Origin of the sequence: Bdellovibrio bacteriovorus str. Tiberius (assembly GCF_000317895.1) — a bacterium.
GTDB lineage: Bacteria > Bdellovibrionota > Bdellovibrionia > Bdellovibrionales > Bdellovibrionaceae > Bdellovibrio > Bdellovibrio bacteriovorus_F.
Map to the genome: position 1 here is coordinate 629,537 of NC_019567.1, position 230,686 is coordinate 860,222.

At 50.3% G+C, this 230,686-nt stretch carries 214 protein-coding genes, 4 tRNA genes, 3 rRNA genes and 1 pseudogene (1 of these 222 only partly in view); 138 read left to right on the forward strand and 84 right to left on the reverse strand.

Annotation, left to right across the window (positions count from 1 at the left end; translation table 11 throughout):
* Positions 1-55: 55 nt before the first annotated feature.
* The 4 genes from BDT_RS03105 to BDT_RS03120 all read right to left on the reverse strand — a co-directional run bounded on the left by BDT_RS03105 (position 56) and on the right by BDT_RS03120 (position 3,093).
* A complete protein-coding gene (locus tag BDT_RS03105; RefSeq protein WP_015089806.1) occupies positions 56-652 on the reverse strand; it encodes an NUDIX hydrolase in 597 nt (198 codons plus the stop codon).
* Between the two features lie 30 nt (positions 653-682).
* Positions 683-1,102, reverse strand: coding sequence for a hypothetical protein (locus BDT_RS03110; protein ID WP_148278684.1), 420 nt, complete (start codon positions 1,100-1,102; stop codon positions 683-685).
* 77 nt (positions 1,103-1,179) lie between these two features.
* Positions 1,180-1,797, reverse strand: a complete 618-nt coding sequence (gene trhA, locus BDT_RS03115) for a PAQR family membrane homeostasis protein TrhA (protein WP_419144693.1) — start codon at positions 1,795-1,797, stop codon at positions 1,180-1,182.
* Positions 1,798-1,893: 96 nt separating this feature from the next.
* Entirely contained in the window at positions 1,894-3,093 is a 1,200-nt protein-coding gene (locus tag BDT_RS03120) for a TCR/Tet family MFS transporter (RefSeq protein ID WP_015089809.1), read from the reverse strand.
* A gap of 79 nt (positions 3,094-3,172) precedes the next feature.
* Here BDT_RS03120 and BDT_RS03125 point away from each other — a divergent pair, with 79 nt between their 5' ends.
* Positions 3,173-4,990, forward strand: a complete 1,818-nt coding sequence (locus tag BDT_RS03125) for a monovalent cation:proton antiporter-2 (CPA2) family protein (RefSeq protein WP_015089810.1) — start codon at positions 3,173-3,175, stop codon at positions 4,988-4,990.
* A 57-nt stretch (positions 4,991-5,047) separates the two neighbouring features.
* The gene (locus BDT_RS03130; protein ID WP_015089811.1) at positions 5,048-5,287 is read left to right on the forward strand and encodes a hypothetical protein; all 240 of its coding nucleotides are present in this window, start codon (positions 5,048-5,050) and stop codon (positions 5,285-5,287) included.
* Between the two features lie 188 nt (positions 5,288-5,475).
* Here the strand turns inward: BDT_RS03130 and BDT_RS03135 are convergent, their stop codons facing one another.
* Positions 5,476-6,570, reverse strand: a complete 1,095-nt coding sequence (locus BDT_RS03135) for a DUF2914 domain-containing protein (RefSeq protein ID WP_015089812.1) — start codon at positions 6,568-6,570, stop codon at positions 5,476-5,478.
* A gap of 105 nt (positions 6,571-6,675) precedes the next feature.
* Between BDT_RS03135 and BDT_RS03140 the strand changes: the two genes are divergently transcribed.
* A complete protein-coding gene (locus tag BDT_RS03140) occupies positions 6,676-7,239 on the forward strand; it encodes a hypothetical protein (protein ID WP_015089813.1) in 564 nt (187 codons plus the stop codon).
* Here BDT_RS03140 and BDT_RS03145 read toward each other — a convergent pair.
* Complete coding sequence (locus BDT_RS03145) at positions 7,236-8,045, reverse strand: S1 family peptidase (RefSeq protein WP_015089814.1); 810 nt, start codon at positions 8,043-8,045, stop codon at positions 7,236-7,238. The two genes, BDT_RS03140 and BDT_RS03145, sit on opposite strands and share 4 nt — an antisense overlap.
* A gap of 227 nt (positions 8,046-8,272) precedes the next feature.
* Complete coding sequence (locus BDT_RS03150; RefSeq protein ID WP_015089816.1) at positions 8,273-9,001, reverse strand: hypothetical protein; 729 nt, start codon at positions 8,999-9,001, stop codon at positions 8,273-8,275.
* A gap of 395 nt (positions 9,002-9,396) precedes the next feature.
* On the opposite strand from BDT_RS03150, the gene BDT_RS03160 reads away from it, so the two are divergent.
* The 3 genes from BDT_RS03160 to BDT_RS03170 all read left to right on the forward strand — a co-directional run bounded on the left by BDT_RS03160 (position 9,397) and on the right by BDT_RS03170 (position 12,840).
* Positions 9,397-11,052 (forward strand): methyl-accepting chemotaxis protein, encoded by a 1,656-nt coding sequence (locus BDT_RS03160; protein WP_015089818.1) that lies wholly within the window; start codon positions 9,397-9,399, stop codon positions 11,050-11,052.
* Positions 11,053-11,176: 124 nt separating this feature from the next.
* Complete coding sequence (locus BDT_RS03165; RefSeq protein ID WP_015089819.1) at positions 11,177-12,238, forward strand: linear amide C-N hydrolase; 1,062 nt, start codon at positions 11,177-11,179, stop codon at positions 12,236-12,238.
* Between the two features lie 68 nt (positions 12,239-12,306).
* Positions 12,307-12,840 (forward strand): acyl-CoA thioesterase, encoded by a 534-nt coding sequence (locus BDT_RS03170; RefSeq protein ID WP_015089820.1) that lies wholly within the window; start codon positions 12,307-12,309, stop codon positions 12,838-12,840.
* A 1-nt stretch (position 12,841) separates the two neighbouring features.
* On the opposite strand, the pseudogene BDT_RS19350 reads toward BDT_RS03170, so the two are convergent.
* The 4 genes and pseudogenes from BDT_RS19350 to BDT_RS03190 all read right to left on the reverse strand — a co-directional run bounded on the left by BDT_RS19350 (position 12,842) and on the right by BDT_RS03190 (position 16,331).
* A pseudogene (locus tag BDT_RS19350) lies at positions 12,842-13,777 on the reverse strand (nucleoside-specific channel-forming Tsx family protein).
* A complete protein-coding gene (locus BDT_RS03180; RefSeq protein ID WP_015089823.1) occupies positions 13,663-15,117 on the reverse strand; it encodes a substrate-binding periplasmic protein in 1,455 nt (484 codons plus the stop codon). The pseudogene BDT_RS19350 and the gene BDT_RS03180 overlap by 115 nt, the downstream one beginning before the upstream one ends.
* An 81-nt stretch (positions 15,118-15,198) precedes the next feature.
* Positions 15,199-15,456, reverse strand: a complete 258-nt coding sequence (locus BDT_RS03185) for a hypothetical protein (protein WP_015089824.1) — start codon at positions 15,454-15,456, stop codon at positions 15,199-15,201.
* Positions 15,453-16,331 carry a TIGR02147 family protein gene (locus tag BDT_RS03190; protein WP_148278685.1) on the reverse strand — a complete coding sequence of 293 codons (879 nt, stop codon included), beginning with the start codon at positions 16,329-16,331 and terminating at the stop codon, positions 15,453-15,455. Before BDT_RS03190 ends, BDT_RS03185 begins: the two co-directional genes overlap by 4 nt.
* Before the next feature lie 116 nt (positions 16,332-16,447).
* Here BDT_RS03190 and BDT_RS03195 point away from each other — a divergent pair, with 116 nt between their 5' ends.
* Entirely contained in the window at positions 16,448-16,798 is a 351-nt protein-coding gene (locus BDT_RS03195; protein ID WP_015089826.1) for a hypothetical protein, read from the forward strand.
* A 55-nt stretch (positions 16,799-16,853) separates the two neighbouring features.
* Here BDT_RS03195 and BDT_RS03200 read toward each other — a convergent pair whose 3' ends face one another.
* Together BDT_RS03200 and BDT_RS03205 are read right to left on the reverse strand one after the other, a co-directional pair.
* The gene (locus tag BDT_RS03200) at positions 16,854-17,192 is read right to left on the reverse strand and encodes a hypothetical protein (protein ID WP_015089827.1); all 339 of its coding nucleotides are present in this window, start codon (positions 17,190-17,192) and stop codon (positions 16,854-16,856) included.
* A 165-nt stretch (positions 17,193-17,357) separates the two neighbouring features.
* Positions 17,358-17,858 (reverse strand): hypothetical protein, encoded by a 501-nt coding sequence (locus BDT_RS03205; RefSeq protein ID WP_148278686.1) that lies wholly within the window; start codon positions 17,856-17,858, stop codon positions 17,358-17,360.
* A gap of 302 nt (positions 17,859-18,160) precedes the next feature.
* Here BDT_RS03205 and BDT_RS03210 point away from each other — a divergent pair, with 302 nt between their 5' ends.
* Both BDT_RS03210 and BDT_RS03215 read left to right on the forward strand, forming a co-directional pair.
* Positions 18,161-20,128 (forward strand): DUF1588 domain-containing protein, encoded by a 1,968-nt coding sequence (locus tag BDT_RS03210; protein WP_015089829.1) that lies wholly within the window; start codon positions 18,161-18,163, stop codon positions 20,126-20,128.
* Positions 20,129-20,137: 9 nt separating this feature from the next.
* The gene (locus BDT_RS03215) at positions 20,138-21,595 is read left to right on the forward strand and encodes a DUF1552 domain-containing protein (RefSeq protein ID WP_041576946.1); all 1,458 of its coding nucleotides are present in this window, start codon (positions 20,138-20,140) and stop codon (positions 21,593-21,595) included.
* Positions 21,596-21,698: 103 nt separating this feature from the next.
* On the opposite strand, the gene BDT_RS03220 is transcribed toward BDT_RS03215, so the two are convergent.
* On the reverse strand, positions 21,699-22,532 hold the full coding sequence (locus BDT_RS03220) for an outer membrane beta-barrel protein (RefSeq protein ID WP_015089831.1): 834 nt from the start codon (positions 22,530-22,532) through the stop codon (positions 21,699-21,701).
* Between the two features lie 312 nt (positions 22,533-22,844).
* Between BDT_RS03220 and BDT_RS03225 the strand changes: the two genes are divergently transcribed.
* The 4 genes from BDT_RS03225 (at position 22,845) to BDT_RS19525 (ending at position 26,213) form a co-directional block, all read left to right on the forward strand.
* The gene (locus tag BDT_RS03225; protein ID WP_015089832.1) at positions 22,845-23,315 is read left to right on the forward strand and encodes a hypothetical protein; all 471 of its coding nucleotides are present in this window, start codon (positions 22,845-22,847) and stop codon (positions 23,313-23,315) included.
* A gap of 144 nt (positions 23,316-23,459) precedes the next feature.
* Positions 23,460-25,013 carry a hypothetical protein gene (locus BDT_RS03230; protein WP_041576948.1) on the forward strand — a complete coding sequence of 518 codons (1,554 nt, stop codon included), beginning with the start codon at positions 23,460-23,462 and terminating at the stop codon, positions 25,011-25,013.
* Positions 25,010-25,717, forward strand: coding sequence for a J domain-containing protein (locus tag BDT_RS03235; RefSeq protein WP_015089834.1), 708 nt, complete (start codon positions 25,010-25,012; stop codon positions 25,715-25,717). Before BDT_RS03230 ends, BDT_RS03235 begins: the two co-directional genes overlap by 4 nt.
* Positions 25,718-25,787: 70 nt before the next feature.
* The gene (locus BDT_RS19525; protein WP_080602321.1) at positions 25,788-26,213 is read left to right on the forward strand and encodes an HNH endonuclease signature motif containing protein; all 426 of its coding nucleotides are present in this window, start codon (positions 25,788-25,790) and stop codon (positions 26,211-26,213) included.
* Positions 26,214-26,274: 61 nt separating this feature from the next.
* Here the strand turns inward: BDT_RS19525 and BDT_RS03240 are convergent, their stop codons facing one another.
* Positions 26,275-26,559, reverse strand: coding sequence for a hypothetical protein (locus tag BDT_RS03240; RefSeq protein ID WP_041576950.1), 285 nt, complete (start codon positions 26,557-26,559; stop codon positions 26,275-26,277).
* Positions 26,560-26,614: 55 nt separating this feature from the next.
* On the reverse strand, positions 26,615-27,004 hold the full coding sequence (locus tag BDT_RS03245; protein ID WP_041576952.1) for a hypothetical protein: 390 nt from the start codon (positions 27,002-27,004) through the stop codon (positions 26,615-26,617).
* A gap of 156 nt (positions 27,005-27,160) precedes the next feature.
* On the opposite strand from BDT_RS03245, the gene BDT_RS03250 reads away from it, so the two are divergent.
* A complete protein-coding gene (locus tag BDT_RS03250; RefSeq protein ID WP_080602322.1) occupies positions 27,161-27,958 on the forward strand; it encodes a DUF4423 domain-containing protein in 798 nt (265 codons plus the stop codon).
* Positions 27,959-28,036: 78 nt separating this feature from the next.
* Entirely contained in the window at positions 28,037-29,020 is a 984-nt protein-coding gene (locus BDT_RS03255; RefSeq protein WP_015089838.1) for a hypothetical protein, read from the forward strand.
* 78 nt (positions 29,021-29,098) lie between these two features.
* Here the strand turns inward: BDT_RS03255 and BDT_RS03260 are convergent.
* From BDT_RS03260 to gcvT, 3 genes are all read right to left on the reverse strand, one after another.
* Positions 29,099-29,181, reverse strand: a tRNA-Leu gene (locus tag BDT_RS03260).
* A 56-nt stretch (positions 29,182-29,237) separates the two neighbouring features.
* On the reverse strand, positions 29,238-29,627 hold the full coding sequence (gene gcvH, locus BDT_RS03265; RefSeq protein ID WP_015089839.1) for a glycine cleavage system protein GcvH: 390 nt from the start codon (positions 29,625-29,627) through the stop codon (positions 29,238-29,240).
* A 10-nt stretch (positions 29,628-29,637) separates the two neighbouring features.
* A complete protein-coding gene (gene gcvT / locus BDT_RS03270) occupies positions 29,638-30,720 on the reverse strand; it encodes a glycine cleavage system aminomethyltransferase GcvT (RefSeq protein ID WP_015089840.1) in 1,083 nt (360 codons plus the stop codon).
* A 59-nt stretch (positions 30,721-30,779) separates the two neighbouring features.
* Here gcvT and BDT_RS03275 point away from each other — a divergent pair, with 59 nt between their 5' ends.
* Together BDT_RS03275 and BDT_RS03280 are read left to right on the forward strand one after the other, a co-directional pair.
* On the forward strand, positions 30,780-31,286 hold the full coding sequence (locus tag BDT_RS03275; RefSeq protein WP_148278687.1) for an SAM-dependent methyltransferase: 507 nt from the start codon (positions 30,780-30,782) through the stop codon (positions 31,284-31,286).
* Positions 31,287-31,440: 154 nt separating this feature from the next.
* A complete protein-coding gene (locus tag BDT_RS03280; protein ID WP_235046241.1) occupies positions 31,441-31,866 on the forward strand; it encodes a DUF4423 domain-containing protein in 426 nt (141 codons plus the stop codon).
* 58 nt (positions 31,867-31,924) lie between these two features.
* Here BDT_RS03280 and BDT_RS03285 read toward each other — a convergent pair whose 3' ends face one another.
* Entirely contained in the window at positions 31,925-35,110 is a 3,186-nt protein-coding gene (locus BDT_RS03285) for a hemagglutinin/hemolysin-like protein (protein ID WP_015089843.1), read from the reverse strand.
* Positions 35,111-35,283: 173 nt separating this feature from the next.
* Between BDT_RS03285 and BDT_RS03290 the strand changes: the two genes are divergently transcribed.
* Entirely contained in the window at positions 35,284-36,066 is a 783-nt protein-coding gene (locus BDT_RS03290; protein ID WP_015089844.1) for a substrate-binding periplasmic protein, read from the forward strand.
* On the opposite strand, the gene BDT_RS03295 is transcribed toward BDT_RS03290, so the two are convergent.
* From BDT_RS03295 to BDT_RS03345, 11 genes are all read right to left on the reverse strand, one after another.
* A complete protein-coding gene (locus BDT_RS03295) occupies positions 36,025-37,041 on the reverse strand; it encodes a small ribosomal subunit Rsm22 family protein (protein ID WP_015089845.1) in 1,017 nt (338 codons plus the stop codon). The two genes, BDT_RS03290 and BDT_RS03295, sit on opposite strands and share 42 nt — an antisense overlap.
* Before the next feature lie 9 nt (positions 37,042-37,050).
* On the reverse strand, positions 37,051-38,052 hold the full coding sequence (locus tag BDT_RS03300; protein WP_015089846.1) for a glycosyltransferase family 9 protein: 1,002 nt from the start codon (positions 38,050-38,052) through the stop codon (positions 37,051-37,053).
* The gene (gene gcvP / locus BDT_RS03305) at positions 38,052-40,928 is read right to left on the reverse strand and encodes an aminomethyl-transferring glycine dehydrogenase (RefSeq protein WP_041576958.1); all 2,877 of its coding nucleotides are present in this window, start codon (positions 40,926-40,928) and stop codon (positions 38,052-38,054) included. Before gcvP ends, BDT_RS03300 begins: the two co-directional genes overlap by 1 nt.
* Before the next feature lie 101 nt (positions 40,929-41,029).
* Positions 41,030-42,214, reverse strand: coding sequence for an MFS transporter (locus BDT_RS03310; protein WP_015089848.1), 1,185 nt, complete (start codon positions 42,212-42,214; stop codon positions 41,030-41,032).
* A gap of 58 nt (positions 42,215-42,272) precedes the next feature.
* On the reverse strand, positions 42,273-43,052 hold the full coding sequence (locus BDT_RS03315; protein ID WP_015089849.1) for a hypothetical protein: 780 nt from the start codon (positions 43,050-43,052) through the stop codon (positions 42,273-42,275).
* Between the two features lie 38 nt (positions 43,053-43,090).
* Positions 43,091-44,818, reverse strand: a complete 1,728-nt coding sequence (locus tag BDT_RS03320; protein WP_235046242.1) for a hypothetical protein — start codon at positions 44,816-44,818, stop codon at positions 43,091-43,093.
* A gap of 199 nt (positions 44,819-45,017) precedes the next feature.
* Positions 45,018-45,350: a hypothetical protein gene (locus tag BDT_RS03325; protein WP_015089851.1), complete on the reverse strand. Its 333-nt coding sequence runs from the start codon at positions 45,348-45,350 to the stop codon at positions 45,018-45,020.
* A gap of 288 nt (positions 45,351-45,638) precedes the next feature.
* Entirely contained in the window at positions 45,639-46,112 is a 474-nt protein-coding gene (locus BDT_RS03330) for an actin-binding protein (RefSeq protein ID WP_235046243.1), read from the reverse strand.
* Between the two features lie 64 nt (positions 46,113-46,176).
* The gene (locus BDT_RS03335; protein WP_015089853.1) at positions 46,177-46,500 is read right to left on the reverse strand and encodes a DUF4286 family protein; all 324 of its coding nucleotides are present in this window, start codon (positions 46,498-46,500) and stop codon (positions 46,177-46,179) included.
* A gap of 8 nt (positions 46,501-46,508) precedes the next feature.
* Positions 46,509-47,849 (reverse strand): TldD/PmbA family protein, encoded by a 1,341-nt coding sequence (locus tag BDT_RS03340; protein ID WP_015089854.1) that lies wholly within the window; start codon positions 47,847-47,849, stop codon positions 46,509-46,511.
* Positions 47,842-49,263: a TldD/PmbA family protein gene (locus tag BDT_RS03345; RefSeq protein ID WP_015089855.1), complete on the reverse strand. Its 1,422-nt coding sequence runs from the start codon at positions 49,261-49,263 to the stop codon at positions 47,842-47,844. Before BDT_RS03345 ends, BDT_RS03340 begins: the two co-directional genes overlap by 8 nt.
* A 227-nt stretch (positions 49,264-49,490) precedes the next feature.
* On the opposite strand from BDT_RS03345, the gene BDT_RS03350 reads away from it, so the two are divergent.
* Positions 49,491-49,730 (forward strand): hypothetical protein, encoded by a 240-nt coding sequence (locus tag BDT_RS03350; protein WP_148278689.1) that lies wholly within the window; start codon positions 49,491-49,493, stop codon positions 49,728-49,730.
* Positions 49,731-49,790: 60 nt separating this feature from the next.
* Positions 49,791-50,954 carry an EF-P lysine aminoacylase EpmA gene (gene epmA / locus BDT_RS03355; protein ID WP_015089857.1) on the forward strand — a complete coding sequence of 388 codons (1,164 nt, stop codon included), beginning with the start codon at positions 49,791-49,793 and terminating at the stop codon, positions 50,952-50,954.
* 1 nt (position 50,955) lies between these two features.
* Here the strand turns inward: epmA and BDT_RS03360 are convergent, their stop codons facing one another.
* Positions 50,956-51,771, reverse strand: a complete 816-nt coding sequence (locus tag BDT_RS03360; RefSeq protein WP_015089858.1) for a S1 family peptidase — start codon at positions 51,769-51,771, stop codon at positions 50,956-50,958.
* 234 nt (positions 51,772-52,005) lie between these two features.
* Between BDT_RS03360 and BDT_RS03365 the strand changes: the two genes are divergently transcribed.
* From BDT_RS03365 to BDT_RS03385, 5 genes are all read left to right on the forward strand, one after another.
* Entirely contained in the window at positions 52,006-55,776 is a 3,771-nt protein-coding gene (locus tag BDT_RS03365) for a tail fiber domain-containing protein (RefSeq protein WP_080602323.1), read from the forward strand.
* 147 nt (positions 55,777-55,923) lie between these two features.
* Positions 55,924-57,171 (forward strand): TolC family protein, encoded by a 1,248-nt coding sequence (locus BDT_RS03370; protein WP_015089860.1) that lies wholly within the window; start codon positions 55,924-55,926, stop codon positions 57,169-57,171.
* Entirely contained in the window at positions 57,168-58,133 is a 966-nt protein-coding gene (locus BDT_RS03375) for an efflux RND transporter periplasmic adaptor subunit (RefSeq protein WP_015089861.1), read from the forward strand. The genes BDT_RS03370 and BDT_RS03375 overlap by 4 nt, the downstream gene beginning before the upstream one ends.
* Complete coding sequence (locus BDT_RS03380) at positions 58,130-60,082, forward strand: MacB family efflux pump subunit (protein ID WP_015089862.1); 1,953 nt, start codon at positions 58,130-58,132, stop codon at positions 60,080-60,082. The genes BDT_RS03375 and BDT_RS03380 overlap by 4 nt, the downstream gene beginning before the upstream one ends.
* Before the next feature lie 92 nt (positions 60,083-60,174).
* A complete protein-coding gene (locus BDT_RS03385) occupies positions 60,175-60,459 on the forward strand; it encodes a hypothetical protein (RefSeq protein ID WP_011163271.1) in 285 nt (94 codons plus the stop codon).
* 85 nt (positions 60,460-60,544) lie between these two features.
* On the opposite strand, the gene BDT_RS03390 is transcribed toward BDT_RS03385, so the two are convergent.
* The 6 genes from BDT_RS03390 to BDT_RS03415 form a co-directional block, all read right to left on the reverse strand.
* On the reverse strand, positions 60,545-60,838 hold the full coding sequence (locus tag BDT_RS03390) for an HU family DNA-binding protein (RefSeq protein WP_011163272.1): 294 nt from the start codon (positions 60,836-60,838) through the stop codon (positions 60,545-60,547).
* 81 nt (positions 60,839-60,919) lie between these two features.
* The gene (locus BDT_RS03395) at positions 60,920-62,179 is read right to left on the reverse strand and encodes a glycosyltransferase family 4 protein (RefSeq protein WP_015089863.1); all 1,260 of its coding nucleotides are present in this window, start codon (positions 62,177-62,179) and stop codon (positions 60,920-60,922) included.
* A 4-nt stretch (positions 62,180-62,183) separates the two neighbouring features.
* The gene (locus BDT_RS03400) at positions 62,184-63,293 is read right to left on the reverse strand and encodes a hypothetical protein (protein WP_041576967.1); all 1,110 of its coding nucleotides are present in this window, start codon (positions 63,291-63,293) and stop codon (positions 62,184-62,186) included.
* Positions 63,281-63,742, reverse strand: coding sequence for an 8-oxo-dGTP diphosphatase MutT (gene mutT, locus BDT_RS03405; RefSeq protein ID WP_011163275.1), 462 nt, complete (start codon positions 63,740-63,742; stop codon positions 63,281-63,283). Before mutT ends, BDT_RS03400 begins: the two co-directional genes overlap by 13 nt.
* Positions 63,729-64,712, reverse strand: coding sequence for a quinone-dependent dihydroorotate dehydrogenase (locus tag BDT_RS03410; protein ID WP_015089865.1), 984 nt, complete (start codon positions 64,710-64,712; stop codon positions 63,729-63,731). Before BDT_RS03410 ends, mutT begins: the two co-directional genes overlap by 14 nt.
* The gene (locus BDT_RS03415; protein WP_015089866.1) at positions 64,712-65,986 is read right to left on the reverse strand and encodes a Glu/Leu/Phe/Val family dehydrogenase; all 1,275 of its coding nucleotides are present in this window, start codon (positions 65,984-65,986) and stop codon (positions 64,712-64,714) included. The genes BDT_RS03410 and BDT_RS03415 overlap by 1 nt, the downstream gene beginning before the upstream one ends.
* Before the next feature lie 188 nt (positions 65,987-66,174).
* Here BDT_RS03415 and BDT_RS03420 point away from each other — a divergent pair, with 188 nt between their 5' ends.
* Positions 66,175-67,803, forward strand: coding sequence for a hypothetical protein (locus BDT_RS03420; RefSeq protein ID WP_015089867.1), 1,629 nt, complete (start codon positions 66,175-66,177; stop codon positions 67,801-67,803).
* Here the strand turns inward: BDT_RS03420 and BDT_RS03425 are convergent, their stop codons facing one another.
* A complete protein-coding gene (locus BDT_RS03425; protein ID WP_015089868.1) occupies positions 67,804-68,715 on the reverse strand; it encodes an alpha-ketoglutarate-dependent dioxygenase AlkB in 912 nt (303 codons plus the stop codon).
* A 116-nt stretch (positions 68,716-68,831) separates the two neighbouring features.
* Here BDT_RS03425 and rfaE1 point away from each other — a divergent pair, with 116 nt between their 5' ends.
* The 3 genes from rfaE1 (at position 68,832) to BDT_RS03440 (ending at position 70,936) form a co-directional block, all read left to right on the forward strand.
* Positions 68,832-69,860 (forward strand): D-glycero-beta-D-manno-heptose-7-phosphate kinase, encoded by a 1,029-nt coding sequence (gene rfaE1 / locus BDT_RS03430; RefSeq protein ID WP_015089869.1) that lies wholly within the window; start codon positions 68,832-68,834, stop codon positions 69,858-69,860.
* Positions 69,861-69,871: 11 nt separating this feature from the next.
* Positions 69,872-70,249 (forward strand): DOPA 4,5-dioxygenase family protein, encoded by a 378-nt coding sequence (locus BDT_RS03435; RefSeq protein WP_015089870.1) that lies wholly within the window; start codon positions 69,872-69,874, stop codon positions 70,247-70,249.
* 207 nt (positions 70,250-70,456) lie between these two features.
* Positions 70,457-70,936 (forward strand): FKBP-type peptidyl-prolyl cis-trans isomerase, encoded by a 480-nt coding sequence (locus BDT_RS03440; protein ID WP_015089871.1) that lies wholly within the window; start codon positions 70,457-70,459, stop codon positions 70,934-70,936.
* A 27-nt stretch (positions 70,937-70,963) separates the two neighbouring features.
* Here the strand turns inward: BDT_RS03440 and BDT_RS03445 are convergent, their stop codons facing one another.
* Positions 70,964-71,809, reverse strand: a complete 846-nt coding sequence (locus tag BDT_RS03445; protein WP_015089872.1) for a hypothetical protein — start codon at positions 71,807-71,809, stop codon at positions 70,964-70,966.
* Positions 71,806-72,522, reverse strand: coding sequence for a TIGR02147 family protein (locus tag BDT_RS03450; RefSeq protein ID WP_015089873.1), 717 nt, complete (start codon positions 72,520-72,522; stop codon positions 71,806-71,808). Before BDT_RS03450 ends, BDT_RS03445 begins: the two co-directional genes overlap by 4 nt.
* Before the next feature lie 286 nt (positions 72,523-72,808).
* Here BDT_RS03450 and BDT_RS03455 point away from each other — a divergent pair, with 286 nt between their 5' ends.
* From BDT_RS03455 to BDT_RS03465, 3 genes are read left to right on the forward strand one after another with little or no spacing between them, the layout of a single operon-like run.
* Positions 72,809-73,060, forward strand: coding sequence for a hypothetical protein (locus BDT_RS03455; protein ID WP_011163285.1), 252 nt, complete (start codon positions 72,809-72,811; stop codon positions 73,058-73,060).
* Entirely contained in the window at positions 73,053-78,932 is a 5,880-nt protein-coding gene (locus BDT_RS03460; protein WP_015089875.1) for a beta strand repeat-containing protein, read from the forward strand. Before BDT_RS03455 ends, BDT_RS03460 begins: the two co-directional genes overlap by 8 nt.
* Positions 78,933-78,953: 21 nt before the next feature.
* Entirely contained in the window at positions 78,954-81,032 is a 2,079-nt protein-coding gene (locus tag BDT_RS03465; protein ID WP_015089876.1) for an NHL repeat-containing protein, read from the forward strand.
* A gap of 4 nt (positions 81,033-81,036) precedes the next feature.
* Here the strand turns inward: BDT_RS03465 and BDT_RS03470 are convergent, their stop codons facing one another.
* The 4 genes from BDT_RS03470 to BDT_RS03485 form a co-directional block, all read right to left on the reverse strand.
* Positions 81,037-81,672, reverse strand: coding sequence for a substrate-binding periplasmic protein (locus BDT_RS03470; protein ID WP_015089877.1), 636 nt, complete (start codon positions 81,670-81,672; stop codon positions 81,037-81,039).
* A 104-nt stretch (positions 81,673-81,776) separates the two neighbouring features.
* On the reverse strand, positions 81,777-82,115 hold the full coding sequence (locus tag BDT_RS19160) for a KH domain-containing protein (RefSeq protein WP_051026259.1): 339 nt from the start codon (positions 82,113-82,115) through the stop codon (positions 81,777-81,779).
* Positions 82,116-82,245: 130 nt separating this feature from the next.
* Complete coding sequence (locus BDT_RS03480) at positions 82,246-83,046, reverse strand: hypothetical protein (RefSeq protein WP_015089879.1); 801 nt, start codon at positions 83,044-83,046, stop codon at positions 82,246-82,248.
* Positions 83,037-84,188: an MFS transporter gene (locus BDT_RS03485; RefSeq protein ID WP_015089880.1), complete on the reverse strand. Its 1,152-nt coding sequence runs from the start codon at positions 84,186-84,188 to the stop codon at positions 83,037-83,039. Before BDT_RS03485 ends, BDT_RS03480 begins: the two co-directional genes overlap by 10 nt.
* 319 nt (positions 84,189-84,507) lie before the next feature.
* On the opposite strand from BDT_RS03485, the gene rlmN reads away from it, so the two are divergent.
* From rlmN to BDT_RS03500, 3 genes are all read left to right on the forward strand, one after another.
* Positions 84,508-85,707, forward strand: coding sequence for a 23S rRNA (adenine(2503)-C(2))-methyltransferase RlmN (gene rlmN, locus BDT_RS03490; protein WP_015089881.1), 1,200 nt, complete (start codon positions 84,508-84,510; stop codon positions 85,705-85,707).
* Between the two features lie 10 nt (positions 85,708-85,717).
* On the forward strand, positions 85,718-86,626 hold the full coding sequence (locus BDT_RS03495; RefSeq protein WP_015089882.1) for a PfkB family carbohydrate kinase: 909 nt from the start codon (positions 85,718-85,720) through the stop codon (positions 86,624-86,626).
* 171 nt (positions 86,627-86,797) lie between these two features.
* Positions 86,798-87,691, forward strand: coding sequence for a hypothetical protein (locus BDT_RS03500; RefSeq protein WP_148278691.1), 894 nt, complete (start codon positions 86,798-86,800; stop codon positions 87,689-87,691).
* Between the two features lie 33 nt (positions 87,692-87,724).
* On the opposite strand, the gene BDT_RS03505 is transcribed toward BDT_RS03500, so the two are convergent.
* Together BDT_RS03505 and BDT_RS03510 are read right to left on the reverse strand one after the other, a co-directional pair.
* Positions 87,725-89,413, reverse strand: a complete 1,689-nt coding sequence (locus BDT_RS03505; RefSeq protein ID WP_015089885.1) for a GMC oxidoreductase — start codon at positions 89,411-89,413, stop codon at positions 87,725-87,727.
* 6 nt (positions 89,414-89,419) lie between these two features.
* Positions 89,420-91,222 (reverse strand): alpha/beta fold hydrolase, encoded by a 1,803-nt coding sequence (locus BDT_RS03510; protein ID WP_015089886.1) that lies wholly within the window; start codon positions 91,220-91,222, stop codon positions 89,420-89,422.
* Positions 91,223-91,773: 551 nt separating this feature from the next.
* Here BDT_RS03510 and BDT_RS03515 point away from each other — a divergent pair.
* From BDT_RS03515 to BDT_RS03545, 7 genes are all read left to right on the forward strand, one after another.
* Positions 91,774-93,066: a hypothetical protein gene (locus tag BDT_RS03515; protein ID WP_235046244.1), complete on the forward strand. Its 1,293-nt coding sequence runs from the start codon at positions 91,774-91,776 to the stop codon at positions 93,064-93,066.
* A 61-nt stretch (positions 93,067-93,127) separates the two neighbouring features.
* Positions 93,128-94,207, forward strand: a complete 1,080-nt coding sequence (locus BDT_RS03520; RefSeq protein WP_015089889.1) for a metallophosphoesterase — start codon at positions 93,128-93,130, stop codon at positions 94,205-94,207.
* Between the two features lie 300 nt (positions 94,208-94,507).
* Positions 94,508-95,659 carry a glucose-6-phosphate isomerase gene (locus BDT_RS03525; protein ID WP_235046245.1) on the forward strand — a complete coding sequence of 384 codons (1,152 nt, stop codon included), beginning with the start codon at positions 94,508-94,510 and terminating at the stop codon, positions 95,657-95,659.
* Positions 95,660-95,696: 37 nt separating this feature from the next.
* The gene (locus tag BDT_RS03530; RefSeq protein WP_015089891.1) at positions 95,697-96,629 is read left to right on the forward strand and encodes a diguanylate cyclase; all 933 of its coding nucleotides are present in this window, start codon (positions 95,697-95,699) and stop codon (positions 96,627-96,629) included.
* 474 nt (positions 96,630-97,103) lie between these two features.
* Entirely contained in the window at positions 97,104-97,724 is a 621-nt protein-coding gene (locus tag BDT_RS03535; protein ID WP_011163302.1) for an RNA polymerase sigma factor, read from the forward strand.
* A gap of 6 nt (positions 97,725-97,730) precedes the next feature.
* The gene (locus BDT_RS03540) at positions 97,731-98,210 is read left to right on the forward strand and encodes a hypothetical protein (RefSeq protein ID WP_015089893.1); all 480 of its coding nucleotides are present in this window, start codon (positions 97,731-97,733) and stop codon (positions 98,208-98,210) included.
* An 81-nt stretch (positions 98,211-98,291) separates the two neighbouring features.
* Positions 98,292-98,720: a hypothetical protein gene (locus BDT_RS03545; protein WP_015089894.1), complete on the forward strand. Its 429-nt coding sequence runs from the start codon at positions 98,292-98,294 to the stop codon at positions 98,718-98,720.
* Between the two features lie 32 nt (positions 98,721-98,752).
* Here BDT_RS03545 and BDT_RS03550 read toward each other — a convergent pair whose 3' ends face one another.
* The 10 genes from BDT_RS03550 to BDT_RS03595 form a co-directional block, all read right to left on the reverse strand.
* A complete protein-coding gene (locus tag BDT_RS03550) occupies positions 98,753-99,154 on the reverse strand; it encodes a hypothetical protein (protein ID WP_235046246.1) in 402 nt (133 codons plus the stop codon).
* Positions 99,145-100,335: a hypothetical protein gene (locus BDT_RS03555; protein ID WP_235046247.1), complete on the reverse strand. Its 1,191-nt coding sequence runs from the start codon at positions 100,333-100,335 to the stop codon at positions 99,145-99,147. Before BDT_RS03555 ends, BDT_RS03550 begins: the two co-directional genes overlap by 10 nt.
* Before the next feature lie 8 nt (positions 100,336-100,343).
* A complete protein-coding gene (locus BDT_RS03560) occupies positions 100,344-101,177 on the reverse strand; it encodes a hypothetical protein (protein ID WP_015089897.1) in 834 nt (277 codons plus the stop codon).
* A gap of 2 nt (positions 101,178-101,179) precedes the next feature.
* Positions 101,180-102,751: a hypothetical protein gene (locus BDT_RS03565; RefSeq protein WP_015089898.1), complete on the reverse strand. Its 1,572-nt coding sequence runs from the start codon at positions 102,749-102,751 to the stop codon at positions 101,180-101,182.
* Positions 102,752-102,784: 33 nt separating this feature from the next.
* Positions 102,785-103,816, reverse strand: coding sequence for a hypothetical protein (locus tag BDT_RS03570; protein WP_041576974.1), 1,032 nt, complete (start codon positions 103,814-103,816; stop codon positions 102,785-102,787).
* Positions 103,817-103,847: 31 nt separating this feature from the next.
* Positions 103,848-104,438, reverse strand: coding sequence for a hypothetical protein (locus BDT_RS03575; protein WP_015089901.1), 591 nt, complete (start codon positions 104,436-104,438; stop codon positions 103,848-103,850).
* Positions 104,438-107,134: a hypothetical protein gene (locus BDT_RS03580; RefSeq protein ID WP_015089902.1), complete on the reverse strand. Its 2,697-nt coding sequence runs from the start codon at positions 107,132-107,134 to the stop codon at positions 104,438-104,440. The genes BDT_RS03575 and BDT_RS03580 overlap by 1 nt, the downstream gene beginning before the upstream one ends.
* A gap of 28 nt (positions 107,135-107,162) precedes the next feature.
* Positions 107,163-107,696: a hypothetical protein gene (locus BDT_RS03585; RefSeq protein ID WP_041576976.1), complete on the reverse strand. Its 534-nt coding sequence runs from the start codon at positions 107,694-107,696 to the stop codon at positions 107,163-107,165.
* A gap of 356 nt (positions 107,697-108,052) precedes the next feature.
* Positions 108,053-109,102 carry an aminopeptidase gene (locus BDT_RS03590; protein ID WP_041576978.1) on the reverse strand — a complete coding sequence of 350 codons (1,050 nt, stop codon included), beginning with the start codon at positions 109,100-109,102 and terminating at the stop codon, positions 108,053-108,055.
* The gene (locus BDT_RS03595) at positions 109,099-109,671 is read right to left on the reverse strand and encodes an outer membrane beta-barrel protein (RefSeq protein ID WP_015089905.1); all 573 of its coding nucleotides are present in this window, start codon (positions 109,669-109,671) and stop codon (positions 109,099-109,101) included. Before BDT_RS03595 ends, BDT_RS03590 begins: the two co-directional genes overlap by 4 nt.
* Before the next feature lie 87 nt (positions 109,672-109,758).
* Between BDT_RS03595 and msrB the strand changes: the two genes are divergently transcribed.
* Both msrB and BDT_RS03605 read left to right on the forward strand, forming a co-directional pair.
* Positions 109,759-110,175 carry a peptide-methionine (R)-S-oxide reductase MsrB gene (msrB, locus tag BDT_RS03600; protein WP_015089906.1) on the forward strand — a complete coding sequence of 139 codons (417 nt, stop codon included), beginning with the start codon at positions 109,759-109,761 and terminating at the stop codon, positions 110,173-110,175.
* A gap of 62 nt (positions 110,176-110,237) precedes the next feature.
* Entirely contained in the window at positions 110,238-110,957 is a 720-nt protein-coding gene (locus BDT_RS03605; RefSeq protein WP_015089907.1) for a DUF3750 domain-containing protein, read from the forward strand.
* 9 nt (positions 110,958-110,966) lie between these two features.
* Here BDT_RS03605 and BDT_RS03610 read toward each other — a convergent pair whose 3' ends face one another.
* A complete protein-coding gene (locus BDT_RS03610) occupies positions 110,967-111,821 on the reverse strand; it encodes an energy transducer TonB family protein (protein ID WP_015089908.1) in 855 nt (284 codons plus the stop codon).
* A gap of 125 nt (positions 111,822-111,946) precedes the next feature.
* On the opposite strand from BDT_RS03610, the gene BDT_RS03615 reads away from it, so the two are divergent.
* The 5 genes from BDT_RS03615 to BDT_RS03635 all read left to right on the forward strand — a co-directional run bounded on the left by BDT_RS03615 (position 111,947) and on the right by BDT_RS03635 (position 115,313).
* Positions 111,947-112,456 carry a PilZ domain-containing protein gene (locus BDT_RS03615; RefSeq protein ID WP_015089909.1) on the forward strand — a complete coding sequence of 170 codons (510 nt, stop codon included), beginning with the start codon at positions 111,947-111,949 and terminating at the stop codon, positions 112,454-112,456.
* Positions 112,457-112,608: 152 nt separating this feature from the next.
* Positions 112,609-113,952, forward strand: a complete 1,344-nt coding sequence (locus BDT_RS03620) for a PhoH family protein (protein WP_015089910.1) — start codon at positions 112,609-112,611, stop codon at positions 113,950-113,952.
* A gap of 18 nt (positions 113,953-113,970) precedes the next feature.
* Positions 113,971-114,390: a MaoC family dehydratase gene (locus BDT_RS03625; protein ID WP_015089911.1), complete on the forward strand. Its 420-nt coding sequence runs from the start codon at positions 113,971-113,973 to the stop codon at positions 114,388-114,390.
* Positions 114,387-114,815 carry a BLUF domain-containing protein gene (locus tag BDT_RS03630; RefSeq protein ID WP_015089912.1) on the forward strand — a complete coding sequence of 143 codons (429 nt, stop codon included), beginning with the start codon at positions 114,387-114,389 and terminating at the stop codon, positions 114,813-114,815. The genes BDT_RS03625 and BDT_RS03630 overlap by 4 nt, the downstream gene beginning before the upstream one ends.
* A 66-nt stretch (positions 114,816-114,881) precedes the next feature.
* On the forward strand, positions 114,882-115,313 hold the full coding sequence (locus tag BDT_RS03635; protein WP_235046249.1) for a DoxX family protein: 432 nt from the start codon (positions 114,882-114,884) through the stop codon (positions 115,311-115,313).
* A 78-nt stretch (positions 115,314-115,391) separates the two neighbouring features.
* Here BDT_RS03635 and lipB read toward each other — a convergent pair whose 3' ends face one another.
* Positions 115,392-116,051 carry a lipoyl(octanoyl) transferase LipB gene (gene lipB, locus BDT_RS03640; protein ID WP_015089914.1) on the reverse strand — a complete coding sequence of 220 codons (660 nt, stop codon included), beginning with the start codon at positions 116,049-116,051 and terminating at the stop codon, positions 115,392-115,394.
* Between the two features lie 205 nt (positions 116,052-116,256).
* Here lipB and BDT_RS03645 point away from each other — a divergent pair, with 205 nt between their 5' ends.
* Positions 116,257-117,891, forward strand: coding sequence for a hypothetical protein (locus tag BDT_RS03645; protein ID WP_015089915.1), 1,635 nt, complete (start codon positions 116,257-116,259; stop codon positions 117,889-117,891).
* Positions 117,892-118,043: 152 nt separating this feature from the next.
* On the opposite strand, the gene BDT_RS03650 is transcribed toward BDT_RS03645, so the two are convergent.
* Together BDT_RS03650 and BDT_RS03655 are read right to left on the reverse strand one after the other, a co-directional pair.
* Complete coding sequence (locus tag BDT_RS03650) at positions 118,044-119,060, reverse strand: hypothetical protein (RefSeq protein ID WP_015089916.1); 1,017 nt, start codon at positions 119,058-119,060, stop codon at positions 118,044-118,046.
* Positions 119,061-119,154: 94 nt separating this feature from the next.
* Positions 119,155-120,300 carry a hypothetical protein gene (locus tag BDT_RS03655; RefSeq protein ID WP_235046250.1) on the reverse strand — a complete coding sequence of 382 codons (1,146 nt, stop codon included), beginning with the start codon at positions 120,298-120,300 and terminating at the stop codon, positions 119,155-119,157.
* A 128-nt stretch (positions 120,301-120,428) separates the two neighbouring features.
* On the opposite strand from BDT_RS03655, the gene BDT_RS03660 reads away from it, so the two are divergent.
* The gene (locus BDT_RS03660) at positions 120,429-121,178 is read left to right on the forward strand and encodes a tyrosine-protein phosphatase (protein WP_015089918.1); all 750 of its coding nucleotides are present in this window, start codon (positions 120,429-120,431) and stop codon (positions 121,176-121,178) included.
* A gap of 176 nt (positions 121,179-121,354) precedes the next feature.
* On the opposite strand, the gene BDT_RS03665 is transcribed toward BDT_RS03660, so the two are convergent.
* Positions 121,355-122,155, reverse strand: coding sequence for an SdiA-regulated domain-containing protein (locus BDT_RS03665; RefSeq protein ID WP_080602324.1), 801 nt, complete (start codon positions 122,153-122,155; stop codon positions 121,355-121,357).
* Positions 122,156-122,319: 164 nt separating this feature from the next.
* Between BDT_RS03665 and BDT_RS03670 the strand changes: the two genes are divergently transcribed.
* On the forward strand, positions 122,320-123,051 hold the full coding sequence (locus BDT_RS03670) for a hypothetical protein (RefSeq protein WP_015089920.1): 732 nt from the start codon (positions 122,320-122,322) through the stop codon (positions 123,049-123,051).
* A gap of 73 nt (positions 123,052-123,124) precedes the next feature.
* On the opposite strand, the gene BDT_RS03675 is transcribed toward BDT_RS03670, so the two are convergent.
* The 4 genes from BDT_RS03675 to BDT_RS03690 form a co-directional block, all read right to left on the reverse strand.
* Entirely contained in the window at positions 123,125-123,544 is a 420-nt protein-coding gene (locus BDT_RS03675) for a DUF3011 domain-containing protein (RefSeq protein ID WP_235046251.1), read from the reverse strand.
* A 94-nt stretch (positions 123,545-123,638) separates the two neighbouring features.
* Positions 123,639-124,277 (reverse strand): hypothetical protein, encoded by a 639-nt coding sequence (locus BDT_RS03680; RefSeq protein ID WP_041576983.1) that lies wholly within the window; start codon positions 124,275-124,277, stop codon positions 123,639-123,641.
* A 213-nt stretch (positions 124,278-124,490) separates the two neighbouring features.
* Positions 124,491-125,912, reverse strand: coding sequence for a dihydrolipoyl dehydrogenase (gene lpdA, locus BDT_RS03685; RefSeq protein WP_015089923.1), 1,422 nt, complete (start codon positions 125,910-125,912; stop codon positions 124,491-124,493).
* 66 nt (positions 125,913-125,978) lie between these two features.
* The gene (locus BDT_RS03690; protein WP_015089924.1) at positions 125,979-127,625 is read right to left on the reverse strand and encodes a 2-oxo acid dehydrogenase subunit E2; all 1,647 of its coding nucleotides are present in this window, start codon (positions 127,623-127,625) and stop codon (positions 125,979-125,981) included.
* Between the two features lie 234 nt (positions 127,626-127,859).
* Here BDT_RS03690 and sfsA point away from each other — a divergent pair, with 234 nt between their 5' ends.
* The 5 genes from sfsA to BDT_RS03715 all read left to right on the forward strand — a co-directional run bounded on the left by sfsA (position 127,860) and on the right by BDT_RS03715 (position 132,067).
* Positions 127,860-128,591: a DNA/RNA nuclease SfsA gene (gene sfsA / locus BDT_RS03695; protein ID WP_015089925.1), complete on the forward strand. Its 732-nt coding sequence runs from the start codon at positions 127,860-127,862 to the stop codon at positions 128,589-128,591.
* A gap of 108 nt (positions 128,592-128,699) precedes the next feature.
* Positions 128,700-129,746, forward strand: a complete 1,047-nt coding sequence (locus BDT_RS03700; RefSeq protein WP_015089926.1) for an NAD(P)-dependent alcohol dehydrogenase — start codon at positions 128,700-128,702, stop codon at positions 129,744-129,746.
* A 180-nt stretch (positions 129,747-129,926) separates the two neighbouring features.
* The gene (locus BDT_RS03705; protein ID WP_015089927.1) at positions 129,927-130,688 is read left to right on the forward strand and encodes a murein L,D-transpeptidase catalytic domain family protein; all 762 of its coding nucleotides are present in this window, start codon (positions 129,927-129,929) and stop codon (positions 130,686-130,688) included.
* Between the two features lie 63 nt (positions 130,689-130,751).
* Entirely contained in the window at positions 130,752-131,711 is a 960-nt protein-coding gene (locus BDT_RS03710; RefSeq protein WP_015089928.1) for a hypothetical protein, read from the forward strand.
* On the forward strand, positions 131,711-132,067 hold the full coding sequence (locus tag BDT_RS03715) for a hypothetical protein (RefSeq protein WP_015089929.1): 357 nt from the start codon (positions 131,711-131,713) through the stop codon (positions 132,065-132,067). Before BDT_RS03710 ends, BDT_RS03715 begins: the two co-directional genes overlap by 1 nt.
* On the opposite strand, the gene BDT_RS03720 is transcribed toward BDT_RS03715, so the two are convergent.
* Both BDT_RS03720 and BDT_RS03725 read right to left on the reverse strand, forming a co-directional pair.
* Positions 132,068-132,451, reverse strand: a complete 384-nt coding sequence (locus tag BDT_RS03720; protein WP_041576987.1) for a HEPN domain-containing protein — start codon at positions 132,449-132,451, stop codon at positions 132,068-132,070. It abuts the gene before it with no gap.
* 115 nt (positions 132,452-132,566) lie between these two features.
* On the reverse strand, positions 132,567-133,349 hold the full coding sequence (locus tag BDT_RS03725) for a DsbA family protein (protein ID WP_041576989.1): 783 nt from the start codon (positions 133,347-133,349) through the stop codon (positions 132,567-132,569).
* Positions 133,350-133,495: 146 nt separating this feature from the next.
* Between BDT_RS03725 and BDT_RS03730 the strand changes: the two genes are divergently transcribed.
* The 6 genes from BDT_RS03730 (at position 133,496) to eno (ending at position 138,684) form a co-directional block, all read left to right on the forward strand.
* On the forward strand, positions 133,496-134,113 hold the full coding sequence (locus tag BDT_RS03730; RefSeq protein WP_041576991.1) for a hypothetical protein: 618 nt from the start codon (positions 133,496-133,498) through the stop codon (positions 134,111-134,113).
* A 169-nt stretch (positions 134,114-134,282) separates the two neighbouring features.
* Entirely contained in the window at positions 134,283-134,561 is a 279-nt protein-coding gene (locus BDT_RS03735) for a cytochrome P450 (RefSeq protein ID WP_041576993.1), read from the forward strand.
* Entirely contained in the window at positions 134,521-135,033 is a 513-nt protein-coding gene (locus tag BDT_RS03740) for a cupredoxin domain-containing protein (protein WP_235046252.1), read from the forward strand. Before BDT_RS03735 ends, BDT_RS03740 begins: the two co-directional genes overlap by 41 nt.
* A 24-nt stretch (positions 135,034-135,057) precedes the next feature.
* Complete coding sequence (locus BDT_RS03745) at positions 135,058-136,164, forward strand: CpaF family protein (protein WP_015089935.1); 1,107 nt, start codon at positions 135,058-135,060, stop codon at positions 136,162-136,164.
* A gap of 233 nt (positions 136,165-136,397) precedes the next feature.
* Positions 136,398-137,423 carry a hypothetical protein gene (locus tag BDT_RS03750; RefSeq protein ID WP_015089936.1) on the forward strand — a complete coding sequence of 342 codons (1,026 nt, stop codon included), beginning with the start codon at positions 136,398-136,400 and terminating at the stop codon, positions 137,421-137,423.
* Positions 137,416-138,684 (forward strand): phosphopyruvate hydratase, encoded by a 1,269-nt coding sequence (eno, locus tag BDT_RS03755; protein WP_015089937.1) that lies wholly within the window; start codon positions 137,416-137,418, stop codon positions 138,682-138,684. The genes BDT_RS03750 and eno overlap by 8 nt, the downstream gene beginning before the upstream one ends.
* Before the next feature lie 236 nt (positions 138,685-138,920).
* Here eno and BDT_RS03760 read toward each other — a convergent pair whose 3' ends face one another.
* Positions 138,921-140,354 carry a catalase gene (locus BDT_RS03760; RefSeq protein ID WP_015089939.1) on the reverse strand — a complete coding sequence of 478 codons (1,434 nt, stop codon included), beginning with the start codon at positions 140,352-140,354 and terminating at the stop codon, positions 138,921-138,923.
* A 3-nt stretch (positions 140,355-140,357) separates the two neighbouring features.
* Positions 140,358-140,843 carry an ankyrin repeat domain-containing protein gene (locus BDT_RS03765; RefSeq protein ID WP_015089940.1) on the reverse strand — a complete coding sequence of 162 codons (486 nt, stop codon included), beginning with the start codon at positions 140,841-140,843 and terminating at the stop codon, positions 140,358-140,360.
* Between the two features lie 154 nt (positions 140,844-140,997).
* Between BDT_RS03765 and BDT_RS03770 the strand changes: the two genes are divergently transcribed.
* The 3 genes from BDT_RS03770 (at position 140,998) to polA (ending at position 144,369) form a co-directional block, all read left to right on the forward strand.
* The gene (locus tag BDT_RS03770; protein WP_051026260.1) at positions 140,998-141,303 is read left to right on the forward strand and encodes a septum formation initiator family protein; all 306 of its coding nucleotides are present in this window, start codon (positions 140,998-141,000) and stop codon (positions 141,301-141,303) included.
* A gap of 99 nt (positions 141,304-141,402) precedes the next feature.
* Positions 141,403-141,705: a helix-turn-helix domain-containing protein gene (locus BDT_RS03775; RefSeq protein ID WP_041576996.1), complete on the forward strand. Its 303-nt coding sequence runs from the start codon at positions 141,403-141,405 to the stop codon at positions 141,703-141,705.
* Positions 141,706-141,768: 63 nt separating this feature from the next.
* On the forward strand, positions 141,769-144,369 hold the full coding sequence (gene polA, locus BDT_RS03780; RefSeq protein WP_015089943.1) for a DNA polymerase I: 2,601 nt from the start codon (positions 141,769-141,771) through the stop codon (positions 144,367-144,369).
* A 10-nt stretch (positions 144,370-144,379) separates the two neighbouring features.
* On the opposite strand, the gene BDT_RS03785 is transcribed toward polA, so the two are convergent.
* Positions 144,380-145,018: a hypothetical protein gene (locus BDT_RS03785; protein WP_015089944.1), complete on the reverse strand. Its 639-nt coding sequence runs from the start codon at positions 145,016-145,018 to the stop codon at positions 144,380-144,382.
* Positions 145,019-145,124: 106 nt separating this feature from the next.
* On the opposite strand from BDT_RS03785, the gene BDT_RS03790 reads away from it, so the two are divergent.
* A complete protein-coding gene (locus BDT_RS03790) occupies positions 145,125-146,108 on the forward strand; it encodes a flagellar basal body-associated FliL family protein (RefSeq protein WP_015089945.1) in 984 nt (327 codons plus the stop codon).
* Here BDT_RS03790 and BDT_RS03795 read toward each other — a convergent pair.
* Complete coding sequence (locus BDT_RS03795; RefSeq protein WP_041576998.1) at positions 146,098-147,327, reverse strand: sigma 54-interacting transcriptional regulator; 1,230 nt, start codon at positions 147,325-147,327, stop codon at positions 146,098-146,100. The two genes, BDT_RS03790 and BDT_RS03795, sit on opposite strands and share 11 nt — an antisense overlap.
* A 184-nt stretch (positions 147,328-147,511) precedes the next feature.
* On the opposite strand from BDT_RS03795, the gene yihA reads away from it, so the two are divergent.
* The 6 genes from yihA (at position 147,512) to BDT_RS03825 (ending at position 152,433) form a co-directional block, all read left to right on the forward strand.
* Positions 147,512-148,087, forward strand: coding sequence for a ribosome biogenesis GTP-binding protein YihA/YsxC (yihA, locus tag BDT_RS03800; RefSeq protein ID WP_015089947.1), 576 nt, complete (start codon positions 147,512-147,514; stop codon positions 148,085-148,087).
* Positions 148,084-148,827, forward strand: coding sequence for a 3-deoxy-manno-octulosonate cytidylyltransferase (kdsB, locus tag BDT_RS03805; RefSeq protein ID WP_015089948.1), 744 nt, complete (start codon positions 148,084-148,086; stop codon positions 148,825-148,827). The genes yihA and kdsB overlap by 4 nt, the downstream gene beginning before the upstream one ends.
* Positions 148,827-150,488 (forward strand): CTP synthase, encoded by a 1,662-nt coding sequence (locus tag BDT_RS03810; RefSeq protein ID WP_015089949.1) that lies wholly within the window; start codon positions 148,827-148,829, stop codon positions 150,486-150,488. The genes kdsB and BDT_RS03810 overlap by 1 nt, the downstream gene beginning before the upstream one ends.
* Before the next feature lie 17 nt (positions 150,489-150,505).
* Positions 150,506-151,486, forward strand: coding sequence for a KpsF/GutQ family sugar-phosphate isomerase (locus BDT_RS03815; protein WP_015089950.1), 981 nt, complete (start codon positions 150,506-150,508; stop codon positions 151,484-151,486).
* Positions 151,487-151,567: 81 nt separating this feature from the next.
* Positions 151,568-151,933 (forward strand): TRASH domain-containing protein, encoded by a 366-nt coding sequence (locus BDT_RS03820; protein WP_051026262.1) that lies wholly within the window; start codon positions 151,568-151,570, stop codon positions 151,931-151,933.
* A gap of 14 nt (positions 151,934-151,947) precedes the next feature.
* Positions 151,948-152,433: a GyrI-like domain-containing protein gene (locus tag BDT_RS03825; RefSeq protein WP_015089952.1), complete on the forward strand. Its 486-nt coding sequence runs from the start codon at positions 151,948-151,950 to the stop codon at positions 152,431-152,433.
* Here BDT_RS03825 and BDT_RS03830 read toward each other — a convergent pair.
* Positions 152,430-152,909 (reverse strand): low molecular weight protein-tyrosine-phosphatase, encoded by a 480-nt coding sequence (locus BDT_RS03830; RefSeq protein ID WP_015089953.1) that lies wholly within the window; start codon positions 152,907-152,909, stop codon positions 152,430-152,432. The two genes, BDT_RS03825 and BDT_RS03830, sit on opposite strands and share 4 nt — an antisense overlap.
* A 43-nt stretch (positions 152,910-152,952) precedes the next feature.
* On the opposite strand from BDT_RS03830, the gene BDT_RS03835 reads away from it, so the two are divergent.
* Together BDT_RS03835 and BDT_RS03840 are read left to right on the forward strand one after the other, a co-directional pair.
* Positions 152,953-153,028: transfer RNA gene (locus tag BDT_RS03835), tRNA-Ala, on the forward strand.
* Positions 153,029-153,160: 132 nt separating this feature from the next.
* Positions 153,161-154,564 (forward strand): DUF1254 domain-containing protein, encoded by a 1,404-nt coding sequence (locus BDT_RS03840; RefSeq protein ID WP_158320222.1) that lies wholly within the window; start codon positions 153,161-153,163, stop codon positions 154,562-154,564.
* A gap of 230 nt (positions 154,565-154,794) precedes the next feature.
* Here BDT_RS03840 and BDT_RS03845 read toward each other — a convergent pair whose 3' ends face one another.
* Both BDT_RS03845 and BDT_RS03850 read right to left on the reverse strand, forming a co-directional pair.
* On the reverse strand, positions 154,795-155,841 hold the full coding sequence (locus BDT_RS03845) for a hypothetical protein (RefSeq protein WP_015089956.1): 1,047 nt from the start codon (positions 155,839-155,841) through the stop codon (positions 154,795-154,797).
* 163 nt (positions 155,842-156,004) lie between these two features.
* Positions 156,005-158,116, reverse strand: a complete 2,112-nt coding sequence (locus BDT_RS03850) for a PQQ-dependent sugar dehydrogenase (RefSeq protein ID WP_015089957.1) — start codon at positions 158,114-158,116, stop codon at positions 156,005-156,007.
* Between the two features lie 141 nt (positions 158,117-158,257).
* On the opposite strand from BDT_RS03850, the gene BDT_RS03855 reads away from it, so the two are divergent.
* The gene (locus tag BDT_RS03855; protein WP_015089958.1) at positions 158,258-158,902 is read left to right on the forward strand and encodes a hypothetical protein; all 645 of its coding nucleotides are present in this window, start codon (positions 158,258-158,260) and stop codon (positions 158,900-158,902) included.
* A 3-nt stretch (positions 158,903-158,905) separates the two neighbouring features.
* Here BDT_RS03855 and BDT_RS03860 read toward each other — a convergent pair whose 3' ends face one another.
* Positions 158,906-160,216, reverse strand: coding sequence for a D-alanyl-D-alanine carboxypeptidase (locus BDT_RS03860; RefSeq protein WP_015089959.1), 1,311 nt, complete (start codon positions 160,214-160,216; stop codon positions 158,906-158,908).
* 270 nt (positions 160,217-160,486) lie between these two features.
* On the opposite strand from BDT_RS03860, the gene BDT_RS03865 reads away from it, so the two are divergent.
* Genes BDT_RS03865 through BDT_RS03880 form a run of 4 tightly spaced genes read left to right on the forward strand, consistent with a single transcriptional unit; the run spans position 160,487 to position 164,865 of the window.
* Positions 160,487-161,170, forward strand: coding sequence for a DUF4956 domain-containing protein (locus BDT_RS03865; protein ID WP_015089960.1), 684 nt, complete (start codon positions 160,487-160,489; stop codon positions 161,168-161,170).
* A gap of 1 nt (position 161,171) precedes the next feature.
* Entirely contained in the window at positions 161,172-162,923 is a 1,752-nt protein-coding gene (locus BDT_RS03870; RefSeq protein WP_148278696.1) for a DUF3616 domain-containing protein, read from the forward strand.
* Positions 162,923-164,083 (forward strand): hypothetical protein, encoded by a 1,161-nt coding sequence (locus BDT_RS03875; protein ID WP_015089962.1) that lies wholly within the window; start codon positions 162,923-162,925, stop codon positions 164,081-164,083. The genes BDT_RS03870 and BDT_RS03875 overlap by 1 nt, the downstream gene beginning before the upstream one ends.
* Complete coding sequence (locus tag BDT_RS03880) at positions 164,080-164,865, forward strand: polyphosphate polymerase domain-containing protein (RefSeq protein ID WP_015089963.1); 786 nt, start codon at positions 164,080-164,082, stop codon at positions 164,863-164,865. The genes BDT_RS03875 and BDT_RS03880 overlap by 4 nt, the downstream gene beginning before the upstream one ends.
* Here BDT_RS03880 and BDT_RS03885 read toward each other — a convergent pair.
* Positions 164,862-166,226, reverse strand: a complete 1,365-nt coding sequence (locus BDT_RS03885) for a hypothetical protein (RefSeq protein WP_041577001.1) — start codon at positions 166,224-166,226, stop codon at positions 164,862-164,864. The genes BDT_RS03880 and BDT_RS03885 overlap by 4 nt on opposite strands.
* 173 nt (positions 166,227-166,399) lie before the next feature.
* Here BDT_RS03885 and BDT_RS03890 point away from each other — a divergent pair, with 173 nt between their 5' ends.
* A complete protein-coding gene (locus tag BDT_RS03890; RefSeq protein WP_015089965.1) occupies positions 166,400-167,206 on the forward strand; it encodes a hypothetical protein in 807 nt (268 codons plus the stop codon).
* On the opposite strand, the gene BDT_RS03895 is transcribed toward BDT_RS03890, so the two are convergent.
* Genes BDT_RS03895 through BDT_RS03905 form a run of 3 tightly spaced genes read right to left on the reverse strand, consistent with a single transcriptional unit; the run spans position 167,203 to position 169,471 of the window.
* Positions 167,203-167,943 (reverse strand): amino acid ABC transporter ATP-binding protein, encoded by a 741-nt coding sequence (locus tag BDT_RS03895; RefSeq protein ID WP_015089966.1) that lies wholly within the window; start codon positions 167,941-167,943, stop codon positions 167,203-167,205. The two genes, BDT_RS03890 and BDT_RS03895, sit on opposite strands and share 4 nt — an antisense overlap.
* Positions 167,940-168,683, reverse strand: a complete 744-nt coding sequence (locus BDT_RS03900) for an amino acid ABC transporter permease (RefSeq protein ID WP_015089967.1) — start codon at positions 168,681-168,683, stop codon at positions 167,940-167,942. Before BDT_RS03900 ends, BDT_RS03895 begins: the two co-directional genes overlap by 4 nt.
* Positions 168,683-169,471, reverse strand: a complete 789-nt coding sequence (locus BDT_RS03905) for a basic amino acid ABC transporter substrate-binding protein (protein ID WP_015089968.1) — start codon at positions 169,469-169,471, stop codon at positions 168,683-168,685. Before BDT_RS03905 ends, BDT_RS03900 begins: the two co-directional genes overlap by 1 nt.
* A gap of 84 nt (positions 169,472-169,555) precedes the next feature.
* Here BDT_RS03905 and BDT_RS03910 point away from each other — a divergent pair, with 84 nt between their 5' ends.
* From BDT_RS03910 to BDT_RS04120, 43 genes are all read left to right on the forward strand, one after another.
* Positions 169,556-169,978, forward strand: a complete 423-nt coding sequence (locus BDT_RS03910; protein WP_015089969.1) for a hypothetical protein — start codon at positions 169,556-169,558, stop codon at positions 169,976-169,978.
* 116 nt (positions 169,979-170,094) lie between these two features.
* Positions 170,095-170,562: a KdsC family phosphatase gene (locus tag BDT_RS03915; RefSeq protein ID WP_235046254.1), complete on the forward strand. Its 468-nt coding sequence runs from the start codon at positions 170,095-170,097 to the stop codon at positions 170,560-170,562.
* Positions 170,563-170,565: 3 nt separating this feature from the next.
* On the forward strand, positions 170,566-171,288 hold the full coding sequence (locus BDT_RS03920) for an outer membrane beta-barrel domain-containing protein (RefSeq protein WP_015089971.1): 723 nt from the start codon (positions 170,566-170,568) through the stop codon (positions 171,286-171,288).
* A gap of 13 nt (positions 171,289-171,301) precedes the next feature.
* Complete coding sequence (locus tag BDT_RS03925) at positions 171,302-172,102, forward strand: outer membrane beta-barrel domain-containing protein (RefSeq protein ID WP_015089972.1); 801 nt, start codon at positions 171,302-171,304, stop codon at positions 172,100-172,102.
* On the forward strand, positions 172,099-173,685 hold the full coding sequence (locus tag BDT_RS03930; protein WP_015089973.1) for a tetratricopeptide repeat protein: 1,587 nt from the start codon (positions 172,099-172,101) through the stop codon (positions 173,683-173,685). Before BDT_RS03925 ends, BDT_RS03930 begins: the two co-directional genes overlap by 4 nt.
* Positions 173,686-173,688: 3 nt before the next feature.
* Positions 173,689-176,889, forward strand: a complete 3,201-nt coding sequence (locus BDT_RS03935) for a tetratricopeptide repeat protein (RefSeq protein ID WP_015089974.1) — start codon at positions 173,689-173,691, stop codon at positions 176,887-176,889.
* A complete protein-coding gene (locus BDT_RS03940) occupies positions 176,889-177,734 on the forward strand; it encodes a tetratricopeptide repeat protein (protein WP_015089975.1) in 846 nt (281 codons plus the stop codon). Before BDT_RS03935 ends, BDT_RS03940 begins: the two co-directional genes overlap by 1 nt.
* 43 nt (positions 177,735-177,777) lie before the next feature.
* Positions 177,778-178,065, forward strand: coding sequence for a hypothetical protein (locus BDT_RS18925; protein ID WP_051026263.1), 288 nt, complete (start codon positions 177,778-177,780; stop codon positions 178,063-178,065).
* The gene (locus BDT_RS03950) at positions 178,062-180,185 is read left to right on the forward strand and encodes an AgmX/PglI C-terminal domain-containing protein (RefSeq protein ID WP_080602325.1); all 2,124 of its coding nucleotides are present in this window, start codon (positions 178,062-178,064) and stop codon (positions 180,183-180,185) included. The genes BDT_RS18925 and BDT_RS03950 overlap by 4 nt, the downstream gene beginning before the upstream one ends.
* A gap of 35 nt (positions 180,186-180,220) precedes the next feature.
* Positions 180,221-180,886: a MotA/TolQ/ExbB proton channel family protein gene (locus BDT_RS03955; RefSeq protein WP_011163385.1), complete on the forward strand. Its 666-nt coding sequence runs from the start codon at positions 180,221-180,223 to the stop codon at positions 180,884-180,886.
* 12 nt (positions 180,887-180,898) lie between these two features.
* A complete protein-coding gene (locus tag BDT_RS03960) occupies positions 180,899-181,375 on the forward strand; it encodes an ExbD/TolR family protein (RefSeq protein ID WP_011163386.1) in 477 nt (158 codons plus the stop codon).
* Positions 181,375-181,965: an ExbD/TolR family protein gene (locus BDT_RS03965; protein WP_015089980.1), complete on the forward strand. Its 591-nt coding sequence runs from the start codon at positions 181,375-181,377 to the stop codon at positions 181,963-181,965. Before BDT_RS03960 ends, BDT_RS03965 begins: the two co-directional genes overlap by 1 nt.
* Before the next feature lie 144 nt (positions 181,966-182,109).
* Positions 182,110-183,099, forward strand: coding sequence for an LPS export ABC transporter periplasmic protein LptC (gene lptC, locus BDT_RS03970; RefSeq protein ID WP_235046256.1), 990 nt, complete (start codon positions 182,110-182,112; stop codon positions 183,097-183,099).
* Positions 183,096-183,818 carry an LPS export ABC transporter ATP-binding protein gene (gene lptB, locus BDT_RS03975; RefSeq protein ID WP_015089982.1) on the forward strand — a complete coding sequence of 241 codons (723 nt, stop codon included), beginning with the start codon at positions 183,096-183,098 and terminating at the stop codon, positions 183,816-183,818. The genes lptC and lptB overlap by 4 nt, the downstream gene beginning before the upstream one ends.
* A 42-nt stretch (positions 183,819-183,860) precedes the next feature.
* Positions 183,861-185,297 (forward strand): RNA polymerase factor sigma-54, encoded by a 1,437-nt coding sequence (gene rpoN, locus BDT_RS03980; protein ID WP_148278699.1) that lies wholly within the window; start codon positions 183,861-183,863, stop codon positions 185,295-185,297.
* A gap of 216 nt (positions 185,298-185,513) precedes the next feature.
* Positions 185,514-186,269 carry a substrate-binding periplasmic protein gene (locus tag BDT_RS03985; RefSeq protein ID WP_015089984.1) on the forward strand — a complete coding sequence of 252 codons (756 nt, stop codon included), beginning with the start codon at positions 185,514-185,516 and terminating at the stop codon, positions 186,267-186,269.
* Between the two features lie 53 nt (positions 186,270-186,322).
* Entirely contained in the window at positions 186,323-186,820 is a 498-nt protein-coding gene (locus BDT_RS03990; RefSeq protein WP_015089985.1) for an adenine phosphoribosyltransferase, read from the forward strand.
* Positions 186,821-186,836: 16 nt separating this feature from the next.
* Positions 186,837-187,388 carry a 5'-methylthioadenosine/S-adenosylhomocysteine nucleosidase family protein gene (locus tag BDT_RS03995; RefSeq protein ID WP_419144694.1) on the forward strand — a complete coding sequence of 184 codons (552 nt, stop codon included), beginning with the start codon at positions 186,837-186,839 and terminating at the stop codon, positions 187,386-187,388.
* An 86-nt stretch (positions 187,389-187,474) separates the two neighbouring features.
* A complete protein-coding gene (locus BDT_RS04000; protein ID WP_015089987.1) occupies positions 187,475-187,954 on the forward strand; it encodes a hypothetical protein in 480 nt (159 codons plus the stop codon).
* 94 nt (positions 187,955-188,048) lie between these two features.
* Positions 188,049-188,399: a ribosome hibernation-promoting factor, HPF/YfiA family gene (gene hpf / locus BDT_RS04005; protein WP_015089988.1), complete on the forward strand. Its 351-nt coding sequence runs from the start codon at positions 188,049-188,051 to the stop codon at positions 188,397-188,399.
* A gap of 77 nt (positions 188,400-188,476) precedes the next feature.
* The gene (locus BDT_RS04010; RefSeq protein WP_015089989.1) at positions 188,477-189,082 is read left to right on the forward strand and encodes a hypothetical protein; all 606 of its coding nucleotides are present in this window, start codon (positions 188,477-188,479) and stop codon (positions 189,080-189,082) included.
* 125 nt (positions 189,083-189,207) lie between these two features.
* A complete protein-coding gene (metK, locus tag BDT_RS04015) occupies positions 189,208-190,371 on the forward strand; it encodes a methionine adenosyltransferase (RefSeq protein ID WP_015089990.1) in 1,164 nt (387 codons plus the stop codon).
* Positions 190,372-190,444: 73 nt separating this feature from the next.
* Positions 190,445-192,244, forward strand: coding sequence for a translation elongation factor 4 (gene lepA / locus BDT_RS04020; protein WP_015089991.1), 1,800 nt, complete (start codon positions 190,445-190,447; stop codon positions 192,242-192,244).
* A gap of 10 nt (positions 192,245-192,254) precedes the next feature.
* Positions 192,255-193,043, forward strand: a complete 789-nt coding sequence (gene lepB, locus BDT_RS04025; protein WP_015089992.1) for a signal peptidase I — start codon at positions 192,255-192,257, stop codon at positions 193,041-193,043.
* Positions 193,044-193,751, forward strand: coding sequence for a signal peptidase I (gene lepB / locus BDT_RS04030; RefSeq protein WP_015089993.1), 708 nt, complete (start codon positions 193,044-193,046; stop codon positions 193,749-193,751).
* A 64-nt stretch (positions 193,752-193,815) separates the two neighbouring features.
* On the forward strand, positions 193,816-194,490 hold the full coding sequence (gene lepB, locus BDT_RS04035) for a signal peptidase I (RefSeq protein ID WP_011163401.1): 675 nt from the start codon (positions 193,816-193,818) through the stop codon (positions 194,488-194,490).
* A 35-nt stretch (positions 194,491-194,525) separates the two neighbouring features.
* A complete protein-coding gene (locus BDT_RS04040) occupies positions 194,526-195,428 on the forward strand; it encodes an aspartate carbamoyltransferase catalytic subunit (RefSeq protein WP_015089994.1) in 903 nt (300 codons plus the stop codon).
* Positions 195,425-196,492: a glutamine-hydrolyzing carbamoyl-phosphate synthase small subunit gene (gene carA / locus BDT_RS04045; protein ID WP_235046258.1), complete on the forward strand. Its 1,068-nt coding sequence runs from the start codon at positions 195,425-195,427 to the stop codon at positions 196,490-196,492. The genes BDT_RS04040 and carA overlap by 4 nt, the downstream gene beginning before the upstream one ends.
* The gene (locus BDT_RS04050) at positions 196,489-197,157 is read left to right on the forward strand and encodes a hypothetical protein (RefSeq protein ID WP_015089996.1); all 669 of its coding nucleotides are present in this window, start codon (positions 196,489-196,491) and stop codon (positions 197,155-197,157) included. Before carA ends, BDT_RS04050 begins: the two co-directional genes overlap by 4 nt.
* Before the next feature lie 15 nt (positions 197,158-197,172).
* Entirely contained in the window at positions 197,173-200,367 is a 3,195-nt protein-coding gene (gene carB / locus BDT_RS04055; RefSeq protein WP_015089997.1) for a carbamoyl-phosphate synthase large subunit, read from the forward strand.
* Positions 200,364-201,254, forward strand: coding sequence for a substrate-binding domain-containing protein (locus BDT_RS04060; RefSeq protein ID WP_015089998.1), 891 nt, complete (start codon positions 200,364-200,366; stop codon positions 201,252-201,254). The genes carB and BDT_RS04060 overlap by 4 nt, the downstream gene beginning before the upstream one ends.
* A gap of 6 nt (positions 201,255-201,260) precedes the next feature.
* A complete protein-coding gene (locus BDT_RS04065) occupies positions 201,261-202,004 on the forward strand; it encodes an ABC transporter ATP-binding protein (protein WP_015089999.1) in 744 nt (247 codons plus the stop codon).
* Positions 201,997-202,767: an ABC transporter permease gene (locus BDT_RS04070; protein WP_235046259.1), complete on the forward strand. Its 771-nt coding sequence runs from the start codon at positions 201,997-201,999 to the stop codon at positions 202,765-202,767. The genes BDT_RS04065 and BDT_RS04070 overlap by 8 nt, the downstream gene beginning before the upstream one ends.
* Positions 202,760-203,548, forward strand: a complete 789-nt coding sequence (locus BDT_RS04075; protein ID WP_015090001.1) for a prepilin peptidase — start codon at positions 202,760-202,762, stop codon at positions 203,546-203,548. The genes BDT_RS04070 and BDT_RS04075 overlap by 8 nt, the downstream gene beginning before the upstream one ends.
* Positions 203,549-203,718: 170 nt before the next feature.
* The gene (pilM, locus tag BDT_RS04080; protein ID WP_015090002.1) at positions 203,719-204,774 is read left to right on the forward strand and encodes a type IV pilus assembly protein PilM; all 1,056 of its coding nucleotides are present in this window, start codon (positions 203,719-203,721) and stop codon (positions 204,772-204,774) included.
* Positions 204,771-205,382, forward strand: a complete 612-nt coding sequence (locus BDT_RS04085; protein WP_015090003.1) for a PilN domain-containing protein — start codon at positions 204,771-204,773, stop codon at positions 205,380-205,382. Before pilM ends, BDT_RS04085 begins: the two co-directional genes overlap by 4 nt.
* On the forward strand, positions 205,375-205,968 hold the full coding sequence (locus tag BDT_RS04090; protein ID WP_015090004.1) for a type 4a pilus biogenesis protein PilO: 594 nt from the start codon (positions 205,375-205,377) through the stop codon (positions 205,966-205,968). The genes BDT_RS04085 and BDT_RS04090 overlap by 8 nt, the downstream gene beginning before the upstream one ends.
* Positions 205,965-206,663 carry a pilus assembly protein PilP gene (locus tag BDT_RS04095; RefSeq protein ID WP_148278701.1) on the forward strand — a complete coding sequence of 233 codons (699 nt, stop codon included), beginning with the start codon at positions 205,965-205,967 and terminating at the stop codon, positions 206,661-206,663. The genes BDT_RS04090 and BDT_RS04095 overlap by 4 nt, the downstream gene beginning before the upstream one ends.
* Before the next feature lie 23 nt (positions 206,664-206,686).
* Positions 206,687-208,867, forward strand: coding sequence for a type IV pilus secretin PilQ family protein (gene pilQ, locus BDT_RS04100; RefSeq protein WP_041577011.1), 2,181 nt, complete (start codon positions 206,687-206,689; stop codon positions 208,865-208,867).
* Between the two features lie 12 nt (positions 208,868-208,879).
* Complete coding sequence (locus BDT_RS04105) at positions 208,880-209,086, forward strand: hypothetical protein (protein ID WP_015090007.1); 207 nt, start codon at positions 208,880-208,882, stop codon at positions 209,084-209,086.
* 9 nt (positions 209,087-209,095) lie between these two features.
* The gene (locus tag BDT_RS04110) at positions 209,096-209,485 is read left to right on the forward strand and encodes a hypothetical protein (RefSeq protein WP_015090008.1); all 390 of its coding nucleotides are present in this window, start codon (positions 209,096-209,098) and stop codon (positions 209,483-209,485) included.
* 105 nt (positions 209,486-209,590) lie between these two features.
* The gene (locus BDT_RS04115) at positions 209,591-209,830 is read left to right on the forward strand and encodes a hypothetical protein (protein ID WP_041577013.1); all 240 of its coding nucleotides are present in this window, start codon (positions 209,591-209,593) and stop codon (positions 209,828-209,830) included.
* Between the two features lie 35 nt (positions 209,831-209,865).
* Complete coding sequence (locus BDT_RS04120; RefSeq protein ID WP_015090009.1) at positions 209,866-211,179, forward strand: replication-associated recombination protein A; 1,314 nt, start codon at positions 209,866-209,868, stop codon at positions 211,177-211,179.
* 127 nt (positions 211,180-211,306) lie between these two features.
* Here the strand turns inward: BDT_RS04120 and BDT_RS04125 are convergent, their stop codons facing one another.
* The gene (locus BDT_RS04125; protein ID WP_015090010.1) at positions 211,307-211,612 is read right to left on the reverse strand and encodes a cupin domain-containing protein; all 306 of its coding nucleotides are present in this window, start codon (positions 211,610-211,612) and stop codon (positions 211,307-211,309) included.
* A 225-nt stretch (positions 211,613-211,837) separates the two neighbouring features.
* Between BDT_RS04125 and BDT_RS04130 the strand changes: the two genes are divergently transcribed.
* The 6 genes from BDT_RS04130 to rrf all read left to right on the forward strand — a co-directional run bounded on the left by BDT_RS04130 (position 211,838) and on the right by rrf (position 217,998).
* A complete protein-coding gene (locus BDT_RS04130; protein WP_015090011.1) occupies positions 211,838-212,353 on the forward strand; it encodes a hypothetical protein in 516 nt (171 codons plus the stop codon).
* Between the two features lie 155 nt (positions 212,354-212,508).
* Positions 212,509-212,584, forward strand: a tRNA-Ala gene (locus BDT_RS04135).
* A gap of 269 nt (positions 212,585-212,853) precedes the next feature.
* Positions 212,854-214,358: ribosomal RNA gene (locus BDT_RS04140) — 16S ribosomal RNA — on the forward strand.
* A gap of 142 nt (positions 214,359-214,500) precedes the next feature.
* Positions 214,501-214,577 (forward strand) — tRNA-Ile (locus BDT_RS04145).
* A gap of 110 nt (positions 214,578-214,687) precedes the next feature.
* Positions 214,688-217,628 (forward strand): 23S ribosomal RNA (locus BDT_RS04150).
* A 253-nt stretch (positions 217,629-217,881) separates the two neighbouring features.
* Positions 217,882-217,998: ribosomal RNA gene (gene rrf / locus BDT_RS04155) — 5S ribosomal RNA — on the forward strand.
* Together the 16S, 23S and 5S rRNA genes with 2 tRNA genes alongside form the textbook arrangement of a ribosomal RNA operon.
* Positions 217,999-218,222: 224 nt before the next feature.
* Here rrf and BDT_RS04160 read toward each other — a convergent pair.
* Both BDT_RS04160 and BDT_RS04165 read right to left on the reverse strand, forming a co-directional pair.
* Complete coding sequence (locus tag BDT_RS04160) at positions 218,223-219,236, reverse strand: alpha/beta fold hydrolase (RefSeq protein WP_015090012.1); 1,014 nt, start codon at positions 219,234-219,236, stop codon at positions 218,223-218,225.
* 163 nt (positions 219,237-219,399) lie between these two features.
* Positions 219,400-220,023: a hypothetical protein gene (locus BDT_RS04165; RefSeq protein WP_015090013.1), complete on the reverse strand. Its 624-nt coding sequence runs from the start codon at positions 220,021-220,023 to the stop codon at positions 219,400-219,402.
* Between the two features lie 319 nt (positions 220,024-220,342).
* Between BDT_RS04165 and BDT_RS04170 the strand changes: the two genes are divergently transcribed.
* From BDT_RS04170 to BDT_RS04200, 7 genes are all read left to right on the forward strand, one after another.
* The gene (locus BDT_RS04170) at positions 220,343-221,473 is read left to right on the forward strand and encodes an MIDAS family adhesin (RefSeq protein WP_235046260.1); all 1,131 of its coding nucleotides are present in this window, start codon (positions 220,343-220,345) and stop codon (positions 221,471-221,473) included.
* Between the two features lie 281 nt (positions 221,474-221,754).
* Positions 221,755-222,438 carry a FliG C-terminal domain-containing protein gene (locus BDT_RS04175; RefSeq protein ID WP_015090015.1) on the forward strand — a complete coding sequence of 228 codons (684 nt, stop codon included), beginning with the start codon at positions 221,755-221,757 and terminating at the stop codon, positions 222,436-222,438.
* A 349-nt stretch (positions 222,439-222,787) separates the two neighbouring features.
* Positions 222,788-224,524 carry a hypothetical protein gene (locus BDT_RS04180; protein WP_015090016.1) on the forward strand — a complete coding sequence of 579 codons (1,737 nt, stop codon included), beginning with the start codon at positions 222,788-222,790 and terminating at the stop codon, positions 224,522-224,524.
* 37 nt (positions 224,525-224,561) lie between these two features.
* A complete protein-coding gene (locus BDT_RS04185; RefSeq protein ID WP_015090017.1) occupies positions 224,562-225,182 on the forward strand; it encodes a pyroglutamyl-peptidase I in 621 nt (206 codons plus the stop codon).
* A gap of 77 nt (positions 225,183-225,259) precedes the next feature.
* Positions 225,260-225,694: a Spy/CpxP family protein refolding chaperone gene (locus BDT_RS04190; protein ID WP_015090018.1), complete on the forward strand. Its 435-nt coding sequence runs from the start codon at positions 225,260-225,262 to the stop codon at positions 225,692-225,694.
* An 8-nt stretch (positions 225,695-225,702) separates the two neighbouring features.
* A complete protein-coding gene (locus BDT_RS04195) occupies positions 225,703-226,191 on the forward strand; it encodes an RNA polymerase sigma factor (RefSeq protein WP_015090019.1) in 489 nt (162 codons plus the stop codon).
* Positions 226,188-226,496: a hypothetical protein gene (locus BDT_RS04200; RefSeq protein WP_015090020.1), complete on the forward strand. Its 309-nt coding sequence runs from the start codon at positions 226,188-226,190 to the stop codon at positions 226,494-226,496. Before BDT_RS04195 ends, BDT_RS04200 begins: the two co-directional genes overlap by 4 nt.
* A gap of 54 nt (positions 226,497-226,550) precedes the next feature.
* Here BDT_RS04200 and BDT_RS04205 read toward each other — a convergent pair whose 3' ends face one another.
* Positions 226,551-227,657: an OmpA family protein gene (locus tag BDT_RS04205; RefSeq protein ID WP_015090021.1), complete on the reverse strand. Its 1,107-nt coding sequence runs from the start codon at positions 227,655-227,657 to the stop codon at positions 226,551-226,553.
* A 245-nt stretch (positions 227,658-227,902) separates the two neighbouring features.
* On the opposite strand from BDT_RS04205, the gene BDT_RS04210 reads away from it, so the two are divergent.
* On the forward strand, positions 227,903-230,686 hold the 5' portion of the coding sequence (locus BDT_RS04210) for a tail fiber domain-containing protein (RefSeq protein WP_015090022.1). The gene runs 438 nt beyond the window's last position; only the first 2,784 of its 3,222 coding nucleotides appear in the window; its start codon is at positions 227,903-227,905; its stop codon lies beyond the right edge, outside the window.

Sequence of the window (230,686 nt, forward strand, 5' to 3'; positions counted from 1 at the left end):
AGCGAAAAAAGGGGTGTCGTTCTTTTTGACGATCAGGGGTGAGACAATTTGATGGTTATTTGTTCGCGGCTGCCAGAACTTCGAGCAGATTCAGGGTCATCATGTACGACAATCCCCACAGTGGCGGCTCACGATCCAGATACACGGCAGGAAGCTCCAGGCCGATATTATCCCGCTGCAGACGGTAGGTGGTCTTTCTTTGTGGATTCTGGATTTCTTTCAGCGGAATCCAGAAAAAATCAGCCACTTCAGTCGGATCCAGCACAATATTGAAATCACGCTCGGTGAAAAACACAAACGGGCGGATATAAAAATCCAGCATCGTTCCGGCCTTGCGTGCCTGGATGTCGTTCAGGCGACCCAGCAGTTCCGGATTGGTCAGAGCAATGCCGACTTCTTCCTGCGTTTCGCGTAGGGCGGCATCCAGATCGGTTTTGTCGGTGTCTTCGCGTTTGCCGCCGGGAAAAGCCAGCTGTCCTGACCAGCGGTCAGATTCGCTGAAGGCCCTCTGGATAAAACCCAGCTGCAGATTTTCGAAAGAATCCCCGCGCAGGATCAAGGCCACGCAGGCATGGCGACCCAGCTGCGTGGAAAGGTCCACGGGCATGGTCAGGTTGATGGTGGAATAAAGAGATTCTTTGAGGGAGCTCATGACTCCCTCAAAGATAACCGGAAATACGAACTAGCGGCAAGATCTGCGCGACACGGTCTCGTTCTTTTGATTGCAGGAAGTGATGCGGCAGTTGGAATAGCGATAGTGGCAACGGTCAATGGCTTCACGTTCAGCCTGGTACTGGGATGGGCTGGTGGATTCGATGGTCATGCGGTATCCGCGATAATCGACACCTTCAGCGGTGCAGGAATAGTATTTGGCAGAACAGGTTTCGATACAGTTGCCATGTTTTTTCAGACACTCTCGACAATCACCGTGTCCAGACCAATGTTCTTCCCAGCCATCATCAGAAGCTGAGCAAGTGACTTGCAGACGACCAGAGCCGGGACGATCCCCGGGGCGGTCGGGTTTGATCCAACCCAATATATCCGCGGCAAACGCGTTCATCGTGAACAGACAGATCATTGCAAAAGTCATTAGTGGTTTCATTTTCCCTCCTTGAATAGGTACGAAGGGAAATATTTCAAAGTTGGTGCCAGCCCGGTCAGGGTCAATGTGACACTTACTTATATCAGATAGAACAAGATGCAGAAGTACTGACACGCACTTCCGCCCAGGACAAACAGATGCCAAATACCATGGAAGTGTTTGACCTTTTCATCATACAAAAAGAATCCGATGCCACCCGTATACAGCAACCCGCCCAGTGCCAGCCAGAAAATTCCTGTCGCCGGTAATGCCGCCGTCAGGGGTTTCATTGCGACAACGACAAGCCATCCCATCAATACATAAATAATCATCGAAGGGATGCGCGTGCGATGTGACAGCGTCAGTTCGTAGGTGATGCCCAGAAGTGCCAGTGCCCAGTTGATACCAAACAGCCACCAGCCCCATGGACCGCGCAAAGTGATCAGAGTGAAGGGAGTGTAAGTTCCGGCGATCAAAAGATAGATGGCGATATGATCCAGTTTCTGGAAGATCTGTTTCGAGCGTCCTTGGAAACTGTGATACAGCGTCGAGATGGTATAGAGCAAAACCAGCATACCACCATAAACACTGGTGGCCACGATTTTCCAGATATCACCAGTGATGGTAGCCAGGGTGATCAGGACAGAGGTGCCTGCCACCGACAGAGCGGCGCCAATCAAGTGGGTGATGCTGTTAAAGCGTTCGCCGTGATAGATAAGGACCTCCCGATTTTTCCAGCATAACATGGATGCCAGTAAAACGAGAGGTCAAGATTTGATGAAAGCCGAACGAGAAAGTTAGGGAAACTCTGTTTAAGCTTTGCGGCGGTACATGATCGCCCATGAAATCAAACAGATCAGCGCGCCAAAATAATATGGTGCGCCGGGGAGGTAGAGAGCACCTTCCTGATTCGAAGAGAAATGTGCGAACAGTTTTGTTGTCACCAGTGGAGTGATGATCGCGGCCAGGCTGGAAAGACTGACCAAAGACCCTTGCAGCTCGCCTTGTTCCTGCGGTGGTGTTTTTTGACTGATCAAAGACTGCAATGCAGGAGGGGAGGTCCAGAAGACCGCTGACAAAATCAGAATCGCATACATCATCCATCCCTCGGTGGCCAAACCAAAGAAGATAAATGAAATCGCATAACCAAACGAACCGATCACCACCGTGCGGTGTTCACCGAACTTGGGGATCACCAGTCGGGTCAGCCAGCCTTGGGCAATGGCGGATAAAATTCCCACGACGGCCAAAGACAAACCGACTTGAGCTGTTGTCCAGCCGTACCGGGTTTCCGTGTACAACGTCCAGATGGAAGGATGTGTCTGACCTGCCAGCTGGAAGAAGAAGTAAACCAGCAACAGAGCTAACAGATGTTTAGAGCGCAGAATTCCCACCAGCGAATAAAGCGGATTGGTACGACGCAAGTCGATTTTGCGTCGCATGTTTTTTGGAAGTGATTCCGGCAGAACGAACAAACCAAAGAAGAAATTCAGCAGATTCAAGCCTGCTGCCACCAGGAACGGATACTCAGGCCCCAAGTGCCCCAAAAGTCCCCCGATAGCCGGGCCGATAATAAAGCCCAATCCAAAGGCGGCGCCCACCATCCCGAAGTTGGCCGAACGATTTTCATCATTACTGACGTCGGCAATGTAAGCCATCGCCACGGTGATGTTGGCTCCTGTCAGGCCGGCGATGATTCGTCCGGCAAAAAGGATCTCAAGCGTGGGAGCATAAGCCATCAGGATATAGTCAAAGCCCGCCACCAAAAGTGAAATCAACAATACGGATCGGCGACCGAAGCGGTCCGACAAGGCCCCCAAAAGTGGCGAGGCCAGAAACTGCATCAACGCATAAATCGAAATGAAATAGCCAAAGTATTCCGTGACCGAGGTTTCACTGGATACAAAACGGCGCATGATGTCCGGAAGGGACGGGATCACCAAACCCAGTCCGATCATGTCCAAAGTCACGGTGATAAAAATAAACCAGATGCCTGCAGTTTTCTTTGTCATAGGCCCCAGCCTAAAAGATCGTTCCCGGCTTGTCACAGGAATCTTGCCGGGATCAAAACAGCTTGATACCTTCGTTAACATGATTTTACATGAGCAGCTTCTGCAGATTCTTGCGTTCCTTGGTTTTTCCGTCGTTCTTGTTTCATTGTTTCAAAAGCTGGGCTTGGGAACCATTCTGGGTTATCTGGCGGCCGGGATTTTGATTGGTCCTTTGGGATGGGGATTGATTTCGGACTTCCATTTTGTGCAAACCATTGCGGAATTTGGCGTGGTCTTCCTGCTCTTTATTATTGGTTTGGAGCTTCAGCCTAAAAAACTATGGGGCTTGCGAAAAACCCTGTTGGGTTTCGGTGGCTTGCAGATCCTGTTCTGTACCGTGGTTTTCACCCTGGCGGGACATCAGCTGGGGATTTCCTGGGCCAGCGCTGCCGTGGTGGGTTTTGCCCTGTCACTGTCTTCCACGGCGTTTGCATTGCAAAGCCTGTCTGAAAGAAAAGTTTTAAACACCGAATTTGGTCGCGCTTCTTTTGCGATCCTGCTGATGCAGGACGTGGTGGCCATTCCGGCCTTGGCAGTGATTCCAAGTCTGGGACTGGTGACAGCTTCCACCCGTGAAGTGAACTGGGGCGGGGCCCTGGCGATCTTTATCGGTTTGGCCTTGGGCAGCCGTATTTTGATGGGCCGATTCCTGCAAGTGGTGGCCGAAACCCGCAGCCGTGAGCTGTTCACTGGGGTGACGTTGTTGACGGTGATCGGCGTGGCCTTCTTGATGGAAAGCGTGGGCCTGTCCATGGCTTTGGGGGCCTTCCTGGCCGGGGTGCTGTTGTCTGAATCTGAATATCGTCACGAACTGGAAGCCGATCTTGAACCTTTCAAAGGTTTGCTGATGGGTCTGTTCTTTGTTTCCGTGGGCATGTCCGTGAAGCTGTCACTGCTGATCCAGAATCCAGGGCTGATTCTGGGGATCACCGTGGGTTACATGGTGCTGAAAGGCTTCCTGATTTACGGCGTGGGCCGTGTGATGAAGCTTCACCGTCCGGCTTCCAATAATCTGGCCGTCTATCTGGTGCAAGGCGGGGAGTTCGCCTTTGTGATCTTCGGGGTTGGTCAGAGTGCGCAGGTGCTTTCGCCGGAATGGACTCAACGGTTCACCTTGGTGGTGACTCTTTCCATGATCGCAAGCCCGATCATCATTGTGCTGAATGAAAAGATTCAGGCCATGATTGCCTGCAAGACTCCGGCCGGGGGGCCGCAGTACGACAAGATTGATGAAGCGGACAATGGCAATACGGTGATCATCGCAGGTTTTGGCCGGGTCGGTCAGATCTTTGGCCGTATTCTGCGCACGCAGAATGTGAAATTCACCGCGATTGAACATGACACTGAACAAATCGACATGCTTCGCCGCTTTGGCAACAAGGTTTATTACGGAGATGCTTCCCGCCCCGAGATTCTGGAGGCGGCAGGTATTAAAAATGCGAAGTACTTTGTACTGGCGGTGGACGATGTTGAGACCTCGAACAACATCGCGCAGATTCTGCACACCGATTACCCGCATGTGAAAGTCTTTGCCCGGTCCCGCAACCGTCAGCACACGTTTGATCTGATGGAAGCTGGCGTGACCCATGTTCGCCGTGAAACGATTGATTCCAGCGTGGCGCTTTCTGAACAGTTGCTGGTGGCGATGGGAACCCCAGCCAAACGCGCGCATGAGATCATCGAGCGCTTCCGTCTGCACGATGAACTGATGTTGCAAGAACAATTCAAGGTTCGTCACGATCAGAAGTCCTTTATCGACGTTTCCCGCCAGGCGACCCAGCAGCTGGCTCAGGTCCTTAAAGAGGACGCGGAAAAGACATATATTGATCCTCAGCACCCGCCAGAGGCCTCTAAATAATTATTTAACCGACCGAAGCCCTGCTTGGTTCCTATTAATAGGAACAGGAGGGCACGGATGCGCTTCTTAATAATTTCACTGATTTTAATGTCTGCTTCGTTATCCCAAGCTGAGGTTCAGGGATTCAACGAAATGATCAAGGAAGCCTCAGTCAGCGAAAAGATTCTGCGCAAAAGGTTGCTCAGAATTCTGAATAGCTCGGAAGTGGCGATTGCCGCCAACGAACAAGCCCAGGAACAGCTTCAAAAAAGCCCCTCCCAGGATTTTGAAGTGAAACTGGTGCGAGTGAATCAATAAGTTATCCCCCGAAAGACCGCCATCCCCCGGCGGTCTTTTTTTTGGCCTTGTGAAAAAGGTCCATCTCCTTCGTTGTCGGCCCGCCTTCTCGCTCCGACGTGCTTGGAGCACGCCTGCGCTGCGAGGGCAGGCTTCCGCCTCGGACTTGAGCCCTTTTGACAAGGCCACAGTTCTGATAGGTGATCTTTTTAGTAGATGTCTTTGTAGAAGACCCGTTCTGGGTTGTTTGATTCTAATTTAATTACTTTGAAATAGATGCGTCCGATTTCGCGGCCGTCGGTGGTTTCCACGCTGATGCGCCAGTCACCGGCAGAATAGTTTTGCTTTGAGGCAAAACCGCGATAGCCGTTTTTACGGCCTCCGGTGATGTTCATGGGGATCTTGTCGGTGGTTTGCCAGCCGCGAACGGGATCTTTGTAATACCAGTGCAGGATCACGGAATCACTGAATCTTGCCGGGGAAAAGATCTCGGCAAAGAAGTAAACTGTGTCACCGGGTTCAGCATAGAATTCCTGATCCCCGCGGCGCCAGAATCTCCATGAAGCCTGTTCGTGGGACAGGATGTATTTGCCTTCGGATTTTTCCACGCTGTGATAGATGCCCATGTTCTGAATCGACAGCGGCACCGGTGGAATCCAGCCCACCAGATAGAAAGCCAGAAACAGCGTTAAAATTGTAGCGCCCGGAAGCAGCAGATACTTCTGCAACATACGCTGGTCCTGGATTTTTCTTTTCAGCAGCAGGAACGCCCCATAGATCGCAACCCCCGTGAAGGCAATCGCCAGCAGGAACGGGAACAGCCCGACAAACCCCAGAATCACCGGGATCGTCATGGAAAAGAATGAAAACACGCAGATCACATACAAGCCGATCTTGATGTTGATCTCGCTGCGCTGAACCCGCTTCATTTCATTGGCGACCATCAGACCCATCAGCAGGGCGACAAAGACCGCCGACGAAAACAGCGATGCACTTTTCAGGAAGAACAGCGAATACACACTAAGCAGGCTTCCCAGCAGGAAGTGCACGATCAGTTGGCGGTAATCCCAGACTTTTTCCAGACGACGGGAAGGCTGAAACAGCCCATGAGTGAACAGGAAGTCATAGTAAAGCACGGATCCCAGAATCAGCAGATAGATGATTTGTTGGGAAATACCCAACAGATCATCAATGGCCGAAAGGGTCAGGATATCAAAGAAGAAACCCCCCAGGAAAAAGCCGATGTCGACCTTGATTTCGTTTTCTTCATAGAATTTTAACAGGCGCTCTTTAAGTTCGGTCATGAAACGAAGCTACCACATGACAGTCCCTTAATGAAGGCATGTTAATTTGTCTCAAGAAAAGTTCTGCACTATCCCTTATGTTCCTCACAATAAGGAGTTCGTTTAATGAAAACATGGATTGTTCTATCCATTCTGGGTTCTTTTGTCTTTTCTTCCGCCGCTTTTGCCGCAGAAAGCCGCCAATTTACCAAAGTTGATACGGAACGGGCTGTGGTCAAAATCGTCACCGATGAAGGGCAGGGAATTCAGGCCGCCGTGTTTGTCGATGGTGAAGAAAACGAAAAGTTCATGAAGATGCTTTTGGATGATTCCAATACGCGTTTGGCAAGTCTGCGCGATGAACTGGAAAAAGAAAACTGTGATCCGGCAGCTCCACGCTTTGACAGCTGGATCGAGGATTGTGGTTCTGTTGAATTCACCGATCCTGTGCAAACTTCATTTGCTCGTGGTGGGTGGATGAGTGCCGGCGCTCAGTACACTTACTTTGTGGGCTTCCGCCATGCGGGGACCGGCCATATCTTTGAAGCGACCTACATGGTTGTGATTCAAGAGGAAGTGAACGCTGAAATGAATCAGCAAAACGGAACTCCAAGTGTTCTGAAGAAGGACCTGTCCCTGGTTCGCATTGTGCGCATGCCGGGTCAGATCCGTATTCTTCCTATCCGCTAGTTTTTCTTGGGATTGAGGATGGCCAGTTGCTCCTCAATCCAGTCGCTGTACCTGGAGACTTTCATATAAGCCCCTCTACGGCGGCACTTGTCTTCAGGTTGTTCTCCCACCACGTTCATATAAGCATGATTTACACCGACAATCAGAGGTTCAGATCCCGTGATGTCCAGAAGGGGACCACCGGAATCACCGTGGCAGATTCCACTGGTTTTTTGATTGGCCACAAGGTACGTGTCTTTTTCTTCCTGAATCAGAACCCCCGCAGTGCGCAGAATTCCAAGACCCGCAGGGTTGCCGGTGTTGGAGTAAGCACCATAGCCGATAGCCAGAAGGCTTTTTGGCAGAATCAGGGGCTGATGATCCTGGCTCCATTTTAGGATTTTCATTTCTTTGGGTTTGCTGCCGTCGATACGGATCAAAGCCATGTCGTGGCGACCCACGAATTTTTCCGGCGCGATATAGTCCCTGTGCAGAACAACTTTTTCCACGGAATGTTTGGCGGATTTCGCAGATTCAAGGGCATAACTGATCTTAAATTCCATTGAAGGGTCTTTTACACAGTGAGCGGCTGTCAGGATGACGTTTTCAGAAACGAAGGCGCCAGTGCAGATTTGGTACGGGCGCAGCAGAGCAAACCGTTTGGGTTGTATTTTGATTCTGACCACCAGTTTGGCCAGAGCATCGTTCGGGGCCACATCGCGGCCCCCGGCAATGGCGGTGTCTTGAAGCAGATTCTGAAGTTCATGCTGGGATTGGTCTGCACAGGCAGACACCAGTACCATCAGGGTTAAGACCAGATATCTCATGGGATCCTTCTTTCGTGGGGCAAATCTTTGTATCGCCTTACTATTGCGAAGCCAGTGCCGGGTCAAGAAGCAGCCTATTAAGATTGGTTCATTAATATTGTTGAAGTTTCACTGTGTGGGGCGCAAAGGGGCCTTGGTGTTTCGTCCACGATGTTCGGGGAATCGAAAAAAGAAGCGGGACCTTGGGGTCCCCGCTTTAACGGAAGAAAATGGAATGTTGGAAAGTATTATTCGCTGAACGTCTGAGTGGCAGAAGATGGATAAGATCCTGCCTGACCCAAGTTCCATAGCTGAACCATATCACCCACGGTGACTACCGTGCTTCCTGGTGTGGAGTCCGTCAGGGCGATGGAGTCATAGAAGACAGTTCCAAGCGGAGCAAACTCTGGGAAAGCAAAGTCAGGATTCGACACTTTGGAGCAAGTCAGGCCAGTGACTTCGTTGGTGTCTGTCGCATTTGTATCTACGACCAAATCGCTGCCGCCCACACATGTTGCGGTATCAAAGTAACCTGCCCAAGTGGTTTCGTTCGCTCCTGCACCACCATAATTAGTCAGTACCGTGCCAATGGCCGTATAGACAATCTGAGTTGCGCCGGAATCAAGAAGTCCGCCCGTCTGGAATGTTCCTGCCTGGCTGACTGTAAACAGGTGGTCACCCCCCATAGCACAACTTGCCCCGGTGAAGAACAGAGTCGAGATACCGTAGGTGCCATCAGCCATTAAGCTCATACCACGCATATAGGAAAGCCCGTTCACAGCTGCACCAAAGGTGGCGGCGCTGCTGACGGCTGTACAGCTTGACCAGCGATTGCCAGCCACTTCAGCTGCTGTCAGGCCGCCTGTGCCGATGCTGGGTGTTTCTTCTTCCTTTTTAGCGCATCCGAAGAACAGGGCGGTCAGAGTGATTGCGATTACTGCTTTATGATTCAACGTACCGTTTGAGAATAATTTCATTTGAGTTTCCTTATGGTTTAATAACTACCCCAATCAGGGGACCCCTTATTGATCGGGAGGTTCTTGAAAATCACTAAGGGCTATTTAGGAAATTTCAGCAATGCAATAGTCCCGCTTTGTTACACGGATAGAAAAGCCACATCCTTGATTTTGTTGAATTGTTCAAAGATTCCTTCACTTGAAGAAGTCGTCTCAGTTTCGACATAAACAAAAACAACTAGTAAAGACGGCAGTGGCTTGAGTGGAATTTGAATGTGTTTTTCAGTCTGAGTTTTGTGAGTATATTCACAGAATTGTCTCAAATTTACTATTTAGTCTAAGCCCTTCAGGCGGTCCTGATTTTCTCCGAAAATAGGAAGTCTCTTTTAACAATTCTCAGAGGTTTCAAAAAAATTATGGCAATCAGTTCTTGGTTCAAGGGTATTAAAGGCAAGCTTTTTGTGTGTGCTTTGATTCCGATGGCGGGCTTCGCGGCTCTGGGGTGGGTGGCGTACAAAGATATGAGCATCGTCGGCAGTATGCTGAATGAAGCTTATGTCGACGTCATTCCGAACATGAAAGCCATGGGCGAGGTTGAAGGCAGTCGTGCACGTATTGGTCAGTACCTGTGGGGTGCTTTGGCCAACAAGGACGTGCCAAAACATCGTGACAGCTATGTTGGCAAAGCCAAAACAGCCATCACTGAATATAAAGAAGCGATAAAGGTTTATGAAGCGGCTTCCTTCCAGCCGGGCGAGGCTGAATTGTACGAGCCGGCAAAAAAGGTCAATGCCGAATACATTCAGGAAGTCGAGCAGTTGATTGCATCTTTGGACAAGCCGGATGCTGACTTTGACAAGTTGCGCGAGGTGATGACGGAAGGTTCTTATCTGAAGCATTCCACGGTCATCAAAAAAACCGCCGGTGATGTGGTGGCAATGTATGAAAAGATGGCCGCTGACAATAATCTGCTGCAAAAATCCGAAACCAAAAAAGGCATGATCATGCTGGCGGCCATTGGCGGTGTTTCCGCAATGCTGGTGTTTGGTTTGCTGATGTTTATCGGTATGGCTTTAAGCCGCACGGTAAACAGCACCGTTTCCCGTCTGGCGGGTGCCGGACACCAGGTGAATGAAGCCATCACCCAGCTGACATTGGCGGGTCAGGGTTTGTCTCAGTCCTCCACTTCGGCGGCGGCTTCTTTGGAAGAAACCGTGGCGTCCCTGGAAGAAATGACTTCCATGGTGAAAATGAATTCCGACAATGCGAAACAGGCTGCATCTTTATCGCAGACGTCGCGTTCAGCGGCTGAAGATGGCGAACGCGAGATCAAGAATCTGGTCGAGTCCATGCGTGATATCTCTCAATCATCCAAAAAGATCGAAGAGATCATCAATGTCATCGACGATATCGCCTTTCAGACGAATTTGCTGGCACTGAATGCGGCCGTGGAAGCAGCCCGTGCCGGAGAGCAGGGGAAAGGCTTTGCGGTTGTGGCGGAAGCGGTTCGCGCCTTGGCCCAAAGATCCGCGTCAGCGGCAAAAGACATCACGTCTTTGATTAAAGACTCGGTGGAAAAAATTGAAAATGGAACTCACATTGCGGATAAGTCCGGGGATGTTCTGAATAACATCGTCAATTCCATCAAAAAGGTGGCGGATCTGAATAACGAAATCTCTGCGGCCAGTGCCGAACAGACGACCGGTATTCAGCAGATTAACAAGGCGATGAATCAATTGGATCAAAGCTCCCAGTCCAATGCGGCTTCTTCTGAAGAAATCGCAGCGACATCGGAAGAGATTTCATCCCAGTCTGATCAAATGCAGATCATGGTGCGTGAACTGAGCAGCTTCGTCACCGGCTCGGCTGATGTTGAAGCTGCGGCGGAAACGCCAGCGCCGTCCCGTGTGTCCTCTGCCAAAGCTCCGAAAAAACCAGAAGCTAAATCGGCGAAGGTGATGAAGTTCACTCCTCCACCAAAGAAAGCGGCGGCTCCGGCCGCGGCCGCAGTCATTCCGTTTGATTCCGATGAAGACCCGCGCGCCAAAGTCGGCACGACCGACGGATTCTGATTTTTCTAAAACAAGTGTACCGACCATGGGCCTTTGACGAAAGTCAGAGGCCTTTTTGTTTTCATACAGATGGCTCGTTCACAGGCATTGGTGTGCAATGGTTGTAAACAGGGAGTGATTATCTATGAAAACACTGACAGTGCTTTTATGTCTGCTCTTGGTTGTTCCTGCGTATCCGTGCACGCGGATTTTGTGGGACGGGAAAAATCAGGATGTGATCGTCGGGCGTAACATGGACTGGTCCGAAGACACCGGATCTAATCTGTGGCTTTTCCCGCGGGGGATGGAACGTGAGGGGATGGCCGACACCAATCCGGCAAAGTGGACCTCAAAATACGGCAGTGTGATTTTGTCCATGTACGATGTGGGCACGGCCGATGGGCTGAATGAAAAAGGGCTGACGGCCAATTTGCTGTACTTGTCTGAAAGTCACTTCGGCATCCGCGATGAACGACTGCCGGGTTTGTCCGTAAGTCAGTGGGCGCAGTATTTTCTGGATAACTTTGCCACGGTGTCTGAAGCCATGGCGTCGTTGGAAAAATCACCAATTCAGGTGATGATGGCCAGTGTGCCTACGGCTCACGGAGTGCGCCAGGGTACGGTGCATTTGGCCTTATCAGACAAGACCGGGGATTCCGTGGTGATGGAATACATTGATGGCAAAACCAAGATCTATCACGGCAAAGAATATCGCTTTATGACGAATTCTCCGCCCTTTGATCAGCAGTTGAAATCCATGAAGCAGTATCAGGGGTTTGGCGGCAGTAAAAAACTGCCGGGCACCACCGAGGCGGCGGATCGTTTTGTGCGTGCGGCCTTCTATACGGAGCGTCTGCCTGAACCCAAGGACTATCGTGAAGCGGTGGCAGGGGTGTTGAGTGTGATGCGAAACGTGTCGCAGCCTTTTGGCGCCCCGGATCCGGCGCGTCCGTATATTTCCACCACGCGCTGGCGCACGGTTGCGGATCTGACCCGTGGTCTTTACTTTTATGAAAGTACTTTGAGCCCCTATCTGGTTTGGGTTGAATTACCTAAATTGGATTTCAAAAAAGGGGCTACGGTGAAGAAGATCACCCTGGTCAAGAACTATGACCTGATCGGGGATATCACTGCGAAATTCAAAACCACGCCGGTGTTTCGCTTCCTAAGACCTGATGCCGAAGGTTCTTTGAAGGCTCAGAATTAAGTCCGTTTTGACTTCGTAAAGCCCTGCTTGTTAGGCTTTATATCGGCCCTGGGGCTTTCGAGGTTTTTATGAATTTGTTTTTCCGTCTTTTGCATGTTCTGATTTTTTCCCGTTTCCGTTCCCGCGTGGGCATTATGGATGAATGCGCGACACCGTTTAGAGTGTGGCCGACAGATCTGGATGTTCTTCGTCACATGAACAATGGGGTCTATCTGTCTTTGCAGGATCTGGCGCGCACCGATTACATGATCCGTGCTCAGGCCGCGGGGGCGATTGCCGCTGAAGGCTGGTATCCGGTGGTGGCCTCTGAAACCATCCGCTTTCGCAGGTCTTTGAAGGTCTTTCAGAAATTCCATCTGCACACACGACTGATCACCTGGGATGATAAGTATCTTTATCTTGAACACAAGTTCACCAGTCGCGGGGACCTTGTGGCTATCGGGATGATTCGCGCGCGCTTCTTAAGTAAAAAGGGCGGGACGGTATCACCCGCGGAGCTGATGAAGGCCGTGGGCGAAAACCTGACAGCGCCCCTTATGCCGGAATACCTGCAGGCTTGGATCGCTGCCGATCAGGAGCAGTCGAAAGCCGCGGGCGTCTGATTCAGAACTTGTATCCCAAAACCACATAGTGTCCGAGGCCGGAGGTTTCTCCGGCAATACCGCCGTCGACAAACTGTCCATAGTCTTTGTAGTACTTCAATCCATAGCCCAATGAATAATCGGCTTGATGCCAGTAAAAGCCGTTGTACCAAGCCACCGAACTGGTGGTTCGGCCGGGCTCTTGACCGATCTCGTCGGCAGAGAAAATGAAATCCAGATATCCCTGATAAGAAATGAAACTTTGATTGGCGAAGTGATAAAACGGAGCAAACCAGTTCGCCGCCAGAAAGTATCCATCCCAAGTGTGTTCATTCACGGCGCCATAGTTTTCACGGACATAGCGGGCCATCAGATTCGCGCCCAGTTTTCCATTCCAGGGCACTTTGAAATCCACACCCAGACCGACGCATTCTTCAAACAGCGCCCGGTCACCAACAATCAACAGTGTCGCCAGATACCATTCCTTAACCGGCCCCTACGAAAGGTCCTTCTGCACAATGTGATTGATGGAAAAGCGCGGGAAGGTTTTCAGAAACAGATTGTCGCTGTCATGAAAGTCACTGTCTTTGGAATCAAAAATATCAAAGACGTCAAAGAATCCGTAAAAGTCCAAAAAGCCCGAACGGCCCCCGAACTCCATCTCGATGTAGGTGTCGTCTTGCTGGTCAAAAGGATTTTTGTTGTCAAAGCCCTTGTACAGATTGAACTGCAGCCAGCTGAAGTTCTGCGACTTTGCGGCCTCTTGAGAAAACGCGTCCGGGGACAGTGCCAGTGCCATTGTCAGCGCAAGCAGGGGCAGAACTTTGAACATGGATCCTCCTGTCAGTGCAGATAAGAAGGTGCAAAGATCTTTTGCAGTCGGCCGGATTTTGAAAGTTCCTGAATGGCCGAATTTATTTCCTCGATTTTCAAGGTGGATTTTTTCGAGACCGCACATTTCACATCCACAGAATCAATTTCCAGCGGGGCTTTTTGCAGGCGGGAATCGTTGCTTTTGTAATAGCTGTATTCAAGGCTGTTCAGCAGAATCAACGGCACCCGCTTCACACTGAGTTTTTCCACGTTGGCAGCGCCCGAACCGGCGTCTTCGCGTTCAAGGCTCTTGTCGTTAAAGTAGGGCGTCAGGGCCGGATAGACAAAGTTCAGCACTGCACCAATGCGTTTGCCTTTCAGGTCGTCTGTCGTCCGAATCTTGGCGACTTCAGGATCACCAGCGTGGCCCACGATCAAATCACTTTGGCGGAAGATAGGGGAACTCCAGTGGTACTGTTTTGCGTACTGACCGGCCCAGGCTTCGGTGTCATAGCAGACCAGCTCAATCTGCCCGGAAGCAAGGCGCGCATCCAGACGGCCTCGTGGCAGCAGCACGAAGGTGATGGGGCGTTGGATCTTTTTACCGATTTCCAGAGCTATATCGAAAAAGACCCCGCCACGCACGATGCCGTCGTTGTCTGAAGATTTGTCGAAGTGAATGAACGGAGGCGAGTCATTACTGTTCAGACCATAGGTCACAGGTTTGGGAATGGTGTTTGGATCTGCGTAGCGCTTGTATATTTTGCTGATCACCTGGCGGTCTTGAAGTTTGTCGATGGCACGGTTGAGTTTTGCCAGGGTCAGGGTGGATTTTTTTGATAGCGAACACTGGATTTCTGTTTTATCCAGTGCAAAAGAACTGCGATGCAGGGACGGGTAAATGCTTTTGTAATAGCTGTATTCGATTTCACCAAGAATGATATAAGGAACCCGGCCAGTCAGCAGCTTCTTAATGCTGACTTCGATGGTCGGGCTGTCGTTTCGGGTCAGTTCGTTGGTGCGGAAGCGGTCGTCTAAATCAGCATAGAAATAGTTTTCAACAGTTCCAATGGCCCCTTTGATCTGATCTGGGGTTGCAAATGGGACATCGCCCAGTCCGACCAGAACGTTGGCGTGGGTGTAAAGTGTTTTGCTCCACAGGGCCCCGTCGGCAAAGGGCAGGCGCCAGCGTTTGCTGTTATGGCAGACCAGATCAATTTTATTGTTAATGATATTGGTGGCGACGCGTTTTCGCGGAATTCGTCCGATGGTGTAGTCACCGCCCAGTTCATCACCGATGGCGACCGCCATTTCGTAAATCAATCCACCGGTGGGAATTGGATTGTTCTGATTTTCAAACTGGAACAGAAGTGGTGGGGCATTGCTGGCAATGAAACCAAATTTGATAGCGCCCGAAGCCTCGGCAGAGGCCACCTGATAGACAGCAGCAGATACAAGAATCAGGATAAGGCGGCGAAAGTTCATGCCACTAGTTAGTGAGTTTGCCCCACTGTTGTCAAAATTTTTTCACCGCTTTTGTCACACACTTTGGCAATCCATTGAATGCTATTGATGACAGTCAGAAATGTCCTCGCTGGCCACAAGCTCACCCGTGTTTGTCCACGCAAGTAACACTTTCGCATCTGAGGAGAGCTCAAATACCAAGTCGTCTCTGTGCAGTTCATTCTGGATTTTTTCCATGTGATTTTCCAGGCACGATTCAAATCCCGAAGAGTCGCCGCCACCTTCCTTCACGCCGCGGGCGAAGGCATTCGTTGAAAGAGCGGTCAGGATCAGGAAACAAGCGGTGAAAACATTTTTCATACATTGTCCTTTTGTTTGGTCATTGGGAAAAAGCTGACTTGCAGTTGATAAACTTCTTTGGCCTTGCGCGGTTGAAAGTCCCGCGCAAAGGCGCGGCGAAAATCGGCAATGCGCTCAATCGCCGGGGCCAGATCCTCGGGATCAAAACACAAAGTGGCCGAAGTGTGATTGCGTCGGTTCAGTGGCACTTCCTGCACGGCTTTTTGGGACAGCTCCAGCAGTTGGATCTGATATTTTCTGGCGGCATCCGAGGTTTCGGTCGGGCTCAGATGGGTCAGTTCGCCATTTTCAGAGGCATCGATCCACTTGCCTTTGGTATTCTTCTTTAAAAGTCCCAGGCGCATCAGGCGTTCGACGGCAATATTCACTTCAGACTTGGTAATTCCCAAACGCTGACTGATCCAGGCACTGTCAGATTTGAAATCATCCACATAAGTCAGTTCCAGAATTGCATAGTGGTACCAGTCCGAAATGACAGCAAAGGTGTCCAGGGTCAGTTGCTGGAATTTAGCTTTGGCATGGCTATTTTCCGAAGCCGCCTCGGGCGTTGTTGGCAGCTGGCGCAGCTGATCCGTCGAAAGACCCAGCGCCATTCCCAGACGCATTTTCATTTTTTCGGTGATCGGGCGCTTGCCATTGATCATCTGGGAAAGGGCGGAAGGTTCTACTTGCAGCGAACGCGCGAAAGATCGAAGCGAATAGTTGGGATTGGTCCGGCAGCGGGCCACCAGCTCATCTTGTAAGAGCTGTTTAAAGCTGCGGGCTTGGATTCTTTTGCTTTTAAGTCGGGTCAGTTCCATGGCGAGCAAGGTCTTAGCATTGATGGCAAGGTAAAAGCCAGATTTATTGACACAACCCGTGTCAGCTTTTGACACATGTAATGAATCAGGGGTGTGTCGGTATTTGACACACTTTGTGTCAAAGTAACTTGGCTTTTTCAGACGATCTTTTTAATAACGAGGGCAGGAATCAACAAACGAAAGGAATTAAAATGAAAACGATGATCTTGGCAGGTGTGATGGTGGTGGCGGCTTCTGTGGCTCAGGCGTCTGATGGGCAGGTGCTGTTCCATTGTGAAAGTCTTCCGACTGTGGATTCGGCATTAACCGTGATGGGAGTGGCGGATGAGATCACTGCTGATGTGGATGTCGTGGTGATGGTGGCCGGACAGGTTAAAACGCAAGACCGCGGCGGTTTGCTTGAGGGAGCGACTCGTTTTGAAGGACAGATCTTTGATATCGAGTTTGATCATGTGACCCGCATTATCGCCAAACAGGCCAACGAGGTCTTGAGTGTGGGGCAGGCAGATTCATTGGTCTGCACTTATCCATCGTTGCCGTAAATAAAAAAAAGGCCGCGGGATTCGCGGCCTTTTTTAACAGGTCAGAAGTTCAGACCTATTTGCAGGTCAAAATGCCTTTTTCAGTGTTGAAACCTGGAGTGTTGCTTTCCTGGGATACGTAAGCTTTGTCAGCACCCATTGCAAACTGAACAACATACTTGTTGCCGCCAGGGATGATTTCCACACACTCATAAACCGGAATGTCAGCTGCATAACCTTGGCAGTCCATGTCGATCACGAACTCACGATAGTCAAAAGCCAAAGTCGCCTTGCCAGTCGCAGGCATTTCAAATTCTGCATAAGTGCCAGAGTTCAGGGGGCCTTCGCATTTGATAGAATCAGCGAATGCCGGGCCAGAGATCAAAAGAGCGGAAAGTGCGATCAGGTGTTTCATGATAAATCCTCTTGGTTAAAGTGTGTTTTGCACGGACCTTGTAACCTAAAAGGGGAGCTTTGAGTGTTTGGATCCCGTTAAGACGCCGGGAAGTGTTCCGGTCTTTTCCGGGAATAAAAAAAGCCACCCGGAGGTGGCTTTCAGACTATAACTGCGAATTTATTACTATTCTTGGAAGTCTTCGATCGCGTTTTCGTCACGCAGGTGGAATTTGAAATCCGGGCTGACATAGATCCCGCTGGAGATATAGCCCGGGGTGCAGTTTTCTTTCATGTAGTCCTGGATCACGCTGTCGTCTTCTTCGTAAGGAATGTCACAGCTGCCAGTGTCGTAGGCTTCATGCTGGATAAGGCCCTTGTAGGCAATGAATTCACCTTTTGCAGAATACATCTTGGTCAGGGAACCATATTCCACGCTGGCGTCGGCTTTCAGCTGATAGTCGCCTTCCAGAATGGTGTCGTACCAGATGTTGGATTCATATTCAGCGGCTTTCAAAAGAGCGGCTTGGTCCTGGGCACTCAGGCTGTCCAGTTCAATTTCTTCAAAAGTCTCGGTGCCGGATTCGACCACCGCATACAGCTTTTTAAGGAAGGCTTGTTCCGCTTTGGAAGAAGCAACGGCATTTACAGAGAAAACAGAAAGCATTAGTGCCAATAGGATTTTCATGGGGACTCCAGTTCGTTTGATGGGCCTGTTGTAGTCCCGCAGAGAAGCGAAGTAAATTGCATACACTGAAAGAATATATGCTTTGAAAGAATAATAAACTCCGGGCCGGTGCCGGAACTGATACAGAATGAGACTGGGAAAAGCGGCCTTTTTCCCAAGCAAAATTGGTAATGCTCAGTGCTTGTTCACTTTGCTCCGGACAAAAGACGAAGAAAGTGTAAATGCCATGAATAACTCGTAATTTAGGATCCACTCCGTCAGTTATCTGCCGAAAAGCAGATATCACGAGGTAAACTCTAACTATGGACGTTAAAGCTGCTTACAGACTTGGAGCCTTTTTGGTCGTCACGCTGCCGATGATGGTGGCCTTTCAGAACTGTAGCGCCTTGGACATGGGGCCTGCCGAGTTAAGAACGGGTACACCTGTTGTCACGGAAGAAGTGCAGCAGGGGCAAAAGCTGTATGTTGAAAACTGCGCCAGCTGCCATGGTTCGGTGAAGTCGACAGCAAAGCGTTCACGCACGGCCGAACAGATCTCTATCGCCATTAAAACAGAATCCCAGATGCGTATGATTTCTTTAAGTCAGGGCGAGCTGGAGTTGATTGCCAAAGCCCTGTCCCCTGATGCCTACAATCCACCACCAGTGGTGAATGAAGACAATCGTCAGGAATTTGCCTGCACACCAGGACAGTTGCAAAATACCCCGATGGTCAGGCTGACCAACCGTGAATACAAAACAGCTTTGTTTGCTTTGTTGGATGATTTTGCGCCCACTTTAAAAAGTGATACCACATTGGTTTCAAAGATCGGCGCCATTCCAACGGATGTTGCCACGGAAAACCGTGACACATTGAAAGAGCAGTCTTTGTTGATGACTGCGCCTATTTCCAACGCCTTGTTTGAATCAGCCTTCCGTGCATCAGAACTGGTGGTCGGGGCAACGACGGGTTTACGAAACTATCCGAACACCAATCAGTGTCTGAATGCGGGCAGCATCACCCAGTCCTGTCATCAGTTGTTTGTGAAAGAGCTGGGCAGCCGTGCTTTCCGCCGTCCTCTAAGCACAACCGAAGCCAACGAAGTGGCGGCCCGTTTCTGGGATGCCTCTTTGACCAAGTCAGAACTGTTGCAGGTGACCTTCACCGGTGTTGCGACCATGCCGGACTTCCTTTACAAAATCTATGACCGCGGCAGCGCCGTTGTTGGCAGCACCACAGTGCTGAGTCTTTCTGCGCATGAGCTGGCGACGAAGATGGCCTTCTTCCTGACGGGGTCTCCGCCGGACAACACATTGAAAGGTCTGGCTGACAACGGGCAGATCCTGGATGACACGGTTCTTGGTCAGCAGATCGATCGACTGATGGCGACTCCGGGCGCGAAAGACATGATCCGCCGTTTGTTCCGTGAATCTTACGGTTACGATGTCTTTGATCGTTTGCAGTACGATTCTGGCTTTATCGGCGGTGTCAATACCAGTGGCCTTGGCGAAGTGATGGCCTCAGAGCTTGACGGATACTTTGAAGAAGTTGTGCTGAATCGCTCGGGGACTTTCCTGGATATCATGACTTCCAGATTCACCAACGCCACGGACGGGCGCATGGGTGTGATTTACAACGTCAATGCCGTGACTGACACACTGGCTGAAGACCGATCCGGATTCCTGAGTCGCGCAGCGATGTTGACCAAACGATCCGGCTTCACGGCGTCACCGATCAAGCGTGGTTTGAGCATTGTTGAACACGTGCTTTGTCAGGATATTGGTCTGCCGCCACCAAGTGCTCCGACCTCATTGCCTGTTCTGACTGAAGACATGATTACCACCCGTTATCGCACGGCTCATTCCACCGAAGCATCGGGAACAACCTGCGTGGGTTGCCATTCCAGATTTAATACTCTGGGTTATGCCTTTGAAGGCTTCGACAGCTTCGGCCGTTCCCGTACTTCCGAGACAATCTATAAGAACAATCAGGCCATTGGATCACTTCCGGTGGACACCTCCTATTCGACCAAAGAAATCACCGGAAAATCAGTTTCCGGATCCGGCGCCCGTCAGATGTCAGAACAACTGGGCGTCAGTGATCGCGCGATGATGTGCTTTACAAAACATCTGAAGCGGTTTGAGGCTCGCGTGCCGGCGGATGCCAACGCGAACTGCCAGATGAATCGCAGTTTAACAACATTGTACGGGAAAGACGGGACTCAGGGCTCTATCAAGGGCGCTATCAAAAGCCTGGTTCTTTCACCTGAATTCAGACGCTGGAAATACTAAGGGGACGTTATGTCGATGTACTATTGCAAGAAAACCCGTCGTCAGTTTTTGGTCGGATCCGGAAAAACACTTCTGGCCCTGCCACTGTTGCCAAGTCTGATGCCGGTGGAAGCTTTCGCACAAGCTGCGACTCCGCCGAAGCGTATGATGATGTTCTGGTTTGACCACGGTAATGTGAACGTCCTTTGGCCCGCAAAAAGTGCGGCAACGACCGCGGTGGGTTCCAGTGGAATGAAAGAAGTGCTGCTGCGAAATCTGGGTACGGCCAGCACCATCAGTCCGGTGCTGAACAACCCGTTGTATGAAACTTTGAAAAACAACGACCAGATGACGATTGTTCGCGGTCTGGATGCTTCAGTTCGCTGGGGTTCGGCTCACGGGAATTTTGTGGTGGCCTCTGCGCAGGATCGAAATTCAGAAGGGGGATTCCCTTCGATTGAATCTGTTTTGGAAGCTTCAAAAACTCTTTATCCGGATTCAACACCGGCCTATGTTCGTAAATCCATCCGGGTCAGTCTGATGGGGGCTGGGCCCTTGTTCTATCAGAAGGTCGGCAGCAATGTGCAGGTCATCCCGCACTATGAAGACTGGACGATCCGCAACTTCTATAACGAAGTGTTTGGCAGTTTGACCGCGGGAACGACGGCTCCGGCGGATAACACGAATGAATTGAAATCCAATATTTTGAATCGGGTTTTCGGGGCTTACACGGGTTTTAAAAACAGCCGCAAGATTTCAGCCGAAGACAAAGCTCGTCTTGAGCAACACATGGGCTATATCTCGGATTTGCAGAAATCCCTGGTGCAGGTGGCGCCGACCCCAACATGTTCGAAACCGGCTGATCCGGGTTCGGTTTCCGATCCGGCTTTGTGCAATCGAATTTATATGGACCTGTTGGCTGTGGCCTTTAAGTGTGGTCTTACCAAAGTGGGCGTCATGGCTTTGGAGGCGCAGGACCCTCAGTGGATTCCGGGTTTAAGCGGACTGGGTACCAACGTGCACGATGCCATGCACGGCAGCCGTGGCAGCGCTATTCAAAGAACCGCGTTTGAGGTTTGGTGGAAATACTTTGCCAATATGATTGCCGACCGCTTTTTGGCGCCGTTGAATGTCGAAGAAGGTGTTACGGGGCGGACTTATTTGGAAAACATGGTGACGGGGATGCTGTGTGCCGGTGGCATGGGCGACCTCGGTGATGACAACGGCCACCAAGGCTATGATTCCCAGCAGGTATTGATTGGAAATATGGGCGGGGCTTTGCGTTCGGGTCGTTATATGACGATGCCGTCTGCGGGTTTGCCATACAACTGTTTCCTGATCACCCTGTTGCAGTTGATGGGTGTGCCGCCGTCTGAATACGCCTTTGCGACGCCAAACGGACAGGGCTTTGGTTATTATGGGGAATTCCCGGCCAATCACGTTTTAAAGGGCAGATTCTATCAGCCGATTTCAGAGATTCTGACTTAAAAGACGGATTCCTGGAAAGGGGATGTTGTCGCAGAATTTGAACAATAAAAAAGCCGACTTTGCAGTCGGCTTTTTTGTATTCGGAATGAACAACAACTAAAAACTAGAAGTTGAAACGACCTGCTACAGACAGAACGATAACATTGTACTTGTCAGCTTCGCTGTTAGAGAAATCGTAATCCAAACGAGGGATCAACGCGAAAGTACCCATTGGCATTACAGAGTATGCAGAAAGACCCAATTTGTTGTAAGAGTCAGTAGCCGTGGTGCCATTTTCATTTTCAGTTTCTGCGAAGCTTACGTAGTTCAAAGCACCACCGAAAGTGATGTCAGTAACTTTTGTTTCGTAGAATGCAGACAGACCCATTACGTTGCCACCTTTGGTTTTAACGTCGCCGAAGCCTTCAACATCAGTCGTGCGCTCAGTTTTGATCACATAGTTCAAACGACCGCCGATAACGCCGCCAGCTGCTTCAGTGTCCATACCTACATATGGATTGAAAGAGTAGCCGCCAGTTGCTGCAGAAGTTTCGTTGCCATCAATTTTTGCTTTTTGAAGACCCAAAGACACACCCAAACCGTAACGAAGAGTGGAAGCTCCCATGTTGGAAGTACCTTTCAAAGTTACTGTTGGATCCTGAAGGCCGGTTGTTTTGTTTTTTGGAGTGGAATCGTCTTCTACGGAAGTGAACGCCAAAGCGCCTTCGATAGAGAACTGATCGTTGATACCGTATTCGTAAGAAGCACCAGTGTTGATAAGACCAGTGTATTTGGTCTCATCAGAAGCACTGTCTGCTTTGATGGACGTGGAAAGAAGGCCCAAACGTGCCGTCACATCAGACTGACCCGCTTTGGATTGGAAGAAGAATTCATTGTCTGCTGCATTTGCAGATACGGAAGCCAATACGATGGCTGCTGCGATTACTTTAGAAAACATTTGGAGCTCCTTAAGCTGTTAATACTCAGTTGAGTCCAAATATTCCAAAGCTGTTTAACTTAATAGTCAACAGTCGACATTTAACATAAAGAATCAAATTACCTGAATTGGTCAGTTATTAGGTGGCTTTCTTCTTCCATCTGACCGGTGTGGCTCTAGGAAATAGCCATGTCGATGTATAGGCCAGTGTACAGCATTTTTTTCACAGGGGTGGTGCCAGATTCAACAGGCTGGTGTTGGGGGTGGTGTTTTGGTTGGCATAGGATTTGGATTAAAGGGTCACCAATAAGATTCAACAAACAAGGAAACACTATGAAAAACACGTTTGGTAAAATTTTGGCTTCTGCAATTCTATTGTCTTCCATTTCTGCCTCTGCTGGTGGCAATGACTTCTTGAAGCGCCTTAAAGCCCTTGATGGTCGCGAAGGCAAAATCGTGGCTTCTTATGATGAAAGCAACACGGGCATGTGCCGTGTAGAGCTTCAAACCTATGACAGTCTTGATGGCGGTCAGGGTCTGGCAGTTTATCTGCAGGACACAGGTATGTACTTCACGCCAAGTGCGGGTCTTGATAAAGACACCAAACTGACAGATGCCAACACAGCTCTGGTGAGCACAAGTTCCAAGCGCCCAGGTGGTGATGCTTGTGGTGATTTCGGAGGCGCTATCGGTTACAAAAAGGTTCTTGTTTTGGATGGCAACCAACTGACTATCCGTGAAACCTTCCGTTGCATGATGGATGGCTTTAAGAAATACGATCTTTCCACGACTTGCGAGTTCTAATCTGAATTAAACAGGTTGATGATCGAAGAACCCACACTGAACAGGTGTGGGTTTTTTATTTTCAAAGGTGAAGTCTCATCCTGAGACGCGAATCTTCACAAAAGTCCGGTCAGTTTACCGTCCTAAATCACCGATAAGTCCGGAATGCACGTCCCCGCGCTTGTGATGCTATTCTTGCTTGTTCTGTGTTCGCCAATTCTGGCGACGGCGGACTCTAATTTGGAACTGCTGTACACCAAGCAAATCGCCTGGACGGCAGCAAATCTGGAAGACCCCGAGGTCGTCGGTGCTTTCCGCGCCTCATTCAAGGACCTGGTCGCTGATAAATCCAAAATCGCCCAACTACAGACGACTGAAGGAAAAAAGATTCTGCAGCAGGGGCAAAGCCTGCTCTCGGTGATTCAGTTGAAAGAAAACCTGCAAAAGTGTTTGCTGTCCCATGCAGCAGCCAAGGGGGTTTCTGAAGCATTAGCCAAGGCTTTGGATTCTCAAGTGTTGAATGGCGCTGTGTGTGCCGAGGTTGTGGCCGAAGAAAAGAAGATGCAGGCCTTTGGCAAAGACATGGAAAAGGCGTTCAAAGAAGACGCCCGCAATAAGATCCTGAATACGGCCAAAAAGCAGCTTCAGGTCACGCAGACCTATTGGAAGGAAGCCGCCAAGCAAGACACCCTGGACATCGCGGTAGAGCTGACGGACCGGGAACGTGAAATGAAGGTCAAACCTCCGCAAGCCGGAACAGAGCTGCTGCTTTATACAAAAGCCATTCGCGAAAGAAGAAACAAAAACGTCATCGTTCAAAACGACGTGAAGAAAGCCTTCTCGGAAGTTCAAACGGAACTAAAAAATCACGAGGACTATTTAAACGAAGCAGCCCAGGGCAGCGTTGACGAGACTTTGCAAAGCCTGCTGGTGACGAACCCAGCGGCCAGTGCGCAGTTTTTGATGGAAAACCCAGGAGCTTCTGATCTGATCTGTAAGATCCTGCAGGGTTACGACAAGAAAGCCCAGAAAAACGAAATTCTGGATAAAGCCATGTTCTGGGGCGGACTTGTGGTTGGCGGTGTATTGCTGGCGACAGGGATTGGTGCCGGGGTGGGCGCGATGGTTCTTTCTGGAACTGCCGCGGCAGGAACTTTGACAACAGTCGCTGCCGGAGCCGCCTTGGCGGGCACTATTGCTGCTGGTGGGGAAACAGTCTATGCGTCCTCAAAAGCCCATGAATCCTTTATCGAAGCCCGAAATCTGCGAGCTTCGGCATTTGCGGAAGGGTCTTCCAACGAATCCTTCAACAAGGCTGACGCCGCCAAAGATCAGGCTTATTCAGACCTTGCGGAAGCAGGCTTTTCAGCCGCATCCATCATCCCGTTTGGTGCGGGTTTGAAGGTCATGAAAAACGCCGCTCAGGCTTCGCGCTTGGGGTCTTATGCAAAAGTGGCCAAAGAAGGTGCCAAGGTTGAAGCGGACGCCGTGAAGTCCATGGCAACATCATTGAAAGAAATCTCTTCCGACAAAGACGTTTTAAAGGTTCTGGAAACCAGCCAGAAGCAGGTGAATTCAGAAGAGATGGGGATGTTCCTGGGTTATCTGTCCGATTTACCTAAAGATCAGCGTAAGGAAGTTCTGGCACTGTTGAAGAAGAAGCCGGAAAAAGCTGCTGATGCCATTCGTGAATCTTCCAAATCGGGGGTGTGCAAATGAAGAATCTGATTCTGATGCTGTTGCTGCCTTTGGTTTTGCCGGTTGTGACACTGGCACAGACTGCGGATGAAGTTCGCCGTATCATGAATTCACAAAGCAGCCATTATGACATTTTGAATGTCAGTAAGAACGCTTCAGAGGCCGAGATCCGCACAGCCTATCGTCGCCTGATGAAAACCTATCATCCGGATCGCTATCAAAACGATCCGCAAAAACTGCGCGCCGCAACCGAAGTGATGAAAAAGCTGAACGTGTCCCGCGACACTCTGATGGACCCGATGGCCCGCCAAAGATACGACGCCACGGTGAAGTCCGCACCAAAAACGACCGCCAAGCCGGCATCGACGGCGCAGCCTTCCGCAAAAACAGAATCTGTAAATCCAAAACCGGAACAAAAAAAATGGTCAGGACCGGATTTCGAAGCTGCCGCCAAGGCCGCAGCGAAAGCAAATGCCAAAACTGCCGAGCCACCAAAACAAGAAACAAAATCTTCCGCGCAGGAAGCCCCAAAGCCTGCCTCTGAATCCAAGGTTTCCAGCCGGGCCGAGTCTTCCAAGCCTGCGACAGTCGATACTGCGAAAGACGCCACTGTGCGAACCGAGCAACCGATGAACCACCGAACCAAACAAGCCGTGAAATTCTATGAAGACACCGCCAAGTGCGGCGCAGGTTTCTATAAATCCTTTGTGGATATGATGCTGTAGGGACTGATTCCCATTCTGAGTCATTGGCGACCTGGCTAATGGTCCAGCGTGTTTCGCCGATAAGTCCTTCATGAGATCTCGAAGACGACGCCTTAGTCTCATTCGCTTTGTCTGGCTTGTTGCAAGTCTTCCGGTTAAATTGATCTTTTTGCCGTTATCGTGGCTTCTGTCTTCAAAAAACCGAGATGGTTATGTTCTTAGAAAGTCAACCTATGGAAGACCTCGGTACGAGCATCGCGTGGTCGCCGAAAGAATCCTGGGACGACGATTGAAGCCGTGGGAAGTCGTCCATCACATCAATGGCCGTCGCAGTGACAACCGGCCCTCAAACTTGTGTGTGATGCCGCGAAACGATCATGAACGCTATCACCGCTGGTACGACCGAATCCGCGCAAACTATGGCAGGTACCCAAAAAAAGAAACTCAGCTTGTTAAGCTCAAAGAACGATTCAACGGAATACTGCTGGGTGAACCTGTAAATAGAAAAGCGGGATAAATGAAAGAAGCCAACTTGTTCAGTCGGCTTCATTGGAATTATTCTTTCGGTTTGCTTGGGATTATTGGCAAGTGGCGATGTTTTCAACCTTATAGCCAACGACTGCATCGTTGGAGATGATGTACGTCAAGCCTACGATCGTTTGGCAGCTGTCGGAAGTGATTTGAACGTCAAGATTGTCATCACCACCAATTTCCACTTTTTGCACGGCTTCGCCTTTCAGGGCAGATGCAACGCTAGCATCAGTTAGTGCAGCACTGATTTTTTGCAAAGAATCGCTGTAGTTGGCAAAGGCAGAAGAAGCGGTCATAACTGTGAATAGAGATACCAAGATCATGTTTTTCATAAAAACTCCTTAAGATTATTTTTTACGTTATTTCTTTTCTAAATATTTATTTGGGTTATTTGCAGGTGTACCTTGCCCAGATGCCGCCGATGCTGACATCAGCAAGGTCGACGGTTGCATTCGGACTGATGGAGGCATAACCTTCGCTGGTAGAGAGCCACTGGATATTATTGTAGGTGGTGCAGGTCGTGTTGGTTCTGCCATCGTGTTCGAAATAGGCGGCATAGTGACCTTCGCTTCCCATGAACTTTACGTCACCAATACATGTCCCGGTTGTGCCAGTGCCCTTGACTGCCACTTTGCCGTTTTTAAATTGAATCAGAACTTCAGAATCCGCTTGTACTGAGTTACCGGCGTAATTCAGGTTGCAGGTATAGTAGGGCTTAGCGGCGAAGGATGTAGAAGCCAGACCCAGGATCATAAGTGCACAGAACGCTTGTTTCATTGAGAACTCCTTTAAGGTTGTTTTTCGTTATTCGTAAACTCAAATGCAAGATACCCGAGGCATTGTCTCAAAAAAATATAGATGTTATTAATTAGTAAACGTTATGTTCATTATTAGTGTACAATTGTCTAAACTTTAGCGAGTGGGTATTGGCTGATGAATATATTTGATTTCAAGTCTTATAAGACGTTCTTAAGAGCCTATTGCGACTCCGAAAGGGGTGCGCTGACCCGGCTGTCGGAGGCCGCCAATACCCAAAAGTCATATTTGTCAGCCTGTCTGAATGGAAAAGGGCAGTTGAGCCTGGATCAGGCCTTCGGAGTCGCCGAATATCTGAATATGTCTGACTATGAGCAGGACTATTTCTATCTGTTGATTGATAAGGAAAAGGCTGTCACTCCGGCACTTCGCCGCCGCCTTGAATCCAAAGCCAGGGAAATGAGCCGCGAGGCCTTCAGGCTTAAGAATCAGCAGAAGGACTCTGTGATCGTTTCTGAGCAGGATTCAAACATCGGCTTTTATTATGCTACCTGGCTTGCGACGGCTATCCATACCCTGACGTCGGTGCCGCAGTTTCAAAGTATAGCGAGCCTTGAAAAACGGCTGAATCTAAATCAGGCAAGTGTTGCCACGGTTATCGGCTATCTTGAGAAAATGGAACTTATCAAAAAAAGTGGTGATAAATATCGCTGGAACTCATCGAATATTCATCTGGAAGACAGCAGCGTCTGGATCAGCAGTCATCATACGAACTGGCGTGCGCGCGCCATGGATAATGTTCAAAAGAATGACCGGGAGGCCACTCACTATAGTTCTATTCAGTCCTTCTCTGAAGAGGACTTTGAAAAGTTGAAGAAAAAGATCGCCTACTTCATCAGTGATTTTAATAAGGTCGCTGACCCGTCAGAGCCCGAAGACGCCTATTGCTTTAATATAGATCTTTTCCGGGTTTAGATGGCCGTCTCACTATGAGACACGACTGTGGTATGTCCCTTGCTTTCTTAGGAGTTAAAGAATGCAAAGGACACTTAAATGATCTGCACGAAATTTTGCGAAAAAATTTTGATCACCTGTGTGACGCTTTTTGCGTTGAATACCTTTGCATTGGATGCTGGGACCGAAAAGTTAAAGCTACCTCAGTTGTCGCAGGTAAAGGCGCCTGATGCCGTTCGTATCGAAGTTAAGCCCGTGGCTCGACCGGAAGGATCTTTGATTCTGGACAATGCCTTGGGTAAAAACCTCAAGGACTTTCAGACATTTTTGAAAACACAGGGGCCTCGTACTGGGGGCGGTGGAAATTCTTGTGCTCTTTCCATTCACCAGAACACAGAGAAGCTGGTCAGTTTACTTGCTGAGATGCCCACGCTGTTGAGCGAGGGGCAAAGAGCTTTCTTGCTGCACAAGATATCAGTGGCTAAGTTTTACCTAAGTGAAAATCTGACTCTGGATGGGCAGACAAAGGATGCAATTAACTATTCTGACACCAATGAGATTTATTTATCCAATAAGCTATGCGGGCTGGACTTGCTGGAAGTGCAGAGTCGTGCGATGGCGATTCTTCTTCACGAATATCTGGGGCTTGCTAACATTGATGATCGTCGGTACCAGATATCCGGTGCCTTCCTGCAAAACTATTCAACTTTCAATGCCCGTGGATATACCTTCACTGCTGATAATTCATATAAAGCGCATACGGGACAATGTGTTCAGTCTGTTCTTCAGATGCAGCAGATTGGAAACAATTTAATTATTTCAACTTCGTCGAAACCTGGCGCGAGGATCATTCCGTTGTCGCGTCAACATATTGAAGAATTCCAGGCCTTGGGTGAACGAATTTGGGGAGCTGAAAAAACGGTCACCGTAGCCGACAGGGAAATGGGTGTGGACTATGTGTTCTCCAGCGAAAATTGCGGCACCGTGAGTTGTGAATACTTAAGAATTAAAAAGGGCGATGTAGCCATAAAGACGATTAGGAATGCCACCAAGGGGCTGTCGACTATTGATTGCAAACGCTAGTGGACTCAGATTTCGGGCATAAAAAAAGCCGACTTATTCAGTCAGCTTCTTTTGCGGATCTTTCCCAAGGGAAAGATTTGGTGCCCCGCGAGGGACTTGAACCCCCACGCTTGCGCACTAGATCCTAAGTCTAGCGTGTCTGCCAATTTCACCAGCGGGGCACACCTTAAATTCGAAGAACATTGATAGCCTAGTTACCTAGGCTAATGCAAGAAAATTACTTCTCGCTGATCAATTTTTTGTAATCTGGAGCTCTCATCAGGTTTGCCAGCTCTTTTTCGGTATCCATTTCGATACGAACCAACCAGCCTTCATTTACTGGATCGTCGTTCAAAACAGAAGGATCGTCGCCCAGGGACGCGTTTACTTCGATTACAGTGCCGGAAACAGGAGCGTAAAGGTCGCTCACGGCTTTTACGGACTCAATAACACCGAAAGTTTGGCCTTGAGTGATTTTTTGACCTTCTTCTGGAAGTTCCACGTAAACCACTTCACCCAATTGGTCTTGAGCGAACTCAGTGATACCTACGGTTACGATGTTCTCGTCAACTTGAGCCCATTCGTGTTCTTTTGTGTAGTAGTAGTCTTCAGGGATATGAAATGCCATTTGAGGCTCCTTATTTCGTTACAAACGGGGTTTTACAAACCACGGCTTTCACCTTACGGCCGCGGATATCCAGAAGGAATTCAGTTCCTTCTTTCGCGTAAGCCACATCGATAAAAGCAATACCGATAGGCTCGTCCAGGGTCGGTGAGTGTGTACCACTAGTTACCTTGCCGATTTCTTTGTTGTCAAAAGAAAACAGGCTGTATCCCTGACGGGGGATGCCCTTCTCAAGCATCTTAAATCCCACAAGATTTCTGGTTAGGCCGGCTTCTTTTTTGCCCACGATTTGGGCTTTATTCATGAAGTCCTTTTTAGCCGGTTTAATAACCCAGCCAAGGCCCGCTTCGTATGGATTCGTTGTGTCATCGATCTCATGACCGTACAGGGAATACTTCATTTCGGTTCTCAGAGTGTCACGAGCGCCCAAACCGATGCCCATGCAGCCCAGGTCTTTGCCTGTTTCCAGTAAAGTCATCCACAGGTCCGCCGTGCCCGCCGCCTCGACAAAGACTTCACAGCCTTTTTCGCCGGTGTAGCCAGTGGTGGCGATCATGATCTTGTGGCCCTTGAAAGTGCCGGATTTTACGGTGAAGGACTTCATTTCACTGACTTTGATGTCAAAGACACGGTCGCACAGCTCCAAAGCTTTCGGGCCTTGAATGGCGATCTGACCCCAAAGATCGGATTCGTCCGTCATATCAGAGCCCTTGTTGTGTTTGGTCATCCAGGCAAAGTCTTTGTCTTTGTTGGAGGCGTTCACACACACCAGATAGTCAGAATCTTTAGACAGGCAGTAAACGATGATATCGTCAACCAGGCCGCCCTGATCATTCGGCAGCAAAGAATACTGTGCTTCGCCGTCGTTCAGTTTGGAAACGTCATTGGTCGTCAGCCATTCCAAGGTTTCCACGGCTTTAGGGCCTTTCACACGGATTTCGCCCATGTGGGAAACGTCGAACAGGCCTACGTTCGTGCGCACGTTGTTGTGCTCTTCACGAAGACCGATGTATTGAACGGGCATATACCAACCGGCAAAGTCGACCATGCGGGCGCCCAGCTTTTCATGTGTGTCTGCTAAAGGTGTCTTTTTCATGCGGTTGCATAATCCTTTCCCCGTGACATTCAGTCAATGAGGATTCTATCTTGCGCCCTATGTTCAAACTCTCGCGTCGCATGCAGCTTATTTACGATCATCTTTTGCCCGGAAAGCCTGTCTGGGACTTCTGCTGCGACCACGGCTATATGGGTTTAAACGCCTATGAAAGCGGTTTGTTCACCGAGGTTCACTTTGTCGACCAGGTCCCGCACATCATCGAGCGTCTGGAGCAGCGCTTTCAGAATGAATACTTCCGCGACGATTCGGCCTGTCAGGCGTTTTTCCATCCGCGGCCGGGAGGACAGCTTGAACAGCCCGTTCAAGGCAGCGTGGTGATCGCCGGTGTCGGTGCACACACGATTCTGGAAATTGTTCGCTCTTTGACTGAAACGGGTGTTTTAAGTGCGGACCGATTGATACTGGGGCCACAACGTGACGAGGAAAAACTGTTTGTGTGGCTGCAAAATTTGGCGAATTTTTCGTACAAAAGTGATTCCGAAATCATTGCGATCGATGAAAGAGGTCGAAACCGTAAGTTGTTGATATTCGATAAAATTCTGTAATGTTCGGCGAGTTTTTGACGCGCTCCGAATGGCTATATTAAATGTCTGTAAGACTGTGAACAAAATATTGATTATCAGGGGCCCTGCACATAATTGTGTCCTCATGCAGGATGTAAATAAAAACTCAGATTTTAGACAATTTCTTGAAGATGAATTGGCTCGTCGTAGCCAAAACTATCCCCGTTACTCTTTGCGTGCGTTCGCCCGTCACCTGGAAGTGGACTCGTCTTTCTTGTCCAAAATCCTAAACGGCAAACGTACCGTAACGATGAGAACAATTCGTATGTTCGGGGAGCGTTTGAACCTTAACACGGATGAACTTCAGCGTTTTGGTGAAATCAGCCGCGAGAAAAAAATGAAGCGCAAGCTGGAGCGTCTATTGGAGAAGATGCCTAGTGAAGAGCGCGAGCATTCCACGATCACTATCAATGTGGATGAAGCTCGTTTGGACGAGGCTAAAGAGAAAATCAAAGGCTTCCGTCGTGAACTGGCTCAGTTCCTTGATAATGGCGTGATTCAGGGCAAGACTTACCAGATTTCTGTTTCTTTGATTCCTGTTGCCAGCTACGCAGCTGAATAAGCGCGCGTTTTAAATATCAACTCGACACTGAAAACCGAGGGAATCCCCCTCGGTTTTTTTATTGAACATCGAAGATCGGGTTGGGCACCATCAGGCGCGGGTATGGCACGACGTTGTTTAAGCGGGTGTCGTACTTGAACACCAGGTTTCCGACGGCGAACAGGGCCCAAGGTGAAATCACCGAGCCCCGGAATTCGCCATAGTAACGGCTGTGCACGTTTTGCGCGTTGATGCGCACGTGATCAAAGATCGTTGAATGGCGGGTGGTGTTGACCGTGGCAGCGCCCACGCGATCAGGTTGTTCACCCCAGTATCCGGACCAAGCCCAGCTATGGGCGGCATAGTTCGACATCTGATAAGCACCGTTCACGCGGCACATGGTTTCGTAAGCAACCACCGGGTTCACCAGCGTGCCGCTGCGGTTGATGACCTTTTCATCCAGAACATGATCATAGTTTGAAACGACTCCGACCCAGTTGTTGAAAAGCTCTTTGGCGAAATTACATTTCCACGGGTCCACGGAGGCATCACAAGCCCCATAGTTTCCGTTCGAGATGTATTTGCCTTCCAAATAAAGCGCGTGTTCCGGGCGCAGTGGACAGCGCATCCATTCCCAGGCGCCGGCATCGTTGTTGGATTTGATTGTCAGGGCACCTTCGGCAGCATCACGAAGACCTGCCGGGTTTGCGGCGTTCACAATTTTTTGCGCATCTTCAAAGTTATTCAAAGAGCGGCGAATATAGCGGATGTCATACAAGCCCACACCCATGTGCAGATTGCGCGAACTGGTGATTTGCAGGGTCGGAGAGGCCGCGCCGCCTGTATATTGGATGGCCGTGCCGCGATTGGTTTCAATGAACACATTCCCCGCAACATAGATAGAACAGCCCACATCATCTGTTTGGATGTCGGGGTTGTTCAGGTACAGAGTTCCGCTGATAATAATGCTTCCGTGGCAGATGATGGTTCCGTTGTTGCGTACGAACTGACCATAACCAAAGTCATGAACCTGCAAACCGCTGAAGGCCGGTTTGGAATTCGGGCCTTTGTAGACGAAGGCTGTGGTGCCCGCCGACAGCGAGCTGTCCAGGGCCAGAACTTCGGCATCGGAAGGCGCGCGGATGGTGATGGCGGTCTTCAGCTGCAAGCCGCCTTGAACTTTCGGGGCCACCAGCTGCGCAGCTTTAGCGACCGGTGTTGGATCCACCTGCATAAAGCCATCGCCATCCATCAGAATCGTGCCCTGACTGTCGGTGATCGGAGAATACTGGTTCCAGCTGTTTTGCAGGAAGGATCTTAAATTCACCGCGGCCGAGTTCGGATTCCCGGTGGTTTGTTTGATAAAGTTTTTGTCTGTCACAGTGATGTTCGGCATGTAGATGGAACCGGTCACCGAGAAATCAATCACCGAGTTGTCGTTGTGATACATGTGGGATCCGGCCAGATTGGCGACGCCCAGAATGTTGTTGGCATTGCCGTAATTGGCCTGGGCGATTCCAAAGTCCGTTACGATGTCAGCCTGGATGTTGGCGTGACACAGGATACACGAAAGCTGACGGCTGACGGCCAGGGCCGGGTACATGCTCATCACATAGTTATCAACATGCAGACTGAACGATTCAGAGTCATTCCCGATGCCATCGTTTACTGTCAGAGTGATTGATGTGCCGTCCGTGGAGGAAGCGTGCGCGCTGCCCATTTGCACGGATAAAGTGCCGGTGTTGCCGGAAAGGGAACAACTGGCGATATCCACATAGTAAGCATCAGCGGTAATTGCTGAGCAGGTTACTGTCTGCGGGTCCGGATAAGTGGCGTTACCGCCCGGGGACACCGTGAAACTTAAATCAAAGATCGAATTGGCAAAACATTTGTTGCCGCATTTTTCCAAAGCACTTCCGTTGGTGCCGGGCCAAGCGGTGATTTGCACAGGTTCATTCACAAAATTTACAGTGACGGCCACATCGGCTGTCACACTATGGGCGGTCGGCTGAACCCGGTCGGCAAATTGAACTTTGATATTGCAAGGGCCACCATGGTGATCCGCGCCGCTATAGCGGTTGAAATAGTGTGCCGCCGGGGCAAACGTCAAAGCCCCGTTGCTGGCGTTGATGGAAACGCTTCCGTGATCGGAACAGGCCGGCGCATCGGCAGCTGGCAGTGAATAACTACCAAGCCCTTCTTCATCAGAATCGACCACGGCGTCAGCAAGAATCACGGTGCTTGCGCTGTTGCGATTGAGGCTGGCGGTGGCAGGCATCGAAAGACTTGGCGTGGTCGTATCAAGTGTGATGGTGATCTGGTTACTGGAAGAAATATTTCCGGCTTCATCGCGGGCCCACATTATAAGTGTATGATCCCCGTCAGCACCGGTCAGGGGCACATTGTTGATACCAGCGGCACAAGTCATCCAATTCGGGTTGTCCAGCGCCGGAGGTGCTGAACTGTCCTGTACGAAGATCACTTGATAGAAAGAATCCGGTGTTTGGTTGTCGTCATCGCACGAGATGACATCCACACCCACGGGATCATCCTGAACCGTCCCATGGGCCACGGCGATGGATGGCAGTGACGGTTCGGTGTGATCCAGAGTGTAAGCCAAAGGGAAGGGATAGCAATGGATGTTGCCAGCGGCGTCCCGGGCCTGAACACTCCACGCGTAAGCTCCTTCGCTGGTCAGGGCATTTCCAAGTGGGAACTCAAAATTTCCGGTGATGGCATCGGCCGTAGAATCAGCCAGTTTGTCGCCAGTACAGGCCAGTGAATTGTATAAAGTGACGATGGCTTTGGGTTCCGTCGTTCCGCCCACGGAGGGGATCGGGTTGGGGCTGACAGCGGCGGGCAGAATCGTAGCTGTGCCAATCGTAGGCAGAATGCTGTCATAGTAAACTTCGAACACTCCGGATTCAGTGTTGGTTTCACCGCGATTTCCGACGGCTGTGCCTTTCGGCAAATTTACACGCACTTCGCCTTGATTGGTTGGAATTAGTTGCACACGATAGGTGACCTTGTCCACCTGGACGATGGAACCCATGGTGGCATTTTCAAGAGTGAAGTTTTCAGGATAGAACTGATCAGGCGCGCGGTTGAAAACAATCAGGACTTCGATCGGGTTTTTATTTGTGAAGTAAGAGGAATCACTTTCAGAAGCCAGATCGGCTTTCAGTTCGCCATTATGAACGCTGGCGCGAATACATCCCGTCAGTCCTAAAATAGACGCAAAAAGAAGAACAATGAATGTTTCCATAACGTGCCGTATATTCATATGTGCGTTCCTTACCCAGTACATATCGGCTTGTTTGTTCCCAATATTTATAGGTATTTGCGGAATGACATTCGCGTAATTGTCTCGTCTTAAATCGAGACCTCTTGTTCGGTCTTTGTTGTGGTAGAATGACAGTACAGACCAAGGGGAATACTATGCGTCTGCTCTGGATCGTATCGGCACTGCTTTGTTATTCCGTTATCACTTCCGCTGCGCAAGTGATCGAGATGGTTTCGCCTTACGACACTCCTCCTTTTGTAGTTGATCAAAAAAAAGAACAGGGTCTGGTCTATGATTTGGCATCACTTCTGACGGTGCGATCACAGGGGAAATATCAATTTAAAGTTGTGGTCGTGCCGCGTGCGCGGTTGCAGAAAATTCTTGAGCGTAGCGGGGTCTATGTCGTCCCGTTGGTGTCACCAAAGTGGTTCGGCGATCAAAACGAAAAGAAATATCTTTGGACATCGGCTTTGATGGAAGATGAAAATCTGGTGCTTTCGCCTCGCAAGCGAGCTTTGGAGTATGAGAACTCTGCCTCGTTGCAGGGGAAAAAAACTTCGATTGTTCTGGGGCATGCTGTAGAACCTGTGCAGCAGCTGGAAAAAGCCGGAGTCGTCAAATCAGAATCCACGCAATCCTTCAACAACAGTCTGCGCATGCTGGCACGGGGACGGATTGATTTCGTTATCATGGGCCGGATTGTGGCTGTGTATCTGATCCGGGATCTGGGGCTGGAAGATCAGATTCATATCTCGGACAAAACCATTGAACGCTTTGACAGAAAGATTCTGGTGTCACCGCAGTCGCAGAAAGATCTGCACAAGTGGCTGGAAGGTGAAATCCAGCGCCTGCGCCGATCCGGTCAGTGGAAGAAATACCTGCGGGCCGAGACACCCTTAAAGGACGTTGATTTCGTGGCTTACGCGCAACTCATTTGAAACTTTTTGAATGTCATCAGGGATGTCGACCAGAACCCCGCGTGGGATTTCCTGTTCGATCTTGGTTTTATGAAGCCAGGCCAAAAATTCACGCTCTGAACCCCGGCAGATCATCTGGCGATCTTTGCCTTTTTCTTTCAAACGATCACCGACCACGCGCGCAGCCTTGATGACTTCAGGTTTGGTTTTTCTCATCAGCACATAGCTCATGGTCAGGGTGCGGTTTTTCATCGGAAGCTCGGCTTCTAATGAAGTGAACCACGCAGGCGCTTTAAAGTGAACGCGGTCATGGCACCAGTCGGTTTTAGACTGGGTTAAAAGGGGACAAGCCTGTTCATGCGTGCACGGGGCCCACACGTGATAGCCTTTTTCCAGAAGCCTCTGGCGCAGCTGTAAAAGCTTGCGGCCATCTTGCTGCGTGGAAGGTTCGACCAGCATCAGGGCTTCGCATTGATATGCCCAGTCCGGCAGATCGGTCAGTTCGGTCAATGAATACGAAAACAGCGCCAGGGTCTTGGCACCGTCTTTCAGGCGGGCACCGCTGAAGGTGCGCAGCCATTCCTGCGGTGGAAACTGCGGGAAGTGCTTTTCAATCAGGCTTTGTGGCTCGGCCGCACGTTCGATCAGCTGATAGCTGAACTTGTGCTTTTCATTCAGGGTCATTGATGCTGTCGCCAGACCCGCACCGAAATCAATCACATGGGAAAGGCCGCTGAAGAATCCGCGCTTGTCGGCTTCTTCAATCAGTCCGGTCAGGCGGGTTGAATTCAGTGGCAGGTAATAACAAAGATAAGCCACCTGCGCCCAGGATTCGTTCCACGGGGTGGGGCTGTCAGGTTTGGCGATAAAGAAGTCCGACAAAGCCAGCACACATTTGGCCAGGGCTTTGGAATCCTTCAACGACAACTTGTAAGTGGCTAGCGCACGGTTGATGGATTCTTCAAAAGAAGCGGGACAGGTGAATTCTCTTTGCATGGGGGTATTCTAAAGGGAGGAAAGGGTCTGAAGCAAATCTTCGACCTTTATTTTTGCCATACAGTGAAATTCTTCACAGTGGGTGCCGTCGCAGACACTTCCATCGGCATTTTGAGTCGGGGCTTCGAAAATATGAACCTGAGGCCCACGGGCCGCCCAACGCAGGGGTTTTTGCACGCGCACATGCGGATAGATGCCCAGAACCTGAGTCCCCAGGGAAGCCGCCATGTGGGCCACACCTGTGCTTGGTACCACGACCGCTTTGGCGTTTTTAAGCACCGTGAATAGTTCGGTCGCGGTCAGCAGGCTTTGCAGGCTTAGGACGTTTTTGTGGTCCTTGAAAGTCGCTTTGATTTCAGTCAGCCATTTTTCATCTGCCGGGGTGCCGGTCAGAACCACCTGGGTGGTTTCAGACACTTTTCTGATCAGTTCAATGTAATTGGCAATCGGCCAGTTCAGGGCGGACCCTGCCATACCGGGATGAACCACGACATAGTTTTTGGTTATAAGGCCGTGTTTGGACAGAAGCTCCGGGTTTTCCGGGGCGGTCAGTTTCAAAACCGGGGTTTTAATGTTTTCGCTGATATGCAGGGCGTGTTTCAGGATATCCAGATTGTAATCAGCCTCGTGTTGAACCGCGAGACTGCGATGCTGGCGCAGGCCTTTATTCAAAAACAGAAAGCTGTGCCATTGCGAACGCACACCCGCGCGAACCGGCACACCTTCAGCCCACAGCGCATAGCTGACCCACCATGGGGCCTGCAGGCTGACGGCGACGTCAGGGCGGTATTCGCGTAAGAAGGCTCTTAGCTTGGGTAAGGATTCCTTGGCGTCGTCTTTTTTCAGTTCCAGAAATTTTCTTTGAGGGTCGGCGTTTTCAGGGACGAATCCCAGGCCTTTGGCGATCACCCAGTGCTTATCCCAGCCTTCTAAAAAAGAAACCTGATCTACAGGCATGCTGCAGATCAGGTCACCGATTTTATCTAAGCGGATAAGAAGGATGCGCTTCATTACGCCTGATAGTCTTCAATCGAAGGGCAGGAGCAAATCAGGTTTCTGTCGCCGTAAGCGTTGTCGACACGGCCAACAACTGGCCAGAACTTGTTACCACGCAACCATTCAACTGGGTACACAGCCTCTTCACGGCTGTACGGATGATTCCATTCAGGTTTCATCAGCATCTGCGCTGTGTGAGGAGCATTTTTAAGGGCGTTGTTTTCTTTGTCCATCTTGCCGGTTTCAACCGCAGTGATTTCCTTGCGGATGGTCACCATGGATTCAATGAAACGATCCAGTTCTTTTTTGGATTCAGATTCAGTTGGCTCGATCATCAGCGTGCCCGCTACCGGGAAGCTCATGGTCGGAGCATGGAAACCGAAGTCCATCAGACGTTTTGCAACGTCAGTCACGTCAACGCCAGAGGTTTTTTTGATTTCGCGAACGTCCACGATACACTCGTGCGCCACCAGACCGTTTTTACCTTTGTAAAGAACAGGGTAATGAGTTTCCAGTTTCTTCGCGATGTAGTTCGCGCTCAGGATACTGACCAAAGTGGCTTTGCGCAGACCTTGAGAGCCCATCATGGTGATATAAGCCCAGGAGATCGGCAGGATGCTGGCGCTGCCCCAAGGAGCTGACGTCGTCGCAGAAATACCATTCGCAGGACCCGCTTCAGGCACCAAAGAATGCTTCGGCAGGAATTCCGCCAAATGCGCGCCCACACCGATAGGACCCACGCCCGGACCGCCACCACCGTGAGGGATCGAGAAGGTCTTGTGCAGATTCATGTGGGAAACGTCCGGACCGAACACGCCTGGGCGGCACATGCCAACCAAAGCATTCATGTTCGCGCCGTCCATGTAAACTTGACCGCCGTTGTCGTGGATGATCTTGCAGATTTCCACGATACCTTCCTCGAACACACCGTGTGTGGAAGGGTAAGTGATCATCAACGCTGCCAGATTGTCTTTGTGTTGTTCAGCCTTGAGTTTAAGGTCTGCCACATCGACGTTACCCTGATCGTCACACGCCACAACCACAACCTGCATGTTCACCAGGGCTGCGGATGCTGGATTTGTTCCGTGCGCGGAAGATGGGATCAAGCAGATGTTGCGATGACCCTGACCACGGGATTGGTGGTACTTGCGGATCACCAAAAGACCCGCGTATTCACCCTGAGAACCCGCATTCGGCTGCAAGCTGACTGCTGCAAAGCCGGTGATGTCGCAAAGCTTTTTCTCTAGGTCGTGGATCATTTCAATCAGGCCCACCGCTTGTGCGGTTGGTGCAAACGGGTGCAGCTTGCTGATTTCAGGCCATGAAACCGGCACAAGCTCGGTTGTCGCATTCAGTTTCATCGTGCAAGAACCCAGCGGAATCATGGAATGAGTCAGCGTCAGATCCTTGTTTTGCAGATGGTGAATGTAGCGAAGCATTTCGGTTTCGCTGTGGTGAGAATTAAACACCTGATGAGTCATGTAAGCCGTGGAGCGAGTCAAGGCTGCTGGCAAAGTCACATCTGCCAAAGACTCATCAACAGACAATGCTGTGAAGCCGGCTGCTTTGCCAAGGTTGAAGGCCGCCCAGATGTTTTCAACGTCTTCCAACGTTGTTGCTTCATTCAGCGAAACACCCAGCTTGCCGCCGCCGTAGTTGCGGAAGTTCATTTGCAGCTTTTCAGCCTGAGCAATGATCTCTGCCGCTTTGTCAGTTTTTACAGTCACAGTGTCAAACACCGTTCCTGCACCGACTTCAAGGTTCAATTTCTTAAGACCCGCAGAAAGAATCGCCGTCAGGCGCTGAACGCGCAGAGCGATTTTCTTTAGTCCTGCAGGGCCATGGTAAACCGCGTACATGGAAGCCATGTTCGCCAGAAGCACCTGAGCCGTACAGATGTTGGAAGTCGCTTTTTCACGACGGATGTGTTGTTCACGAGTTTGCAAAGCCAGACGCAAAGCAGACTTGCCTTGAGAGTCCACGCTGACACCCACCAGACGGCCTGGCATCAAACGTTTGAAAGCATCTTTCGTTGCCAGGTAACCTGCGTGAGGACCACCGAAGCCCAGTGGTACACCAAAGCGCTGGGAATTACCCACCACCATGTCGGCACCCCATTCACCCGGAGGAGTCAGCAATGTCATCGCCAGAAGATCCGTGGAAGCTGTCACCAGCGCACCATGGTCTTTGTACTTTTTTGCGATGGCAGCATAGTCTTCAACCGTGCCGTTGGTGTTTGGATACTGGAAGAACACACCGAACACTGGTTTTGCAAAATCATATTTCGCCGGATCCATCACGATCATCTCAAAACCCAGAGGCTCTGCACGAGTGCTGATAACCTCGATCACATGCGGGTGCATGTCCGGGGATACGACAAAGGCATTTGCTTTGTTTTTGCAAAGAGAGTGCGCCATGAACATGGCTTCAGCTGCGGCCGTGCCTTCATCAAGCAAAGAGGCGTTGGCGATTTCCATGCCGTTCAGATCCGCGATCATCGTTTGGAAGTTCAACAGCGCTTCCAGACGACCTTGGGAAATTTCCGGCTGATATGGAGTGTAGGCTGTGTACCACACTGGATTTTCAAAGATGTTTCTTTGAATCACAGTCGGAGTGATGGTGTCGTGGTAACCCATGCCGATATAGTTTTTGTAAACTTTGTTTTTGGAAACCATCTGTTTTAGATGATTCAAAAGCCCGTGCTCAGAAATGCCGGTGCCCACATCTGCGTAAGTGTGGTTCGTGCGGATTTGTGCCGGGATAACTTTGTCAGCCATTTGATCCAGGGAATTGAAACCCAGAGTTTTCAGCATCTCGTGGATGTCTGAGTCAGTCGGACCAATGTGACGGGGGATAAACTCATTCGTAGGAGAAAGATCAGCGATTTTCATTCACACCTCTATAAACGCCCCGAGACTAACATAACCACCCTCAAGGATGAAAGTTCTGCAACGAGAGCGCTTGAGCTAATGCGAGGCGAAATGGGTATAGATTAGGCTATTTTGGCGGCGGCCGCTCGGTTTTTCTGCCCCCGGCGGAAAATGAGGGTCGCGATAAGGCAAAAGCCGAGCCCACCCAGGCTGACGGCAGGCCATTGGCCCCAGCTCCACAAAGCCGAACCCACGTAAGACCCGAGGCTTCCTCCGGTAAAGTAGGCAAAGATGTAGATCGTGTTCAGGCGAGAGTGGTATTCCGGCGCATGGCTAAACACGCGTGATTGGTTGGAAATATGGGCAACCTGAATGCCCAGATCCAGCACCAAAACACCCAGAACGATGCCCGCCACGAAAGTGGAGGAAAGTGCTAGCAGGGCAAAGGCCCCCATAGAACAATATAGTCCCATGCGGATGGTGGCAGCGGCCCCTTTTTTGTCGGCATAGCGTCCAGCCAGTGGAGCCGCCAAAGCGCCGATCATCCCCAAAGCTCCAAACAGGCCGATGGTTTTCGGGTCATAGTTAAAGGGTGCAGCCTCCAGCAGGAAGGTCAGCGTTGTCCAGAATGCCGAGAAGGTCCCGAACAGGATTGCGCCCATCAAAGCAGCTTCGCGCATGGTGGGAAGCTCACGGAAAAGTTTAGCCGTGGAAAGCAGCAGCTGTTTGTACGTGCCTTTGAAGTTTGGTTCTGACATCGGCAGTACGAATTGCGACACGATGGAAAGAATCAGACTGACTGCGCCGGCAAAAATGAAAACGGTTTTCCAGCCGAAGTACTGCGCGATGAAACCCGCCAGAGTCCTTGCCATCAGCGAGCCGATCAGAATACCGGAAAGCACGATGCCGACGACCTTGCCGCGCTCTTCAGGTTTGGCCAGGTTTGCCGCAAAGGGAATCAAAACAGACTGGGACACGTTGAAGAAACCCATCACACAGCTGATCGCACAGAACACACCCAGGGTGGGACTGAAAGGCAGTGCGATCGCCAGCAGGCCTGCCATGGTCATAGAGCCTTGAATAAGTTTACGGCGTTCGATCATGTCGCCCATCGGAACCAGGAACAAAATCCCCAGTGCATAGCCGATCAAGGTGAAGGCTGGAACCAAAGACACTTTGCTTTCAGTCACACCAAATTCACGCGCCAGAATCCCCAGCAACGGTTGGTTGTAGTACATATTGCCCACGACCAGAATGCAGGTCAGGGTCATGAAGAAAACTTGTGTGCGAGAAAGGCCTTTACCCATAGGATCCTATAGGTAGTTCATTTGAATGTGATATTCAATCAATAGATGCGAATGTGAATTATTGCTGCGACATTACTGAGTCGCACTCTGAAATAATCTGTTTCGCAGGTTTGCCTTTGTGGCAGGACTTGCGCAGATCGCGAATCAGCTTCATTTTTTTGTCTTCGGATTTCAGCGCTTCAACGTCGTGAACAAATCCATAGAAGTCACTTAGCACGGCACCTTGAATTTCAGCGGTGATAACCAGTTTGTCCGTGGTGCTGACGCCATCGGGATTCTGCTGGCGTTCTTTCAGGCGATCAATCTTACTCATGATCTTGTGGGCCGGAACCATCAGGCGGTGAATGCGGCTGATATCATCTGTGATCAGGCGGAAATCAGGATCCTGCAGGGCACGGGTGCCTTGCTGTTGATAATATTTTTCCAGATAAGCGACTTTGTTTTCTCTCAGTTGTTCGCGGTCCATGTGACTGGCATCGCACAATGACGGGCACAGCGGCGGCGGGTTGGTTTTTTCAAGCTTGCGCACCAGATCGCCGATTTCAGAACTCATCATCACAAATGACCTTGAAGTGTCGAAGGCCTTGCGGAAGTTTTCTTTCGAGGATGCCGGAATCAGCTCTTGTGCCGGAGCCTGATCGCCGGTTTTCAGATCCGGAGTCAAAGTGGCTTTGGCCACCGGGTAGGGTTTTTTCTGAACTGTGGTGGTGTTCGTGGGGTTTTGGATTAGATAATCAACCGTGTAGTAGGTGATGACAGCCATTCCAACAAAGGCGCAGGTCACGATTCCCAACGTGAAAAACATCAGATACTTCAATGTGCTGCGCAGAAACTTCATGAACAGAAAATTAGCAGAAGCCGGTGAATCTGTCAGCCTTATTGATCTCTTTCCATGGATTCATCGCCCACAGTCTCGTCCGGGGAAGGAAGCGCCTTCAGATTGCGTTTATTTGCTTCCTGGGTCACAGACCGGGCTGACTGTTGGTACAGATATCCGAACAGACCTCGGGCTTGTTCCACAATCGCGGCATCTTTAACGATCACGATCTGCTCGTTGTTGTTTTCGGCGTTTTCACTTGGATTGAAGGATGTTCCCAAAACAGCCATCGAATCCTCGGGGAAGATAAACACCTTGTGGTGAATTTTGGATGTGGTCTTCACGGAAGTCCCGTCTTCCAGACGGAAATGGCGTTCACCATAAATAGAAGGCGCTGTGCGGATCTTGGTCTGAAGGTCCGTCACTCCCGCAGCGCCCAAGGCCTGCAGAATCGGCGCTTCGCCATCGGTCAGATATTTGCCCGAAGGCAGATCCTTCTTCAGACCCGACAACAACAGGAACGCACTCCATTCGCGCATGGCAAAGGGGGTGTCGCCGACAGAACGGAAATCAAACTGACCTTTTTCACTCATGTCCCGGGCCGCACGTTCAATCAGCGCGCTTTGAATTTGCTTGGAGGAAAACGCAAAGTGCACAGCCTCGATCGGACCCTTCGAGTTTTGAATCAACGGAACAAAGATGCTTTTGTTCACATCGCCTTCACCGCCGTTCGGCGAGAATGAAAGGACGATGTAAGAGGGCTCTTCATTGGGGCTTTTCTTTTCGCCCATGATTTTGTAACTGCCACTGATTGGGTACTGGCTTTGACCACGGATTTTGTATTCCAGGGTTTTTTTAAGTTCGGCCTTGGTGGCTTGTGCTGGCAAAGTTCCCAGGATCATCAAAGCATGATTGGCGTTGGGGATAGAAAACTCATTGCGTTTTTCCGGCGGCAGATTCACAAGATCCCCTTCAGGACCAATGCAGCTTTGTGTGAAGTTGCCAGACAGGAACAGCACCGCGGCTTTTGGACCAAAAGGGTCACGCAGAATGATCTTCTGGTGATTCAGGCCCACGGATTTCACTGCGACGGTTTTAAATTTATCACTTTCCAAAGTGGCAAGGTCATCAAAGATGGCTTTCACTTCAGGGCGGGTGCTGATGGTGCCGGCGTCAATTCCACCTGTGACCTTCACGCCTTTTTTCGTGTGCTGGTTCTTTAGTGCATCCGCGATTACTTTCAGATCGAAATCAAATACATTGTACCAGATTTCCTGCTCGGCTCCGGCGATGAAGTCCACGACAACTTTGCGCAGATCATCGCCCGGCAATGTGCGGGTCTTGCCTTTGATGGTTTTTAAGTGCGGGTGATTAATGAACAGACGCATGCCACGAAACCCCGGAGATCCACCGGGCAGATCCATCGTCAGGGGCTGAGACGGGCTTTCGTATTTCGCCAGTTGTTCAGCAAAGCGCGGGGTTTGCACCACGGTTTTAAGCTGGGTTTTGACTTCTTTTAGATAAGCCGTGTAAGCCTCGGGCGATTCACTTTGGGCCTTGGCCAATTTCGCGGTCGTATCTTCAAGGATCGCGATGTATTCAGGATTTTTCTTCAGTAAAAACACCAGCTGACTTTGAGTCAGGGGATTTTTCTGCTGCACGATAGATTCGTTCAGGGCCTTATAAAGGTCTTTTTGAGTCATGGTTTTAAAGGCCACATCAAAGATCCGGGCATAGTCGTAGCTGTCGGCTAGTGCCGGGGCCACCAGGATCTGAAGAACGAACAAACTAAAGAATAATAGCTTCTTAACCATTCCGTGAAGTACAGCAAATCCCCCGCCATTCGGAGGAAAGCTTATATTTGATATGGAACCCATAGGCCGGGGTTTGAGGGCCCAAAACCGTCACCGGGGGGCCTTTTAGGGAATAAAAAACGGACCGAAGGTGGTTCGGTCCGTTTTAAGGTTTGGTTCGAACGGATGAAGACTAGATCGCCAGACGGCAGGAAGCTTCCATCAGAATTTCACGACTCCACAGGGTCCATTTGGTTTCGTCCTCTTCGGTGCGCAGAACGCCGTCAGCATAAGAACGGGACACGTTGGTTTCGTAAACTTCGATATAGAATTTGCCAGCGCCCTGATTGCGCACGCTGATTTGATAGTTGTCGTAAGTGCCGATAGCAGCATTCTTGCCGACAACAGTGGACACCTTCGTGTCGACCATCACTTCGCTGTTCACCGTAAGCTTGCAGAAAAGATCCTGAGCCTGAGCCGCAGCGCCAGACAACAAAACTGTGAGTGAAAGAAGCAGGTGTTTCATAGTAGTTCCTCCATGGATGTCTATTCATGCTGTCAGTGCCAAACACAAAGTGTCCACAGTTTATCGCGGAACAAGACAAAAGGTCCTTAAAGCCACAAGATCAAGGACCGGGAACCAAAAAGGTACCTGCTTACTTTTGCATAAACGACGCATCAAAAAAGAGGCCTCTGTTATGCGCTCAACGCAGTGTTTATGCAAAAGTAAGCAGGTACTTTTTGGGGATGGGGAATAAAAAAAGGGAAGGTTTATGCCTTCCCTTTTTTTAACTCTGAAAATGTCAGAAAAGAATTACTTCTTTTTGGAAACTTTCTTGGTTGTTTTTTTCGCAGCAGCTTTTTTCACTGTCGCTTTTTTCTTCGTAGTTGCAGCAGGTTTAGCAGCTGCTTTTTTGGAAGAAGCTTTTTTAGTCGTTTGTTTTTTGAACAAGGACTTTTCTAGCTTGGTCTTTTGAACGATGGCTTTCTTTTTGTAAGCCTGGATGTTTTTTTCCAGATCGTCAGCGGACTTTTTGATTTTGGAAATAGTGCTGTTCACTTCTTTTTCCAATTTAGCTTCGGAAGTGGAAAGAACTTTTACGATCTCCTGATATTTCTTCCAAGCCAGTTCGATCTTGTCTTCTTTTTCCTGATCAAAACGGCCTTTAAGTTCAGACTCTTTCTTTTTGATCTCGTCGCTCAGCTTCTGGAAGCTTTCAAGAAGGTTTTGAACGTTTTTGTTGCCAGAAAGATTTTCAAGAATTTTTTGGAAAGCTGCAGTTGCCACAAGGTCTCCTTTGTTTACATCCCCAACATACACCCGCAAGAGGGGAATTCATAGCCCCTCGGGGCTATTTTGACGTAAAATTAATAGTTTCAAGCCATACTTCGCGCTGGGCAGAGAACTGACCCGAGAACTTCTCCAGTCCTTTTTCGCGCATTTGCATTGCGTATTCAGACATATAGGTCTTTACCGCCTCTTCATCCTTGAGGGTGTAGATGATCTTCACGTCTTTGCTGGAGGCTTCCATGGCGCCACCTTTACGCAAGCAAAGCTCCGCTTTGATAAAGCCGGGTAGAGCAAGTACTTCAGCGATGTGTTCGTTTTTAAGCCAGTCGACGTACTCAGGGTAAGTCTCCCAACGAACTGCCAGTTGAACGATATAGGTAACCATGACGCTCCTTAAAGAGTGAATTTAAAGTCCTTGATTAGCATGCCCGGCACTTTTTTGCCACCTAAAGCACGGCTTTCGTAAGTCGACACCATGGGGTCGACCTCTTGGAAGTCCGTCACTGCCAGCAGGTTTTCACCCAGGCAGTCAAACAGGCTTTCATCAAAACGCAGATCCGCGATCGGCGCCACGATTTCACCGTTTTCAACCCAGAAGCACGCATAGCGGGTCATCCCGGTGATACGCGCATTCAGACGGTCCGACCAATTCAAGTAATGCAGGTTGGACAAATAGAGTCCGGTGCCTAGTTCTTTCAAAATGTCGTCTTTTTTCAAGGCCCCAGGCAGGATCTCCATCGCGCGAGGACCTTCATGGGAATCCCCCGCGTTGCTCTGAACGCCGTATTCTTTAGCCGAACGGCTGCTGATCACATAGCTGTCCAACTGTCCTTTGGTGATCAAGCCCAGTGTTTCCGGAGCCAGTTCACCCAAAGAGTTATAACGATGAGTCAGACCCATGCCATAGTTTTCGCGCATGTTGAACAGCGGCGACAGGGACTTTTCCTTGTCCGCCAGTTTCATCAAAGCACTGCCACCTTGTTTGTGGGCATTAAAGCTCAATGCCCCCCAAGAGAACATCGAAGCCAGTTCCGCCACCGCGCCCGGAGCCAGATAAGTGCGGTAAGCACCTGGCTGCAGGACTTTCTTCGGGCGGTCCATCAGGCTGAGCTGATTTTTGCTTTGGGCAATGCTGGCATCAAAAGCTTTTTGGTCCCAGTGAGTGCCGGCATAAATCGACTTCACGGCTTTTTCACCCATGTACAGGGAATAATCCACGAAGAAGTTTTCGGTCGCAAACCAGTGGCTTTGGCCAGCCGAGTTTTTATTCGCAGAAATGATAGGACCTGCGCAATAAAGCCCAGCAAAGTCAGCACCCGCTGCCGGAGTCGTGATCGCTTTGATCACGTCTTCGTCTTTCAGCAAAGAACCTTTGAAGGTGTTGTCGCTGGTGCCGTTGTTGACGATGGCCACCTGATACGGATCTTCAGGAAGAAGCGCACATTCCTGACGGGCTTGGTCCAGCCAGAATTCAACACGCTGTTTGTCTTCATCAACTTCGCCGGTGATGGAAAAACTGATGTTCGCGGTCTTGCCGTCTTTTTGCAGGGTCAAAGTCAAAGAACGCTGTTCAACGTGGGTGTTCTGGCGGACTTTGTTCGCGTTGAAACGCACAAACAAAGATTCTTCCGCATGCAGGTTCACATTCGCAGCTTCATTCTTTTCAAGCTTTGCTAAAAGGTGATCCGCCACGATGTTGAAGGACTGTTTTGTTTTTTCTGTAAAATTAAGCACCGAAAACCTCCACATCTGCAAACAGGCAATAAGGCGTGGTGTGTCCCACACGGATCACCTGATTTGGTTCCCCTTTACCACAGTACGGAGATCCAAAGGTCTCGCGGTTTTCACTGACGGCTTTCAGGTTGTTCCAGAACTTCACGGTGGTGCCGCGATAGTTTGGATTTTTCACGGTCTTGGTCAGTTTGCCGTTTTCAATCAGTTTACCGTATTCACAGCCGAACTGGAATTTGTTGCGGTAATCATCAATGGACCAGGACTTGTTCGCCAGCATGAATACACCGCGCTCAACGGAAGCAATCATGTCTTCCAGTTTGGAAGTGCCCGGCTCAAGGTTGATGTTCGCCATACGGTCAATCGGCGCACGATTCCAGGATGAAGATCTTGAATTCGCCACACCTGGCAGGTTCAGACGGCTTTGTGATTCAAGACCGCCCAAGCCACGCACCAGCAGGCCGTTGTGAATCAGGAATTCTTTGGTTGCCGGGTGACCGGAATCATCAAACGCATAAGATGCCAGAGCGTCTTCGATGGTCGGATCGAAAGTCACGTTCATCAGTTTGGAACCATACTGCAGGTGTCCGAAGTCATCTGGTTTTACGAAGCTCCAGCCGGCATAGTTTCTTTCATCACCCAAAATACGATCGTATTCCAGCGGGTGACCGATGGATTCGTGCACTTGCAAAGTCATCTGGTCTGGAGCCAGCAAAAGATCCATGGAAGTGTCCGGGCAGTTTTCGGCAGAAAGCAGCTCGACGGCTTCTTCCGCCAGTTTTTTGGAACGTTCCAGGATGGAAGCGCGGTCAAAGACCTCAGCCCCCACCTGAAGGCAACGTGCCAAACCGCCGCTGTCGGAACGGGTCTGGGTTTCGCCACCGGCCGCCGCGGTTGCCGAGAAGTCCGTGTTCACGATTGAAAAGCTTTGTTCGAAATCAGATCCGGAAGATGTCACCGTGTGGAAGTGAGTTTCCACGATCATCGCGGTGGCAGAACGGCTGACGATCTTGTCAGAAACCTTCATGGCACGAGTTGCGTCCACGAAAATGTCTGAAATTTCCTTCGCCGAGAAAGAATCCAAAGGTTTTACCACCGGGGATTTGTAAGAGCCTTGTGCCACCGGGCGCTGGTCCACAGAGAAATTGTGAACTTTGTGTGAGCTTGCAGCTTTCGCCATCATGATGGCTTTATCCAAAGCGCGTTTGATGCCGGTGCCGCTCAGGTCACTGGTGCCGGAAAAACCAAAGTGGCCGTTTACCAAAACCTCGACCATGACCCCTTGATCGAAACTGATCACATTACGGTCCGGCTTTTCATCGCGAACCATGCGGTAGGTGGTTTTTTCAGTCACGTGACGCAAACTGACCCAGTCAGCGGATCCTTTGAGCGTGTGGAGGGTTCTTTGTAAATCCATTAAAGACCTCTTTTCCGAGTAGAATTAAGCACTTCCAATAACCAATCATGCCCGAAAAGACAACCTCGAAGGGTGCTTTCTGAAAAGTCTTATCAAGCGGTACCCCTCGGGGCGAGGGTGGGCGAGATGGAGGGTCGAGTGTCAGAATGGGTTGGCAAGGCCTTTGCTTTATACGTTCTCAGGGAGGTTGCTGGTGTCATAAAGAACCAGCAAAAAAGGGGATGAATATGAGAGTACTTCTAGCACTTCTAGCAACAGGTTTCATGATCATGATCACTTACTTCGGTCCGGCAAATGCTTCGACCTTGGCGACCCCAAGTTGCAAAATGACTTCCGAGGGCATCTTTGATGGTTCTTGGGTGAAGCACCGTATCGTGGTGAACGAAGATGTTGTTTATGGTGCGAATGACATGGATTCCATCCTGTCCCAGCTTGATTCCTTGCGTGATCAGGGCCTTTGCCGCTAAAGTGGCAGGGCTTTGAACCGAAATGACTTTTTAACCCAGATTTGGAAACCCTATCCCGCGATGCCTGAAAATGCTCAGGCGGCAGGGCGTATTTATCAGATCGAGCGCGATGGCGAGGCTTTAAAGCTGGTTCTGCACCGCGATTCCGAAACTCATAAAATCCAATTTGAAAAAGCCCCGAAATACTCTGAATTTCTGATTGAGGGTGACATCGTCGCCGTTGTTTCGGCCACTGAAGTGGTGCTGCTGGCTCCGCAAAAGCAATTCCTGCCGAACCGGTCGTTCGACAAAGACTTGACCCTGAAATGGGGCACCTATCTGCAATCTTTGCGTGAATTCTTTGTTTCCCAAGGCTTTGTGGAATTAAAAACGCCTTCTTTGGTTGTGTGCCCGGGCACGGAACCCAGTCTGGATGTTTTTTCCACGAACCTGAAGGTCGGCTCGCGTAAAGAAAATCTGTTTTTACCCACCAGCCCGGAACTGCATTTGAAAAAAGCCCTGGCTTTGGGCGCTGAAAAAATATTTGAGCTGGCTCCGTGTTTCCGTAACGGTGAAGTCACCGAAAGACATCAGCCCGAATTCCTGATGCTGGAATGGTACCGCGCCTATGCTTCACTGAAGCTGATCAAAGAAGACACGATTAAACTTGTAAATCATCTGGCGCAGGCGATGAAGGTCGCAGGCCCGGCAAAGGTGACTTCTTATTCCGTGGCCGAGCTTTTCAAAATTCACTGTGGTTTTGAATTGAAGCCCGACACTTCCAAAGAAGAACTGAAAGCACTGGCCGGGAAAATCGGTGTCGATGTTCGCAGCGCTGAAAGTATTGATGATTATTTCTTCCTGATCTTCATGGATAAAATCGAAAGTCAGTTGCCCCATGACGAGCTGGTATTTGTTGAAAAATATCCGCCGTATCAGGCGGCGCTGGCGCGTTTGACGTCTGATGGCTGGGGTGATCGCTTCGAGGCGTACTGGAAGGGCATGGAGCTTTGCAATGCCTTCCACGAACTGAATGATCCAAAGATCCAGCGCCTGCGTTCGAAAGAAGACCTGCAAAAGAAATTAGAAATGGGCAAAGAGGCTGTCAGTCTGGACGAAGAATTCTTCCAGTGTCTGGAGGCGGGTTTGCCTCCATCAGGCGGGATTGCCTTGGGTGTGGAACGTCTGTTCATGGCGCTTCAGGGCCTGCACAGTATTTCAAGTCTGCGTCTTTTCCCTCAATAATCTATTTACCGCTTAAAACTTTTTGAATCCACGGCAGAGCGTGGGAAACGGCCGCGTAGCCTCCGACCGAGGAACCTTTGGCGCGGAAGCCTGAGCACGCGGAACCCCAGCTGACGACACCAACCTGAACAGCTTTGCCTGGTTTTTGGATGAACACAGGACCACCGCTGTCACCCGGGCAGGAGGAATGCTGGTGCTGAAAGGTATTGATACAAAGTGTTTCAGGCCCCAGCACATAGCCACGTTTTTTCGGAAAATCATCCTGGGCACATAATGACCGTGGCAGCAAAGGGGCTTCCAGTTTCTTCAACCAGTCACTTGTTTTTGCGCCTTCACTGTCCGTCAGACCCCAGCCAGTGATCATCACAGGTTCATTGGAATCACCCAAATCCACGGTGTTAAGTTCAACCGGCGTGATGTCCATCACAGCTTCAGAAAGCTCAATCAATGCGATATCGGATTTCGGCCAGTTGAAATCAGGATGAGTCTGAATAGAACGGATTTTAAGACGACGACTGTCCTGACCGGACTGGGCAATGCCACCGATGTAAAGTACCAGCTTGGCCGGCGCAACAATTCGCTGACGGGTTTCTGATTCATCTTCGAGCACACAATGAGCTGCAGTCAGCACCCAGCGCGGGGCGATCAGGCTGCCACCGCAGTGATGGGACACATAGTTTTCTTTCGGATCATTGAACCAGATGTTCACCATGAACGGGAATTCACCTGCAGAGGCAAACGTACCGCCAGTAATTGCCGGGGAAACCGAGGTCAGGCTAAAAATAAAAATGAACAGGCAAACCGAGAAGCGAAGCATACTCTTGTCATATTCGAGTCCTGCCAAGACATCACACGAATTAAGAGACAAGACCGAACACTTGTATATTTTTCCCAGAAAGGTGCCTGGTTGTTTTTTCTGGCTACAACGTATCATTTTGTTACAGGGCTTCTGTCTTGGATTTCAGGCCCATATAGGGTGAGCTGATTGCATGTGAATTATCCTTCTGAAATCCAGCTAAAGACTCAGTAAAAACAAGCCGTTAAGTCATTTATGGGAACATTTAAGGCACGTACTGGCATTCTCAGCTTTTTCCTCATTCTTTTGGCGGCGGTGGCGCAGGCGACTCCGACAACTTTGAATTATCAGGGACGCATTTTAAAAACTGACGGGACGGCATTGGAATACAACAATGTCAGCTTTGCTTTTGAGGTGACCAACGTCACTGGCACGTGCGTGTTCTATCGTGAACAAAGAAACAACGTGAACATGCAGGGATCCAAAGGGGTCTTTGATATTCCCATCGGTGAAGGCACAAAGTTGTATCCGACGGACCCTGGTTACAGTCTGCGTGATGTTTTTAACAACGCCATTGAGCACAATTGCGATGGGAGTGCGAAGTACACTCCGTCCCACGATGAAGTGCGAGTGTTGCGTGTGCAGTTTCATGACGGAAGTGGCTGGAAAGCGATCACTCCAAACAACATCATCCGCTCGGTGCCTTTTGCAAACTTCGCTTATTCAGCGGCTCGTCTGGGTGACAAACTTTCCACTGACTTTGTTCTGAAAGACGCCGTCTCGACCTGTCTGAGTGGTCAGTATTTGACCTTTGATGGCGCAGACTTCGTCTGTCAAAACGATGCCGGTGGAGCCGGCATGGTTTCAGACATCAATGCGACGGGTCCTTACCTGACGAAAGCTGGAACGGCCAGCATTCCGGTGATTTCGGCCAACGTCGGAACCGCGGCGGGAACTATGGCAGCGGGGAATGATTCAAGATTTTTGAATGCTGAAAAGATCCGGGGACAGGATATCAGTGCGACACTGGCGACTTCCGGCCAGGTTTTAAAGATGAACGGTTCCAATACTTGGGTTCCTGCGACACTGACATCTGCTGATATTTCGGGATTGTCGACGTCTTTGAACAACAAGATCGACGCTACGATGTTCCCAACCTCTTGCACGGCAGGACAGTCGCTGGTGTTTGTGACTCCGGCCAACAAGTTTGATTGCTACAGCATTTCGATTACGGAATCCCAGATCACTGGCACGATTTCCGGAGCGAAGATTGCCGGAAATATTTCCGGCAAAGCCGCAGGCATCAACGGCGTTTTGCCGGTCAGCGAAGGCGGAACGGGCAGTGGTGTGACCTTGAACAACAACCGCCTGATGGTTTCATCAGCGGGGAAAATTGTTGAGTCCGTCGCATTGACGGATGGACAGATTCTGATTGGTAAAACCGGGGATGCCCCGCAAGCCGCCAATATTCAGGCGGGTTCAGGTGTCAGTATCAGCAATGGAGCTGGCGGGATCACAATCAGCGCAACGGGTACGGGTGGCACTATCACGGGTGTGACTGCGGGCACAGGTCTTGGTGGCGGCGGCAGTACAGGCAATGTGACTTTGAATCTGGCAAACACAACGGTGACTGCAGGCACCTACGGGACAGCCACCAAGGTTCCTCAAGTTGTTGTTGATGCTCAAGGCCGACTGACTTCTGTGACTGAAGTGACTGTGTCTGGTGTGGCACCAGCCGGTACAGCAGGTGGCGATCTGGGCGGCACCTATCCAAATCCGGATGTTGTCAGACTTCGTGGTAAAGCTATTTCTGCGACGGCCCCCACAGCGGCGGGACAGTTGCTTCGTTATGATGGTACAAGTTACGTTCCGAACTTCCTGAGTCTTGCTGATATTCGTTCGACAGTGACTCCGGCAAATACCATTTTCCCGGGAACGGCTTGTTCCAGCGCGCAGACATTGACGTGGTCGTCCCTGACGGATTCTTTCAGCTGTCAGGCGATTTCGATTTCAGAGTCCAATATATCAGGAACTATTGCCTCGTCTAAAGTGAGCTTTGGATCACAGTCGGCCAGGACTTTCTTTGCGGCGCCGACAGGGGCTGCAGGTGCGCCGTCGTTCAGGACAATTGCGGCGGCTGATTTGCCAACCAGTGGAGTGGGTGCCGGTACCTATTCGTCAGTCACCGTGGATACCTATGGCCGAGTGACAGCAGCGACCAGTCCCACGACAGTGAGCGGGTATGGCATCACAGATGCATTCTCTCAGAATGGAAATTCCTTTGGTGCAGCGGCGGTACTTGGAACCAACGATGCCCAAAGCCTGCAGCTTGAAACCAGTGGCACTGCAAAAATGACGATTCTTTCCTCGGGGAACGTGGGTGTGGGAACTGAAACGCCTTCCACGCTGTTGCACCTCAGTCGTAGCCTTCCCAACGGGACAAACCCTTTAGCGGTGTTCGAAAATACAAATTCGACGATCTCGGGATTGACCACTTTTGCTGCGCTGGCTCCGAATATCGGGGACACGTACAGCAAGACCAATATCATTATTGGTAAAGCTCACAGCAACTATCAGGCTGGTAGCATTGAATACAATTACAATTCTTCAGATACAGCACAAAGACGGTTGAGTCTGGGGCATAAGGGTTATTCCCCGAATTTCCATATTACCGAGCCGGGCAATGTGGGGATCGGTACAACCAGTCCGACAGCAGATCTGGTGGTTACAGATGGTGGGACCGCTGCGCCTTATGTAAGTGTGGACAAGCTTGCTGTGATCGGGAATTCAAACACAGTGTTGCAGGTGACGTCACCAAACACCGCGGCCTCGGCCTTGTATTTCTCTGATCCCGACAGCCGGGATCCTGGTGGAATTTCTTATTCGCATACCAACGATCAGATGTCATTCCGCGCAGGCGGGGCTTTCCATATGTTCCTTGGAACAAACGGAAATGTCGGGATCGGGACGTCAGCTCCGGATGCGGATCTGCACGTTTACAGTCAGCGGGACACGGCCTCGCTTCACCCTCATCGCGCAGGCGTGATTGCCGAGTCAGAGGGGGCCTATGTGGGAGCAAGGTTTGCGGCCCGTCACTATGGTCCGACGGAAGTTCCCATGTTTATTGCTTACAAAGCTAAAGGCAGTAAGGCCTCTCCAACCGCGGTGACCAGCGGTACGGGACTGATGTCTTTGGTGGCTGCGGGATACGACGGCACAAATTGGGTGAGTTCATCCGGCACAACGGATTCGATGACAGTCTCGGCTTCCGAAAACTGGTCGGCGACTGCACGTGGAAGCAAAATCTATTTTGCCACAGTTGCCAACGGAACGACCCAGGGACTTAACCGCATGACTGTGGATCACAATGGTTTTGTGGGGCTGGGAACAACGGTCCCGGCGACACATCTTCATGTGACTTCCGGGGATGGGTACACGACCATCACCAATCAGAACGTGGGTACAGGCGGAAATTCCTGGAGATGGTATTCCTCGTCAACGGGGGCTCCATTAGGTGCCAACGCCATGTGTTTTGGCGCCGGGACTTGCTTGTTCACTCTTAGAACAGATGGAAGCGCCACCCTAACGGGAGCTTTGACTCAAGGTTCAGACAGAAGACTGAAACGCGATATTGCCAGCATTGACCATGCCCTGGCTTCGATCCTTCAAATCAACGGCGTGACCTACAACTGGATTGATCCATCCAAGGGTGACAAACGGGATATGGGTGTGATCGCTCAGGAAGTGGAAAAGGTCTTCCCTGAGGTTGTCAAAACTGATTCTCAAGGACTCAAATCCGTCGCCTATCAAAATCTGGTTTCACCGATCATTCAGGCAATCAAAGAGTTCTATTCAATCTGGTACAAGGATTCTCAGAACCTGAATGCAAAAGTGAATGCGCAGGAAAAAGAGATTAGTGCTCTTAAGGAAGAAAATAGAGCACTCAAGTCCCGCGTGGATGAAATCAGTTTGATGAAGAAATCCCTGTGCGCCAAAGACCCGTCTTTGGAGTTTTGCTCTCAATAACATATCGAAACGAGATCACTTCGGACCCTGAACCTAAGTCTGAAATTCAGGGTCTGGCATTCCACAATCTCACATCAGTCTTTCCTTATCCTTAGGTTGTTGACTCAATCGTGAGTGAGCGTTGCAATAAAGCTGGTGAGATTTAGAATGAAAAAACAAAACGCTTTAATTTTACTTCTGACACTGTCGTCCGCCCAGGCTTTGGCGGCCAATGTCTATACGTTCGCTGACTGCCTGGAGCTGGTGAAGAAAAATAATGCAGAGCTGGTCGCGGCCGAGCAGAGTATGGATTCTGCCAAATACAATCTGAATGCCTCTTACAGCAACTATCTGCCGCAGATCACAGCCAATGCCGGTTATCAGAAAAGTGAAACCAATCAGGTGGAAAGTGAAGGCTATACGGCCACACTCAATGCCACCCAGAATGTCTTTAACGGCTTTGGGGATATGGCCAAAGTTTCCGAAAACGAAGGCAAAGTGAAAGTGGCGGAAGCCAGCCTGCGCACGGTGAAAGCCAAAATCAGCTATGATCTGAAGTCCGCATTTGCCAATGTGATCTATGCGCAGGAATCCTTGAAGCTGACCAGAAGCATTCAAAAGCGCCGTGCTGACAATCTGAATATGGTGGAACTGCGCTTTCAAAGTGGCCGTGAAAACAAGGGCTCGGTGCTGCTTTCCAAAGCCTATCTGAAGCAGGCCCAACTGGATGTGTTGAAGGCGGAAAATTTCTTTAATACCTCCCGCAGTTCGCTGATTCGTGTAACGGGCCTTGCGCCTGATGCCGAATTTGAGGTTCAGGGGAAGGCGCCTGAAAGCACTCCGTCGTCCGTGACTCCGGCTTTTACAAAACTGGCTGAACAGACACCGGAACGCCTGCAGGCACAAGGGCAGATTCAAAGTGCCGAAGCCGGGTTGAGCAGTGCACGTTCTGAGTTCCTGCCTTCCCTGGATTTAAGCGGCTCTGTGGGTAATACAGGGGATAGCTGGTATCCGGAACAGGATCGCTGGAGTGTCGGCGCGACCCTGTCCTGGTCTCTGTTTTCGGGCGGAAAAGATTATTTCACCAATAAAAGCGCCTTTGCGCAAAAGCTGGTGGCTGAAAACACCTGGAAGAATTCGCAATTGGAAATCATCGTGAAGCTTCGCCAGACGTTTGCTGAATTCACCGAAGCGGTGGAACAGGTGAAAGTCAGTGATGCCTTCGTCGAAGCGGGCAGTGTGCGCGCTGAAATCGGGCGCAGCAAATACAACAACGGTCTAACGACCTTTGATGACTGGGACAAAATTGAAAATGATCTGATTTCTTATCAAAAGGATCAGACATTGAAACGCCGTGACCGTGTCGTTGCGGAAGCCAACTGGGAAAAAACACAAGGTGTGGGAGTTCTGCCATGAAATCATCAACCAAAAAAATGAGCTGGGTGCTGGCAGGTCTTGTCGTTGTCGGTGCGGCAGGGTTTTACTTCTGGAAAAAAGACAATGGCAATGCACCCACCTTCCGCGAGATTTCCGTTGCAGCAGGTGATCTGGATGTGACGATTCTTTCCACAGGCACGGTGCAACCGAAAAACCGCTTGGAAATCAAAGCCCCGGTGGCTGGCCGTATTGAACAGATTCTGGCTAAAGAAGGCCAGCAGATCCGCAAAGGTCAGATTCTGGCCTGGATGAGTTCCACCGAACGAGCCGCCATGCTGGATGCCGCGCGCGCACAAGGGGCAGAGGAATACAAGAAATGGTCCGAGCTTTATCTGGCGACCCCGGTGATTGCGCCGATTGCCGGTACTTTGATTCTGAAAAATGTTGAACCGGGACAGACCTTCACGAACACCGACGCCATTTTTGTGATGTCCGACCGTCTGACCGTGAAAGCGCAGGTGGATGAAACCGACATTGCGCAAATCAAACTGAAAGAAAAGGCCACTATCGTATTGGATGCCTATCCGCAAAGCCCATTGCCAGCGACGGTGGATCAGATTGCTTTTGATGCGACTACGGTGAATAACGTCACCACCTATTTGGTGGATGTGATACCTGATAGTACTCCGGACTTCATGCGAAGTGGGATGACGGCGAACGTAACCTTCACGATCGCATCCAAGAAAGGCATTTTGCTGGTGCCAAGCGAAGCTTTGCGTGTCAGTCAGGGGCGCACGGAAGTTCTGGTGAAAGTGCCAGGCTCTAAGCCGGCCCTGCGCGAAGTGCGCACCGGCATCACCGACGGCCGCAACACCGAAGTGGTGGAAGGCTTGGTTGAAGGCGAAGTGGTTCTGGTGACGCAGTTCAAGCTGGGTGAAAAATCTTCGTCAGGTTCCAATCCATTTGGTCCTCCGTCAGGTCCGCGCCGGGGTCGTCAATGATTGATATCAAAGGCATACGCAAATCCTATCAGATGGGCGACACGAAAGTGGACGTTCTTAAGGGCATCAGTCTGAAAATTGAGCGCGGGGATTTCGTGGCTATCATGGGACCTTCTGGATCAGGGAAATCTACCTTGATGCACATTCTGGGGTTGTTGGATGTTCCCAGTGAAGGCAGTTACAACCTGAACGGCCGTGAAGTCGCAGACCTCAGCGAAGATGAACTGGCCATTGTTCGGCGAGAGGAAATCGGTTTTATCTTTCAGCAGTTCAATCTGCTTCCGCGCATGGAAGCCTGGCAAAACGTGTCCCTGCCGCTGATTTACAGCGAGGATGGGTTTAGCTATGACAAGGCTCACACGCTTTTGGACAAGGTTGGTTTGGCCGAAAGAATTCATCACAAATCCAACGAATTGTCCGGGGGACAGCAGCAGCGTATCGCGATTGCCCGGTCCCTGATTAACAATCCCCGTATTATCTTCGCCGATGAACCAACGGGAAATCTGGATTCAAAAAGCGAAAAAGAAATCATGCAGATTCTGCACAAGCTGAATGAACAGGGGATCACAGTTATTGTTGTGACCCACGAAGAAGAAATCGGTCAGCAGGCCAAGCGTTTGATCCGACTGCGTGATGGTGTGATTCAGTCCGACGAGCGCCTTCAGGCATTGCCAGCAGCGCCAACCACCGCGCTGGAAAAACGTCAGGAACAACCGGCAAAATGGCCGGTGCGGGAAATGATTGAGCATCTTCATCAGGGCTTCCAGACGCTGGCGGCAAATAAAGTTCGTTCTGGGCTTTCCATGCTGGGGATCTTGATTGGTGTCGCGGCGGTTGTGGGAATGCTGGCGCTGGGAACGGGGGCCCGTCAAAGCATTGAAAAACAACTGTCGTCTTTGGGTTCGAATCTTCTGGTTCTGCGCGCAGGCAATGTGCGTGTGGGCGGGGTGATGCAGGAATCCGGTGTGCGCATTCGGATTTCTTTGGATGATGTCAGCACTATTAAGAATCAAATCAGCGGAATTAAAGATGTGTCGCCGTCGTCTTCGGGACGCGGGCAGATCACTTATCTGAATAAAAACTGGAACACGCAAGTCATGGGTGTGGCTCCGGCGTATGAACAAATGCGCGCGAGCACTCCGATCTTTGGCCGCTTTTTTTCCGAGGAAGAAAATCAGCGCCGCACACTGGTGGCAGTCATCGGAACCACGGTGGCGCGCGAGCTTTTCGGAGATAAATCCCCGATTGGCGAGATGATTAAAATCAACAAAGTGAACTTCCGCGTGATCGGTGTTCTGCCTGAAAAGGGTGCTGCGGGTCCGCAGGATCAGGATGACCGGATTCTGGTTCCGGTGGTGACGGCGATGTATCGTCTGTTCGGGAAAAACTATGTGGATTCAGTGGATATCGAAGTTCGCGACGCTGCGGATATTCCTGATGTGCAGGATTCACTGCAGGAGCTGATGAACAAACGTCATCGCGTGCCAGTGTCGTCACAAGGTGATGCATTTAATGTTTTCAATATGGCCGACATTCAGCAGGCGCTGAATTCAACCAATCAGACTATGTCGATGCTGCTGGCTTCGATCGCGGCAATTTCATTGGTGGTGGGTGGTATCGGGATCATGAACATTATGCTGGTGTCGGTGACCGAACGAACCAAAGAAATCGGTTTGCGCAAAGCCATCGGTGCGCGCCGCCGGGATATTCTTTTGCAGTTCCTGGCCGAATCCATCGTGGTCAGTGTGTGCGGGGGACTTTTGGGTATTGCTCTGGGGGTTGGGTTCTCGCTGTTGATTTCCAAGGTTTTGGGTTGGTCGACGGTGGTTTCTGCGGGCTCCGTGATACTTTCTTTTGGATTTTCTGCCCTGATTGGGATCGTTTTCGGCAGTTATCCGGCCAGCAAGGCGTCAAAACTGCATCCCATTGAAGCGCTTCGCTACGAATAACCGGAAAAAATGACAGAAAAGGCAATCTTGACTGTCTTTAAAGGCCTTCATCCGCTAGAACTTCCGCAATAAATAAACCACCGGAGGTTCCTATGAAGGCTTTATTGATCGCCGCTTTGATGTTTGTTTCCGCACCTGCATTTGCTGGAAAAATGAAAGAAATCTATATCATGACGACGGATAGCATTCTTGAAAACTTCGGTTTCGATGATTCTCAAGTTCAGATTGATGACTACAAATTCGTGACTGTTGAAGGTGAAGATCTGGCAGTTCAAACAACTGTTCGCGTTTACTACACTCGCGCGGTTTATACTTGCGTGACCACTTTCAAAAAGACTGAACACTTCTACGACGTAAAAAATCTGCGTTGCAAATAGTAGTTCCGTTGCACATTTTGAAAATAAAAAAGGGGCTGAAAAGCCCCTTTTTTCATTCTTAAAGACCCCGAAAGGTCTTTTCGATTTAGCCCTTTTCTTCCGGGCCGCCGTTGATGTCTTCTTTCAGTTCTTTACCAACTTTGAAGAACGGAAGTTTCTTTTCATCGACGTTGATGATTTCACCAGTGCGTGGATTACGACCTTTGTAGGCACCGTACTGACGGTTCACAAATGAACCGAAACCACGGATTTCAATACGGTCATCGCGCATCAAAGCTTCCACCATAGAATCGAAAATAGTGTTTACTACAGTTTCTGCTTTTACACGGGTGATGCCCGCTTTTTCAGAAATCAAATTTATCAAATCTGCTTTTGTCATTCTGACCTACTTAAAGTATTGATAACACTCTCGATTATACAGAAGAGAAGGGGGCTGACTACCACTTTTCAATGATTTAACTCAATGCTTCTTATACAGACCCGTGTTGAGCAGGATTTTACGGTAAGCATCAAGCACTGACTGGACCATTTTGGCCGTATCGAACAGGTCAACGACCTTCTGACGGGCCCGATCGCCGATTTCATCGGCCGGCATGGTGCCCGAGAAGATCTCGACCAATAGGTTCGACATGGAGTCCACATCCGCCGGGCGAAGCAGGAATCCGTCCCGTCCATCCTCGATAATATTGGCGATTGGGGACACTTCTGAACCCAAAACCACCTTTTTTTGAGCCATTGCTTCCAGGGTGGAGGGTTCAAAACCCGTGGTTCTGGAGCCCATATTCACAAAGGCATCGCCCAAAACGATATAATCTTCCAGTTCTCCGGCCGGAATCGCTCCGGTCAGAATCACCCGGTTGCCCAAAGCCAGGTTCAAAACCTGGAATTCAATGTCTTTGTATTTCGGACCATTGCCGACCAACAACAGATAACTGCCTGGTTTTTTGATGGCGACTTTTTCAAAGGCCCGCAACAAAGGAATCACTTCCTGCACGTCGGTCATGTCGGTGATCGAAACGGCGACGTGGGCATTTTCAGGAATTCCCAGTTTCTTACGCAATTCCAGGGACTTTTCCTTTGGTGTCAGATCTCCAAGTTCAATCCCATAAGGCACCGTGTAGGTGTGGAAATCCGGATACAGATAATATCTTTCCAGAATAATGCGCTGTTGGGGATTGGTGACAAAGATGCCATCGGCAGTGGAAAGCAACTGACGGTCACCACCATAATAAGTGGTCAGAAATTTATAAGCTGTTGCGACCGCCGTGGTCAGCATGCTTCCCAAAGTGTCTTGTTTCATCGCCAAAATGGCAAAAAGCTGGGACATCTGAGTCGCTTCAACATCGTAAGCCACCGCCACTTTGAAGTCATCTTTGCGGGTGGCAATGCGATAGCCGGATTTATCAATGCTGTGAACGATATGAAACGGATCTTCCTTGTGCAGTTGCGCAAACTTCTGACGAACTGCCATTTGAAAACTTAAATGAGAAAGATTTTTTGCGCCCTCGTGAAGATAAAACACTTTCACGCCATCACGGGTGACTTCCGGTTTTTTCAGTGCGGAACTGGCGGCAAGAACTGTGACTTTGTGTCCCTCGCGGGCCAGACCACGAGCGATAGGCCATAAGAAACCATGATCGGTGGCACGACTGAGAATCGGAAAACGTTGGGACGTCAGACAGATATTGAGTGTTTCCGGCAGTCGGGACTTTTTGGCCATGAAACTATCTTAGATGATTCAAGGCCTTGTTGTACAGACGATTGAGTTCATTCATCGAGGAGTCGATCAGATGGCGGTCTTCGGCCAGTTTTTCAGACAGGGATTCCGGCAGACGCAGATGGCTTTTGGCCAGCAGTTTGATCAGATCCTTTTGCAGTTGAGAATGATTCAGCACCCAGCAGTTGACGGTGTTTTTCCAAAGATCGGAATGAACACTGGTCTGGCGCGTGTCCAGAATCAGCACCGCGTGGGATTGAATCGCACGCAGATAATATTCAGTCATTTCAACCGGTGTGAAATTCTGTCCCGCCAGCATCAAAGCCGTGCTGCCACTAAGAAGTTGCTGAGTCACCGGGGCAGACAGAGGTCCAGTCAGAACCCAGCGGTCCGCACACTGGAATTCAGTCATCCAGGCGGCGAATTTTTTACGATCACGCAGAGTCCAGTGGGCGTAGGTTCCCCACAAGGCCACTTTGTATTTTTGTGCCACTGCTCGCAGGCGGATGAAGTAATCAGAGTCCGGATTGAATCTGGTTTCATTGAAAGGCAGAACCACGTAAGAGGACTTTTTCAAGTTCGCGATCAGCGGCAGTTCGCTGCTGTCGATGGCTTCTTCATTTTGTTCTGTTTTCAAATCCAGAACCGGCGGCAAGATACCACGGCCCTGGCGGTTGGATCGAACATCCAAACCACGAAGCTGTCCCAGTGTTTCGACTGTCGGGCAGGTGATGATGTCACTTTCCTCAACCAGATAGCGAACCGGATTTCGGCGGGACAGGCCATTTTTGATATTCAGTAAAGAGGTCGTCAGAACACAAGTCGGGTGGGATTTTGCAAAGGTGGAAAGCACCATTTGCGCGGCATTCATTTTATCATCATCCAAAAGCACATGCAGAATCTGGGGTTGCAGGCCGAATAAACCTGGGATGATGCGAACGCCTTCCAGAAAACTCCATTTTTTGAAATAGCCCATGAACTCGATGCCGCTGGTGTCGCGGGGAGTTTCGCCATAACTGGTCAGCAGAACCACCTCGTGCTGCTGGGCTTTTAAAGCCTGCGCCAGCTGCCACGAAGTCGCGTTCACATGTTTGCTAACCAGGATTATTTTCGCCATTCCAGTCCCAACGCTTTATAGATCTTGTGAAGGATTTTGCGGTTGGCTTCGGGGATATTGCGGTGTTTTAGCTCTTCCGGATGGATCCATTCCAGCATCATGTGATGCTTGGCCCGAGGCTCGCCCTTCCAATACAGGATTTCATAAAACAATATGAGAATCCCTACATCTCCGTAGGAATGGGTGCAGGCCAGCTTCAATTCACCGACTTCAGCCTCAATACCGAGCTCTTCATTCAGTTCGCGGGCCAAAGCTTCTTCAGGGGTTTCGCCATTTTCAATCTTGCCGCCCGGGAATTCCCATTGGCCGGCCAAAGAGTTGTTTTCGGGACGCTGGCCCACCAGGATCTTGCCGTCTTTACGCAGAAATCCAGCCACCACCGGGATCCAATGGCCCTTGCGGATTTTAGATTTTTTTTGCTTTGATTCAACTGCGCTATCGTCCGTCATTATACCTTCTAGCAACGTCATGGAAGAAACCTGGTCCATGAAACACAAGTGCAGAATAAATTTGAACAAGATCGGCGCCCATTTGCAATCTTTCAAAGACATCTTCTGGGCTCATAATGCCCCCAACACTGACTAAAAGCAGGCCTTCGCGTTTTTTGCCCAAAGTTTGAACAGCAACCTGAAGGGCGCGCTGCGAAAGTTGTTTTAAAGGAGCCCCCGAAAGGCCTCCTTCAGCTGGGAAATGGCATCCGGTGGGACGGGACAATGTGGTGTTCGTCAAAACAAAACCGTCCACGCCCAATTCCTGGCAGTTGGACACGGCTTCAGCCAGGCCTTCTTCCCCCATGTCTGGGGAAAGTTTCACCAGGACCGGTGTGGGCTCGAAGTGAGAAACGCGGTCCACGATAGGACCAATCAGGGCGCGCAGATTCTCTTTTTTCTGAAGATCTCGCAGACCCGCTGTATTGGGGCTTGAGATATTCACAACAAAGGCATCTGCAAACGGGCGGAACTGGTCCACCAAAGTCAGATAGTCCGCCACGGCATCAATATTCGGAGTGTGACGGTTCTTTCCGATGTTTACAAAAATCGGGGTGCGGTAGTTCGGCGCATAGGACGTCAGGTTGTGAAAGACTTCATCGCCGCCATCAGAAGGAAAACCCATCTTGTTCCACATGGCCTGAAGTTCCAGGTCACGGTCCATGATTTTTCCAGGATTCGGAGTTTGTGCGCGGGGAGTGATGGTGCCAACTTCAACAAAGCCGCAGCCCAACGCCCACCATTCTTTCAGATGTTCCGCATTTTTATCAACACCGCCGGCAATACCCATGGGATTGGCGAAGTGCAGATCACGCCAGGTAAAGCTGTTCCAGTGCGGAGTTTTTCGTCCGTGAATCAGAGAGTAGAATGGAAGCCCCAGAGAGCTCAGATCGTGAGCCCACTGGGGTGGTAAAAGCAACCAAGGACGCATTAGCGAGGGTACAAGCCTCTGAGCAGCATCGCGCGCTCAAGACGTTGAACAGAAACCGCCATCGCAGCAGATCTCATATCAATGTTCTTTTCTTTCGCCAAAGAATAACCTTTGTCGAAGGCTTTGGTGATGATGCCTTTCAGGCGACCATTCACTTCTTCTTCGTCCCAGAAGTAAGACATGGTGTCTTGAACCCACTCAAAGTAGGAAACGATCACACCACCGCCGTTGGCGATAACGTCCGGAGCGATGAAGACACCGCGCTTGTGAAGGATCTTGGTCCCGGCATTGGTGATAGGACCGTTGGCGCCTTCCACGATGATTTTTGCCTGGATTTTTTCAGCATTGTGCGTGTCGATCTGGTTTTCCAGAGCGCACGGGAACAAAGCATCACATTTCACTTCAAGCAGTTCTTCATTGCTGATCGGCTGAGCTTTTGGATAGCCCTTCAGGAACTTGTGCGCTTTCACGTATTCGTTCACTTCGTTGATATCCAGACCGTCGCCGTTGAAGATACCACCGGAAACGTCGCTGACAGCCACGATGCGAGCACCGCGCTCATGCGCAAATTTCGCCGCGAAGGAGCCTACGTTACCGAAGCCCTGGATCGCGATAGAAGCGCCTTTCATGCTCATGTTGCAAACTTCGAAAGCTTTTTCTGCAACATAAACAACACCCAAACCGGTCGCATGGTTACGGCCCAAAGAACCACCGATTTCCACCGGCTTGCCAGTCACCACGCCCGGTTGAGCGAAGCCACCTTGTTCCTGAGAGTAAGTGTCCATGAACCAAGCCATCGTCTGTGGATCTGTGCCCACATCCGGAGCTGGAATGTCTTTTGTCGGGCCAACGAATGGACCGATTTCAGAAGCATAACGACGAGTCAGGTTTTGTTTTTCAGTGCGGGAAAGTTTGGTCGGATCAACAGTGATACCGCCTTTTGCGCCGCCCAAAGGAAGACCCAAAACAGAGTTTTTGAAGGTCATCAAAGCCGCAAGGCCGACAACTTCGGAAAGGTCCACGTTTTGGTGATAACGGATGCCGCCTTTGTAAGGGCCCAAAGTTGGAGAGTACTGAACACGGTAGCCCGTGAATACTTTCACACTGTGGTCGTCCATACGAACCGGAACAGAAACTGTGATGCAACGACGAGGTCTTTTTAGACGCTCAAGGATGTTGGGATCGCAGTTGATAATTTTGGCAGCTTCATCAAGAGTTTGAATGGCGTTTCTGAAAAGAGGCCCGTCATAGAGAGGCTCTATCTTGTGTTCCATGATATGTGTCTCCTTAAGTACACGGTGAAATGTTAGTGAAGTAAATACTCAAAGTCACTCCGGAAAAAGGTGATGACTCAGTGGTTCTTTTTGACCACAATGAGCCTATGCTTCAGTCGTGGTTTAGCCTATTTAGCGTCCTATTTTTCAGTCCCCAACTTTATGCCCAAAGCCCGCAAAGAGCTTTCATGGAGCAGTTCCAAAGCTCCCGTATCAGCTTCCCGGCAGAGGATTCTCCGCTACTGGGTGACAGCCCGGGGCGTTATCCGGAACCTCTGAATTTTATCATGACGAATGTCATCAGTTGGATTCCCACCGGTGAACCCAAGCTGATGTCGTCAAGCTGTGCGCCTGAAGTTTGGGCCGCACGCATGCAGGATTCGCGGGTTCAAAAGTCAGCCCAGTTGCAAGGGGGCCTGGTACAGAAGTATTTTCAAGACTGCCGCTCTGAACTTGAAACCGGAGACAACAGTTCGCTGATCAATCTGCGCCGGATGATGACGATGAAGTATGATCCGCAAGGACATCCTTTTCTGCGCCGGGTGGTGGTGAATCTGCCGGGCAACGTAAAGCTAAAAGGTCTGCTGGGGCTGAAAGGCGATATGAAACGCCGCCCGCTTGTGATCGTGCGCCTGGGGATTTTTTCGAATGTCGAAGACTTCAAGCCAGAGCGTGCCTGGTTGATGATGCTGTTTGAACAATCACCCTTCAATGTATTGATGCTTGAAAACATGTCGAGCCCGGACTTTGTTGCCAATAACAGCCGATTCTCATTCGGGGGTTACGATGAAGGCATTCAGAATATCCTGATTGCGCGCTTGCTGCAGGATCCAATCGAACCCCTGTCGCAGATGGTGGACAGCGTGCACGTGTTCGGCGTCAGCCTGGGCGGTCACGGTGTGCTTTATTCCTCGCTGCTTAACAAATACAATTCACCGAAGCGTGGCCCGCTGATTAACAGTTTCACAGCCCTGTGCCCGGTGGTGAATCTGCGCTCGACGATGGAATCCCTGACCCACAGTGGAGTGAAGTCCGCCTTTGTGGATTTGTGGAGCCGTCAGCGCCTGAAGGGCCTTGAACAGAAAATCCCGTCACTGGTCACCTACGACAATTTTTCTTTCCTGAGCAAAGCCATTTCCGAGATCGCGCGCACTTATCACGGCGGGCTTTCTTATGTGAATGCGGTTAAACTGCCACCGGGTCAGGAAGACAGCATTCATTTCTGGGAGCTGAATGATTTCTGGCGCTACTACAAACAAGTGGAAGAGCCGGTGATGATTTACGCCACCGAGCAGGATCCGGCCGTTCCTTATGATGTGAATGCCCAGATGCTTTTGAACAAGGAATTGAAAGTTGACAGTAAAAACATCCGCGTGGTGGAGCTGCCTCAAGGAGTGCACTGCACGCTGCCTGTTCCTTATGACTGGAGTGCTTTGACGTCGCTGTTCCAATCGTATGTTTTGTCGCATTCCCCGAACTTCAAAATGACAGAACAGAAACTGGAAATGGATCTTTCTGACGAGGAATGGACGGGGTTCTTTGATTCCGGCTCCAGCGTGAAGTTTGAAGTGGAAGAGCCGGGTAAAAAACAGGGCTTTGTGACTGTCAGTTTGGAAGTGGAAAATGCCAAGGGCAAAACCAAATCCATGAACTTGAGTCTGCCGTTGTCGCAGTTTGATTTCCGTTTCTTCAACAAGGACATGACCGGATCTGAACAAGAGATGATCGTGCGCTGGTTGAATCAGAACCTGAGAGTGCGCATCGATCAAAGCAAGGGCAAGCCCCTGCTTGTGGCCTCGTGGCCGGTGGCCCTTTAATTATTTCGACAGCTCTTCTTTGAAGTAATCCGAATGCTCGGCGAGCTTTTCCATATAGCCCTGCACATCCTCTTTTGCCTCAGCCGACAGGCGGTGGAACGGAGTGATGTGCTCGTCCGGCACATAGCGGAAGGTGAAGTTGATCCGGCGGGTTTCAAAATTTGAAATCTCGTTCAACGGGAATGAATCCCCGGACTTGCGGTCCACGCGCTGAACACGGTGGAAAAGATGTTTCTTGAATTTATCCCCGCCAAAAATCTGCAGCGAACAGTCTTCCAGCCATTGTTGAAAGACGGCATTGGATTTGGATTCCGTGCCCTGGCTTGAAACAAACTGGAAGAAAGCACGTTCCCCGAAAGAAATCGACGCCACCGGGCCCGGCTCAAAATCCTTGTGCTCGCCCACGCGGGCGCAGTCATTTTTTTTACCGTCTTCACCAATCTGATCGCCGTAATAGTTGATCAGGCAGGTGTTCAAATGCCAGCCGCGTGGAATATCCCGGGGTGCATAGGTGTCATGGACCAGGGCTTCGATCTTTTGGATCAGATATTCCAAAATCGGTGGATATCCTTCAGCAGTGACACAGCGGTTGTAGATGCCTTTTGGAGGATGATAATAGTTCAGGCAGGCAAACTGCCAGTTTCCCAGCCAGTATACAGGGCGCAGAAGAGGGCGTTGCTTTTGGTTTTCCGGCGGTGGGTTGTTTTTGGAATAACGCATTTCCCAGATCGGATAAAGCGTTTTCAGATAGGCCATAATCTCGGCCTTTTCCCTCGCCGAGATATAGTTCTGCTTATAGATCAATCCATAGGGCAGGGACTTTTCGCCGCCGTCATTGCCGCCTTTTTTCGGGCCTGTGCTCGCGGAACGCGGGGCGGGTTTGGATGGGAATCTGCCTTTGGGTTTAAACATAGGTCATGGGTTCTATCACGAGGCCCCCGGGGCCGCCAAGTGCGGGGTTTTGGGGGTGACAGGCCGGGCCTTTTTGGGCTACAAGGGAAGCTCAATTGCTCCGGGAGAATGAAAAAATGACAACACCCGTAAAGGCCTCCGTGGGTCCTCAGGAAAAAGAACTTCTTCTAAATCAGATTCCTTTCCTAAAAGGCAAAAAAATCCTCATCATCGGCGATGTGGGTCTGGACGAATATGTCATGGGCCAAGTCCGCCGTATCAGCCCCGAAGCACCGGTCCCGGTTCTGGAAGTGGAAGAAGAAGACATGCGCCTGGGGCTTGCTGCCAACGTGGCTCAAAACGTGGCAAGCCTTGGCGGGGAAGCCATGCTGGTTTCTGTTGTGGGTGATGACACTGGTGCGAACCTTCTGCGTGAGCTGTTCACGAAAAGTGGTGTCAGCTGGGACTACATGATCGTCGACAAGGCTCGTCCCACCACACGTAAAACCCGGGTGATGGCCAAACACCATCACTTGGTGCGTGTGGACTATGAACTGCGCAAATATCTTTCTGCTGAAGCCGAAGCCCGCCTGATTGAGACTGTTGAAAAGAATGTGGCTAAAGCAGACTGCGTGGTGATTGAGGATTACGCCAAGGGTGTGATTTCCCGCAACGTGGTTGAAAAGGTTTCTGCGATCTGTAAAAAGCACGGCAAAAAACTGATGGTTGATCCACATCGCAACAACCACGGTTCCTTCTATCAGGGTGTGGACCTGATCAAGCCCAATTACGATGAAGCGGTTGTATTGACGGGCATGGATTTCGATGATCTGCGTGACAACCCGAACAAGGTAGTGGATGTCGCACGCGCCTTGCAAAAACTGACCGGTGCCAAAGATGTCGTTCTGACTCGTGGTAAAGACGGCATGACCATCGTTTCTGGTGATGAGATCACCGAAGTTCCAACCTATGCCCGCAAGGTCTTTGACGTGACGGGTGCGGGTGATACGGTCATTGCGGCTCTTTCCTTGGGGCTGGTTTCGGGCTTGTCTTTGGTTCATTCCTGCATGCTGGCGAACTATGCCGCCGGTGTGGTGGTGGGTAAAGTGGGCTGCGTGCCTTGCGAAATCCCGGAACTGAAGGAATACATCCAAACTGCGCACTAACGGAGCCTGCCATGCAAAAGACTTATACTGTGAACAGCAAGCTTTTGCCGGTGGGTTTTCCTCGCGAGTTTGATGCCCATATTTACTTTGAAAGTGCCAGCCTCACCAAAGCGGAGCATCTTCGCGACGAGGCCATTCGCATGTTTGAAGGCAAAAAAGTCTTCGTCGGCGAAATGATTCCGGAAGCCATCGGGCCGCATCCGGTCCCTATGTTTGAAATCAATTTTCCCAAAGAGCATTTTACGGAAGTGGTCCTGTGGCTTATGCATGAGCGCGGGGATCTTTCGGTCCTGGTCCATGAATTGACCGGGGATGACTTGTATGACCATACCCAGGCTGCCATGTGGCTGGGTCCGGCTGTTGAGCTCAAATACGACAGATTTAAGTGATCTTCTGGTTTTTTTTGATTTTCGGACTGGTACTGGGGCCTCATGATGTTATACTGGGGCTCAGGCAGCACGGAAGTCTTTGGCTGCTCGTCTTAAAATGATACTCGATTCTGTACGCTGATACTCGATATTCGTTTCCTGGTAACTACCGATACTGAACCACAGGTGATTTCGTCCCAACAATGTTTCGCCAACAAAGGACATGCTATGAACGTTCAGATTGTATCGTTTCACTGTGTTCTTAAAAACAAGCTGGGTAAGGTCATCAGTTCGACCTACAATCGTGATGTGCTGACTTCTTTGAATGGAGCTGAAGATCAGCTTCAGGCTCTTTCGAAGGGTTTGACGAACATCCGCAAGGGTGAAAAACGACAGATCGCTGTCAGGGCCGAAGAGGCCTACGGTTACTATGACACTTCCAAGGTTTTAGAGATCTCCCGTGATTCCCTGGTGGGCGGCCGCAAGCTGCGTCTGGGGGAAAGTGTGATCTTCGCCAGAGAAGGTCATAAGGCTGAAAAATTCCGAGTCACAAAGCTGTCGCCGGATCAAATCACCCTGGATGGCAATCATCCCTTGGCCGGGCAGGATCTGATTTTCGAAATTGAAGCTTTGGAAGTTCGGGAAGCGACTCCGGAGGAAATTCGCGAATCGCTGCCGGACGAGGATGATGGCATGACTCTTCACTGATACGAAAGGGCGCTGTGCGCCCTTTCTTTATTCGCAGCCCATGGCTGGGCCCAATTCGGTCTGGTAGGGAGGGCCCATTTTCCTGACCTGCTCGCAGCTGTTGTTGACCTTGTGAGCGCAGACTTTGAAGGTGGGCACACCTTGAGAACGCAGCGTTTTCAGGATTTCAACAGCGGCAGGGACACTTCGAATGTGACTTCTTAAGAACCAGTTGGTCAGACTGAGCGAACCAATGCACAGATCCATGCTGATCTTCCAGTCGTTCATCTTTTCAATGAAGGCCGGACACTCATGATCCAAAGACTTTAGGATCAGGGCGTCGATTTCAGGTCTGGCGATCATTCTGTTGAAGCGTGATTCTGAAACTGACCCGATCATCTCGCGATCACAGCGGACAATAGCTGTCTCCATGGCTGAAACCGTAATGGGATTTTCTGGCTGAAGCAGCTGCCAAAGGGCGGTGGAGTTTCTATAGTCTTCGTCAAAGATTCCCACGATTGGCAGCAGTTCGTGCAGGACCAGCAAAGTCCTTTGTTTTTCGTTCAACTTTTTCCAGGCCGTTCGCGACATGACGATCTTTGGAGGAATGGCCAGAGGCTGGTTGACGGCGGCGACTTCGCGCCCATCCAGTGTCAGGGACTCGACGGAAGAAAACACCACTGACAGTCTTGCCTGATCCAGAACTTCACGTTTGATCGCAGCACCGTTTTCCAACGGCAGATTCAAAGGCAGCCGTTCCAGAGCCGAATCCAGGGCAATCAAAAACTCTGCAACAAAAGGGTCACCGCCGTTGGTTTCCTGACCGTCGTTCAGCGGCGAGGCCCACACCGGGGAAAGCATTCCGATCAGCAGGAAAGACAAAATCAGTTTCATAGAATCTCCTCTTTAACAGGATACAGGGCGCTGCTGAAGTTATAGACGGCATTCAGTTGATGTCTTCTTTTTTCAGCCAGGCGGTGAATGCGGTGGCGGGCTTCGCGGATGATGTCTTTAATGGCGGGAATATCGTCGGTATGAATGGCGACGGTCAGAGTGCTGTTGTCGCGTTTTTCCATGGGCACTTCTTCCAGGGCTTTTTGTGCCATCTCCAGATATTTTTTCTGCAGGCCCCGGCGCAGTTCGGTGGTGTAGGGAATGGTGACAGTGGTCAGATTTGAAGGCAGGTAGTTTCCGTTATCAGTGCTTCTGTGCAGAATTTTATGACTTTCCAGATACTCGATGGTCTTTTGGATCTGTTCTTCTGTCATGCCGAAAAGATCCGCCAGCGCCGACATGTTGCGGGTGGCATTAGGCAACTTCAGCGTTTCCAGCAGAATCGGGTGAACCCAGCTGTAGGTGGATTCAAAGAACTCTGAATTCAGCGGGTTGAACGAATTGGCGCCATTCACGACGCCCTTAAGCTGTTCAGTTTCTTCCGGCGTGAGCTTCATGCAGTCCACCCACTTTTCGACGGTTTCATCTGAAGGGATGCGCAGACCGTTTAACACTTTGGATAAAGAGCTGGGGTCCGTCTTTAGCAAGCGGGCAAAGGATCTCAGAGAGAATTTGGGATTCTTCTCCTGACGTTTTTTTAACTGTAACTGCATAAACTGTTGGACTGTCATGGAGCAATTAATTCATGACTATGATTCGCTTTAAAACAAAAAAGTGAAATGAAGCGTGGAATTGTGGCTTTAACGCGAGCCACATTGTGCGTTGCGATGCGCTTGGGGAGCGGATTTGAGGGCTGGACGAAAGGCTTCTCAGTTCGTTCTCAGCTCCGTTTTAAATGCATTTCTACAACATAATGTGGCGACGAAATAGAGCAACACTGAGAAAAACCCGAACCTTTCTATAGATTTGAATGCAGTACGTTTTACGACGGAGTCAGGGATGTTTTGGGTTGTGACTTTAACAATGTCAGTTCTGATGTTTTCTGCCAGTGGATGTTCGCTGGAGGCCAACATCAGTGACTTGAACCAGCAGGTGCTGCCGGCGCCCGCAGCTGTCCGTCACGACAAAGACTATCAAAATACAGAATTGGCCGTATCAGGCCATTATCAAGTTCAAGGTCAAATTGCAGAAACAACGGAAAGACGGAATAGCGGGAACTACGTTGTAGAAGGAGTTATCGCTTATGAATAGATCCAAAATTCTGATTTTGAATCTGTTGTTGTTTTCGTCCGTGGCTTTGGCACAAACCAATGGCAACAAAGGGATCACCTTTCAGGGGGTGATCAAGGACAACTCCAATCCCTCCAGTCCCGCGTTTCCCACTGTGACCTCCAATGTGGTGGTGCAGATCCTGGGTGTTCGCAGCGATGGCAATTCCTGCATTCTGTGGGAAGAAATGCACTCGGGTGTGCAAATTGAAAAGGGTTATCTTTATCTTGTCGTCGGGCGCGGGAGTAAAACCGCTCAGCCGACTTTAAGCTTTAAAGACGTCTTTAACGACAAGCCTAAAACCAGTCTGACGTGTTCAAATGGATTTACCGATTACACGCCGCTGGCGACTGACAGTCGCAAACTGCGCGTCGTGGTCAGCAGCCTGGGTATCACTGCTGACTTTAATATGCGGTCGGCTCCGTTGGCTGTGCATTCTGAAACTGCAGGAAGTGCGGAAGCTCTGAATGGCAAAGCCAGTGCCGACTTTATTAACGTGAATACGCCAAGCGGGTTGACTCAAGCAGCAGCAGAGTCCTGGTTTGGCAGCACCATGATGGCCGATATTCTGGCGGGGACTTACGTGGCCCCCACGGCAACCACCGCCGGCAATGTGACCGGGGTTGTGGCTGTGGGTAACGGTGGAACCGGGGCCAGCACCGCCGCGGGTGCTCGGACAAACCTGGGCCTGGGACCTTTGGCAGTGATGAATCCCACAGGGACGGCGGATGCCACCACGTATCTTCGTGGAGACGGCACTTGGGCCGGGTTGCCATCAGCGCCGACTCTGGCGGGTGACGTCAGTGGGTCCGTGGGCGCAAACACCGTTGATAAGATCAAAGGCACGGCGGTGAATACAACGGCTTTGGCTGACGGCCACTTCCTGCGCTTTGAGAGCGGAGCCTGGATCAACGGCGCCTTGGTGGCGGCGGATGTCCCGGCTTTGGATTGGGCCAAGATCACCACGGGGAAACCTACGAACTTGGCAGGGTACGGGATCACTGATGCCGTCAGTAAAAACGGCGACACCATGGCCGGCGCCTTGAACATGGGTTCTAACGACGTGACTGCAACAGGCTATGTTTTGATGAGCCCGCAGCGCGCGTTGGGTTTGGGAACATACACGAATGCGCAAGAAGCCACTTTGACAGGCGGACTTTCAGCCGCTCACAAAGGTTACACTTGGTACAACAGTGAAGCTCATCAGGTGAAATTCTGGAATGGAACGACTGTGCAGGCTTTGGGTGTTGCAGGTTCCGGGATCACCAGCATTGGTGGTCAGACGGGTGGTGCGCAAGCGTTTGCGACCGGCACCGTGGGCACGGCTCCTGCCTGGTCTTCGGGTTCTGACACTCACACTTTGAATATTCCTATGGCCGCGACGGGTTCGGTGACGGCGGGTTTACTGAGCAACGCCGACTATGCGGCTTTCGCGGCGAAGCTGGGAACAGCGACCAACTTTGGCGGCGATGTCACCGGGACTTATAACGCCATCACTCTGAATACGGTGCCGATTGCCAAAGGTGGTACGGGACAAACCACAGCGACAGCGGCCTTCGGTGCGTTGTCTCCGTTAACCACCAAAGGGGATGTGCTTGTGCATGATGGAACGGCCAACCTGCGTATGGCGGTGGGTTCCGACGGCAAGGCGTTGATCGCCGACAGCGCCGAAGCTGCCGGAGTTAAATGGGGCGACATTTTCGCCACCGATTTGCTTTCTATGGTGACCACGGGAATCGTTCAGCGTAATGGGGCGGGATCTTATTCTGCGGTGACGGTGAATGGGCCGTTGACTTATTCCTCCGGAGCTTTGGGTGTGAACGTCGGCACGGGCGCTGGCAGCGTGGCTGCGGGGGATGATGCCCGCATCACAGGTGCTTTGCAGCGCAGTGGTGGCACCATGACTGGCGTCCTGGGTTTGGGAACTTACTCCAATGCGCAGGAAGCCACTTTGGTGGGGACTTTGAATGCGACCCACAAAGGTTATGCCTGGTTTAACAGTGACGCCAATCAAGTGAAAATCTGGAATGGGTCAGCGGCCCAAGCGCTGGGCATTGCCGGTTCCGGTATCACTTCCTTTGGCGGGCAATCGGGGAATTCGCAGTCCTTGGCCATTGGTGCGACCGGCACCTCGCCAGCGTGGAGTTCGGCTTCAGACACGCACACCTTGAATATCCCGATGGCTTCTGCCGCGAGTGTGACCGCGGGTCTTTTAAGCAAAACAGACTACGATGCCTTTGCAGCAAAGCAGGCCGCAGGAAATTACGTGACCGCGTTGACCGGGGATGTGACGGCGGCGGGACCTGGTTCTGCGGCGGCAACAATCGCCGCAGACGCGGTGACTTCGGCGAAGATCGCCAATGGCACTATAGTTGGTGCGGATATGGACTTTACCGGAGTCAACACGGCGACGACTTCGTTTGCAATGAAAGACGGCACCGGCAAGTTCTTTAATTTCGCGTGCGCGACGACTGGCCACGTTCCAACGTGGACCGTGGCGGGCTTTGTCTGTCAGGCGGCGGCTTCGGGGGACTTTAAAGCAGATGGCACGGTGAACATGACGGGGCCGTTAAAGGCCGTGGTCGGCTCGGCGGCAGCTCCAGGCTACACTTTTGTTGGAGACACCAACACGGGCATGTTCGGTGCGGCGGCGGATGCTCTAGGATTTTCCACTGCCGGTGTTGAGAGGATGAGGCTTGATGGCTCCGGGATGACGGTGCAGGGGCCCAGTTCGTTTCTTGTTGTTAAAGATACAGTTTCGGGTGGGGACACTGAAAGCGGTCTTTTCATTGAGGGTGATGGGGCCACTGGAGGACTGACAGCTTTGTCTGATGGGTATAGCAATCATCCGGCATGGGCCGATTCATTGATGCTGTATTCTGATACAGTCAATTCTGGTGGTTTAAGACTTCATGCTAACGCCGGAAATATCACCTTAAGTAATGGCTGGTCGCCCAATGTAGACCGGATGGTGCTTTTGCCTTCTGGAAATGTCGGTATCGGCACCTTAACTCCGGGTTCTGCCTTGGAAGTGAAAGGTGAGATCAGAACATCAGGAACAACCTCCGGCTATACGGGCTTTAGAGCTCCCGCATCCGGAAATAATATCACTTATACTCTTCCCAGCGCTGACGGCACCAATAACCAGGTTTTGACCACCAATGGTTCCGGCACGCTGTCGTGGACCAGCCCCGCAGCTGGCGGAATCACGTCCCTGGGCGGATTGACAGCAGGGACACAGACTTTTGCGATCGGCACCAGTGGAAATGCGCCGGCATTTAGTTCAGCGACCAGCACACACACATTGAATATTCCAATGGCTTCTACGGCATCGGTGACCGCGGGGCTTATTTCCAAAACAGATTATGACTCTTTCGCTGCAAAGCAGGCTGCAGGAAATTATGTGACAGCCCTGACCGGTGACGTCACGGCCACAGGTCCCGGGTCAGTAGCAGCGACAATTGCGGCAAATGCGGTGACGTCGGCCAAGATTGCCAATGGCACGATTGTCGGCGCGGATCTGGATTTCACGGGAGTGAACACCGCAACGACTTCGTTTGCCATGAAAGACAGCACTGGCAAGTTCTACAACTTCGCCTGTGCGACCACGAGCCATGTTCCGACTTGGACAGCAACTGGCTTTGTCTGCCAGGCGCCTGGGGCGAATATCACTTCAGGAAATGTGACGACGGCCTTGGGGTACACTCCGGTGAATGACGCTGGAGACACTATGACCGGGGATTTGACCTTTGATGCGACCAAAGGGATTTACTTCAAAGACTCATCGGGGCCAGAGAAAGTATATTTAAAAGCACCGACGGCTTTGGCCGCCAGTTACAATCTGACCTGGCCAGCGGCGGTGCCGACAGCGGGGCAATCCCTGCAGTCCGATGCTTCGGGGAATTTAAGCTGGTACACGCCCAGTGCTGGTGCGGGCGATTTCAAAGCTGACGGTACAGTGAATATGACCGGCACCTTGAAAGCGGTTGCGGGAACCGCCGCGGCTCCGGGTTACGCTCTGGTTGGTGACACCAACACCGGTATGTTCGGTGCGGCGGCCGACACGCTTGGTTTAGCTACGGCGGGTGTTGAAAGAATGAGGCTCGGTGCTACTGGGATGACCGTTTCGGGGACTTCCGATGACAACGTAAGCCTGAGTGTTGAAAGCCCGGATAACTTTTCCGGATATTCCACCAAGATGCAGATCACAGACTATGGTGGCGCGGGGGCCGTGGGGCTGTGGATTCAAAATGCGGGTGGCACCAAAGCTTCTCCGACAGCAACAACGGCAGGAACGATCATCGGAAGACTTTGGTATTCGGGATATGCTACTGGCTTCCGGCCGGCGGCGGGTATCAACGTCACTGCCCATCAGAATTTCACAGCAACCAATACGCCGACGAACATGCTTTTCTATACGGGCCCGGTGGGAAGTTCCACGGCCTTGGAGCGCATGAGAATTGACTACGCTGGTAACGTCGGTATCGGCACGGTAGCTCCGGGCTCCGCGTTGGATGTGAAAGGCGAAATCAGAACATCAGGAGCAACTTCTGGTTATTCAGGATTCAGGGCACCGGCTTCCGGGAACAACATCACTTACACTTTGCCCGGAGCAGATGGCAGTGCCAATCAGGTTCTGACGACGAATGGATCAGGCACACTTTCGTGGACGACTCCCGCGGCAGGAGGCATCACTTCACTGGGTGGTTTGACTGCGGCAACGCAGACATTTGCAATTGGTACTGCGGGAACAGCCCCGGCCTTCAGTTCGGCCACCAGCACGCATACTTTGAATATTCCGATGGCGTCGACAGCCACCGTGACAGCGGGTCTGATCAGTAAAACGGACTATGACAACTTCAATGGCAAGTTTGCTGCCACTGTAACCTCGCCCTTGGCAGGTCAACATATTCGTTACAATGGCTCAACCTGGGTGAACGCACTGGTGGCTTTGTCGTCAGATGTGACGGGGACTTTGTCCATTGCCAACGGCGGTACCGGCGCTACCAGCGCGGGATCGGCCCGGACAAGTTTGGGCATCGGATCTGCCGGTACAAGAGACACGGGGGCAGTTTCTGGAAATGTGCCGCTGGTGGGGGTCTCAGGGATCACGGCGAACAAGATGTGTACTTCGGATGGGACCAGTTCGATCATTTGTAACACGAACATTCCCACCAGCCAGTGGGGAGTCTCGGGTTCCGACATCTACTATAACGCGGGCAAGGTGGCCATCGGCACCACAGTTGCGGATCGCAATTTGACCGTAACGAACAACTCTTCGGGGCAGGGGCCGATCAGCGTTCAGAACAATAGCGGCAGCGGAGTAAGCTCAGTCGAGTTCTTTAATAGCAGTGGTGGGCCGGAAGGTTTCGTGGGCTGGGGGAACAGCAGTGCCAGCGGTGTTTCCAATACTGTTGTTCTTGGATCTAATGGAGTAAGACAAGTGGCTTTGTTTACCAATAACACCAAAGTTCTTACGGCTTATTCTTCGGGGAATGTCGGAATTGGCGTGGCTGGTGATCCGGACGTAAAACTGAAGGTCAATGGAACGATCGCTTCGGCTCAGGTGAATGACTTAAGCCCGATGAGCTTCGATCTTTCACTCGGAAATTTCCAGCACACTTCGACGGGCTGTTCTGGAACTTCGTGGGATCTGGTGAACATGGCGGAAGGTGCGACGTACACCATCGCCGTACAAAATAACACACACACGGGTGCCTGCAGTTTCACGAATTCAGGTTCGACGTTCCGTTACCAGCCCGCCAATGCCACACCGGGTGTGGGGCATGTGATCTATTCCTTTATGAAGGTGGGAACAGTTGTCTATGTTTCGTGGGTTGAAGGCTTTAACTAAGTGGCAGGATCCGGGGGGAGAATGCTAAAAAAAGTTACGACATTCGCAGCTCTTGTTTCTTCGTTGCTGCTGTCAATGAACGCTCTCGGATTCGGTGGTGGTTTCTGGCAGAAAAGACATGTGGGGTTGCAGCTCCTGGCTGGTCAGTTCGATGCCTCGGCGATGATCAATGGACCGCTGAGTATCGCTCGATTCAGGGAGCCTCGTGATGCGGTTGTCAATGCGGCTGGAGATATCTTTATCGTGGACAGCAACGCCTCTGTCATTCGCAAGATTTCCAATGGCGTTGTTTCAACCTTTGCCGGGAAATTTGGTGTTTTCGACCATGCGGATGGAACGGGTGACAGTGCCCGGTTTGACTACCCGACAGGGATCACCATCGATGGCAGTGGAAATCTTTTTGTTACGGAAGGAAACAACCACACCATTCGCAAAATCACTCCGGCAGCTGTCGTGACGACGGTGGCGGGGTCACCCGGGAACGCCGGCACGGCTGATGGAACCGGATCTGCGGCAAGATTCAACAATCCCGAAGACATCACCTTGGCTGCAGATGGCAACTTTTATATCACTGATAAAAATAACAACATGATCCGCAAAATGACGCCAGCCGGGGTTGTGACGACTTTTGCCGGTGACGGCACCTATGGTTGTACTGACGGAACGGGTGCTGCCGCACATTTTAATTACCCCACCGGTATTGTGGGAGACTCGGCGGGGAATCTTTTTGTAGTGTGTTCAAGCTGCAGTACGATTCGTAAAATCACACCGGCCGGGGTCGTGACGACCTTTGCGGGACTGGCCAATGCCACAGGTGCTCTTGACGGGACTGGCACCGCCGCTCGATTTAGTTGGCCCATCGGAATCACCATCGACAGCTCTGACAATCTGTATGTGGCAGACTACGGTAATTCTGCTATTAGAAAAGTGACCTCCTCGGCCGTGGTCAGCAACTTTGCAGGATCCTATGGTGATTATGGTGCGGTGGATGGCACAGGGACCGCGGCGCGATTTGCCGGGCCGGCGGGCATAGGTATTGATGCCTCCGGGGATTTGTTTGTCACCGATTCTGACAATGCGTCGATTCGCAAGATCACACCTGCGCGAGTTGTAACCCTGGTGGCAGGATCGTTGGCTGGGGACAGTGATGGGTCGGCGGATGGGACGGGGACTGCGGCTTCCTTCTTTAGCCCCGAAGGAGTTGCGGCCGATCCAGCCGGTAATCTCTATGTTGCTGATACAATGAATAGAACGATTCGAAAAATCACACCCTCTGGGAATGTAACTACGATAGCCGGAAGTCCTGGTCAGATTGGGTCTGCGGATGGAACCGGGGCGGCGGCCCGCTTCTCGTACCCCACGAAGCTGACGGTGGCGGAGGACGGCAATATCTACATAGCCGATGAGTATCGAATCAGAAAGCTCACCCCGGGTGGCGTGGTGACATCGTTGGCGGGGGACTACGACAACTCCGGTTCCGCCGATGGGACGGGGACATCGGCTCGTTTTGGCGGAGTCGCCGGCATCGCCAGCGATGGGGCTGGAAGTCTTTATGTTTCTGATTCCGGAAATTACACAGTCAGAAAAGTGACCTTGGCTGGTGTCGTGACAACTTTGGCAGGGCAAGTGGGCATTCAGGGAAGTGATGATGGAACCGGAACTGGCGCGACCTTTTCCCGCGTGGCGGGCATCACCGTCACTCCGTCGGGGAATATTTTTGTGGCGGACACTGACAATAACGTCATTCGTAAAATCACCGTCGCCGGAGTCGTGACCACTTTCGCCGGGGCTGCCGGTCAGGGCGGAAATGATGACGGCATGGGAAGCAATGCCCGCTTTTCTCAACCGCATTTTGTCGCGACGGATTCTTCAGGGAATCTCTATGTTGCCGAGTGGGGAGAAGCCACAATTCGCAAGATCACCCCAAGTGCCGTCGTCACCACGATTGCCGGGGTGCTTAGTACAAGTCCCGGTTATACGGGGTCCCTTTCAAATGGAGTTAAGCAGTCTGAGATTGGCAGCGCTTTCAGTATTTGTGTGTCGGGGCGAAAAATTATTTTTGTTGGCGAGAATATCGTGAAATGGGTCCCGCGTCCTTAGTGGACTATCTGTATTTTTTAAAAATCTTCTCCATCGTGCCGTTAGCCTTCATCTGGGCAATGGCACGATTCAGTTCAGAAATCTTCAGAGGAGAATCGCGGCGCAGCCAGCAGCGCACAGGGATTTCCTCGATGACAAGTCCACGTCTTTGGATCTTTGAACTTTTGTGGCGCTTAAGATAATAAGCCAAATGTATTTCTTCAACCACCGCATAGTTAAAGCGCGAAGCATCCAGCTTTTGCAGATTGGCATCTTCATTAGGGGAATCATCCCGTAAGAGTGTCCCTGCACTGAAACTGTCTTGCAGGGCTGGATATCGGTACTTCAGGACAGTGCCGATCCGCTGTTTTTTCAGTTGATCCAAAGATTTTACGCCAGCGGTGTTAGAAACAATCAAATTCTTTGAAGTGAAAAGAGGCTCAGACCAAAAAACGTCAGCCTCGCGGACCTGGGCCCATTCGCGGGATGTATAGCAGTTCAGATCAATCTTGTTCTTTTGCGAATTTTCCCTGATGCGAAACTTTGGCAGCACAAGAATATCAATTTTGCGGCCCAGTTCGTTCGCGAGGGCGCGCACATAATCAGCGGTGATCCCCTTTGGAGATGCCCCGGAATCCGCAAAATACCACGGGGCCGACATGTTTTCGCCTATCACAGTTGTTAAAGGCGACGAGGCCAGTGTCGGCAGACCAAAGAGAGAGACTGAAATAAGAAGAAGTGTGTTCCGGAATTGCACTCCCTATCTTAGTCACTAAAATAAGGAACTTCAACTATTGCGCGGAATCCTTTCCGAGCTGAAATGGAAGAGATAAGGGTTCGGATCGCGCCGATATTCCGTCCTTTGGATCCCAGAATTTGTCCAATGCATTCTTTTTTGCAGCCCACATGATAAACGGTGGTGCGTTCACCGATTTCGACATTGATGGACAGGCTTGAACTGTCACTGACCAGCTCTGTCAGCAACCCCAAAATCAGTTTGCGCCCGTTTTCCCGTTCCTCGTTCAGCTTGATTGGGCAGAGGGGCGTGTCCGCTGTGGATTCAGACGACGAGGCAGATCTTGTAATTACCTTAGGCAAACTCATAGGACTCCCGCAATAACAGTTGCTTCATTCAGATTATGCGGGTTTGCGGAAGCAGTGATAATTGAAACTGCCAAAACGGGACCATCGCAGGCCACAAACTGAGGCTTTTGAATTAGCCCCGACGTGATTGCTAAGGATTTTTCTCAATTGCTGAAAGCGCCGTCCAGATCAGCATCCCACCGCCAGAGAAGCTGACCAGATCCTTCGCTGAGTGCGGCAGCACGCGCACTTCCGGTTTTTGATTGCGGGGATTGTTGCGAATTTCAAGACGGGCGCGGGAATAACGTCCTGGATTTTCGGGATCGATGAACAATATTTCCTGAGACGCCGAGTCTGCGGCGACTTTCAGGACAAAGTGGAATCCGCGGATTTCGTTTTCATCCAAGATAGGAATTCCCATATCACGACCGCCATCTCGATCACCGCCAATGCGCGGGCTGCGGCCGCGTCCTATCGGTGGTTGCGCCGGGCGTGGACGGGAGTCATAGCGCAGCAGCAGAATCTGTGGTTCAGAAGACAGCAGATCAGAAACTGTCAGTTCAGTTGCGCCAAAGTGACGGCCTTTTCCACCGTAGTGGTTATTTCGTCCCGTCAGTTGATCCAGATTCTTCAAGTACTGCACCAGCTGTGGTTCGATCAGTCCCTGATTCACATCTGTGCCCTGGGCAAGACTCACACTTGCGGCCTGGGCCAGCAGGTCAACCTGCTGGGATTTGGACAGGGACTTGTTTTCAAGCTGCAACCAGTTGATCGCACTTGCGGGACCACACAAGGAACTGGGGCGGGAGTGAGGAATCACCCCGCGCAAGTAAAGTTCATCGTCGTTTTGATTCAGCATCAAAGAGGCCAGCTGGCTTTCATGCGGAAGCTCAAGCCCTGCAAAGGCCGGATTGAAGCTGAGAAGTAAAACGAAAAGAATACTTATACGCATTTGGACCTCTTAAACAGCCACGCATAACTGTTTACCATCATAAAGGAACCCACCAGGAACAACGAGCCCGCCAGAATCGCATTTTGAATCCCGATCAAGTCTGTCAGTTTGCCAATCGCAACGTGCATTACAATCAGCATCAGAGAGTCTGTCGTCATCATATAAGTGACGGCCGTATCCAGGTCTTCGGGGAACTCAGAGGAAATCCACGAAATAGCCAAAGGGTAAAACGGGGCTATTGCCAAACCGGTACCCGCCAGGAACAGAGGGTGCACGTAAATGCCTGCCAGCAAGACAATCAAACTTGCCACCAAAGAAGCCGACAGAAGAAACTTTGCACTTTGTTTGAAATGAATGACAGCAAACGCCAATCGACCCAGCATCATGCAAACAAAGAAGTAGGTCACATAAATGCTGGAGGACTCCATTGAAAAGTTCCAGGTTCTTTGCATGTAAAGCGCTAGGCGGGAAGACACCATGATTTCGGCGGCGACAGCAAAGCTCAGCATGATCGCCAGGAACAACTGTGGCTTCAGGTTCTTCTTTTTATTGGCGCGGTGTTGATCATCCGTAACGGTCGAACGGGTGTGCAGCGACTTGTGGCTGGGATGAAGAGTGTAAATGAAAAGACTCAACGGCCCCACGGTGGCAATGGCGAACGTCCAGCGCCAGCTGCCAGTCAGATACTCGACGGAGGCGGCAAGAAGTGGCGCCAGCAAACTGGCCAGGCCATACATGGTGTGCAGTCCGGCCAGCATTTGTTGTTTGCGCTCGGGGCTTGAACCCATGGGGACCAGCACGTTGGGTACCAAGCCCAGAATACCCATGCTGAAGCCAAAGCCAAAACTGAAGATCAAGAACATCGGGAAGACCGGGGACACCGCAAGCCCCAGCAAAGAGACAATCAGTCCCACCGTCCCGGCCTGCAAAACAGTCAGGCGGTCATAGCGGCGCAAAAGATAGCGGCAGGCATAACTGGAAATCAGACCTGAGATATTGGAAAAGGCAAACATCAGCGAACCCGTGCCGTCGCTGACTCCAAATTGGCGCAGAATTTCGGGAAAGAGCGGCCCACGAATGTTGTCGGTCAGGCCGAAAACAAACAAACTTGCATAAGACAGGAAAATAAAGGGCCAAATCATGCGCCCACTATAAGGGCGCCGTAGGAAAAAAAGAAGGAGGGACTGGGGAGGCTGGATTCTTTCCAAGGCCCTGTGTCTGGAAAACCCGGTTTAAACACAGACGAGGGTGGTCACTGACTGGGCAGAGAGTGTAAGAATTCCTGAAAAAGACTCTGAAGCCCCCTTAATGGGCCCCCAATTATATGAAATCCCTAGGAAAAGGGGGGTGCTTGTGCTACAAACGCCGCACACATAATCCTTTAACCAACGGGATCAGCCTTAGTGAAGGTAAGGTCCCAGCTGTAACAAGCACGGCTGTAAAAAGCCAAGGAGCCCGAAGATGGAAGCAAACGCCGGCAGCACTCTTGCGCCCGTTAATTATTCTGACGACAACGTCGCCAAACCCCTTGAAAATCAACCTGTCAATTTTTACTCCCTGACACTGGAAGATCTGAAAGCCTATATCAAAAGCAAAGGCAAAGAGCAGTTCCGTGCTCAGCAGATTTTCAAATGGGTTTACGAACAGCGTGTGACTGATCCGGAGCAGATGACCAATCTGTCCAAGGAATTCCGCCAGGATCTTCCATCCATGCTTTCTTTCGAGCTGCCTCCGGTTCTTCAGCACTTGAAGTCGGTTGACGGCACCCAGAAATTCCTGTTCGACATGAAAGACGGCATGTCCGTTGAAGCGGTTGTGATTCCGTCTGAAGACCGTCTGACTTTGTGTATTTCCTCTGAAGTGGGCTGTAACATGGCCTGCAAATTCTGCTTCACGGGCAAACAGAAATTGAAACGCCGTTTGCGCACAGAAGACATCGTGGGTCAGTTCATGCAGGTTCACGACCGTCTGGCTGAAGGCCAGCGCATCACCAATATCGTATTCATGGGCATGGGCGAGCCGCTGGACAATCCGGAAGCAGTTTTCAAAACGATCGACGTGATTCATTCCCCATGGGGTATCAATCTGTCCCGTAAAAAGATCACGGTATCCACTTCCGGTATCGTGCCGGAAATGTGGCGTGTGGCTGATGCGAAGGTCCGCCTGGCAGTCAGCTTGAACGGTCCTAACGATGAGATCCGCACTCAGGTGATGCCAATCAATAAACGCTGGGACACCAAGACATTGTTGGAAGCTTGTAAAGAGCACTACCGTGTTTCCAAAGACAAGATCACTTTCGAATACGTACTGCTGAAAGGTATCACTGATCAGTTGGAGCACGCTCGTCAGCTGGTGAAACTGGTGAAAGACGTTCCGTGCAAAATCAACATCATTCCGTTCAATGAACACCCGGGTTCTGGTTACGAGCGTCCTGATGACGACACGATCCAGGCGTTCCACACTGAATTGATGAATCTGGGCGCGCATGTTCTTCTTCGTCGCTCCATGGGTCGTGACATCTTCGCGGCTTGCGGTCAGTTGACGACGGTGAAAGAGCGTCCTCAGACGATGGATATTTCCAACTCTCGTCTCGCGGGTCTTCCTAAATACAAACGTGAACTTTTGGCTGCGCAAGAAGCAGAACAAAACAATCAACAATAGAGGTAACATTATGTCTGAAATTCTTGTTGTCGGCAGTCTGGCTTACGATTCCATTGAAACTCCATCCGGTAAAGTGGACCGTGCTTTGGGCGGTTCTGCGAACTATTTCTCTTTGGCAGCATCACTGTTTTCCAAAGTCCGTGTTGTTGGTGTGGTTGGTGAAGACTATGACCAGAAGGACTATGATCTTTTGAACAACCGTGGTGTGGACCTGGCGGGTCTTTCCAAGGTTCCGGGCAAAACCTTCCATTGGGCGGGTTCCTATGAAGGTGACCTGAACGAAGCAAAAACTTTGAAAACCGATCTGAATGTATTTGCGGACTTCAATCCGCAACTGCCAGAGCATTTCAAAGATTCTTCTTTCGTGTTTCTGGCAAACATCGCCCCTGAACTGCAATTGCAGGTTCTGGAGCAGGTGAAATCCCCTAAGTTTGTTGGCATGGACACCATGAACTTCTGGATCTCCATCAAAAAGGACAAGCTGATTGATGTTCTTAAAAAGGTGGATCTGGTTTTGATCAATGAAGGTGAAGCCAAGATGCTGACAGGCGCTGCCAATGCGATCTCTGCAGCTCCGATGATCACTGCTATGGGCCCTAAGGCTGTTGTTATCAAACGCGGTGAGTACGGTTTTGCGATGTACACGAAGGACGAAGGCTACTTCATCCTTCCAGCAATGCCGATCCCGACAGTTGTTGATCCAACGGGCGCGGGTGACACCTTTGCTGGTGGTTTCTTCGGTTATCTGGCAGCTCAGAAGGAAGTTCCAACTATCGCGAATTTGAAACAAGCCTGCATCATGGGTTCCATGATGGCTTCCCATACGATCCAGGATTTCTCTGTAAAAGCCTTGGCGAATGTGACTTTGGGCGATCTTGAAAAACGCCTGACTGAATACAAAAAAGTCATCACTGTTTAAGATCCTGTCAAAGGCCTCCACCCTGGAGGCCTTTTTTCTTTGTTAAGATGTTTTGTGAATTGAAGATAAATTGAACATTGTTTGTTACTGAAAGTCTGGTTTTTAGGCAAGAAGCAAACAATTCTTGTTTATGCCTCTGTTGCCCGTTGCTGCGCTTCCGATGTTTAAGGCATGAAAACAGCAGTATATTTACTATTGGCATTCTTGTTTTTGGCAGTATCTGTGATTTCTTGTTCAGAAGAGCCGAAGGCTCTTATACCGACGGATTTACCAAGCACGGAAACACCGACGACACCCACCACGCCGACAACGCCTCTGCCAGATGGCGTGCCAGCTGGGAGTTATGTTTACCTGCAGGTGGGCACTCGCTGGGAGTCAGCGGCTGAAACCGCTGAGTTTCAGAACTGGAAAACCTGCTCGATAAATCCAAATTCCCCCAGCACAGACCTTCTTTGTGAAGTCTCGATTCCAGAGGCGCAGCTTTACTATAGTGAGGTGCAGTTTAAAATGGGTTCTCTTCAGCCTGCCTATTGTCCGATTCTTAGCTTTACGCCGTACTATTATCTTCGCTCGGATGATGCGCCCCAGGACAGCCCTGGTCCGCCCGATGCTCAAGGCAACCCAACGACAGTGACAACTGGAGGCTATGTGCCTCCTGGTGCCGAGCCCACCTCATCTCCACTAAACTGTGAATCTGGCACATTGCCCTCCCTTTGTTTTGGCGGGGCAGCTCCGATCATGGTTGAGGATTTTCCGAAAAATAATGGCAATTACTTTTTGACCAGCGTTCAGGAAAGCCATGGTTATGTTCTGGAATCGTCCAATTCGCTGCGATATTACGGTTCTGCCAAAGTGAATTACACGACGACGAATAATCTGAGCGAGGTCAACCGCGCAATTCCTGTGGTGGGTGGATTGAAAGAGCGTGCGGCAAATTCATTCCAGGATTATGAAATTACCTGCAAAAGCTATTGGGGTGAAAAACTGTTTGGAATCAAGTTGATTCTTTCGGATGAAAACTGGGATGACAGCGGTGGTCTGGATCACTACACCGACTGGAACTGATTCGACAAAACGATTTTGAAACAACAAAGAGACCTAGGCTTCCTGGGTCTCTTTGCTTTTTGTGGTTACTTTGTTTGGAATCTGCTCAGCGATGTATTCGGCGACCGCGGCAATGGTCAGTGAAGGGTTGGGGCCAGTGGAAGAGGGCAGGATGCTGCCGTCTACGACGAACAAACCTTTATATCCGTACACTTCGCCCAGTGGATTTACGAAGCCCGTGTCAGAGGTTTCCCCCATCGGGCAACCGCCCAGAGGGTGAACGGCCACGACTTTATTCAAGTGAGTCAGCGGGTTGTCGACAAAAACTCCACCAATACGCTCGGCGATTTTCTTCATTTGCGTGCGCAGGCGATCAAAGTGCAATTTGCTGCCGTCCATTTTCCATTTGATGATGGCCTGATTGTCCGAGCGCAGACGGATTTCTCCGTCGGGTTTGTCACGACCCATGCCCAAAAGCACAAAGCAGCGCTTGGTGAAGTCCGCGCGATCAATGGCCTGGGCGAACTCTTCACCGACGTTGACCTGGTCGCGGCTTTCGAGATTCAGAATCTTAAAGACGTATTTCTTGATACTGCGGGCAAACAGCGTCCCTAGTCCGCGAATGCCCGGCAGCTGAGGGATTTTTCCGGAAAGATACCAGGCAAAGCCCACCGGGAATCCGGCCTCCTGCAGGTACATTCCATGGTGATAACCATCGTCATAGTCCTTGAAGTTATATTCAATTGCACCGGTAATAACCGGACCATTGGTGGCGTCGATATTTTCGCGGGATCCAAAAATCAATCCCAGCAAATCACCATTGCCGCTCCACTTTTTTCCCAGCCAGATGTTCAATTTTGGCAGGTGCCCCTGTTTTTTCATTTTCAACAGCAGGGAAGTCGATCCGATAGACCCGGCTGACAGCACCACATTTTTCGCAGTAAAAGTGGTTTCTTGTTGTGGGAATTCCGGAATGACATAAGTCACTTTATAATAGTCACCAAAGTGCTCGATACGCACCACATCCGCGTGAGTGCGAATGTCGGCAGGATGTTCAGATGTCTTCAAATTCCGGGCGCGGAAAATATAATTCAAATCCAAAGAGTTCTTGGCATTGATGTTACAACCGATGTCGCAATCACCGCATTTGTTGCACTTGGATTGCAAGGCCCCATGCATGTTGTGGGTTTGATGTCCGGGAAAGCTGCCTTCAAAACGTACCCCCAAGGGCGGCAGATTAAAGCTGGGTTTTCCGACCGAATCCGGCGGTGGCGGCATTTCTTCCGCCAACCTTTTTAAAAGCGCGGTTTTTGGAGTGGCCTTGTAGTAGTTTTGCGTTTCATAAGGGTAGGGCTTGGCCTCCATCATATGTAGAACCCGGTCGTAAAATGGATCAAGACTTTTACGGTTGTAGATCTGCGGCCAGCCCTGGAAGAATCTGTCGGGCATTCGGTAAAGAACATTGGCATAAATCAGACTGCCACCACCCAGTCCGCTGGCTGTCAGCGACAGGACATCACTTTCCGGCGTATCCCGCATTTCCATCAGACCGTATTTCTGGTCTTCGGGATCCCAGAACATACGCTGTTGCACATCGTGGGGGCGACGTGGAAATTGACCTATCTTCCACTGACGGCCACGTTCCATCAGGCAGACTTTATAGCCTTTTTCAACCAAGCGGCAGGTCATGACCGATCCGCCAAAACCAGAACCGATCACGATATAGTCATAGTCCAATTTCATAGTGCCTCAGGCAATGCGAAGTTTCGGCTTTTCGGCAGCCGGTGTTTGTTGCAAAGAGTTTTGCTTCAGGAACTCCACCAGTTGGGGGAAGACCTCTGTGTGGCAGTATTGTCCCATGAAAACATCCTGATGTCCGTACTGGGCAAATTCCTTGTACTGGATCCGGCCCGCGTTCTTGGTGGTTTTCAGTTCGTCATAGGTTTTTTTGTTTGAGCCCGGGAAAATATGATTGTCGCTGCCGGAAATCAGCAGTGTCGGCGGCATGTCCAGCAGCTTCATTTTCTCCAGATAGTTGATCTGGCCATCAAAGGAAAGCGAGTGCTGAGCCATCAGCATTTTGCGGATGTGTTTGTGATAGTGAAAACTGGTTCCCCCAAACAGATCCATCAGGCGACGGTGAGTCGCTGGATGCAGGTTGCGATGATTGTAAACTGCCGGGAAGCCCCAGCCCCACATGAAGCTGACCATGTGGCAGGCTGGTTCGCGGCATTCACTGCGCAGAGACCGCTCCATCCAGTACAGCCATTTACCAAAGGCGCGCCCGGGCATATAGGGGATTCGCGGGCTGACATAGGCATAACCAAAAACTTTTTCAAAGATTTCCGGACCCACCATCATTTTCAGCTTCGACTGCCAGCGCACTTGCGGAGTTAAAGACACACTGTTTGAAATGACACTGGCGATATCAGTGATATAGCCGGCAGCCAGCGATGCCATGAATGCCAGTGAACCCACACAGTGGGCTACCACATGAATGCGCACGTCATTGCCGCATTGCTCGCGAATGAATTCCACGGCGCGGGGGATATCGTATTTGGCGATATCATCAATGGTGTAGCCATGCGGGGAAAGATTGTAATTAAAACGTCCGCTGCCCCGCCAGTCCAGCGACCACACATCGGTGTACCCGGCGCCGTGCAGATGATTCACCAGATTTTCGTGCTCAGGCATGATGAACATGTCAGTTGAAGTGGTCAGCCCGTGCAATAGCAGTACGACATCTTTTTGAGGGGCGCAGTGGAATCTTTGAATGGATATACTTAAGCCGTCGCGCGTATCAAGCGGGTGCAGTGTCTTTTCCCCCAAAGCCACCCCTTGTGTGGTGTGTGGTGGATAAATATGTTCATTCCAGCGCGCGGAGGAGGTGGTGAAGATAAATGGGGCATAGACCTCCCAAAGATTTCCCAGGAAGGCTTTGAAATATTTCAAGATGGCTTCCTTGTCCTCCATCGAATTGGCGGCATTGGTCTTGAAAGTGCCCATCTGCTTGATAAAGTCCTTCAAAGAAATTCGCAGAACCCCGACACCCTGGACCTTTTTTTCACCAAAGTTTTCATAGGTGGAATGCCCTTCCCACAGATAGAAATACAACGTCGTGGTCTGTTGCCAGATCTCAGAGGTGTCTTCTTTGATCACGTCCTTAAAGCCAAACAGGGTCCATTTTTTTTCTTCGCGGTCCTGAAAGAAAAGCGTGTAGTGCATTTCTTTGGCGGTGTCCATGTTGGGGCTGGCGGCAGGTCGGGTGAATAAATGAAAGTGGCCTTCAAGAATGGGCAGTTCATCGCCAAAACGGATGTCGGTCACGGTGCCTGAAACTTTGGAAGGGGTGCTGTTGTCAGCATGAAACTTTGCCAGATCCGGGACATGAATCTGCAAATTGAATTCAAACGGCAGTTTGTCAAAACGTTCGGACTCTTTTTGAAATTCCGATTGTGGCAGCGGTGCGGAAGGGCGCAGTGTGAATTTTTTTGCGACAAAAAAGCCAGCCATTCTTTCGCTGAACTCTAGTGAAGTCACTGTTGCTGTCATTTAACTATCCTTTGTTTATATCTACATTACGGAGTTTTGTGAAAAACATGAATATGTCTCAGGCCCAGAAAAATTGGACGCAACTGTAATTTGTCGGACGCATGGATTGCTTGAATGCCATTAACAAGAGTTGATCAAATATCGGACTGCATACAACCGGCTTTGGTGGACAAAATTTATGGGTTCGTTTACGATGAAAACAACTGAATAGTTTCATCGGGTTCCGCGATTTTTGCGGAAGTTTATCGAGGGTAGGGTCGCCCTCACTAAGGAGACCCTATGGAACTTCCACAGAAGTTTTTGAATCTTTTGGTTATCATCATCCCCCTTATATTTTTTGTTTCCGTCTTTTTCTTTATGGAATGGCGCCAGAGAAAAGCCCGTCAGCGCACGGAGCCGTCGCAGAATGAGACACCCCGGACCTAGATCCTGATATTGATCCGGCTTTGTTTTATACTTAAAGGGAAGTCCGGAAAATTCCGATATTTCCCTTAGACATGAGCAAAAAGAAAAAGAAATCTTCAGCCGCAGAGAATCTGATTGAGTCATTGATGGATGATCTCAAGGAGATTCAATCCGAGTCCTCGTATCGTGCAAGCGATGCGAGCGAGGAGTATGACGGTCTGCCTGCTCTTGCCACAGACGAAAACCGTCTGGATGCGACTGCCGTGGGCGGGAACATCTGGGACAGTCTGGAACAGGGACTTGGGAAAGATGCTGCCAAAGACATCGACTCTTCAGAGTTTGTCGGTGGCGCAGAATATTCTGCAGAGTCCAATGAAAGTTCTTACGATGGTTCTTACAATCCACCTGCAATTCCAGAGGTGGAGGCTTCTGAATCTGAAGACTTTGAAATGCCCGAGGGCTTTGGCGATTTGCCGCCTTCCGAGCGCTTCATGATGGGTCCGTCCGTGGGTGAAGAGGAACGTTACGACGGTCCTTCCGCGGATGCAGGCTATCAGTCGGCGGATGACCTGGATTCGATGCCAGTGTCGGCGATGGATGACGATTCCACTCGTCCGGTTTTCAGCTCCCAGCCAGTTGCTGAAGACAAAACCGTTTCCATTCAACAGGATTTCAACGCCACCAGTTCAGCTGTGGGCGGCACTGATGCGGATAAAACTGTCGCAGTGGAAGGCTTTGCCAATGCCCGTGTGGGTTCGCGCAAATCCCAGCCTGAAGTGGATGTCAAAGTCAGCGTCGGAAACTTCCGTGGCAGCCGTGGGGCCGCCAATGTGATGACTTCTGTGGATGCCAGTCTGGCTCAGGCCGAAAACCTGAAGCTGGCGCAACAGCGCATCCTGGAGCTTGAGCGGGAAGTGGAGCATCTGCGTGGTGAAAATGAAGAACTGGCTTCTGCCGGTGAAATCATCCGTTCCCGCACCGATGACCTGACCGTTCGCATTTCTGAAATCGAAAAAGAGAAAACCGAGATGCAGGAATCCGCACAAAGCGAGATCCTGATCCTGAAAGGGAACCTTCAGTACAAAGAGAACGAGGTTGCCAAGGCGCGCATCAAGGTTGAAGAACTTGAAACTAGACTAAAATCCGACTTCAAAAAGATCCGTGTCCGCGAACGCGAGCTGGAAAACCGCCTGGAATTGCTCCGTGCAGAAAAATCCGCTCTTGTTCGGTCCAAAGATGAGTATATTTTAGAACAAAAAAGAAAGATTGATCAGCTCTCTCAGGAACTCGATAATTACCGTAAGAAATGTCTTGAGCTTAACAAGACGATCGAGGCCAATCAGGATCAAGTCAAACGAACCGAGCGCGCACTGCGTTTGGCTTTGACGAACCTGGAGGCGAAAGAAGAGAATCTCGTTCCGTTGAAGAAAGCTGAGTAGTATGGAGTCCGCTTCCCAGGTAGAAAGTAGCGAAGGCGCCGCCCTTGCGAAACCTGCTCCCGTGAAAAAAATCAAGATCATCGTCAGTGATCTCCATTTGGGGAAGGGCCGCCTGTTGGAAAAAGGCGGAATCAATTCACTCGAAGAATTCTATTACGGGGAAAAGCTGGTGGAATTCATCCACTTCTATTCCACCGGTGTCTATCGCGACTATGAAGTCGAACTGATCATCAACGGCGATTTCCTGAACTTCCTGCAGTGTGATTACAAAGGCCACTTCCTGTCAGTGATCACTGAATCCGTGACTTTGGAGATTCTGAAAGACTGCGTGAACGGGCATAAAGCCGTCTTTACCGCGCTGTCTGAATTCGCCGCAAAACCCGGTAACACCATCACCTACATCGTCGGCAACCACGATCAGGGGATGCTGTGGCCTGCCTGCCGCGCCTACCTGAATCAGGTCATCGGCACGCCGATTCGCTTTAAAAACATCGTTTATTTCTTTGATGGAGTTCATATCGAGCACGGCCATATGCATGAAGCCGCCAATCGTATGGATCCCAAAAAGTTCTTCCTGAAAAAGGATCTGGTGGAACCGATCCTGAATCTGCCGTTTGGATCCCATTTCTTCCTGGAAGTGGTGTTGAAAATCAAACAACATTATCCCCATGTCGATAAGATCCGTCCTTTTGGCAAAATGGTCCGCTGGGCTTTCCTGAACGAAACCGGAACAATGATTCGCGCGTTCTTTATGGCCATGGGATACTTCCTGAAAAGCATCCTGGTGAAGGATCCGCGCCGTCACTGGCCTTTGAAGCGAATCATCCAGGTGATCGCGGAAAGCGCCATCTTTCCGGATTTAAGTGAATCAGCGCGTAAAATTCTGGGGGATGACCGCGTGCACACCGTGATCTTTGGTCACACGCACGTTTATCAGTATCGCCAGTGGTCAGAGAATAAAGAATATTTCAATACGGGAACATGGACTGAGATCACTTCTTTGGATATTGTGTCCTTGGGAAAGATCACGAAACTAACCTATGTTCTTATCGAATACCCTGAAGACGGAGGTCGGCCGCGAGGCAGACTGAAGGAGTGGAAGGGTTATCACAAAATCGAAGAAGACGTAGCCATCTCGTGAGCGGGCGATGAAAACGGCCCATCCGACTGCGTTGTCGGACAGCCTTCTCGCTTCGACGTGCTTGGAGCACGCCTGCACTGCGAGGGCTGTCCTCCGCCTTGCGGCTGGACCGTTTTGATCACCCTTTAAATCCCAGTAGTTTTCTGGCTGGCCCTTCGGGCGCCGCGTGGGGGCTGGCTCCCTTTGGGAGCGCCGCGGGTGGGATCGGTTTTTAACTTAGAAAGAGATGCACGTATGTTGGAGATTTCGCATTCGTTTCATAGGATTGATGAATCTGTTTTGGTGAAGTGTCAGGAGTCTTTGAAGTTGTTTTTGCAACGTAAAGAGATTGGCTTTCCTCAGGTGATGGAGCGTGTTTCTTTGTGGCAGCAGTCTTATAAAGTGGGGACTGAACTGGCGGAGAAGTTTAAGAAGATTGTTATCGTTGGGCTTGGTGGGTCTTCTTTGGGGACTCGTGTGATTGCCGAGGTTTTCTGTGCTCGCAACATGTACTTTGTCGACAATGTGGATGCTCTGGAATTTGAAACTTTGATTGAAGAGCTGGGGGATCTGAAAGAGGTTGCCTGGGTTTTCATTTCCAAGAGTGGAACTACGATTGAGTCTTTGTGTGCGCTTGAGCTTGTGGATCAGATTTACACTGAAGAAAAGTTGGATCTTCCCAAGCACAGTGTGGTTATTTCTGAAACCAAAGACAGCAGTTTGATGGCTTGGGCTCGCAAGCATTCTATTCCTACTTGTGAAATTCCTTTGGATGTTGGGGGGCGCTTCTCGGTGCTTTCTCCGGTGGGGATGATGCCGGCGGCGTTTTTGGGTCTGGATCTTGAAAAATTCCGTGTGGGGGCGATGCGTGCTTTGAATGACACGGCGGTTGTGACTCAGACGATGGCTCAGGTGGCGCAAAGCTATAAGCGTGAAGAATGGATCACTCTGCTTTGGATTTATAATTCTCGTATGAAGTCTTTCGGGGCTTGGTATCAGCAGCTTTGGGCCGAGTCTTTGGGGAAACCTGAAACTCGTGCGGGGAAACCGGCTCCGCGTGTGAGTACGCCAATGTCTGCGGTGGGGGCTTCGGATCAGCATTCGATTTTGCAGCAGGTGATGGAAGGAACCAAAGACAAGTTCGTTGTGTTCCAGCGTGTGGAAGAATCCGAGGCGGGTTCTTTGCGTATCAATAAAGCTCAGTTCAAAGAAACCCAGGACCTTGAAGGTCGCACGATGGGTGAACTGCTGCGGGCAGAAGGTTTGGCCACGCAGGAGGCATTGAATCAGAGTGGTGTGTCCACGATGACTCTTAAGACTAAAGTCCTAGACGAACACAGCCTGGGTTACATGTTCATGTTCTGGCAGCTTGTGGTTGCGGGCTTGGGCGATTACCTGGAAATCGACGCCTTCAATCAACCGGGTGTCGAGCTGGGCAAGAGACTAGCGAAAGAGAAATTGAAGAAAGCATGATTGTCAGGTGACGGGGGGAAGTTTTATACTTTTCCCTATGGCTCACAACGATGACAACTCAGACAACTTAGAAAAAACCAGTATTGTTGCCAGCGACACTTTCAAGGGTCGTCTTAAAGAGGCGGATGATGTTCCGCCGGCAATTGTTGTTTTGATCGGCCCTCCGGGCTACGTCGGCAAACAATATCCTATCACGGCCAGTGACATCGTCATCGGCCGCTCTGTGGAAAGCCAAGTTTACATTGATGATAAAAGTTTGAGCCGTTCGCACGCGAAGTTTGCTGTCAATGGCAGTGAAGTATCCGTGATCGACCTGGGATCCACGAATAAAACCATCGTGAATGGTCAGGTGATCCCACCACTGGCTTCGTGCCTTTTGAAGAATAATGATCAGATTAAAACCGGCAACGTGATCTTCAAGTTCCTTGAAAAAGGCAGCATTGAAGCCATGACCAATGCGGCGATGTACGATCGTGCGCAGAAGGATGCGTTGACGGGCGCTCATTCCAAAGGGGCGCTTTTGGACAAGGGCCCTGAGGCGATGAAACGCGCCGAAGTGCTGAACGAGCCATTCAGTCTTGTGACTTTCGATATCGATCATTTTAAAAAGATCAACGACAGCTACGGGCATCCGGGCGGTGACTATGTTCTGAAAGAGCTGTGCCGTATCGTGATCACCAAGCTGATCCGCTCCAACGACTTCTTTGCCCGTTATGGTGGTGAAGAGTTCGTGCTGCTGCTTTCCGGTTCTCCATCCAAAACGGCCGGCGAAGTGGGTGAGCGTATCCGTCAGACGATTGAAGCTCATGATTTTACATTTGAAGGCAAGAAGATCCAGGTGACCATTTCTGTGGGCGTGGCGACCAAGCTTCCAAATGAAACCGAATGGACTCAAGTGTATGACCGTGCCGATAAGGCGCTGTACCAGTCCAAACAGGGTGGCCGTAACCGCACGACCATCGTAGCTTAATATTAGTTTTTATCCCGGGGTTGGCTTCTTACAAGACTTTACTGAAGAACCTCCAAACCTGGGAATCTTGAAAAGCCGCATCTATATTATAGGTGCGGCTTTTGTTTTTCTGCGTCGCTGACGTAATAGATGTCCCTACCCTTATGGTCTAGGGCCGCTTTGGCCATTTTTACAGTCCTCTATATATGGATGTGATTTTCATGTTAGCCGTCAGTTCTGCTTAAAATTTAGTAGGGGTTTTGACCCATAAGAAATGATTATGGGTGTCATAACGAAATGCGTAATTCCTAAGTTGTTTCATATATTTAGGGCCACTTCGACTCTTCAAAATCAGGCATCATCGTTGCATTAGTGAAAGAGAGTAAGCATCGCGGGTTTGGGGGCGAATTTACCGGGTGCTGGGGGGAGCAGAATGGCTCTTCTGGGAAAAAAATTCAGAACGTTAACCGAATTTAGACAGAAACGAGTCAAAGTATGGAGAGAGATCTAAACGTAACGGATCTTGAACTGGTAGAAAAAGTAAAGTCTGGCGACAGACGCTCTTTTTCCGAACTCGTGAAACGACATCAGAGAAGTGTGCTGCGTATGAGTTTGCGGTTCGTAAAGGACATGGACACAGCTGAGGACGTGACGCAAGAAGCGTTCATCAAGGCTTACGAAAAGCTGAACACCTTCGAAGGTCGTTCTTCTTTCAAAAGCTGGTTGTTCCAGATCGCAGTGAACACCGCACGCAACAAACTTCGTGAGTGGAAACGTGACACCGTGGATATCGACGATGTGCAATTGGCTGTAGATGCGGAGGCCGAAACTACACTCGTCCATACGGCGGTTTCTGACATACTTAAAAATGAAGTAGAGAAGCTGCCGTTCAAGCAGAAAACAGCCCTGGTTCTTCGTGTGTACGAGGATCTGAGCTTTAACGAAATCGCTGATATCATGGAATGCCCATACGATACGGCGAAGGCGAACTACAGACATGCTCTGATGAAACTTCGTCAGACATTCGAACAGCAGGCTGAATTGAAAAACTGGACGGAAGAAGTAGGTGGCTTCTTCCTCGAGGTTAACCAAAGATTTGCGGAAGCAGAAGGATAAGAATCGATGGACAACGTGGACCGTATGGATCGCATGGATAAAGTGCGCAAAGGCCTAAAAGCCGCCGACGATATGGAACTGCCCATGAACGATGATTTCTTCGATCGCCTGCATGATAAAATCATGGCAGAGGTGGAAATGGTCGAAATCAAACCGGCTCCGGTATTGATGACGCCGCGAAATCTGCTTCGCTCTCACTGGCGAGGATGGCTTTATCCCGTCAGCGGCGTAGCTTCGCTGATGGCCTTCGCTGTTCTTTTGATGCCGCAGGTGTCAAAAGTAAACCAGTCGATGACCAGAGCCGGGCTTCTGAGCGACGGGCATGAACGTATTGTCTCTGAGGCACTTTTGTCCCCAGAGGAGATTTCCCAGACCTTGATCATCACGCAGAGCGAATCTGACTTTTTTATGGACGTAGCTCGCGAATCATTCGAAAATTTATCTGTAGATAAATTCAATAAAATCATGGGTGAAAGCGGACGCTGATCACCCTGACTCGGGTGAGACAACGTGTTGCTGAAGACTCTGTTCCCAATATTCCTAATATGTCTAAATTCGGCTTTCTCCGTGGCTGTGGCTGCGGAGAAACGCAATCAGCTTGAAGAGCTTCTGATCTGGAAGATGAGTGATGAGCTAAAGCTGAATACCACTGACGAAAAGAAATTCACTGAAATCGTCCGGGACATCAATAAACGCAAAGCCCAGTTCAACCTGGAGCTGCAGGCTTCCGTCGATAAAATGAACAAAGCCACCACGGCAAAATCCAAGGATGAAGAGCTGACCCGCTATCGCAAGTCTTTGCAAAGCTATGGTCGAATGAATGAAGAGGAGTTCGACAAGCTAAAGCCTCTTTTGGGGCCTGAGCGCATGGTGCAGTACCTGATGATCAAGCAGGATCTGACCAACAGGATTAAAACGATGCTGGCTAATCCCGAAGTGGCCCCGGGTAAAACGGCCAAGCCTTTGCCTTCTCCGAAACTGATCGAAGAAAAATAAAAAAAAGCCGTCATGAAGACGGCTTTTTTCGTTTAGAAGATCTCCCAGCCGGAGATGACGTCAACTCCAGAATCACAGGGCTGAAACTGATAAGGACAATGAATCAGCGCCTTGAAGCGCTCGTCATTGCCGTCGTCAAAGACAAACACCCCTTGAGATGTGCCATCGTTGGCCCGGTACATACCCTTGACGGCAGCATAGCGGCCTTTGGAATCACGGGCGATGATAGAGTTCGGGCACTGATCCAGATTGTACTGTTCAATTTTGAAGTCATAGCTTTCAAACTGAGAAACCTGGTTGCGGGCCAGAGTGGTGATACGACCATCCTGGATCTGCAGCGGCTGCAGGATCTTGTAGTTGTTCACATTGTCACGGGATTGGGCCGGTCCATAAACCACACAAGCCATAACCAAAGCACTTGTCACTAGCGACATTGTTGACCTCCATAGCGGGATGATTCGCCCCAGCGAACAGCCGGGCTCCAGCGGGCATCAGCGACCAGATGGCCGTCGATCATCTTTAAAAACAAATCCCAGGCGTTGTTGGCGGCAAAGCCTGTCATCACATGACAGCTCATCAGAACCTCTTTGGCGTCCTTGATGTCGCCAATGGCGTCCGGCACGTCATAGTTGTTCTTGCGCCAGTACATCAGATCGTTCAATTGCCCATAAGCTTCGCGCAGGCGGGCATCGCGGCGGTTGGTGGAATGTTCATCCAGAAGCCCCGCTGATGGGCAGCGTCCACCGGCATCACGCACGGCCTTCCATGCGGCATTCACCGCGTCCACGCGGCCCTGCCACAGGTTGCAGATGCTTTCCACGACCACGTCAATACGCTCGTCAATTGTCGGAGGTCTAAGGCGCAGTTCTTTTCTGATGCCTTCATGCCATTGATAGATTTGCTTGCGGGTGGGACGACCATAAGATGTCCATCCCGCCATTTCAAACTGCTGGTTGTTCGCAGCCGGTGACACCGCGGTTTTCCAGATACGGAATCCCCCCAGACGGCTGATGGGCCAGGTGTAAGGATTACGGGTGGTGATCAGTTCGCGCACTTTGGAAGGTGTCGTGGAATACAGCGAGCGAATGAAACCATTTTCGTTCACATCGATGATCATTTCGGTATGTCCACCACGGGTGCCGACGATGTTTTCTTCTTCAGGTGTCAGGGTCGGATTCAGAAAGATTGTGCCAGGACGAACGAATTCACGTTGGATCGCTACCGGAATTGTATCATGTCCCAGCGTTTGAGTGCTGGTCAGGTCCGACACAAGCTGGATGAATTTGCGAACGCGGTCTTTTTCCGCCAGGCGATCCCAGTTGGTCATGGATTGGGTCAGGCTGCGCTTCATGTTTTCGATGTTTGTGAAGGCCACCGGTAAAGAGTTTTCGTAAGCAAAGATGATCCTTGCCGCATAGACCGCGTCAGCGCAGTCGGTGGAAATACCGTACCAGGGATTCTGGGGATTCGAAAAAATATCCGCCTTGAAGCTTTCAACCACCCACTGGGAATAGCGGTCTTCCTGAGCCTGAGACCACACGTTCTGGGCATTCCAGACCGCAGCTTCGGCCATCAGTCCGGTTGACATGATCAAAGTAAAAATCAGAGTCTTCACGCTCACACCTAGAATATATCGACGGACAGTTCGATTTCATTATCCGTCAAAACATTGGAACGCGCAGCTGCAGAGGCCTCTTTGAATTCAAAAACAATTTCGCAGAACTTCGGAACACGCTGGGGCCAGTTGGCGTTAAGCACCATCACATTGTCCCGGAAAGTGCCGTCAAACGCCGCCCAGTTCGTGGTGTAAGAATAGTCCACCTGCATGCTGTCGCCGGGGCTGATCTGATTTTCCTGGCGGGTGTCCGTGCGGCCCGAGCGTAAATCACAGGACGTCGTCACGCGATAGTACAGGCTGGCTGCCGTGGTATAGGTGTTGGCAGAGTTTCGCACGTTGGCCGCCAAAGAATAAATTCTTTCGCTGAAGTCTTCTTCCACGGTATTCCCGTTACCAACACCGTTGCCGTTGTTGCCATTGTTTTTGCAGTTGCCATAGCCATGACCACCGCCATTGCCGTTGTTGCCTTTGCACTGAGCCAGCGGTCCCAGGTAACAGACGTGAACTTTGTAACCCACACCCATGGTTTCATAGGAAAAAGACATATTCAGCCGGGTGATACGGGACAACCACTGATTGCCAAAAGAAAACAGCTTGTCAGAGTCCTCATTCAACGCCAGTCCCACACTGCGGTTGCGCCACGGTGAAGTCACCGGAGAGCTCAGGTCCTCATAGTTCACGCTGCCCGAGAACGACCCCGGAGAGGGGGCCAATGGTGAAGCTGTGCGGGTCAGGTTGCAGACGAAAATATCCTCCGAGCTGGATGAAACTGTGACATCCACCTGGGCAAAAGCGGGGCCGGAAAAAACAGCAAGCAGGGTGATAAGAAGTGCTTTCATTCTTACGGCTCACATCTGTAGCGAGGCAGGGTTTTCACCTGCTTGTTCATTACCACGCCTGCCGGGGATTCTTTGATCACGCGGATATCATTCAGGTCGAAGTTGCCGCCATTACCCACGTCACCCACGGTGAATTCAGCAGAGAAGCGGTTCCAGAATTTTTGTTTTCCGGAAAGATAGCACTGACCATGGCTTGGGTCGCAAAGGCGCTCATAGTAAGTCGGCCACAGGCGGGTGGAGCCCAGTTTCTTGAAATAGCTTAGTGACATGTCCAGATCTGAATTCAGGTCGCCGGAAGAAATATGCGGCAAGCCCGTCAAACGTGGCAGGCCCAGCAGGTCAGACAATGGCTGAATGGACTGGATTTGATCCAAGCCTGCAACGCCATTGGCTGCTTTCAGATCGATCAGGAACTGTTCGGCTCTGTTCAGATAGATATAGAAATCTTCAAACGGGTCGATCATGGTGACGACGACTTTGTAGCGTTCGCCTTTCACAAAGTTCAAGCCATCGATGCTTTGTTGCGGGAAGCGCATCAGACCCTGCCAGTTCCCCTGAATGGTGCCACCGCTGGTCCAGCCGTCGATGAATACTGATTTTTGCGAGCCGACTTTAAAGACTTCAACTTCGGCGGCCACCGGGATGTTATAAGCAGACGGTGCCGTGCAAAGTCCCGCCTGGTTGCAGAACAAGGGCTGTCGGTTGTCCACAGAAAGATACATGTTCAAATCAACGCGTTCCTCGCCGGCTTGGCGGAACTGAAGGTCACCCATGTTGAATTCTGCATTGTAAGTGGTCGGGAAGCGGGGTGCTTCCAGGCCGACGTCTTCACTCAACTCCATCATTCCGGCCGGGGCTTGCAGCGTGAAGCGGTAGCGGGAAGAACCAATGGCCGTCACATCAGGGCTAAGGCCAGAATCATCACCTGCAACATAAGAATTCAAAGCGGCTTCGATGTCACCGAACTCAAGTCCCAGTTCTTTCATTTTTTCCGGGGTTGCGCACTCAGGCTTCAATCCCATGGTGATAGAAAGATTGTAGCTTGGGTTGATGGTCAGGAAGCAGTATTCGCCTTCCATCTGAACCATGCTTGCACCCTGCGGGGTGGTTTTGCAGTATTCCTGGTTGGATTTGTAGCGCAGAGGGCGACCGTTGACTTCAGCCACCGTCACAAACGCGCATTGCTGCAGGAATTTGTGCTGTCTTTTAACCAGAGATTTCTTTTGATTGTGATCCATCGGCTTGCTGAAAATCGGATTTTCAATTTTGCAGATGTTTTCATCCGGTAGGTCACCATCAAGGGAAATATCAGCCACGTCAGAAACATCACTCGGCATATAGACGCCCTTGGAAAGCATCAGGAAGCTGCCGGCACTTTCGGTGCACTTGTCGATCATTTGCGGAAGAATTGTGGACCCTTCACCATCGCCATAGATACGGATCGGTGGAGCGGATTCAAAATTGATCGCGAAGTTGTGTTTCATATCGCGAGAAGCGCGGCAGGCGAAAGCTTCGCCTGCCAGCATAAATACAACCCCTGAAAGGACCAGAACCGTAAGATTTTTGAATTTCATAGATCGATCCTTTCAGAGACCAAAGAGGGGCGATTAGTTCGCAGCGCCTTCTTCAATTTTAGTGTAAGTACACATTTCAGCACCGTGACGTTGCCATTTTCTCAAGTTTTTGATGGCAGCAGCATGGTTTGTCTCTTTGAACACATAACGTACACGGCAGAAGCGTGGAGTTTTTGTGTTTTGGTTGATCCATGTGTTGTAAAGGTCTTTAGCCGCGCCAACAGAAGTAGCTTGGTTAGTACCAGTGAAGAAGTCACCACCACCGTTTTGTGGAGCATTCCAGTCAGAGAATTTCGCTTCGTTATCCAGCATGTTGTACTGGTTAGCGTTGTTGCGAGCGTATTTGAATGTGTTCATACCTTGAAGGTCGCACACAGTGTAAGACTCAACAGTCAAGCCAGACAAAGTCGTGTACTTGATGTTTGGAGTCATGTTCAAACCATCACGACCGTGGTTGAAACCTGGACCGTCTGGGTTGTTGTCGCCTGGGTTCACGCCAGTAGCAACGAAGTCAGTTGCAGAAACTTGAGCCAACAAGCTGAAGTTAGCAACTACGTTGTCTTCCCAGTATTCAATCTGAGGGCCACGGTAGCAGATATCAACGAAGTATTCAGCGCCGTAAAGCTCGGAACCAAGGTTGAAGCTAAGTTCTTTGATACGGTTAGCGAAAGCGTCTTCGTGGTTAACCAAAGTTGCGAAAGAACCCTGACCAGCTTGACGAGTCGTCGCTGTCCAGTTTGTGTTCCATTTGGAATCACCAGTGTTCCAAGAGCTGTATTGACCTTTCATGTAGTCCATCAGGTACTCACCACCGTTGTCGTTAGTACAAACGCAACGAGTGTGGCAGGTAGCATCAGTACAAGTACCAGCAGTACAAGCGATCTGAGTGTCTTCGAAGTAGCACGCTTTGTGAGCGGATGCATTGTGCTTCAAACCAGCATTACAAGCGTAGATGTCTGGACCAGAGCTGAAGGTTTTGAATTTGAAACGCAAAGAAATTGCGTTCGCGCTTTGTGCAGAGATCAATAGCATAGCTACTGCTGCAAATTTCATCAAGTTAGTCATTGTTTTCTCCTTTTGATCTAACGTTCTGTTTTTAAGGTTTACTGTTCACTTTAATTTCGTTGTTCGTTCCGGTTTCCACTTGAGGGTTGTACTCTAAAACGTACATTCCCTGGTTGTATTGGCCGGTCCCTTCGCAAACTATGAATTTGATCCGGGAAGGTTCCTGAAACTTGTTCTTTTCCAGGACGATCAGTGGTTGGCCGGTTCCTGTCGGGCAAAGCCCCTGGAATCTGGCGATCACTTCCTGATTGTCGATGGCGGAATAGAAGTTATAGATGCTTTTGGCTGCCACAAAGATGTGATCCTTTGTGAACACCTTGGCCACTTCCGCAGCAGGCAACACACGCTGGCTGTTGCGGTACAGACGGTCGATCTCTGTGAATACGGTGCGCAGGATCGGATTGGTCGTGCCCAGGCAGTTGAAGCAAAGCTCCTGCTCTTTCCAGCAGGAATTCTGGGACTTGCACACTTCCTGGCACAGAGTTTCGTCAGGACGGCAGTAAAGCGTCACAGTGTCCTGGAACTCACCACGCGGGCCGGTGCCCACAGCGGACTCTACAGACCAGGCCATAGCTGTTTGTACGTTCAGCAAAAGGGTCAGGGACAACAAAATGGATTTCATTATTTCCCCATCGCTCTTCTGCAGGATTTGTGGAATCCGTACATGGAATGTGTTCTGAAGTTTTCAACTCTGCGTTCGTTGCAGGTGAAGCGAATGACCGCTTCACCTTTGCACAGATCAGATTTGATCCACGCTTCTTTTGTGTCGGACGGTGGCCATTGGCTGTCGTCGTCTTCGCGGATGTAAACTTCGTGAACCTTGGTGTTGTAGGCCTTTTCGAAGACATCAGCAGCTTTCGCGGCACAGCTGTCTCTGAAACATTTCAAACCTTTGCTCAGCTGATCCACACAGTGGGTCGGGATCTGTCCGTACTTTTTGTAAACTTCAGCCGCGTAAGCTGCGTTCACTTCCCAGGATTTCGGGATATTTACTTTGTCTTTTTTTGCCGAGAAATACTTCTGGAAGGTGCGGAACAGGTACACAACAAATTTCGCCGGATTCACAACGCCGAACGTGGAAGTGGAGGCGGCAGCCACCGCAGTGAAGTTCAGGGTGCAACCACCGCAGAAAGAACGGGCGGTTTTCGCACCGGTCGCGAAGTCACTTGGATTGTTGGAAACAACTTCGTTGGACTGTTTGGAATCACAGTAATTCACTGTCAAACCAGAGAAAGAATAGAAGTTGTAGTTCTTGATACCGTTGCTATTCAGGGAAACCGCGCACGGCGCACCCAGCAAAGGACCGAAATCCGCCACCAGGGATGTTTGCATTTTGGATTTTTCAACACGCGGGTCGAACTTGATTTTGCCCTCTTTCACCAGTTGGTTGAAAGAAGCCACTTTCGGAGCGGTGAAGTTCACATCCACATAGATCGGCAGGATATTCCAGCCGAACAATGCCGTATTCGCCAGGTCCACCATCAGCACTTTGTTCATGCGCTGGGTTTGGAACCAGGGATCGTACATTTTGCAGGTTTTAAGTTCAGAGTAAGGATTGAACAGGTTTGGATCTGACGTTTTGCCCGCCAGGGGAACCAAAGCGTCCGCATAGGTGGAAACCGCATAAAGGTCCACCATGCTTTTCACCATCAGACGGGTGCAATCCACAGAGCTGTAGCAGATCGCCTGTGCGCCGGAAACGGATTGATTGTTCCAGGACAGAAGTGCCTGGTTGTTGAAAGCTGTCGGGATGAATTTCGCTTCTTCAGGATTGGCCTGAAGCTGCATCATTTCTTTCGCCCATGGTGCGAAGCCGGACTTGTTCACGGTGTAACCGGATTTGTTCCAGTAATTTTGTTTTTCAAGTTCGTTACAGAATGGCAGCACCTGGGAAGAAACCGCTTTGAAGAAGTTCACGTGCTCTTGCAGTGAGCGACGGTCAGAATACTGCATCTGAGTCATATTCTTCAGCTGGGCGATGCGCTCGATGTCCGTTTTCAGGAAGTCCAGAGTTTCGTCACCGGCCAGGCGGATCTCGGTACACATATAGTAAAGTTCGTTCATCATGGCTTCGTTGCCACGGTGAGCGCTGATGTCTTTGGAAACCACAGTGCTCAACACCGCTGAACCCAGTTGATCCTGCAGCAGGTTCAGATTGGTGATCGCGGCCTGATACTTGGTTTTCATCAGGGCGCGGGACTGGATCACGTTTTTGCGGAAATTCGCCAGCCATTCCTGAGCACTGTCGAAGGACTGAGTCCCCAGGAAGTCATTGTTGACGCCACGAACGCCTTTTTCCAGCATTTCCGCGTCAGTGCCGCCGGGAACGGTGTCGAAGTGTTCTGGTGTCGGGCCGCTGATTTTAGCCAGCTCTCGGATGCTGTTGGCAGAAAGGTATTCACTGTCACAGGAAGGTTTAGTCATGGACTTGCAACCGTTCGGAGTGAACATGATGGATTCTTCAAGAGCGATAGAGCGGAAGATACGGCCGAAGTTAGGGCTTAGCTGTTCAACTTCGTTGGTGTGTCTCCACGCCCAGGACAGATAGATTTTCAGACTGTTCCAGAAATCGAAGCCTTGCTGAGCCAAAGAGTTTGCATTGGTTTCCCAGTCAATTTGCAAAGTCACGAAACGGTTGTTCAGGCTGTCATCGGCATTAAAGCAGCCGGTCAGATAGTCCGCTTCGTTCAGGTAAGCCAGGGCGATGTCCTGCAGGTTGGCTTGGTTGACTTCCGGGTTTTGCAGGTGTCCCTGCAGAGCCGAGAATTTTTTGATGTAATAGCAGCCCAGGCGGTCTTTGGAAGAATGCAGAGGGAAGTTTGCTTGAGTGAAACGGTCAAAGGCCAGCAGATCAGCGCGTTTTCCGGCGCGGGCCCAGATTTGGGAAAGATAATCGTTCAGCTCGGAGCAGTTACCACCACTGGCTTCACAGCTGTGGTTGGCCTGCAGATACTTCGGTAGGTCTGCAGTTTTCAGATTCATAGGCAGCACCGGAAGCTGCCCACGGATCATTTTGTTCATGATGTTCAGGGTCATGTAGGCCACAGAAAGACGGAATTCCTTCATGGCCTTGTTGCTGTATTCTTCCGTGTTCAGGCCGCGCAGTTTGGCGACGGAGTTCGCGGTTTTACCGGCATTGTAACCATCAATCATGATCATGATGGAAGATGTCGGCTTTTCAGAATCCAGCGCGCACTGAGCGCGGTTGGTGAACTTCAGAGGACTCAGGAGACTTGTCTGATGCGCAGGCACCTCTGCACGGCTTAGCGCTGGCAGGGTGAGGGCAATCAGTAAAGTGACCAAAGTGATTTTATTCATGAGTCCTCTTGAGTTTCGTTGACCGGATTTAGTTCAGTGCTTTGCAGTTATCGACTTTGTTCAGCATCGTTGTGTAGAACAGAATCACAGTTTGGTCTGCAGGGGAGAAGTTACGCTTCGTGGAACCGTCCGCGTTCACCATGTTGTACATGTATGTGTTCACGAAACGATAAACAGAAGGAGTCACACGCAGAGTGGAGTTACAAGAGTAGTTTTTGTAAGTCACAGTGATGCCTGCGTAGTAGTCGCCACCGTTGTTGTTGCGGGAGCCACTGTCACCGATGTAGAAGTTGTTGCCGCCGCTGTTTGGGTTGTCGCCGTAACCAACCTGGAAGCTTACTGTCCAGCCTTCGCCGTGACCGTCAGTGCCTACGATAGAGCAAAGGTTGCCTCTGCAAGCCACGGCCATTTCGTTTTCGATCTTTCTTTGGATCTCTGCCTCTGTGTAGTGTGGATTTGGACGAGGATCATAGTCAGGGCTGCCACCATCGAATTCGTCAGCGTGGACAGTCAGGGACATTGCCAGTGCTACAAGGGCAGCACTAAGGAACTTCAATTTCATGTTCTCTCCGGTTTTTGTGGCTTGTCAGGGTTCAGTTACGTTCGGTTGTTTCCTGACAGCATTTTTTTTGAGTGGCCGAGTTTTAATCGTGTTTTTTTGATTTCGCCAGCGCAGACACGCTGCGCATGTAAAGAATTCTTCAATGATTTCAAATAGTAACATCACCCGAATGGGTTATGCTTTAGTTGAGTGATTTCGCATTGTTAGCTTCTTAACAGCGCTCCACTGCTTCCTAAACTGAATTTTGACCGTGGTTTTACGTGTTTAGCGGGACATTACAAAATCGGCATGAATTTTCGCTGAATTTTGCGTAAACAGAACAATGTGGAACAGGCCTGTTTTTGGGGGGGTAACCCTTACGGGTGACTAAGCAGTTTTTTGAGTTCTGCGGACGGATCTTTAGCTTTTTCAAGACCGCGACAGGCTTCAATGAACGAAAAATAGTTGCGGTCCCTTGCTTCGTACAGCTTTTCGAAGTCACTCAAGTCCTGCATGTACGTGCGATACACCAGCAATCTTGCATTGTTCAGCTTCGCTTCGGCGAATCTTTTGTAGCTGTCCGTCTTCAGTCGCGGCACGACTTCAGAGGAGAATTTGCTCTGAATCTGCTGAATTCGCTGCGCGCGTTTTTCTTCCGATCTTTCACTGGCAGGAAGCTCTTTGTACCATTTTTCAAGTGCATCCAGCTCGGCTGAAATGAATTGCGAAAACACTTTGCTGTCGTCATTTTCCGACTGAATCAGCTTCAGTGTCGGAGATTCCGCACCTTCTTTTTTGTGATAGAAAAGTTCAGCCCCTTTGTTGCCCAGAAAAGTGGCCAGGCGTTCGTTGAAGTCAGCAGAGTTTTTAATATACAAAGTGGCGTGCACGGTTTCGTGAATGATGGTGTTCACAAGGTCATAATCATCATAACGAAGCATGGAGCTTAAAATCGGATCATTGAACCAGCCCAGCGTGCTGTAAGCGGAAACACCCCGCATGTAGGTGTCAAGGTTGTCCTGTTGCAGGGATTTTTCCTCTGCCTTGGCATCGTCTTCGTTAAAATAACCTTTGTAAGGCATTTTGCCCATGAACGGGTAAGACCACTGATGGTGCTTCAGTTCCCACTTCGGTGCCGCGCTGACGACATAGGTGACATAGGGGCGGCCCAGCTCAACGTACGAGGTATAGTTTTTGGTGGGTTTCAAATGCAGTTCGGTTTCGGCAAAGGCGCGGGCTTCCTGCGCCAGAAGCAGCTTTTTCTTTTTGCCTTCATCAAGACCCGGATCTTTCAGCGCTTCGTCGATGGGGACGCGGCTGTTCAGCAGCTTCATCTGTCCATAGCCGGACTTCATCAGATAGCCCATCTGGCATCCGCTGTTCAGGGTGGCTACGGCAAGAAGTATCAGGCCAGGTTTCAGCCTCATAGTGCCCAAGTCACGCCGGCACGGATAGAGCTGTCGTCTGTTTGCAGACCATCGCCGATCGGTGTTTTCCACACGTCATAGCTCAGCTTGATACCCAAAGACTCGGTGACTTTGATTTTTAAGCCTACACCATAGCTGGGAACAGTGACGGATTCAGGTTCGATAGTGTAGGTGTCCTGACCTTCGATCTTGATCTGCTGGTAACGGCTGATCTGGGCGCCGCCGCCTTTGATGTATGGCTGGAACAGGGCGGTCTTGTCCGCGAAAACCAGAATCAAATCCGCGCCCAGAATTTGAGATTTTTGTGTCGTCGTACGGCGCGCATCCGATGGGCTGGCTTTTTCTTCGCGCAGGCCTGTCGCATCGGTGTAACTTAGCTCCAAAGCCAGGCGCTCCAGGAAATATAGGGACAGCGACCCTGTGATGGATTCAGAGTCGAAAGAGTTGTCTTTGTCAAAGGTGGTGGTTTTTCTTCCGTAGGACAGGCCCAGTTCTGTGAACATCGCATAAGCGGGCAAAGAGGTCGAAATCAGAACGGCCAGTAGGGTCAGGGATAAAAACTTCTTCATTCTCACATAGTAGCAAGGTTGAGTGGCGAACAACATGAAATCGGCCACACTCTGGACTAAAGCTCCTGGACCGGGTACAACCAAAGTATGGCTGACAAAGTTTTAAAATGCGGGCTGCCCTCAGACGAAGGGGAGCTTAAAAAGATTCTGACCCCTGAACAATATCGCATCATGGTCGAAAACGGCACCGAGCGTCCGTTCCAGAATGCATATTGGAATCATCATGAACACGGCATCTATGTGGATGCTATTTCGGGCGTGCCGCTTTTTTCCAGTGACGACAAGTTTGAATCCGGCTCGGGCTGGCCCAGTTTCACCCGTCCGATTTCTGCGGACGCGGTGACTGAGATCGCTGATTATTCTCACGGGATGACTCGGGTTGAAGTGCGGGCGTCTTCGTCGAATTCTCATTTGGGGCATGTGTTTGATGATGGGCCGGCACCCACGGGGCTGCGTTACTGCATCAACTCGGCGTCGCTGAAATTTATTCCGCGCAAAGGATGAGTCCTGAGCAGACCTCAGCATTTAATCCCGCAAAAAAATAAAAATTAGTCCATACTGGTGAAATGAAATTCATCGGATCTTTTATTGCTTTCATGTTGTTGGGAGTTCAATCACAGGCGCAGGATTGGCGGACGGCCACGCGGGACAGCGCTCATCTGGCGCCGACTCCACAGGAAGAAAAAGGCGCGGTGGTGCAGGTGTACGCCGCACGCACCGTCAGCTGGCGTGGATACTTCGCAGTTCATTCCTGGATTGCGACCAAGGCCAAAGATGCCGATCACTACATGACCTACCACGTGATTGGCTGGCGTGTGAAACGAGGCCTTGAATCCGTGCGTATCGAATCGGACATTCCGGATCGTCATTGGTTTGGTGCGAAGCCCGAGTTGATTGAAGATCTGCGTGGTGCCGAAGCTGAAGCCGCAATCCCCCAGATCGACAGGCTGGCAAAAGATTATGCTTACAAGAGCACCTATCGCGCCTATCCGGGCCCGAACAGCAACACGTTCATTTCCCATATCATCCGCAATGTGCCCGAGCTGAAGGTGGAACTGCCGCCGCACGCCATCGGCAAGGACTGGATCAATCAGGCCGATATCGTTGGCTGGAGCGAATCCAAAACCGGCGTGCAGTTTTCGTTGTTTGGAATGCTCGGGCTGACCGTGGGACTGGGTGAGGGAGTTGAACTGAATCTGCTGGGGCTTAACTTCGGAGTTGATTTCATGCGCCCGGCATTGAAGCTGCCGATGGTCGGTCGGGTCGGAATGAGCGACAAGCCCTAGTCGTGACTTTTAGTTGCGGTTCACCAGGGCTGGTGGGCTGTAGCGCACGGTGAAAGAAAACACCAGATGGATGTAGCCATCCTCTTTCACCATCTCTTGCGGGGGGTTCGGGAAGATGCGGGCTTCTTTGAAAGCATTCACCGCTGCCATGTCAAAGTTTTTGATTCCTGAACTTTTCATGATCAAAGCCGAACGCAGATTGCCGTTGCGATCCAGAATAAACTCAGCCTGAGTCACCCAGTTGCGGTTGCCAGCATTGATGCGGTCAATGCGATCGAACTGATCGATGGCCTGCTGCACGCGGGTTTCCCAGCGGTAGCGGATCAATTCTTCCACGCGCGCATAGAAAGTATAAAACAAATAGCGATCGGTGTTCAGCGCCGTGAAGGATCCAACCTTCACATCTGTTGGCAGGGATTCGCCGACGGAAGAAAAGCCGTCGTCGTAGCGTTTCATCTCGGCCAGTTCTTTGGAAATATCCACATTGCGATAGCCGTCTTTGTCGACATCTTCGGTGTTGTGCTGCTGTTTTTTCTGTTCAGCCACTTTTGGCGGGGCCGACTCTGGTTTGTTCACCGCACTTTCGCGGTTGCTGCGATTTTGGGTCATGCCTGATTTTGCCGCCTGAGTTTCTTCTTTCACGCGCTGTTTTTGTTCGGACAGGAAGCGCGCCAGAGTTTCATCTTCGGGCAGTTTCATTTTTTCCGGCACCACGGCCTGGCGCACGACTGAGCGGTCTTTGGGTTTTAAGGCGTTGAAGATCTTTTGTTCTTCGGAAAGCGTGACTTCGATCACTTCGGGTTCGGGCAGATGCAGTTTGGGCGCAAGCCAGATCAGGCCCACGATGACCAAAAAATGGAACATAAAACTGCAGAGAATCGCCCTAAGGACTGCCATTGTCTCATTTTAAGCCGAAACTGGACCTTTGGGCAAGACGGCTAAAGTTGAAACACATTCTGCCGATAAGAAATGAGTCAACAGGGGGAAAAATGGGGAAAGTTCTCGATATTACGCCACGCCTAAGAGCTCAGAATTCTTTGGAAATCAAAGAAATTGAGGTCCGCGCAGAGGTTCTCGACATTACAGAGGCCCGCCAGGAAATTTTAAGCCGTGACCGTCGTGACGTAAAAAGAACAATTTTAACTGAGTTTGTGGGAGCTTTTGTCGTACTTCCTGAGAAGGGTCTTTTGAAGGCCGCACTTTACGACATTTCTGAAAACGGTTTGGCTTTCGATCTGGAGCTGGCTGAAGGTGGATTTGTGACCGGCGACGAAGTGGCGATGCGAGTGTATTTGAATCACTCCACGTACTTCCCATTCACGATCACTGTGTCCAACAGCCGTGCTATCGAAGACGAGGGCGTTGTTCGTCATGGTGCTGGTTTTGTCAAAGGCACGATGAATGATGTAGCGCTTCATCACTTTGTGAAGTTCATTGAAAACGTCAGTGCCAGTCTGAAAACAGATTCCGGCGACGTTCTTGTTTCTCACATTTCCTAAATTGTCCTGACATTTTGAAAGTTGCAAAGGCCCGGTGATTTTTTTCGCCGGGTCTTTTTATTTTTTGGGACGCCGTTTTGCGTGGACTTTGGTCCTGCGATTTGTTGCAATTTAGCTGTGGAGTATCTGCAGCTAACAAGCGGGCAGATCGCATGGACTATAACTACGGAGGGTGTCCATTGAGCAAATCTAAGCGCAGAAAAATTGTTGTCGATACGAACGTGATCCTTTTCGACTCCCAGGCGATCCTGAGATTCGGTGAGGCCGATGTTCATATTCCTATCTCTGTGATCGAGGAAGTCGACAAGTTCAAACGTGACCAGGGTGAAAACGGTCGAAATGCGCGTCAGTTCAGCCGCTTTATCGATGTGCTGCGCTCCAAGGGCTCTTTGGCCAGTGGTGTTCAGATCGACAACTCCGAAACCATGGTTTACATCAACACGGATCTGATGCTGGCAGGTATGCCGTCAGAGCTGGATCATCAGAAAGCGGACAACCGTATTCTGAACACTGCTTTGGCTTTGCAAAAGCAGCACCCGCGCTACAAAGTTGAGCTGATCACCAAAGATATCAATCTGCGTATCAAAGCCGACGTTTACGGCGTTGTTGCCAATGACTATGATGCCAACGACATCAACCGTGACGATCTTTACGAAGGTTATCAGGAGATCATGGTGTCTCCAGAACAGATCGATGCTTTCTATCGCGAAAAGCGCTTCATCACCGATGTAAAGCTTTACGGTAATCAGTACGTGATCATGAAGGATGCGGCGAACCCGAATCATTCTGCGATCGGTCGTTACAGCCTGGCGGATAAGGCCATCGTTCCTTTGATGCAGGCCGCTGATTCAATCTGGGGTATTCACGCACGAAATGTCGAGCAAGCCTTCGCATTGGACTGCTTGCTGAATGACGAAATCATGTTTGTATCCCTGGTGGGTAAAGCCGGTACGGGTAAAACTTTGATGGCGATTGCTGCGGGTCTTCATAAAACTTTGGATCAAGGGCAGTTCCAGCGTTTGCTGGTTTCCCGTCCGATTTTCCCTATGGGACGCGATATTGGTTATCTTCCTGGTGACATCGAGCAGAAATTGAATCCTTGGATGCAGCCTATCTTCGATAACGTAGAGTTTTTGATGGGTGCGGACAAAAAAGCTGCCGGTCGTGCGCAAGAATTGATCAATCAGGGGATGTTGAATATTGAACCTCTGACTTACATTCGCGGTCGCAGCATTCCGAAGCAGTACCTGATCGTCGATGAAGCACAAAACTTGACTCCGCACGAGATCAAGACAATTGTTACGCGTGCCGGTCGAGGGACGAAGGTTGTCCTTACGGGCGACGTCTATCAGATCGATAATCCATACGTGGATTCCGCGAACAGCGGTTTGACCTATGCGGTAGAGAGATTCAAAGGCCATCCAATTGCGGCCCATGTGACTCTGACCAAAGGTGAAAGATCTGAGCTGGCCGAGCTGGCAGCAAATATCTTGTAGGTTTTTAGGAGTTTTTTCATGGCTGAAGTGATTGATGTAGGATTTGAAGCAAAGGTAACTGTGCAAGTGACGGACAAAATGATCCAGCAATTTGCGGAGCTATCCGGAGATCACAATCCAATTCATTTGAATGATGAATACGCATCAAAAACCCGTTTTGGTCGCCGTATTGCCCACGGTATGATCGTTGGCGCTCTGATTTCCAGAGCGCTTGTTGATGGTATCGGTCAGGGTGGTATTTACCTTGCTCAAAATATGAAATTCGTAAACCCGGTATTCGTTGATGATACAATTGTTATCACCATCAAAATCACGGGTTTGAGAAAAGAAAAAGGCATCGCTACAGTTGAAACCAACGTGGCGAAGGTCAATGGTGATGTCGTGGTTAAGGGTGATGCCGTGATCATGATGTCAACGACTGGCCCTGCCGGCATATGAGCGGAGTCTTCCATCTGGTCTACTTCAGCAAGGCGGCCGAGGATCTAAGCTACACGGACATCCGTGAGATCCTCGAAGTCTCGCGCCGGAACAATGCCCGTCTGGGTATTACGGGCCTGCTGATTTTCCGTGATGGATATTTCGTGCAGCTCCTTGAGGGTGAAGAAGCTCCCGTGCGCAAAGTGCTGGACGCCATCCGCGAGGATGATCGCAACTATTCCGTCAAAGTTTTGATTGAAACCATCGGGGAAGAACGTCTTTTCCCGGATTGGTCCATGGCTTTTCACGACGGTGATATCACCACATCCTCAACCAACCATCTGATTGAGCTTTTCGAATCGGTCGTATCCAGCGATCTGAGTCGCCGTGGTCTTATCATGCCGATCCTGAAAAAGTTCCGCGCATCCGCCCCCGAATTGAAATAAAAGGTTCCCGGTTCTTTTTTAGGCCCACATTGCGTTATGGATGAACATCATAGAAAGGATTCACTGATGAAAACCCTGCTGAATAAACTGATTGCCCCACGAAATTTCAATACCAAGATGGATGACTTTGCGCTGACGGTCTTGCGCGTGTTCATCGGCCTGACCATGGCTTTCTCTCATGGGTTGGGAAAAATTCCTCCTCCGGAAATGCTGGTGGAAGGTGTGCGTTCAATGGGCTTCCCAGCGCCGGAGCTGTTTGCTTGGTGTGCTGGATTGGCTGAATTTGCCGGCGGTATTTTGCTGGCGTTGGGTCTGTTGACCCGTCCCGCAGCTGCGTTCATGGTATTCACCATGATGGTGGCGGTGTTCGGTGTTCATGCGGCGGATCCGTTTGGTCAAAAGGAAATGGGCCTGTTGTATCTGTTCACCGGTTTGTTCTTTGTTCTGCACGGAGCTGGCCGCTGGTCAGTGGATCACCTGATCACGAAAAAGAAATAGTTCCTTGCACACGTTAAAATGAAAAAGGAGCCGGAAGGCTCCTTTTTTTATTTGGATCTGCAGAAATTTCAATTGGCTCTATAGAACGTCCAGCAGACGGCGTTTCAGCTTTTCTTTGAATTCACTGACATTCACTTTCGCCCCCGTCAGTTGTTCAAGGCTGATCATCACTTCCGGTGGGAAACCGCAGGGACGAAGTCCTTGGAAAGCTTTTTCATCATGGGTCAGATTGATGGCGGCCCCATGGAAGGCCACCCATTTGCGCACACCCACGCCGACAGAGGCAATCTTGTGATCCTTGACCCACACACCAGTGTCATCGGCATCCGTGCGGTTGAAGCTGCTTTTGGATGAAGAGCGTGCCTCGATACCCGACAGGCCATAGGTTTTCAGTACGTCGACAATGGCGTCTTCAAACACTTTCAAGTAAGGATTGATCTCGCGGTCTTTGCGGCCCTTGCGGGTGTGGGCCAGATTCAAAATTGGATAGATCACAAGCTGGCTGGGACCGTGATAAGTGGCGCGGCCCCCGCGAGTGACCTCCACCAGCGGGCCCTGCCAGGCAAAGACATCTTCGGCCTGAGTGGCGCGACCCACAGTCACCACCGGAGGATGTGTGCAGAACACCAGAACGCCCGGAAGGTCTTCGGTGTGCACCTTTTCCACCAGGTCATTTTGTTTTTTCAGAGCCTCATCATAGTTGATAAGTCCCCAATCCTGAAAAATCAGATCAGCCATGATTTGTTTGTGCCACCGATTTAAGTCCAAGTCATTCTTTCTCTTCAAAGGTCCAATTCAGAGGGCAGTGTGCAATCTTTGGACAGCAATTTCATTCGAGGTGTAAACGCACTAGTCACAAAAATTTCAAAATGAGATTCGTTTGAAAAGCCACGGAACATGCCCCCAAAATGGTTTCAGGAACACAAAGAAGCAGGGAGAGGGTATGAAGAATCTAGGACTGATGAGCACATTGATCGCCGCGATCGCTCTGACAGGATGTCTGGACAACGGCGGTGGCACTGAGGTGAAGCAAGACCTCAATAACGGTGACTTCAGCGTTATCACTGAGCCGGAAACAGGCTCTGGTGGCGGATCCAGCGGTGGCAGCACCGAAGAAGGCAGCACCGGTTCAGGTGGTGACAACGGTGGCAGTGTGCCGGCTCCATCAGACCCTGAAGGTTTTGATATCAACAAAGGCGCAGTTCTGACGGCGTCCACAAACCTCAGTCTTGATTTCTATCCTCCTTTCCACACGGCTTACACCAAGGTTTCTGAAAATGAATCCTGCGGTGGCGGCACTTGGGTGGACTATGCGGACTCTGGGGTTCTGCTAAGCTCCAAGACCAATCAGAATGTTCCAGTCAGTGTGCAGTTCCGCGATCATGATGGTCGCACCAGTTCCTGCTATGTTCGCCGTATCTATATTGACCAGGTCGGTCCGGACATTGTGTTTGCAAAATACCCATCCGCTCCGGTTGAAGAAGGCCTGGATGTGGAGCTTATCTTCACAGTGACTGACGCAGGTGCCGGTGTGGCTTCCGTGACTTGTTCCATGGGTGCTTCCACCAAGGCATGTGCTGCCGGACAGAACAAGATCGTTTTGCCAAAACTTGCCGGTGGTGACTACACCCTGAAAGTTTCCGCGACAGATAAATTGGGTCATGCTTCTGAAAAATCCATCTCGTTCAAAGTTTCCTCCATGTACAAACAAATGGTGAACAACGTGAAAGTGAACGAATACCAGAAAGTGGATATTTTGTTCGTGATCGATAACTCGGGATCCATGGAGTACGAACAGAAATCCATGGCGTCCCGTGTGCGCAACTTCCTGGATGTGGTGAAAGGTCTGGACTGGCAGATTGCCGTGACCACCACCGATCCGGTACACAAAACTTTGGGGGACGGCCGTTTGGTTCCTCTTTATAACAAGCCCGGCCAGTACATTCTGACATCTTCCATGAACGACGCCGAAGCCCGCACAACTTTGAGCAACACTTTGCAAAGATCAGAAACCGGTTCCGGCAGTGAGCAAGGTATCTTCGCCGCTTACCGCGCGATTGAACGCTCGATGACGGCATCCGGTGGCAACGCGAACTTCATCCGTAACGATTCCCAGCTGGCTGTCGTGGTGATCTCGGACGAAGATGAATCTGCCAACGGTGCGAAAAATGATCCTGCGAACTTTGTGAAGTTCGTGGCTGACAGCTTCGGTTCCCAGAAAGCCATGAGCTTCCATTCCATCATCGCCCGCCCTGACGATCAGGCGTGCTTGAAGGGTGAAGGTTATTCAGCAGGCTTCCGTTACGAACAGATTTCCAAACTGACCGGCGGTGTGATCGGTGACGTGTGTGCATCTGATTATGCAGCTCAAGTTCAGGGGATCGCCGAAGGTGTGCGCAAGACTTTGAAGTCCATCACTCTGACTTGTGCGCCAGTTGTGGATGCCATGAGATCCATCCTGGTTCTGAAAGATGGGCAGGTGTATGATGGCACTCGCAAGATGGAAGGGCTTAATCTAGTCTTTGACCAAATGCTGCCTCAGGGGAATTACGAAGTTTACTACTCTTGTATCAAGTAAGCTTCGGTTGGTGAAAAAGGCCCATCTGACTTCGTTGTCGGGCCTTTTGCTTCTCTCCGACGTGCTTGGAGCACGCCTCCGTTTCGCAAAAAGCCCTCCGCCTTGCATCTGGACCTTTTTGACCAACCGCCTTTCTAGGGGTTGGTTTGGTTTTAGAACCAGTATTTATATCCGAGACTGAAACCAGTCATACTTCCGCGACCGTAATCAATAGAACTAGTGCCAGATGTCTGTGTCATGTTTAAGGCCACCGATCGGATTATAAAATCGATGGATGAGTTTTCAGTTAGAAGAACGCCTGCGCCAAAGTAGGCACCCAATCCACCATAAATTTCAACTGAAGAACCGTCTGTGTCAGTTAGGGTTGGGATACTTAGGTTTAAGCCGAACGGAATATAAAAGGTATTCCATCGATAAGCTAACCCAGCCTCTCCAATCAGAAATGAAAGTTTCGGCTTAGTTCCGGTAAAGTTACCAGAAGCTGTGCCACCACTACCTGTGAATTTAATAGTGTTGATTTTACGACCGACTTCTAAAAGAAGGCTCGTTGAAATTCCCCAGTTTTGAGGTTTCATTCTGGCGAATGTTAGTCCAATGCCAACTGAAGAATCCGTACCAAATTCTGCATTCAGATTACCGCTCCCACTTGATGTGGTGGCATATACATCTTCAAAATTAGCCTGGTTTGCTGAAGCATAGTAAACTGAAAAGCCGAGTCTTGGACCGGATGCCCATCTTTCCTCCAAAGAACTTGGAAGCTCGTCCATAGCTACCTGTGGAGTTGATGGAGTATGTTGAGAATTGCTTTCTTCTTCGATCAGAGCCAACTCTATAGGAAGATCTTTCGTGATTTCTTCGCGATTTAGACACTCTTTCGAACTGAGAGTGAGCAATGAATCCTTTTTGCCTTTAAGTATAAGAGAGCATTGTTTGTTGTTCGGAAACGTAACAAGAAAAGTTTTGCCGGGGCTCAGTGTTTCAAGGGAATTGGAAGTTTCTGCAACAACTAAGTTTTGAGAGGGAATTACCTGCTTTATTGTATATGCCGATGTTTTAGGAGTTTCGGCAGCTTCGGTGGAGGTTGCTTGGTTTTTGTCCGCTTCTTGCGCCGAAGAATTTTGAGCGGCGAAAAGCAAAGTCATTGCGAAAATAAGAATTGCGCTATTCATAGGGATCCTTTGTGTTGGGATCCTTATCTTTTTATTTTGTTTGAAAGTAAGCAAATTTATATTTGTTTTCAGTCCATTGGTCTAGAGTACAAATTTAATTCTGTAGGATGCGGTTTAGGGCTTTGGCTACTTCGGCGGATTCGTTGATGACTCTTTGGCTGATGGCTGGGTTTTCCATGAAATAGCCGAAGGCGCGGATGATTTGGGTGTTTTTTTGGTCGGGGCTTACGTTTGTTAAGTCATAAGCTGGGTTTTTATAGGCGTGAGCGTTCCACAGGCTTTCTAGATTTAGATCTGTGCGGTTTCTTTCCAGCCATACTCTTGCTGGCTGGGCTACGTGGCAGCTGGCGCAGTCCATGTTTTCTGGGTTGAAGCTGTGCGGGTCTTCGGCGCGGTGGATGGCGCGCAGTTCTTTTCTTAGCAGGTCTTCGTTGCCTGTTTTCATGCGGGCGGAATTGCCGATGACCTTGTTGAATGAATCTTCGCCGGTGGCTTCTGGGGAAATAAGGCCGCGTTCGAAGTGGTCTGATGGGACTGCGAAGTTGACGAAGGCTTGGGCTGATCTGTCCAGGCGTGGGATCTTCATCAGTTTTAGCTGACCATTGCGCACTTCAAAGCCCGAGAAAGACCACATGTCGCCAGCGCCTCGGACCACCATCGCGGTGATGCGGGTCAGGTTTGCGGGGCCTGCGTATTTGCGCACGATTTGGTTGAACTCTAACAACGCCGGGGATTTGTCGGCTTGTACGGCCCAAGCGGGGTGCACTTGCAGAGGCAGACCTTTGGTTTCGACTTTGTTGCGAAGTTTCCACGCCATTAGATCTTTTGTCAGGGAATCAAAGTCAGCATCGCTTAGCACATAGAAGCTGTGCAGGGCTGCATCGACGGATTGCACGCGGTTGCGGAAGCCTGGTTCCAGCGGTTGCCATACCAGGCGGATTTGTTTTTGGCAGGACTGTGGGGTTGGCAGTGGGAAGCACGGATCGATGCGCACGGCGATCACACGCAGGGATTCGGCCACGTCGTTTTCGCTCATCACCGGAGTCAGCGGAGGAATCGTTCCCATAAATGCCGGGTTCAGCAGCGGACCGCCACGGCCGGGGGTGGTGATGCCCATCAGATTGTCGTCGCCAAAACGGGCCGGCAAAGGCATCAGGTAAGAGACGTCATTCAGGTCCCAGGCGGCGTTGGCCTGAAGACCCAGAAACAGGGCAAGGGCAAATGCGAATGTGGCTTTCATGCGACGCAAATTTCCATTTTTGATGCGCCAATTCAACAAGATTCCCATAAAACGCCGGGCCAAGGACCTAATTGAAAATGAATTAAACGCGCTTCGTGTTATCATGGGTTTTTACGGAAAGGCGTGGAATGAAACTGCAGGGCGGAATCAATTTCAGAGACATGGGTGGGTATCTGACAACGGACGGCAGACGGGTTAAAAAGAACCGTCTTTATCGTTCCGGCTCCCTGTCTCGTTTGACGGCTGAAGACTGTGCTCAGCTGGAAGCCCTAGGGGTCAGTGAGATCCATGATTATCGTGATCTGAAGGAATCCGCTGCCGATAAGGACGTTGTCTGGAACGGCGCGGTCTATGAATGTCATCCGGCGAATCCGGATTCTCACGCTGTGAAAAATGACAACCACGATTTCTGGGCGGATGAAAATCTGCGCGTGGTTCCCAGCGATTTTATGGAAACTCTGTACAAACAGCTGCCGTTCGCCAATCGCTCCTATCAAAGACTGTTTGAACGCGTGCAGCCTTTGGAAAAAGGCGCACTGGTTCAACACTGTGCTGTCGGAAAGGACCGCACTGGCGTCGGATCAGCGCTGACATTGTTGTCTTTGGGAGTTTCGCGAGACGCTGTTGTTGAAGACTATCTGCGTACAGAGCAGACATTGCAGCCATTCCGCGAACAGGTCTTGAATAAAGTTGAAAATAAACTTTCCAGCAAAGGCCTTGAAAACCTGCATTATCTGATGTCAGTGAAAGAACATTTCCTGAGCGCAGCCTTGGATGCCATTCACGAACGCTACGGCAGCCTTGAGCGCTACTTCGCCGTGGAATTCTCACTGACCCCGGAAAAGCTGTCCGCTTTGAAAAGCAACTACCTGGAGTAAATCCCCCTTTTTCGACTTTTAGTTTACTGGAATTCGATCTTAAAAATAAGAAAACCTGATGATGCGAAGACTAAGGCTGAAAACAAGAAACTTCACTATGGACTTGCGCTAGGTACTGGAGCTGCTGCCATTTTGAGTTTGGTTGATTACCTTAAGGCAGCAGGTGTTTTTTAGTTCTATTTCAAGATCACCACAATATTAGGTTCGCTGACGACGATCAGTTTTCCGTCTTTGGCGAATGTCATGCCTTCATATTGCTGGGCCACCGCCGGCAGATCCAATGTGCTGACGGCTTGTCCCTGGCGGTTCACGCGCATCACACGGGAAGACTCATGACTGAGCAATAGCAGTTGATCGTTGGCATCGTCGTAGACACAGGCGGAAAGATCGCTCATTACATGTTTCAAAAGGCGTTCTGTATCGAACGGTTCTTTCAATCCCAGTGCAGTGGAATCCAGAATGTCATTGCCATGAGTGGGGCGGTTCCATTCAAAGATGCGTTTCGGTTTCTTTTCCTGAACCGCGAAAAGCACGTTGCGGTTCTTGGAATAACAAACGCCTTCCAAGCCCATGTTGTTTTTTAATGGTGCCGGCAGTTGCATCAACTGAACATCTGCGCGTGATTCACGCGCATCAACAGTTGTTTGGCTTTCATTGATCTTAATAATCAACACGTGATTGGATTCCGTGCTGATGGCGTATTCGTTTTTCCCCAGATACACGATGTCTTCGGTGTCGTCATCCAGCAGGTTGGTGACACGAATGATGCGCACAGGTTTTGCGAAGTCCTCTTTGTATTCAAAGATGGTTCCGGAATTATTCTGAATCAGAAAATAAGAATCACTGTCGGGGTTGTATGTGATCCCGGACAGATTGCCGCCCACCTCGGGCAGGGTCTTCTGTAACGTAATAGCTTCTTGGGCAAAAGCATTTGTGGATAACAACAGCAATGCAGTTAGAACGACTTGGATTTTCATTAAATTCCCCCGGGCTGAATTCTTAACCTGAGACAGAAGCCACTGAAACAATAATCTAATTCTGTGTCTGTTTTGTAAAGATTTGGCAAGCTCCCCTTTAGTCTAGGTCGCATTTTCCGAAACTGGTGGGGTCCGTCAACGTCTACATCCAGGAGAACGTTTCAATGATTTCATCCACGATACAAAAACTGATGCTTTCCACGGTGGCGGTGCTAAGCCTTGCCGCCTGTTCTCAAGAGGGTCTTATCAAGGGCGCCGCCCTATCCACCAAAATCACCCAAGGCGACGTGTATGTTTCGCTAAAAACCCAGGTGGACTCCAACAACCTGCAGATCATGAGTGTGCAGTTGCCGATTTATAATCCGGAAAATCCAGTGGAGATGCTGGGAATGCTCAATGTCTCGTCCCTAGTGCCGGGGATTACCGATATCGATCTGGTATTGAACTTTTCCCGAATCACCAAGATTCCGGCCCTGCAGGCTGAAAAAGGCCTGCCCAACGGAACTCTGTTTCCGGTCATGGGGGTGAAGGCGGAAGAATGGTATTCGATCCCGCTGAGTGACAGCCGTGTCTCAAAGTTGTATCTGAATCTGGATTTGCAGACACCCAAAGTGGTGTTGGGATGTGCGCTAGGTACAGATTCACTCAGTGCCGGGATCGTGGCCAACCTCTTCACCGGCTTTAGTGCTCAAGGGGTGACGGGTTATGGCGGCGTTTACAGCGGCTTGCTGCCGGGACAAAGCGGGGTGGCTGTGTTTGCTGATGTGACGTCGGTGCTGAAAACTTCCAGCGCAGGAGTCAGCTTTTTGGATCGCACCACAAAGAGTCGCCAGAGCCGGGTCGTCGAACGTTTGCAGCAGTTGAACCAGAAGCGTTCGGTACTGCGATTTCGTTAAAAAGCCTGCTTTGAAAATAAAAAAGCCGACCTGTTAAGGGGTCGGCTTTTTGTTTTATTGATTTGCGGAAGTCTTAGTAGTGAATCACTTCAAAAACCGCACGGCAACCGCGGTTCACCCAAACACGGTCGTTATAGATACCGAATGTATTATTGTATAGGCACGCATCGTAAGAGATCACGTTGTACAGGCGCACGGACTGAACGTTGTACGGGCTGAAGTAGCACTCTTGATAGTAATAGTTCCAGGATTCGCAAGTGATGTATTCAACGCGAGGACCGGCTGGTGGGTAAGGATTCGGATACGGAGCCGGAGGACGTGGATTTGGGCGCGGATATGGATCTGGGCGCGGGTTGCCTGGATAAGGCGCTGGGCGCGGTCCTGGGCGGATGTAGCTTGTTTCTGCGTCTTGGTACTGGCTTTCCAAAATATCTGCCTGAGCCCATGGTGCCAGGCCAAAGACAATTAGCATTGCAAAGAATAGGTTTTTCATCGTTTCCCCCAAAAAAGGTGTCATTGTGACTACAAAAATCTTGTACCCCGCAATTATGCAGGAATGGTGCCGACGTTTTTCGGTGTCAGAATGGCTAAAATTTCCAGTCTTCGATCAAAAGGGCCGCCTGCAGCTTTCCCTGGCGGGTCAAGGCGCTCAGGGATTTGATACGATAATCAAATGAGAACTCATTGGCCGAGTTGATCTCGGTCACCCGATGAAACGGGAAGCTTAGACGCAGTTTTGTGAACTGCACGATCTTCAAAGCGGTGGCCGCCAATCCAAAGCATGCGTAGTAAAACAGGCTGTCGCGCTCCCAAAGGTCGAACCAAGTGTGGGTCGTCAGTTGCTCCAGTGTGAACGAACAGCGGTCATAACAGCTTAACGAACGGAAGATCTGGAATTGATCGGCATTATAGATCTGGATGTACTTTTCCTTGTCCAAAGTGTCGTGCAGATCCGACGGCGGAACGATGCCCATGCGAAACAGAAACTGCAGAACAAAACGCTCGTTCGAAAAACTATTTTCCAAATATTCCGAACGCAGGGCGCCCACATAGGCTTCCAGTGCCTGGGTTACGGCAGCTTGCCTGGCCGGGGGCAACTTGGTGAAGTAAAGCAGCTGGGGATTGTCGTAGGCGCGCATTTCAATGTCCATGCACTTAAGCAGGGACGCCAGCTCAACAAGGTGTGAGCGATAGATGGATGTCTGTGTGTTTAAAGCTAATTCCATAATCTAATCCGTATTTAGGTATATTTCATACTGGATATGGACTGAAAGTGGGTGCACTTTTGAACTTACTTACAGATTTGTAAGGCAAATGTGCGGGGAGCAGGCAAAAAGCTCACGATGGCCTGTAGGAATTATCGATCATATGTACGGTGTCTGTTGGTCGATGGCAGAAATGAAAAAGGCCGGCTTGCGGCCGGCCTTTTTACAGAAAGCTTAGGCTTTCAAAGGTTTTTGAATGATATGGATCGCGTGACCCAAAGTCGCCTCAGCGGCTTCCATCATGGTTTCACCCAGAGTTGGGTGAGGGTGGATGGAAAGAGCCAGGTCTTCGATACGAGCGCCCATTTCAATCGCCAGAACTGCTTCAGAGATCAAGTTGGAAGCTTCCGGACCGACGATGTGAACGCCCAACAATACGTGGGTTTTCTTATCAGCGATCATTTTCACGAAACCGTCTGTTTCCATCATGCTCACCGCGCGGCCGTTGGCTGCGAACGGGAACTTGCTGATCAGAAGATCTGTGTGACCTTTGGCTTTTGCTTCAGCTTCAGTCATGCCGGCTGCTGCGATTTCAGGATCCGTGAAGACAACAGCTGGAACTGTTTTCGCATCGTAAACACGGTTATGGCCCGCGATCACTTCAGCAACAAGGACACCTTCATGGGATGCTTTGTGCGCCAGCATTGGCTGACCACAGATATCACCGATAGCGAAGATGTTTGAAACATTCGTGCGGCGTTGAGCATCGACTTTCACGAAGCCACGCTCGTCAACAGCAATGCCAGCCGCTTTCAGATTCGCCTGATCGCCATTTGGACGACGGCCTACGGTTACAAGGATTTTGTCGCATTTAACAACTTCGTCTTTGCCGTTGATCTCGACAGTGACTTCGTAACCGTCTTTGACTTTTTTCTGACCTTTGGCTTTTGCTCCGTAAAGAACATTCACGCCCGCTTTAGTCAGTTTGCGAGTCACGATCTGAGCGCAATCCGGATCAACCACGCCCGCTAGCAATGCTGTCTGAGCTTCAATCACAGTCACTTCAGTGCCCAACTTACGCAGGTAAGAAGAGATTTCCAGACCGATGTAACCACCACCGATAACCGCCACGCGCTTAGGGATGGTGTCGAACGCCAATGCGCCCGTGGAAGAACAGATATCTTTTTCGTCGAATTTGAAACCAGGGATTTCAATCGGACGGGAACCTGTTGCCACGATGAAGTATTTCGCCTGAACTGCTTCAGTGCCGGCAGAAGACTTCACAGAGATTTCTTTGGAGGTCTTGAATTCAGCTTCACCCTTGATGATGGTGACGCCATAACCTTTAAGAAGCTGGTTCACACCGCCGGACATCTTGTCAGAAACGGATTGTTTCCATTTCACAAGTTGTTTCATGTCCACGTCGATGCCACCTTTGATGTTCAAGCCCATTTCTTTGAAATTGTGCTGAGCTTTGTGCAAAAGGTGAGTCGCAGTGATCATGGCTTTGGACGGGATACAACCCACGTTCAAGCACACGCCACCCAGGAATTCACGTTCGATAACTGCTGTTTTAAAACCAAGTTGTGCGGAACGGATCGCAGCCACATAACCGCCCGGACCCGCACCAATAACTACTACGTCAAAATTTTGCATAATAAATCTCCAATTAAGTCCAGCTGAAACACCTGCCGGTGCCTCAGCCTCCTCCGGCGAGCCGGCTTAAATCAGCTCCACCAATAGTTTGCCTGGATTTTCGATGCGGCCGATGAAGGCAGCAAGGAATCTTGCAGCCACAGCGCCGTCGATCAAACGGTGATCGGCAGTCATTGTGTAGTTCATAACTTTAATCGCGGAAACCTGGCCGTTTTTCAGAACCACTTTTTCGTCGATTTTGTACATGCCCAGGATCGCCACTTCAGGGTGGTTGATCACAGGAGTCGCATAAGTGCCACCGATAGAACCGATGTTCGTCACAGTGATGGTTGCACCCTTCATTTCATCCGGTTTCAACTTGCCGTCACGAGCACGCTTGGAAAGATCCAGGATCTCTTTGGAGATTTCCAGGATGGATTTCTGGTCTGCGTTTTTGATCACTGGAACGACAAGGCCGTTTGGAGTGTCGGCTGCGAAGCCCAGGTTGAAGTACTTTTTGTAAACGATTTCGCCAGCTGCATCGTCGATGGATGCATTGAACATCGGGAATTCGCGGATCGTTGCAATCAAGGCCTTCATAACGATAGGAAGGTAAGTGATCTTCGTGCCGTTTTTCTCTGCGTGTTCTTTCAGGCTTTCGCGAAGAGCAACCATCGCATCCACTTTCGCTTCATCCATGATGGTGAAGTGCGGGATCACGTGCTTGGAACGCTGCATGTTTTCAGCGATTTTCTTACGGATACCGATCAGAGGAACGCGCTCTTCAGCTGCGCCCGCCGGGCCCTGGTAAGAAGGCTTAGGAATAGACATGGTGGCGGAAGCCGCGGATTGCTGAGGTTTCGCCGCAGCTGAACCAGCGCCGCCGTTGGAAGACATGACATCTTCACGAGTCACGCGACCTGCAAGACCAGTACCGGAAAGGGAATTGATATCAACGCCCATTTCACGAGCCAGACGACGAGTCGCCGGAGTCGCCAATACTTTGGAGTCTGCCACAGGTGGGAAGATGTCGCTGGAAGCAGTCGCCACTGGTGCTGCTTTGGCGGCGGGAGCCGCGGAGTGTGCAGGCGCAGACTGCACTGGACCAGCACTTGGAGCCGCTTTCGGAGCTGCCGCGCCACCTGCACCCTCAAGGATGATCATGGTGGAACCGACTTTGACTACGTCGCCGGATTTGAATTTCAATTCTTTTACAACACCAGCCACTGGAGTCGGAACTTCCACAGTCGCTTTGTCAGTCAGAACTTCAGCAATCGCCTGATCCGCTTTTACAGAGTCACCTGGTTTTACCAACCATTTAACAAGTTCGCCTTCAGTCACGCCCTCGCCCAGTTCAGGCAATTTCACGTCTTGAGCTTTACCACCACCACCTGCAGCCGGAGCTGGAGTGGAAGCTGCAGGAGCCGGAGCCGCCGCCGCTGGTTGAGCGGCTGCCGGTTTTGCAGCGCCTGCACCATCAAGAGTGATCATAGTCGCGCCGACTTTTACTACGTCGCCGGATTTGAATTTAAGATCTTTTACGACACCCGCAACCGGTGACGGAACCTCTACCGTTGCTTTGTCAGTCAATACTTCTGCGATAGCCTGGTCAGCTTTGACCGCATCGCCTGGTTTTACCAACCATTTTACCAATTCACCTTCAGTAACGCCTTCTCCAAGCTCGGGCAGTTTCACATCAGTTGCCATGTTGCGAGAGTTCCTTTCGTTGTTCATATCTAAATCTAAAACACCTCGTTCTAGACGCACCCTAGAGCATTTGCACGGGATAACACGCAGCATAAACGGTATTGAAAATCAGCTGTCACAGGATGCCACGTAACAGTGTGATTTTTCCACGGTTTCCAATAGGTTGCGGGTCGGGGAGGGGGGCTTTGAAAGGGGTCGACAAAAGGCCCTTTCAGGGACTAATTTCAGGGTGTTGATTTTGACTTGAAGATTGGGGTTCCTATGAAGTTTCACAGCAAGCTGCAAGAAGGTATTTTTCTAAAGCGTTATAAACGCTTCTTTGCGGATATCGAGTTCCAGGGGCAGCAGGTGACCGCTCACGTTCCCAACACCGGCAGTTTGAAAAGCGTGAACAATCCAGGACAGCACTGTCTGTTCTCTGAAAGCACCAATCCGGAACGAAAACTGAAATACACTCTGGAAATGATCAAGTCTCCGGGGGGCTCTTGGGTGGGCGTGAACACAGCGACTCCAAATACAGTTGTACGTGAAACCCTTCATCATGTTGTCGGCCACAAAAAAGAAGTGGTGGGTGGCTTTGCTCACTGGGCGGCCTTTGACGAAGTGAAGCCGGAATACAAAATCAGCGCTGAAACCCGCCTGGATTTCGCCCTGAAGAAAAACAACAGCGACAAAATGCACTTCATCGAAGTTAAAAACGTGACCCTGGCAGAAGAAAACACAGCCAAGTTCCCAGATGCCGTGACTGAACGCGGGCAAAAGCACTTGCGCGAGCTGATGGCGCTGATGGAACAAGGTCACACGGCTGAAATCGTTTTCACCATCCAGCGCCACGACTGCGGCACGTTCTCTCCGGCAGATGACATTGATCCTGAATACGGGCGTTTGCTGCGTGAGGCTCATCAAAAAGGCCTGCGCGTGTCTCCGTTCGTTGTGGATCTGACTCCAGAATCTGTAGAGCTTTCAGAGACAGTTTTGCCCCTGAAAATGTAATTTCCTGCAGCCCCACATTGTTTGTGGGGCAAAGTTTTTATCTCAGGGTCATGGGTTGTCATGACCTCAATACGAGCCTAACCTCATCTCTTGTGAAGGAGAACTCGTATGATTCCAGTCAATGCCTATGCGGCTTATCAATCCAAAGAACCACTGAAACCTTTTAAATTTGAGCGCCGTGATCCCGGTGTCGACGATGTTCAGATCGACATCCACTATTGTGGAGTCTGTCATTCGGATCTGCATCAGGTGCGTGACGAGTGGGGCGGTTCCAAGTTCCCGATGGTGCCGGGGCATGAGATCGTCGGTAAGGTTGTCAAAGTCGGCAGCAACGTGAAGAAATTCAAAGTCGGTGATGCCGTGGGTGTGGGTTGTCTGGTGGATTCCTGCCGTCACTGCAGCTCTTGTGATGAGGGGCTTGAACAATACTGTGAAAACGGTTCTGTCGGTACGTACAATTCTTTGGAAAAAGACGGCAAGACCGTCACGCAAGGCGGGTATTCCACACAAATCGTGGTGAATCAGGATTTTGTCCTGAGCATTTCACCAAAACTTCCTTTGGATAAAGCGGCACCTTTGTTGTGCGCAGGGATCACCACGTATTCACCACTTCGCCATTGGAAAGTGGGCCCGGGCAGCAAGGTCGCGGTCATGGGATTGGGCGGCCTTGGTCACATGGCGGTCAAGCTGGCGGCTGCGATGGGGGCTGAAGTCACAGTGCTCAGTTCTTCGAACAAGAAAAAAGACGATGCTCGCCGTTTGGGGGCCCATGACTATGCGGCGACCTCGGAAAAAGAAACTTTCAAAAAGTACAATCGCAAATTTGATCTGATCATCAACACCGTGTCAGCACCGATTGATCTGGGCGCGCATCTGCAGTTGCTGAAACGTGATGGCACGATGGTGCTATTGGGTGTGCCAGACAAGCCGGAAGCGATTCACGCGTTTCCGCTGATTGGCGCCCGTCGCAGTCTTGCGGGTTCGTTGATCGGCGGCATCGCGGAAACTCAGGAGATGCTGGATTTCTGTGCTGCCAAAGGTGTCACGTCAGACATTGAACTGATTGCCATCGACAAGATCAATGAAGCTTACGAAAGAATGTTGAAGGGGGATGTGCGCTATCGCTTTGTCATCGACATTGCGTCGCTGAAGTAAGGCCAGCAGAGCATCTGTTCGACAGTTTTTCTGGACCTGTTTTTTGGTCGGGAAAGTGTCAATAAAGCTGACACTTTCCCTCTGAAACGCTGATAAATATTCAGCCAATTCAACAGTCTTTAAAGTTTTGAATATGAGTGACCGATTTCCTCTGTGAACAACCAACGGAGGATCGGCACGATGTCTTTCTTACGCACTAAAACACTCGCGGTACTTACCACAACACTTCTGCTGGCAGCCTGCGGACCTGGAATTCCGGTTCTGCCAGATGACCCTAACAATGAACCCTCGGCGCAACAGCCAAGCGATGGGAATTCCGCTCAAGGGGGCACTGAACTGCCAAGCACTGAAACGCCAGGCATCGTAGAGCCTGAAACTCCACCACCAGTGGCGACCAACTCGAACGACGATGTGCTAAGCCAGTATCAGCATCTGGATCCAAATCACATTGTTCCGACCAAAGCTTTGGAAACAGCGGTTTTGTACTTCCACGAAAACAAGGCGAAGTTCAAAAATCAGGCGGTGATGTCGATTTTGGATTTCAGTCAGAAGTCCACACAGAAACGCTGGTACTTCATTGATATGAAGACGGGCGCAGTGTGGAACGTTCACGTGTCCCACGGAAAAGGTTCTGACAGCAATCACGACGGCTTCGCAGAAAAATTCAGCAACGTTGAAGGCTCCAACGCATCCTCTTTGGGCTTCTATAAAACGGCAGAGACCTATCAGGGCAGCAACGGTTATTCCCTGCGCCTGGATGGTCTGTCCACGACGAATTCCAATGCCCGCTCGCGCGCGATTGTCGTGCATGGGGCAAGTTACGTTCAGGACTCCAACGTGATCCAAGGGCGCAGCTGGGGTTGCCCGGCGGTTTCCCAGGCCAACCGCGATAAGGTTATCAACCTGATCAAGGGTGGCAGTCTGCTTTACGCCTTCAAATAACAATTTAGTTCGTTTTCTGTTTTGCGCTCATAGGACTTCGGCATTCCTCCGATAAGAAGTCCTATGAGCTTTCTGTATTCAGTCCTTCTGCCATCTCTGCTTTTCGTCTTTGTGGTTTCTGCGCAAGCCAAAGAAACCGACAATCTGACCGGACGAAACAAGAATCTTGCTGACAGCACTGAAATTTTTGATCGCGAGATGAACAAACGTCTGCAGGAATTGCAGGCCGAAGCAAGCTCTGAAGGCATTTCCTGCAACGATCCACGCAAATTGCGTATTTTGTTTCATGACCTTAACGACGCCCGGTTTTTTATCGGTTCGTTGGAGTCCTGGGCGGAAGACAACAGTCAGGTCGCCAAGCGCGAGCTGACGGCACAGCAATCGGCCTATGATGGCGTACTGGACAACGGCTGGATTTTCAATCGTCTGAAGCTGGCCTCCACGGTGAAAGTAAACGGCCAACTGGTGGGTACGGATAAGTTCGGCCACTTCATTGATCAGGGTTTTGAGTTTTACACACCTTATCGCCAAAGCGGCTATCGCATGTCCACGGCCCTGCATTCCAGTCTGGGATCTGAAAAAGGTTATTCAGGCGGTGGGTCCACGGGCACCATTTCCTATGCCGATGCCATGGCCAACTATCAGGGTATTTTGTTTTATCATGCACTGGCCGAGGGGCCGAATCCGTACTTCCGCTGTTCTGAAGGCAAGTGGACCCAAATTCGTGAATTCCGCTGGGCTGACTATGTCGATGCGGGGTGGGACGAAGGCATCAATTGCAGCGTGATGGCATCGCCTGAAGCACAAGCCAAGTTCAACGCCAATCTGGCGAAGCAGGGGCAGACTTGTCCTGCCGACACCAGCGCTTGTGCCCAGTTGAACACGCGGTACGCGGTCTTTGATGAATATGTGCTTTCGCCGGAATGCCGTAAAGTGGCTAAGGCGCCCGTGGGATCGTATGGTGCCGGAAAATCATCTTCCGGAAAATCCTCGCTGGGCAAAAGCGGAAAGGGGACACGCTAATGGAGCTGTTGTCATTGCTGGAGGCTCAAAAATCTTTGGACACTTTGCTTAAGTGTCCGGGTTTGCGTTGTGTGCTGGATTCCTTCGCCGTGGATCTGTCTAAAAATACCCGGGAAGACATTTACGTGTACTTGAAAGACGGCGGCAGTCCGCAAGTGCAGCGTCTGTGTCTGCCGATGGAGCGCCCGCGCAGAGCCGAAGCTAATGAAGTCTGTTATATGGTAAAGCTGAAGCGTGCGGGGGAAACTCAGGTGTTGTGGCGAAATGAACGGGGGATGTGGAAGCTCAGCAACGCCTCTAAAAGGCCTCTCACGGCTGGTGAAAAGGCCCCTTCCGGCAACGCTGTCGGCAAATAGCTAAAGAAGGCGAAGCTGTTCGCCAACCAGTTTTTTCAAGTTCTCGACGTAACCCATGTACTCTTCCATGTCCAGGCGCTCGTCTTTGCGGATGTGGGCGCTGGGGGAGTTGTAAGGGGTCAGTTCAATGACGTCCGCGTGGGATGAAATGGCAGAAAAATTGCCTTCTTCCAGAACCTGCATCAAGGCATCCAGATCGTGGCCCTCATCATCGTGAGGGTATTCCAGACCGCGCATTTCACACAAAGCTTTCAGAAACTTTTCGCAGGCTTGCGCCAGATTGTAACCCACCAAATCGTGCTGGGTATCGTCGGACAAATGTTTCTTGGCCGTATCGAGGTCGTCCTGGGCCTTAAGAATCATTGATTTTGCGTGTGCGCTCATAGGAGCTCCTTGGTGTAGTTACGATTACTTTAGTGGCTGGACCTGTACGGCGCAAATAAAAAAACCCACAGTTTTTTCAAACTGTGGGTTTTTGAAGTTCGATCTTTAAAAAAGATTACTTCGCTTCAGCCAAGTGACGGTCGATGATTTCTTTGAAATCAGCGAACGGATAAGCGCCACGCAGGGAAACGCCATTGATCAGGAAGCCTGGAGTACCGGAGAAGTTGAATTTACGAGCTTCTTCCATGTCAGCTTCGATACGTTTCTTAACCACTTCAGAGTTAAGATCTTTTTCAAGCTTCTTCATGTCCGCGCCAGCTTTTTTAGCTGCATCTTTCAATGCGCCTTCTTTTTTAGTTCTCAACTCACCTTGGTTTTCGAATACCAGGTTGTAGAACTTTTCAGCTTTAGCAGCGTCTTGCAAAGCGATCGCTTCGAAGTACTGAGCTGCAGGCATTGCCATTGGGTGGAAATCCAAAGGAAGGTGCTTGTAAACAACGCGAACGTCCTTAGGGTAAGCTTTCATCACTTCATCAACAGTTGCGTGACCTTTAGCGCAGTATGGGCACTCGAAGTCAGAGTATTCAATGATAGTAACTTTAGCGTCTTTAGGGCCAAAGATAACGCGGCCTTCTTCGATAGCCGGTTTCAATGGGTTTTTGAATTCGTCGTCACGCTTTTTGCCTTCTTCGGCAACAGCTTTTTCCTGAGCTTTACGTTGAGCGTTTTGAGCGGCTTTGTTCACCACTTCAATGAATTGCTCTGGATCTTTTTCGATCGCCGCGAACACGATGCTCGGATCTTTTTCTACTGCTTCCTTGAGTTGTTTAGCTGAAGGGGCACAGTTTACCAATGTAAGTGCCAGTGCTGAAATTCCAAATAACTTAAGTGCTTTCAATGTCTTCCTCCAAGATGGATGATTGTAATTTTTTGAGCCCCTTTATATTGACATCATTTTCAGTTTAGAGGGAAGGAAAAAATCCCGGTCCAAGGTCCTGCTAATTAGGACTTGTCTCACTCTAAGACCCCTTTAAACTGACTTCTATGAATAAATCAAATTTCCTTTTAACAATGTTCGCAGTTATGTTTCTTGGCGGTACGGCGCATGCTGGCCTGCTGTTTAACTATTCTCAATTGGCACTGAAGGATCTGGATCAGATGAATCAGCTGGTCAGTGAGAAGGTTAAAGAATCGAAAAAGTCTTCCAGCGGCAAAGCTGTGCCACTGAAAGAGGCACTACAGGCAGTGTATGCACGCCCAAATGATGACGAGATGATCGAGAAAGTTGTGTCTCCTTTGCGTTCAAATCTAGATGAACTGGAGTCCTGGGAAAAAACGATCAGTCAACTTACTGACGAAGCGATCAATGCCCTGAAGAATCCTCGTGCTTTTAAGCCGGTCGTACAAGTGACGTACGTCATTTTCCTCGAGAATCTGCTGGCGGAAATCAAGCCCCATGCGAAAAATGACGGATTTGAAAGGAAGATTGCTGAACGTATTCGTGACGCAAAAATCGAAGTCACCAAGGACGCTGTCAGTGAAAGAAAGCTGCGCATGATGAAGGACACGACATCCCCTTCTGAGATCGCTGGCAGCATTCTGACCCATAAAAACGAAACTCCGTCTGAAAAACCGGCAGATTCTGCCGCCTCCGAACAGTAATTTCCCTCGACCGGACCGGGCCCAGGTCTGTTTCGACTCTGGGCCAGCGTCAAACGATAGATCTCCTCAAGTCTTCAAAAATCGCCTCAAATTGACTCAAGTTCTAATGAACTCCTACCGATAGAAACACCATGTGGGCTGGATGCCCTTGAGCAATTAGGAGGATTCGATGTTTCTGCAAGGCGATTTGCAATTAGTGTTCGATGCTCTCTACACAGTAGGGGCGATTGACCCTGTATTGAAACTTGATTGGTCCGAAGTGACGCGGGAGATGATGGCAAACCCACAAATCCTGAGTGACGCTTTCCAGACAATCAACGGCTGCCGTGGCAACAAAGACCTTCTGGTTCAGAAGCTCCACATGATGGATCCAAGATCCGTGAATTATATCGCTATGGAGGTGGCCCGTGAGTTTTGTGAGTTCCAGGATCGCACAGAGTTGCACTAAGGTTCTTTGCCTGTTGTTGCTGACTTCTGTCGCGAATGCGTGGGAAGTGGATTTTTCCCGCCGTCAGGTAGAGTTCAACAAGGTTAAAAACGAAGATCGTCTGCCCGCCAGCGTGCAGGAGGATCAGTCCGTCAATATTCTCAGCAAGGTGTTTGATTCGGTTGAACCGACTCAGGATATCGTCATCATGAATACGGAAAAAGGTTTCGTTCCTGCGCAGGTGCGCCTTAAAAAGGGTGGCAACTATCGCATTCATGTGGTGAACGTGAACAACAAGGAAAAAAACGTCAGCTTCGTGCTGGATGCTTTCTCTGAGCATCACAATACGGTGTTTGGCGAACAGAAGACTTTCCATGTGACACCAAAGACAGATGGAATTTTCTCCTACCAGTGCCCGGAAACGGCAGTGCAGGGGAAGTTCATCATCTATTCCGATGCGGCAGCGCCTGATCGCATGCCGGCATCCAAGTAATTTTTTATCTGAGGAAAGGCACCCATGTCTGACCAGTCGAACGTTTTCAAACAGACCATTCAGCAGAATCTCGGTCCTGTTGCGAAATACCTGGAAGACAAGGGTGTGTCCGAAATTCTTATCAATGGCCATAAGGAAATCTTCGTGGAAAGAAAGGGTAAGCTCGAAAGAGTTTCCGAGTCCTTCCCGTCTGAAGACGATCTGCGTGCAGCGGTGAACAGCATCGCGCAAAGCGTGGGTCGCCGTATCGATGACGAATCGCCTCGTCTGGATGCGCGTCTTCCGGATGGTTCACGTATTGCGGCGGTGATTCCGCCAATGTCCCGCAAGGGCACGACACTTTCCATTCGTAAATTCACGAACAACAAAATCACTTTTGCTGACTATATCCGCTTCGGTGCGATCACCGAGGATGGTGCGCGTTTCCTGGACATCTGCATGTTCCTGGGGAAAAACATCATCGTCAGCGGTGGTACCGGTTCCGGTAAGACGACATTGCTTTCGCTTTTGTGCACGCGCATTCCGAAAGGGCAGCGTGTGATGGTGATTGAAGACTCCTCCGAGCTGCAGGTGGATTACGAGCACGTGGTGATGTTTGAAACCCGTCAGGCCGATGCCATGGGTAAGGGTGAAGTCACGATCAAGGATCTTTTGAAGTCCGCTCTGCGTTTGCGTCCCGACCGAATTATTGTCGGGGAGGTTCGTTCCAGCGAAGCCATGGAACTGCTGAACGCCATGAATACCGGTCACAAGGGATGTATGGGAACGGTCCACGCCAACACGCCGGAAGATGCGATTGTGCGTTTGGAAGCCCTTGCTCAAGGTGGCGATGCGAAGATCAGTGAGAAGGCTTTGCGCTCTCAAGTGTCTTCGGCGATTGAAATTATTATCCAGGTCTCACGTTTTTCGGACGGATCTCGCCGTATCGCAGCAATCAGCGAAGTGCGCGGATTCAGTGCGGATGGTTCATACAACGTGATCCCGATCTTTGAAATGTCCCGCCTAACACGCCGTCCCGATGGAACCCTGGAAGGAAAGCTCCAGCCCACAGGCAACGTACCGTCGTTTATGGAAGAAATCATCGACAACAACCTCCCATTCCCAAAATCCAAGTTCGCAAAAGCAGCCTAAAGCGGTGAAAACCGGGCGTTCGACTGCGTTGTCGGGCAACCTGCTCGCTCCGACGTGCTTGGAGCACGCCTGCGCTGTGCGGGTCACCCTCCGCCTTGCGCCCACCCAGTTTTGACCGCTTCCCCTTAAAAGGTGCCTGGTTGTTTCTTCTGGCTATACCGCGTCATCCGGACGCTAAAATCGTTCGTTTTTTTGTGTTTAAAGAGTGGAAAAACTAGGCTAAGACCTTCTTCGTGCACTTTAGTTGTAAGATTTCAAACGCAGTTCTAACCGTTCTGGAGCAGCAAGGCGAAGACCTCAGCCCGCTGTATGAGCAGATCCATCTTCCGATGGAATTGCTCAAGGACTCGTCGTATTGGATGACTGCGCCTGAAATGGAAAACTTTCTGGAAACCGTCCTGCGCCTTCCGCTGAAGCGCGAAGAAAATATCCTGCAGCGTGCGGGACATGAAGGGCCGGAGTTGCGTGCGTGGGGAGTGCTCGACAGCGTCCTGCGCATGATGCCGCATCCTCAGGAAATCTTTAATCAACCAGAGCAGTTCCTTTCTTACTTTATCTCTCCAAAACCACCGATTGAAAATCTTCGCCGTGATGAAGCCAGCATCTCGTTTGATCTGCCTTTGCCGGCAGAACAATACCCGCTGGTGACGACTTACCTGAAGGCGGCGTTTGAGTCCCTGCCGGTTTACGTCGGTCAGCCTGCGGCAGTCTGTAACTGGGAAGGCATCACCATTCAGCTGAACTGGTCCACCCAGCAAAGTTCGATCTTCAGCGAGTCGGTCGGCCACCAGGTCAGCCCGGCATTGTTCCAAAGTCTGATCGATGATCTTCAGCGCACCCAGCGTGAACGTGAAGATCTGCAGAAATATGTCGGTGACCTTGAAGAAAGAATCCGTACAATTGAAAAGCAGAATCTGAAGTCCGCCACCGGCGTTCAGGCGGAAGCGCCCGAGAATGCAGCGTCCTCGCTGCTGCCTCATGAAGGCTCTTTGTCCCACCTGAATTTCGACAGCGAAACTCCGGGTTATGTTTTGAGTCAGAATCTGGCGCGCCTGCATGACTACATGGTGCGCGCCCAGCAGCTGATCACCATGCTTGCGGCCCAGGGGAAAATGACCCCGGCGGTGAAAGAGGCCATGAGACGCGTTGACTGGGAGTTCGTAAAAACCCAGTACCCGCGCACGGTCTTTGAAAGCATGGATCTGGTTAAGAAAACGATGAATAAAAACGCCGACAAAGAAGGAAATCAACATGTCTGAAATCATCAGTGTCATCTCTCGTGAAATCCTGGACAGCCGTGGAAACCCGACTGTAGAGGTTGAAGTTACAACAGCTGACGGCAACATGGGCCGCGCCGCAGTTCCATCCGGTGCCTCCACAGGCGCACACGAAGCCTGCGAGCTTCGCGACGGCGACAAAAACCGTTTCCTGGGTAAAGGCGTTTACAAAGCTGTCGACAATGTTCGTGAAAAAATCGCTCCGGAAATCGTGGGCCTTCAGGCAACTGAACAGGTTTACATCGATAAAATCCTTCGCGACATCGATGGCACTGAAAACAAATCCAACCTGGGTGCGAATGCGATCCTGGGTGTGTCTTTGGCGGTTGCAAAAGCAGCAGCTCAGGACTGTCGTTTGCCGCTTTACCGTTACGTTGGTGGTTCCCAGGCTTCTCGCTTGCCGGTTCCATTGATGAACGTTCTGAACGGTGGCGCGCACGCAAATAACGGTTTGGACATTCAGGAATTCATGATCGTTCCAACTGTGAACAACTCTTACGCTGAGTCCCTGCGTGCAGGTACTGAGATCTTCCACACTCTGAAAAAGATCCTGGCGAAAAAAGGTCTTTCCACGGCAGTAGGTGACGAAGGTGGCTTCGCTCCGAAATTGGGCTCCAATCAGGAAGCTCTTGATTTGCTGATGAACGCGATCGTGGACGCTGGTTACGATCCAGGTCAGAACGTGTTCCTGGCGTTGGACGTTGCTGCAACTGAAATGTTCAAAGAAGGCAAATACGAATGGCAGGGTGGTCATATCAGCCCAACCGAACTTCTTGGCATCTACAAATCCTGGGCAGAGAAATATCCTCTTGTTTCCATCGAAGACGGCTTCGCGGAAGACGACTGGGATTCCTGGGTTCAGTCCACAGCTCAAATGGGCTCGACTATGCAGTTGATCGGTGATGACTTGTTCGTGACCAATCCAAAACGTCTGCGCATGGGTCTTGAGAAAAAAGCGGGTAATGCTTTGCTGGTGAAAGTAAACCAAATCGGTACTTTGACTGAAACTTACGAAGCTGTGAATCTGGCTCAACGTAATAAATTCCGCACTATCATGTCCCACCGCTCTGGTGAAACTGAAGACGTGACGATCGCAGATCTGGCTGTAGGCCTGAACTGTCATCAGATCAAAACAGGCAGCTTGTGCCGTGGTGAAAGAACCGCGAAATACAACCAGCTTCTGAGAATCGAAGAAGACTTGGGTGGTATGGGTATGTACTGGGATAAAGCCGCCTTCCGATAGGCGCGGTCGCTGAAAAGGGTCCGACTGACTTCGTTGTCGGACTCTCTCCTTCTCTCCGACGTGCTTGGAGCACGCCTCCGTTTCGGAGAGAACCCTCCGCCTTGCATTCGAACCCTTTTGAGCGACCTTGGTTATGGGGGTGCTTTGGGGGACTGGCTCAAAAGCCCGCTTTCGCGGGCTTTTTTGCGTTTTGGGGCGGGGGCTTGTGAGTCTGCTGAGCAGACTCACAAGCTGGGTTAGGTGTGGCCTAGTTTTGAGGCGATTCTTGCGCCGTAGTCAGCGTCGCATTTTTTGAAGTGTTCTATGTTTTTGGTTTGCAGGTACTCTGAGATGGTTTTCATGGTGCCTGCGATGTTTGTGGTTAAGCGGTCTTTTTCTTCTTCGCTGAGCATTCGATACAGGTTTCCGGCTTGTGTGAAATCGTCATTGTCCTTGTGGGAGTCATGGCGATCCAAAGTGCCTGATAAACTCAGGGCAGGCTCTTTGAAGCTTTCGTTTTGTACGGGGCCACCAAAACCATTGGGTTCATAGTTGTCCTGTCGTCCTCCGTTGCCGTCGAATCTCATGCTGCCATCGCGGTGATAACTGTTTACTTCCGAATGCGGGCGATTCACTGGCAGATACTGATAGTTTACTCCCAGACGATAGCGTTGAGCATCCGGATAGGCGAACAGTCTTCCTTGCAGCATCTTGTCCGGTGAAAAACCCACGCCTGGTGGCACATTGCTTGGGGAAAAGGCGGCTTGTTCGACTTCCGCAAAGTAGTTTTCTGGATTGCGGTTTAGTTCCAGCACACCCACATCCAACAAAGGGAACTCGCTGTGTGGCCACACCTTGGTTAAGTCAAACGGATCATATTTGAATTGTTCCGCCTGGCGTTCGGTCATGATCTGAACTTTCAAAGCCCAGCGCGGGAACTCTTTGCGTTCGATGGCTTCAAACAAGTCACGACCTGCATAGTCCGGATCAGATCCTGCCAGTTCGACAGCTTTGGCGACGGAAAGATTTTTAATCCCTTGCATGGATTTGAAATGGAATTTCACCCAAACGCGTTCGTTCTTGTCGTTGATAAAACTGAACGTGTGGCTGCCGTATCCATTCATAAAGCGATAGCCATCGGGAATGCCGCGGTCACTGAACAAGATCGTGATCTGGTGCAAAGCCTCGGGCGCTTTCGACCAGTAATCCCACATGCGCGCCGGGTTCTTGTATCCTGTCTGCGGATCGCGTTTTTGCGAGTGGATAAAGTCGGGGAACTTCAATGGATCACGTTCAAAGAACACCGGCGTGTTGTTTCCGACGATGTCCCAGTTGCCTTCTTCGGTGTAAAACTTCAAAGCAAAGCCACGGGGATCGCGTTCCGTGTCGGCAGATCCTTTTTCGCCGGCGACGGTTGAAAAGCGCAGGAAGGCTTCCGTCTTTTTGCCAATCTTTGCAAAGATCGCGGCTTTGGTGAAGCGGGTGATGTCATGGGTGACCGTAAAGGTGCCATAGGCGCCAGAACCCTTGGCGTGCACTACGCGTTCAGGAATGCGTTCACGGTTGAAATGGGCAAGCTTTTCAATCAGGTGATAATCCTGTAAAGCCACCGGACCACGCGGGCCGGAAGTAAGGCTATGCTGGTTTTCAGAAACGGGAATGCCTGCGGATGTTGTTAGTGTCTTTTTCATAAATTAACCTCGTGCGGGGATGAAGAATTGGGACAAAGCCTGCAGACGGCGCCAGAAACGCGATCCTTGGGCGGGTGGTTCAGATTGAAGTTCGTTGAACAGGCGCACCAGATCGTCGCGCCCAAAGGCCTCGGCAAAGCTCAGGGCCGTTTGACCCTTGGGGTTGCGGGCATTCAAATCCGCGCCTGCGCGTAGCAACTGACGGGCGACCTTGTCATGGCCCTTGAAAGCCACACCCATCAAAATGGTATTGCCGCTTTGGTCGCGCGAATTGACGTCCGCGTGACAAGAGATCAGCAGGCTCACCAGGGAAAGGTGGCCGTTATAGGCTGCCAGCATCAGCAGCGAGTGACCCTTGTGGTTTTTCAGATTGGGATTTCCCAGGTTCTTCAGATAAGTCATGACCTCGTTATAGTCATTGTGGCGAACGGCCTCAAAAACCGGGTTTTCGGTTTGTGCCGTCTTAAGATAGTCTGCCCACGCTCTCATAACACCTCTCTTGCTTTCATTAAGATCGGCGAAATTGATGTATAAATCGAATCGATATTAAATATGAGAACTATCAATAAAAACTATAAAGAGAAGGCTGGACCTAGGCTTCGGTCCTGTAGCCTTCGTCTGGGTATATAGCTAGAATGAATTCATGTCTTACACACAGTTTGCGGTTGGTTTACGTCGATTTCTGAACAGTCCCACGAAGGTGGCGCTGGTTTGTTTGCTGATCTTTTCCATTTCCATTGTGGTGAATGGGAATGCCTTCCGCCTGTGGGGTTTGCACCGTGATTTCGAAAGAATAACATTTGAGATCCAACAGACGCGTCAAAACATTGCAGCGTTGTCCGGCCAACTTAAGCAGGCTAAGGATCCTTCATTTATTGAGCGCCAGGCTCGCGATAAATTGGATCTGGCGGGCGAACACGACCTGGTTTTCGTTTTCCCAGAGCAATAGTCCATAGCTCATCGCATTATCTGGTGTTTTCCGGGTATAATACAAATAGTATTCCTGCTCTATAAAGGGATACTTTTTTAAGTGATCCCAGGGGTTTATATGCTAGATAATACTCAGCAGCTTGATTGGAATAAAGAATCTCTCCGTGACCTACGCCTGCGTTTGGGCTGGAGCCGATCCGATCTTGCCCGTCGTTTGCATTGTTCAATTGGTGACATCGAAGCTTGGGAAGAAGGACGCCGTTCTGTCGAGTCTTCCATCCGTGGTGATTTGGAAATCATTCTTCGTCAGGCGGAAGCTTGCAGTGACGAGGTCAAATACACTCCGGCTGCGGAAAACGAGCTGGATAAAAATGCCCTGGAACAAATCGATTTCACTCGCGTGAAAGCCGAATTGAAATAGGCATCAATCATCGACAATCAGGCCTGTGCGGTGTAGACCTTTGGTTTACATCCGGAGGCCTTCATGAAGAAAATCTACCTTATTGACGTCAGTGCCATGTTCTTTCGCGCTTTCTACGCGATTCGTTCGCTGTCGTCTCCAAGCGGAGTCCCGGTCAACGCCGTCTACGGCTTCCTTTCCATGATGATCAAGCTTTTGAAAGAGGAAAAGCCCGAGTATCTGGTGTTCTGTTACGATCGCAAAGAGCCTTCTTTCCGTAAAGCGATGTACGACGGTTATAAAGCTCATCGCACAGAAATGCCGGATGAACTGGCTCAACAAATTCCTTACATCAAAAGACTGGCCGATCTTCTGGGAGTTCCTGCATTTGAAGTCGAATCCTTCGAGGCCGATGACATTATCGGCACAGTCACTAAATGGGGTCGTCGCAATGGCATGGAAGTGTTCATCGTCAGCGGCGATAAAGACTTTGGCCAGTTGATCGAAGACAACGTCACTATGTACGACACCATGAAGGGTGTTCGCTACAATGCCGAAGGTGTTCTTGAAAAATGGGGTGTTCGCCCGGATCAGTTTATCGATTATCTGGCCATTGTAGGGGATACTTCGGACAACGTTCCTGGTGTGAAAGGTGTCGGAGAAAAGGGCGCCATCAAACTTCTGGAGCAGTTCAAACACATCGAAGACATCTATGAAAACATCGACAAAGTTGAAAGTAAAAGCGTTCGCGAAAAACTGATTGCTTCCAAAGACAATGCCATTTTGTCCAAAAAGCTGGTGACGATTTCTTGCGATGTGCCGATGCCGGATGATCTGGAAGCGTACAAGTTGAAGCCTTTCAAGGCAGACGAGCTGCGTGCCTTCCTGCACGAGCTGAATTTCAAATCTTTCGAAAAAAGTCTGTTCGGAACGGTGGACACAACTCCGGCAGCGCCTTCAGCTTCCGCGCCTGCGGCTCCGGCGGGACCACTGATAAAGGCCGCCGCACCGGCGATGCCTTTAAGTATTGCCGATGACGTGGCACCAACGATCGTGATTGCCAAAGAAGAGCGTCAGTTCACCGAAAAGAGCATGACGACCCGTGAACTTGCCGACTTCCTGGCCGAGCACCAAAGCCTTTGGGGCTTTAGCGACATGCGTGGGGTGTTCATCGGAACTGAATCGCAAATCATCCAGGTTTCTGATCACGAGTACCTTGGTAAACTGACTGATACTTTCCAGGTTCAATGGCATGGCTATGACCTGAAGTCGTTCTGGCACAAGATTGGCGCGAAAGCTCCGGTGGCGGCTTGGGATTCCCAGTTGGCTGCTTATGTTTTGAAAGCCGGGGACACCTCCGACTTTGGCAAGATTTATACTCGCTTTATGGCAGATGTTTTGCCGGATCTGGCTTCACCCGCACAGCTTTACAATGCCCATTTGAACTTCGCCACGACTTTGAAATCCCAGTTGCAGACGGTGCAGGGTGAAAAGGTCTATCAAGAGCTGGATTTGCCATTGGCAAGAGTGCTGCTGTCCATGGAACGTTTGGGCGTTCGTATCGACAAGGACCTTTTGGCCAAGCAAAGCGAGGACCTTGCGAAAGACATCGCAGAAATCGAAAAACAAATTCATGAAGCCGCTGGCGAGGCCTTCAATGTCGGAAGTCCGAAGCAGCTGGGTGTGATCCTGTTTGAAAAGCTGGGTCTGCCCGCGGGCAAAAAAACCAAAACCGGTTATTCCACAGATGAAGAAGTTCTGTTGGGACTGGAACATCCGATCGCAAAGCTGGTTTTGCAATGGCGTGAGATGTCCAAGCTGAAATCCACTTACGTGGACGCTTTGCCAACCATGATTGATCCTAAAGACGAGCGTGTGCACACAAGCTTTAATCAGGCTCTGACCACCACGGGCCGTCTTTCCAGCACGCAGCCAAATCTTCAGAACATCCCGATTCGTACCGCGCGCGGCCAGCAGGTGCGTAAGGCATTCATTGCGGCTCCTCGCATGAAGCTTTTGTCGGTGGATTATTCCCAGATCGAATTGCGTATTCTGGCGCATATTTCTGAAGACCCGAATTTGTGCAAAGCCTTTGCTGAAGACCTGGATATTCACGCGGCCACAGCAGCGGAAGTGTTTGGGGTGGCTTTGAAAGATGTGACTGCTGAACACCGTCGTTCTGCCAAGGCCGTGAACTTTGGTATTGCTTACGGGCAGGGGGCTTTCGGTCTGGCAGAAAACCTGGGCATTTCACGCACGGAAGCCAAGGATATTATCGATCGCTATTTCAACCGTTTTAAAAACGTGCGGGAATATATCGATGGCACGGTAAAAACGGCTCACGAAAAAGGCTATGTTGAAACTTTGTTCGGTCGCCGTCGTTACATCGACGAGCTTCAGTCCAAGAACATGGCTTTGAAAAAGTTCGGCGAGCGCGCTGCGATTAATGCCCCGATTCAGGGAACTGCCAGTGATCTGGTGAAAAAGGCGATGATTGAGGTGTTCGAAAAAGTGCCGGTGCGCATGCTGTTACAAGTGCACGATGAATTGATTTTTGAGGATTTCGAGGAGAATCTGCAGAAGCATTCCCCTCAGTTGGTTTCAATCATGGAAAACGTGATGAAACTGAAAGTGCCGTTGAAGGTCAACTATGCAATCGGGAACAACTGGGACGAAGCGCACTAGGGGCTTCGTCTTATTCAGTTTCCCAGCCGACCACACGTCCGCCTTCGAAGTACACAAAACGTGTTTCTTTGCGGTAGCCTTCCGGGGCGGATACAAACTTCTGATATTTCCAGCGCTCATTCTTGTAAAGCGGATTGCCCGAGACTTCGACGCTCATCGGGTCCCCCCAGGATCTTTTGACATAATCCTGCGGCATGCCCACGGCAATGTCCTGGGATTCAATCAAGCCCTTCATTTCTTCCTGCGGAGCCTGTGATCTGTTCCACACACTGTTGCGGTTCACCCAGGCCTGACGGCCTTCGATGGACGGGATGGACAGAACTTCGATTTTTTCTGCATCATTTTTAAGCCAGGGCAGGATCTTGGAGTACTGTTCGCGCTCTTTGCGCGAGGACAAGCTGCGTTCCAACTGGCGCAGTTGCTGACGTTCGCGGACGGCCTGCAGGTCACGGCCGCTCAATGAACCTGGGTCCAAACCCAGTTCGTAAGCCGTCTGACGGGTTTGGCGGTCATAAATACCGCGGTTGGAGTTGTCGCTATAGCGGACATCTTCCGGCGCCGGTGCATATCCGCTGTCCGCGGAACGATGAAGGTGGGAACAACCACTTAAGGCCCCCAGGGCCACAATGACGGATACAAGGACTTTCATTAAAGATCTCTCCTGCAGTCTTAATGCTAGCCGATGGACTTCTGTTTATAAATTGTTCTTGCGACGTATTTGATTCCTTCCTTACAATCGTCTTGGGGGAATCCGATTGGCTGAACAGGAAAACACGACCAAGGTAGAGGAAGATATCAAGGACGGCGCTCCGGAAGGGGAAGCTGAAGATTTGATGTCCCTTGAGTCCTTGGACTCTGCACTGGCGGAAGCAGACCCCGAGTTTGCTCAGTCCCTGAATGAAATCGGTCCCGATGTGGCCGGTGGTGCCTTGATTTATGAAGAAGGCATCGAGCTTGAGTACACCCTCGCAGAAGAAGAAAAGTTGTGGCAATCCGCGACCGGATTCCGCAAGAGGATTTTAAAGATTCTCCCGTTCCTTCCGCGCATTTCCTACAAAGTTAAAATGAAGCGCACCGTGATGCGCTTAAGCTGGAGAAAATTCAAAGAGCAGCTTCGCCATCGCATTGTGAATGCCGGGCCGCTTTTGCTGGCTTGGGCGAAAAGAACCGCTCTGGGGTTCAAAGCCGGCCTTGGCAGGGGCATGGCGACCTTCAAGTCATTCTCGCTGGTGAAAAAGCTCGCGTTGGTGGGTTTGCTGGTGGTGACGGCAGGTGCGAGTGTGGTGATTTATCGTATGGCCACGAAGGGTTTGATCCCTCAACACGAAGATTTGTTCATTCACTCGATGGCGGACTGGGCATCGCAAAAATATCAATACGATCCCAAAACCGAAGTGGAGTCCTTCTATGATTCCACTCGTGCCGCGCAAAATGTGTTCCTGATGCAAAGAATGGTTGTGAATCTGCGCCGTTCAGCCGAATCCGGCACCAATCCCATGGGGGCTTTTGAGTTCTATGTGGAAGGCGCGGCCTCTGATGTCGTTGTCGAAATCAAAGACCGCGAAGCGGAAGTGGAAGACTTGTTCCTGAGAACGATCGAGGAGATGACTTTCGATCAGGCAGCCTCAGGGGCGGGCAAACAAGAGCTTTGCGAACGTCTGCGCAAAGAGGTGAACAAGATCCTGACCAAGGGTTACGTGCGCCGGATCTTTATCAAAACCGCGATCGTTAAACCTTAAAGCTCGTGATATCGATGTCATAGTATTTTAAACGGTCATGCAGGGTGCTTTTAGGCATGCCCAGATCCTGAGCCGTTCGGCGCTGATTTCCTTTGTTCGCCTGCAGGCGCTTGATGATCATCTGTTTTTCAATCTCTTTAATCACCGGCATGTCGTTACTGACGCGCTCTTCGGATTTTTCCAAAAGTGTCTTATCCAGCAGCTTTTCGATGTGGTTTTCGGTGATGTGAGTGCGCGGGTAAAGCGCGGCAGCGCGGCTGACCAGATTTTTCAATTCACGAATATTCCCGGGCCATGGGTGCTTTTTCATACGGGCAATCGCGCCGAATGAAAAACGCACACGCATTTTGCGGGCAAAGGTGTAAAGCAGCTCTTCAAAGTCCTCCATGCGCAACGCCAAAGCAGGTGGCGCCACCGACACCACATTCAGACGGAAGTAAAGATCCGAACGGAACAGGCCTTCGCGGATTTTTTCAGACAGGTTTTGGTGAGTCGCTGCGATAATACGAACATCGGTGCGCACGTTACGATCCGCACCCACTGGGCGGATTTCGTTGTTTTCCAGGGCGCGCAGCAGTTTAGCCTGCAGGCTGTAGGAAAGATCACCGATTTCATCCAGGAACAGCGTGCCGCCGCGGGCCGCTTCGAAGGCTCCTTTGCGGTCGTTGATGGCGCCGGTAAAGCTGCCTTTTACGTGACCGAAAAGTTCACTTTCAATCAGGGTTTCGCTGAGGGCGCTGCAGTTCACGCTGACGAACGGTCCCTTGTCGCGAAGGCTGTTTTCATGCAGGGCTTGGGCAATGACATCCTTACCGGTTCCGGAAGGGCCCAGGATCAGCACCGGGAACTCGGTTTTGGCGACATTGGAAAGGGTCTGCAGTTCTTCGTTCCAGACGTCATTGCGGCTTTTGATCGGGAAGGGAGTGTTTTCTTCCTGCTGGGTCAGGAACAGGAATTCTTGTTCTCCCAAACGGATGACGTCGCCTTCTTGCAGGAAGGCTTCCATCACGCGGGCATCATTCACATAGGTGCCCTGCGGGGTGCGCAGGTCGCGGATCAAATATGATTGATCTTTCTTTTCGATACGGGCGTGGCGTTCGGCCACTTGTTCACCTTGGACCTGAATCTGGCATTGCGAATCTTTGCCAAGAGTAACGAACTCATGCAAAGTCAGGGTTTTTGGGTTTTCGTCCATTGTTTTCAAGAATGCTTGTGACATGGGGTCTCCTGCTTAAAAAGTACCCACCTTTGTGGTGGGGAATGCGATGACCCACCACTTCAAGACTTTGACCGGGCTGGATTCAAATATAAGTGGGGCTCGGGCTTTTCGACTCGCCAAATTATCCTGCGACGGACTAGGTTCTCGGAATTGAGAAATGGGTGGAGCTCTGATAGTCTTGGCTATGCCAAAGACGATTCAATTTATCAAAAGCGCCGTTCTGGAAAAGGACTTCCCCGTACACAAGAAAGTTGAAGTAGCCATCGCCGGCCGCTCCAATGCCGGAAAGTCGTCTTTTATCAATGCCCTGACCAAAAACAAGATCGCGAAAGTCAGTTCCACGCCGGGTAAAACCCGTTTGTTGAACTTCTTTGAGCTGGATCAGTCCTATGTGATGGTGGATATGCCGGGTTACGGCTTTGCCGCGCGTTCCGGGGATGAAATGCGTGAATGGCACCGCATGATTGAAACTTATCTTATGAACCGTGAACAACTTCGTGGACTGCTTCTGGTGATGGACATCCGTCGCTCGTGGACAGAAGACGAAGAGCTTTTGAAAGAGTTCTCTGAACGTCGTGGCTTCCCCCTGGCGGTGGTGCTGACCAAGGCCGACAAAATGTCGCGCAGTCAGATGCTGCAGGCAGTGGCGAAAGTGAAGAAGGCCTCGGGCCTGAGTGCCGTGTTCGGTGTGTCCTCGCTTAAAAAAGAAGGCCAGGACGCGGTTGAAGACTACATCTATGAAAACTGGGTAAAAGAATGAAAATTGTCGGTGTGATCCCCGCTCGCTTTGGCTCTACACGCTTCCCCGGAAAACCTCTGGTGAACTTGAAAGGCCGCCCCCTGATTCAGTGGACGGTTGAAGGAGCCAGGAAGTCGAAACTTCTGAGCGAGGTGATTGTCGCCACCGACCACGAAGGCATCAAAGCCGCCGCCGAAGCTGTCGGTGTTAAAGTCGTCATGACGGACAGCGATCTTCCCACTGGAAGTGACCGAATCAATGCTGCTATTAAAGATATTGCCTGTGATGTTGTCGTTAACATCCAGGGTGATGAGCCACTGGTGACCGGCGAGCTTATTGATCGTCTGGCGCAGGTGTTTGTCGATGATCCGAAAATAGACATGGCCACGCTGGCTCATCCGATCAGTGCTGAAGAGCTGCAATCCATGAATTCCGTCAAAGTGGTCACAAACTGCCGCGACGAGGCTCTTTATTTCAGCCGTTATCCAATGCCTTATTCTCGTTTGTCGGCCCAAGAGGCCGGCACCATGGATGGCTGCCTGAAACATATTGGCATGTATGCCTATTCCAGAAGTTTTTTAAAGCAGTTCTGCGAAGCTCCTCCGGCTCTCATTGAAAAAGCCGAGAGTCTGGAGCAGCTGCGCGCTCTGTATTTGGGTGCAAAAATCAAAGTAATCAGAGTCAAGGAAGCCAGTGTCGGGGTGGATACTCCCGAAGATCTGGCGCGACTCGAAAAACTCTTAAGCTCACAGGGGATGTAATGGCAAAGAGAAAGACCACGAAGAAAGTGTCGACAGCGAAGTCGACCAAGAAGACGTTGAAGCAAAAGTTTATTTTTGTCACCGGGGGCGTTGTTTCCTCGATTGGCAAAGGACTGACAGCAGCCAGCCTTGGTGCTTTGCTGGAAGGCCGCGGTCACAAAGTGACCATCATGAAATTTGATCCTTATCTGAACGTGGATCCGGGCACGATGTCCCCTTTGCAACACGGTGAAGTTTATGTGACCGAAGACGGCGCAGAAACGGATCTGGATCTGGGCCACTATGAGCGTTTTACATCCGCTTTGATGAACCGTTCGAACTCTGTTTCCACCGGTCAGATCTATGACACGGTTTTGAACCGCGAGCGTCGCGGGGACTATCTGGGGGGAACTGTGCAGGTGATCCCGCACATTACGGAAGAAATCAAAGCCCGTATCTATGAAGCGGCTCAGGGCAGTGAAATCATTCTGGTTGAAATCGGCGGAACGGTCGGGGATATCGAATCCCAGCCGTTCCTGGAAGCCATCCGTCAGATGCGCATCGATGTGGGTCATGAAAACTCTGTTTTGGTGCACGTGACTTATGTGCCGTACATCGCGGCGGCGGGTGAACTGAAATCCAAGCCGACTCAGCACTCGGTGAAAGAGCTGCGTGAAATCGGTTTGCAGCCGGACTTCCTGGTCTGCCGCAGTGAAAAAGTCATCGACGACAACTTAAAGGCTAAAATCGGCCTGTTTTGTTCCGTGAAACCGGAAAATGTTATCGCCGCTCAAGACAGCCGCTTCATTTACGAAGTGCCTTCAGCATTGCACAAAGAAAAACTGGACGAGCTGATCGTGGCACGTCTGGGTCTTTCTGCTGGCAAGTTGAACATGAAAGGCTGGCAGAATCTGGTGAAGATTCTGGGGAACCCAAGTCACACCGTGAAAATCGGTGTGGTCGGCAAGTATGTGGATTTGAAAGAATCCTACAAGTCCCTGCATGAAGCCCTGGTTCACGGTGGGGTTGCCAATAGTGCCCGCGTGGAAATCATTTACGTGGATTCTGAAAAAGTCACCGACAAGACAGTGAATTCGCTGTTGGGTAAAGTGGACGGTATTCTGGTTCCAGGGGGCTTCGGTACTCGTGGGGTGGAAGGTAAAATCACGGCCATCAAGTTTGCCCGTGAAAAGCGTGTTCCATTCTTCGGTATCTGCTTTGGCATGCAGTTGTCGGCGATCGAGTTCGCACGCAACGTGTGCGGTATCAAAGATGCCACCAGCCGTGAATTCCATGCTGAAAACAAACGCACGGGCAATTTCGTGATTGATTCCATGGTTGAACAGCGTGGAGTCATCAACAAGGGCGGCACCATGCGCCTGGGTGGATTCCCGTGCGCGATTGCTTCCGGCACTCGGGCTCATCAGGTGTACAAGGCGTCCTCCATTATGGAACGTCACCGTCACCGTTTTGAGTTCAACAATAAATATAAAGACCTGTTTGAAAAGAACGGGATGAAAGCTTCCGGTATTTGCAAAGAACGTGACCTGGTAGAGATCGTGGAACTTCCTGATCACCCATGGTTTGTCGGCGTGCAGTTCCACCCGGAATTCAAGTCAAAACCCTTGGCTCCGCATCCGCTCTTCGTGCATTTTGTTAAAGCAAGCCTGAAGAAGAAGTAAGAAAGGTTCGTTAGAATATGTCCAAAGTTATTCAACAGGGTCTGAAAGTTCTAGAGGTCGAGGCCCAGGCCATTCTGGCATTGAAAGAGCGCCTTGGCGACTCTTTCGAACAGGTGGTAAAGATGATCACAGCCTGTGACGGCAAAATCGTTCTGACGGGCATGGGTAAATCCGGCCAGATCGCCAGAAAGCTTGCCAGCACTTTTTCTTCCACGGGAACTCCGGCGGTGTTTCTGCATCCGGCGGAAAGTTCGCACGGGGATTTGGGCCTTGTTGAAAACAACGACGTGGTGATTGCGCTGTCTTATGGCGGCGAGTCCCCTGAGTTCGCAGGTATCTTAAGGTTTGTTTCCCGCAAGGGCATTCCTTTGATCGCGATCACCGGCAAGCCAGAGTCCTCTTTGGCCAAAGCTGCTCAGGTCACTTTGAATGTTCATGTTTCTGAAGAAGCTTGTCCCTTGGGTCTTGCACCCACCGCCAGCAGCACCGCGACCCTGGCCATGGGTGACGCTGTCGCGATGGCCGTGATGGCAGAAAAAGGCTTCAGTTCTGAAGATTTTGCTGAATTTCATCCCGGCGGCAGTCTGGGCTATCGCCTGTTGACCCGCGTGCGCGATGTTATGCATGGTGGGGATGCCCTGCCGACGGTGACTTTGGATACGCCGATTCGTCAGGTGTTCTCGATCATGACCCATAAGGATGTTCGTGGCGCTGCCGGTATCGTCGATGAAAAAGGCGATTTGGTCGGGGTGATCACGGATGGTGATATCCGTCGTCGTCTGGAAAAGTCCAATGACCCGTTGACGGGTCTTGCGAAAGATTTGATGACCACCAATCCAAGAACCATTGATGCGAACGAATTGGCTGAAAAAGCCTTATTCGTCATGGAGCAGTTCCAGATTCAGATGGTCTTTGTGCTGGATAAGGAATCCGCAAATCCGCGCAAACCAGTGGGCATCCTGCACATCCAGGATCTATTGCGCGCCAAAGTACGTTAATTTATGAGGCCGCCTTTGTTTGTCACAAAAGGCGGCTTTGATTCCTAATACCTGCAAACAGGCAAAACGCAGGAGTCTGATATGTCTCTAAAGAAATCATTGTTGGTATTTGTAATGGGTGTGTTTGTCATTCTTGCAGGAATGATCAGTCCGGCCAAAGCTGCTGAAACCTTGGAAATCGTACCGAATCAAAAAGTCTGCATGGTGACCAATATGGTTTTCCCGCGTGATCAGATTCCGGTAAAACAGGGCGGCAAAACTTATTATGGCTGCTGTGAAAACTGCAAAAAGACCCTGGCTGAAGATGCCACGGCCCGTGTGGCGATCGACCCGGTATCCGGCAAGTCTGTCGACAAGGCGACGGCGGTGATTGCGGCTCGTGCCGATGGTTCTGTGGTTTATTTCCAGAACAAAAAGAACTTCGAAAAATTCCGCACGCGCAAATAATTTCAGGAGATCCCGTGACCCATTCCTTCACACAAAAAACAGATATCAAGATTATCGGAATTTCAGTTCGCACCAGCAACGGCGCTGAAATGCAAGGAAGTGGTAAGATCGGGTCCCAGTGGCAGAAGTTCTTCAGCGAAGGGGTGATGCAAAAGATCCCGAATCAAATCGCTGATGGACCGATTTATGCAATTTACACCGATTATGAAAGCGATGTGAACGGCGAGTATTCGTTTGTTCTGGGTAAAGAGGTTTCTTCTTTTGATAATCTGCCTGAGGGATTGATTGCGAAAGTATTGCCAGCTTCCAGATATGCTGCTTTCACTTCCCAACAGGGGCAGATGCCCAATGTTGTGATCGAGCTTTGGCAGCACATTTGGGGCTTGAGCCCAGCGGACCTGGGGGCTGAGCGCGCCTACAAGGCAGACTTTGAGATTTACGATCAGCGCAGTGCAGATCCTCAAAACTGCCAGGTCGATGTGTTTTTGTCGGTTCGTTAAATTTTGTCGCTGCGGTCCTGAACTTTGTCGATCAGGCCTTCGATGGCGTCTTCCAGAATATCCAGAACGTGATCAAATCCGTCGACGCCCCCATAGTAAGGGTCTGGTACGCCTTTGACTTTGAATTCCGAACAGTAGTCAGTGACCAATGAAATCTTGTCCAGCAGGGTTTTGTCCGGGCAGCGCTGGCGCAGATTTTCAAGATTGCTGGCATCCATCGCCAGTATCCAGTCGAAGTCATAATAGTCAGACTCGCGAACTGCGCGTGAAATACTTGTCAGATCATATCCGCGGCGCTCGCCGTGCAGAATACTGCGTGGGTCGGCTTTTTCTCCGTCGTGGGCTCCGGAAGTTCCAGCGGAATCAACCACCCATGGCAGGTCTCGTTGTTTGATAAGCTGTGCTGCCACGGCTTCAGCAGTGGGGGAGCGACAGATGTTTCCTAGGCAGACAAAGAGTAATTTTTGGCTTTTCATTTGAATTATTTTAGGGCTATTATTTTGTCTTGTCATTACAAGTGGGGCCGTAGCTCAGCTGGGAGAGCGCAACGCTGGCAGTGTTGAGGTCGTCGGTTCGATCCCGATCGGCTCCACCAATTCTCTTTATCCTTAAAATGTGTTGTTCAGCAGTCTTTGGTGTGGTTTTTTCCTGCTAAAAGACTTGTCATGATTTTGTTTGGTCTTCTTTAAACTGGATGCTGCGACACAATTACAAGGAGAATATTTTTATGAAGTCATTGGCTATGGCTTTGGTTCTTTTGTTTTCTGGGGCGGCACTGGCGGTGGATACAGAGGCTCGGGAATACACTGCTGCTCGTGAAGCTTATCGGCAGTGGTATCCGGCTGTTTCGATGGAAGGCATCATGAATGGGATGCGGCAGTTAGGGGTGCGCGACAACATTAATATGTTCAGTGCTCAGGCCGACTCCAAATCACTTGGGTTTACTGCGAATCAGGACACTCCCTATGGAGCTGCGGTCTTGGATATTTCCAAAGGGCCCTTTGTTATTGAAATGCCGGCAGGTCCTTTTATGGGGCTGGTAAATACGCATGATCAGTCCTGGGTTGTCGACATGGGGATTCCGGGACCGGATGCCGGAAAGGGAGGAAAATACCTTATCGTGCCTGACGGGTACAAAAGTGAAATTCCACAAGGTTACTATGTCGGTAAGTCGGCAACCAACAAGGTGTTTGTTGTTGCCCGTATTATCCCACAGGGAAATGACTTGAACAAAGCTCAAGCGCTGCTATCAGGGATTAAGATCTATCCTTTGGCGACGGCCAAGAATCAGAAACCTCTGACTATGGTGGATATCTCGGGGCGAGATGGGGATATGACTTCTCTGAAGTGGGAAAGTAATATTCAGTTCTGGGAAAAGCTGGCAAAAATAATCAATGAAGAGCCGGTCAACAGGAAGAAACAGGCGGCTTATGATCAGTTGAAAGCGTTGGGTATTGAAAAAGGCAAGGCCTTTAAACCTAACGCCAGCCTGAGATCCACATTGGAGCGTGCGGCCCAGGACAGTCAAAAAGAGCTGTTGGCAAATTCCTATGCCACCACTGGCCGACCGGACAAAGTGAAGTGGTCTGATCGTAAATGGGAATGGCTGCTTTTAAACAGCAAGCCCGAGTGGGCGGCAGATCATGACATCGATACAGTGGCCAGGGACCGCTATTTTGCGCAGGCGATTGTGATGTCACCGGCCATGTTGCGACGGGATGCAACCGCGGGGTCCTTGTACTGGGGGGCCTTCAAAGACTCGAATAATAAAGCCCTTGATGGCGGAAAATCTTATAAGTTGACAGTGCCGCTGCCGGTGCCCGCCCGTTTGTTCTGGTCGGTGACTTTATATGATTCTGACACCCGCAGTTTGATTAGCAACGGATCCAAGAAATCTTCATTAAGATCATTGGTCGAGCTGGCGGATTTGAAAGGTGCAAAGTCCGTGGATCTTTTCTTTGGTCCTCGGGCCCCGGCGGGGAAAGACGCGCATTGGGTAAAAACCAATCCGGGAAAAACCTGGTTTGCTTACTTCCGTATCTATGGGCCTGAAAAAGCCGCTTTTGATAACACGTGGAAGCCCGGGGATTTTGTGCAGATCCAGTCTGAATCCATGGCATTGAATCAGTAAAAGACCGTTAATTAATGAAAATAAAAAAGGGGTGTCTGCGGTGCCCCTTTTTTATTTTCTGAACTGCTGTCCGTGGCCTTTGCCACTGAAAATGCGATCAGAAGCATCATCGCAATGGAATAGATTAAATTAATTTTCATCTGAGACCTCCGCAGCCCTATTGAGCCACTCCTGCTGACGGGGTTTAATCATCGCGAGGTCCAGAGTGATGAAAAACATGTGCGGTGGTGCTACTTGGTTACAACTTCGGCGCTGCGCACTTGCTGGATGTATGTGATGATTTGCCCTTCAGCAGCAGCGCGAACGTCAGCTTGTTTTTTGGCTTTGGCGATTTGACCGTTCATCAGCACTTTCTGAATCGTATCGTCCACTTCGATGGCGTGGCCGGCGTCTTTCAGGATTTTACGTGTATCCAGCACGGCTTTCAGATAGCGGGTCATTTCGTTGACCTCAACGTCGTTGTACTTGCTCAGATCCAAAGTCCACTTCATGCCCAACAGACCCAGCTTCACTTTGTTCTTCAGGCCCTTGTCGATGTTGCTGGCTTTGGCGACCAGCATGGTCAGGATAAAGTTCTGTCGAGCCTGCAGGATCTGAATAAGTTTGCTTTCAAATGCCAGCAGGTCATAAGAAGACGCCTTCAGGTCGTTCAGGGAAATACGACCTGCATCCAGATCGGCTTTTTGTTTCAAAGCACGCTCGATCAAAGACAGCATGGACATGTGTTCGATCCCTTTCGGGTCGACACGGTTTTTTTGTTTGTCGTTCACTTCGTGCATGGTTGTCACCAACGCCAGGAAGTTCATGTCACGGTTGTCGTCAGAGGTTGGAGAAATAAAATCTTCTGTCGGTGCATATTCATGAATTTCACGAATGAATTCACGAGCGGCCGAAGACGCCAGTTCTTCACGGCGGTGATCGTTGTCCAGACCCTGCATGGACCACAGTTGGAACTCATAAGCCCAGAAGTACTTTACACCCAGGCTTAGCTTTTTCGCCATTTCCTTGGATTCATTCAGCTGTTGAAGGAATTCTTTGCGTAAAAGAGCGGCGTTACCCTGCCTTAGGGCATCGTAAAGCTCGGCGGTTTTGTTATCCAAAGATTCTGATTTTTTATCCAGCTCGCCGGTTTTTTCTTCCATGCGCTTGGTGGTTTCGTTCATTTCCACCGTGGACTTGTGCATATCATCCAGATTTTTTTTCATTTCGCAGGCAGAAGTCAGGCTGCCAATACAGGCAAGCATCAGCAGGGTTTTCAAATGTGAATCGCGAAGCATAGTTCCTCCAGAACGGTCAGTATTCGGAGGGGAAGAGCATAAAGGATGCCATCAAAACTAGAGCTTGGAATCTAATACCGAGATTTATACGGCTTTGTCTTGAAAGCCTGTAATGCAAGAACTGTCCTACTTTTTGACAGCAGGGCAGTTCTTACAAAACGAGTTAGCGGGAAATGTAGTACACACCGTCTTCCGGTGCCGGGCAGGCTTGTTTGTACAGACGGCTGTGGGAAGGAACCATATAGATGCGGCTCCATTTATAGCCGTCAGCAGATATTACTGTCGCCGGGCGAGGGTCCAAGTACACGATGTCACCCTGGGCGACTTGCCCGCAGACGGTCGCGCTGGTGGATGGTTTCGCTCGGACGTTGCGTTTATCCACCATCTTAAACTGACCGTAGCGGTTGTCGATATCCGTCGGAAGGGAATTCACCCAAGCGGCAATGATCTTGTTCACTCGCTCACCTTCAGCGGTGCCAAAGATCTGTTCTTTGTCGGCCGGAGGCATCGGCGTGTAGCCTTCCACCCGGGCGACACTGCCATACAGTTTGCTGCGCTCAAGGTTCCCCGGAAGGATCCATTCGTTTTTCACCAGGAAATCCAGATTGCTGAAACGGTCTTTGCCAAAATCCTGTGCCTGCATATTGCCATGACAGCCCAGACAGTGCTTTTGAATCAGCTCGGTTTGAACCTTGCGATAGCCTTCTTCCAGCCCAGGGCTTTCTTTGACTGCCGATCTCCAGGCCAGAAGCTGCACTTGCGGATCGTTGGCGGCAGCGGCGTTCTTGTCACAAGGCTCCTGGTGATTGGCGCCAGCAGATCTTGCCAGTCGCACGATGCTGCGGGTTTCACGGTCCTCGACAATCCACAGGGATCCATCGGAAGCTTCGGTGAAGGCCACCGGAGCCCCCTTAGGGCGAATGCCTTGGACAGCGTCCCACTTGGAAATGATTTCGGTGTAGGATCCATGACGGGCCATTCCGCCATGCGGAGTAAAGGCCTTGCGCGTGCTGCACGCACCTTTTTGATTGAATCCGAAAGTAGAGCCGGATTCTTTCGCCAGGGGCAGACCATTGCTGTCCACGTTGTAGGCGACCAGACGATGTCCAGTGGGTTGATAGCCGTGCCACGTAACCAACAACTTGTCGCCGAAAAGATCACCGAACATTTCACCCTTATAGTATGCCATGTGCAATGGGGCCACGTGAGGTGGCATCAGCAACCACGGAGCCTGATAATCACCGATACCGGAAGGATTGGCTTGGGCACAGTCCACGGGTTTTTTAAACTGTTTGTGCAAAGGAAGGTTTTTATTTTCCGGGAACAGCCATTCCGGCGAAGTTGCGTGGAAGTTGTAGCAATAGGGCCAGCCATAGTGGCGACCGACACCGTTATCCAGGTCCACGACGTTGATTTCTTCGTAAGGTTCTTCCAGTTCGGCAAAGTCGCGGCTGTTTTCACCCTGAATCAGGTAACCTTTGTCCGAAATTGCCATGGCCATCGAGTTGCGCAAACCCAGTGCGGTGATTTCATAGTTTTTGACTCCACCCGCGGGAAGGTTCTTCAGAAGCTGGGCTGGGATGCGATAGATGGCACCGTTGCCTTGAGCTTGGTCTTCCGGGCAGGATTTGTAGGCACCGGTTCCCTGAACCACGCAGTGGTCGCTGGGTGATCCGGAGTTGATGTAAAGGTCCCCGTTGCGTGGATCAAACACGAACTGCGAAAGCGGGTGCATGTAGCCCTCTTTGCGCGCCAGATTTCCGACGACCATCGTCCAATCCGTGACCTGATTGTTTTTCAAATGAAATTTCGAAATGCGCGTGCGTTCACCGATATAGTAAAAACCATCCGGTCCCAGTGCCAGTCCATGCGGGGTTTCCAAATTCAATTTCAAAGTTTTGATTTCATAGGGCGCCGAGCCCGAACGTGTCAGCAGGAACAGACGGCCGTTTTGAGGACTCCATCCGCCCATGTCGACCACCAAAAAATCCTGGGTGCCGGTAATCTGCAAGATGGTGCGGGGTTTGATAAAGCTTTTGTCGTTGCTGCGATCCACGGCGCGATCCCGTGGCATCACCATACCCAGGCAAGTGCCGGGCATTGTTTCCACTTGCAGGCGCGGAAAGCCGTCGCAGGAGGTGTCTAGCGGGTCGTAAAGATAGCCGCTTTTATCCAGCACCATGCGCGCCGCCGCTGTTTTGCGGTCGGCAGTTTTTTGCAAAGACGTACACTGAACCAAGGAAAAAGCCAGAACCAGCCAGAATAAAACGCGCATGATATCCCCATGAAGAAGTCCTTATTCAATTATGGGGGCTTTTAAGCCCTTATCAAATGCAAATTTTCCATATTCATTCCTTTGTTGGGGTTGGTTTTCCCGATATGCCGGGGTCCGGTGTCATCATAATAGGGAGGCCTCATGGATGGAGCCAAACTTCTTGTCAGTCTTGTTACCTTGTTGATTGTGAACCCGACCCTGGCCAGCACGGATCGCATGGAATGGGGCACGGGCAGTTCCAGTTTTAAAATGCCCAAGGTGAAGGACCGGGAAAAACTCAGTTTGCTGCTGCCATCTTTCGTGGTTCACGGAATCAAGCCTACGATGACAGCGTCCGTGGAAATGCCCCGTAAACTGGACGGCAATGGCGCCGCAGTGATCACGCCGGGGGTTGGGTTGGAATATCAAACAGCCAGCGGGGTCACCTTTCTGGCGGCTATGGTGAAGGACTGTTATGACAACCTGGCCGGAACTTTTCAGATCGGGCGCAATTATGAGCTCAGCGACAGGGTCAGTGCAGGGTGGTCCATGGGAGTTTACGCTCGACAGACACCGATGGCCTGTGAAGAAACGACCTTCGGTCCCTATTCCTACCGGGAGTGCTATGAACTGGACAGCTACAAATGGAAATTCATGGGCAGTGTGAACGGGCATTCGGTGGATGTGATCCCGATGCCGTTTGCCCACCTGACTGCGGCTTTGTATAAAAGCCGCGATATGCAGGTGGACTTGAAAATCATGAGCAATGTATTTTTGAACGAAGTGGGGATTGGCATCCCCTTCTAAGGGCTACTTCTTGGAAAGGGTCACAACCGGGGCGTTGGCTTCTGTCAGGTAAGAGTTTTGATCAAACGGCAGCGCCAGAATTTCAGTGTATTGAATTTCTTTCGGGCCGGAACGTTTGTTGATCAGCTGACTGATTTTATTTTTGATCATTTGTGTGGCCACACCACGGTCAGAACTGCTCTGATCCATATCTGTGTGCAAAAGAATCGCAAAATAGAATTCCCCCTCTTTGGTGGAAATAGAACCTGCCAATGTCTTGGCTTTGTTCACAGTTCCGGTCTTGGCGATCATGGCTCCTGCGGCGTTGCCCCCGAAATTATCCACGGTAGAGTCATTGTCTTTGTTAGCTACGGAAAGCACGTCGCTTAACTTGTAGCCCTTGGCTTCCAGGGATTTGTTCAGCGTGTACAGTGTTTTGATCATGGTTTCGCAAGTGGCTTCATTATAGATCGGCTTGGCGGTGGTGCCTTCGTTGTTGCCGGATCCGTTATGGAAGACGATCTGGTTCTGATCCGCTTTCAATGTCGCCGCGGCAAACGTGTTGAACGCGGCCGTGCCACCCAGATTCCAGTACAGATTGTCAGCGATATAGTTGTTGGACTGGTTATTCATGCGCTTCAGGATCGTGCGTAATGGAGCCGATTGCAGAACCACGCTGCCCGTGTATTTGTCTTTTTTGTAGCTGACCTTAGGCAGGAAGGAAATATTGCGCACTTCCAGTGCTGGCTTTTCCAGCATAAAGACTTTGGCTTTGGTGGCTTTTTCACGCAGCTTGCTGTACATCGAACGGTTGATAGCGGTGGAAAAAGACTCTTTCAGATTCTTGATCACGGCTTCGGCCTGCTGTTCAATGGTTTCATAACGTGGAGTCACGCCGCCAATACGGGGGGACTCTTCCGCCAGCCAATCCAGCAGGAAGTTTTCGTCAAAGGTCAGGTTTTCAATCTTCGTGACCTTCATGCGGTTCAATTCAGAAATCAGGAAATAACTTAAGTTACGACCGAAGATAGGATCACGGCTGCCTTCAACATGCAGATCCATGGAGCCGTTGGCTGTCGGGGTCAGGTGCAAAACTGTTTTATGGCGATAGTCGACACCCAGTTTTTCAATCGCCCACAAAGTCGTGATCACCTTGGAAATAGAGGCCAACGGAAACTTCTTTTGCATGTCTCCTTCGCCTTCCACCTTGCCAGCGGCGGCGGCGGCTTTCATATGGCATACGGAATTGACATAAACCTTGGCAGAGGCCGAAGAGGCCATCAAAACAGGTGCAGCCAGGGCTGCCAGGATACCAAGTTTAAATGTTGAAGCCATACGTCCTCCTTTGCCGCGTTTTCGGCGACCGACTGGCAGAGTTCATGTTTCATGCCGGGGTCAATTTCAATGAGTCAGATCCGAGGGGCAGTTATAGGGCCTTTTACGTCTAAAGTGACGGAAATTGGCAGTCAATTTGTCAATTGCCATAGCCGGAGATTGCGGCCCGGAAAGGGCAATTAAGTCTTCGTCATTCTGTTTTATTTTGGTTGTGATCAAGGGGCAAAGACTGACAATGATCGTCTCTTTAGACGCTTCCGGGGGAAGAGTATGTTGGATTTTTCTGTTCTTAACTCATCATTTGCCAATCCGACGTGGATTTCAATCATCTATGCCTTTTTGCTCAGTTTCATTCTGGGGACGGCCTTGGCTGTGGCCTATGTGAAGACCTTTCGGGGACTGTCTTATTCGTTGAATTTCCTGCACGGCCTGGTTCTTTTGCCGATCGTTATTGCAATTGCGATGCAGGCCATTGGGGATAACGTTGCTCGCGGGATCGGAATGATCGGGGCCTTGTCCTTGCTCCGATTCCGCACGAACGTCAAAGACCCCCGCGATATGTTCTTTATTTTTGCTTCCTTGGCTGTGGGTCTGGCTTCCGGGGTTCATGCCTATGGCATCGCCATTTTGGGAACGTTCTGTTTTATTCTGGCGCTGACTGTGCTGCAAAAATCCCCCTTCGCTGCGGGTCCGCAGTTCGATGGTCTGTTGCGTTTGAATTTGTCTCGGTCAGGGCAGGATCAGCGCGAAGTCGAAGGCGTGCTGGAAAAATCCTGCCGTCACTTTGCATTGGCCACGATCCGGGAAATGGGGCAGGGCGAGCGTCTGGATTATTCTTATCAGGTGCGTTTAAAGCCCCGTCAGACTTCCGCAGAGCTTGTTGAAGAGCTGGGGCGTATTTCTTCCGTGCGCGGCCTGAACTTTATGAATCAAGAATCCGTGATCGAGGTGTAAGGTGAAACTAGCTGACGTCGTCGGGACCGAGAACCGTTTTCTATTGGGCTGCTGGAGTGCGGCCGTGGTTCTGGTATTGATGTTGGGACTGGTGCTGGGGTCTGATCCTGTCAGCATTCTGGGCGTTGCTGAATCACGTGAATTTCAGGTTAACTTCGACAGCCCCGTAGAAATCAAACACATCTATGTGCTTCCCAGTCAGATTGTGCGTAAAGGGGATCTGCTGGCGGAATTGGGCCAGTCCGAGTGGGAATCCCAGTTGCGTGTTTTGAAAAGCCGCTATGATAAACTGAATGCCGAAATGCACCTGCGCCAGCAACTGGCCGGAGTCGTCAAAGATCTGGGACATTTGGCTCCGCAGGCGGATCCTTTGCTGGTCGAATTGGAAGACGCCCGCCGGGAAATGGCTTTGATCGAAGGCCGCATGAAGAATCTTTTTGTTTTTGCCGAAGTTGACGGCGCCGTGGGCGCGGTGAATTTCAAAAATGGAGAAAAGGCGCCGGCCTTTGCCCCCCTGATCACGCTGGTCCCCCTGAATCCCACTTACGTAAATGGCTATATCAATGAAAACCTTTCATCTACGTTGTCCGTGGGGCAGGTGGTGGAAGTCAGTTCTGCCGGAGGCAAAGTCGTGCGGGGCTCGGTGGTCAGCATCGGTTCGCGCATCGTGCAGATTCCGGAGCGTCTGTTAAGGATTCAAACCCTGCCCGCTTGGGGACGTGAAGCCGTGATCAAGATTCCTCGTGCGAATGAATTCCTGCTGGGGGAAAAAGTTTTTGTTCAGAAAAAATGGAGTTTGTCTCTGCTAAGCCTGGCCAATGCCGACGAAGCAACCCAAGCCCAGGAAGCTCAGCAACAGGATCCACGCGACATGGATATTCCTTTGAATATTGTAGAGACCTTCAAGCCGGAGATGTCGGGTGTGGTCTTTGTGCCCGAGCTGAAACAGTTTGTTCTGGTTTCTGATGATTATCCTGAAGACCGCCCGGTGCTGTTCCTGATGAATGAGCAGGGGCAGATTCAACCCCATCAGATCCAGCTTTCCGGATTGCCAGTGATGGCGGACATTGAGTCAATGTCGGTACAGGGCGAGCACTTGTATTTGCTCAGTTCCATGTCGGCGACCAAAAAAGGAAAGCTGAAGGAAGAACGACAGATCTTCGCACAGATCAAGCGCAATGGCCTGCGCTACAGCGTGGAACATCATGTGGATTTGCGTAAACCCCTGTTGCTGGCCCTGAAAGAATCGCAAGATCCGGTGTTGAAGTCCATCTATGAAGCTGATTTGAAACTGACCAAAGAGGGCTTTGAGGTCGAAGGCCACGCCATTGAAAACAAAGATTTGTACCTGTCACTGAAAGGCCCCGTGCTTCATCGCAACGAGGGATTGATTCTTAAGGTGTCGGACTTTGCTTCGGTCTTTGACGGTGTTTTAAAACCAGCCCAAGTGACCCTCGCGGCGCGATTTGAGATGAAACTGCCTCATCAGGATGTTGAATTGGTGCTGACAGATCTGATCAAGCAGGGCGATGCCTTCTATCTGGCATCATCCTGTCGCGGGGCTTCGTGCAGTGCCATCTGGAAGATGACGGCAGGTCAGAATGCACCCGAGCTGTTGCATGAATTCCGCATGCGTCATCTGGAGGGCTTGGCACTTCACCCGGACATGCATCAGATGTTTGCCGTCTTTGATAGCAAAAGCTCCAGTCAGTATGCCGTCGTCAGTCTTGTCGCCGATAAAAGGACCCCGTGATGCTTTTGTCTTGGATCCTTTTGGGGGGACTTTCTTCTTTTGCGGTGACGCCCGAGCAGGTATTAAAAACAGCCTGGTCCGACACGGCCTACACTTCGCAGGAAGAAATGCGCCCGACCGATTCCCGCAATCCCTTGCGCAATGTCGAGGGTTTTGTCAGTGCTGAAAAAGAAGATGACAAAAATGAATACGAAGTCGGGCTGAAGTTTCAGTTCCGCTCGTGGCCGGAGTGGAAGCTGGGACCCAATTCAGAACCGCGCAAGAAAGTTTTGAAAGAGGCTTCTTTGGCGTGGGCTCTTCATGAACGCTATTTGAATTTAATCTCGTATGAAATCAGTCAGCAGAAAATGGCGGTGTTGAACAGTTCCATGAAATTGTCCGAGGGTTATTTAAAGGCGCAAAGTCTTTCCTTGCGGGCGGGGCGCACGTCGACTAAGTCCTTCCTGGGGGCGCAAGGGGACATTTATAAGCTGAAACGCCTGGAAAGTGTGATTGCGCAGGAAAACAAACTGGCGGTCAAGAAACTAAAATCCTGGGTTCCGCAATGGGGGGAAAGCCCGCTGGAAGGCTTTGATCTGATCAGTGTGCAAGAGGTGCTTGATTCATTGGGCAGCCAGCCTGCACCGGAAGCTTCTTTGACGGCGCGAATATCAGAGACTGAGTTTAAAGACATTTCCCGGGAACTGGAAATTCTGCGCGGACGTGAAGATCAGTGGGTCAAGGGACTGGATGTTTCCCAAACTCGCAAAGAAGATGAAGTCGGTTACAAGGTCGAACTGACTTTGCAGCTTCCGCATCTTGGGTCGGATGATCTGTCCCGGCAAAAACAGAATGAATTGATTCTAAAAAAAGCCCTGAAACAAAAGGAAGCCGAAGACAGCAAAGACCGCCTGCTAAGTTTGAAGAATCAAATTCAGAGCCTGGCGGGGCTTTATAAGATGACCAGTCAGGGCCTGAAAGAAAGTCAGAAAGTGAAAGCTCAAGACACTTTGTCAGTACTTGAGGGCCGCCTGTTGCAGGAACAGACCGAGTTGGATTTGCTCAGCCAGCAGCAGGAGATTCTGACTTTATTTGTCGAGTACCTGCTGGAAAGTGAAAGGTTGGCTGCCGAGCCCGCCAAAAACCATCTTAGTAAAACCCAGAAGGTGGTGGCGCTGTGAGTGGACCGGTATCTCCGCTGGCGCTGGAGCGGTATGAATTGAAGTATCTGATCCCGGCAAGTCTGGTAGAACCCATTTCGCGCTTTGTGGAAACCTATTGCGAAATGGATTACTATTCCACTGTTTCGCCGGACAAGCACTACACCATCAACAGTCTTTATCTGGATACGCCCAGCTTATACCTGCTGCGGTTTAAAGAATCTGCCAACGCCTTTAACTTTAATATGCGCATTCGGTCCTATGGTGATAACCCCAAGCCACCTTATTTCTTTGAGATTAAATACAAGCTGCGGGAATTTGTGCGCAAGAAGCGCGCGCTGGTCCATGACGAAAACTGGGTGGATATTCTGGATTGGGGAGTCATCCCGGATCATATTCAAGGAAGTTCCCACGGAAATCTGGAAGAGTTTATCCGGATGAAGATGACCTATAACGTGGGGCCGGTGATTTTGACTCAGTACCGCCGCAAGGCTTATCTGTCGGTTGTGGACGACTATGCTCGCGTCACCTTTGACCGGGACCTGCGCTTTCAGGAAATGAACGAATGGCGCGTGCGACCGGACAGTAATTTATTAAGCCACTATGATCATCCGGACTCTTTTGAAGAACCAGGGTGCAATGTCATTCTGGAATTGAAGTGCGAAAAGAAGATCCCTTATTGGATGGTGGACCTGATCCGGCGTTTTGAACTGGAAAGCGGCTCGTTCTCGAAATTCGGAAATTCCATGACAACCTTGTTGGGAGTGCCCGAGGTTTTAGCCCCGGGCCCTTTGTATCTTTAATTGCTGCAAGGGGTGAGCGGGGGACGCGCCCCCGGCAGATAATTTTCCAGATCCAAGTCAAACTTCAGCTGACCTGTGCGACAGGTGCCGGTCAGGATTTCTTTGGCCTTGCTGGCATTGTCCTGTAAAGACCGATAGTCCTTGTCGGTAAAGAGCAGTTCTGTTTTGAAGTAGTCCTTGGTGGCAGGGGCTGCCAGTGACTTTTCAAAAGCCATAAAGTAACGATAGGTCAGATAGCTCATATGACGGACTTTTTCCAGGACGCTGTAAGCTCGCATCATATTGTCTTTGATGACGCCACAGTCGTTGTCCTTCAGGATCATTTCTTTTAAGACCACGGCCGTCCGTCCGGCCATTTGGCGTTTTTCTTCGGCCGGTATCACGATCTTTCCATCCACAAGTTCGGCGTCGGATTTAGAGCGCTCAATGCGATTGGTGGAAGGATTGATCGAATACCAATAGAACTTATAGTGAATGTTTCCGATGCGGTCCTGCTGGTTCATCAAGGTGTCGATCAGAACCATATCGGCGACGTCTTTCATTTGAATCACATCCTGGGCCACGCGGGTGAATTCCCCAGAGCCCACCAGTTGGGCGACCGTTTTGGTGCTGGCGACCTTTAAGAAGGGCTTTTGTTTCAGGAAGCGCTGATAGCGGCTGTTGTATGTGCCTCGTCCACTGACGTCATTATAGACATTTTCATTCTTTACATTGTCAGAAAGTCCGCCGTAAAGCTGCGTGAAGGTGGTGTCCACCAGTTGGGGAAAGGCACGGGGATTTAGATGCATTTCCCCCAGTTTTCGCCAAGCCTGGGCAATAGTATCTGTCGAGTCACGCAGGGCGTGCACCGCCTTGTTGGTCAGCTGGCTGTGAACTTTCAAATCCATGGTGCGGATCACTGATACAGGAACCCGGCCGACCCCGCCCAGAATGCGCGACATATGATAGTAGGCCAGAATCGATGGCGTATAAGAACAGGTGATGGTCTGTTTGAATTTCGCCTCGGTTTTAACGGACATTTTTTTTAGGTTGCAGTCTGAAGCATCAATGGCCTCTTTGCTGTAACTGGCATTCGGAGCCAGCAGCAAGACGCCAGGATTGGTGGAGTTGTATTTCGGGCAGATGCCGACGGTGCGATAGAAGTCATAACCGCACAGCGTGCTTTCTTTACTGGTGTCATCGCTGCGATAGGCAGCGCCGGGCCACTTTTTTGGAACGACACAAAGTTCGCGCACACCATAGGGGGAAAAGTATTCGGTTCGCGTTTCGCCTTTAAGATTTCCAAGGTTGATGGCAACCGCATTGGAAAGGGGAATGATGACAGATAAAACAGCCGAAGTGCAGATTGCGACGAGCTTCATCACACTACCTCATTTGGGTGAGAACTTAGGTCCTTCTTTGTTTATATCGAGGAAAGGAAATTTTAAATACTTACAAGTTCAGAAGACCAATGTCGGTTTTGTGGGCTCGCATTCACATTTTATTGGTCCAGCAAACTTGTGTTCACAGACAGAAGTATTTGAAGATGACGTTTATGAAATACATAACTCTGTCAAAATCCATTTTATTCTGTTTTCTGACTGCAAATGTGATTGGTTGTGCAAAGGGCAGTGTGACTGAGGCTTTGTCCACCGGGAATTCCACAAGCGCCGTGGAAACTGTGCCAGAAGTCACAGATCCTTCTGTTTTTCGACTGGATCAGGAAGTAAAAAAATATAAAGCACGCTACGAACTTGAGTCAGCCTCTGACAAATCGACTGATAATAAAGGGCTTGGTGACACGAATCTGTGGGGCACGCGAAACTTTCGCGTGGTATTGCACGGAGTTTTATATCGCGGCGGAGCGAACAATAAATACTTCGATCCACCTCGGTCCAACACCAATCCGCTGCCCACCACGGGTCTGAACAACCTGTGCAAAGAGGACTTTTCGGCGGCGGTGTATTTGTATTCAGAAAATTTCGCAACGGCACCTAAAAGCGTGAAGTGCCAGAATACGTCCCATCAGGATCAGACGCTGGCATATAAGCAGTATGCCGCCGCTGGTGAAAATGAAAAGATTCTTGCGATGGTCTATGACCGGATCAAAGGAAAATCAAACGGGCCTATCTATGCCCATTGCTGGAATGGCTGGCATTCTTCGGGGTTGATCTCAGGAATGGTGCTGAAGCAGTTCTGTGGCTGGTCCAATGAAAAAGTGGATGCCTATTGGATGCAAAACACCGATGGCAACAATCAAGGATTTGAAACGATAAGAAAAAGACTTCGAGACTTCAAGCCCCTCGTCAAGTTTTCAATCACCGCAGAGGAAAGAAGCCTGATATGTCCTGAGACGTATTAAGGTGTTTCATGGAACCGCAGGACCTTCCCAAGGAACGTCCTGGTTCTTTCGCTTTCGGCGCGGTTGAAGATCTTCTCCGGCGGCCCTTGCTCGACAACCTGGCCTTCATCCATAAATAGGATGCGATCACTGACTTGTCGTGCAAAACCCATCTCGTGGGTCACAATCACCATGGTCTTTCCACTGTGAGCCAGGGATTTGATGACATCCAAAACTTCTCCGACCATTTCCGGATCCAGAGCCGATGTCGGCTCATCAAACAACATCACTTGCGGTTCCATAGCCAGCGCCCGGGCAATGGCGACACGCTGTTGCTGTCCGCCGGAAAGTTCGTGTGGGTAGCTGTCGGCCTTTTCAGCCAGGCCCACACGGGCCAGCAGTTCTTGGGCCTTGGTTTCGGCAGCATCCTTTGAAAGATGTTTAACCTTCGTGGGTGCCAGCATAATATTCTGCAAAGCCGTTTTGTGCGGGAACAGATTGAAGCGCTGAAACACCATGCCCACATGAGCACGCAGTTTGTTAAGATCCGTCTGGGGGTTGGTGACTTCAAAGCCGTCGACCCTGATGGTGCCGGCTTGGGCGATTTCAAGGGCATTGATGCATCTTAAAAAGGTGCTCTTGCCAGATCCAGAAGGGCCGATTACACACACCACTTCGTTGTCCTTGATTTCGCAGGACACGTTTTTCAGAACCTGGCGGCTGCCAAAGAATTTGTCCAATGATTGAATTTGAATCATGTGGATTGGTACCTTTTCTCAAGACGGTGAACCACAAAGGACATACCCAGGGTGATGATCAGATAGATCAAAGAAATAAACAAATACGGTTCCCAATACCTGGCATAGGCGCCAGCAGCGGTGCGGGCCGCGTAAGCCAGTTCTGCCAAACCGATGGCCGACACCAAAGAAGAATCCTTCAGCAGGGTGATGGCTTCATTGCCCAGCGGAGGCAGCATACGACGAAACGCCTGCGGGATGATGACGGATTTCATGGTGTGGAAATAACCAAGTCCCAAAGACCTCGCCGCTTCAAACTGACCTCGGTCGATGGATTGAATCCCGGCGCGGAAGATTTCCGCGATATAAGCAGCAGAATTCAGGCTGAGCGCCAGGGCGCCGGAAATAAGCGCGCCGTATTCCCGTTTCAGGTAAAGGGCCATGTCACCCGAGATCAGCAGACCGTCCTCCGGATGAATCAACAACGGCACCAGTGCAAAATGAATCAAAAGGATTTGCACAAACAAGGGGGTGCCGCGGAAGAAGCCGATATAGATTTGCGAAGGCAGGCGGACGAACAGTTGAACCGGCCAACGCCACGGGCCTCGTTCTATACGGGCGATTTTTCCCAGTCCCAAAAACAGGCCCAGGACAGTGCCAAAGAAGATTCCAATCAGGGTCAGTTGCAGGGTGGTGACAAGCCCCTGCATAAAAAGGGGCCAGTATTCGATGATGATGTCAGTGCGAAACCACGAAAACATCAGTTCTTCTTTTCTCCGAAGTATTTTTTGAAGATGCCGTCATAGGTGCCGTCGGTTTTGATGGCTGCCAGTCCGTCGTTGATCTTCTTCAGCAGGTCTGTGTTGCCCTTTTTAACCGCGATACCGTACTGCTCTTTCGAGAAGCTGGTGTCGGACAGGACTTTGAAGTCTTTCGGGTTGTTGGCAAAGAAATTGTTGATAACACCATTGTCGGCGACCACGGCATCGACACCGCCATTGATCAGCTCTTGCAATGCCAATGGTGTGCCTTCAAAACGTTTGATGTTCGGGCTGGCTCGGCCCAGCAGGCGGGTGACGACTTCATCACCAGTGGTTCCGATCTGAACTCCGACCTTCAGGTTTTTCAAATCATCGAATTTGGTGACTTTGGAAGCGTTGGGAACCGCGATTAACTGAACGGCATCAAAATAGGGATCGGAAAAGTCCATGGTTTTTCTGCGTTCGTCATTGATAGTGATGGCGGAAATCAGAATGTCACGGTCGCCGGATTCAAGCTGGCTGAACAGCCCTTCCCACGGAGTGTTTACGATATCCAGAGTCAGGCTTTGTTTGGCAGCGATGGCCTGGATGATTTCGATGTCGAAGCCGCTGATGCTTTTGTCGGCGTTTTCGATTTCAAATGGGGCGTAGGCTGCATCCGTTCCAACAGTGAGTTCTTTTTTTGCGGATGTTTTTGCCACAGTATCGGCGGTCCCGGGCTCTTTTTTGGTGCAACCCAAAGTGATTAGCAGAAGGCAACTGGTGATAAGAAGCGAAAGTCGTTTCATTAAAATCCCCCGAATGTGTCTACTGGACCCGTCCACTTGACCACCGCTTCTGTTTTGAGTCAAATGTCATTTCGGGAGTAATTCATGAAATCCGTTCTGGTCAAGGTTGTCGGCTCGATTCTGCGCAGCCTGTTCATTTCCATCGTGATGTTTGTCATTGTTTTTTCTGTGATCACGCGTGAATTCCCGCCCAACTTCGGAAAGCTTCAGGGAAGCTGGCAGAATCTGCAGCAGATGGCGCAGCTCAGTCGACAGATTCATGATCAGAACAAAGTTTTGAAATCGCAGCAGGCTCAAGATGGCTTTGTCGAAGATGCCGATCTTGAAAAACTGCAGGAGCTGAACTTGAAGCGCGCCGAACTGGGGGCCGGTCTTTTAAATGGCGAAGCAATCGGTGTTTCGGCCTCTGCGGACACCGAGGCGCTTAAAGTCCGGGTCCAGGAACTTGAAAAGCAACTATTCCGTTTGCAACAAAGAGTGAACGATCTCGAGTCAGCCCGACCTTAGTCGGTATATCCACACAACCCTAAGTCCTGTATCAGAGTGGGGCACTTGCTCCATTGTCTTTTATTTTTCACAATGATTCAGTGGCATTAGAAATATCAAAACTTAAAAATATCAAGATGTTGGTTCTCGACGTTGATGGCGTATTAACTGACACACGCGTGTGGTTTGATGGCACCGAATGGCGACGCTTTTATTCCATCCGGGATGGCGTTGGTATCAAACGTCTTATGGAATCCGGTTATAAAATAGCAGTGATTACAGGCAGTAAGGCAGAGGACATTCGCGCGCGCGTGAAGGCTCTTGGTATTCAGTATTTCTATGAGGGTGCTCTCGACAAAGAGCCCTCTTTCTTGCAGCTGCAGCAGGAATCCGGCCTGAAGCCTGAAGAGATGGCTTATGTCGGTGATGACATTTTTGATATTCCCATGATCGAGGCGGTGGCATTTGGAGCAACAGTTCCAGAGGCTGTCGAGGAAGTTATGGAAGTGGCTGATTATGTGACCCGCAGACCTGGTGGTTTGGGGGCTGTTCGTGAAGTTTGTGATTACATCTATAAATACGGTGCATTTTCATCGGGTAGGTAAGACATGCTAAAAAATGGTTTCAAGGCCGCTCTCATCATAGTTCTTGCGCTGATGCTGCATAAGGCGGCTTTTGCGGAAGTGGTGAATCTTCCGACAGAGGAACTGGCTCAGGAATCCGTGCTTCCTGTTTTCGATAAACCCGTCAGCGTAAAAAACCGCAACGTGGTGACTGCCGGTCGTTTTGAAGTCGATGGTTTCTATGGCTACGCGATGACAGAACCCATCGCCAACGTTTCCAAGCTGGGCCTGGGTATCTATTATAACACCAGCGAAGCTCACGCCTGGGGTCTTTTGATTGCCAAGAACTTTGCGGGTCTTTCCAGCTACGCTGACCAGCTGGATCAGCAGTTCAGTCTGGATTTCAGCCGTGCCCCGTCGCCAGAGATGACGATCATGGGTGATTACAATCTGAAAGCCTTCTACGGAAAAATGAGTCTGACCAAATCCCTGGTGTTCAACACGCTTCTTTACGGATCCGCTTCTGTGGGTGCGGTGAAGTATGTGCACAAGACTTACCCGGCGGTGGCTGTGGGTATCGGTCAGAAATTCTATTTCACCAAACAATGGGCATTGCGCTTTGACCTGCGTCTTTATGCCAACCAGGCTCCGATCCCGTTCCTGAACGGCGCGCTGAAGCCCAGCGATCCAAAGCCTGACTACAGTGATTTCCAAGAGCGTCTAACCTACACTACAAACCTGGATGTGGGTTTGTCGTATCTGTTCTAAGAGGAGCTGACAGATGTTAAGCAGAAAACTCACTTCTCTGGTAATTGTTTTCCTGGCGCTGACGGCGCCGGGCCTGGGTTATGCCCAGTCTGAAGGTGACGAACTGGATGTGATCGAACTGGAGCTTGAAAAAGAAGCTCCAAGACAGCAGCCGTCTATTTCTGATTCCACGCCGTCCTATCAGGAGACTGCTCCGAAGGACAACACCCTGACGGACTTCTCGGGACTGGGCACATTGGCTCCTTTCCAGGAAATTTCCATCATTCAAAAACGCTTCCTGCCAAAAACCGGCCGCTTCCAGTTGTTCGGTGGTTTGACGACAGTGACGAATGATCCGTTCTTCCTGACATTCGGTGGGGTGGCGAAAGCCAGCTACTTTATGTCTGAAAGCTGGGGGCTTGAGCTGAACTATTTCGGTCTGACCACGTCCAATCGTCAGGCGACGGATGAGTTGCGCGAAATCAACGGCGTTTCCACCGAGAATCTGGTTTATCCAAAATCCTTTATCGGGGTGGATCTGATGTACGTCCCGGTTTACGGAAAAATGACCTGGTTCAATGAAACGATCGTTCCATTTGACCTGTATCTGTCTGCTGGTTACGGCAATACTGAAACCCAGTCCGGTGAAAGTGCAGGAACTGTGCACTTGGCTGCGGGGCAGATTTTTGCCCTGAGCAAAGCTTATGCGGTTCGCTGGGATTTCAGCTGGAACTTCTTCAATGCCAAAGGCATCGACGGCTCTACAAATTCATTCAACAACCTCTTCCTTACCGTGGGTATGAGTTGGTTCTTCCCGGAGGCTAGTTACCGATGAAGAAATTATTACCTCTCCTGATTGCCGCAAGTATTGCAGTTCCGGTGGTGGGCGATGCCCAGCAGCGTAAAACTCTGAAAAGACAAACTGCGCCGGCCCGCCGTGCGGCTCCTGTTTCAGGGAACACACGTGAAGCCACTCTTCGAAATCAACTGAGCAACGCTCTTCGTATGGCGCAAAGCGGGCAGTATGAATCTGCTGCCAATGCGCTGTTTTCGCTGAGCCGCCGTTCTGAACTGGCTGCGGAACGTCCGCAGATCAAATACATCCTGGGCACGATGCTGGTAGAGCTGAAGCTTTATCAGACGGCCGCATTCCAGTTCGTGGATGTGATCCGCATGAAACATCCCAAGTATTCCAAAATGGCCATCGAAAAACTTTCGATTGTGGCCGATTCTTTGGGTGATGACACGATTTTGAATTACGCGATTTCCCGAGTGGACTTGAATGACTTCCCGGCGAACCTGCGTGATATGATCAACTTCCGTTTGGGCGAAATCCGACTGCGCAACCGCGAATTTGCCAAAGCTGCGGACTTGTTCAGCCGTGTTTCCCCAACCAGCAGCTATTATTTCCAGTCTTTGTACGCCAAGGGCCTGGCAGAACTTGAAGCCAATCAGCCGTCATTGGCTGTGGGCACATTCAACAAAATGCTCGATGCCCGCCGTCGTGCTCCGGTGACGGACACGAACAAAGTGGCCGCTCAAATGGGTCTTGCCCGTGCACTTTATCAAAAGCAGGATTGGGATGCTTCAGTGGAAGCTTATTCCCAGGTTCCCCGCGATACTTTGATGTGGCATGACGCTGTCTTTGAGCAGAGCTGGGCGATGCTGCGTGCGGCGCGCTTCCGTTCTTCTTTGAGTAACTTCCAAACTCTCCACTCGGCATATTACGAAGACTTCTATATGCCGGAGAGCTTGCTTTTGCGCTCAATCGTATATCTGTACATCTGTAAGTACGACGAGATGGAAAAGGTTCTGAGCCTGTTTGAAAAAACTTATGGGCCGGTCCGCTCCAAAATCGGTGACTTCCTGAAGTCCTCCAACGAAGCCGGTACCTTCTATGCAGAGGTTGAAAAAGCCCATCTGATGAAGACCACGGACAAGTCGGCGAACCTGCGTCTGCCATACATCGTTCTAAGAAACGTGCTGGATCAGGGGGATGTAAAACGCTCCATGCATTATCTGGAAAAACTGAATCAGGAAAAAGCGCGCGTGGAATCAAATTCTGCATTCCGTGCTTCTCCACTGGGTCAGTATTCCCTGAAGATCCTTGCAAACCGCAGCAAGAACACGAAGTTCGCCGTTGGCGACATGGTCAAGGCGCATCTGTTGAATATGCGCGTGGAATTGCGTGATCTTTACGAACAAGCCGGATTCATCCGTTACGAAATGATCACGGGCCGTAAGGAAAGCATCAAAAAGAAAATCGCCGGTAAAGACATCAGCGGTGACCAGATCGATGAAAACGTGAACCGCAAGTTCTACATCGAAAACGGTTACGAGTACTATCCATTCCAGGGTGAGTACTGGCTGGATGAAGTTGGAAACTACCATTACCTTGGAAAACAGAGCTGCGAGTAAAGTATGAAAATCAACAGGCATCAACTTCTTGTTTCCGGATTTATGAGTCTTGTTCTGGCGTCCACTGCGGGCGCTCAGACCAAAACTGTTAAGACCACCAAAACCGTCAAGAAAAAGACTGTCGGTGAACTGTTGTCCCAGGCCAATGATGGCACTCGCGGCGGCAGGGTGCAGATGTCCAAAACGGACACATCACTGCCTTCAGCGAACATGGGTTTCAAACAGGATGTCCAGAATTACAACCTGGAATCAGTTAAACCCCCGCGCTCTTCTGAAATCATGCAAAGAGACAGCGGCAACGGTCAGGCCGAGTACGAAAGAGTTCTGGATCAGCAGATCCGCGAACTGTACAAGCTGACGCAAAAATTCAAAACCAGCCCGAACCGCGGTGAACTGTGGTTGCGTCTGGCAGAGCTGTATGTCGAAAAAGCCAGTCTGATTGATTCCCGCAAGCAGGATGAATACGACGCGAAACTGCGTGCGTTCCAGGCGGGTAAAACCAAATCCAAACCTCGTCTGGATACGGCGGAAGCCCGCGAATACAACAAAAAGGCCGTTCAGCTTTATGAATGGTTCCAGCGTGATTTCCCACGTGACGAAAAAATGAGCCAGGCGCTCTTCTTCCTGGGGTACAACTATTTCGAACTGGGTGAAGTCAAAAAAGGCGCGGATTACTATGAAAAGCTAACCCGCGGTTATCCGAACTCCCAGTTTGTCGGCGAGGCGCACTTTGCCCTGGCGGAGTACTATTTTGAAAATGAAAAATGGGCGAATGCCTATAAAGAATATTCTTTCCTGATCAAGGAAAAGAAACACCGTTTGCACACCTTTGCCCTGTACAAGGGTTCATGGTGTTTGTTCCGTCTGGGCAAGGTTCAGCAGGCGATGACGTATCTTGAATATATCATCAAAGCCGGCAAGAACGAAACCGGGGACCAACTGGCAAGCCGTATGAAGGTGAACCGCACGCGTCTTGAGGGTGAAGCCCTGCGTGACATCGTGGTGTTCTATGCGGAAGGCGGCGATCCAAACAAGGCGGCGGATTACTTCAAGAATCTTGTGGGCGGCAACTACAGCCCTTACCTGGAAAGACTGGCGTATCAGTATTCTGATCGCGGTAACAAAGATGCTTCCCGTGACGTGTTTAAGCTTCTGATCTCTCAGAACCCGACAGCTCCAAAAGCTTTCGAGTACCAGTATCAGATCGTGCAAAACTACTTTTATGCGAAGAACACGCAGCGCTTTAAAACCGAGCTTTACGGCTGGGTGAAGGACTATGACTCCAGTGGAGCATGGTATGCCGCGAACAAAGGCAACAAAGAGCTGATTGAAAATTCTTATAAACTGCGTGAAACCACGCTGCGAAACTATGTTTTGCAGCAGCACCAGACAGCGCAGAACTCCCGTGCCCAGTATTCGCAGTCCCAGGCTTACGAAGGTTATCAGTTGTACCTGCGTGAGTTCCCGGATTCAGCGACGGTGGCGGACATGCACTTCTACTTCGGTGAATTGCTGTACGATATGGGTAAATACGACGAAGCTTCCATGCAGTACAAATGGGTCGTGGATAACGCGCCTCAAAGCAAGTTCTATGGCAAATCTGCCCAGAACTTGATCTTGTCTGTTGAGCGCAGCATCCCTTCTGATCAGGAAATGCAAAAACGCGTGGGGAATTCCACTGATCCGGTTCCTTTGGAGCCAAAAGTGGACCGCTTCATCAAAGCCGGTCAGTGGTACGTGGAAAAGTTCCCAACAGCGGAAAAAGCGGTGGAAATCAAATTCCGTATGGGCCGTCTGTACTATCAAAGCAATCACTTTGATCAGGCAACGACTCACTTCCGTGACATCGTGAAACAGCATCCGAACACCAAATATGCCGAATATTCAGCCAACTTGTTGCTGGATATTTACAACCTCAGAAAAGACTATGTGGGACTGGAAAAAACCGGTGCCGAGCTTCTGGCTGTTCCGGGCATTGCTTCCTCCAAGGCGGGCGCGGACATCCGTGGCGTGATGGAAAAAGCGTCCTTCAAGCGCGGTCAGGATCTGGAGCTTGAAAAGAAATACGCAGACAGTGCGCAGGTGTTTGAGTCCTTCGCGAAACAAAATCCGAAGTCCAATCTGGCAGTTAATGCGAACTTCAATGCGGCCGTGAACTATGAGCGTGCAGGCATGAATGCACCGGCGATCGCGGCTTACCAGGGGGTTTTGGCCTCTAAAGATCCGGCCGCGGACAAGTTGAAACCGAAAGCGCGCCGTTTGCTGGCGAAGCTCTACCAGGATTCTGCCCAGTTCGAGGAAGCAGCGAAACTTTACCGTCAGGCGGCTCAGGAAAATCCAACGGATTCCCTGGCTCCGAACCTGATGTTCAATGCGGCTGTGCTGTATGAAGCCCTGGGTAAATCGGATGAAGCCATCCGTTCTTACACGGACTTCACTAAAATGAACAAAAAACACAGCGACAACGTTGAAGCGGTGTTCAGTATGGCTCAGATCCATCGTAAAGCCGGTCAGACCGGTGCGGCGATTGCCCGTTACACGGAATACGTGGAAGCCGGCGGTCGTGATCAAGAGCGTGTGGTTGAAAGTGCTTACTGGGTCAGCGAGCTGTCGACTCGTCAAAGAGCGACAACAAGAGCTCAGGAATGGCGCCAGAAAACTTTGGCAATCCAGAAGCGTTTTGCGCCTAACAAAAAAGGTGTGGGTGCGACTTACGCGGCCCGTATCAAACTGGCAGAAGCAGAAGACACTTTCAAAGAGATGAAATCCGTGACCTTCCCTAAAGATCCGGCCAAACAAAAGGCAGCAGCTGACAAGAAAGTCGCTTTGCTGACCAAGTTGACCGGCGAACTGGCGGAAGTGATCAAGTTTGACAGCGCGGAAGAAATCGTAAGTTCGCTTTCGATTCTGGGCGACGCCAACTTGAACATGGCTCAGGCAATCATCAATGCGCCACTGCCTCCGGGGCTGAACGCAGAAGAAACGAAGCAGTACAAAGCGGGTGTGGAAAAGTTCGCAGAACCGTTCAACTCCAAGGCTCGTGAAAGTTACAAGGCCACGGTGGATCGCGGTCTGGAGCTGGAAGTGTACAACGATGGCTTCAAATCTGCTTACGAGTTCATGAACAGCAAGGATCCGAAGGGTTATTACAACGGCGGCGAAGTGGGCTCTGACATTCGTCTGGTGAATTGGATAGGTCAATAATGAAAAGAATAATCACTTGTTTCAGTTTGCTGGCACTGGCGGCTTGTTCTTCCAGTCCAACCAAAGAAACCTCTGAAGAAACCAAAACGGCGGTGGCGGAAGCCCCGAGGGTTGAGGTGGATGAGTTCAAGGATCTGGAAAAGGTCGAGCCGGTTCGTCCGGTGACTCCACCAGCGCCTTCCCAATATGCGGTTTTGAATGAAGCGATCAAGTCCCAGTCTGATGAAAGAATCTATCAGGCTTCGACTCAGATTCTGACCCAGTCCCCGAATGATGCCCGCGCCCTGAATGCCCTGGCGATGTATCACTATAAACGTGGACGTTTTGATCTGTGTCGTTACCTGCTGGGGAAAGCCATCAGTTCCAGCCCCAAAACAGCAGAGCTTTACTCGAATTTAGGCATTGTCCAGCTGGCGCAAAATGAGCGCCGCGATGCTGTGAAGTCCTTCCGCAAAGCTTTGGACATCAATAATGACGAAGCGGTGGCGGCGGCAAATCTGGGCGCGATCTATGTTCAGGAGCGTGATTTCGCGAAAGCCGGTGTTGTGCTCGAAACAGCCTATCGCAAGGGTGTGCGTGATCCTCGCGTTTTGAACAACTATGGCATTGCTCTGACGGCACAAGGGAAACTGGACCGTGCAGAAGAAATGTATAAAGCGGCTTTGAAAGACAGCGGTAACAACAAAGAGGTTCTGTTCAACTACGCCATTCTGCTGGTCGATCATATGCAGAAGTATCAGGATGGCTTGGAAGTTATTAACAGACTAAAGTTTGTAGGTGGACCTGCAGATAGCCGTAATCGCATTATTGCTTTGGAAAATAAGGCGAAAGCTGGGATAAAATAGAGTGAAGGATCGGGTGAGGACTATGTTGCGATACGTAAGACACATGACAATTATGCTGGCCGCACTTTTCATTTTCGAAGTGAGCCATGCGCAGTCATCCTCTCGGTCCACGACGACCACGACCACAACAACGACAACCACCACGAAGAAGAAGGCGACGCTGAACTTCGAGGACGAGTTGGTTGAAGGGTCGACGCAGAAGCCGGAACTGTTTTATCTCTTTCAGAAGAAAAACTTCAACTATAAGAGATTGATCAAGTTGAGAGAAAACTTTTTACCCGAGATGAGACGAACAACAGAGGATATCCAGCGGGTCCGGGGTGCTAATTGAGATCGCCGTTAATATTTAGAATTTTCAAAAACAATCAGCTCGTTGGTGTTAAACAGTTCGACCAGGATCAAATCGTGGTTGGGCATAACGCCGAAGTGCATCTGGATCTGGATGCGGATGGTGTTTCACCGATTCACTGCCTGATCGAACTTCGTGATAACGGATGGTATGTCTGTGATTTGGGTTCTTCTCAAGGGACTTTCAAAAACGGGCAGGCTGTTCTGGATGAAGCCATCGCCTCTGGCGATGAAATCGAAGTGGGTCCTTTCCGTATTGCCTTCTTTGTGGGTGTGCCGAAACCTAAAGTGGTTCCGGGGGCGCCAGCTTCTGAATCTGCGGCTCCAGTTGCTGAAGTGCCAGCACCACCTCCGCCAAAGCCGGAACCATCCATGCCGCCTGCGGCCGTGGTGAAGACCGAGGAAATCAAAGTCACTCCGGTTATTCCGGTGGCGACTCCGAGTATTCCGGTTGAAGCTCCGAAGGCTGAAGAAAAGCCTGTTCTGACGGCGGTTCCGGTAAAACCTGAAATCCGCAAAGAACGCTCTTCTTACAAGAAAGCCAAGAAAAGCAAAACATTCGCTCCTCCAAGTGAGATTCAGAATCTGAAATCGCACCTGAAGCCTGGTAAAGGCACCACGGTCGAAGTTCTGGTCACCTGGAAAGAGCGTATCCTGACGACTTATCATTTCAAGGGCAATAAAACCATCCGCGTGAATGCGGGCGGGGACTTGTCTGTAGCTCTTCCTGACGGACTGGTGCCGCGCGGTTATCCGCTGCTGGACATGTCTGCGGGTCTGCGTGTGAACACCACCAACGAGATGGACACCGAGATGGTGATCTCTGGCGGCGTGACCCAGCACGTGGAAGACCTTGCCAAATCCGGCAAGGCGCAAAAGGGCGGCAACGGTTACAGCGTGCGTGTTGATCAGAATGAAATGCTGTGTGTGAATCTGCCGGGTGGAAACCTGTGCCTTTACATCCGCTTTGTTCCACAGGCACCGACAGTTCCGATGCTTCCAATGATGCTTTCCGGTTCAGAAATGACTGGTGTGGCGATGTCCCTGATCATTGTGGGTTTGCTGGCACTGTATATCTCCGCAACAACCCCGAAAGACTGGCAGGAAAACAAGCAGGAAGAGGTTCAGCGTATTGCCCAGGTGGTGTTCACAAATCCACCGCCGGCTCCAACGCCAACACCGACGCCTCCTCCGCCAGTGCCTCCGACTCCGCCGCCGCAACCGGTGGCGACGCCAACTCCACCGCCGCCTAAGAAAGTGGTTGTGGCTGATGCGAACAAGGAAGCACAGAAAAAAGGAACAACCGGACAGCAGGCTCAACGGGCCCAGGTGGCGGCAAGAGCCAGTGAAGTGGCTCCGAAGCCCAACGCGAAAGACCGTACCAAGAAGTTCACGTCCACTCGTCAGGGGGGCGCGATCAAAACGGGTAACACGGCTGGTGCGAATGCTCAGTCTTCCAACAAGGACCTTTCCAAAGTGGGTCTGTTCAGCGCCTTCGGTGGCGGGGGCAGTCGCGCCAACATCGACAAAGCGTATTCTGGAGCCGGTGAGGTACTGGGTATGGCCGACAAGGCGACCGGAACTGCGGGCTTCAATGAAGACCGTGCCGGTGATGATCTGGGCTCCAAGTTCAAGGATGCCGGGGCTGGTGGAAAAGGCACTGCAACTCAGGGTATTGCCGGAATCGGTACCAAGGGTCGTGGGTCAGGTCAGGCTGCTTACGGTGCGTCTGAGGGCTTCGGTTCGAAGACCACAGTGGCTATCGAAGGCGGTGGTGCTGAAGAATCCTTCGACGCGACCATTGATAAAGAAGCTATCCGTCGTGTGATCCGCTCTAAACTTAACGAGGTGAAAAGCTGCTACGAGCGTGCTTTGAACACTCTTGAGAAGGGCAAGAAGATGGAAGGTAAAGTGATTCTTGCTTGGGAGATCATCGAGCGAGGTCAGGCACGCAACGTGAAAGTTGTCGATTCCTCTCTGGGCAATCCAGGTGTGGAAGAATGTATCCGCCGTCGTCTGGCAAGCTGGGTGTTCCCAGAGCCACCGACCGGAATGACAGCTGAAGTACAGGCGTACCCGTTTGTTTTGAATCAGGCTAATTAATTTATTAAGTAAAGTTTTTAAGAAGGAGACTTCCCGTGAACCCAACAGTTACAGTAGACAACATGAATTTCATCCAGCGTGCTTTCGCTGAGGGTGGTTTCGTCATGTACGTGATCGCAGTTATCGCCATCCTGGCGCTTTTTGTGATCATCGAAAGAATGATGAAGCTTAAAAATCTTGCCGTGGACAAAAAAGAGTTCACTGACCAGATCTTCAGAATGGTTGTGGCCGGCGATCTGCGTCAGGCAATCAGCTATTGTGATGCTCGTCCGGCTCCTTTGACGAATACAGTAAAAGCAGGTCTTGTTCAGGCGATGAACAAGCGTCCTGATGAAGAAGTGCAAGTGGCAATGGACGCAGCAGTAATGCGCGAAATGCCAAAAGTGGAAGGTTGGACATCTTTCCTGGCGGTCTTCGGTAACGTGGCCGTACTTGCGGGTCTTCTTGGAACGATCATCGGTATGATCGGTTCCTTCCGTGCGGTGGCGGCAGCCGATCCTGCAACCAAAGCTCTGGAACTTTCCAAAGGTATTTCCCACGCCCTGAACTGTACGGCGTTTGGTCTTTTGGTGGCGATCATCTCTATCGTGGCTTACGGTCTGTTCCAGCACCGCATCCAGAAAACAGAAAATGAAGTGGTTGAAACCAGCATGAGTCTGTTGAACCTGGTTGTTGCAAACAGAGAAAAAATCAAAGACTAACAGAGGTTTTCAATGGCTCACATAGATAGCGGCGATTCCAGCGGCAGAAAAAAGAATATCGAGCTGAACCTCGTGCCTTTCATCGACTTGATGAGCGTTCTTATTACGTTCCTGCTTATCACGGCCGTTTGGACTCAAGTGTCTATGATTCAAATTGGTAGTTCCCTCTATGGGAAGAAATCGGACACGCAACCCAATCCGACGCCGCCACCAAACGCCGATGTGGTGCTGAAAGTGGATGTGAAGGAAATGGGTTATGTTTTAACTGTTGGGAAACAAGTGATCAGCCTTCCCATGGTGAACGAACAATTTGATGAAGCGGGTTTGGTGGCGCAACTGCAGCGTGTGAAGCAGCTGTATCCTGAAAAAGTGGATGCGATTGTTTCAGTTGCAGATGTCATCCCCTATGAACAACTCATCAAGGCAATGGATAACTGTCTGACCGCAGGGTTCTCGGCGATATCCGTTGCGACGGGAGGGCCGCAGTAATGGCCATCTTCAGACCTGGTGAACGTCATCGTTATCACAATATTTTAAGCAAGAAAAAAGGGAAGCGTGACGTTACGGCGTTGCTGTCACTGACAGCGATGGTCGACATGTTCACGGTTCTGGTTATCTTCCTGCTGCAGAACTACAATGCCACGGGTGAAATTCTTTACATCCCGAAGGATGTCGTTTTGCCAAAGGCCACCAGCGTGCGCGAGTTGAAACCGGCGCACGTCATCACGATTTCCAGCAACGAGATCCTGCTGGACAGGGACGTGGTGGCAACCTTTGACGACGTCAAAGGCACGGAAGAATGGCTGATTCCAAAGCTGAAGGACACTTTGGCTGAGGCTTTGGTGAAATCCCGCACTGAGCAGGAAGGCAAGCTTCAGAACAAGATCCGTGACGTGGTTGAAACCACCCGTGGAGAGACTGAAGAAGACCCGAACGCCTGGAGCAAAGTCACGATTCAGGCCGATAAAGGTGTGGACTTCCTGACTGTCAAAAAGGTTCTGTTCACTGTGACAGAGGCCGGGGCTGGCGAGATCAACTTCGCGGTCACCAAGCTGCCGCAGGAAACAAATTCGAACTAAGAATAAAAATACATGAAAGCCCGGTGAAAACCGGGCTTTTTGTTTTTCACCCCGGTACAGCATCCGACGCGGAAGTTTTGACCGCGAGGCCCTGATGGTTTAAGATTCTTGTCATCTATGGGTAAATATAAGAATTATATTTTTATGGCTCTTCTCGTCGCTTTGTTCGTCGAGATTCTTATTGTTTTCCCATCGCATTTGGAGCATGAGGACGAGGTCGCTCTGCGCCAGCGGGTTGAAAAGCGCGACAAAGAAGCCAAAGAACGCAAGAAAAAGGGCATCAAGGAAGATCCGGGCCCATCCAGTCTGGCCGATCAAAAAATGGGCGGCGTGCATCTGGTGGAAAGTCAGTCCGGTAATCGTGACTGGGAGCTGTTCGCGGTGTCTGCCGAGGGCAGTCAGGCGGGTGGCAAGTGGGCTCTGCAACAGGTGCGGGTGCTTTTTTACAACAAGGAAAAGCTGGAATTCACCGTCACGGGCGATGAAGGCACTATCGACGACAAATCCAAGGATTTGAGCGTCATTGGCAACGTTGTGACCAAGTCCGAGAATGGCTACGTTTTCAAAACACCATCTATCTTCTATTCGTCCAAGACCCGTCAAATCGTCAGCCCGGAACAGGTGCTGATGGAAGGTCCGCGGGATTCTTCCGGTGCTGGCCTGTTCTTAAAAGGCGCCAGCATGAAAGTTCTGGTCGAACAGTCCAAGATGCTGATTCAGAACAAGGTGACGGCGCAAAAACCAATGAAGGACGGGAAAAAGTTTGAAATTTCCGCCGACGGCGCCGAATTCAGCGGTAAAAACCGCGAGGCCCGCTTCCTGGGGGCCGTTCGCATGAATTACGACAACATGAAGCTGGAAGGTCCTGAAGCCTCTTTCCTGTATGGAAAGGGTGCGGATATTCTGAGTTCTGTGGCGGTGAAGGGCGGCGTGCGCGTCAGCGACGTGGACAAATTCGCTACGTCCGAAAGTGTGAATCTGGACCTGCTGGCAAATCAGTACACGTTCAAGGGGCGTCCTAAGGTGATTCAGAATAACGATGAACTGACCGGCGAGGAAATCGTCTTCCTTGAAGGCGGAAAAAAGGTTAAAGTTGAACGAGTACGTGCGAAGGTGGAGAATAAAGATCAATGAGCATGCTCACCATCAAAGACATTTCCAAGTCCTTTAAAAAGCGCAAGGTCGTTGATGGCGCATCTTTTTCTGTGGAGTCCGGTCAGGTTGTAGGCCTGCTGGGTCCCAACGGTGCCGGTAAGACCACTTCGTTCTATATGGTGGTGGGTCTGGTTCAGCCGGATTCAGGCACGATCAATCTGGATGAAGCCAATATCACCCAAGAGCCCATGTATAAACGCGCCCGCGTGGGTCTGAGCTATCTGGCGCAGGAGCCAAGCATCTTCCGCAAACTGACGGTGGCTGAAAACATCACTGTGGCTTTGGAAGCTCATGGTTATTCCGGTGCGTCCCGTTCTGAAAAGCTGGAGCAGCTGATCGGGGACTTCCACGTCGGTCACATCCGCGACAGTTATGGCTATGCCCTGTCCGGGGGGGAGCGTCGCCGGGTTGAGATCGCCCGCGCGCTGGCGGGGTCACCGAAGTTCATTCTGCTGGATGAGCCGTTTGCGGGTATCGATCCCATTGCGGTCGCTGACATCCAGAATATCATCCGCGAACTTAAGGCCAAAGGTATAGGAGTTCTGATCACGGATCATAACGTGCGTGAGACTTTGGGCATTTGCGACTATGCTTATATATTGAAGGACGGGAAGATTCAGGTCAGCGGAAGTTCTGATGAAATCGCAAATTCCGAATTGGCACGTAAGTTCTATCTCGGCGAAAACTTTAAGCTGTAAAGCCATCCCGGCTGTTACGGTTCTTGGGAAAGGGAAATTTTAATGGCTCTTCGACAGACGATGAACCTGAGCCAGTCTCTGGTAATCACTCCACAGCTGCAACAGGCGATCAAGCTTTTGCAGATGTCGCGTATGGAGTTGGAGTCGGCTGTGCGCTCCGAGCTGGAGGAAAACCCGATCCTTGAAGAATCCGAATCGGCTCTGAAAGAGGACGACCTTCAAAGAACCAAAGAGGCTGCCAACGAAGTTGAGCATTCCGAAACCCCAGATCAGCAGAACATTCAGGATCCGCAAAAGCAGGATGAGTTCGAGTGGGAATCCTACATCGAAGCCAACCAAAAGCCTCCACAGTCCGGTATGGCGGGTTCTGAAGAGATCATGAACTATGAGAACGTCATCACGGCGTCTCAAACCCTGCACGATCACCTTTACTGGCAAGTTAAAATGAACGGCTTCTCTGAAGAAGAGGAAAGAGCCGCGGACGCCCTGATCGGCGCCATTGATGATGATGGTTACATCAAAGTTCCTTTGGAACAAATTGCTGAAGAGGAAAAAGTGGATCTGGCGCTGCTGGAAGACACTCTGACCCTGATTCATGAATTCGATCCTCCGGGTGTGGGTGCCCGCGATCTGCAGGAATGTCTGCTGATCCAGGCCAAACACATGGAAGAGGACACCCACGATCTGGTCACGCTGATCAAAAATCACGTGAAGGATCTGGAAAAGAAAAACTATGAAGCCATCGCAAAAGCTTTGAACCGCGACGTTGAAGACATCGTGGAAATCTGCAAAATCATCTATGCGATGGATCCGAAACCGGGTCGTGCCTTCGTCAGCAGTGACACGCACTATGTGACTCCGGATGTTTACGTGTACAAAGTCGGTGATGATTACGTGGTGTCTTTGAACGAAGACGGTCTGCCGCGTTTGAAAATCTCGAATTTCTATAAAAACATGCTTAAAGGTGGCAAAACCACCGGCGACAAGACCCAGGATTATATCCAGGAAAAACTTCGTTCTGCCGTTTGGTTGATCAAGTCCATCCATCAAAGACAGCGCACGATCTACAAGGTGACCGAGTCCATTGTGAAGCATCAGCGCGAGTTCTTTGAAAAAGGTTCTGAGCACTTAAAACCGATGGTTCTGCGCGATATCGCCAACGATATCGGCATGCACGAATCCACGGTCAGTCGTGTGACCACAGCGAAATATGTGCACACACCACAGGGTATCTATGAACTGAAATATTTCTTCAACTCGGGTATCAGCTCTTCTGATGGTGATTCACTGGCTTCCGAGTCAGTTAAAATCAAAATCAAGGATCTGGTGGCCAAGGAAGATCCGAAGAATCCATTGTCCGATCAAAAGATCGTGGATTTGCTGAAGGTCGAAGGAATTCAGATCGCACGTCGTACGGTAGCCAAATACCGTGATGTTCTTAAGATTCTGCCTTCTTCTCAGCGCAAGAAGTATTTCTAATCTATTAGGCGAAGACGGCTTGGGATGTTGAATCCCGGGCCTTATTTCAGCTTTTCTGCACTTCGTTCCAGAAGTATCGGTGAGTTTGTTTAGTTATTACTCAAGTGTAAGGTGTATTCAGGGTTCTTGGCTTGTTAAGTAGCAGGCATGGGTCGATTTGGTTTCTTGCTGGTAATTGTTGTTTGTTTTGATGCTTGGTCTGCTCCCGTGAAGTTAATGGTGGGGGATTCCTGGCCGCCGTTTGCTTTTCGTGAGAAAGGGCGTGCTGTGGGCATGTCCGTGGATATTGTGCGGGCGGCATTCAAGAATGTGGGGGAAGAAATCGAGCTGGTTCAGGTTCCTTATCCGCGCTGTCTGGCGCAGACACAGAGTGGGAAATTTCCGGCTTGTTTTAATTCTGCGCGCAGCAAGGACATGGATGCGGATTTTCTTTTTCCCAAAGAACCGCTTTTTAAAAGCAAGGGTTTGATAGTTTCTTTGCGGACGGGAACTCCGCTCAAGGTGCAGAAGGTGAAGGATCTGGAAGGTCGCACCGTGGCCCTGCCGAATGGGTTTCCTTTTGGTGTCGAGTTTGATGAAAATTCCAAAATCAACAAGGTGTTCACTGCCAATGATCTGACCAGTCTGATGATGCTGAATTCACGCCGGGTTGATTTTGTCGCCATCGATGAATACGTGTTTTATTATTACCTGAAAAACAAACCTGAGTTCCGGGATCGTTTTAAGATCATGGTGGAGATGAGCGAAGAGCCCATCTATGTGCACTTTTCAAAAAAACATCCCGAGACAAAAAATCTGATGAAGAAATTTGAAATGGGACTTTCAATGCTGAAAGCTTCCGCAGGGTATAAAAGCATTCTGGAAAACTGGGTGGGACCCGACGGGCAGCGCAGTGTGAATGTGACCTCGGTGGTGTATCACCCGGCTCATTTGCGCGAGCCGCTTTATTTTCCGGACTTGCTGCCGGAATAGATTTTCTTTACTCGCAGCGGCCTTTCCCTTAAAAATAAGGGGAGGAGAGCCCCATGGATTTAAAAAGCCTGATTCGTGACGTTCCTGATTTTCCAAAGCCGGGGATCATTTTCCGCGACATGTCGCCGCTGCTGCAAAATGCAGAAGCCCTTACTTTTGTTTCCCATAATCTTTTGAAACATGTTGATCTGACTTACGTGGACTATTTTGCGGGCATTGAATCCCGTGGATTTATCCTGGCGGCCCATATGGCGGCCACCCATAAAAAAGGTTTTTTGCCGATTCGTAAAGCCGGCAAGCTGCCTCCACCAACGCGCAAGGTTTCCTATGCCTTGGAATACGGCACGGCAGAAATCGAACTGCCTCCGGGCAAGGGCCGTGTGGTGATCGTCGATGACGTTTTGGCTACGGGTGGCACTTTGCAGGCGGCTATTGACCTGTGCCTGTTGGCCGGATACTCCGTGGAGTCTGTGGCGGTTCTGGTCAATCTGACGTTCCTTAACAAGATGACCTACAATGATCAAAAGGTGGCTTCGCTTGTTCAATATTAATGATGTGGCTTTGGTGATGGCGCTTCCAGGCGAATCCCAGGGCTTCTTTGAAAAAGAAAATATCCCTGTGGTTTACACTGGCATTGGCAAAGTGAATGCCGCGCTGGTGGCCATGGATGTGATTCATAAAACCAAGTGCAAAGTCATGATCAATCTGGGAACTGCGGGCAGCTCCCGTTTTAAAACCCATGACCTTGTCGAGGTTTCAAGCTTCGTACAAAGAGACATGGACATCTCGCCACTGGGGTTCAAGGTTGGGGAAACTCCGTTTGACCCGCTTCCGGGCGCGATTGATCTGATTCCGTTTTTCCCGGAGCTGTCTCACGGGGTGTGTGGAACCGGGGACAGTTTTGAAACGGGCACTCCGAAAGTGCCTTGCGAACTTGTGGACATGGAAGGTTACGCCCTGGCCAAGGTTTGTCGCAAAATGAACGTGCAGTTGATTTCACTGAAGTACATTACCGACGGGGCGGATCACAATGCCCACAATGATTGGGAGGCCAATCTGGTTCACGGGGCTAAAAAGCTTCTGGAATTTTACAAAAAAATGGTGACCATCCCTGGTTAGAATTTAGCGGGCTCCGAAAGGGGCCCGTCTCTTTTTGGAACATGGAAAATCCTCATCTTTAGTCGGGGATTGCCGATAAGTTTCCCATGATCAAGCCAGCTAACATCGCCATGTACGCCGTGGCCCTGACGGGTCTGACCCTCGGGCTGATTGCCAATCCCTTTGGCTCCAAAAAACACAAAATGGATCCTGCTGAAATCGAGGCCCTGCATGAAAAAGCGCAGGTCTATTTCGAAGCCGGCAACTATGAAGGGGCGCTGGATATGTCCCGCAAGATCCCGTCGCATGTGCCGAAGTATTCCGACATCCGGGAGCTGCGCCGCAAATCAGAAAATGCGCTGCGCGAATATAAACGCAAAATCGAAAGCGGGGAGGCTGAGCCCCGAACGGTGGACCGCCTGCCAGCGGCGTTGCGTGATTCTTATTTCGACGCAAAGCTCGAATTCAGCCGTGGTCAGTGCCAGGAGGCTTTTGCCGCCATGAGCCCGGTTGCGAAATATCTAAAAAATAAGCAGGACGATGAAATTTTTAAGGCCTGTCTATTAACCCAAAGAAAAACCAAATGAGTCTCAAAATAGGGCTCATCTTTAGTCCGGCTGGACCGATAAGAAGTCCAGGTAAGAAATCAAAGGCCTTGAAAGGGGCCGAGAAGGAGAAAACATGAAACTCAACTATACCTTTAAGCATCTGGATCACTCCGATTCCCTGGAAAAGTACACCGAAGAAAGAATGTCCGAGGTGGGGCGTTTCCTGCTTAAAGAAGGTTACGGCAACGTGTATTTCAGTAAGGTTAAAAGTGAATTCTGCGTTGAAATCTCTGTGAACACTCGCGAGAAATATTTCAAAGCCACAGCCTACGGCCCGGATATTTACGGTGCAGTGGACGCATGTGCCGAAAAAATGGAGAAACAATTCCTTAAGACAAACAAACAATATAAAGATCACAAGAAGCCTGAACTTACCAAGGGAGCACGTCAGGAGACGTTCTCACGTTGGAAAAAGGCGGCGTGATTTTGGTGCAAATTTCCTGACCAGCGATTATACTAAGGAGGTGGAATTATCCACCTCTTGTATTTTTGGAACGTTGCTTGGAACAGGAAGAACAGATTCTTTGGGGGACCACCCTTTTTTCCCTGGATGTAAAAGAAGATCAGCATGTCCGTCATTATAAATGGCGCCTTTTGGTTCTGATCACCCTTCTGACCGGTCTGCTGATGTGGACCTACAGCTTTATCTCTTTATTTTTCGTGGATAATCCGACCTTGGCTCAAATCGGCTTTAGCTGTTCGATTGTGCATGCCTTTTCCCCGTTGATTTACCGCTGGAGCCGTTCCATGTCGCTGGCCGCTTATTCCATGGTGACTTCGGGCATGATCTTTCAGTTTTCATTCTCTTATTTTACGGGGGGCTTCTTTTCTCCGACTCTCATCTGGTTTGCGGTATTGCCGCTGATCGTGGGGCTGTTGACCAGCCGGGTGCATGCGGTTTTTTGGACGTTCCTGTCGGTGGGGGCTTACATGCTGATGTTCCTGCTTCAAAGCAAGGGGCTGGTGCCGGAATCCTCTATCAGCGAGCTGGGGCGCACCCTTGCTCAGTTTATGATTGGCTTGGGGCTGATCGGCCTGGTTGGAGGCTTTACAGTGTTTTTCCTTGAGCTTGCCTATTTTTACCATCACAAACCCAAGGACTCTTGACCCCCAGAACTCGTTTTGGTAGCTTGGCCGTTCGCTAAATTCCAGCTCAATTTTGACTGTTTTTTAGGATGGTCCCAGTGGGGGCCGAGCTCATTAACACCATTCCCTAATGAGGAACGAACGCAGTGAAAAACTACCTGTTTACGAGTGAATCTGTATCCGAAGGTCACCCCGATAAAATGGCCGATCAAATCTCTGACGGTATTCTGGATGCCATCCTGGCTCAGGATCCGAAGGGCCGTGTTGCCTGTGAAACCCTGCTGACGACTGGTTTGGTTGTTGTTGGTGGTGAAATCACAACTTCTGCAAAAGTGAATTTCTCTGAAGTGGCCCGTGAAGTTGTAAAACGCATTGGTTACGATCACTCTGACAAGGGCTTCGACTACAAAACTTGCGGCGTGATGATCGCCGTAGGTCAGCAGTCCCCGGATATCGCCGTGGGCGTTAAAGAAACTCTTTCCGACGATCAGGGCGCGGGCGACCAGGGTCTGATGTTCGGTTACGCTGTGAATGAAACTCCAGAACTGATGCCTTTAAGCATCGCGATGTCTCACAAACTGGTGAAAGACCTTGCGGCTCTTCGTAAAGCGGGTCGTGTGGACTGGTTGCGCCCGGATGCTAAATCCCAGGTGACAGTTCAGTACGAAAACGGCATTGCAAAACGTATCGATGCGGTGGTTATCTCCACTCAGCACGCAGACAGCGTTTCCAATGCAACGATCAAAGAATTCATCACTGAAGAACTGATCAAAAAATCCATCCCGGGCAACTGGATCGATGCGAAAACCAAATTCTTCATCAATCCAACGGGCCGTTTCGTAACGGGTGGTCCAATGGGTGACGCTGGTTTGACCGGTCGTAAAATCATCGTGGACACTTACGGTGGTCACGGTGCTCACGGTGGTGGCGCGTTCTCTGGTAAAGATCCTTCTAAAGTGGACCGCTCGGCTGCTTATGCGTCGCGCCATATTGCTAAGAACATCGTGGGTGCGGGCCTTGCGGAACGTTGCCTGGTTCAGGTGGCTTACGCGATTGGTGTGGCTGAACCGGTCAGCATCACTGTAAATGACTACGGCACAAGCAAAGTAGGCCCTGAAGTTCTTGAAAAAGCGGTTCGCCAGGTCTTCGATTTGCGTCCAGCTCGCATTACAAAGGATTTGGACCTGCTAAGACCGATTTACAGCCCGACAGCGGCTTACGGCCACTTTGGTCGTAACGAAGAGTCCTTCACTTGGGAGCGCCTGAACAAGGTCGACCAGCTGAAAGACGCTGTAAAGACTTTGGCTTAAATTTTTATAAAACCTTAATCATTGCGCCGAGTTGTCACTAGCAACTCGGCGCTTCTTATTTATACTACCGCCCATGGATCCTAAATACATACGCAATTTCTCTATCATCGCTCACATCGACCACGGCAAATCTACTTTGGCTGACGGTCTTCTTTCTGCAACCGGCTCATTGTCGGATCGTGAGAAAAAGGATCAGTTCCTCGACAACATGGAACTTGAGCGCGAACGCGGCATCACCATCAAAGCTCAAACAGTCTGTTTGGATTTCAAATCCAAAGACGGCAACATGTATCAGATCAACCTGATCGATACACCGGGGCACGTGGACTTCTCTTACGAAGTGTCCCGTTCATTGGCAGCGTGCGAAGGCGCGATTCTGGTTGTCGACGCCGCTCAAGGTGTTGAAGCCCAGACTCTGGCCAACGTTTATCTGGCAATGGAAAATAATCTTGAGATCATTCCTGTTCTGAACAAGATCGATCTTCCTTCAGCGGATCCCGAAGGCGTGGCAAAGCAGATCGAAGACACGGTGGGCTTGGACTGCACAGGTATCATTCACGCGTCGGCGAAAGAAAAAATCGGTATCACCGACATTCTGGAAGCGATCGTTGAAAAAGTTCCGCCACCAAAAGCGGACCGCAGCCTGACACCAAGAGCTTTGATTTTCGATTCTTGGTTTGATGCTTACCAGGGCGTTGTTGTCCTGGTTCGTATGGTCGACGGCGTGATCAAAAAAGGCGACAAGATCAAGTTCATGGCCACGGATCGTGACTATGAAGTTCTGCGCATGGGTAAATACAAGCCGTTCCCGCTGATGCAGGATGTTCTTGAGGCGGGTGAAGTGGGCTTCATCGTCTGCGGTATCAAAGATATCCGTGACGTTCAGGTGGGTGATACCGTTACGGCGGCTAAAAACCCGGCGACCCAGCCTTTGGCAGGTTTCCAGCGTATCAAGCCGATGGTTTTTGCCGGTATCTTCCCGGTCGTGGCTTCTGAATACGAAAATCTGAAGGACGCTTTGGACAAACTTTGTCTGAATGACTCGTCTTTGACATTCGAAGTTGAAAAATCCGCGGCACTTGGTTTCGGTTACCGTTGTGGTTTCCTGGGCCTGTTGCACATGGAAATCGTTCAAGAGCGTCTTGAACGTGAATTCAATCTGGATCTGATCACCACGGCTCCGACAGTTGTGTATCGAATCACAAAAACTGACGGCACCGAGATGATGCTGGAAAATCCATCCGGCATGCCGGTGGAAACCCAGATTGCCAAGTTTGAAGAACCTTACGTAAAAGTGACCCTGCACACGCCAACCGATTATATCGGCGGCATCCTGAAGCTGTGCGAGGACAAGCGTGGTATCCAGCAGAAGATGGAATACGTCACCGACAAAAAAGTCATCATCGAATACAAACTGCCGATGAATGAAATGGTGATGGACTTCTACGATCGTTTGAAATCCATCTCCAAAGGTTATGCTTCTTTGGAATATGAATTCGTCGGTTTTGAGGAATCAGACCTGGTGAAACTGGATATTCTGATTAACGGTGAGGCTATCGATGCCCTGTCTTTGATCGTTCACCGTTCCAAGGCGCAAAACCGCGGCCGTTTGCTGGCTGAAAAGATGAAAGAACTGATTCCTCGTCAGATGTATCAGGTGGCGATCCAGGCAGCTATCGGTGCCAAGATCATCGCGCGTGAGACTCTGGGGGCAATCAGAAAAGACGTGACCGCCAAGTGTTATGGTGGTGATATTTCCCGTAAGCGTAAGCTTCTGGAAAAGCAAAAAGAGGGTAAGAAGCGCATGAAGGCCATCGGCCATGTCGAAGTCCCTCAAGAAGCCTTCCTCGCGATCCTGAAAGTCGAAGACTAGGAGAATCAACATGAGCGACAAACAACCAAAAAGCTGGGACTTTAGAACGAAACACTTCTGGACAGAGGGTTGGGGCTCTTTGTTCCTGGCGGTGTTCATCGCTTTGTTCATTCGCTGGGGCTTTATCGAAGCTTACGTGATTCCATCGGGCTCCATGTTGCCGTCGCTTTTGATTCATGACCATATCTTCGTGAACAAGCTGACTTACGGTCTGCGCGTTCCTTTCAGCGAAAAATGGCTGGTAAAATTCAACGAACCAGAGCGTGGGGAAGTGATCGTCTTTAAATATCCTAAAGACATGAGCACCTTCTTCATCAAACGCATCGTGGGCGAGCCGGGCGACAAGGTTTACTACGAAAACGGCACTCTTTATATCAACGACAAACCGGTTGAAAAAAAGGTTCCGGCCAACATGGATGACTTTGCATGGCTTCGCGATGCGGACTTCCAGCGTGATGGCAACATCAACGACAGCAAAGAAAACTATGTTGAATTCACTGAAGTCCTGCCTGCGGGCAAGGTCGCCAAAGAGGGTAAAGAGCATGCCATCCTTCTGCGCAAGGGTGATATCTATGAAACCTTTGGCCCCGTGACCATTCCGGATGACCATTTGTTTGTTATGGGTGACAACCGCATGAATTCTTCCGACAGCCGTGTTTGGGGTTTCCTGCCAAAACAAAACATCCTGGGTCGTGCGATGTTCGTATGGCTAAGTTGCGAAGAAACGGTGCCGATGCTTCCGTTCCTGTGCAACCCGCTGACCATCCGCTGGGGACGTTTCTTCCACCCTGTGAACTAGATGTCTGAACCCAAGGCCACTCCCAATCTGAAAGGAACATGGAATCAGGCGATCCTGACTTTTCTGTTTCCGATTCTGCTGGTGATGGGAGTGCGCTGGGCCTTGTTTGAGCCCTTCGTGATCCCTTCCGGGAGCATGATTCCGAATCTGCTGATCCATGACCATATTCTGGTAAAAAAATTCGCTTACGGTCTGCACATTCCTTTCAGTGACAAGTGGCTGGTGCAATGGTCAACGCCCCAGCGTGGGGATGTTGTTGTCTTCAAATATCCGGAAAATCCGGATGTCTATTATATCAAGCGACTGATTGGCCTGCCAGGGGATCGCATCGAAGTTCGCGCCGGTCGTATCACCGTGAACGACAAGGCTTTCGACATGGCCCCTTATGAAGGCCCTTTGGTGAACAATAACGAGTTTTATTATTTCACCGAAAACAACACGCAAAAATCCTATGTCGTGCGTTTCTTGAGTGAAGAAAGCTCGGCCGATGTGCAGGTGTACCAGGTGCCGCCGGGGCAGTTCTTCTTTATGGGGGACAATCGCGATCAATCCAGCGACTCTCGTTACTGGGGTTTTGTGAAAAACGATTATTTGGTCGGAAAAGCCTCGGTCATCTGGCTTTCCTGTAACAGCACTTTACCGACGATGACATTTGTGTGCGACCCCTCACAAATTCGTTTCAACCGCCTGTTTAAGGTCCTGGACTGAGAAATAATAAAAAGCCCTAAGAATTCTTTTGAAGGTCTTGCTTAAGTCCGTTTAGGATTTAAGGATGAATCGTTGGCGGGAATATCTAACAACTTTGGTTTTGGCAGTGGTGTGCGCACTTTTTGTGCGTCACTTTCTGGTGACCGCTTATAAAGTCCCGACAGGTTCCATGCAGCCGGCGCTGAAGCCCGGTGATTTCATCTTTGCCTCACGTGTGTCTTATGGTGTGCAGATTCCGTTTGCTTCCAAGCGCTGGAATCTGACTTTGCCAGCTCGCGGGGATATCGTGGTTTTCAGTTATCCCAATCAGCCCTCTGTCACTTACGTCAAACGCGTGGTGGGTTTGCCTGGGGATCGGGTGCAGATCGTAAAAGGCCGCCTCGTTTTGAATGACGAGCCCGTGTCTTATGAAAAACTGGATGCGGCTTCTGATAACCCCAATGCGGAACTCTTTGATATCTTCAAAGAGACTTCCGGTGCTGACTCCTGGCGTGTGATTTTCCAGAAAACTCCGGACGATAAAGATTTCGGCCCGCTGGTTGTGCCTCCAGGAGAGGTTTTCCTGCTGGGGGATAATCGTGATGCCAGTGACGACTCGCGCTATTGGGGCACGGTTCCTATGACCCAGGTGGTGGGCCGCGTGGCTTTAATTTGGCTTTCGCTGGATTGGCAGCAGAAATGGGGTGGCGATCGCTATCCTTCAGTGCGTTGGGACCGAGTTTTTTCTACGGTTCATTGACAAGGTCTGCCCAAGTACCTAGTCTTGGGTTCTAGATGTCGTCTAGGAAAAATTTCTCCATTCTTGATCTTCGTTCGCTTGAAAAAACAAAAATCGATTTCCTATTCTCTATTGCCGACTCTGTTGCGGCGGCAAAATCGGCTCCTATTCAGGGCTTCGGAAAAACCGGAGCCCTTTTGTTTTTTGAAGCCAGCACTCGCACCCGCATGAGCTTTGAAACAGCCTGCGCACGTTTGGGAATCCATCCGTTGCGCCTGGATGGAGGCGCGGGCAGCAGTCTTGAAAAAGGCGAAACCCTTGAAGATACGGTTTTGAATGTCGAGGCCATGAAGCCTTCTTTTTTGGTGATCCGCTGCGGGGATGATCTGGATCTGAAAGATCTTTCCGAAAAAATCAGCACTCCAATTTTGAATGCCGGCTGGGGAAAGAAAGGGCATCCGACGCAAGCGTTGCTGGATGCTTACACCATTCGCAAACATCTGGGCACCTGTGCGGGCCAAAAGCTTCTGATTGTCGGCGATGTTCGCCACAGCCGGGTGGCCGCCTCGCACTTCGAACTGGCAGAAAAGCTGGGTTACGAAGTGGCGCTGTGTGGTCCGAAAGAGTTCCTGCCTGCGCAACCGCCCTGCCGTGTGTTTGCTTCTTTGCTGGAAGGACTTCAGTGGTCCACAGCCGCGATGGCTTTGCGAGTGCAGTTAGAGCGCCATGAAAACAAGTATTCCTTGGCGGACTATCGTGATCAGTACGGCTTCACGGTCAAAAACCTGCAGGCCCTGTCGGACAAAGCCCTGATTCTGCATCCGGGCCCGATCAATCAGGGAACCGAGCTTGATTCTGAGGTTCTGAAAGATCCACGCTGCAAAGTTCTGGATCAAGTTTCCAATGGTGTGTTGATTCGTCAAAGTCTGATTCAAATGACATTGAAAGAGGGGGAATGATGCGCGGCTATCTAGTGCTTGAAGGTGGGGAAGTCTACACCGGTCAATGGCAAGGTGGTGAGGATCGCGCCGGCGAGGTTGTTTTCAACACCTCGCACTCCGGTTACGAAGAAATCGCCACGGACCCTTCTTATTTCTCTCAGATTGTGATGATGACGGCGCCCATGCAGGGAAATTATGGGATTGAAGACGAAGTCTGGGAATCGCGAAAGCTTTGGATCGAGGGTTTCATCTGTCTTGAAGTTCAGGACAGCGAACGTGATCAAGCCTGGAAAAAGCGTCTGACTGACAATAAGATTCCAATGCTTACGGAATTGGACACGCGTGCGCTGGCTTTACGTTTGCGCCAGGGGGGAACTCCGTGGGGAGCATTGGTTCAGGCCAACTCTGAAGCCGAAGCCCTGAAAAAGGCTGAAAGCCTGATCGATGCCAAAAAAACCGTGGAAAAGGACTGGGTTTACATCGCTTCTCGCAAGGAAGCAGAAACCCGCCGTGGTGAAAATATGGTGGGCCCGAAGGTGGCAGTGCTGGATTTCGGCAGCAAGGAAAACATCCTGCGCGAACTGCAAAACCGTTGTTCTGAAATCAAGATCTTCAACAGCCGCTCCTCCGTTCAGGACATTCTGGCTTACAATCCGGACGGGATCATGCTGACCAACGGCCCCGGGGATCCGGCGGACGTAAAAGTGGCCATCGGCACAGTTCGTGAGCTTTTGGGTGTAAAACCGATCTTTGGCATCTGCATGGGGCACCAGATTCTGGGCCTGGCTTTGGGGGCTAAAACCTACAAGTTAAAGTTCGGCCATCGTGGGTCCAATCATCCGATTCGCGACACCCTGCTTAATCAGATATACATGACCAGCCAGAACCACGGATACGCCGTGGAAGAGGCTTCTTTGCCTTCTGACGTGAAGGTCACCCACGTGAACCTCAATGACGGCACTGTGGCAGGTTTTTATAGTGAAAAACGCAAGTGTTTAGGAATACAATATCACCCGGAAAGTTGTCCTGGGCCGCACGAGGCTTCAGGGCTGTTTAGCTACTTTGTAGAGCGGATGATATGAACGAATACGAAAAACTGATCGAAAAAATTCTAAACCACTTTGTCAGCGATTCCTTCAAGGACGAATTGGCCATGGCCAAAAAAGAGTTCTTTGAAAACGCCGGCACTTTGGATGAAAACTCCGAGCACTATGAATCGCGCATGGCGCAGTTCTATGACTGGTATTTTTTCACCCGTGAACTGAAAGGTTTCGGTCAGACGCCGCTGGAGGCTTGTCTTCTGGTGCGTGAACTTCGTTTCTCGGATGAAGAACTGAAAACTCTGGAAGTGCTGAAACAGCACCGCCATTCCATCTTCGAATTCGTGAAAATCAAGGACGGCGACGTCTATATCAAGGATATTCTGCAGAACAAAAAAGGCTTCTTCTCTTCCAATGTTATGGTGGTGAAGGCGTCTCCGTTTGTTTTCGGATTTGATCAGGATGAGTTGTTTGAAGTGCGTTTGATCCCTCAGGGGGATTCTTACGTCTTCACCCGCGGCTTCTGCTTCCATCCTGAAAGTGCGAAGAAGTTCATTCAGAGCGAGGCCAAGCGCCATCGCAAGGACCCGGATTTGGATCCGGATCTGCTGATGCTTCGTCTGATTAAAATGCGTTATAAATTTGAACAGTATAAACACGTGAAGCCTGAGCTCATTTACTCCAATGAGGGGAAGCTCGGGATCTAGTTCTAGGAGGAAAGAGTGCCGCGCAAGTCCAGTATTAAGAGAGTTCTTATTATCGGATCTGGACCCATCGTTATTGGACAAGCCTGTGAGTTTGATTACTCCGGCACTCAAGCCTGTAAGGCCCTGATGAAAGAGGGCCTTGAAGTCATCCTGGTGAATTCAAATCCCGCCACGATCATGACTGATCCAGAAATCGCCACCCGCGTGTATGTTGAACCTTTGAAGGTCGACTATCTGGAAAAAATCATCGCCAAAGAAATGCCTGATGCCGTGATTCCCACTCTGGGCGGCCAGACGGCTCTGAATCTTGCTTTGGATCTGCATGCCAAGGGCATCCTGCAAAAATATAAAGTTCAGTTGCTGGGCGCGACACCTCAGGTGATTAAAGCCGGTGAAGACCGCGAAATCTTCCGCGGCCTGCTGGATAAAATCGGTGCGAAGTACCCAAAAAGCCATCTGATCCGTACCTACGAACATGGCCTGCAAATCGCCGACGAGCTGGGTTACCCGATGATCCTGCGCCCGAATTACACTCTGGGCGGGGGCGGCGGTGGTATCGCGTATTCTCCGGAAGAATATAAAAAAATGCTGGTGACAGCGTTGCACGAAAGCCCGACCTCTGAAGTTCTGGTGGAAGAAAGCATCCTGGGTTGGAAAGAATACGAACTTGAGGTCATGCGTGATCACAAGGGCACGTTCGTGGTTGTGTGCAGTATCGAAAATCTGGATCCTTGCGGTGTACACACAGGTGACAGCATCACCGTGGCCCCTCAACAAACCTTGAGCGACCGTGAATATCAATCCATGCGTGATGAAGCCTGCAAGATCATCAACGAAGTGGGTATTGAAACGGGCGGGGCTAACATTCAGTTCGCGGTTCACCCAACGACACGCGAGCGTGTGGTGATTGAGATGAATCCGCGGGTCAGCCGCTCTTCGGCGCTGGCCAGTAAGGCGACGGGGTTCCCGATTGCCAAGATCGCAGCTTTGCTGGCGATTGGTTATTCTTTGGATGAACTTCAGAATGACATCACCAAGGTCACGCCAAGCTGTTACGAACCGGCTTTGGACTACATCGTTACCAAGATTCCTCGTTTTGCTTTTGAAAAGTTCGCAGGTTCCAAGGACTCCCTGACCACGCAGATGAAAAGCGTCGGCGAAGTCATGGGGATCGGGCGCACGCTGCAGGAATCCCTGATGAAGGCTTTGGCCAGTCTTGAAAAAGACCCTCAGGCAATTCCAGAGGTGGAACTTGAGACCGGTAAGATCTCTTATCCAAATAGCCGTCGTATCTATCATTTGTTCCAGGCCTTCCGTGATGGCAAAACCGTGGCGGAAATCGAGGAACTGACTCGTATCAATCCTTATTTCCTGGAACACATCGAGGCTTTGATTAAATTCGAAAGAATGTTCAAGGCGGACTTCACTGAAAACAACGTGGATCTTCTTTTGAAGGCCAAACGCAAAGGCTTCACGGATGCCCGCTTGGCAGCTTTGATCGGCAAAAAAGAATCCGACATCCGCGCTTTGCGTGAAAAACATCAGATGTTCCCGCGCTATCAGCAAGTGGACACTTGTGCTGGTGAATTTGAATCCTCAACGCCTTATTTCTATTCTTCTTACTGGCCAATGGCTTCCGCCAAAGTTCAGGCACCTGATGCCGTGGTGGTGATCGGCAGCGGTCCGAATCGTATCGGGCAGGGGATCGAATTTGACTACAGCTGTGTGCGCGGAGTGAAGGGTTTCCAGAAAAACGGTCGCAAGGTGATTATGGTGAATTCCAATCCCGAAACCGTTTCCACGGACTACGACACGTCAGACGTGTTGTTCTTTGAACCTCTGACTGTGGAAAGTCTGTCAGAAATTATGCGCTTCATGAAGCCCTATGGTTTTGTGGCTCAGCTGGGTGGGCAGACCCCTATTGGGGTGGCTCCGGATCTGGTGAAAGCCGGTTACCGTTTGCTGGGTTCTTCGCTTGAAACAATCGATCTGGCGGAGGACCGCGGATTGTTCTCTAAAATTTGCCGCGAACTGAATTTTGAAATTCCAAATTCCGGCATGGCCGGTTCTTTGGAAGAAGCTCTTCGCATTGAAAAAAATGTCGGTTACCCGATGATCTGCCGTCCAAGTTATGTTCTGGGTGGCCGCCGCATGGAAGTGATTGAAAACACCGAAGAGCTTCTGTCCTACTTCCAACGCCACAAAGACTATATCGCTCCGGAAAAGCCGTGCCTGATGGATCAGTTCCTGGCTGGTGCTTTGGAAGTCGACGTGGATCTGGTGCGCGGGGATGACTGGGTTGTGGTCGGCGGAATTGTCGAGCACATCGAGGCCGCCGGAGTTCACTCCGGGGACTCCATGGGGGTTTTGCCTCCGCACCGTCTGAAACCGGAAACTTGCGAGCGCATTGAAGACCTCAGTAAGCAATTGGCGAACCGTATCGGTGTGATCGGTCACTTGAATCTGCAATTGGCTGTGAAAAACGATGTGGTGTACATGCTTGAAGCCAATCCGCGCAGTTCCCGCTCGGTGCCGTTCGTAGCTAAAGCCACCGGAATTCCGCTGATTGATCTGGGTGTGGCGGCGATGCTGGGTAAAAAGAAAAAAGACCTGAAGCTTGAAAACCTGAACTGGAGAAACACCGAATCCGTCTCGGTGAAGGGTGTGGTCTTCCCATTCAAGAAGTTCCCGGAATCAGATTCCATCCTGGGCCCTGAAATGAAGTCCACCGGTGAAAGCATGGGCCGCGGAAAGAACTATTCCGAGGCGCTGGCGAAAGCTTTCCTTTCAAGTAACATAAGACTTCCAAAAATCGGTCAGGTGTTCTTCTCTCTGCGTGATAAAGACAAAGAGGTTATGCTGCCTTTGGCGCGTGAACTTCAGCGCATGGGATACGGGGTGTCGGCGACAACAGGGACGGCGAACTTCTTCAATGACAAAGGTGTGAACTGCCTTTCACTTAGAAAAGTTGATGAAGGCCGTCCTCACTGTGTGGACAAGATTCGTTCGGGCGATGTTGCCTTTGTGATCAACACGACCTCGGGTCGACGTGCAATTGAGGCCAGTTTCGACATTCGTCGAGCTTGCACTGACTATAATATTCCATGCCTCACAGAAAGTGACGCTGCTGAAGCCTTCATTCTTGCTTTGAAAAATGAAAGAAATGAGTCATCATCAGTCGAGGCCTTGGGGGCCATGGAGGAATTTTGAAACGACTTATTCTCGGACTGCTGACACTTCTTGCGATCTCCACAGCTTTTGCCGCGGAGGGCACCTCTGAAGCAGTTCCTCCCAGCATCACCATTGGTGTGATCCCAGGGGGCAATCCCGAGAATCTGCGTGAACAAGGCCTGGCTCTGGCAAAAGAGCTTCAGGCCAAGCTCAATATTCCGGTCAATATCTACGTTTCCAAGAACTATGTCGGTCTGATCGACGCCATGAAAACGAAGAAGGTGGATTTCGCCTTCTTCAGCTCTTCGACCTACGTTTTTGCTGAACAGCAGGCTCAAGCCAAGGTCCTTCTAAAGAAGGTATGGCACGAGCCGTACTACTATTCCATGATCATCACACCCCAAAGATCAGGGATCAAAAGTTTGAAAGCCCTCAAGGGCAAAAAAGTGGCCTTTGTTGATGACAAGTCTTCTTCTGGGTATTTGTATCCACAGGTGGCCCTGCGCAAAGAGGGTTTAAGTGATACGGACTTCAAAGAAGTTGTATTCACCGGCAATCACCAGGCGTCCATTCAGTTCCTGGAAGCCAAGAAAGTCGATGCGGCCGCCGTCTTCAGTGACGATGAAAAAGGCACACAAGGGGCTTGGGAAAAATTCGGCACTGATAAAAAAGCCAAATACCGTATTTTGTGGAAAAGCGCTCCGATCCCGAATGATCCCTTCTGCGTTCGCCAGGATTTCTATGATGCTTATCCAAAAACAACCCACACTTTGATGTTCGCGTTGATTGATGCTCTGGAACAGACACGCAATAAAAACACGTACTCCGAGATTTTGGGTTCTCGCGACTTGATGCCAGCCACCTCCAAACAGTATGATCCTGTCAGGGAGATGGTGAAGGCTTTGAATATCGAGCTGAAGCCATAGTTTTTCATGGCTGTACTATCAATTGAAAAGCTGAATAAGACATTTAAAGGCGGTCTTTTTGAAAAGGACCGTCATGTGTTGCGTGACGTGACCTTCTCTTTGCCAGAAGGTCAGACTTCCGGATTTGTCGGCAGCAATGGGGCTGGTAAAACCACCACCATCAAATGTCTTTTTGATTTCATTCGCCCGGACAGTGGTCAGATCCATTTTTTTGAATCCCCGCTGACCAGCGAAAGCAAAACCCGCATTGGGTATCTTCCTGAGCGGCCTTATCTCTATGAATTCCTGACGGGTATGGAGTTCCTGCGTCTGCACTGGAATCTTTGTTATGGTTCCGCGATGAAGGACTTCCATGAAAGAGCCCACGAAGCGCTGAAAAAAGTCGATCTTTTCGAAGCCCGTGACCGTCGTCTTAGGACTTACTCCAAAGGTATGTTGCAAAGAATCGGGATTGCTCAGGCGATTCTCACTCGTCCGGATCTGTTGATTTTAGATGAACCCATGTCAGGTCTTGATCCCGATGGCCGTGCCATGGTGAAAGACATCCTTCGCGAAGAGCAAAAGCGCGGTGTCAGTCTGTTCTTCAGCAGCCATCTTTTGCAGGATATGGAAGAGCTTTGCACCCATCTGGTGGTGATTAATCGTGGTCAGATTCTGTACGACGGGGTGTTGAACTCCTTCATGGCTGAATTCCAAAGCCTGGAAAAAGCCTTCTCTGTTCTGAAAGGAAAGGAGGAGGGCCGTGTATAAGGTGTTGACCTTGGCGCGCACCACTTTGCGCGAAATGCTGCGTGAACGTGTCTTTATGGTGGCCGTGATGATTGCCATCGCTTTATTGGGCCTTAGCTTCTTGTTGGGGGCATTGTCCTTTGCTGAGCAACGCAAAATTCTGACGGACTTTGGTTTCCTGGCCATTCAGATCTCGGGTTTGGGCATTTCGCTATTCTCCGGGGCCTACTTGCTGGCCAAGGAAATTGAAAAGCAAACCTGCCTGCTGATTTTGTCCCGTCCGGTATCTCGCGCTCAGTTCATCGTTGGAAAACTCTTGGGTGTCCTGGCACTGAACAGTCTTTTGATGGGATCTTTGACTGTTTTGTTGTGGATCCTGCTGGGGCTGTGGAAAGAACCTCAGTTCCTGTTGTCGTTCCTGGAAATCGCTCTAAGTTTGTGGTGTGAAAGCGCCGTGATTCTGTGTCTGGTGATTTTCTTCAGTTTGGTGGTGCGTCCGGTGCTGGCATTGGGGGCGGGATTTATGGTGTTCCTGCTGGGACATTGGCTGGGGGACCTGGCTTTCTTTGCGGAAAAAAGCCGTGAAGACATGTTTGTGCAGGCGGTGAAAGTTCTGCACTGGTTGACCCCGAATTTCTATCGTATGAACTGGAAATCAGCGTACTTCCTTGAAAAGGGGATTCCGGCTGAAAATATTCTTTGGATGTTGGCACACATGACGGGCTGGGCTTTGTTGGCGGTGCTGGCGACGAACTTCTTCTTCAGGAGAAAAGACATTGTTTGATCTGGATACGGGCTTTTACGTCCTTTTCTTTGTTTTGGGTGCGATTTTTGGAAGTTTCGGCAATGTCGTGATCTATCGCCTGCCGCGCGAGGAAAGTGTCGTCAAGCCTCGCAGCTACTGCTACAGCTGCAAAACCCAGATCAAATGGTATGACAATATCCCTATCTTGAGCTGGTTCATTCTTCGCGGTAAATGCCGTAAGTGCCACGCCAAGTTTTCTTTCCGCTACCCGCTGGTGGAAATCATCATGGCCGTGCTGTTTGCGCTTTGTTATCACTATGCAGGTCTGACTTGGACGCTGCTTGAATATCTGATCTTTATTTTTGGACTTGTTGTCTGCACGTTTATCGATCTGGATCACATGATTTTGCCGGATGAATTCACTCTTTCCGGGATTGTCATTGGACTGGTTGGCGCCGCTTTGAATCCTCAGCGTGAGTTCCTGGATGCCCTGTTCGGTGTGTTGATGGGCGGGGGCTTCCTTTGGGGGATGGCTTACGTCTATTATATGTTCACGAAAAACGAAGGCATGGGCGGAGGCGATATCAAGCTTCTGGCTTGGATTGGTGCCATTGTCGGCTGGAAAGCCATTCCGTTTGTGATCATGACCTCGGCAATTGTGGGCAGTGTGATCGGTTTGATCGCTGCCAGAAAGCAGAAGGCTGGACTAAAGACTGTGATTCCGTTCGGTCCTTACCTGGCTTTGGGGGCGGTGATTTACCTGTTTGGCGGTGAAGTCATTGCCCTTTGGTACCTTGGATTGTTCCTTCCCGCTGTCTGATTTGACAGCAAGACCTTCGCCCCGGGGCTGGACCTTTTGTTTTCAGCCTCGACCCTTGTTTGACATTCCCCACCCAAGCAGAAATAATTTTAGTATATCAGACTTGGGTCCTAAAGACGTAAGTCTTTGAAAAGACATCTGAGTGGTACAACTGGGGAAGCAGCGTAAGCATGTTTTTTAAATCGAAAAAGGTCATAGGACTCGACATTGGATCGAGCTCCATCAAGCTTGCTGAAATGGACGTCAGTGGCAAGGGCGCCCAGCTTCTCTCTTTTGGTTTTGCACCAACGCCTCCCAATGCCGTGTCCGGTGGGGAGATCGTGGATATCGCCTCCGTCGGTATCGCCATACAGCAGTTGATCAACGAAGTAAAAACCAAGCGTAAATCCATTTCAACAGCCATGTGGGGAACTGCCGTGATCGTGAAAAAGATCACCATTCCCAAGATGGATCGCAAGCTTATCAAAGATCAGATTCGTTTCGAGGCCGAGCAGTACATCCCGTTTGATATCAATAATATCAGCCTGGCCCACCACATTCTGAACTCCAGCGCATCCCCGGATGCCATGGACATTCTTCTGATTGCGGCCCAGAACGAACTTGTAACTCAGTACACTCAAGTCATTGAGGTCAGTGGCCTGACTTGCGGCGTATTGGACGTTTCTGGCTTTGCTTTGGCCAATGCGTTTGAACTCAATTACGGAAAAATCCCGGGCGAAGTGATCGGCATCCTGAATTTCGGAGCTTCGATCACAAACTTCGTGGTTCTGCAAAACGGCGAAGTGATCTTCTGCCGTGATATCCCTGTCGGCGGCGCCAACTACACCAATGAAATCCACAAAGCGATGGGTGTGACCGTGGCGGAAGCCGAAGCCCTGAAACTCAGTGCGATTTCCCGCCGTGAAGTTCCCGACGAAGTTCACAGCATCATCAGCGCCACCAATGAGGCCGTGACTGAAGAAATCCGCAGCAGTTTGGATTTCTTAAGCGCCACTACAAATGGTCTGGTTCTAAGCCGTTGTTTCTACACGGGGGGAAGTTCTGCGACCTCCGGGCTGGTTGAAACGGTTTCCCGCGTGACGGGCATCCTGATGGAACCATTCAATCCGTTCCTGCGTGTGAAAGCGAATCCGAAAAAGTTCTCTCCTGAATATCTTGATCAGATCAGCTCCTTTGCCGGGGTTGTGACGGGTCTGGCCCTGCGTGAACAGGGGGATGCGACATGATTAAGATCAATCTTGCCTCTCAGGCAGCATCTTCGGGCGGCGGTTCCATCGGGGCTTCTCTGGGGATTTCTTCTGACTCCTTCATGGGGGCTGATGAGATCCGCAAAGAGGCGTTGAAACGCATCGTGCTGTTGCTGATGGGACCTCTGGCTTTGTACATTTACGAAAACCAGAACGTACCGGGCAAGGTGGCAGAGCTGAACTCCAAGAATCAGATTCTTGCCGAGCTTCAGACCTACAACGCCAAAGCCGCGGATTCCGTGGCCGAGATTAAAAAATTCAAAGAGGACGAGGCTCTGATGGAGGCTCGTATCTCGGCTTTGGAGAAAATTTCCAAAGACCGTCAGCGTGAGATCCGCGTATTGGATCTGCTGCAGACGGTGATTCCGGAAAAAGCCTGGTTGACCCGCATTCAGGTGAATCCGACCCGCGTGAACATTCAGGGTCTTGCTTTAAGTGACTTTGAGGTCTCTCAGTTCCTGGAAGCTTTGACCAAGAGTGTGTTCCTGATGGACGTGAATCTTGTCAGTTCCAGTGAAACGGTGACCGACGGGGTCAGTTTGAAGAAGTTTGAAATCAGTTGTTTGTTGGAGAGAGCAAATGAATAAAATATTTGATCTGCTCGCAGTCCAGACAATTGGTAAAATCCTGGTGATCGGCCTGGGGCTGACAGCCATGTATTGGAACTTCATGTACGATGACGGTTCCGCAGTCGACGCGCAAATCGTGACTGTGAACCAGCAGTTGCAGGAAGAAGAAAATAAAAAGAAAGACACCGATGCAACTCTGAAACAAGTTCAGGAGATGCAGGAAAAAGTCGGTCAGCTCAGCCAGAAGTATCAGGAGATCTCCCGTCGTTTGCCGGCGGTGCTTTTCTCTATTGATATCAATAAGGCGATCGATGATTTCGCCCGTAATGCCGGCGTCAGCGTGAAATCGAAAAAACCGGGTGAAAACATTAAAAAAGAAGTCGTGGAAGAAGTTCCTGTCGAAGTGTCCCTTGAGGGCACTTACGCAGAACTGGCTCAGTTCACTTTCCTGGTTTCCACGGCCGAGCGTATGGCGCGCGTTCAGAATGTTGTTATTTCTGAAAGCGAACCGGGCTCCCGTAAATTGAAGTTTGAAGGACAGGTGGTTGGTTACAAGCTGGCCCCTGAAGAGAAGAAGCCTGCTACAACGGAGAACCCACAGTGAAGTCTGTAAGATGGATTGTATCTTACATTTTAGTGGCCTCTCTGGGACTTTGGCTGGCCTTTGCGGTCAGCATGAAGTTCATGGCGCCGGCGCATTCTCAGGATGCTCCGTCCAACGGCGATCTTCCCGCAGAATTCATGAAAGAGGTTGAAAACACCCAGGTGCCTCCAGCCGGTGGCACACCTGCGGGCAGTCCGCCTCCTGCGGGCACTCCGGCCGAAACACCACCGGCGGCACAAACTCCGCCACCAGCGGATGTGCCTGCACAGATTCCTCCGCCTCCGGCAAATGAAATGCCGGTTGGGGACCAGATGACAGCTCCGGCTCCGCAGCAGATTTTGTCCAGTGATGGATATATCTATGATCCGACCGGAAAAAGAGACCCGTTTAAGGTCTTTAAAACGGTCCGCCCAACGGGTCCGGAAGCGGCTCGTCCAAACGAGATTCTCGAGCCCCTGCAGCGCTGGGAAGTTGATCGTTTACAGGTTGTGGGTATTTTGTGGGATGTAAGAACACCTCGTGCGATGATCAAAGATCCGGACGGGGCTGTATTTGTAGTGACTAAAAACTCCAAGATTGGCCGAAGCGAAGGATTCGTGGCGGCGATCCGTGAAGGGGAAGTAGTTGTCGTGGAAACGAAATACGACGACGGCAAAGCCTTTAAAGAGTCACGCATTATGGAGTTGAAAAAATAGTTATCTTTTAAGAGGAGGAACTAATGAACGGATTCATTAGATTAGTAATCCTGAGCGCAATGATTGCCTCTCTGACTTCCTGTGCAAGCCGCCCGGTTGAAGACGATCTGTCTTTGGATGGCATGGACTCGTCCGCGGATGTGATGTCTGCTGACGACAGCGCTCCAGCGGCTGAATCAGCCTCTGATGACTTTGCAGAATTCGATGAAATCGACAATCAACAGCCAGCTCAAGCTGAATCTCAAGCGGCTCCTGCCGGTGACCAGGATCTGGCCATCGAAGAGGAAGTGAACGAGGCGGGCGGTCAGGAACAGGTGGCCGATGCGCCAGCTCCTGCTCCGGAAGAAACCAGCCCGACGGAAGATCCGTTTGCTGACAGTTCTGTTGCGGATGTTCCTGCTCAGACTCCAGAACCGACGGTGACTGAAACCACGCCAGATCCGTTTGCGGATCAGCCGCCGGTTTCCGAGCCGGCTCCGGCACCAGTGACTGAAACGATTGCCGCTGTTCCATCCGGAGCTCCGGCAAATATCACGGACCTTAAATTCCGCGCCAATGAAACAGGTGGAACTGTGATCGTGCAGGGGGATCGTCCTTTGACGTACACCACCCGTACAAATCCGGATCTGCGCCAGTTCATCATTGAAGTGGACAACGCCAATCTTCCAGATCGTTTGAAACGCTCTTTGAACACCAAAGACATCAAAGGCAGCGTGGGTGCGATTGATGCTTATCAAAACCCGGGTTCTGCTACCGCACGCTTTGTGATCCAGATGCGTGAAGGCGTGGGTGAGCCGGCGGTTCAGCAGGAAGGCAACAGCCTTCTGATCGTGGCCAGCGGATCTGCTCCGGCAGAGGCGATGGAAGTAACTGATGTCAGCACGGCGATGGAAGACAATAACATCCTGCCAAGCCAGAATCTGACAGAGTTCCTTGCCGGCAACACCAAGTTCTACGGTAAAAAGATCTCTATCGAGACCAGCAACATGGATATCCGTGACGCTTTGAACTTCATCACTGAAGAATCCGGCGTGAACATGGTGATCTCTGAAGACGTTAAAGGTGCGGTCAGCCTGAAACTGCGTCAGGTTCCCTGGGACCAGGCGCTGGTTGTGATCATGAAAGCCAAAAAACTGGGTTACACCCGTCAGGGCAACGTTTTGCGTATCGCTCCACTTCAGGATCTGAAAGCGGAAGAAGATGATGCAACAAAACTGGCTCAGGCCAGAAAGAACCTGGAACCTTTGAAGGTTCGCATGTTCCCAGTCAGCTACGCGAAAGTGGACGAGCTAGAAAAGAAGATCAAAGACTTCCTGGGTGACCGTGGCCGTGTGGTCGGCGACGTTCGTACGAATGCTTTGGTTGTGACCGATATCGAAGAAAACCTGGAAAGAGCAGCCCGTCTGATCGCCAGCCTTGATACGCAGCCCGCTCAAGTTTCCATTGAGGGTAAAATCGTTGAGGCGAAAGAAAGCTTCACTCGCAATATCGGTGTGAACTGGAGTGCGACGGGCGCGCCAATCAAGCTGGGTTCCACGGCGCGTGGTCCGGTGAACATGAATCCATCCTTCAACGTGAATCAGAGTGCGGCGGGTTCCTCCGGTGCTTTGAACTTCAATCTGAATGTGGGTACTTTGGACATCTTTGGCACTTTGTCAGCGGCTCTGGCCCTGAACGAAAGCGAAGAGCAGGTTAAAATCATCTCCGCTCCGCGTATCATGACCCTGTCCAATGAAAAAGCCGACATCAATCAGACGACGGAAGTTCCGGTTCGTCAGGTGACTCAGAATGGTACGGCGACTCAGGAAACGTTCCAGTTCAAACCGTTGACGCTGAAACTTGAGGTGACTCCACAGGTAACGGCGGATGGATCTGTTATCATGAAAGTACTGGTTAACAGACAATTCCGTGGTGCTGACGTGTCCAGTGCCGGTCAGGGTGCTTTTGCGGTGAACAGCCGTGAAGCCAACACCCGTGTCCTGGTGAAAAACGGCCAGACCGCTGTTATCGGTGGTATCTATCAAAGTGATGCGACAGACGGTGAGATTGGTGTTCCTTGGTTCCGCGAATTGCCATTTGTAAGTTATCTGTTTAAGACCAAGAACATCTCCAAGGAAAAGTCTGAGTTGCTGATCTTCCTGACCCCAAGAATCATGGGTCAGATTGATTCCAACGCAGGCAACCCGACAACCACCGATTTCTAACGAGGAGGACCCATGCGACACTGGAAAGTTTTATTGTTGGCATTGGTGGCAGTAACCCTGCCAAACTGCTCGCAGACTGAAAGTGATCTGCAGGTGACGGTTTCTCCGTCCCGCACTTATGTGATCAACGCTTCGGCAAAGAGCTGTATAACCAAAAAAACGGAAGACTCCACCAACCCCTCGCCAAACGACGTCGGTGCGGCATTCTTCCAGGTGTAGTATCTAACCGTGGCTTGGCCGAACGTCGAAAAGACCCTCATTGTCGCCTCTGTGCGCCTGAAATTCCAGGGCGGGCAGTTCTCGGGCGGTTCTTACGTGTGTGAGTTCTCTGGCGACAATTTGCTGGCTTTGAACGACACATGGTGGGCAAAAGGTGAGGCTGCCGTTGGCGGCCCGGAAATCGCAAGCTACAAGGCTCCGACAAACGCGGCCGAAAGATACACTCCCGCTCAGAGCGTGTCTGCCACTTGTCCTATCGTGTGCGGTGGCTTGAGCGCCTCCAACTCTTTCCAAGCTTCAGGAACGGTTGATGTGATCGGTTTTTCTCGTGACTCCACGGGCGAGCTGACTCCTGAAAGAACCACCGGCTTCATTTCCATCGAAAGCCTTGGCGACTAAGTCATCTGACAAAAGTGAATATGTAAAAAGGGCGGCAAAACCGCCCTTTTTTATTTAGGTTTGACCCATCTTGGCAGTCCTCGCTTAACTTGAAGTGAGGTGAATATGAAAACCACTTTACTTGTCGTATTGTCGTTGGCGATAGGGATTGGAATTTCCTGGGCAGGTATGAAGCCTTTTGCCGTCAGTCAGTTCACCGATGGAACAACGGTGGAAACAATCCTTGTAAGGCCTGAAGCGACCGAAACCGCTATCTATCAGATCAAGCAGCCAGATGGGGTTGTCTGCTATGCAATCAGTGGTGCTCGCAACCCAAATACACCCACGATCAGTTGCATTAAATAGTGGATTCTGGGAAGGGGATGGTTTATGACCCTCCTATGGATCTTTTTTCTGCATCTCAAGCCTCCCATGGAACTTCACCGCTGTCAGAAATCCTGCGTCCCAAGACGCTGGATGATATCTTTGGGCAGCAAAAGACCCTGGGGCCTCAGTCCAAGCTAGGACAGATGCTTCGCAAGGGCTATTTGCCCAGCCTGATCATTTGGGGGCCTCCCGGTACTGGGAAGACCACTTTTGCTCTGGCCTTGTCCCAGCACTTCAATGCGCACTATGTACATTTGAACGCGGTGGATTCCGGTGCCAAGGCGCTGCGGGAAGTGGGCGAAGCTGGCAAAGACCGTCGCCTTCAGTACCAGCAAAAGACCATTCTTTTCGTGGATGAAATTCACAGATTTAACAAAGCCCAGCAGGACGTGCTTTTGCCGTTTGTCGAAAAAGGCGATCTGGTACTGGTTGGGGCAACCACCGAAAATCCCAGCTATGAGTTAAACCGCGCCCTGCTCAGCCGCTGTCGTGTGGTGATTTTCGAGCGTCTGTCCGAAGACGATCTGAACAACATCGTCAAACGTGCTGAAACCCACTATGCAAAGCCATTGGACAGAATCCTGACCGAGGACGCCCATAAAAATCTGCTGGAATACTCCGACGGCGATGCCCGTCGTCTGATTAACAGTCTTGAGATTCTATACACCTTTACAAAGGATGAGGTGGAAGGCCCGCTGCTGGATGTGAACGACATGCGCGAACTTCTGCAGCAGAATCCTCTGGGCTATGACAAGAACTCTGAAATGCATTACGACACCATTTCGGCGTTTATTAAAAGCATTCGTGGCAGTGATCCGGATGCAGCCATGTATTATCTGGCAAGAATGCTTGATGGCGGGGAAGACCCGGTGTTTATCGCGCGCCGTTTGATTATTCTGGCGTCGGAAGATATCGGAAACGCTGATCCTCGCGCAATTTCAGTGGCGATCGCGGGTCTGCAGGCGGTGGAAGCCATTGGTCTGCCCGAGGGAGCAATCACTCTTTCCCAAGTGACGACATATCTGGCGTCTTGCCCGAAATCCAACGCTTCCTACATGGCTTTGCACAAAGCGCGCGAATTGGTGGAAAAAACCCGCACTCTGCCGGTGCCTCTGCATTTGCGATCTGCAAAGACGGCGCTGGCGAAGGATCTGGGATACGGCCGCGATTACAAATACCCGCACAACTATCCAACGGGCTGGGTGGAACAGTCCTATCTGCCGGAAGAAGTTGAAAAGACCGCGATCTATGAACCGACCACAAGAGGCTTTGAAAAGAACATCCGCGATTACCTTGGCTGGATGAAGCTGAAGAAGGATAAGGAATAGTTCTATATATAAAGAAGCCCACAGACTGTGCTTTCAAACAGCTGTGAGCGGTCTGTCTGAATGAAATAAAAAAAAAGCCCCCGTCTGTGAAGAAGGGGGCTTTTTAGTTTTTAATCTCAATGAAAAACTAGATCGCTCTTTGTGCGCAAACAGTCACGCAGGGTTCTCCGCCCTGAGCAACGTAAGAGAAGCGGGTGTTACCCGGGATTTCAACACGGTCTCCGGGGCGCAGGACAAACTGATTGCCGGAAACGTTGAAAATCATTTCACCACTGATGATAACTCGCACTTCAGCAAAGGGTTTGCGGTGGTCGCCGACTTTCTTAGCCGGTTCTAAAGTTTGCTCATACGGCTCCATGCCTTCTGATTCCAGAATCATAAGAACCTGTTGTTTGCTTGGGATGATCGGAGCTTGCCAACGTGTGATGATCATAGTGTGTGCCTCTTTCAGGCCAGTTTATCTCAAATCGGAACGCCCGGGACAAGGCGCGCCGCCGACGAATCCCGGCTTGAAACAGTATCACGAAATTTTATTCAAATTGCGACAGGATAAGAGGCCGGATTCTCATCTTTTTTTGTTTTCTTGTTAAGTCCTTCAAGGGATTGTCGATATCTCTAATGTAAGTTAGAGACGCCCTATATATTAGGGGAGGGTAATTTGAGCAGTTCTAAAACGAAGTCGACACATGCTGAGCTAGATCACATCCTGAATTTTGTCGATGCCTCCAAAGGTCTTCGTGCGAAGATCAACGAGTCAGGTCGAGTGCAAATTCGCCAGGATCTAGACGGGAAATTATTCTCCTTCAACACTCAGGACGTGAATGAAGTCCTTCACCGCGCAGACTCTGAAGGCAAGCCCTTCATTCAGGTGAACTTCAAGAACGGCACAAAGGTGCTGCTGACAGAGACACTGGTAGGATTCAAGCCACTGGAAACCCTGGGTTTGGATATGTCCCGTATCCCTAAAGTGGTGACAACACCGGACCTATTGAGTGTGTACGAGGCTATTGAAGAGTCCATGGGAGCCGACAACGGCCTGGATCACGAGGTTGAAATCCTTAAAAAGGTCTATACAGCCATCGTATCCGGAGGCGAAAAGGTCGGGTTCGACCTTAGTTTTGAAAGAAAGTGGCTCAACAGACTGCTTGCGTCAAAATTCAAGGCTAGCGCCTAATCTTACGTAAATTCAAATACTTATCTATGTTTTTTACAATAACCGAGGCCCCTGCCTCGGTTATTTATTGAGCAACTTCAGGTGAGTTATTAAATTTTCGAAAAAAAGCTATTGACCTTTTTCGGCCCTTACGAGAAAACAGCTCCACTTCGTTCGGGGGCATAGCTCAGCTGGGAGAGCATCTGATTTGCATTCAGAAGGTCGCAGGTTCGATCCCTGTTGCCTCCACCAACTTTTTCTTCTTCTTAACTAAGACTTAGGTCGAAAGTTAAAAAAAGAAAAAAGATAGTTGACGGGGACAAAATCTTTGATAAGATTGGTTCCTCGCGATTCGGAATAAAACGAAGTCACGATAAAATGTTCGCTCTTTGAAAACTGAATAGCTAGATAAAATAGATTTTTGGGCTCTTTGAATACCGAGTAATTGGTATTCACAATTTCAAAAAATATTCGAACAAACAATAGCGTAAAAGCTAGCTGTTTGCTTCTAAACAGAATTTAAACTGGAGAGTTTGATTCTGGCTCAGAACAAACGCTGGCGGCGTGCCTAATACATGCAAGTCGAACGGGGTAGCAATACCTAGTGGCGCACGGGTGAGGAACGCGTGGATAATCTGCCTTAGAGTGGGGGATAACTAGTCGAAAGATTAGCTAATACCGCATAAGACCACAGGAGCTGCGGCTCTAGGGGTCAAAGGTTTTTCGCTCTAAGATGAGTCCGCGTAAGATTAGCTAGTTGGTGAGGTAACGGCTCACCAAGGCGACGATCTTTAACTGGTCTGAGAGGATGATCAGTCACACTGGAACTGAGACACGGTCCAGACTCCTACGGGAGGCAGCAGTAGGGAATATTGCACAATGGAGGAAACTCTGATGCAGCGACGCCGCGTGAGTGATGAAGGCCTTCGGGTCGTAAAGCTCTGTCGCAGGGGAATAACACAATGAATGTACCCTGTAAGAAAGGATCGGCTAACTTCGTGCCAGCAGCCGCGGTAAGACGAGGGATCCTAGCGTTGTTCGGAATTATTGGGCGTAAAGCGGATGTAGGTGGCTTTGTAAGTCAGATGTGAAAGCCCAGGGCTCAACCCTGGAAGTGCATTTGATACTGCGAAGCTTGAGTGTCGGAGAGGTTACTAGAATTGTTGGTGTAGTGGTGAAATACGTAGATATCAACAGGAATACCGGAGGCGAAGGCGGGTAACTGGCCGAACACTGACACTGAGATCCGAAAGCGTGGGGATCAAACAGGATTAGATACCCTGGTAGTCCACGCCGTAAACGATGGATACTTGTTGTTGGAGGTATTGACCCCTTCAGTGACGAAGCTAACGCGTTAAGTATCCCGCCTGGGGAGTACGGTCGCAAGATTAAAACTCAAAGAAATTGACGGGGGCCCGCACAAGCGGTGGAGCATGTGGTTTAATTCGATGCAACGCGAAGAACCTTACCTAGGCTTGACATGTACTGGAAGACTGGCAGAAATGTCGTCGCCCGCAAGGGTCGGTACACAGGTGCTGCATGGCTGTCGTCAGCTCGTGTCGTGAGATGTTGGGTTAAGTCCCGCAACGAGCGCAACCCCTGCATTTAGTTGCCAGCATTCAGTTGGGCACTCTAGATGGACTGCCGGTGTTAAACCGGAGGAAGGTGGGGATGACGTCAAGTCCTCATGGCCCTTATGCCTAGGGCTACACACGTGCTACAATGGTAGTCACAGAGCGAAGCTAAGCCGCGAGGTAGAGCAAATCGCTTAAAAGCTATCTAAGTTCAGATTGATCTCTGCAACTCGAGATCATGAAGTTGGAATCGCTAGTAATCGCGGATCAGAATGCCGCGGTGAATACGTTCCCGGGCCTTGTACACACCGCCCGTCACACCATGAAAGTTGGCTGTACCAGAAGTCGCTGCGCTAACCGCAAGGAGGCAGGCGCCCAAGGTATGGTCGATGATTGGGGTGAAGTCGTAACAAGGTAGCCGTAGGGGAACCTGCGGCTGGATCACCTCCTTTCTAAGGATTATCCGGTCAATCTTCATCAAGACTTGTTCTTGATAAGTTAAAATGACCCAATCTTAGGTCAACTTACTCTTCCCGAGTAAGTGAGTCCCAAAAATCTATCTAGCTGTTTAGTTTTGAGAGAGTGAAGCCTAACGGGCCTGTAGCTCAGTTGGTTAGAGCACACGCTTGATAAGCGTGGGGTCGGAAGTTCGAGTCTTCCCAGGCCCACCAAGTTCTAATAACTGGAATGCGGTGTAAGTTAGAGTTTTGCTGAACGGTTTTCGTTCTTTGACAATTGAATAGATTGATTTAGTTGATTTTTAGCGAGGTTAGTTCCATTTTTTTAAGCTACAAAGGGCTTACGGTGGATGCCTTTGGCACTAAGAAGCGATGAAGGACGTGGTAAGCTGCGATAAGCTTCGGGGAGTGGCACACACACTTTGATCCGGAGATTTCCGAATGGGGAAACCCACCATTTATGGTATCACTCAATGAATACATAGTTGTTTGAAGCGAACGAGGGGAAGTGAAACATCTCAGTACCCTCAGGAAGAGAAATCAATTCCGAGATTCCCCCAGTAGTGGCGAGCGAACGGGGAACAGCCTAAACCTTATTCATTAATTTGAATGAGGGGTCGTGGGACCGCAATGTGGGACCGGAGAAGTTAGAGTAACAGTCTGGAAAGTCTGGCAAGATAGGGTGATAGCCCCGTACTCGAAAACTTCGAAGGCCCTAGCGGCATCCCGAGTACCACGAAACACGTGAAATTTCGTGGGAATCTGTGAGGACCACCTCATAAGGCTAAATATTCCTTAGTGACCGATAGTGAACAAGTACCGTGAGGGAAAGGTGAAAAGAACCCCGAGAGGGGAGTGAAATAGAACCTGAAACCGTAAGTCTACAAGCAGTTAGAGACCCTTAAGTGGTCGATAGCGTACCTTTTGCATAATGAGTCAGCGAGTTATGTTTGCATGCGAGGTTAAGCCGTTGTAGGTGGAGCCGTAGCGAAAGCGAGTCTGAATAGGGCGATTTAGTATGCAGGCATAGACCCGAAACCCGGTGATCTAATCATGGACAGGTTGAAGCGAGGGTAACACCTCGTGGAGGACCGAACAAGTTGAGGTTGAAAACTCTTTTGATGATCTGTGATTAGGGGTGAAAGGCCAATCAAACTGGGTGATAGCTGGTTCTCCCCGAAATATATTTAGGTATAGCGTCAGGTAAAAAATATCATGGAGGTAGAGCACTGAATGGGCTAGGGGTCTTTACCGGATTACCAAACCCAAATAAACTCCGAATGCCATTGATATGTTCCCTGGCAGGCAGACTCAGGGTGATAAGGTCATGAGTCGAGAGGGAAAGAGCCCAGACCAACAGCTAAGGTCCCTAAATGCACGCTCAGTGGAGAACGTTGTGGAGTTACTTTGACAACTAGGAGGTTGGCTTAGAAGCAGCAATCCTTTAAAGAAAGCGTAATAGCTCACTAGTCTAGTGACTCTGCGCGGAAGATACAACGGGGCTAAGCGTGTTACCGAAGCTTTGGATTAAGATATTTTATATTTTAGTGGTAGGGGAGCGTTCTAGTGTAGGATGAAGGTTGACCGGTAGGACAGCTGGACGAACTAGAAGTGATCATGCTGACATAAGTAGCGTTGAACTCGGGTGAAAAACCCGGGCGCCGAAAACTCAAGGATTCCTGGGTAAAGATAATCTTCCCAGGGTTAGTCGAGACCTAAGATGAGGCCAAGTGGCGTAATCGATGGCAAAACGGTTAATATTCCGTTACCTAATAAATCGCGCTTAAGGAATGACGGTATAGGATATCACAGCCTCTTATTGGATTGAGGTGTAAGCATGTAGGAGGATCAGTAGGCAAATCCGCTGGTCTTAACTCTGAGGTGTGAATGCGAGGGACTTGTCCCGGAAGTGTGAAAAGCCATGTATCCAAGAAAAGTTTCGTAAGTTTAGTTTTATTAGCTCGTACCGTAAACCGACTCAGGTGAGTGGGGTGAATATCCTAAGGCGATGGGGTGAATTTTGGTCAAGGAACTCGGCAACTTAACACCGTAACTTCGGGAAAAGGTGTGCCCGCGAGAGTGTAAGGATTTACTCCCCAAGCTTTTTCGGGTCGCAGAGAAATGGGAGTAGCGACTGTTTATCAAAAACACAGGTATGTGCAAAGTCTCAAGACGAAGTATACATACTGACGCCTGCCCGGTGCTGGAAGGTTAAGAGGATTAGTTAGCGTAAGCGAAGCTGAGAATCGAAGCCCCAGTAAACGGCGGCCGTAACTATAACGGTCCTAAGGTAGCGAAATTCCTTGTCGGGTAAGTTCCGACCTGCACGAATGGCGTAACGACTTCTCCGGTGTCTCGACCAAATGCCTCGCGAAATTGAATTCTCGGTGAAAATGCCGAGTACCCGCAGAAAGACGGAAAGACCCCGTGAACCTTTACTGTAGCTTGGCAGTGATTTTAGAGTTGGCATGTGTAGGATAGGTGGGAGACTTTGAAGCAGTGGCGCTAGCCATTGTGGAGTCAACCTTGAAATACCACCCTTGGCACCTTTGAAATCTAACCTGCTGCTCTTTACGAGCAGAGGGACACTGTCTGGTGGGCAGTTTGACTGGGGCGGTCGCCTCCCAAAAAGTAACGGAGGCGCGCGATGGTCCCCTCAGCCTGATTGGAAACCAGGCGTCGAGTGCATTGGCATAAGGGGGCTTGACTGCGAGACCTACAAGTCGAGCAGGTGCGAAAGCAGGCCAAAGTGATCCGGTGGTCCCGCGTGGAAGGGCCATCGCTCAACGGATAAAAGGTACTCCGGGGATAACAGGCTTATTCCATCCAAGAGTCCATATCGACGATGGAGTTTGGCACCTCGATGTCGGCTCATCACATCCTGGGGCTGGAGCAGGTCCCAAGGGTTTAGCTGTTCGCTAATTAAAGTGGTACGCGAGCTGGGTTCAGAACGTCGTGAGACAGTTTGGTCCTTATCTTCTGTGGGCGTATGAGATTTGAGTAGACCTGTCCTTAGTACGAGAGGACCGGGATGGACGAACCTCTGGTGTTCCTGTTGTTCTGCCAAGAGCAATGCAGGGTAGCTATGTTCGGAATTGATAACCGCTGAAAGCATCTAAGCGGGAAGCAAACTACAAGATTAGATCTCACTGGGGCTTCGGCCCCCTAAAGACCCCTTGGAGACTACGAGGTTGATAGGCTGAAGGTGTAAGTACAGCAATGTATTGAGCTGATCAGTACTAATAGGTCGTGAGGCTTTTTTAAAAAACATTCTTCTTAGATTTATCTAACGAAGATTTCGTCTCAGAGACTTCCTTAATTGGAACGAGAGACTAGCTCTCTGAATAAGTAAGAGAGTGAAATGTGGAACTAACAGCGACTCGCTAAAAATCAATTAAATCAATCATTCAGTTGTAATGATAAAAAGAAAGTAACTTCTCCATTTGGATTGGAAGTAAGTTGCAAAGAACGAAAAGGTTAGTGTAAGAAGCTAACCACTTTGATTAATAAACGCTTTGCTGGTGTTTATAGCAGAGGGGCCACACCTGATCCCATTCCGAACTCAGAAGTTAAGTCCTCTTGCGGCGATGGTATTGCATTGGTGACAATGTGGGAGAGTAGCACGACGCCAGCTCTATTTTACTTGAACCCGGGTTACGAAAGTAATCCGGGTTTTTTTATGCCCGAAATCTGACGATAGGCTAAAAGGTACCTGCTTACTTTTTCCGAAGCGATGCGTAGATAATGGATTTTGATATAAGAAAAGCCCGGTCAATGCCGGGCTTTTTTCGTTTGTAGATTCTGTTTCTAACAGATCTTTTTTTAAATGAATTGTTGGTTCTGTAGATCTGAGTTTCTTTAAAGGTGCTTTTTCATCGCTTGCCAGAAGGTTTCGTAGTCTTCGATGAAGGGCATGTGCCCCAGGCCTTTGAGTTCTTCCAGTTTTGATTTTGGAATCAGGCGGGCGGCTTGTCTTCCTAGTGCTGGATAGTTACCCATCTTCTTCTTATTCTCTTCAGGGGCCCAGGCTTTACCGATGGCTGTTCGGTCTCTTTGTCCGATAATCAGTACAGTCGGTGCTTTGATGTTTTTGAATTCATAAATCACAGGCTGGGTGAATGCCATGTCGGAAGTCAGAGCGGCATTCCAGGCAATCACTGAATAGTCAGGGCCCAGGATCCAGCCGGTTGGAATTTCCAGCCACTTATCATATTCCGATTTCCATTTTCCATCGTAGTAACTGTCCAATTGGTATTGTTTAATCTTTTCCGGAGAGCTTGCCAGTTCTCCGCGGAAACCATCTTCGACGGGACGGTAAGAAGTCATTGTTTTCCAGTCTTCAAGACCGATCGGATTCACCAGGAATAGCTGAGTCACTGAATCTGGGAACATCAAACTCATACGGCTGGCGACCATTCCGCCCATTGAGTGACCCAAAAGTTTGTATTTTTCTACATTCAAAGCCTTTAAAAGATTCTGGGTGTTTTGTCCCAGAGCGTGGAAGCTATATTGATAGTAAGCGGGTTTTGTCGACTTACCGAATCCGATTTGATCCGGCACAATCACCCGGAAGCCTTCGGCCGTCAGGGAGTTAATCAAAGTTTGAAAGTAGGCACCAGGAAAGTTCTTTCCGTGCAGCAGAACGATGGCGCCTTTGTTACTTTCCTTGGTGGGGGCGATATCCATGTACGCCATTTTCAGATCCTGGCCTTGGGATTTGAAATTATGGAAGTGCACCGGGAAAGGATATTGATAGGTCGACAGTACTGAATCGAAGCCTTTGGCTGTTTTGGTTTCGGCAGTTGGTTTTGTGCTGGTACTTGCGCAGGCCGTGGTTATCAGCAGGGCTGCGACTAGCAGGGTGTTTTTCATGTTGATCTCCTTTGCTGTTGGTCTCGAAGTTGCGACGACAAGCTGGGAGTTGCCTTTTTTATTCGAGGCCGAAGTTAAAAAAATCAGAGCAGTGGATCTAATACTGCCTGAGTTCTTTAGACGGTCAGGCAGTATTTCGGTTCATTTGTCGGAAAACTATTTTCTATTGTTTTGGTGGATTCGCCGGCTGAGCGCCGGGAGTTGACTGCTGAACCGCTGGTTGCTGCTGAGGAGTTGCACTGCTCTCTGGCGGGGCATTTGGCGCAGGTGGAGCTGTGGGTTTTGCCGAAGCATCCGCTTTTGCTGGCTCTTCGGTTTGTGGTGGAGTTACACGATTCAGATCATTCATTGTGTAAGTACGGCCGATTTCGAAGATTTTATTCTTGGATTTGATATCGAACAGACTTGCCTGAATGATGATGCCGGGATTTTCATCGTCTGGAAGATCCATGATCTCAAGTTCCAGATAATTGGCCCCCTCTTTGACCCTTTGAATATTCGGACGTTCTTTGCCCAGGATTGTTTTTGCCAAAACTGAATTCATGCGCAGTTCTACGGTGGCGATATTGGACCATTCTGCAGGCAGCTCGCCGTTGACGGCCAGATTTTGGAAATCGTCATTGATCATTTTGGATAGTTGCTGTGCCGGAGTCAGTTGAATGCAGGCTTCGGTTTGTTTGCCGTTGCTCTTTTTTGTGGTGCTAAGTCCCAGGTCATCTTTCAGGACAATATATCCAATCGTAAAAGCGGCCAGGATGATGAAGGTGCCCAATAATTTTGTGATCATGCAGATGCTCCCAATGATGTGCAGCTTTGGCCGGCAAGAGCCAGCCCTTCTATTATTGGAAAGATTGAACCCAGCCTCAAAGGCTTTCGGCCCGAGGACCAAAATCGCTCCTTCGGCCTAGGTGGTGGGAAGTTTATAAGCCTCTGAAATTGCAGACAAAAAAGTGTCTTTCGGGGGCTCCTGTCCAAGAGATCGACAGGGGCGAGGGTGCCAAGGGGTCAAAATGAAACAGTAAAAAGTCTGTAATTACAGATATTTGTAAAAAACACCCGGTTTTGGCACTGACCTTGGATGTATGGAGGTTGAGAGAGGTGTGTCTATGAAAACACTTACCAGAATGGCTGCCATTTCCTTCTTTGTAGGGCTTTACGTGGGATGTTCCCCGGTGAAGTTCTCTTTGGACGACAGCAAATGTAAAGACTCAGGCTGTGTGGTCGAGAACGGCAAATACGCATTCAATTACTCCCAGACTGCGGGCCGCGGTAAGGTCGACATCCTTATAGTAAATGACAACTCTGCCTCCATGTCATTTGAACAGGCAAGGCTGGCGCCGCGATTCCAAAACTTTATTGCTGATCTGGACAATCAACAAATCGACTATCGTATCGCGATGACAACCACCGATGTGGCAAGATCCGATGCTGGCAGCCTGGTTTCTTTCGGCGGCAATCCTTATATCACCCGCAATCACAGCAATCGCATGAGTTTGTTCAACAGTACAATTCAAAGACCTGAAACCCTGGCTTGTGAGAAGTTCATTGCCAACTGGATCCGCAACAACGGCGGGAACCTGGCTTCTATTGAGTCCTCGGCTTATTCCCAGGCTTATGCTCAGAACTGTCCATCCGGCGATGAGCGTGGTGTTTACGCTGCAAATCTGGTTGTTAAAAACAATCCGTCCAGCTTCATTCGCAGCGATGCTCACTTGGCAGTGATCTTCCTGGCGGACGAGGATGAAAGATCCGGTCTGTATGGTAACGGTGGTTATGTTCTGGATCAGATGGATCAGCCAAACTACCTGATCAACAACGTAAAAAGCAGCTTGGGCGCTGACAAGTTCAATTCCTTAAGTGTGCATGCGATCGTGGTGAAAGATAACAACTGTCTTGCCCAGCAAAACGGTCAGACTTTGGACAACTATTCTCCGACAACGGGTTTGGTGACAGGCAGTATCGGGAATGTGTATCTGTCCTTCACGAACAATGGTTGGGGTATGGCTGCAGACATCTGCTCCAACGACTATACCTCCCAGCTGGGTCAGATCCGTTCCAAGATCACGGACCGTATCAAGGACATCATGTTGAATTGTTCCAGCCCTCAGGATCTGATTGTGACTGTGTCGGGTTCTCCAGTGGGTTACAGCCTGGTTGGTAAGACTTTGAAGTTCAACCAGTACCTGTCCCCAGGCACAAGTGTGAGCCTGTCTTACAAGTGTGATTCTTTGAACTAACAATAAATTGCAGAGCGTTTTGGTAAAGGCAAAGCTTCACGGCTTTGCCTTTTTTATTTTCAGGATCATGGATCTTTCCTTCGAGGGGTGTCCTTTCGCTGGTTCGGGTGGCTTCAGTTACAAAAGCATTCTTCTCAAAGCGAGACGGGAAGTTTGGTTTTTTGACTAACTTTTTGCCACTACGAATGGGGGATGTTTCATCGCGGAATAAAACTTTTTTGATAATAAAAATAGCCGTCAGATGTCCTTTAGTCCTGCATTACACATCCGATAATTTACCCATGGGCATGTTAGACAGATACAAAAAAAAGGGCGGCTTCTTTCAACTTCTTCAGCTGTTGGAAACATCACCTGCAGCGAAGCGTGAACAGTTCCTGGGTTTGATCGGTGGCGAAAGCCCGGCTTGGGAAGAAGCACTTCGTAAACGCATCCTGACCATCACACGCGTGTACAGCTGGGACGGGCAGTATCTGGTGGAGATCTTCTCCCGCGTGCAGCCGTTGACGCTGGCAAATGCTCTGCATGGCAATCCACAAGAGCAGGTGGATCAGTTGCTGGCCTGCCTGCCGCCGATTTCCAAAAGAAAAATCACTGACATGATGGCCGAGTCTGCGCCGACGGCAGCAGAGAAGTCGACATGTATTTCCAAGATGCTTTCAGAGGTTCGTGGGTTTGTTTCTCAGGGTATTATCCGTCTGGAAAAGGTGGATCCTGAACTGCACATCCCAGAGAACATCGAAGAGATGCTGAGTGTGAATGCCTTCGCGACACCGACATTTGATTCTGAGCCGGTGGCGAAAAAGGATTCCAAACCCAATATCGTGGGGGATTCGGATCCGGCATCCCAGCAGGAAAATGAGTTCTTGAAGCGCAAGGTGAATCAGCTGGCTTCCGAAGTGAATGCTTTGAAGCATGAGAACTCGGTGCTTAAGGATAAGTTGTCGCAGATTAAAAAGATCGCCTAGGTCACTGCATAGATTCGAACTCGTCGAACCCCATCTTTTTAGGTGGGGTTTTTCTTTTTGGGAATAGATGAAAAGGTTGGATCAATCTCTTCCTCTAATTTGTTCAATCAATCAATCAATCAATCAATCAATCAATCAATCAATCAATCCTATTCTTCTTCTCATCATTTCATTTTGAAACAGTTTGCGTTTGAATTTTGAAAACCATGTTGGTGTTTTCATGGAAACTCGTGGTCGTCCTTGGTCTGGATTTCCCGTTATTTTGTCGAGGGTTTAGACAATCTGAGTTTTCTCTAAACTCGCTAAAAACCGCCCCCGATAAGCCTTTCGAAGTACGTGAGGTAGTAAAATGTCGCTGCAGATTTTCAGCATGTTTGTTGGGATTGGTATTGCATCATCTTTGACTTTGTCAGCTCAGGCCCAGTCTTTGGCCGATGCGCCAAAGGTCGATCTGGAAACACAATTTTATCAGGAATTGGCGAAAGAGGCCGGTGCGGATGTGCCGCAGACAAAAGGAATCTTTGAAGAGGTTCCCGATGGACTGAGCACCAAAGAAATCACTCCTGCCTGTGATCCGCGTCGTTTCGAAGACAGCATTATTGGCAAGAAGCTCAGCACGGCCCAGTACTACAATGTGGCACGCGCTTACTTCGCTAAATGTTCAGGCGAACTGACGCAGAAGTCCTGGACAGGCCTGCTGGGACTTTTGAAGTTCTCCAAATTCCAGTATCCATTCTTTTCCCACCCTCAGGTGAAAGAGTTCATGGTTAAACTTCCTGATGGCACTCGTGTCCCGGGGGTTTTGGCCTTGAAGCAGGATGCACGTCCTCGTCCCCTGGTGATTGTGAAGTGCGGGGTGTTCTGCTCGGCTTCGCAGTCGGCTTCGATGAAAAGCTATCTTATGCATTTGTTTGATCAGTCTCCGTTCAACGTTTTGCTTTTGGCGAATCAGACGGGCATGGATTACATCTATTATAACAAGCGCGTGACCCTGGGCGGTTGGTCTGAAGGTTACGAAGCTATTGAAGTCGGCAAATGGATGATGGAAAAGTGGGAACACAAGGACCGTATCTCCAGCTTGCATTTGATGGGTATCAGTCTTGGAGGCAATGCCGCTGTTATGGGGGCTGCTTTCAATGACAAGTATCTTTTGCCCAATGGTCGTAAGGTTTATAACTCTGTGACGGCAATTTGCCCGGTAATCAGTCTTCGTCCGACGTTGGATCATTTGTACGGCACGCAAGTGGTGGGCCGTGCGTTTGCGAAAATGACCAAAGAGCATTTTAAAGAAGCTCGTAACTATGTTGCCGACGTACCGGATCTGATCACTGACAATCACATTCCTTCCAACCGTAAGGACATGGCAGATTATATTGGTTCATTGGCTTCCACATCTTTACAGCGTCGTGGAATTGCCAGTACGACACCAGCATTCTTTAAAAGTAACAACTTCTGGAACTTGAAAGAGGAAGTCAAAACGCCTCTGATGGTGTGGGCTTCCAAAGATGACTCTGTTGTGAACAACCGCATCAATGCGGAAGTGATGGAGCATGATGATCTGTATGAAAAGTCCGCCAATGTCGGGGTGCTGAATCTGAAATACGGCAACCATTGTGGCTTCTCTTCTTCCTATGGGGCCCAGGCTTCCGCAGCGGTTTTGCGCACGTTTGTTCTGACTCACAGTCCGGAGTTTGTGGACACATACAACACCAAGCAAGAGATGCCTTGGACCTTTGGATTCAAGAAGCTGGGCTCGCAGTTTGAACATATCGGGCAGAGTTGGCATTTCTATTCTAACTCCAATCAGGCGAAAGTGGTCTTCCGTTTATTCAATTGGAATGGGGGGAGCGAGTGTGCTGACAAGGGCCCATGGTCCGGCAGTGGCACTTGCACGAGCACTCGTGAGTTCTGGGTGCCAATTTCATCTTTGAGCAAATTGGGTGCTCGCGTGCCTCGCACCGATGCCGAAGCGCAAGCCCTGACCCGCGAATTCAACACGAAAGTGGAATTCCGTATCAAAGGTCACCCACTGAATGGTACATATAGCAGTGATTTCTATATGACATGGCGGAGCCACTTTGAATAAGCGTAGCCACGTTGAATAAACGCAACCATTTCGAGTAATGAAAAAGAAAAAAATTCTGCTTACCGGGTTTGAACCATTTCTGGGCGAACCCATCAATCCCAGCCAAATCCTTCTTGAAAACATCAAGAGGGATTTGACGTTTGGTGATCAGGTGCACACGCTGCTGCTGCCGGTGTCTTTTGCAAAAGCCCCACGGCTTGTGGCGGCGGCAATGGCAATGCAAACTTATGACGTTGTTCTGATGCTGGGACAAGCCGGTGGGCGCAAGAATATCTGTCTTGAGCGCGTGGGGCTGAATTGGAACGAAACCGAAAAACCCGATGAAGATGGCAGCACGCCGGTGCGGGGAAATATTTCCCCGGAAGCACCCTCGGCACTGTTCACTACGGCCCCTATTGAGCAGTGGATGCAGCTTTTGCAAGAGCATCAGATCCCGGTGGAGATTTCGCTGAGTGCGGGCGGGTATGTCTGCAACAATGTTTACTTTAAAACTTTGCAGGTCCTGGGCTCTTCACCCGAGATTGTCGCCTGTTTTATTCATGTCCCTTATCTTCCGGAGCAGGTTGAGGGTAAAGCGGACCGTCCAGCCTCTATGGAGCTGGAGACCATGTTAAAGGCCGTTAAAACGATTATAGGATCGATTTTAGAAAGATCCTGATCGTTAGGATCCTAGATAATAATTTTTGAACCTGGTGGCAGACGCCGTCGTCTAAAGATTCAAAACAGGAGGAAACCATGAAGTTTAATCTGGTTTTGGCAGGAGCCCTCGTCGCGACAATGATGTCTACAAATGCCTGGGCTCGTTCAGAGGGCCGCGAACATCATAAGAATGATGAGATCGCCTTGGAAAGTCACTTCAGTCCCAAGAAAATGAAAGAGCTGAATCTGACCGAGGAACAAAAAGACAAACTCAAGGCCATTCGTGAGGCCGCCAAGGCAGAAAAGCAAAAGTGCCGCGAGGATATGAGAACGGCCCGCAAAGCCTTCAAAGAGGCCCTGCGTAGCAACGCCTCCAAAGAAGCGGTGACTGCCGCATATCAAAGCATGCTGGAAAAAAAGCAGCAGTTGTCCAAGACCCGCTTGGATACGTTGCTGTCAGCCCGAGATGTTTTGACGGAAGAACAGCGATCCAAATTATTCAGCCATGGGTCCAAGGGATCTGAGGAGTAGGCGCTTTTGTGAGTTTTTCTGACGCCGCTGACTTTGCGAAGTTCTATGAGGCCCATGCACACAAAGTGCGGGGCCTTCTGTTTCGTTTGGTTGGTGAATCTGCCTTGAGTGATTTGACTCAAGAGTCCTTCATGAAAGCCTGGGAACACCGGGGAAAGTTCCGGGCAGAAAGTGAAGCGTCGACTTGGCTGTACCGGATTGCCTATAACAGTGCTGTTGATCATCTGCGCAAAGCGGGGCGCAAGGAAGAAGTCAGTCCCGAGCAGGTGGAAGAAAGTCTGGAAAAGAATCTTTCCAACCGCGAGCTGGTGGATCTGGCTTTGGGCACACTGGATGTGGATATGCGAGCGGTAGTGATTCTTTTTTATCTGGAGGATCAGTCCCTGAAGGATATTGCTCTGGCCCTGGAGATCCCGGAAGGTACTGTGAAATCCCGTTTGAGTTTGGCTCGTCAGAAGATGAGCGATTTGCTGGCTAAGAAAGGAGTGAGTCTATGAGTGATAATTCATTCAAAAACTTCCTTAAAGACAATGCGGCCCCGGTGCCGGAAGCCCCTTTGGGAGAGTCCTCCCTGATTTGGCGTCACATTGAAGATCGTAAACATCGTCGTCAACGCGCGTGGTGGGTTCTTGTGCCTGCGATTGCGGCGACTCTGGCTTTGGTTATCACAGTGAAAACCCAGAAGCCTGCAGTGGTGGCAGGGGCGGAAGAGGACTATTTATTCCAGGAATGGAGTGAGTTCTCTAAAGAAGTCGATTCTGACTTTGATCAGGATATGGCTATCATGTTCAATGGCGAATAAAAAACGCGAACCCATCGGGCTCGCGTTTAAGGATCTAATGGTTTTTAGTTTTTTCTAGCGGATAGTGGAAAGAGCGCGTTTCAAAGCCTCTTCATCTTTCACACCGACAAAGACCAGCTCTGCACGACGGTCTTGAGCTCGGATGCCTGTAGAATCAGTTGCTCCTTTACCCATTGCTTCAACATTCGTGAAGCCATTTCTTTCCAGGATATTTTTCACAGAGTCCGCACGGGCTTGAGAGATTCTTTGATTGACCTCTTCAGTGCCTGTGGCGTCGGCGTAACCGTGAATTTCAACTCTTTCAACCAGGTCCGGATTTTCATTCAGAACTTTGGCGACTTGTTGAAGTTTGCGGTTGTCAGCTCCGGAGATCGCATATTGGGAAGAACGGAACTGAATCGCGCTGCCAGCACCGGCAATCATATTCATGTTCACGTCTTTCAAAGCGGATCCGGCTTCAACAGCGGCTACTGGACGAGCTGGTTCCACTCGCTCTTGATAGGTGATGTCCTCTTGGACTTCTTCCATCACAGTAGGCTCAGCTGCGGCTGTGGATCTGACGGATGGTTTGTAGGCGCCAGGGTTCCAACCGATTTGCAGGTCAACCATGTACATGCCGACTTGCTGTTCAGTGTTGTTCGTCAAGGCCTGGGCACGAACACCCAGACGGGCCAGCCAGCTTGGGCTCATGTTGAACTCTTTCAAGAGCTGTAAACCCACGAACTGGGCATCAGCTTGATCCGCGGTGTAGTTTACACCTTGGTTGAATAATTGATTTCCCACAACCCCGAACTGCCAGCGGTTGTCAGAGACCCAGCGGGCAGCAAATTCCAATGCCCCATCGGTGATGGCGGTTTCATTGGCCGTGCCTGAAGACTGGCTGAATTGCTGATTATTTACCCCATAACCCAGATCCATGACCCATGGGCTTTCCAGGTACCACGAACCCAGCAGTTTGATCGTTGAAGGTGTCCCTTCAGTTGCACCATTTGTTTCATACCCGGTGTAACCACCGCCCAATCCAAGGAAGGGAAGAACTCCGCGGGGTGCCATTTGAGTCTCCTCTTTGGAGAATTCCAATGCACTCGTTGTCGCTGAGTCTTGGTTGGCCTGTGCCGTCAGACCGACACTTAGCAAAGCTGTTAGAATGATTGTTTTCATAGTCTTCTCCTTTTTTGTAGAACGCCTTCAGTATTGACCTTATGGGAAATGGGTCAATTTTTAGGAGGTCTGAGAGGGTGTTCTTTGTTGAGATAAATAAAAACCATTCTACTAAAGGTCCTGCGTTTGCTTACGAACGTGTCATACATTGTTAAGTTCACGTATATGGGGTCTGAAGACAGGAGGTGAGGGAATCTTCGTTAATTCAGTTAAACAAGGGTTAAAGAGATACCGATATATAAGATATGAAGATCCACGGAACGTCATTTTTCTTCTTCTTCTCTTTTCTGTTGTCTCAAGTTGCAACAGCAGCTCCCAATTCCCTGACTTATCAGGGGCGTATCTTGAAGGTGGATGGCACTCCACTGGAATACAACAACGTCAGCTTCAGTTTTGAAGTTACGAGCCCTGATGGCTTGTGTGTGATCTATCGTGAGCAGGTCAACGGTATCAACCTGGCAAACTCGGGTGGTGTCTTTGACGTGCCAATCGGCCAAGGGACTAAAGGTTACCCTACGGCGCCGACGTTCAAACTTTTGAATGCCTTCCAGAATTCGGGGACGTCATTCATTTGCGACGGTGGGGCGACTTATTCACCGGCGTTTGATGAAATCCGCCGTCTGCGAGTGCAGTTCCACGATGGCTCGGGCTGGAAGATGATTTCTCCGGATTCGGAAGTACGCTCCGTCCCTTACGCGGGATACTCCTATTCCGCGGCAAAACTGGGCAGTAACACAGCAGCTGACTTTGTCTTGAAGTCAGTATTGCCTACTTGCGGTGCGGGAACATTCTTAAGCTACAACGGTACAAATTTTTCCTGTGCGGCAGTGGCAGGGGCCAGTGGCGGCACAGTCACAGATGTGACTTCCGGGAATGCCTATTTGACCATAGTGAACGGGACCTCCACACCGTCGTTGACCCTGAATGTGGGAACCACAGCGAACACTGTTGCTGCGGGAAATGACTCGCGCTTGTCTGATGCGCGTGTTCCAACCGGCACGGCTGCTGGAGACTTAAGCGGTACCTATCCCAACCCGACGGTGGCTAAACTTCAGGGGGTTCCGGTGGCTTTGGCTGCTCCGACCAGTGGGAATTTTCTGAAGTACAATGGGGCTGAATGGACGTCTTCGGCAATCGCGACTGGCGATGTGACTGGTTTGGCAGCAACCCTAAGTGGGTACGTGACCCAGAGCTCTTTCAATACTGCGGTGGCGGATGCCGGCTGTACGACTGGACAAACCATGTACTGGTCTTCAGGGCTTGGTAAATTTTTGTGTCAGACGTTGAGCGACGGAAGCAAGCTGGGCACAACCTTGAATTCTGCCCAGGTTTTTGTTGGCAATGGTTCCAATATTGCGACGGGTGTGGCGATCAGCGGAGATATTTCTTTGAGCAACACCGGTGCTGCCACCGTAGTGGGCCTTCGTGGAAAAGCTGTCAGCGCTACGGCGCCGACAGCGGCAGGTCAGGTGCTTCGCTATGATGGAACTTCGTCCTATGTACCGGCATATTTGTCGTTGGCGGATATCCGTTCCTCTGTGACTGCGACCAACACCATGTTCCCCGCGGCAAGCTGTACGTCGTCACAGACTCTGACCTGGTCTTCGTTGTCCGACACAATGACGTGTTCAAATATCGTGGTGTCGGCTTCAAACTTTGGATCCCAGACTGCAAAAACCTTCCTTGCCGCACCAAATGGTGGCAATGGAACTCCGTCTTTCCGGACTATAGCTTCTTCAGATCTGCCGACAAGTGGTGTGGGTGCGGGCACCTACAAGTCTGTGACGGTGGACACTTATGGCCGTGTGACTGCGGCGACCAATCCGAGCACAGCGGCAGGATATGGTCTGACGGATGTTTTTGTTAAGGACGGAAACTCTTTTGCTCAGGATGCTGTCATTGGAACCAATGACTATTTTGGCCTGGGTCTGAAGACCAATAATCAGTATCGACTGGTGATAGATCGCGACGGGAATGTCGGGGTTAATACAACGTCCCCCTCGGCGGCGTTGCACGTCCATGGAAACGGCAGTGGGACCATTCTGGCGTCACGAATTGCCAATTCTAACAATGGTGCAGAGATCGCTTTCTATAAGTCCCGGGGAACTGATGCTTCGCGATTGGCTGTTCAGTCCGGCGACCGCCTGATGGGCCTTTATGGACTGGGTGCCTATGACGGCACAAATTTTTCAAACAATTCGGGAGCGATTCAGATCATGGCTGCGGAGGATTTCACGGCGACGGCTCATGGTACCAGCATTGATTTTGGAACAACACCCCTCGGAGGCACGGCACGCCAGACACGAATGACCCTGAGCCCTCAGGGAACCGTCGGAATTGGGACTATCAATCCAGCTGCAAATTTGCATATCCAGGGGACAGGGGATTGGGATGTCACTCAGTATTTATTGAATACGGATGATGCGTCTGCCAACTCTCGTTCACTTATCCTGGTTGGTACGGCAGCGACAGGGGCCCGTTATGGCTATATCTCTCATCAGGGGGCTGGCTATACGGGGATGGGATCTGGCGCAGCATCGAAACCTCGCACGACCGTGTTAGCAGGTACCGATACCGGAGGACTGAATCTGTACGCTACTCAACAGATCGGGATGTGGATCGGCAGCACAGAAGCTTTGAAGGTGAACACGAACGGCTATGTCGGTATTGGACCAGGAACTCCGCGGCAGCCACTGGAAATTAATAAAGGCCATATCTTTCATACCGGCGGTGATCTGGTTTACTTCTTTAACAGTTATCACACGGGATCTCAGAAGTACGCCGGCTATGGTGGTGGCAGTGCTCATGCTGCCGCAATTGGTTTTTCGCCTGTCACTGGCAGCATGTATTTTGCAACCTCCTCTGCTACGGGGGCGGCTGATGCGAATGTCACCGGCAGTGCAAACCATATGACGATTGATAAAAACGGAAATATCGGGATTGGTGTCTCGTCTCCGTCCTATAAGCTGCATGTTGTGGGCACCGCGGGACTGAGTACCGGAACCGCCTGGACAAATGCATCGGACCGC

Coding starts and splice junctions, on each gene's coding strand:
- BDT_RS03105 (WP_015089806.1), bottom strand. CDS start 652: ATGAGCTCCCTCAAAGAATCTCTTTATTCCACCATCAACCTGACCATG.
- BDT_RS03110 (WP_148278684.1), bottom strand. CDS start 1,102: ATGAAACCACTAATGACTTTTGCAATGATCTGTCTGTTCACGATGAAC.
- BDT_RS03120 (WP_015089809.1), bottom strand. CDS start 3,093: ATGACAAAGAAAACTGCAGGCATCTGGTTTATTTTTATCACCGTGACT.
- BDT_RS03125 (WP_015089810.1), top strand. CDS start 3,173: ATGATTTTACATGAGCAGCTTCTGCAGATTCTTGCGTTCCTTGGTTTT.
- BDT_RS03130 (WP_015089811.1), top strand. CDS start 5,048: ATGCGCTTCTTAATAATTTCACTGATTTTAATGTCTGCTTCGTTATCC.
- BDT_RS03135 (WP_015089812.1), bottom strand. CDS start 6,570: ATGACCGAACTTAAAGAGCGCCTGTTAAAATTCTATGAAGAAAACGAA.
- BDT_RS03140 (WP_015089813.1), top strand. CDS start 6,676: ATGAAAACATGGATTGTTCTATCCATTCTGGGTTCTTTTGTCTTTTCT.
- BDT_RS03145 (WP_015089814.1), bottom strand. CDS start 8,045: ATGAGATATCTGGTCTTAACCCTGATGGTACTGGTGTCTGCCTGTGCA.
- BDT_RS03150 (WP_015089816.1), bottom strand. CDS start 9,001: ATGAAATTATTCTCAAACGGTACGTTGAATCATAAAGCAGTAATCGCA.
- BDT_RS03160 (WP_015089818.1), top strand. CDS start 9,397: ATGGCAATCAGTTCTTGGTTCAAGGGTATTAAAGGCAAGCTTTTTGTG.
- BDT_RS03165 (WP_015089819.1), top strand. CDS start 11,177: ATGAAAACACTGACAGTGCTTTTATGTCTGCTCTTGGTTGTTCCTGCG.
- BDT_RS03170 (WP_015089820.1), top strand. CDS start 12,307: ATGAATTTGTTTTTCCGTCTTTTGCATGTTCTGATTTTTTCCCGTTTC.
- BDT_RS03180 (WP_015089823.1), bottom strand. CDS start 15,117: ATGAACTTTCGCCGCCTTATCCTGATTCTTGTATCTGCTGCTGTCTAT.
- BDT_RS03185 (WP_015089824.1), bottom strand. CDS start 15,456: ATGAAAAATGTTTTCACCGCTTGTTTCCTGATCCTGACCGCTCTTTCA.
- BDT_RS03195 (WP_015089826.1), top strand. CDS start 16,448: ATGAAAACGATGATCTTGGCAGGTGTGATGGTGGTGGCGGCTTCTGTG.
- BDT_RS03200 (WP_015089827.1), bottom strand. CDS start 17,192: ATGAAACACCTGATCGCACTTTCCGCTCTTTTGATCTCTGGCCCGGCA.
- BDT_RS03205 (WP_148278686.1), bottom strand. CDS start 17,858: ATGAAAATCCTATTGGCACTAATGCTTTCTGTTTTCTCTGTAAATGCC.
- BDT_RS03210 (WP_015089829.1), top strand. CDS start 18,161: ATGGACGTTAAAGCTGCTTACAGACTTGGAGCCTTTTTGGTCGTCACG.
- BDT_RS03215 (WP_041576946.1), top strand. CDS start 20,138: ATGTCGATGTACTATTGCAAGAAAACCCGTCGTCAGTTTTTGGTCGGA.
- BDT_RS03220 (WP_015089831.1), bottom strand. CDS start 22,532: ATGTTTTCTAAAGTAATCGCAGCAGCCATCGTATTGGCTTCCGTATCT.
- BDT_RS03225 (WP_015089832.1), top strand. CDS start 22,845: ATGAAAAACACGTTTGGTAAAATTTTGGCTTCTGCAATTCTATTGTCT.
- BDT_RS03230 (WP_041576948.1), top strand. CDS start 23,460: ATGCACGTCCCCGCGCTTGTGATGCTATTCTTGCTTGTTCTGTGTTCG.
- BDT_RS03235 (WP_015089834.1), top strand. CDS start 25,010: ATGAAGAATCTGATTCTGATGCTGTTGCTGCCTTTGGTTTTGCCGGTT.
- BDT_RS19525 (WP_080602321.1), top strand. CDS start 25,788: ATGAGATCTCGAAGACGACGCCTTAGTCTCATTCGCTTTGTCTGGCTT.
- BDT_RS03240 (WP_041576950.1), bottom strand. CDS start 26,559: ATGAAAAACATGATCTTGGTATCTCTATTCACAGTTATGACCGCTTCT.
- BDT_RS03245 (WP_041576952.1), bottom strand. CDS start 27,004: ATGAAACAAGCGTTCTGTGCACTTATGATCCTGGGTCTGGCTTCTACA.
- BDT_RS03250 (WP_080602322.1), top strand. CDS start 27,161: ATGAATATATTTGATTTCAAGTCTTATAAGACGTTCTTAAGAGCCTAT.
- BDT_RS03255 (WP_015089838.1), top strand. CDS start 28,037: ATGATCTGCACGAAATTTTGCGAAAAAATTTTGATCACCTGTGTGACG.
- gcvH (WP_015089839.1), bottom strand. CDS start 29,627: ATGGCATTTCATATCCCTGAAGACTACTACTACACAAAAGAACACGAA.
- gcvT (WP_015089840.1), bottom strand. CDS start 30,720: ATGAAAAAGACACCTTTAGCAGACACACATGAAAAGCTGGGCGCCCGC.
- BDT_RS03275 (WP_148278687.1), top strand. CDS start 30,780: ATGTTCAAACTCTCGCGTCGCATGCAGCTTATTTACGATCATCTTTTG.
- BDT_RS03285 (WP_015089843.1), bottom strand. CDS start 35,110: ATGGAAACATTCATTGTTCTTCTTTTTGCGTCTATTTTAGGACTGACG.
- BDT_RS03290 (WP_015089844.1), top strand. CDS start 35,284: ATGCGTCTGCTCTGGATCGTATCGGCACTGCTTTGTTATTCCGTTATC.
- BDT_RS03295 (WP_015089845.1), bottom strand. CDS start 37,041: ATGCAAAGAGAATTCACCTGTCCCGCTTCTTTTGAAGAATCCATCAAC.
- BDT_RS03300 (WP_015089846.1), bottom strand. CDS start 38,052: ATGAAGCGCATCCTTCTTATCCGCTTAGATAAAATCGGTGACCTGATC.
- gcvP (WP_041576958.1), bottom strand. CDS start 40,928: ATGAAAATCGCTGATCTTTCTCCTACGAATGAGTTTATCCCCCGTCAC.
- BDT_RS03310 (WP_015089848.1), bottom strand. CDS start 42,214: ATGGGTAAAGGCCTTTCTCGCACACAAGTTTTCTTCATGACCCTGACC.
- BDT_RS03315 (WP_015089849.1), bottom strand. CDS start 43,052: ATGAAGTTTCTGCGCAGCACATTGAAGTATCTGATGTTTTTCACGTTG.
- BDT_RS03325 (WP_015089851.1), bottom strand. CDS start 45,350: ATGAAACACCTGCTTCTTTCACTCACAGTTTTGTTGTCTGGCGCTGCG.
- BDT_RS03335 (WP_015089853.1), bottom strand. CDS start 46,500: ATGGTTACCTATATCGTTCAACTGGCAGTTCGTTGGGAGACTTACCCT.
- BDT_RS03345 (WP_015089855.1), bottom strand. CDS start 49,263: ATGGATTTACAAAGAACCCTCCACACGCTCAAAGGATCCGCTGACTGG.
- BDT_RS03350 (WP_148278689.1), top strand. CDS start 49,491: ATGAGAGTACTTCTAGCACTTCTAGCAACAGGTTTCATGATCATGATC.
- epmA (WP_015089857.1), top strand. CDS start 49,791: ATGCCTGAAAATGCTCAGGCGGCAGGGCGTATTTATCAGATCGAGCGC.
- BDT_RS03360 (WP_015089858.1), bottom strand. CDS start 51,771: ATGCTTCGCTTCTCGGTTTGCCTGTTCATTTTTATTTTTAGCCTGACC.
- BDT_RS03365 (WP_080602323.1), top strand. CDS start 52,006: ATGGGAACATTTAAGGCACGTACTGGCATTCTCAGCTTTTTCCTCATT.
- BDT_RS03370 (WP_015089860.1), top strand. CDS start 55,924: ATGAAAAAACAAAACGCTTTAATTTTACTTCTGACACTGTCGTCCGCC.
- BDT_RS03375 (WP_015089861.1), top strand. CDS start 57,168: ATGAAATCATCAACCAAAAAAATGAGCTGGGTGCTGGCAGGTCTTGTC.
- BDT_RS03380 (WP_015089862.1), top strand. CDS start 58,130: ATGATTGATATCAAAGGCATACGCAAATCCTATCAGATGGGCGACACG.
- BDT_RS03385 (WP_011163271.1), top strand. CDS start 60,175: ATGAAGGCTTTATTGATCGCCGCTTTGATGTTTGTTTCCGCACCTGCA.
- BDT_RS03390 (WP_011163272.1), bottom strand. CDS start 60,838: ATGACAAAAGCAGATTTGATAAATTTGATTTCTGAAAAAGCGGGCATC.
- BDT_RS03395 (WP_015089863.1), bottom strand. CDS start 62,179: ATGGCCAAAAAGTCCCGACTGCCGGAAACACTCAATATCTGTCTGACG.
- BDT_RS03400 (WP_041576967.1), bottom strand. CDS start 63,293: ATGGCGAAAATAATCCTGGTTAGCAAACATGTGAACGCGACTTCGTGG.
- mutT (WP_011163275.1), bottom strand. CDS start 63,742: ATGACGGACGATAGCGCAGTTGAATCAAAGCAAAAAAAATCTAAAATC.
- BDT_RS03410 (WP_015089865.1), bottom strand. CDS start 64,712: ATGCGTCCTTGGTTGCTTTTACCACCCCAGTGGGCTCACGATCTGAGC.
- BDT_RS03415 (WP_015089866.1), bottom strand. CDS start 65,986: ATGGAACACAAGATAGAGCCTCTCTATGACGGGCCTCTTTTCAGAAAC.
- BDT_RS03420 (WP_015089867.1), top strand. CDS start 66,175: ATGGAGCAGTTCCAAAGCTCCCGTATCAGCTTCCCGGCAGAGGATTCT.
- BDT_RS03425 (WP_015089868.1), bottom strand. CDS start 68,715: ATGTTTAAACCCAAAGGCAGATTCCCATCCAAACCCGCCCCGCGTTCC.
- rfaE1 (WP_015089869.1), top strand. CDS start 68,832: ATGACAACACCCGTAAAGGCCTCCGTGGGTCCTCAGGAAAAAGAACTT.
- BDT_RS03435 (WP_015089870.1), top strand. CDS start 69,872: ATGCAAAAGACTTATACTGTGAACAGCAAGCTTTTGCCGGTGGGTTTT.
- BDT_RS03440 (WP_015089871.1), top strand. CDS start 70,457: ATGAACGTTCAGATTGTATCGTTTCACTGTGTTCTTAAAAACAAGCTG.
- BDT_RS03445 (WP_015089872.1), bottom strand. CDS start 71,809: ATGAAACTGATTTTGTCTTTCCTGCTGATCGGAATGCTTTCCCCGGTG.
- BDT_RS03450 (WP_015089873.1), bottom strand. CDS start 72,522: ATGCAGTTACAGTTAAAAAAACGTCAGGAGAAGAATCCCAAATTCTCT.
- BDT_RS03455 (WP_011163285.1), top strand. CDS start 72,809: ATGTTTTGGGTTGTGACTTTAACAATGTCAGTTCTGATGTTTTCTGCC.
- BDT_RS03460 (WP_015089875.1), top strand. CDS start 73,053: ATGAATAGATCCAAAATTCTGATTTTGAATCTGTTGTTGTTTTCGTCC.
- BDT_RS03465 (WP_015089876.1), top strand. CDS start 78,954: ATGCTAAAAAAAGTTACGACATTCGCAGCTCTTGTTTCTTCGTTGCTG.
- BDT_RS03470 (WP_015089877.1), bottom strand. CDS start 81,672: ATGTCGGCCCCGTGGTATTTTGCGGATTCCGGGGCATCTCCAAAGGGG.
- BDT_RS19160 (WP_051026259.1), bottom strand. CDS start 82,115: ATGAGTTTGCCTAAGGTAATTACAAGATCTGCCTCGTCGTCTGAATCC.
- BDT_RS03480 (WP_015089879.1), bottom strand. CDS start 83,046: ATGCGTATAAGTATTCTTTTCGTTTTACTTCTCAGCTTCAATCCGGCC.
- BDT_RS03485 (WP_015089880.1), bottom strand. CDS start 84,188: ATGATTTGGCCCTTTATTTTCCTGTCTTATGCAAGTTTGTTTGTTTTC.
- rlmN (WP_015089881.1), top strand. CDS start 84,508: ATGGAAGCAAACGCCGGCAGCACTCTTGCGCCCGTTAATTATTCTGAC.
- BDT_RS03495 (WP_015089882.1), top strand. CDS start 85,718: ATGTCTGAAATTCTTGTTGTCGGCAGTCTGGCTTACGATTCCATTGAA.
- BDT_RS03500 (WP_148278691.1), top strand. CDS start 86,798: ATGAAAACAGCAGTATATTTACTATTGGCATTCTTGTTTTTGGCAGTA.
- BDT_RS03505 (WP_015089885.1), bottom strand. CDS start 89,413: ATGAAATTGGACTATGACTATATCGTGATCGGTTCTGGTTTTGGCGGA.
- BDT_RS03510 (WP_015089886.1), bottom strand. CDS start 91,222: ATGACAGCAACAGTGACTTCACTAGAGTTCAGCGAAAGAATGGCTGGC.
- BDT_RS03515 (WP_235046244.1), top strand. CDS start 91,774: ATGGATGATCTCAAGGAGATTCAATCCGAGTCCTCGTATCGTGCAAGC.
- BDT_RS03530 (WP_015089891.1), top strand. CDS start 95,697: ATGGCTCACAACGATGACAACTCAGACAACTTAGAAAAAACCAGTATT.
- BDT_RS03535 (WP_011163302.1), top strand. CDS start 97,104: ATGGAGAGAGATCTAAACGTAACGGATCTTGAACTGGTAGAAAAAGTA.
- BDT_RS03540 (WP_015089893.1), top strand. CDS start 97,731: ATGGACAACGTGGACCGTATGGATCGCATGGATAAAGTGCGCAAAGGC.
- BDT_RS03550 (WP_235046246.1), bottom strand. CDS start 99,154: ATGTCGCTAGTGACAAGTGCTTTGGTTATGGCTTGTGTGGTTTATGGA.
- BDT_RS03560 (WP_015089897.1), bottom strand. CDS start 101,177: ATGAAAGCACTTCTTATCACCCTGCTTGCTGTTTTTTCCGGCCCCGCT.
- BDT_RS03565 (WP_015089898.1), bottom strand. CDS start 102,751: ATGAAATTCAAAAATCTTACGGTTCTGGTCCTTTCAGGGGTTGTATTT.
- BDT_RS03570 (WP_041576974.1), bottom strand. CDS start 103,816: ATGACTAACTTGATGAAATTTGCAGCAGTAGCTATGCTATTGATCTCT.
- BDT_RS03575 (WP_015089901.1), bottom strand. CDS start 104,438: ATGAAATCCATTTTGTTGTCCCTGACCCTTTTGCTGAACGTACAAACA.
- BDT_RS03580 (WP_015089902.1), bottom strand. CDS start 107,134: ATGAATAAAATCACTTTGGTCACTTTACTGATTGCCCTCACCCTGCCA.
- BDT_RS03585 (WP_041576976.1), bottom strand. CDS start 107,696: ATGAAATTGAAGTTCCTTAGTGCTGCCCTTGTAGCACTGGCAATGTCC.
- BDT_RS03590 (WP_041576978.1), bottom strand. CDS start 109,102: ATGAGGCTGAAACCTGGCCTGATACTTCTTGCCGTAGCCACCCTGAAC.
- BDT_RS03595 (WP_015089905.1), bottom strand. CDS start 109,671: ATGAAGAAGTTTTTATCCCTGACCCTACTGGCCGTTCTGATTTCGACC.
- msrB (WP_015089906.1), top strand. CDS start 109,759: ATGGCTGACAAAGTTTTAAAATGCGGGCTGCCCTCAGACGAAGGGGAG.
- BDT_RS03605 (WP_015089907.1), top strand. CDS start 110,238: ATGAAATTCATCGGATCTTTTATTGCTTTCATGTTGTTGGGAGTTCAA.
- BDT_RS03610 (WP_015089908.1), bottom strand. CDS start 111,821: ATGTTCCATTTTTTGGTCATCGTGGGCCTGATCTGGCTTGCGCCCAAA.
- BDT_RS03615 (WP_015089909.1), top strand. CDS start 111,947: ATGGGGAAAGTTCTCGATATTACGCCACGCCTAAGAGCTCAGAATTCT.
- BDT_RS03620 (WP_015089910.1), top strand. CDS start 112,609: ATGGACTATAACTACGGAGGGTGTCCATTGAGCAAATCTAAGCGCAGA.
- BDT_RS03625 (WP_015089911.1), top strand. CDS start 113,971: ATGGCTGAAGTGATTGATGTAGGATTTGAAGCAAAGGTAACTGTGCAA.
- BDT_RS03630 (WP_015089912.1), top strand. CDS start 114,387: ATGAGCGGAGTCTTCCATCTGGTCTACTTCAGCAAGGCGGCCGAGGAT.
- BDT_RS03635 (WP_235046249.1), top strand. CDS start 114,882: ATGAAAACCCTGCTGAATAAACTGATTGCCCCACGAAATTTCAATACC.
- lipB (WP_015089914.1), bottom strand. CDS start 116,051: ATGGCTGATCTGATTTTTCAGGATTGGGGACTTATCAACTATGATGAG.
- BDT_RS03645 (WP_015089915.1), top strand. CDS start 116,257: ATGAAGAATCTAGGACTGATGAGCACATTGATCGCCGCGATCGCTCTG.
- BDT_RS03650 (WP_015089916.1), bottom strand. CDS start 119,060: ATGAATAGCGCAATTCTTATTTTCGCAATGACTTTGCTTTTCGCCGCT.
- BDT_RS03655 (WP_235046250.1), bottom strand. CDS start 120,300: ATGAAAGCCACATTCGCATTTGCCCTTGCCCTGTTTCTGGGTCTTCAG.
- BDT_RS03660 (WP_015089918.1), top strand. CDS start 120,429: ATGAAACTGCAGGGCGGAATCAATTTCAGAGACATGGGTGGGTATCTG.
- BDT_RS03665 (WP_080602324.1), bottom strand. CDS start 122,155: ATGAAAATCCAAGTCGTTCTAACTGCATTGCTGTTGTTATCCACAAAT.
- BDT_RS03670 (WP_015089920.1), top strand. CDS start 122,320: ATGATTTCATCCACGATACAAAAACTGATGCTTTCCACGGTGGCGGTG.
- BDT_RS03675 (WP_235046251.1), bottom strand. CDS start 123,544: ATGAAAAACCTATTCTTTGCAATGCTAATTGTCTTTGGCCTGGCACCA.
- BDT_RS03680 (WP_041576983.1), bottom strand. CDS start 124,277: ATGGAATTAGCTTTAAACACACAGACATCCATCTATCGCTCACACCTT.
- lpdA (WP_015089923.1), bottom strand. CDS start 125,912: ATGCAAAATTTTGACGTAGTAGTTATTGGTGCGGGTCCGGGCGGTTAT.
- BDT_RS03690 (WP_015089924.1), bottom strand. CDS start 127,625: ATGAACAACGAAAGGAACTCTCGCAACATGGCAACTGATGTGAAACTG.
- sfsA (WP_015089925.1), top strand. CDS start 127,860: ATGAAGTTTCACAGCAAGCTGCAAGAAGGTATTTTTCTAAAGCGTTAT.
- BDT_RS03700 (WP_015089926.1), top strand. CDS start 128,700: ATGATTCCAGTCAATGCCTATGCGGCTTATCAATCCAAAGAACCACTG.
- BDT_RS03705 (WP_015089927.1), top strand. CDS start 129,927: ATGTCTTTCTTACGCACTAAAACACTCGCGGTACTTACCACAACACTT.
- BDT_RS03710 (WP_015089928.1), top strand. CDS start 130,752: ATGAGCTTTCTGTATTCAGTCCTTCTGCCATCTCTGCTTTTCGTCTTT.
- BDT_RS03715 (WP_015089929.1), top strand. CDS start 131,711: ATGGAGCTGTTGTCATTGCTGGAGGCTCAAAAATCTTTGGACACTTTG.
- BDT_RS03720 (WP_041576987.1), bottom strand. CDS start 132,451: ATGAGCGCACACGCAAAATCAATGATTCTTAAGGCCCAGGACGACCTC.
- BDT_RS03730 (WP_041576991.1), top strand. CDS start 133,496: ATGAATAAATCAAATTTCCTTTTAACAATGTTCGCAGTTATGTTTCTT.
- BDT_RS03735 (WP_041576993.1), top strand. CDS start 134,283: ATGTTTCTGCAAGGCGATTTGCAATTAGTGTTCGATGCTCTCTACACA.
- BDT_RS03745 (WP_015089935.1), top strand. CDS start 135,058: ATGTCTGACCAGTCGAACGTTTTCAAACAGACCATTCAGCAGAATCTC.
- eno (WP_015089937.1), top strand. CDS start 137,416: ATGTCTGAAATCATCAGTGTCATCTCTCGTGAAATCCTGGACAGCCGT.
- BDT_RS03760 (WP_015089939.1), bottom strand. CDS start 140,354: ATGAAAAAGACACTAACAACATCCGCAGGCATTCCCGTTTCTGAAAAC.
- BDT_RS03765 (WP_015089940.1), bottom strand. CDS start 140,843: ATGAGAGCGTGGGCAGACTATCTTAAGACGGCACAAACCGAAAACCCG.
- BDT_RS03770 (WP_051026260.1), top strand. CDS start 140,998: ATGTCTTACACACAGTTTGCGGTTGGTTTACGTCGATTTCTGAACAGT.
- BDT_RS03775 (WP_041576996.1), top strand. CDS start 141,403: ATGCTAGATAATACTCAGCAGCTTGATTGGAATAAAGAATCTCTCCGT.
- polA (WP_015089943.1), top strand. CDS start 141,769: ATGAAGAAAATCTACCTTATTGACGTCAGTGCCATGTTCTTTCGCGCT.
- BDT_RS03785 (WP_015089944.1), bottom strand. CDS start 145,018: ATGAAAGTCCTTGTATCCGTCATTGTGGCCCTGGGGGCCTTAAGTGGT.
- BDT_RS03795 (WP_041576998.1), bottom strand. CDS start 147,327: ATGTCACAAGCATTCTTGAAAACAATGGACGAAAACCCAAAAACCCTG.
- yihA (WP_015089947.1), top strand. CDS start 147,512: ATGCCAAAGACGATTCAATTTATCAAAAGCGCCGTTCTGGAAAAGGAC.
- kdsB (WP_015089948.1), top strand. CDS start 148,084: ATGAAAATTGTCGGTGTGATCCCCGCTCGCTTTGGCTCTACACGCTTC.
- BDT_RS03810 (WP_015089949.1), top strand. CDS start 148,827: ATGGCAAAGAGAAAGACCACGAAGAAAGTGTCGACAGCGAAGTCGACC.
- BDT_RS03815 (WP_015089950.1), top strand. CDS start 150,506: ATGTCCAAAGTTATTCAACAGGGTCTGAAAGTTCTAGAGGTCGAGGCC.
- BDT_RS03820 (WP_051026262.1), top strand. CDS start 151,568: ATGTCTCTAAAGAAATCATTGTTGGTATTTGTAATGGGTGTGTTTGTC.
- BDT_RS03830 (WP_015089953.1), bottom strand. CDS start 152,909: ATGAAAAGCCAAAAATTACTCTTTGTCTGCCTAGGAAACATCTGTCGC.
- BDT_RS03840 (WP_158320222.1), top strand. CDS start 153,161: ATGAAGTCATTGGCTATGGCTTTGGTTCTTTTGTTTTCTGGGGCGGCA.
- BDT_RS03845 (WP_015089956.1), bottom strand. CDS start 155,841: ATGCTTCGCGATTCACATTTGAAAACCCTGCTGATGCTTGCCTGTATT.
- BDT_RS03850 (WP_015089957.1), bottom strand. CDS start 158,116: ATGCGCGTTTTATTCTGGCTGGTTCTGGCTTTTTCCTTGGTTCAGTGT.
- BDT_RS03855 (WP_015089958.1), top strand. CDS start 158,258: ATGGATGGAGCCAAACTTCTTGTCAGTCTTGTTACCTTGTTGATTGTG.
- BDT_RS03860 (WP_015089959.1), bottom strand. CDS start 160,216: ATGGCTTCAACATTTAAACTTGGTATCCTGGCAGCCCTGGCTGCACCT.
- BDT_RS03865 (WP_015089960.1), top strand. CDS start 160,487: ATGTTGGATTTTTCTGTTCTTAACTCATCATTTGCCAATCCGACGTGG.
- BDT_RS03875 (WP_015089962.1), top strand. CDS start 162,923: ATGCTTTTGTCTTGGATCCTTTTGGGGGGACTTTCTTCTTTTGCGGTG.
- BDT_RS03885 (WP_041577001.1), bottom strand. CDS start 166,226: ATGAAGCTCGTCGCAATCTGCACTTCGGCTGTTTTATCTGTCATCATT.
- BDT_RS03890 (WP_015089965.1), top strand. CDS start 166,400: ATGAAATACATAACTCTGTCAAAATCCATTTTATTCTGTTTTCTGACT.
- BDT_RS03895 (WP_015089966.1), bottom strand. CDS start 167,943: ATGATTCAAATTCAATCATTGGACAAATTCTTTGGCAGCCGCCAGGTT.
- BDT_RS03900 (WP_015089967.1), bottom strand. CDS start 168,683: ATGTTTTCGTGGTTTCGCACTGACATCATCATCGAATACTGGCCCCTT.
- BDT_RS03905 (WP_015089968.1), bottom strand. CDS start 169,471: ATGAAACGACTTTCGCTTCTTATCACCAGTTGCCTTCTGCTAATCACT.
- BDT_RS03910 (WP_015089969.1), top strand. CDS start 169,556: ATGAAATCCGTTCTGGTCAAGGTTGTCGGCTCGATTCTGCGCAGCCTG.
- BDT_RS03915 (WP_235046254.1), top strand. CDS start 170,095: ATGTTGGTTCTCGACGTTGATGGCGTATTAACTGACACACGCGTGTGG.
- BDT_RS03920 (WP_015089971.1), top strand. CDS start 170,566: ATGCTAAAAAATGGTTTCAAGGCCGCTCTCATCATAGTTCTTGCGCTG.
- BDT_RS03925 (WP_015089972.1), top strand. CDS start 171,302: ATGTTAAGCAGAAAACTCACTTCTCTGGTAATTGTTTTCCTGGCGCTG.
- BDT_RS03930 (WP_015089973.1), top strand. CDS start 172,099: ATGAAGAAATTATTACCTCTCCTGATTGCCGCAAGTATTGCAGTTCCG.
- BDT_RS03935 (WP_015089974.1), top strand. CDS start 173,689: ATGAAAATCAACAGGCATCAACTTCTTGTTTCCGGATTTATGAGTCTT.
- BDT_RS03940 (WP_015089975.1), top strand. CDS start 176,889: ATGAAAAGAATAATCACTTGTTTCAGTTTGCTGGCACTGGCGGCTTGT.
- BDT_RS18925 (WP_051026263.1), top strand. CDS start 177,778: ATGACAATTATGCTGGCCGCACTTTTCATTTTCGAAGTGAGCCATGCG.
- BDT_RS03960 (WP_011163386.1), top strand. CDS start 180,899: ATGGCTCACATAGATAGCGGCGATTCCAGCGGCAGAAAAAAGAATATC.
- BDT_RS03965 (WP_015089980.1), top strand. CDS start 181,375: ATGGCCATCTTCAGACCTGGTGAACGTCATCGTTATCACAATATTTTA.
- lptC (WP_235046256.1), top strand. CDS start 182,110: ATGGCTCTTCTCGTCGCTTTGTTCGTCGAGATTCTTATTGTTTTCCCA.
- lptB (WP_015089982.1), top strand. CDS start 183,096: ATGAGCATGCTCACCATCAAAGACATTTCCAAGTCCTTTAAAAAGCGC.
- rpoN (WP_148278699.1), top strand. CDS start 183,861: ATGGCTCTTCGACAGACGATGAACCTGAGCCAGTCTCTGGTAATCACT.
- BDT_RS03985 (WP_015089984.1), top strand. CDS start 185,514: ATGGTGGGGGATTCCTGGCCGCCGTTTGCTTTTCGTGAGAAAGGGCGT.
- BDT_RS03990 (WP_015089985.1), top strand. CDS start 186,323: ATGGATTTAAAAAGCCTGATTCGTGACGTTCCTGATTTTCCAAAGCCG.
- BDT_RS03995 (WP_419144694.1), top strand. CDS start 186,837: ATGGCGCTTCCAGGCGAATCCCAGGGCTTCTTTGAAAAAGAAAATATC.
- BDT_RS04000 (WP_015089987.1), top strand. CDS start 187,475: ATGATCAAGCCAGCTAACATCGCCATGTACGCCGTGGCCCTGACGGGT.
- hpf (WP_015089988.1), top strand. CDS start 188,049: ATGAAACTCAACTATACCTTTAAGCATCTGGATCACTCCGATTCCCTG.
- lepA (WP_015089991.1), top strand. CDS start 190,445: ATGGATCCTAAATACATACGCAATTTCTCTATCATCGCTCACATCGAC.
- lepB (WP_015089992.1), top strand. CDS start 192,255: ATGAGCGACAAACAACCAAAAAGCTGGGACTTTAGAACGAAACACTTC.
- lepB (WP_015089993.1), top strand. CDS start 193,044: ATGTCTGAACCCAAGGCCACTCCCAATCTGAAAGGAACATGGAATCAG.
- lepB (WP_011163401.1), top strand. CDS start 193,816: ATGAATCGTTGGCGGGAATATCTAACAACTTTGGTTTTGGCAGTGGTG.
- BDT_RS04040 (WP_015089994.1), top strand. CDS start 194,526: ATGTCGTCTAGGAAAAATTTCTCCATTCTTGATCTTCGTTCGCTTGAA.
- carA (WP_235046258.1), top strand. CDS start 195,425: ATGATGCGCGGCTATCTAGTGCTTGAAGGTGGGGAAGTCTACACCGGT.
- BDT_RS04050 (WP_015089996.1), top strand. CDS start 196,489: ATGAACGAATACGAAAAACTGATCGAAAAAATTCTAAACCACTTTGTC.
- BDT_RS04065 (WP_015089999.1), top strand. CDS start 201,261: ATGGCTGTACTATCAATTGAAAAGCTGAATAAGACATTTAAAGGCGGT.
- pilM (WP_015090002.1), top strand. CDS start 203,719: ATGTTTTTTAAATCGAAAAAGGTCATAGGACTCGACATTGGATCGAGC.
- BDT_RS04085 (WP_015090003.1), top strand. CDS start 204,771: ATGATTAAGATCAATCTTGCCTCTCAGGCAGCATCTTCGGGCGGCGGT.
- BDT_RS04090 (WP_015090004.1), top strand. CDS start 205,375: ATGAATAAAATATTTGATCTGCTCGCAGTCCAGACAATTGGTAAAATC.
- pilQ (WP_041577011.1), top strand. CDS start 206,687: ATGAACGGATTCATTAGATTAGTAATCCTGAGCGCAATGATTGCCTCT.
- BDT_RS04105 (WP_015090007.1), top strand. CDS start 208,880: ATGCGACACTGGAAAGTTTTATTGTTGGCATTGGTGGCAGTAACCCTG.
- BDT_RS04115 (WP_041577013.1), top strand. CDS start 209,591: ATGAAAACCACTTTACTTGTCGTATTGTCGTTGGCGATAGGGATTGGA.
- BDT_RS04120 (WP_015090009.1), top strand. CDS start 209,866: ATGGATCTTTTTTCTGCATCTCAAGCCTCCCATGGAACTTCACCGCTG.
- BDT_RS04125 (WP_015090010.1), bottom strand. CDS start 211,612: ATGATCATCACACGTTGGCAAGCTCCGATCATCCCAAGCAAACAACAG.
- BDT_RS04160 (WP_015090012.1), bottom strand. CDS start 219,236: ATGAAAAACACCCTGCTAGTCGCAGCCCTGCTGATAACCACGGCCTGC.
- BDT_RS04165 (WP_015090013.1), bottom strand. CDS start 220,023: ATGATCACAAAATTATTGGGCACCTTCATCATCCTGGCCGCTTTTACG.
- BDT_RS04170 (WP_235046260.1), top strand. CDS start 220,343: ATGAAAACACTTACCAGAATGGCTGCCATTTCCTTCTTTGTAGGGCTT.
- BDT_RS04175 (WP_015090015.1), top strand. CDS start 221,755: ATGGGCATGTTAGACAGATACAAAAAAAAGGGCGGCTTCTTTCAACTT.
- BDT_RS04180 (WP_015090016.1), top strand. CDS start 222,788: ATGTCGCTGCAGATTTTCAGCATGTTTGTTGGGATTGGTATTGCATCA.
- BDT_RS04185 (WP_015090017.1), top strand. CDS start 224,562: ATGAAAAAGAAAAAAATTCTGCTTACCGGGTTTGAACCATTTCTGGGC.
- BDT_RS04190 (WP_015090018.1), top strand. CDS start 225,260: ATGAAGTTTAATCTGGTTTTGGCAGGAGCCCTCGTCGCGACAATGATG.
- BDT_RS04200 (WP_015090020.1), top strand. CDS start 226,188: ATGAGTGATAATTCATTCAAAAACTTCCTTAAAGACAATGCGGCCCCG.
- BDT_RS04205 (WP_015090021.1), bottom strand. CDS start 227,657: ATGAAAACAATCATTCTAACAGCTTTGCTAAGTGTCGGTCTGACGGCA.